The sequence below is a fragment of the Diaminobutyricibacter sp. McL0608 genome (genome assembly GCF_039613825.1).
GTDB lineage: Bacteria > Actinomycetota > Actinomycetes > Actinomycetales > Microbacteriaceae > Diaminobutyricibacter.
In genome coordinates, this window is record NZ_CP154826.1 from 1,140,815 (window position 1) to 1,369,888 (window position 229,074).

The 229,074-nt window shown below is 67.2% G+C and carries 210 protein-coding genes, 4 tRNA genes, 3 pseudogenes and 1 riboswitch (2 of these 218 only partly in view); of the genes and pseudogenes, 128 read left to right on the forward strand and 89 right to left on the reverse strand.

Going from position 1 to position 229,074, the window contains the following annotated elements; translation table 11 throughout:
• On the forward strand, positions 1-386 hold the 3' portion of the coding sequence (locus tag AAYO93_RS05265; RefSeq protein ID WP_345763959.1) for a class I SAM-dependent methyltransferase. The gene continues 250 nt to the left of window position 1, outside the view; only the last 386 of its 636 coding nucleotides appear in the window; its start codon lies beyond the left edge, outside the window; the stop codon is at positions 384-386.
• 31 nt (positions 387-417) lie between these two features.
• On the opposite strand, the gene AAYO93_RS05270 is transcribed toward AAYO93_RS05265, so the two are convergent.
• From AAYO93_RS05270 to AAYO93_RS05290, 5 genes are all read right to left on the reverse strand, one after another.
• Positions 418-1,014: a CoA-binding protein gene (locus tag AAYO93_RS05270; protein WP_345763960.1), complete on the reverse strand. Its 597-nt coding sequence runs from the start codon at positions 1,012-1,014 to the stop codon at positions 418-420.
• Complete coding sequence (locus AAYO93_RS05275; RefSeq protein ID WP_345763961.1) at positions 1,011-2,306, reverse strand: O-acetylhomoserine aminocarboxypropyltransferase/cysteine synthase family protein; 1,296 nt, start codon at positions 2,304-2,306, stop codon at positions 1,011-1,013. The genes AAYO93_RS05270 and AAYO93_RS05275 overlap by 4 nt, the downstream gene beginning before the upstream one ends.
• Positions 2,307-2,372: 66 nt before the next feature.
• Positions 2,373-3,383 carry a YeiH family protein gene (locus AAYO93_RS05280; RefSeq protein WP_345763962.1) on the reverse strand — a complete coding sequence of 337 codons (1,011 nt, stop codon included), beginning with the start codon at positions 3,381-3,383 and terminating at the stop codon, positions 2,373-2,375.
• A gap of 101 nt (positions 3,384-3,484) precedes the next feature.
• Positions 3,485-5,056 (reverse strand): S53 family peptidase, encoded by a 1,572-nt coding sequence (locus AAYO93_RS05285; RefSeq protein WP_345763963.1) that lies wholly within the window; start codon positions 5,054-5,056, stop codon positions 3,485-3,487.
• A 41-nt stretch (positions 5,057-5,097) separates the two neighbouring features.
• Positions 5,098-6,705: a dolichyl-phosphate-mannose--protein mannosyltransferase gene (locus AAYO93_RS05290; protein ID WP_345763964.1), complete on the reverse strand. Its 1,608-nt coding sequence runs from the start codon at positions 6,703-6,705 to the stop codon at positions 5,098-5,100.
• Between the two features lie 39 nt (positions 6,706-6,744).
• On the opposite strand from AAYO93_RS05290, the gene rsmI reads away from it, so the two are divergent.
• From rsmI to AAYO93_RS05315, 5 genes are read left to right on the forward strand one after another with little or no spacing between them, the layout of a single operon-like run.
• On the forward strand, positions 6,745-7,593 hold the full coding sequence (rsmI, locus tag AAYO93_RS05295) for a 16S rRNA (cytidine(1402)-2'-O)-methyltransferase (RefSeq protein ID WP_345763965.1): 849 nt from the start codon (positions 6,745-6,747) through the stop codon (positions 7,591-7,593).
• 10 nt (positions 7,594-7,603) lie between these two features.
• The gene (gene metG, locus AAYO93_RS05300; RefSeq protein WP_345763966.1) at positions 7,604-9,184 is read left to right on the forward strand and encodes a methionine--tRNA ligase; all 1,581 of its coding nucleotides are present in this window, start codon (positions 7,604-7,606) and stop codon (positions 9,182-9,184) included.
• Entirely contained in the window at positions 9,177-10,103 is a 927-nt protein-coding gene (locus AAYO93_RS05305; RefSeq protein WP_345763967.1) for a TatD family hydrolase, read from the forward strand. Before metG ends, AAYO93_RS05305 begins: the two co-directional genes overlap by 8 nt.
• A complete protein-coding gene (gene rsmA, locus AAYO93_RS05310) occupies positions 10,100-10,945 on the forward strand; it encodes a 16S rRNA (adenine(1518)-N(6)/adenine(1519)-N(6))-dimethyltransferase RsmA (protein WP_345763968.1) in 846 nt (281 codons plus the stop codon). The genes AAYO93_RS05305 and rsmA overlap by 4 nt, the downstream gene beginning before the upstream one ends.
• A gap of 27 nt (positions 10,946-10,972) precedes the next feature.
• The gene (locus AAYO93_RS05315) at positions 10,973-11,908 is read left to right on the forward strand and encodes a 4-(cytidine 5'-diphospho)-2-C-methyl-D-erythritol kinase (RefSeq protein ID WP_345763969.1); all 936 of its coding nucleotides are present in this window, start codon (positions 10,973-10,975) and stop codon (positions 11,906-11,908) included.
• Between the two features lie 24 nt (positions 11,909-11,932).
• Here the strand turns inward: AAYO93_RS05315 and AAYO93_RS05320 are convergent, their stop codons facing one another.
• Positions 11,933-12,379 carry a YybH family protein gene (locus AAYO93_RS05320; RefSeq protein ID WP_345763970.1) on the reverse strand — a complete coding sequence of 149 codons (447 nt, stop codon included), beginning with the start codon at positions 12,377-12,379 and terminating at the stop codon, positions 11,933-11,935.
• Positions 12,380-12,489: 110 nt separating this feature from the next.
• Between AAYO93_RS05320 and AAYO93_RS05325 the strand changes: the two genes are divergently transcribed.
• Complete coding sequence (locus tag AAYO93_RS05325; RefSeq protein ID WP_345763971.1) at positions 12,490-12,861, forward strand: YciI family protein; 372 nt, start codon at positions 12,490-12,492, stop codon at positions 12,859-12,861.
• Positions 12,858-14,084 (forward strand): RNA polymerase sigma factor, encoded by a 1,227-nt coding sequence (locus AAYO93_RS05330; protein ID WP_345763972.1) that lies wholly within the window; start codon positions 12,858-12,860, stop codon positions 14,082-14,084. The genes AAYO93_RS05325 and AAYO93_RS05330 overlap by 4 nt, the downstream gene beginning before the upstream one ends.
• A 184-nt stretch (positions 14,085-14,268) precedes the next feature.
• Here AAYO93_RS05330 and AAYO93_RS05335 read toward each other — a convergent pair whose 3' ends face one another.
• Positions 14,269-17,184 (reverse strand): helix-turn-helix transcriptional regulator, encoded by a 2,916-nt coding sequence (locus AAYO93_RS05335; protein WP_345763973.1) that lies wholly within the window; start codon positions 17,182-17,184, stop codon positions 14,269-14,271.
• A 66-nt stretch (positions 17,185-17,250) separates the two neighbouring features.
• Here AAYO93_RS05335 and AAYO93_RS05340 point away from each other — a divergent pair, with 66 nt between their 5' ends.
• Both AAYO93_RS05340 and AAYO93_RS05345 read left to right on the forward strand, forming a co-directional pair.
• Positions 17,251-19,059, forward strand: coding sequence for an ABC-F family ATP-binding cassette domain-containing protein (locus tag AAYO93_RS05340; protein WP_345763974.1), 1,809 nt, complete (start codon positions 17,251-17,253; stop codon positions 19,057-19,059).
• 11 nt (positions 19,060-19,070) lie between these two features.
• On the forward strand, positions 19,071-20,687 hold the full coding sequence (locus AAYO93_RS05345) for an acyl-CoA dehydrogenase family protein (RefSeq protein WP_345763975.1): 1,617 nt from the start codon (positions 19,071-19,073) through the stop codon (positions 20,685-20,687).
• A gap of 37 nt (positions 20,688-20,724) precedes the next feature.
• Here the strand turns inward: AAYO93_RS05345 and AAYO93_RS05350 are convergent, their stop codons facing one another.
• Positions 20,725-23,238: a glycosyltransferase gene (locus tag AAYO93_RS05350; protein ID WP_345763976.1), complete on the reverse strand. Its 2,514-nt coding sequence runs from the start codon at positions 23,236-23,238 to the stop codon at positions 20,725-20,727.
• A 286-nt stretch (positions 23,239-23,524) separates the two neighbouring features.
• Positions 23,525-24,019: a MarR family winged helix-turn-helix transcriptional regulator gene (locus AAYO93_RS05355; RefSeq protein ID WP_345763977.1), complete on the reverse strand. Its 495-nt coding sequence runs from the start codon at positions 24,017-24,019 to the stop codon at positions 23,525-23,527.
• Between the two features lie 122 nt (positions 24,020-24,141).
• Between AAYO93_RS05355 and AAYO93_RS05360 the strand changes: the two genes are divergently transcribed.
• From AAYO93_RS05360 to AAYO93_RS05370, 3 genes are all read left to right on the forward strand, one after another.
• Positions 24,142-24,216 (forward strand) — tRNA-Gln (locus AAYO93_RS05360).
• Between the two features lie 49 nt (positions 24,217-24,265).
• Entirely contained in the window at positions 24,266-25,690 is a 1,425-nt protein-coding gene (gene glmU, locus AAYO93_RS05365; protein WP_345763978.1) for a bifunctional UDP-N-acetylglucosamine diphosphorylase/glucosamine-1-phosphate N-acetyltransferase GlmU, read from the forward strand.
• A complete protein-coding gene (locus AAYO93_RS05370; RefSeq protein ID WP_345763979.1) occupies positions 25,691-26,668 on the forward strand; it encodes a ribose-phosphate diphosphokinase in 978 nt (325 codons plus the stop codon).
• 101 nt (positions 26,669-26,769) lie between these two features.
• On the opposite strand, the gene AAYO93_RS05375 is transcribed toward AAYO93_RS05370, so the two are convergent.
• The 6 genes from AAYO93_RS05375 to AAYO93_RS05400 form a co-directional block, all read right to left on the reverse strand.
• Positions 26,770-27,132, reverse strand: a complete 363-nt coding sequence (locus AAYO93_RS05375) for a hypothetical protein (RefSeq protein ID WP_345763980.1) — start codon at positions 27,130-27,132, stop codon at positions 26,770-26,772.
• Positions 27,133-27,142: 10 nt separating this feature from the next.
• Positions 27,143-27,400: a hypothetical protein gene (locus tag AAYO93_RS05380; RefSeq protein WP_345763981.1), complete on the reverse strand. Its 258-nt coding sequence runs from the start codon at positions 27,398-27,400 to the stop codon at positions 27,143-27,145.
• Positions 27,401-27,492: 92 nt separating this feature from the next.
• The gene (locus AAYO93_RS05385) at positions 27,493-27,846 is read right to left on the reverse strand and encodes a YidH family protein (protein ID WP_345763982.1); all 354 of its coding nucleotides are present in this window, start codon (positions 27,844-27,846) and stop codon (positions 27,493-27,495) included.
• 91 nt (positions 27,847-27,937) lie between these two features.
• Entirely contained in the window at positions 27,938-29,341 is a 1,404-nt protein-coding gene (gndA, locus tag AAYO93_RS05390) for an NADP-dependent phosphogluconate dehydrogenase (protein WP_345764819.1), read from the reverse strand.
• 148 nt (positions 29,342-29,489) lie between these two features.
• Positions 29,490-30,905, reverse strand: a complete 1,416-nt coding sequence (gene uxaC / locus AAYO93_RS05395; RefSeq protein WP_345763983.1) for a glucuronate isomerase — start codon at positions 30,903-30,905, stop codon at positions 29,490-29,492.
• Positions 30,902-31,936 (reverse strand): LacI family DNA-binding transcriptional regulator, encoded by a 1,035-nt coding sequence (locus tag AAYO93_RS05400; RefSeq protein WP_345763984.1) that lies wholly within the window; start codon positions 31,934-31,936, stop codon positions 30,902-30,904. The genes uxaC and AAYO93_RS05400 overlap by 4 nt, the downstream gene beginning before the upstream one ends.
• Positions 31,937-32,078: 142 nt before the next feature.
• Here AAYO93_RS05400 and AAYO93_RS05405 point away from each other — a divergent pair, with 142 nt between their 5' ends.
• The 11 genes from AAYO93_RS05405 (at position 32,079) to pth (ending at position 42,749) form a co-directional block, all read left to right on the forward strand.
• Positions 32,079-33,434 carry an ABC transporter substrate-binding protein gene (locus AAYO93_RS05405; protein WP_345763985.1) on the forward strand — a complete coding sequence of 452 codons (1,356 nt, stop codon included), beginning with the start codon at positions 32,079-32,081 and terminating at the stop codon, positions 33,432-33,434.
• Positions 33,435-33,446: 12 nt separating this feature from the next.
• On the forward strand, positions 33,447-34,442 hold the full coding sequence (locus AAYO93_RS05410; RefSeq protein WP_345763986.1) for a carbohydrate ABC transporter permease: 996 nt from the start codon (positions 33,447-33,449) through the stop codon (positions 34,440-34,442).
• Entirely contained in the window at positions 34,439-35,293 is an 855-nt protein-coding gene (locus tag AAYO93_RS05415) for a carbohydrate ABC transporter permease (RefSeq protein ID WP_345763987.1), read from the forward strand. Before AAYO93_RS05410 ends, AAYO93_RS05415 begins: the two co-directional genes overlap by 4 nt.
• Positions 35,290-36,132 carry a sugar phosphate isomerase/epimerase family protein gene (locus AAYO93_RS05420; protein WP_345763988.1) on the forward strand — a complete coding sequence of 281 codons (843 nt, stop codon included), beginning with the start codon at positions 35,290-35,292 and terminating at the stop codon, positions 36,130-36,132. The genes AAYO93_RS05415 and AAYO93_RS05420 overlap by 4 nt, the downstream gene beginning before the upstream one ends.
• Positions 36,129-37,295, forward strand: a complete 1,167-nt coding sequence (locus AAYO93_RS05425) for a Gfo/Idh/MocA family protein (RefSeq protein WP_345763989.1) — start codon at positions 36,129-36,131, stop codon at positions 37,293-37,295. The genes AAYO93_RS05420 and AAYO93_RS05425 overlap by 4 nt, the downstream gene beginning before the upstream one ends.
• The gene (locus AAYO93_RS05430) at positions 37,292-38,167 is read left to right on the forward strand and encodes a sugar phosphate isomerase/epimerase family protein (RefSeq protein ID WP_345763990.1); all 876 of its coding nucleotides are present in this window, start codon (positions 37,292-37,294) and stop codon (positions 38,165-38,167) included. Before AAYO93_RS05425 ends, AAYO93_RS05430 begins: the two co-directional genes overlap by 4 nt.
• On the forward strand, positions 38,164-39,525 hold the full coding sequence (locus AAYO93_RS05435) for a mannitol dehydrogenase family protein (RefSeq protein WP_345763991.1): 1,362 nt from the start codon (positions 38,164-38,166) through the stop codon (positions 39,523-39,525). The genes AAYO93_RS05430 and AAYO93_RS05435 overlap by 4 nt, the downstream gene beginning before the upstream one ends.
• 1 nt (position 39,526) lies before the next feature.
• Positions 39,527-40,777, forward strand: a complete 1,251-nt coding sequence (gene manD / locus AAYO93_RS05440; protein WP_345763992.1) for a D-mannonate dehydratase ManD — start codon at positions 39,527-39,529, stop codon at positions 40,775-40,777.
• A 16-nt stretch (positions 40,778-40,793) separates the two neighbouring features.
• On the forward strand, positions 40,794-41,312 hold the full coding sequence (locus AAYO93_RS05445) for a gluconokinase (RefSeq protein ID WP_345763993.1): 519 nt from the start codon (positions 40,794-40,796) through the stop codon (positions 41,310-41,312).
• 191 nt (positions 41,313-41,503) lie between these two features.
• Positions 41,504-42,124 carry a 50S ribosomal protein L25/general stress protein Ctc gene (locus AAYO93_RS05450; RefSeq protein WP_345763994.1) on the forward strand — a complete coding sequence of 207 codons (621 nt, stop codon included), beginning with the start codon at positions 41,504-41,506 and terminating at the stop codon, positions 42,122-42,124.
• A 34-nt stretch (positions 42,125-42,158) separates the two neighbouring features.
• Positions 42,159-42,749 (forward strand): aminoacyl-tRNA hydrolase, encoded by a 591-nt coding sequence (gene pth, locus AAYO93_RS05455; RefSeq protein ID WP_345763995.1) that lies wholly within the window; start codon positions 42,159-42,161, stop codon positions 42,747-42,749.
• Positions 42,750-42,815: 66 nt separating this feature from the next.
• Here the strand turns inward: pth and AAYO93_RS05460 are convergent, their stop codons facing one another.
• A complete protein-coding gene (locus AAYO93_RS05460) occupies positions 42,816-43,499 on the reverse strand; it encodes a hypothetical protein (protein ID WP_345763996.1) in 684 nt (227 codons plus the stop codon).
• Positions 43,500-43,668: 169 nt separating this feature from the next.
• On the opposite strand from AAYO93_RS05460, the gene AAYO93_RS05465 reads away from it, so the two are divergent.
• Together AAYO93_RS05465 and mfd are read left to right on the forward strand one after the other, a co-directional pair.
• Positions 43,669-44,370, forward strand: a complete 702-nt coding sequence (locus AAYO93_RS05465; RefSeq protein ID WP_345763997.1) for an alpha/beta fold hydrolase — start codon at positions 43,669-43,671, stop codon at positions 44,368-44,370.
• Between the two features lie 43 nt (positions 44,371-44,413).
• A complete protein-coding gene (gene mfd / locus AAYO93_RS05470; RefSeq protein WP_345763998.1) occupies positions 44,414-48,040 on the forward strand; it encodes a transcription-repair coupling factor in 3,627 nt (1,208 codons plus the stop codon).
• Positions 48,041-48,052: 12 nt separating this feature from the next.
• On the opposite strand, the gene AAYO93_RS05475 is transcribed toward mfd, so the two are convergent.
• From AAYO93_RS05475 to AAYO93_RS05490, 4 genes are all read right to left on the reverse strand, one after another.
• The gene (locus AAYO93_RS05475; RefSeq protein ID WP_345763999.1) at positions 48,053-49,228 is read right to left on the reverse strand and encodes a DUF1648 domain-containing protein; all 1,176 of its coding nucleotides are present in this window, start codon (positions 49,226-49,228) and stop codon (positions 48,053-48,055) included.
• Positions 49,225-49,647: a GntR family transcriptional regulator gene (locus AAYO93_RS05480; RefSeq protein ID WP_345764000.1), complete on the reverse strand. Its 423-nt coding sequence runs from the start codon at positions 49,645-49,647 to the stop codon at positions 49,225-49,227. Before AAYO93_RS05480 ends, AAYO93_RS05475 begins: the two co-directional genes overlap by 4 nt.
• Before the next feature lie 70 nt (positions 49,648-49,717).
• On the reverse strand, positions 49,718-50,875 hold the full coding sequence (gene nhaA, locus AAYO93_RS05485; RefSeq protein WP_345764001.1) for a Na+/H+ antiporter NhaA: 1,158 nt from the start codon (positions 50,873-50,875) through the stop codon (positions 49,718-49,720).
• Complete coding sequence (locus AAYO93_RS05490; RefSeq protein WP_345764002.1) at positions 50,872-51,234, reverse strand: VOC family protein; 363 nt, start codon at positions 51,232-51,234, stop codon at positions 50,872-50,874. The genes nhaA and AAYO93_RS05490 overlap by 4 nt, the downstream gene beginning before the upstream one ends.
• A gap of 70 nt (positions 51,235-51,304) precedes the next feature.
• Between AAYO93_RS05490 and AAYO93_RS05495 the strand changes: the two genes are divergently transcribed.
• Positions 51,305-52,027 (forward strand): MazG family protein, encoded by a 723-nt coding sequence (locus AAYO93_RS05495; protein WP_345764003.1) that lies wholly within the window; start codon positions 51,305-51,307, stop codon positions 52,025-52,027.
• A 284-nt stretch (positions 52,028-52,311) separates the two neighbouring features.
• On the opposite strand, the gene AAYO93_RS05500 is transcribed toward AAYO93_RS05495, so the two are convergent.
• Positions 52,312-53,439 carry an epoxide hydrolase family protein gene (locus AAYO93_RS05500; RefSeq protein ID WP_345764004.1) on the reverse strand — a complete coding sequence of 376 codons (1,128 nt, stop codon included), beginning with the start codon at positions 53,437-53,439 and terminating at the stop codon, positions 52,312-52,314.
• 37 nt (positions 53,440-53,476) lie between these two features.
• On the opposite strand from AAYO93_RS05500, the gene hisS reads away from it, so the two are divergent.
• The 7 genes from hisS to AAYO93_RS05535 all read left to right on the forward strand — a co-directional run bounded on the left by hisS (position 53,477) and on the right by AAYO93_RS05535 (position 60,356).
• Positions 53,477-54,769, forward strand: a complete 1,293-nt coding sequence (gene hisS, locus AAYO93_RS05505) for a histidine--tRNA ligase (RefSeq protein WP_345764005.1) — start codon at positions 53,477-53,479, stop codon at positions 54,767-54,769.
• Positions 54,770-54,898: 129 nt separating this feature from the next.
• Positions 54,899-56,179 (forward strand): phosphopyruvate hydratase, encoded by a 1,281-nt coding sequence (eno, locus tag AAYO93_RS05510; RefSeq protein WP_345764006.1) that lies wholly within the window; start codon positions 54,899-54,901, stop codon positions 56,177-56,179.
• A gap of 251 nt (positions 56,180-56,430) precedes the next feature.
• The gene (locus AAYO93_RS05515) at positions 56,431-56,967 is read left to right on the forward strand and encodes an FtsB family cell division protein (RefSeq protein ID WP_345764007.1); all 537 of its coding nucleotides are present in this window, start codon (positions 56,431-56,433) and stop codon (positions 56,965-56,967) included.
• 3 nt (positions 56,968-56,970) lie between these two features.
• Complete coding sequence (locus tag AAYO93_RS05520; protein ID WP_345764008.1) at positions 56,971-57,486, forward strand: DUF501 domain-containing protein; 516 nt, start codon at positions 56,971-56,973, stop codon at positions 57,484-57,486.
• The gene (locus AAYO93_RS05525; RefSeq protein ID WP_345764009.1) at positions 57,483-58,739 is read left to right on the forward strand and encodes a S8 family serine peptidase; all 1,257 of its coding nucleotides are present in this window, start codon (positions 57,483-57,485) and stop codon (positions 58,737-58,739) included. Before AAYO93_RS05520 ends, AAYO93_RS05525 begins: the two co-directional genes overlap by 4 nt.
• Positions 58,740-58,777: 38 nt before the next feature.
• The gene (locus AAYO93_RS05530; RefSeq protein ID WP_345764010.1) at positions 58,778-60,199 is read left to right on the forward strand and encodes an NAD(P)/FAD-dependent oxidoreductase; all 1,422 of its coding nucleotides are present in this window, start codon (positions 58,778-58,780) and stop codon (positions 60,197-60,199) included.
• An 83-nt stretch (positions 60,200-60,282) separates the two neighbouring features.
• Positions 60,283-60,356 (forward strand) — tRNA-Leu (locus AAYO93_RS05535).
• A 438-nt stretch (positions 60,357-60,794) separates the two neighbouring features.
• Here AAYO93_RS05535 and AAYO93_RS05540 read toward each other — a convergent pair.
• Complete coding sequence (locus tag AAYO93_RS05540; RefSeq protein ID WP_345764011.1) at positions 60,795-61,127, reverse strand: hypothetical protein; 333 nt, start codon at positions 61,125-61,127, stop codon at positions 60,795-60,797.
• Positions 61,128-61,206: 79 nt separating this feature from the next.
• On the opposite strand from AAYO93_RS05540, the gene AAYO93_RS05545 reads away from it, so the two are divergent.
• The gene (locus tag AAYO93_RS05545; RefSeq protein ID WP_345764012.1) at positions 61,207-62,184 is read left to right on the forward strand and encodes an alpha/beta hydrolase family protein; all 978 of its coding nucleotides are present in this window, start codon (positions 61,207-61,209) and stop codon (positions 62,182-62,184) included.
• 198 nt (positions 62,185-62,382) lie between these two features.
• Entirely contained in the window at positions 62,383-62,781 is a 399-nt protein-coding gene (locus AAYO93_RS05550) for a peptidoglycan-binding domain-containing protein (protein ID WP_345764013.1), read from the forward strand.
• 11 nt (positions 62,782-62,792) lie between these two features.
• On the opposite strand, the gene AAYO93_RS05555 is transcribed toward AAYO93_RS05550, so the two are convergent.
• Positions 62,793-63,092: a hypothetical protein gene (locus AAYO93_RS05555; RefSeq protein ID WP_345764014.1), complete on the reverse strand. Its 300-nt coding sequence runs from the start codon at positions 63,090-63,092 to the stop codon at positions 62,793-62,795.
• A gap of 64 nt (positions 63,093-63,156) precedes the next feature.
• Here AAYO93_RS05555 and AAYO93_RS05560 point away from each other — a divergent pair, with 64 nt between their 5' ends.
• The 3 genes from AAYO93_RS05560 to AAYO93_RS05570 all read left to right on the forward strand — a co-directional run bounded on the left by AAYO93_RS05560 (position 63,157) and on the right by AAYO93_RS05570 (position 64,936).
• The gene (locus AAYO93_RS05560; RefSeq protein ID WP_345764015.1) at positions 63,157-63,774 is read left to right on the forward strand and encodes a hypothetical protein; all 618 of its coding nucleotides are present in this window, start codon (positions 63,157-63,159) and stop codon (positions 63,772-63,774) included.
• A 215-nt stretch (positions 63,775-63,989) separates the two neighbouring features.
• Positions 63,990-64,358 (forward strand): VOC family protein, encoded by a 369-nt coding sequence (locus tag AAYO93_RS05565; protein ID WP_345764016.1) that lies wholly within the window; start codon positions 63,990-63,992, stop codon positions 64,356-64,358.
• Positions 64,359-64,558: 200 nt separating this feature from the next.
• Positions 64,559-64,936: a YchJ family protein gene (locus AAYO93_RS05570; protein WP_345764820.1), complete on the forward strand. Its 378-nt coding sequence runs from the start codon at positions 64,559-64,561 to the stop codon at positions 64,934-64,936.
• On the opposite strand, the gene AAYO93_RS05575 is transcribed toward AAYO93_RS05570, so the two are convergent.
• A complete protein-coding gene (locus AAYO93_RS05575; RefSeq protein WP_345764017.1) occupies positions 64,933-66,984 on the reverse strand; it encodes a hypothetical protein in 2,052 nt (683 codons plus the stop codon). The genes AAYO93_RS05570 and AAYO93_RS05575 overlap by 4 nt on opposite strands.
• A 243-nt stretch (positions 66,985-67,227) precedes the next feature.
• Between AAYO93_RS05575 and AAYO93_RS05580 the strand changes: the two genes are divergently transcribed.
• From AAYO93_RS05580 to AAYO93_RS05605, 6 genes are all read left to right on the forward strand, one after another.
• On the forward strand, positions 67,228-67,851 hold the full coding sequence (locus AAYO93_RS05580) for a TetR/AcrR family transcriptional regulator (RefSeq protein WP_345764018.1): 624 nt from the start codon (positions 67,228-67,230) through the stop codon (positions 67,849-67,851).
• Positions 67,848-69,104 carry an MFS transporter gene (locus tag AAYO93_RS05585; RefSeq protein WP_345764019.1) on the forward strand — a complete coding sequence of 419 codons (1,257 nt, stop codon included), beginning with the start codon at positions 67,848-67,850 and terminating at the stop codon, positions 69,102-69,104. The genes AAYO93_RS05580 and AAYO93_RS05585 overlap by 4 nt, the downstream gene beginning before the upstream one ends.
• Positions 69,104-70,375 carry an alanine racemase gene (locus AAYO93_RS05590; protein WP_345764020.1) on the forward strand — a complete coding sequence of 424 codons (1,272 nt, stop codon included), beginning with the start codon at positions 69,104-69,106 and terminating at the stop codon, positions 70,373-70,375. Before AAYO93_RS05585 ends, AAYO93_RS05590 begins: the two co-directional genes overlap by 1 nt.
• Positions 70,372-71,685 carry a D-arabinono-1,4-lactone oxidase gene (locus tag AAYO93_RS05595; RefSeq protein ID WP_345764021.1) on the forward strand — a complete coding sequence of 438 codons (1,314 nt, stop codon included), beginning with the start codon at positions 70,372-70,374 and terminating at the stop codon, positions 71,683-71,685. Before AAYO93_RS05590 ends, AAYO93_RS05595 begins: the two co-directional genes overlap by 4 nt.
• Positions 71,682-73,130, forward strand: coding sequence for a GH1 family beta-glucosidase (locus tag AAYO93_RS05600; protein ID WP_345764022.1), 1,449 nt, complete (start codon positions 71,682-71,684; stop codon positions 73,128-73,130). The genes AAYO93_RS05595 and AAYO93_RS05600 overlap by 4 nt, the downstream gene beginning before the upstream one ends.
• Before the next feature lie 242 nt (positions 73,131-73,372).
• Entirely contained in the window at positions 73,373-74,074 is a 702-nt protein-coding gene (locus AAYO93_RS05605) for a hypothetical protein (RefSeq protein WP_345764023.1), read from the forward strand.
• Between the two features lie 316 nt (positions 74,075-74,390).
• Here AAYO93_RS05605 and AAYO93_RS05610 read toward each other — a convergent pair.
• Together AAYO93_RS05610 and AAYO93_RS05615 are read right to left on the reverse strand one after the other, a co-directional pair.
• Positions 74,391-75,124, reverse strand: a pseudogene (locus tag AAYO93_RS05610) (ABC transporter permease).
• Positions 75,121-75,787: pseudogene (locus AAYO93_RS05615) on the reverse strand (ABC transporter ATP-binding protein). The pseudogenes AAYO93_RS05610 and AAYO93_RS05615 overlap by 4 nt, the downstream one beginning before the upstream one ends.
• Here AAYO93_RS05615 and AAYO93_RS05620 point away from each other — a divergent pair.
• Positions 75,720-75,875 carry a hypothetical protein gene (locus AAYO93_RS05620; protein ID WP_345764962.1) on the forward strand — a complete coding sequence of 52 codons (156 nt, stop codon included), beginning with the start codon at positions 75,720-75,722 and terminating at the stop codon, positions 75,873-75,875. The pseudogene AAYO93_RS05615 and the gene AAYO93_RS05620 sit on opposite strands and share 68 nt — an antisense overlap.
• A gap of 4 nt (positions 75,876-75,879) precedes the next feature.
• Here AAYO93_RS05620 and AAYO93_RS05625 read toward each other — a convergent pair whose 3' ends face one another.
• Entirely contained in the window at positions 75,880-76,545 is a 666-nt protein-coding gene (locus tag AAYO93_RS05625) for a TetR family transcriptional regulator (RefSeq protein ID WP_345764024.1), read from the reverse strand.
• 133 nt (positions 76,546-76,678) lie between these two features.
• Here AAYO93_RS05625 and AAYO93_RS05630 point away from each other — a divergent pair, with 133 nt between their 5' ends.
• Entirely contained in the window at positions 76,679-77,245 is a 567-nt protein-coding gene (locus AAYO93_RS05630; protein ID WP_345764025.1) for a LemA family protein, read from the forward strand.
• Positions 77,246-77,257: 12 nt separating this feature from the next.
• Positions 77,258-78,148 (forward strand): M48 family metalloprotease, encoded by an 891-nt coding sequence (locus AAYO93_RS05635; RefSeq protein WP_345764026.1) that lies wholly within the window; start codon positions 77,258-77,260, stop codon positions 78,146-78,148.
• Between the two features lie 33 nt (positions 78,149-78,181).
• On the opposite strand, the gene AAYO93_RS05640 is transcribed toward AAYO93_RS05635, so the two are convergent.
• Positions 78,182-79,387 carry a winged helix-turn-helix domain-containing protein gene (locus AAYO93_RS05640; RefSeq protein ID WP_345764027.1) on the reverse strand — a complete coding sequence of 402 codons (1,206 nt, stop codon included), beginning with the start codon at positions 79,385-79,387 and terminating at the stop codon, positions 78,182-78,184.
• 118 nt (positions 79,388-79,505) lie between these two features.
• Here AAYO93_RS05640 and AAYO93_RS05645 point away from each other — a divergent pair, with 118 nt between their 5' ends.
• Positions 79,506-80,744 (forward strand): AI-2E family transporter, encoded by a 1,239-nt coding sequence (locus tag AAYO93_RS05645; RefSeq protein WP_345764028.1) that lies wholly within the window; start codon positions 79,506-79,508, stop codon positions 80,742-80,744.
• Positions 80,745-80,794: 50 nt separating this feature from the next.
• A complete protein-coding gene (ilvA, locus tag AAYO93_RS05650; RefSeq protein WP_345764029.1) occupies positions 80,795-82,054 on the forward strand; it encodes a threonine ammonia-lyase in 1,260 nt (419 codons plus the stop codon).
• Positions 82,055-82,129: 75 nt separating this feature from the next.
• Here the strand turns inward: ilvA and greA are convergent, their stop codons facing one another.
• Together greA and AAYO93_RS05660 are read right to left on the reverse strand one after the other, a co-directional pair.
• Entirely contained in the window at positions 82,130-82,621 is a 492-nt protein-coding gene (gene greA / locus AAYO93_RS05655) for a transcription elongation factor GreA (RefSeq protein WP_345764030.1), read from the reverse strand.
• Positions 82,622-82,736: 115 nt separating this feature from the next.
• Positions 82,737-83,132: a DUF4307 domain-containing protein gene (locus AAYO93_RS05660; protein WP_345764031.1), complete on the reverse strand. Its 396-nt coding sequence runs from the start codon at positions 83,130-83,132 to the stop codon at positions 82,737-82,739.
• A 179-nt stretch (positions 83,133-83,311) separates the two neighbouring features.
• On the opposite strand from AAYO93_RS05660, the gene AAYO93_RS05665 reads away from it, so the two are divergent.
• Positions 83,312-83,620 (forward strand): hypothetical protein, encoded by a 309-nt coding sequence (locus AAYO93_RS05665; RefSeq protein ID WP_345764032.1) that lies wholly within the window; start codon positions 83,312-83,314, stop codon positions 83,618-83,620.
• A gap of 26 nt (positions 83,621-83,646) precedes the next feature.
• Here AAYO93_RS05665 and trhA read toward each other — a convergent pair whose 3' ends face one another.
• A complete protein-coding gene (gene trhA / locus AAYO93_RS05670) occupies positions 83,647-84,453 on the reverse strand; it encodes a PAQR family membrane homeostasis protein TrhA (protein ID WP_345764033.1) in 807 nt (268 codons plus the stop codon).
• 75 nt (positions 84,454-84,528) lie between these two features.
• Here trhA and AAYO93_RS05675 point away from each other — a divergent pair, with 75 nt between their 5' ends.
• The 4 genes from AAYO93_RS05675 to AAYO93_RS05690 all read left to right on the forward strand — a co-directional run bounded on the left by AAYO93_RS05675 (position 84,529) and on the right by AAYO93_RS05690 (position 88,773).
• Entirely contained in the window at positions 84,529-85,314 is a 786-nt protein-coding gene (locus AAYO93_RS05675; RefSeq protein WP_345764034.1) for an isoprenyl transferase, read from the forward strand.
• Between the two features lie 41 nt (positions 85,315-85,355).
• Positions 85,356-86,489, forward strand: a complete 1,134-nt coding sequence (locus AAYO93_RS05680; RefSeq protein ID WP_345764035.1) for an aminotransferase class V-fold PLP-dependent enzyme — start codon at positions 85,356-85,358, stop codon at positions 86,487-86,489.
• Between the two features lie 317 nt (positions 86,490-86,806).
• Entirely contained in the window at positions 86,807-88,105 is a 1,299-nt protein-coding gene (locus tag AAYO93_RS05685) for a PhoH family protein (RefSeq protein ID WP_345764821.1), read from the forward strand.
• A 119-nt stretch (positions 88,106-88,224) separates the two neighbouring features.
• Positions 88,225-88,773 carry an A24 family peptidase gene (locus AAYO93_RS05690; RefSeq protein WP_345764036.1) on the forward strand — a complete coding sequence of 183 codons (549 nt, stop codon included), beginning with the start codon at positions 88,225-88,227 and terminating at the stop codon, positions 88,771-88,773.
• 110 nt (positions 88,774-88,883) lie between these two features.
• On the opposite strand, the gene AAYO93_RS05695 is transcribed toward AAYO93_RS05690, so the two are convergent.
• From AAYO93_RS05695 to xseA, 5 genes are all read right to left on the reverse strand, one after another.
• Positions 88,884-90,290: a class II fumarate hydratase gene (locus AAYO93_RS05695; RefSeq protein ID WP_345764037.1), complete on the reverse strand. Its 1,407-nt coding sequence runs from the start codon at positions 90,288-90,290 to the stop codon at positions 88,884-88,886.
• 77 nt (positions 90,291-90,367) lie between these two features.
• Positions 90,368-90,970 (reverse strand): carbonic anhydrase, encoded by a 603-nt coding sequence (locus AAYO93_RS05700; RefSeq protein WP_345764822.1) that lies wholly within the window; start codon positions 90,968-90,970, stop codon positions 90,368-90,370.
• A 32-nt stretch (positions 90,971-91,002) separates the two neighbouring features.
• Entirely contained in the window at positions 91,003-91,542 is a 540-nt protein-coding gene (locus AAYO93_RS05705; protein ID WP_345764038.1) for a DUF4245 domain-containing protein, read from the reverse strand.
• A gap of 113 nt (positions 91,543-91,655) precedes the next feature.
• Positions 91,656-91,898 carry an exodeoxyribonuclease VII small subunit gene (locus AAYO93_RS05710; protein WP_345764039.1) on the reverse strand — a complete coding sequence of 81 codons (243 nt, stop codon included), beginning with the start codon at positions 91,896-91,898 and terminating at the stop codon, positions 91,656-91,658.
• Between the two features lie 66 nt (positions 91,899-91,964).
• The gene (xseA, locus tag AAYO93_RS05715; RefSeq protein WP_345764040.1) at positions 91,965-93,215 is read right to left on the reverse strand and encodes an exodeoxyribonuclease VII large subunit; all 1,251 of its coding nucleotides are present in this window, start codon (positions 93,213-93,215) and stop codon (positions 91,965-91,967) included.
• A 75-nt stretch (positions 93,216-93,290) separates the two neighbouring features.
• Between xseA and AAYO93_RS05720 the strand changes: the two genes are divergently transcribed.
• Complete coding sequence (locus tag AAYO93_RS05720) at positions 93,291-94,322, forward strand: 4-hydroxy-3-methylbut-2-enyl diphosphate reductase (RefSeq protein ID WP_345764823.1); 1,032 nt, start codon at positions 93,291-93,293, stop codon at positions 94,320-94,322.
• Positions 94,323-94,394: 72 nt separating this feature from the next.
• Positions 94,395-95,252 carry an SDR family oxidoreductase gene (locus AAYO93_RS05725; RefSeq protein WP_345764041.1) on the forward strand — a complete coding sequence of 286 codons (858 nt, stop codon included), beginning with the start codon at positions 94,395-94,397 and terminating at the stop codon, positions 95,250-95,252.
• Positions 95,253-95,267: 15 nt separating this feature from the next.
• Here AAYO93_RS05725 and AAYO93_RS05730 read toward each other — a convergent pair whose 3' ends face one another.
• Positions 95,268-95,843 carry a DUF6264 family protein gene (locus tag AAYO93_RS05730; protein ID WP_345764042.1) on the reverse strand — a complete coding sequence of 192 codons (576 nt, stop codon included), beginning with the start codon at positions 95,841-95,843 and terminating at the stop codon, positions 95,268-95,270.
• 16 nt (positions 95,844-95,859) lie between these two features.
• The gene (gene fbaA, locus AAYO93_RS05735; RefSeq protein WP_345764043.1) at positions 95,860-96,885 is read right to left on the reverse strand and encodes a class II fructose-bisphosphate aldolase; all 1,026 of its coding nucleotides are present in this window, start codon (positions 96,883-96,885) and stop codon (positions 95,860-95,862) included.
• A gap of 201 nt (positions 96,886-97,086) precedes the next feature.
• Between fbaA and glpX the strand changes: the two genes are divergently transcribed.
• The gene (glpX, locus tag AAYO93_RS05740) at positions 97,087-98,043 is read left to right on the forward strand and encodes a class II fructose-bisphosphatase (RefSeq protein ID WP_345764824.1); all 957 of its coding nucleotides are present in this window, start codon (positions 97,087-97,089) and stop codon (positions 98,041-98,043) included.
• A 132-nt stretch (positions 98,044-98,175) separates the two neighbouring features.
• Here glpX and rmuC read toward each other — a convergent pair whose 3' ends face one another.
• Complete coding sequence (gene rmuC, locus AAYO93_RS05745) at positions 98,176-99,522, reverse strand: DNA recombination protein RmuC (RefSeq protein WP_345764044.1); 1,347 nt, start codon at positions 99,520-99,522, stop codon at positions 98,176-98,178.
• 77 nt (positions 99,523-99,599) lie between these two features.
• Positions 99,600-100,181, reverse strand: a complete 582-nt coding sequence (locus AAYO93_RS05750; protein WP_345764045.1) for an exonuclease domain-containing protein — start codon at positions 100,179-100,181, stop codon at positions 99,600-99,602.
• Positions 100,182-100,305: 124 nt separating this feature from the next.
• On the opposite strand from AAYO93_RS05750, the gene AAYO93_RS05755 reads away from it, so the two are divergent.
• The 5 genes from AAYO93_RS05755 (at position 100,306) to AAYO93_RS05775 (ending at position 103,257) form a co-directional block, all read left to right on the forward strand.
• The gene (locus AAYO93_RS05755) at positions 100,306-101,061 is read left to right on the forward strand and encodes a class I SAM-dependent methyltransferase (RefSeq protein WP_345764046.1); all 756 of its coding nucleotides are present in this window, start codon (positions 100,306-100,308) and stop codon (positions 101,059-101,061) included.
• A 23-nt stretch (positions 101,062-101,084) separates the two neighbouring features.
• Positions 101,085-101,474 carry a VOC family protein gene (locus AAYO93_RS05760; protein ID WP_345764047.1) on the forward strand — a complete coding sequence of 130 codons (390 nt, stop codon included), beginning with the start codon at positions 101,085-101,087 and terminating at the stop codon, positions 101,472-101,474.
• Positions 101,475-101,537: 63 nt separating this feature from the next.
• Complete coding sequence (gene ychF, locus AAYO93_RS05765; RefSeq protein WP_345764048.1) at positions 101,538-102,611, forward strand: redox-regulated ATPase YchF; 1,074 nt, start codon at positions 101,538-101,540, stop codon at positions 102,609-102,611.
• Positions 102,612-102,642: 31 nt separating this feature from the next.
• Complete coding sequence (locus tag AAYO93_RS05770; RefSeq protein ID WP_345764049.1) at positions 102,643-102,909, forward strand: hypothetical protein; 267 nt, start codon at positions 102,643-102,645, stop codon at positions 102,907-102,909.
• A gap of 138 nt (positions 102,910-103,047) precedes the next feature.
• Entirely contained in the window at positions 103,048-103,257 is a 210-nt protein-coding gene (locus AAYO93_RS05775; protein ID WP_345764050.1) for a hypothetical protein, read from the forward strand.
• A gap of 1,041 nt (positions 103,258-104,298) precedes the next feature.
• Here AAYO93_RS05775 and AAYO93_RS05780 read toward each other — a convergent pair.
• The 4 genes from AAYO93_RS05780 to AAYO93_RS05795 all read right to left on the reverse strand — a co-directional run bounded on the left by AAYO93_RS05780 (position 104,299) and on the right by AAYO93_RS05795 (position 107,441).
• Positions 104,299-105,051, reverse strand: a complete 753-nt coding sequence (locus AAYO93_RS05780) for a patatin-like phospholipase family protein (protein WP_345764051.1) — start codon at positions 105,049-105,051, stop codon at positions 104,299-104,301.
• Between the two features lie 216 nt (positions 105,052-105,267).
• Positions 105,268-105,894 carry a response regulator transcription factor gene (locus AAYO93_RS05785; protein ID WP_345764052.1) on the reverse strand — a complete coding sequence of 209 codons (627 nt, stop codon included), beginning with the start codon at positions 105,892-105,894 and terminating at the stop codon, positions 105,268-105,270.
• Positions 105,891-106,994, reverse strand: a complete 1,104-nt coding sequence (locus AAYO93_RS05790) for a sensor histidine kinase (protein WP_345764053.1) — start codon at positions 106,992-106,994, stop codon at positions 105,891-105,893. The genes AAYO93_RS05785 and AAYO93_RS05790 overlap by 4 nt, the downstream gene beginning before the upstream one ends.
• A gap of 9 nt (positions 106,995-107,003) precedes the next feature.
• Positions 107,004-107,441: a hypothetical protein gene (locus AAYO93_RS05795; protein ID WP_345764054.1), complete on the reverse strand. Its 438-nt coding sequence runs from the start codon at positions 107,439-107,441 to the stop codon at positions 107,004-107,006.
• 163 nt (positions 107,442-107,604) lie between these two features.
• Between AAYO93_RS05795 and AAYO93_RS05800 the strand changes: the two genes are divergently transcribed.
• A complete protein-coding gene (locus AAYO93_RS05800; protein ID WP_345764055.1) occupies positions 107,605-108,069 on the forward strand; it encodes a phage tail protein in 465 nt (154 codons plus the stop codon).
• Between the two features lie 4 nt (positions 108,070-108,073).
• Here the strand turns inward: AAYO93_RS05800 and AAYO93_RS05805 are convergent, their stop codons facing one another.
• The 4 genes from AAYO93_RS05805 to AAYO93_RS05820 form a co-directional block, all read right to left on the reverse strand.
• Positions 108,074-108,616, reverse strand: coding sequence for a DapH/DapD/GlmU-related protein (locus AAYO93_RS05805; protein WP_345764056.1), 543 nt, complete (start codon positions 108,614-108,616; stop codon positions 108,074-108,076).
• 102 nt (positions 108,617-108,718) lie between these two features.
• Positions 108,719-109,063, reverse strand: coding sequence for a DUF1048 domain-containing protein (locus AAYO93_RS05810; protein WP_345764057.1), 345 nt, complete (start codon positions 109,061-109,063; stop codon positions 108,719-108,721).
• A gap of 128 nt (positions 109,064-109,191) precedes the next feature.
• The gene (locus tag AAYO93_RS05815; RefSeq protein ID WP_345764058.1) at positions 109,192-109,839 is read right to left on the reverse strand and encodes an alpha/beta hydrolase family protein; all 648 of its coding nucleotides are present in this window, start codon (positions 109,837-109,839) and stop codon (positions 109,192-109,194) included.
• Positions 109,840-109,872: 33 nt separating this feature from the next.
• A complete protein-coding gene (locus AAYO93_RS05820; protein ID WP_345764059.1) occupies positions 109,873-110,442 on the reverse strand; it encodes a carboxymuconolactone decarboxylase family protein in 570 nt (189 codons plus the stop codon).
• Between the two features lie 171 nt (positions 110,443-110,613).
• On the opposite strand from AAYO93_RS05820, the gene AAYO93_RS05825 reads away from it, so the two are divergent.
• From AAYO93_RS05825 to AAYO93_RS05855, 7 genes are all read left to right on the forward strand, one after another.
• Positions 110,614-111,108 (forward strand): nucleoside deaminase, encoded by a 495-nt coding sequence (locus AAYO93_RS05825; RefSeq protein ID WP_345764825.1) that lies wholly within the window; start codon positions 110,614-110,616, stop codon positions 111,106-111,108.
• A gap of 233 nt (positions 111,109-111,341) precedes the next feature.
• Complete coding sequence (locus AAYO93_RS05830; RefSeq protein ID WP_345764060.1) at positions 111,342-112,565, forward strand: ROK family transcriptional regulator; 1,224 nt, start codon at positions 111,342-111,344, stop codon at positions 112,563-112,565.
• Entirely contained in the window at positions 112,562-113,527 is a 966-nt protein-coding gene (locus AAYO93_RS05835) for a carbohydrate ABC transporter permease (protein ID WP_345764061.1), read from the forward strand. The genes AAYO93_RS05830 and AAYO93_RS05835 overlap by 4 nt, the downstream gene beginning before the upstream one ends.
• Positions 113,520-114,332 carry a carbohydrate ABC transporter permease gene (locus tag AAYO93_RS05840; protein ID WP_345764062.1) on the forward strand — a complete coding sequence of 271 codons (813 nt, stop codon included), beginning with the start codon at positions 113,520-113,522 and terminating at the stop codon, positions 114,330-114,332. The genes AAYO93_RS05835 and AAYO93_RS05840 overlap by 8 nt, the downstream gene beginning before the upstream one ends.
• Before the next feature lie 70 nt (positions 114,333-114,402).
• Positions 114,403-115,644 (forward strand): ABC transporter substrate-binding protein, encoded by a 1,242-nt coding sequence (locus AAYO93_RS05845; RefSeq protein ID WP_345764063.1) that lies wholly within the window; start codon positions 114,403-114,405, stop codon positions 115,642-115,644.
• 69 nt (positions 115,645-115,713) lie between these two features.
• Positions 115,714-116,892: a glycoside hydrolase family 15 protein gene (locus AAYO93_RS05850; protein ID WP_345764064.1), complete on the forward strand. Its 1,179-nt coding sequence runs from the start codon at positions 115,714-115,716 to the stop codon at positions 116,890-116,892.
• A complete protein-coding gene (locus tag AAYO93_RS05855; protein WP_345764065.1) occupies positions 116,889-119,144 on the forward strand; it encodes a TIM-barrel domain-containing protein in 2,256 nt (751 codons plus the stop codon). The genes AAYO93_RS05850 and AAYO93_RS05855 overlap by 4 nt, the downstream gene beginning before the upstream one ends.
• Before the next feature lie 57 nt (positions 119,145-119,201).
• Here the strand turns inward: AAYO93_RS05855 and AAYO93_RS05860 are convergent, their stop codons facing one another.
• The 8 genes from AAYO93_RS05860 to AAYO93_RS05895 form a co-directional block, all read right to left on the reverse strand.
• The gene (locus AAYO93_RS05860) at positions 119,202-119,579 is read right to left on the reverse strand and encodes an iron chaperone (RefSeq protein WP_345764066.1); all 378 of its coding nucleotides are present in this window, start codon (positions 119,577-119,579) and stop codon (positions 119,202-119,204) included.
• Between the two features lie 193 nt (positions 119,580-119,772).
• Positions 119,773-121,242: a DHA2 family efflux MFS transporter permease subunit gene (locus AAYO93_RS05865; protein WP_345764826.1), complete on the reverse strand. Its 1,470-nt coding sequence runs from the start codon at positions 121,240-121,242 to the stop codon at positions 119,773-119,775.
• 97 nt (positions 121,243-121,339) lie between these two features.
• Positions 121,340-122,482, reverse strand: coding sequence for a cysteine desulfurase family protein (locus AAYO93_RS05870; RefSeq protein WP_345764067.1), 1,143 nt, complete (start codon positions 122,480-122,482; stop codon positions 121,340-121,342).
• A complete protein-coding gene (gene nadC, locus AAYO93_RS05875) occupies positions 122,479-123,366 on the reverse strand; it encodes a carboxylating nicotinate-nucleotide diphosphorylase (RefSeq protein WP_345764068.1) in 888 nt (295 codons plus the stop codon). The genes AAYO93_RS05870 and nadC overlap by 4 nt, the downstream gene beginning before the upstream one ends.
• Complete coding sequence (gene nadB / locus AAYO93_RS05880; RefSeq protein WP_345764069.1) at positions 123,360-124,913, reverse strand: L-aspartate oxidase; 1,554 nt, start codon at positions 124,911-124,913, stop codon at positions 123,360-123,362. The genes nadC and nadB overlap by 7 nt, the downstream gene beginning before the upstream one ends.
• A 1-nt stretch (position 124,914) precedes the next feature.
• Positions 124,915-126,213 (reverse strand): quinolinate synthase NadA, encoded by a 1,299-nt coding sequence (nadA, locus tag AAYO93_RS05885; protein WP_345764070.1) that lies wholly within the window; start codon positions 126,211-126,213, stop codon positions 124,915-124,917.
• Positions 126,210-126,998, reverse strand: a complete 789-nt coding sequence (locus tag AAYO93_RS05890) for an NUDIX hydrolase (protein WP_345764071.1) — start codon at positions 126,996-126,998, stop codon at positions 126,210-126,212. The genes nadA and AAYO93_RS05890 overlap by 4 nt, the downstream gene beginning before the upstream one ends.
• A gap of 86 nt (positions 126,999-127,084) precedes the next feature.
• Positions 127,085-129,244 (reverse strand): cell wall-binding repeat-containing protein, encoded by a 2,160-nt coding sequence (locus AAYO93_RS05895; RefSeq protein ID WP_345764072.1) that lies wholly within the window; start codon positions 129,242-129,244, stop codon positions 127,085-127,087.
• Positions 129,245-129,447: 203 nt separating this feature from the next.
• A riboswitch (glycine riboswitch) is annotated at positions 129,448-129,548 on the forward strand.
• Between the two features lie 188 nt (positions 129,549-129,736).
• On the opposite strand from AAYO93_RS05895, the gene gcvT reads away from it, so the two are divergent.
• From gcvT to gcvP, 3 genes are read left to right on the forward strand one after another with little or no spacing between them, the layout of a single operon-like run.
• Complete coding sequence (gcvT, locus tag AAYO93_RS05900) at positions 129,737-130,930, forward strand: glycine cleavage system aminomethyltransferase GcvT (RefSeq protein WP_345764073.1); 1,194 nt, start codon at positions 129,737-129,739, stop codon at positions 130,928-130,930.
• Between the two features lie 2 nt (positions 130,931-130,932).
• The gene (gene gcvH, locus AAYO93_RS05905) at positions 130,933-131,304 is read left to right on the forward strand and encodes a glycine cleavage system protein GcvH (RefSeq protein ID WP_345764074.1); all 372 of its coding nucleotides are present in this window, start codon (positions 130,933-130,935) and stop codon (positions 131,302-131,304) included.
• A 15-nt stretch (positions 131,305-131,319) separates the two neighbouring features.
• Positions 131,320-134,217, forward strand: coding sequence for an aminomethyl-transferring glycine dehydrogenase (gcvP, locus tag AAYO93_RS05910; protein ID WP_345764075.1), 2,898 nt, complete (start codon positions 131,320-131,322; stop codon positions 134,215-134,217).
• 85 nt (positions 134,218-134,302) lie between these two features.
• Here the strand turns inward: gcvP and AAYO93_RS05915 are convergent, their stop codons facing one another.
• The gene (locus AAYO93_RS05915; RefSeq protein ID WP_345764076.1) at positions 134,303-135,106 is read right to left on the reverse strand and encodes a CPBP family intramembrane glutamic endopeptidase; all 804 of its coding nucleotides are present in this window, start codon (positions 135,104-135,106) and stop codon (positions 134,303-134,305) included.
• 253 nt (positions 135,107-135,359) lie between these two features.
• On the opposite strand from AAYO93_RS05915, the gene AAYO93_RS05920 reads away from it, so the two are divergent.
• The 3 genes from AAYO93_RS05920 to AAYO93_RS05930 all read left to right on the forward strand — a co-directional run bounded on the left by AAYO93_RS05920 (position 135,360) and on the right by AAYO93_RS05930 (position 139,865).
• On the forward strand, positions 135,360-137,156 hold the full coding sequence (locus AAYO93_RS05920) for an ABC transporter family substrate-binding protein (protein WP_345764077.1): 1,797 nt from the start codon (positions 135,360-135,362) through the stop codon (positions 137,154-137,156).
• 202 nt (positions 137,157-137,358) lie between these two features.
• Positions 137,359-138,891 (forward strand): ABC transporter permease, encoded by a 1,533-nt coding sequence (locus AAYO93_RS05925; RefSeq protein WP_345764078.1) that lies wholly within the window; start codon positions 137,359-137,361, stop codon positions 138,889-138,891.
• Positions 138,891-139,865, forward strand: coding sequence for an ABC transporter permease (locus tag AAYO93_RS05930; RefSeq protein ID WP_345764079.1), 975 nt, complete (start codon positions 138,891-138,893; stop codon positions 139,863-139,865). Before AAYO93_RS05925 ends, AAYO93_RS05930 begins: the two co-directional genes overlap by 1 nt.
• A gap of 29 nt (positions 139,866-139,894) precedes the next feature.
• Here AAYO93_RS05930 and AAYO93_RS05935 read toward each other — a convergent pair whose 3' ends face one another.
• Positions 139,895-140,521, reverse strand: a complete 627-nt coding sequence (locus tag AAYO93_RS05935) for a PH domain-containing protein (protein ID WP_345764080.1) — start codon at positions 140,519-140,521, stop codon at positions 139,895-139,897.
• Between the two features lie 89 nt (positions 140,522-140,610).
• On the opposite strand from AAYO93_RS05935, the gene AAYO93_RS05940 reads away from it, so the two are divergent.
• From AAYO93_RS05940 to AAYO93_RS05950, 3 genes are all read left to right on the forward strand, one after another.
• Entirely contained in the window at positions 140,611-142,455 is a 1,845-nt protein-coding gene (locus AAYO93_RS05940; protein ID WP_345764081.1) for an ABC transporter ATP-binding protein, read from the forward strand.
• Positions 142,456-142,549: 94 nt separating this feature from the next.
• Positions 142,550-144,472, forward strand: a complete 1,923-nt coding sequence (typA, locus tag AAYO93_RS05945; protein WP_345764082.1) for a translational GTPase TypA — start codon at positions 142,550-142,552, stop codon at positions 144,470-144,472.
• A 92-nt stretch (positions 144,473-144,564) separates the two neighbouring features.
• Positions 144,565-145,038 (forward strand): hypothetical protein, encoded by a 474-nt coding sequence (locus AAYO93_RS05950; RefSeq protein WP_345764083.1) that lies wholly within the window; start codon positions 144,565-144,567, stop codon positions 145,036-145,038.
• Between the two features lie 42 nt (positions 145,039-145,080).
• On the opposite strand, the gene efeB is transcribed toward AAYO93_RS05950, so the two are convergent.
• The 3 genes from efeB to efeU are packed head-to-tail and all read right to left on the reverse strand — an operon-like array spanning position 145,081 to position 148,441.
• Entirely contained in the window at positions 145,081-146,379 is a 1,299-nt protein-coding gene (gene efeB, locus AAYO93_RS05955) for an iron uptake transporter deferrochelatase/peroxidase subunit (protein ID WP_345764084.1), read from the reverse strand.
• A 9-nt stretch (positions 146,380-146,388) separates the two neighbouring features.
• Positions 146,389-147,555 carry an iron uptake system protein EfeO gene (gene efeO, locus AAYO93_RS05960; protein WP_345764085.1) on the reverse strand — a complete coding sequence of 389 codons (1,167 nt, stop codon included), beginning with the start codon at positions 147,553-147,555 and terminating at the stop codon, positions 146,389-146,391.
• Between the two features lie 19 nt (positions 147,556-147,574).
• Positions 147,575-148,441: an iron uptake transporter permease EfeU gene (gene efeU / locus AAYO93_RS05965; RefSeq protein ID WP_345764086.1), complete on the reverse strand. Its 867-nt coding sequence runs from the start codon at positions 148,439-148,441 to the stop codon at positions 147,575-147,577.
• Between the two features lie 99 nt (positions 148,442-148,540).
• On the opposite strand from efeU, the gene AAYO93_RS05970 reads away from it, so the two are divergent.
• The 4 genes from AAYO93_RS05970 to AAYO93_RS05985 all read left to right on the forward strand — a co-directional run bounded on the left by AAYO93_RS05970 (position 148,541) and on the right by AAYO93_RS05985 (position 151,854).
• Positions 148,541-148,927, forward strand: coding sequence for a hypothetical protein (locus AAYO93_RS05970; RefSeq protein ID WP_345764087.1), 387 nt, complete (start codon positions 148,541-148,543; stop codon positions 148,925-148,927).
• A gap of 33 nt (positions 148,928-148,960) precedes the next feature.
• Positions 148,961-149,284, forward strand: a complete 324-nt coding sequence (fdxA, locus tag AAYO93_RS05975; RefSeq protein ID WP_345764088.1) for a ferredoxin — start codon at positions 148,961-148,963, stop codon at positions 149,282-149,284.
• 6 nt (positions 149,285-149,290) lie between these two features.
• Complete coding sequence (dapC, locus tag AAYO93_RS05980) at positions 149,291-150,409, forward strand: succinyldiaminopimelate transaminase (protein ID WP_345764089.1); 1,119 nt, start codon at positions 149,291-149,293, stop codon at positions 150,407-150,409.
• Positions 150,410-150,540: 131 nt separating this feature from the next.
• The gene (locus tag AAYO93_RS05985) at positions 150,541-151,854 is read left to right on the forward strand and encodes a citrate synthase (RefSeq protein ID WP_345764090.1); all 1,314 of its coding nucleotides are present in this window, start codon (positions 150,541-150,543) and stop codon (positions 151,852-151,854) included.
• A gap of 45 nt (positions 151,855-151,899) precedes the next feature.
• Here the strand turns inward: AAYO93_RS05985 and AAYO93_RS05990 are convergent, their stop codons facing one another.
• The gene (locus tag AAYO93_RS05990) at positions 151,900-154,476 is read right to left on the reverse strand and encodes a penicillin acylase family protein (RefSeq protein ID WP_345764091.1); all 2,577 of its coding nucleotides are present in this window, start codon (positions 154,474-154,476) and stop codon (positions 151,900-151,902) included.
• Positions 154,477-154,552: 76 nt separating this feature from the next.
• Positions 154,553-155,548 carry a 2,3,4,5-tetrahydropyridine-2,6-dicarboxylate N-succinyltransferase gene (gene dapD, locus AAYO93_RS05995; protein WP_345764092.1) on the reverse strand — a complete coding sequence of 332 codons (996 nt, stop codon included), beginning with the start codon at positions 155,546-155,548 and terminating at the stop codon, positions 154,553-154,555.
• Positions 155,549-155,565: 17 nt separating this feature from the next.
• Here dapD and dapE point away from each other — a divergent pair, with 17 nt between their 5' ends.
• From dapE to AAYO93_RS06010, 3 genes are all read left to right on the forward strand, one after another.
• Positions 155,566-156,651 carry a succinyl-diaminopimelate desuccinylase gene (gene dapE / locus AAYO93_RS06000; RefSeq protein WP_345764093.1) on the forward strand — a complete coding sequence of 362 codons (1,086 nt, stop codon included), beginning with the start codon at positions 155,566-155,568 and terminating at the stop codon, positions 156,649-156,651.
• A gap of 49 nt (positions 156,652-156,700) precedes the next feature.
• Positions 156,701-157,879 (forward strand): hypothetical protein, encoded by a 1,179-nt coding sequence (locus AAYO93_RS06005; RefSeq protein ID WP_345764094.1) that lies wholly within the window; start codon positions 156,701-156,703, stop codon positions 157,877-157,879.
• Positions 157,880-157,960: 81 nt separating this feature from the next.
• The gene (locus AAYO93_RS06010) at positions 157,961-158,134 is read left to right on the forward strand and encodes a DUF3117 domain-containing protein (protein WP_271178167.1); all 174 of its coding nucleotides are present in this window, start codon (positions 157,961-157,963) and stop codon (positions 158,132-158,134) included.
• Here the strand turns inward: AAYO93_RS06010 and AAYO93_RS06015 are convergent.
• The gene (locus AAYO93_RS06015) at positions 158,098-158,793 is read right to left on the reverse strand and encodes an O-methyltransferase (protein ID WP_345764095.1); all 696 of its coding nucleotides are present in this window, start codon (positions 158,791-158,793) and stop codon (positions 158,098-158,100) included. The genes AAYO93_RS06010 and AAYO93_RS06015 overlap by 37 nt on opposite strands.
• Before the next feature lie 82 nt (positions 158,794-158,875).
• On the opposite strand from AAYO93_RS06015, the gene AAYO93_RS06020 reads away from it, so the two are divergent.
• The 3 genes from AAYO93_RS06020 (at position 158,876) to AAYO93_RS06030 (ending at position 162,180) form a co-directional block, all read left to right on the forward strand.
• Entirely contained in the window at positions 158,876-159,232 is a 357-nt protein-coding gene (locus AAYO93_RS06020) for a sec-independent translocase (RefSeq protein ID WP_345764096.1), read from the forward strand.
• 70 nt (positions 159,233-159,302) lie between these two features.
• Positions 159,303-160,682, forward strand: coding sequence for an MFS transporter (locus AAYO93_RS06025; RefSeq protein WP_345764097.1), 1,380 nt, complete (start codon positions 159,303-159,305; stop codon positions 160,680-160,682).
• The gene (locus AAYO93_RS06030) at positions 160,669-162,180 is read left to right on the forward strand and encodes a pyridoxal phosphate-dependent decarboxylase family protein (RefSeq protein ID WP_345764098.1); all 1,512 of its coding nucleotides are present in this window, start codon (positions 160,669-160,671) and stop codon (positions 162,178-162,180) included. Before AAYO93_RS06025 ends, AAYO93_RS06030 begins: the two co-directional genes overlap by 14 nt.
• A 26-nt stretch (positions 162,181-162,206) precedes the next feature.
• On the opposite strand, the gene AAYO93_RS06035 is transcribed toward AAYO93_RS06030, so the two are convergent.
• Genes AAYO93_RS06035 through AAYO93_RS06045 form a run of 3 tightly spaced genes read right to left on the reverse strand, consistent with a single transcriptional unit; the run spans position 162,207 to position 165,190 of the window.
• A complete protein-coding gene (locus tag AAYO93_RS06035) occupies positions 162,207-163,385 on the reverse strand; it encodes an Mrp/NBP35 family ATP-binding protein (RefSeq protein WP_345764099.1) in 1,179 nt (392 codons plus the stop codon).
• Positions 163,354-163,878, reverse strand: a complete 525-nt coding sequence (locus tag AAYO93_RS06040) for a DUF1003 domain-containing protein (protein ID WP_345764100.1) — start codon at positions 163,876-163,878, stop codon at positions 163,354-163,356. Before AAYO93_RS06040 ends, AAYO93_RS06035 begins: the two co-directional genes overlap by 32 nt.
• Positions 163,865-165,190 carry a magnesium transporter MgtE N-terminal domain-containing protein gene (locus AAYO93_RS06045; protein ID WP_345764101.1) on the reverse strand — a complete coding sequence of 442 codons (1,326 nt, stop codon included), beginning with the start codon at positions 165,188-165,190 and terminating at the stop codon, positions 163,865-163,867. Before AAYO93_RS06045 ends, AAYO93_RS06040 begins: the two co-directional genes overlap by 14 nt.
• A gap of 57 nt (positions 165,191-165,247) precedes the next feature.
• Here AAYO93_RS06045 and AAYO93_RS06050 point away from each other — a divergent pair, with 57 nt between their 5' ends.
• On the forward strand, positions 165,248-165,889 hold the full coding sequence (locus tag AAYO93_RS06050) for a general stress protein (RefSeq protein WP_345764102.1): 642 nt from the start codon (positions 165,248-165,250) through the stop codon (positions 165,887-165,889).
• A gap of 2 nt (positions 165,890-165,891) precedes the next feature.
• Here the strand turns inward: AAYO93_RS06050 and AAYO93_RS06055 are convergent, their stop codons facing one another.
• On the reverse strand, positions 165,892-167,418 hold the full coding sequence (locus AAYO93_RS06055; RefSeq protein WP_345764103.1) for an aminopeptidase P family protein: 1,527 nt from the start codon (positions 167,416-167,418) through the stop codon (positions 165,892-165,894).
• Positions 167,419-167,485: 67 nt separating this feature from the next.
• Between AAYO93_RS06055 and AAYO93_RS06060 the strand changes: the two genes are divergently transcribed.
• Positions 167,486-168,358 (forward strand): PHP domain-containing protein, encoded by an 873-nt coding sequence (locus tag AAYO93_RS06060; protein WP_345764104.1) that lies wholly within the window; start codon positions 167,486-167,488, stop codon positions 168,356-168,358.
• A gap of 48 nt (positions 168,359-168,406) precedes the next feature.
• On the forward strand, positions 168,407-169,537 hold the full coding sequence (locus tag AAYO93_RS06065; RefSeq protein ID WP_345764105.1) for a hypothetical protein: 1,131 nt from the start codon (positions 168,407-168,409) through the stop codon (positions 169,535-169,537).
• A gap of 22 nt (positions 169,538-169,559) precedes the next feature.
• Here the strand turns inward: AAYO93_RS06065 and AAYO93_RS06070 are convergent, their stop codons facing one another.
• Complete coding sequence (locus AAYO93_RS06070; protein ID WP_345764106.1) at positions 169,560-171,035, reverse strand: DEAD/DEAH box helicase; 1,476 nt, start codon at positions 171,033-171,035, stop codon at positions 169,560-169,562.
• A 179-nt stretch (positions 171,036-171,214) separates the two neighbouring features.
• Between AAYO93_RS06070 and AAYO93_RS06075 the strand changes: the two genes are divergently transcribed.
• The gene (locus tag AAYO93_RS06075) at positions 171,215-171,931 is read left to right on the forward strand and encodes a ferritin-like fold-containing protein (protein ID WP_345764107.1); all 717 of its coding nucleotides are present in this window, start codon (positions 171,215-171,217) and stop codon (positions 171,929-171,931) included.
• A gap of 50 nt (positions 171,932-171,981) precedes the next feature.
• On the opposite strand, the gene AAYO93_RS06080 is transcribed toward AAYO93_RS06075, so the two are convergent.
• Positions 171,982-172,290: a hypothetical protein gene (locus AAYO93_RS06080; protein WP_345764108.1), complete on the reverse strand. Its 309-nt coding sequence runs from the start codon at positions 172,288-172,290 to the stop codon at positions 171,982-171,984.
• Positions 172,291-172,304: 14 nt separating this feature from the next.
• The gene (locus tag AAYO93_RS06085) at positions 172,305-172,529 is read right to left on the reverse strand and encodes a DUF3107 domain-containing protein (protein WP_345764109.1); all 225 of its coding nucleotides are present in this window, start codon (positions 172,527-172,529) and stop codon (positions 172,305-172,307) included.
• Positions 172,530-172,637: 108 nt separating this feature from the next.
• Here AAYO93_RS06085 and AAYO93_RS06090 point away from each other — a divergent pair, with 108 nt between their 5' ends.
• The gene (locus AAYO93_RS06090; RefSeq protein WP_345764110.1) at positions 172,638-175,751 is read left to right on the forward strand and encodes an ATP-dependent helicase; all 3,114 of its coding nucleotides are present in this window, start codon (positions 172,638-172,640) and stop codon (positions 175,749-175,751) included.
• Positions 175,748-179,074 (forward strand): UvrD-helicase domain-containing protein, encoded by a 3,327-nt coding sequence (locus AAYO93_RS06095; RefSeq protein WP_434056671.1) that lies wholly within the window; start codon positions 175,748-175,750, stop codon positions 179,072-179,074. Before AAYO93_RS06090 ends, AAYO93_RS06095 begins: the two co-directional genes overlap by 4 nt.
• Here AAYO93_RS06095 and AAYO93_RS06100 read toward each other — a convergent pair.
• Positions 179,011-180,087, reverse strand: coding sequence for a phosphotransferase (locus tag AAYO93_RS06100; protein ID WP_345764111.1), 1,077 nt, complete (start codon positions 180,085-180,087; stop codon positions 179,011-179,013). The two genes, AAYO93_RS06095 and AAYO93_RS06100, sit on opposite strands and share 64 nt — an antisense overlap.
• 104 nt (positions 180,088-180,191) lie before the next feature.
• On the opposite strand from AAYO93_RS06100, the pseudogene nudC reads away from it, so the two are divergent.
• A pseudogene (gene nudC / locus AAYO93_RS06105) lies at positions 180,192-181,212 on the forward strand (NAD(+) diphosphatase).
• Entirely contained in the window at positions 181,209-182,948 is a 1,740-nt protein-coding gene (locus AAYO93_RS06110; RefSeq protein WP_345764112.1) for an ATP-dependent helicase, read from the forward strand. The pseudogene nudC and the gene AAYO93_RS06110 overlap by 4 nt, the downstream one beginning before the upstream one ends.
• Here AAYO93_RS06110 and AAYO93_RS06115 read toward each other — a convergent pair.
• A complete protein-coding gene (locus tag AAYO93_RS06115) occupies positions 182,839-183,675 on the reverse strand; it encodes a TOMM precursor leader peptide-binding protein (protein ID WP_345764113.1) in 837 nt (278 codons plus the stop codon). The two genes, AAYO93_RS06110 and AAYO93_RS06115, sit on opposite strands and share 110 nt — an antisense overlap.
• Before the next feature lie 121 nt (positions 183,676-183,796).
• Positions 183,797-185,140: a zinc-dependent metalloprotease gene (locus AAYO93_RS06120; RefSeq protein ID WP_345764114.1), complete on the reverse strand. Its 1,344-nt coding sequence runs from the start codon at positions 185,138-185,140 to the stop codon at positions 183,797-183,799.
• Between the two features lie 135 nt (positions 185,141-185,275).
• Between AAYO93_RS06120 and AAYO93_RS06125 the strand changes: the two genes are divergently transcribed.
• From AAYO93_RS06125 to AAYO93_RS06140, 4 genes are all read left to right on the forward strand, one after another.
• Positions 185,276-186,415, forward strand: coding sequence for a YlbL family protein (locus tag AAYO93_RS06125; protein ID WP_345764115.1), 1,140 nt, complete (start codon positions 185,276-185,278; stop codon positions 186,413-186,415).
• Between the two features lie 116 nt (positions 186,416-186,531).
• Positions 186,532-189,471 carry a UPF0182 family membrane protein gene (locus AAYO93_RS06130; protein WP_345764116.1) on the forward strand — a complete coding sequence of 980 codons (2,940 nt, stop codon included), beginning with the start codon at positions 186,532-186,534 and terminating at the stop codon, positions 189,469-189,471.
• A 308-nt stretch (positions 189,472-189,779) separates the two neighbouring features.
• The gene (locus AAYO93_RS06135) at positions 189,780-190,910 is read left to right on the forward strand and encodes an ROK family transcriptional regulator (RefSeq protein ID WP_345764828.1); all 1,131 of its coding nucleotides are present in this window, start codon (positions 189,780-189,782) and stop codon (positions 190,908-190,910) included.
• Entirely contained in the window at positions 190,910-191,440 is a 531-nt protein-coding gene (locus AAYO93_RS06140) for a hypothetical protein (RefSeq protein ID WP_345764117.1), read from the forward strand. The genes AAYO93_RS06135 and AAYO93_RS06140 overlap by 1 nt, the downstream gene beginning before the upstream one ends.
• A 42-nt stretch (positions 191,441-191,482) precedes the next feature.
• Here the strand turns inward: AAYO93_RS06140 and AAYO93_RS06145 are convergent, their stop codons facing one another.
• A complete protein-coding gene (locus AAYO93_RS06145) occupies positions 191,483-192,622 on the reverse strand; it encodes an ROK family transcriptional regulator (RefSeq protein WP_345764118.1) in 1,140 nt (379 codons plus the stop codon).
• 158 nt (positions 192,623-192,780) lie between these two features.
• Positions 192,781-193,182, reverse strand: coding sequence for an SHOCT domain-containing protein (locus AAYO93_RS06150; RefSeq protein WP_345764119.1), 402 nt, complete (start codon positions 193,180-193,182; stop codon positions 192,781-192,783).
• A gap of 205 nt (positions 193,183-193,387) precedes the next feature.
• Between AAYO93_RS06150 and AAYO93_RS06155 the strand changes: the two genes are divergently transcribed.
• Positions 193,388-193,960, forward strand: coding sequence for a PASTA domain-containing protein (locus tag AAYO93_RS06155; protein WP_345764120.1), 573 nt, complete (start codon positions 193,388-193,390; stop codon positions 193,958-193,960).
• On the opposite strand, the gene AAYO93_RS06160 is transcribed toward AAYO93_RS06155, so the two are convergent.
• Positions 193,944-194,609: an NUDIX domain-containing protein gene (locus AAYO93_RS06160; protein WP_345764121.1), complete on the reverse strand. Its 666-nt coding sequence runs from the start codon at positions 194,607-194,609 to the stop codon at positions 193,944-193,946. The two genes, AAYO93_RS06155 and AAYO93_RS06160, sit on opposite strands and share 17 nt — an antisense overlap.
• A 96-nt stretch (positions 194,610-194,705) precedes the next feature.
• Positions 194,706-194,779 (reverse strand) — tRNA-Met (locus tag AAYO93_RS06165).
• A 129-nt stretch (positions 194,780-194,908) separates the two neighbouring features.
• Here AAYO93_RS06165 and AAYO93_RS06170 point away from each other — a divergent pair.
• Genes AAYO93_RS06170 through AAYO93_RS06205 form a run of 8 tightly spaced genes read left to right on the forward strand, consistent with a single transcriptional unit; the run spans position 194,909 to position 202,295 of the window.
• The gene (locus AAYO93_RS06170; RefSeq protein WP_345764122.1) at positions 194,909-195,976 is read left to right on the forward strand and encodes a response regulator; all 1,068 of its coding nucleotides are present in this window, start codon (positions 194,909-194,911) and stop codon (positions 195,974-195,976) included.
• Positions 195,973-196,974, forward strand: a complete 1,002-nt coding sequence (locus AAYO93_RS06175; RefSeq protein ID WP_345764123.1) for an ATP-grasp domain-containing protein — start codon at positions 195,973-195,975, stop codon at positions 196,972-196,974. Before AAYO93_RS06170 ends, AAYO93_RS06175 begins: the two co-directional genes overlap by 4 nt.
• Positions 196,971-197,714 (forward strand): PHP domain-containing protein, encoded by a 744-nt coding sequence (locus AAYO93_RS06180; RefSeq protein ID WP_345764124.1) that lies wholly within the window; start codon positions 196,971-196,973, stop codon positions 197,712-197,714. The genes AAYO93_RS06175 and AAYO93_RS06180 overlap by 4 nt, the downstream gene beginning before the upstream one ends.
• The gene (locus tag AAYO93_RS06185) at positions 197,711-199,201 is read left to right on the forward strand and encodes a glycosyltransferase (protein ID WP_345764125.1); all 1,491 of its coding nucleotides are present in this window, start codon (positions 197,711-197,713) and stop codon (positions 199,199-199,201) included. Before AAYO93_RS06180 ends, AAYO93_RS06185 begins: the two co-directional genes overlap by 4 nt.
• Positions 199,198-199,338, forward strand: a complete 141-nt coding sequence (locus tag AAYO93_RS06190) for a hypothetical protein (protein ID WP_345764126.1) — start codon at positions 199,198-199,200, stop codon at positions 199,336-199,338. The genes AAYO93_RS06185 and AAYO93_RS06190 overlap by 4 nt, the downstream gene beginning before the upstream one ends.
• On the forward strand, positions 199,335-199,733 hold the full coding sequence (locus AAYO93_RS06195) for a response regulator (RefSeq protein ID WP_345764127.1): 399 nt from the start codon (positions 199,335-199,337) through the stop codon (positions 199,731-199,733). Before AAYO93_RS06190 ends, AAYO93_RS06195 begins: the two co-directional genes overlap by 4 nt.
• Positions 199,730-201,484, forward strand: coding sequence for a sensor histidine kinase (locus AAYO93_RS06200; protein WP_345764128.1), 1,755 nt, complete (start codon positions 199,730-199,732; stop codon positions 201,482-201,484). Before AAYO93_RS06195 ends, AAYO93_RS06200 begins: the two co-directional genes overlap by 4 nt.
• Positions 201,474-202,295 (forward strand): carbon-nitrogen hydrolase family protein, encoded by an 822-nt coding sequence (locus tag AAYO93_RS06205; RefSeq protein WP_345764129.1) that lies wholly within the window; start codon positions 201,474-201,476, stop codon positions 202,293-202,295. The genes AAYO93_RS06200 and AAYO93_RS06205 overlap by 11 nt, the downstream gene beginning before the upstream one ends.
• On the opposite strand, the gene AAYO93_RS06210 is transcribed toward AAYO93_RS06205, so the two are convergent.
• Entirely contained in the window at positions 202,274-203,485 is a 1,212-nt protein-coding gene (locus AAYO93_RS06210) for a pyridoxal phosphate-dependent aminotransferase (protein ID WP_345764130.1), read from the reverse strand. The genes AAYO93_RS06205 and AAYO93_RS06210 overlap by 22 nt on opposite strands.
• Before the next feature lie 183 nt (positions 203,486-203,668).
• Between AAYO93_RS06210 and AAYO93_RS06215 the strand changes: the two genes are divergently transcribed.
• From AAYO93_RS06215 to AAYO93_RS06230, 4 genes are all read left to right on the forward strand, one after another.
• A complete protein-coding gene (locus AAYO93_RS06215) occupies positions 203,669-205,348 on the forward strand; it encodes a S1C family serine protease (protein ID WP_345764131.1) in 1,680 nt (559 codons plus the stop codon).
• 126 nt (positions 205,349-205,474) lie between these two features.
• On the forward strand, positions 205,475-206,521 hold the full coding sequence (locus tag AAYO93_RS06220) for a glycosyltransferase family 2 protein (RefSeq protein WP_345764132.1): 1,047 nt from the start codon (positions 205,475-205,477) through the stop codon (positions 206,519-206,521).
• 2 nt (positions 206,522-206,523) lie between these two features.
• Entirely contained in the window at positions 206,524-207,342 is an 819-nt protein-coding gene (locus tag AAYO93_RS06225; protein ID WP_345764133.1) for a CDP-alcohol phosphatidyltransferase family protein, read from the forward strand.
• Positions 207,329-208,219, forward strand: a complete 891-nt coding sequence (locus AAYO93_RS06230; RefSeq protein ID WP_345764134.1) for a glycosyltransferase family 2 protein — start codon at positions 207,329-207,331, stop codon at positions 208,217-208,219. The genes AAYO93_RS06225 and AAYO93_RS06230 overlap by 14 nt, the downstream gene beginning before the upstream one ends.
• Before the next feature lie 9 nt (positions 208,220-208,228).
• On the opposite strand, the gene AAYO93_RS06235 is transcribed toward AAYO93_RS06230, so the two are convergent.
• Complete coding sequence (locus AAYO93_RS06235) at positions 208,229-209,134, reverse strand: hypothetical protein (protein WP_345764135.1); 906 nt, start codon at positions 209,132-209,134, stop codon at positions 208,229-208,231.
• Between the two features lie 119 nt (positions 209,135-209,253).
• Between AAYO93_RS06235 and AAYO93_RS06240 the strand changes: the two genes are divergently transcribed.
• Complete coding sequence (locus tag AAYO93_RS06240; protein WP_345764136.1) at positions 209,254-209,565, forward strand: helix-turn-helix domain-containing protein; 312 nt, start codon at positions 209,254-209,256, stop codon at positions 209,563-209,565.
• Between the two features lie 7 nt (positions 209,566-209,572).
• Here AAYO93_RS06240 and AAYO93_RS06245 read toward each other — a convergent pair whose 3' ends face one another.
• The 4 genes from AAYO93_RS06245 to AAYO93_RS06260 form a co-directional block, all read right to left on the reverse strand.
• On the reverse strand, positions 209,573-209,887 hold the full coding sequence (locus tag AAYO93_RS06245; RefSeq protein ID WP_345764137.1) for a hypothetical protein: 315 nt from the start codon (positions 209,885-209,887) through the stop codon (positions 209,573-209,575).
• 125 nt (positions 209,888-210,012) lie between these two features.
• Positions 210,013-210,750, reverse strand: a complete 738-nt coding sequence (locus AAYO93_RS06250; RefSeq protein ID WP_345764138.1) for an ABC transporter ATP-binding protein — start codon at positions 210,748-210,750, stop codon at positions 210,013-210,015.
• Complete coding sequence (locus tag AAYO93_RS06255; RefSeq protein WP_345764139.1) at positions 210,750-211,619, reverse strand: ABC transporter permease; 870 nt, start codon at positions 211,617-211,619, stop codon at positions 210,750-210,752. The genes AAYO93_RS06250 and AAYO93_RS06255 overlap by 1 nt, the downstream gene beginning before the upstream one ends.
• 63 nt (positions 211,620-211,682) lie before the next feature.
• Positions 211,683-212,375, reverse strand: a complete 693-nt coding sequence (locus AAYO93_RS06260; RefSeq protein ID WP_345764140.1) for a phosphocholine cytidylyltransferase family protein — start codon at positions 212,373-212,375, stop codon at positions 211,683-211,685.
• Between the two features lie 288 nt (positions 212,376-212,663).
• Between AAYO93_RS06260 and AAYO93_RS06265 the strand changes: the two genes are divergently transcribed.
• Genes AAYO93_RS06265 through AAYO93_RS06275 form a run of 3 tightly spaced genes read left to right on the forward strand, consistent with a single transcriptional unit; the run spans position 212,664 to position 216,381 of the window.
• Positions 212,664-214,517 carry an ABC transporter ATP-binding protein gene (locus AAYO93_RS06265; RefSeq protein ID WP_345764141.1) on the forward strand — a complete coding sequence of 618 codons (1,854 nt, stop codon included), beginning with the start codon at positions 212,664-212,666 and terminating at the stop codon, positions 214,515-214,517.
• Between the two features lie 11 nt (positions 214,518-214,528).
• Positions 214,529-216,070 (forward strand): hypothetical protein, encoded by a 1,542-nt coding sequence (locus tag AAYO93_RS06270; RefSeq protein WP_345764142.1) that lies wholly within the window; start codon positions 214,529-214,531, stop codon positions 216,068-216,070.
• 26 nt (positions 216,071-216,096) lie between these two features.
• Positions 216,097-216,381: a DUF3039 domain-containing protein gene (locus AAYO93_RS06275; RefSeq protein WP_345764143.1), complete on the forward strand. Its 285-nt coding sequence runs from the start codon at positions 216,097-216,099 to the stop codon at positions 216,379-216,381.
• Between the two features lie 10 nt (positions 216,382-216,391).
• Here the strand turns inward: AAYO93_RS06275 and AAYO93_RS06280 are convergent, their stop codons facing one another.
• Positions 216,392-217,702, reverse strand: a complete 1,311-nt coding sequence (locus tag AAYO93_RS06280) for a nicotinate phosphoribosyltransferase (RefSeq protein WP_345764144.1) — start codon at positions 217,700-217,702, stop codon at positions 216,392-216,394.
• A 44-nt stretch (positions 217,703-217,746) separates the two neighbouring features.
• Here AAYO93_RS06280 and murI point away from each other — a divergent pair, with 44 nt between their 5' ends.
• The 4 genes from murI (at position 217,747) to AAYO93_RS06300 (ending at position 220,912) form a co-directional block, all read left to right on the forward strand.
• Positions 217,747-218,589 carry a glutamate racemase gene (murI, locus tag AAYO93_RS06285; RefSeq protein ID WP_345764145.1) on the forward strand — a complete coding sequence of 281 codons (843 nt, stop codon included), beginning with the start codon at positions 217,747-217,749 and terminating at the stop codon, positions 218,587-218,589.
• Between the two features lie 9 nt (positions 218,590-218,598).
• Entirely contained in the window at positions 218,599-219,339 is a 741-nt protein-coding gene (gene rph / locus AAYO93_RS06290) for a ribonuclease PH (RefSeq protein ID WP_345764146.1), read from the forward strand.
• Positions 219,336-219,935: an RdgB/HAM1 family non-canonical purine NTP pyrophosphatase gene (rdgB, locus tag AAYO93_RS06295; RefSeq protein ID WP_345764147.1), complete on the forward strand. Its 600-nt coding sequence runs from the start codon at positions 219,336-219,338 to the stop codon at positions 219,933-219,935. The genes rph and rdgB overlap by 4 nt, the downstream gene beginning before the upstream one ends.
• A gap of 71 nt (positions 219,936-220,006) precedes the next feature.
• Positions 220,007-220,912 carry a cation diffusion facilitator family transporter gene (locus AAYO93_RS06300; RefSeq protein ID WP_345764148.1) on the forward strand — a complete coding sequence of 302 codons (906 nt, stop codon included), beginning with the start codon at positions 220,007-220,009 and terminating at the stop codon, positions 220,910-220,912.
• A 26-nt stretch (positions 220,913-220,938) separates the two neighbouring features.
• Here AAYO93_RS06300 and AAYO93_RS06305 read toward each other — a convergent pair whose 3' ends face one another.
• From AAYO93_RS06305 to AAYO93_RS06320, 4 genes are all read right to left on the reverse strand, one after another.
• A complete protein-coding gene (locus tag AAYO93_RS06305) occupies positions 220,939-221,685 on the reverse strand; it encodes a DedA family protein (RefSeq protein WP_434056672.1) in 747 nt (248 codons plus the stop codon).
• A gap of 356 nt (positions 221,686-222,041) precedes the next feature.
• Positions 222,042-222,123, reverse strand: a tRNA-Leu gene (locus AAYO93_RS06310).
• Between the two features lie 39 nt (positions 222,124-222,162).
• Positions 222,163-223,197, reverse strand: a complete 1,035-nt coding sequence (locus tag AAYO93_RS06315; RefSeq protein WP_345764149.1) for an LLM class flavin-dependent oxidoreductase — start codon at positions 223,195-223,197, stop codon at positions 222,163-222,165.
• Between the two features lie 75 nt (positions 223,198-223,272).
• The gene (locus AAYO93_RS06320) at positions 223,273-224,544 is read right to left on the reverse strand and encodes an MFS transporter (RefSeq protein ID WP_345764150.1); all 1,272 of its coding nucleotides are present in this window, start codon (positions 224,542-224,544) and stop codon (positions 223,273-223,275) included.
• 76 nt (positions 224,545-224,620) lie between these two features.
• On the opposite strand from AAYO93_RS06320, the gene prfB reads away from it, so the two are divergent.
• From prfB to AAYO93_RS06345, 5 genes are all read left to right on the forward strand, one after another.
• Positions 224,621-225,733 (forward strand): peptide chain release factor 2, encoded by a 1,113-nt coding sequence (gene prfB, locus AAYO93_RS06325; protein ID WP_345764151.1) that lies wholly within the window; start codon positions 224,621-224,623, stop codon positions 225,731-225,733.
• A 51-nt stretch (positions 225,734-225,784) separates the two neighbouring features.
• Positions 225,785-226,915 carry a cell division ATP-binding protein FtsE gene (gene ftsE, locus AAYO93_RS06330; protein ID WP_345764152.1) on the forward strand — a complete coding sequence of 377 codons (1,131 nt, stop codon included), beginning with the start codon at positions 225,785-225,787 and terminating at the stop codon, positions 226,913-226,915.
• A complete protein-coding gene (ftsX, locus tag AAYO93_RS06335) occupies positions 226,912-227,817 on the forward strand; it encodes a permease-like cell division protein FtsX (RefSeq protein ID WP_345764153.1) in 906 nt (301 codons plus the stop codon). Before ftsE ends, ftsX begins: the two co-directional genes overlap by 4 nt.
• 65 nt (positions 227,818-227,882) lie before the next feature.
• Positions 227,883-228,359 carry an SsrA-binding protein SmpB gene (smpB, locus tag AAYO93_RS06340; RefSeq protein WP_345764154.1) on the forward strand — a complete coding sequence of 159 codons (477 nt, stop codon included), beginning with the start codon at positions 227,883-227,885 and terminating at the stop codon, positions 228,357-228,359.
• A gap of 39 nt (positions 228,360-228,398) precedes the next feature.
• Positions 228,399-229,074, forward strand: partial view of a tyrosine-protein phosphatase gene (locus tag AAYO93_RS06345; protein ID WP_345764155.1) — the 5' portion only. 62 nt of this gene lie beyond the right edge of the window; only the first 676 of its 738 coding nucleotides appear in the window; the start codon lies at positions 228,399-228,401; the stop codon falls past the right edge of the window.

A 229,074-nucleotide genomic window follows, 5' to 3' on the forward strand; every position in this document is an offset into this window, starting at 1 on the left:
TGCACGCGGCGATCGGGGAGATCGCGGACCAGCCGCCGGTCGAGATCTGGAGTCGCTCCTTCGAAACCCTCACCGGGCTGCCGGAGGCGGACTTCGTCTATGCCGGATTCGCCCTGCCGTTCTGCGACGTCTCGCATTTCCCGTACCTCTGGGCGGACATCCGCGAGGCGCTCCAACCGGACGCCGTGTTCGCGGGCGAGTTCTTCGGACCGGACGACGACTGGTTCGGCCGCCCGGGGATGAACTTCCACGACGGTGCCGGTGTCGAGCGGATGCTGTCCGGCCTCGACGTCGTCCAGATCGTCGAGGACAACCGCGACGGCCTGTCGTTCGAAGGCCCCAAGCACTGGCACGTGTTCCACGTGGTCGCGCGCAACGGAGACTGACAAACAGGTCGCAGGCCTCGCGGCGTGGCCGTCAGCGGATGGTCTTGCGTGCGGTGATCTGGCCTGTGTCGAACCCGAGAAGGTGCAGCCCGCCGTGGAAGCGCGCGTGCTCGATCTTGATGCACCGGTCCATCACGACCGTGAGGCCCTTCGACTCGCCGTATTCGGCCGCATCCTGGTTCCAGATACCGAGCTGGACCCAGATCGTCGGCGCGCCGATGGCGACGACCTCGTCGATCACGCCCGGGATGTCGCTTCCTTTGCGGAAGACGTCGACGATGTCGGGAACTTCCGGGAGCGACGCGAGGTCAGGGTAGGCCTTCTGGCCCAGGATCTCGTCGGCGTTCGGGTTCACGAAGTAGACGCGGTAGTCGCTCGACTGCTGCAGGTAGGTTCCGACGAAGTAGCTGGATCGCGCCGGGTTGGGCGACGCTCCCACGATCGCGACCGATTTCGCCGCGCGCAGGATCTTCAGTCGCTCCTTGGCGTCGGGACCGACCCAGGTGCGCTGCGACACGAGCAGCTTCGCGAGCGGGGAGTCGGCCGGGAGCTCGCAGCTGAGCCCGTTGGCGAGCTGCACCTCCGCGCGGTCCGCCGTGTCGGCGGGAACGTTGTCGGTGAGGGTCATGAGTTCTCCTTCACAGCCACCTCGAGTGCCTGGTCGAGGTCGTAGATGATGTCATCGACATCTTCGATGCCAACGCTAATCCTTACGACGCCCGGAAGTACCCCCGCGTCGACGAGTTGCTGCTCGGAGAGCTGCGCGTGGGTGGTGGATGCGGGGTGGATGACGAGCGTCTTGGCGTCGCCGATGTTCGCGAGGTGGCTGGCGAGATTCACCGATTCGATGAACCGCTGACCGGCCGCGCGGCCTCCCTTGACTTCGAAGCTGAACACGCTCCCGGGACCCTTCGGCAGGTATTTCAGCGCGCGGTCGTGGTGCGGATGCGCGGGGAGCCCCGCCCAGAGGACCGATTCGATGCGCGGGTCGGCGTCGAGCCATTCGGCCACGGCACGAGCGTTGTCGACGTGCGCCTGGATGCGGTAGGGGAGCGTCTCCACTCCCTGCGCGAGCAGGAACGCCGAGTGCGGCGCGAGGGTCGGACCGATGTCGCGCAGCTGCTCGGCCCGCAGGCGGGTGAGGAACGCGTACTCGCCGAAGTTGCCCGACCACTGGAGGCCGCCGTACGTCGGCACGGGCTCACCGAAGAGCGGGAACTTCTCGCTGTGCCAGTTGAAGCGGCCGCTCTCGACGACGACGCCGCCCAGGGTGGTGCCGTGGCCGCCGAGGAATTTCGTGGCCGAGTGGATGACGATGTCGGCGCCCCACTCGAACGGGCGGTTCAGGTAGGGGGTCGCGATGGTGGAGTCGATGACGAGCGGGATGCCGGCCGCGTGGGCTACCGCGGCGAGACCTTCGATGTCGGCGATCTCGCCCGACGGGTTCGCCACCGTCTCGGCGAAGACGAGTTTCGTGCGGTCGGTGATCGCTGCCGCGTAGTCCGCGGGGTCGGCGCTCTGGATGAACGTGGTCTCGACACCGAAGCGGCGCAGCGTCACGTCTAGCTGGGTGATCGACCCGCCGTACAGGTTGGCCGAGGCGACGATGTGGTCGCCGGCTCCCGCCAGGGAGGCGAAGGTGATGTACTGCGCGCTCAGCCCGCTCGCGGTCGCGACGGCGCCGAGGCCGCCCTCGAGGCTCGCGATGCGCTCTTCGAACGACGCGACCGTGGGGTTGGCGAGACGCGAGTAGATGTTGCCGTACTTCTGCAGGGCGAAGCGGGCAGCCGCATCCGCCGTGTCGTCGAAGACGAATGCGCTCGTCTGGTAGATCGGGAGCGCGCGGGCCCCCGTCACGGGGTCGGGGATGTTGCCCGCGTGAATCGCACGCGTGCGGAAGCCGTATTCGCGATCTGCCATGCGTTCACGCTACCCGAGCGCGACGAGCGCTCCGTTCACCGGTGTAACAGTGCGCAACCGGGTCCGTCAGCTCGAGAGCTCGACGGCTCCGAGGGCAAGCGCCGCGATCAGCACCCACGACAGCAGCCCGACGATGAGTGCGCGCCACCCGGTCCCCACCAGGGTGCGCAGGCGGACGGCCGAGCCGAGTCCGAAGAGAGCCATGGCCAGCAGAATCGTCTGCAGGGTGTCGGCACCGCTCAGCACTGCCGGCGGCAGTGGGATGAACGTCCGCACCAGCATGGCGACGATGAATCCTGCGACGAAGAGCGGAACGATCGGCGGGCGCTTCGCGGCAGGGTCGGGGTCGACGTGACGACGGCGCTCGACGGCCGACGTGATCGCCACCATCGGTGCGAGCATCAGCACACGCGTCAGCTTGACGACGAGGGCGACGGCGAGGGCCGCCGGTCCCGCGATCTGTGCGGTCGCGACGACCTGGCCGACGTCGTGGACACCGGCGCCCACCCAGTGTCCGAACTGGAGGTTCGTGAGGCCGAACGGATGCCAGAACACCGGCAGGACGAAGATCGCCAGCGTGCCGCACAGGGTGACCAGCGCAACGGGCGTCGCGGTCTCCTCATCCTTGGCGCGAACCACCCCGCTCATCGCGCCGATCGCGGACGCGCCGCAGATCGAGAAGCCGGTCGCGACCAGGAGGGGCTGATGCCCCGGCAGGCGGAAGAGCCGTCCGAGCCCGATCGTGCCGACGAACGTCAGCAGCACGATGGCCACCGTCGTCAGGATAGTCACCCAGCCGAGATTCGCGATGTCGAGGAGGCTCAGCTTGAGGCCGAGGAGCACGACTCCGATGCGCATCAGCCGCCGGGAGGCGACGGCCAGGCCGGGCGCGAGGGATCCTGTGAGCGCGGTGCGCGCAAACGGGAGCTGCCCGACGATGATCCCGAGTGCCACCGCCGCCGTCAGCAGAGGAATCGCGGGCACCAGCCAGTGGATGCCCCAGGCCGCGGCAGCCGCGAGCGCTGCGGCGGTCAGTCCCGGCAGCGCGCGCCTGGGTTCGTCGGGAGCGGCGTTCATCGCCTTCTATTCTGGCCGTCCGGTTCCACCGCATCCGCCGAGCACAGGAAAAGGCCGCCGATTGCCGACGCACAGGCGGACTTTTCCTGTGCTCGCCGGAACTAGAGGGCCGAGAGGAGCGCGGTTCCGTTGGGGACGCCGAGGCCGGTGCAGGCGTCCCAGCCGGGTCCCGCGGTGAAGGCGCCGTTGTCACCGGAGGTGATGTCGCGGAAGCCGGGAGCGACCTGGCCCGCATTGATCGAGTCGTACAGCTTCGGTTGCGCGAGTCCCAGGGCGGCACCCGTCGACTGCACCAGCCGGGCCACGAGAGCGGCCCACAGGGGCGCGACAGCGCTCGTTCCGCCGATCACGATCTCTTTGCCGTCGACGAGGATGCGGTACCCGGTCTGCGGGTCGGCGACGGCCGAGACGTCAGGTACGCCCCGCCCGGACGCCTGCGCGGTCGACGGAACGCCGACGTTCGCCTGCCACACCGGTCGCGGGAAGGCGTCGCTCACGCCGCCGCCGGTTGCCCCACGTCCCGGACCGTTGTTCCACACCACCTCCGACTGGACGGTCGCTGTGGTCGCATCTGCCGCCAGCCGCGTTCCTCCGCAGGCCAGCGCATGCGGGCTGGATGCGGGGAAGTCGACGTGCGGCCGCCCGTCTGTCTCGCGATCCGAACTGCCGTCGTCGCCCGCGGCCGCCGTGGTCGTCACCCCGAGGGCGGCGGCGTCGACGAGCGCCTGGTCGAAGGCTGTGCGGGCCTGCGCCGTCCACTGGTCTTCGCTCTGGCCCCAGCTGATGCTGATCGCAGCGGGCGTCGGTGTGGCGTGGGCCGCTGTGGTCACCGCATCGATGAAGCCGGCGTCGGTGTTGGGTGCGAAGTAGACGATGATGTGGGCTCCTGGTGCGAGAGCCCCGGCGACCTCGATGTCGAGCAGCACCTCACCGTCTGCACCGTTCGGGTCCTGTCCGGGCACATTCGTCGCGCCGTCCACGCCGACCGCGGTGACCGTCGGGGGCGTGATTCCCAGACTGCCGAAGTACGCGTCGAGGTCGCTCTGCGCGAAGCCGCCACCGAGCTCGATGATGGCGATCGACGTGCCGGAGCCGTCGGTCTCCGGCGGGAACGCGTAGATCGCGCCGAGCTCCGGCGGCGTGTAACTCGTGCTCACGGCGGAGGGCAGTGCGACCCGAAAGAGGGCACGGGCCTGCGGTCGGTCGTCGAGGCCGAGCACGGCGGTGACCACGCCGCTGAGGGCGGACGGGACACTGAGGCCGCCGGTGCGGTGACGGTGCTCGACCGGATTGTCGTTCGCATCGGTGCTGGTCGCCTGGCCGAGATCGGTGCCGAACACGCGACCGAGGACTGCGGCGGTACCCGACAGCCGGATGCGCCGATCGGCCAGACTGCTGTCGATGACCGTGACGCCGAGAGCTTGGAGCGTTGTGGTCACGAGCTCGACATCGGCCGGATCAGCACCGTACCTCGCCACGAACTCGTCCCGGGGGATCGGGTTCTCGAGCACCTCCTCCGGTACTTCGGCACGGCGCCGGAGGAACAGCGTCGCCTCGATCGGCGTCTCTGGGTCGAGGGCGGCGGATGCGGTCAGCCCGGGGGCCTCCGTGCGTTCGCTTCCCGGCAGGGGTGTGAGGTCGAGCGGTTCGTGCTGTTCGTCGGCGGGAGTCATTACCCCGGTCTACCACCACGGACCGACAGTCAGAACCCTCGCTACCGCCAGCTCGGCAGCCAGATGTGGAGCTGCCAGAACCAGAACGGAACCTGCTGCGCGGTCCAGATCGAGTAGAAGAAGACGCTGACCGCCGCGGTGATCACGAGGTAGACCGTGACCGTCAGGATGCCGCGTTTGCGCCGCCACGCAGCATCCGATCGCTTGCCGAGAATGAGCGCGATGACGAACGTCAGAGCCAGGATCAGGTAGGGCTCGAACGCGATCGTATAGAACTGGAACACCGTGCGGTTGATGTAGAGCAACCACGGGAGGTAACCGGCGGCGACACCCAGGAGGATCAGCCCGACCCGCCATTCGCGGTAGCGGACGAGCCGGTAGAGGAGATAGAAGACGGCCGCGGCCGCCGCCCACCAGATCAGCGGATTGCCGACCGAGGTGATGGCCGAGGAGCACGCCGACGACGTGCAGCCGTTCTGCCCGTAGACCGTTCCCTCGTAGTACATGCTCGTCGGCCGGATCATGAAGAGCCAGGTCAGCGGGTTCGCCTGGTACGGGTGGGGCACATGCAGGTTGATGCTGTAGTTGTACATCTCGGTCTGGTAGTGCCAGAGGTTCTGGACCCAGTGCGGAACCCAGGCGAACGCCCCGCTCCACGGTTTGCCGACCGTGGTCGCCCAGGACCTGTCGTAGCCGCCCTTGGTGAAGATCCAGCCCGCCCAGGTGGCCACGTAGCTCACGAGCGCGACCGGGACCATCACCACGAAGGTCGCCGGTGCCTGCTTGAGGATGCTGCCCGTGATCCAGAACGGCAGGCCGACGCGGCGCCGTGCCACGGCATCTACGATCACCGTGTAGATCGCGAAGAACGCAAGGAAGTACAGCCCGGTCCACTTGACGCCGGCGCACAGGCCGCACAGGATGCCGGCGGCGATCAGCCACGGCCGCCACCACAGGGCGGGGCCCCAGGCCGGCTCGCCTCCCTTGTCCCGCAGCTCGGCGACCCGCGCCGCGAGTCTCGTCGCGTGCCAGTCGCGGTCGAGCAGGATGCACCCGAAGGCGAGGAGGGCGAAGAACATCACCGAGTTGTCGAGGATCGCGACCCGACTCATCACGATCGCGTGGCCGTCGATCGCCATCAGGAACCCGGCGATCACCGCGAGCAGCGTCGAACGGAACAGTTTGCGCGTGATGAGCATGAGCACAACGACGGCAAGGATGCCGACGACGGCCGTGCTCACCCGCCAGCCGAAACTGTTCCCGGCGCCGTACGCCGCGAGCCCCAGTGCGATGATCCATTTGCCGAGAGGCGGATGCGCGACGAACGACGGCGCGGTGCCGTAGATGTTGGTGTTGCCGTCATTGAAGCTCAGGTCGGCTTTGTCAGGCCAGCTGCCCTCGTAGCCGAGATGCAGGAGGGTCCACGCGTCCTTCACGTAGAACGTCTCGTCGAACACGAGGCTGTGCGGATTCGCGAGGTCCCAGAGACGCAGCACCGAAGCGAGGAGGGTGACTGCCAGTGGACCGCCCCAATACCAGAGCTTCATGCGCAGCGGTGTCCGCAGCGTCCGCGCCCACCAGTCGTCGAGACGGCTGCCGGTCGGTTCGGCGACAACGGCGTCGAAGCCGATCGTGGGAGTCGTGGTCACGCTGCAATGTTAGTGAGGTGCGCCTGTCAGACTGGGCTGATGATCATCCTGGCCGCGACACCCATAGGGAATCTGAAGGATGCGTCCACACGGCTCGTCGAGACGCTCGGGACGGTCGGGATCGTCGCCTCCGAGGACACGCGGGTCACGCAGCGCCTGCTCGCGGGCCTCGGCGTCGAGAACCGGCCGCGCCTGATAGCGCTGCACGACCACAATGAGCGGGACCGTTCGGCGGAGCTCGTCGAGCTCGCACGCGAGACGGATGTGCTGGTCCTGAGCGACGCCGGGATGCCGACCGTGTCCGATCCCGGGTTTCACCTGGTCGAAGCTGCGGCCGCCGCAGGCGTGGGCGTTACGGTGCTCCCCGGCCCTTCTGCGGTCGTCACCGCCCTCGCCGTCTCCGGTCTGCCCACCGACCGGTTCACCTTCGAGGGTTTCCTCCCGCGCAAACACGGCGAGCGGACGGCGGCCTTCCGGGCGCTCGCCGGGGAACGCCGCACGATGGTCTTCTTCGAATCGCCCAACCGGCTCGCCGCGGCCCTTGCCGACCTCGCAGCGGTGCTGGGCGACGATCGTCGCGTCGCGGTCTGCCGTGAGCTGACGAAGATGTTCGAGGAGGTCCGCCGCGGCACCGCCGCCGAGCTCGCAGAGTGGGCGGCCGAGGGCGTGCGCGGGGAGATCTGCATCGTTGTCGCGGGTGCCCCTGAGACGGTGGCCGACCTGGACTCGGCGGTCGCCCAGGTGCTTTCGCTCGTCGCGGCCGGATCCCGGCTGAAGGAGGCGGCAGGCGAGGTCGCCGAGGCGACGGGCCTCGGCAGGCGCGACCTCTATCAGGCCGCGCTCGCTGCGCGCGTAACACCAGCCGAAGTGCCTCCCGCTCGCCCGTAGGATAGTCAGCATGTCCGACGGCTCTTCGTTCTACATCACCACGCCGATCTTCTACGTGAACGATGTTCCCCACATCGGGCACGCGTACACCGAGGTCGCGGCTGATGTGCTCGCCCGGTGGCACCGTCAGGCCGGCGACGACACCTGGCTGCTCACGGGCACGGACGAGCACGGGCAGAAGATCCTCCGCACGGCAACTGCGAACGGCACGACCCCGAAGGAGTGGGCCGACCGCCTCGTTCACGACGAGTGGCTTCCCCTGCTCGAGACGATCGCCATCGACAACGACGACTTCATCCGCACGACGGACGAGCGCCACGAGAAGAACGTCCAGCTGTTCCTGCAGAAGCTGTACGACGACGGTTTCATCTACGCAGGCGAGTACGAGGCGCTGTACTGCGTGGGCTGTGAAGAGTTCAAGCCGCAGAGCGAGATCGTCGACGGCACGGGCGAATACGTCGGCCAGAAGGTCTGCGCCATCCACTCGAAGCCGCTCGAACTCCTGCAGGAGAAGAACTATTTCTTCCGCATGAGCGACTTCGCCCAGAAGCTCCTCGACCTCTACGACTCCCGACCCGGCTTCGTGCAGCCCGAGGCGGCGCGCAACGAAGTCGTCTCCTTCGTGCGTCAGGGTCTCTCCGACCTGTCGATCTCCCGGTCGAGCTTCGACTGGGGCATCAAGGTGCCGTGGGACGAGTCCCATGTCGTCTACGTCTGGTTCGACGCGCTCCTCAACTACGTCACCGCGGTGGGCTACGGCCAGGACGACGAGCAGTTCGCCCGGCGCTGGCCGGCTACGCACATCGTCGGCAAGGACATTCTCCGGTTCCACGCGGTCATCTGGCCGGCGATGCTGATGGCGGCGGGGCTCGACGTGCCGCACCAGGTCTTCGGCCACGGCTGGCTGCTGGTCGGTGGCGAGAAGATGTCGAAGTCGAAGCTCACCGGCATCGCCCCGACGCAGATCACCGAGACGTTCGGGTCTGACGCGTTCCGCTACTACTTCATGCGCGCGATCAGCTTCGGCCAGGACGGCTCGTTCAGCTGGGAAGACCTGGCCGCTCGCTACCAGTCCGAACTCGCGAACGGCTTCGGCAACCTGGCGTCGCGCGTGATCGCGATGGTCTCGCGGTACTTCGACGGCATCGTGCCGCCGGCCGGCGAGTACGACGCCGCCGATCTGGTGGTGCAGGATGTGGTGGCCAAGGCTGTCGCCGACGCGGATGCCGCGATCGGACACCTCGCCATCCACGATGCGCTTGCCGCCATCTGGACGGTCGTCGACGAACTCAACGGGTACATCACCACCCAGGAGCCGTGGTCGATCGCGAAGGACGAGACACAGCGCGAGCGGCTGGGCACCGTGCTCTACACGGCTGCGGAAGGCCTCCGTGCGCTCGCCGTGCTGCTGTCGCCGGTCATCCCGGCGGCCACCCAGCGGCTCTGGGAGTCGCTCGGCGCCGGCCAGGAGCTGGGTCCGCTCGAGGCGCAGCCCATCCGGGACGCCGGCCGCTGGGGTCAGCTCGCGGCAGGTACTGCCGTCAACGGGCTCGAAGCTCTGTTCCCCCGAATCGAAGCGACCGTTGTCTGACGAGTCCCACATCCGTCACCGGCACGCGGCGGACGGCCGCGACCTCAGCTACCCGCCCCTGCCGGAGGCTCTCGTGGTCGGCGTGTACGACAATCACACGCACCTGGAGATCGCGGACGGCGACGATCCTCTCGACTATCGGGAGCAACTCGACCGTGCCTCGAGCGTGGGCGTGCGTGGTGTCGTCCAGGTCGGCAACGACGTGGAGACGTCGCGCTGGTCCGCCGACATGGCGGCCGTCGAACCGCGGATGCTCGCAGCCGTCGCGATCCACCCGAACGACGCGCCCGACTACGAGGCTCGCGGAGAGCTCGACGACGCCCTCCAGGTGATCGCGGAACTCGCGGGCCGGCCGCGGGTGCGCGCAGTGGGGGAGACGGGACTGGACTTCTTCCGCACCGACGAGTCCGGGCGTGAGGCGCAGTTCCGTTCGTTCGAAGCGCACATCGAGATCGCCAAACAGAACGACCTCGCACTTCAGATCCACGATCGCGACGCTCACGACGACGTCATCCGAACCCTGAAGCGCGTCGGCGCGCCGGAACGGACTGTCTTCCACTGTTTCTCCGGCGACGCGGACCTGGCCGAACTCTGCGCCGATAACGGCTGGTACATGTCGTTCGCGGGCAATGTGACATTCAAGAACGCCGGGCAGTTGCGCGAAGCGCTGGAGGTGGCGCCACGGGCGCTCCTCCTGGTGGAGACGGATGCGCCGTTCCTCACCCCGACTCCGTACCGGGGGCGCCCGAACGCGCCCTACCTCATCCCGCACACCCTGCGGGCGATGGCCGACCATCTGCGTACAGACGTCTCGATGCTGGCGGCCCAGATCTCATCCAACACCGAACTGGTCTACGGACGGTGGGACTCGGAGCCCGTGGCGTCGCCGCCCACCACCCCGATCGGTTCGGTCGCATGAACGAGGTCCGGCTTCTGGGGCCGGCGGAGATCCGCGACCTGGCGGAGCTGCTGGACGTGACGCCGACCAAGAAGCTCGGCCAGAATTTCGTGATCGATGCGAACACGGTGCGCAGGATCGTGCGGGTCGCGGGCGTCGAGGCGGGCGACAGCGTCGTCGAGGTCGGGCCCGGCCTCGGATCCCTGACTCTCGGCCTGCTCGAGGCCGGGGCATCCGTCGTCGCCGTGGAGATCGACGGGCGGCTGGCGCGCCAGTTGCCCGCTACGGTCGCCACGCTCGCGCCGTCGGTCACCGACCGGCTGACCGTCGTTCACCGCGATGCTCTCGCCGTCACCGAGCTCGCCGGTGAGCCGACCAGGCTGGTGGCCAACCTGCCGTACAACGTGTCGGTGCCGGTCCTGCTGCATTTTCTCGAGCACTTCCCGAGCATCCGCACGGGAGTCGTGATGGTCCAGGCCGAGGTCGGGCAGCGTGTCGCCGCCGAACCCGGTTCGAAGGTCTACGGCGCGCCGAGCGTGAAGGCCGCCTGGTACGGGCGATGGCGCACCGCGGGCAACGTCAGTCGCCAGGTCTTCTGGCCCGTTCCTAACGTGGACTCGATCCTCGTCGCGTTCGAGCGGCACGACAGCGAGCCTGGAGACGAAGACCTGCGCGCCCGAACCTTCGCCGTCGTCGACGCGGCATTCCAGCAGCGGCGCAAGATGCTGCGCCAGGCGCTCTCGACGCTGTTCGGAGACTCGGCGACCGCATCCGCGATCCTCGAGAAGGCGGGCGTCGAGCCGACCGAGCGCGGCGAGCAGCTGACCGTCGAGGACTTCATCGCGATCGCGCGCGCGGCCTGACCGCGGCGAGGGCTGTAGGTTGGATGCATGACCTCCGAGGCCTCGCTCCACATGGTGCACGCCAGGGCACCGGGCAAGATCAACGTGTTTCTCCGGGTCGGGGCGGTCATGGCCGATGGGTACCACGACGTGGCGACGGCATATCAGGCGGTGTCCCTCTATGAAGACGTGCGCGCCTATCCGGCTGACGATTTCTCGGTCGCCTTCGGCGGCCCGATCGACTGTTCCGGGCTGCCGACCGACGGCAACAACCTGGCCATCAAGGCGGCGCGGATGCTCGCGCGCAAGACCGACTACCGCGGTGGCGTGCACCTCGAGATCGAGAAGCACGTTCCGATCGCCGGCGGAATGGGCGGCGGTTCGGCCGACGCGGCGGCGACCCTTCTCGCCTGCGATGCCCTCTGGGGCACCGACTGCACCAAAGACGAGTTGCTCGCGCTCGCGTCCCGTCTGGGCGCCGATGTCCCGTTCGCCCTCATCGGGGGAACCGCGATCGGCACCGGCCGCGGCGATCGCCTCAGTCCCGCCCTCGCCAAGGGACAGTTCCACTGGGTGCTCGTGCTTCCCGAAGAGGGGATGAGCACGCCCACGGTGTACAGCGAACTCGACCGCCATCGGGAGCGTCACTCCCAGGACATCTTCCCGGCGCAGAAGCAGCCGACCGTCGACGCGAACGTGTTGCAGGCCCTGCGGGCGGGAGACCCACGCATGCTCGCCGAGTCGCTGGTCAACGACCTTCAGGCGCCCGCGATCCATCTTGCGCCGCACATCGGCGAGATCATCGAGCTCGGCGAGATGAACGGTGCGCTCGCCGGAATCGTCTCGGGTTCGGGCCCGACGGTCGCGTTCCTCACCGCGGACCTCGACAGTGCGCTCGACCTGCAGATCGCGCTCAGCGCATCCCGCCACACCGCCGTGCGCGCGACGGCGCCGGTGCACGGTGCCCGCCTCCTCTCGGATTAGCCACCGCGCAGCCGGCGCCTCTCGTCACGGCACGAGGTCGATCGCGGCACGGAATCCGGTGCTCGGGTCCATGTAGAACGGTGTCGAGCCGTGGTCGTGCGCGATCAGCCAGTTGCCGTCGACGCGGCGCAGGCCGAGGGTCGAACGGAACCAGAGGGTGAACGGGGTGTCGCTGCCCTTCGGTGTCGCCGTGAGCCGGTTGATGCTGCGCGCGAACGCGATGTCGCCGTCGGCCTCGATCACCGCCTCCGTGATCTCGAACTCGATGGGGCCGTCGAATGTCGCCAGCCAGGCCCGCAGCGCTTCGACGTCGCGGCCCTCGGATGCGAGGGGCGGCGCGAGCGAAAAGCTGACGAGGTCGTCGGTGAACAGTTCTCCGAGCGCGTCCGCATCCCGCGCTCGCATGGCACGTTCGCGTTCGGCGAGGACCGCCCGGATCTCCGTGTCGGCCGTCGTTGTCGTGGCAGTCATGATCTTCTCCTTCGTTCGTCATCGATCTGGACTTCCACACGAGACGTCGAAACAGACAGCCCCGTCTCGACGTATCGGGTGAGAAGATTCACCCAAGGATGGAGAAACCGATGAAATATCTCATTCTCATCAACGGCAACCCGCAGTCCCGCATGGTGTGGGAGAGCTTCACGGACGAGCAGCGCGCCCAAGGATACGAGCTGTATGCCCAGCTCCACGAACGGCTCCGGGCCTCAGGCGAGCTCGTCGCGGCCGAAGCGCTCACCGATCCGTCGCTCGCCGTGCGCATTCCGGCTCGTGACACCGGCCTGATCGCGACCGATGGCCCGTTCGCCGAAGTGAAGGAGCAACTGAACGGCTTCTATCTCGTCGACTGCGAAAGCCTCGACCGTGCCGTCGAGATCGCCGAAGGCTTCCCGGAGGCGCGGTACGGGCTCGTCGAGGTGCGTCCCGTGCTCACGCTGGGCGGGTCCGACGTGTGAGCACGCCGACCGCCGTCGAGGTCCTGCTGCGCGAACTCGCGCCGCAGGCTGTGGCTGCGCTCACGCGGCGGTATGGCGACTTCGACCTCTGCGAGGACGCCGTGCAGGAGGCCTTGCTGAGCGCCTCGCAGACGTGGCCGAAGGAAGGGATCCCGGACAGTCCGCGAGGCTGGCTGATCACCGTCGCCTCGCGCCGTCGCATCGAACTGTGGCGAGCGGACTCGGCGCGCCGACGTCGCGAGGAGACGGTCGCGGTGCTCGAGGAAGCCGGGACCCCGATGGCCGCCTCCACCGACGACAGCCTCGCGCTGGTGATGCTCTGCTGCCACCCGGCACTCACGCCGTCCTCGCAGGTCGCGCTCACGCTTCGGGCGGTCGGTGGTCTGACGACCGCGGAGATCGCTCGATCGTTCCTCGTCCCCGAGGCGACGATCGCGCAACGGATCAGCCGGGCCAAGCAGCGCATCCGGGATGCGGGTGCGACGTTCACGATGCCGGATGATGCGCAGCGCTCGTCGCGGCTGGCGAGCGTGCTGCGGGTCCTGTACCTGATCTTCACCGAAGGCCACACCGCGAGCTCCGGTCCTGATGCGACGCGGGTGGAGCTCGCCGCCGAGGCGATCAGACTCACGCGGATGCTGCGTGAGCTGGTGCCGGATGAGGGTGAGGTCAGCGGGTTGCTGGCACTCATGCTGCTCACCGATGCCCGGCGTCCGGCACGCACCGGCCACGACGGCGCGCTGATACCGCTCGCAGCCCAGGACCGGTCGCTGTGGGATTCCGCAGCGATCTCCGAGGGCGTCGCGCTCATCACCGAAACACTGGCCCATGCTCTGCTCGGGCCCTACCAGGTGCAGGCCGCGATCGCGGCCGTCCACGACGAAGCCACGACCGCGTCCGCGACCGACTGGGACGAGATCCTCGGGCTCTACGACCTACTCGAACTTCTCGAGCCCGGGCCGATGGTCACGCTGAACCGGATCGTCGCGCTCGCACAGGTCGACGGTCCGGTCGTCGCGCTCGCCCAGCTGGAGTCGGTTGCGGACGGCGCCGGCCTCGCCGGCCACTACAGGGTGGATGTGGTCCGCGCGCACCTGCTGGAGCAGGCGGGGGACCGGGATGCTGCCCGCGAGGCCTTCCGCACGGCGGCACGGCGAACGCTCAGCACGCTGGAGCAGCGGTATCTCGAACAGCAGGCGTTGCGGCTCACCGAAAGCCGGTGAGTCCGCGTGGCGGAGTTCGGAGGTCCCCAGGGATGCCGACCGTCAGGGCAGAGCGCATGTCGGGTGTTGAGACGATTCGTTCACGAAACGTGTCCACGCGATGTGCCGGGGCGGTCGGGCATCCCGGGGTGGTTTCACGCTAGCGAGGCCGCGGCCGACGCACCAAGCCCGGAGCGGAAAACCGTCAACTCTTGACGGGGTCGCCGCCGCGACCGGGTCTGCGGGCACCGCGAGCCGGCCGGTCACGTGGTGACCGGGTGAGACTGCGGAGCTCACGCCGTGAGGAGAGCCGGAGCTTGGCGAGGATGTTCCTCACGTGGAAGTTCACGGTCGTCACGGAGACGTACAGGTGTTCGGCGATCTCCTTGTTCGTCATCCCGGACGCCACGGCGTGCGCGACCTGGCGCTCACGGGTGGTGAGGTCCGCGAACGGATCGTTCCGCGTAGCACCGAGGTCGGCGCCGGCGCCGGACCGGGTCAGTTCCTCGAGCGCCCCGGTACAGCGGGCGAGATAGTCCGTGGCGCCCAGGCGCCGGAACACCCGAGCAGCGCGCTCGAGCATCCCCACCGCCTCCGGCTGTCGTCCGGCGGCTGCGAGAAGTCGCCCGGCGTCCAGCATGGTCACGGCGTGAGGGAAAGGGAAGCGGGCGGCAACGGGCGATTCGGCGGCGTGCAGGTAGGCCGTGATCGCCGCATCCACTTCGCCCTCCGCTTCCAGTACGCGCCCCTCCAGCCAGTCCAGCGAGCCGTAGTACGGCCGCCAGAGGCGTGACGGATCACTGCACGCGATCAGTTCGGACCGGGCTTCGTCCGCGCGGCCGAGCGCAGCGAGCGCATCGATCCGGTAGGTCAGCCAACCGAGGGTCGACGCCGCGGCGGATTCCTGCGCCGCCGACTCCGTCGCGGCGAGCTGCGCGGAACGGTCGCCGGTGGCGCGAGCGAGCTCCGCACGGGCGATGATGGGGAGATCGCTGTCGTAGGAGCCGCCGATGCCCGGTCGGGCTTCGCCCGCGGAGGTCAGCCGCTCCTCGACCGAGCCGACCTCTCCGCGCCCCGCCCGCACGAGCGTGGACACGGTCAGTGCGATCGGCCACGCCGAGAGGTCGGTCTCGTCGAGCGCGAGCGCGACCGCCGTGTCGGCGATGGTGACAGATTCGTCCCACTCGCCGAGAAGGTAGAGCGCGTGGGCGTAGATCGAACGCCCGTGACCGGCGGTCCAGCTGGACGGGAAGAGCCGGATGAGTTCGTTCGCGAGCTCGAGGTCGTCGTGCGCCCGATCGATGTCCCCGATGCGGATGAACACGCTGGCGCGCGAGACGAGAGCATCCACGACGGCCGGCGACCCCGTCGAGTCGAGAAGCGAGTCCAGCTCGGCGACGGTCGCTGTCAGCAGTTCGGTCCGGCGCATGTGCCCGGCCGCGGTCAGCAGCCAGCCGAGAAGTCTCAGGAGCTCGTCGCGGGGTTGGACGAGCCAGCTCAGGGCCGGGTCGTCGACTTCGTCCGGCCGGGTCGGCGCCGCGGCGAGGTAATCTCGTGCGATGTCGAACTGGGCGAGCACCGAACCGAAATCACGGGTCGCCATCTGCACCATCGGCAGGATGCACGCGACATGTGCGCGGAGCATGCGTTCCTCGGCGGTCGTGGCCGGAGCCGATTGCCGTGCCAGGCCGAGTGCCAGCGCCCCGGCGATGTTGCCGGTCAGAGTGCGGAGTTCGACCAGGATCGTGTCGCGTGCCGGACTCGCCGGAAGCGCTTCGATCGACGGCACGAGGTCGAAGATGCGCTCGTGCAGCCGGGTGCGAAGTGCGAGCATCCCGATCTCGATCAGCGCCCGTTCATGCTCGGGGCCGGCCGCAGACAGATGCACGGCGGATCGGGCGTAGCTCATGGCCTGACCGGAGCGGCCCAGGTCGGCGGCTTCGCGACTGGCGGCCAACAGTTCCGTCACAAGCGTCGGGTCGGCGTGGTCGGCCGCTTCGACCCGGTGGCGGAGCGCCCGGTGGCCGGTGAGGACGTCAGCGGCGATGCGATGGACCTCCACCCGCCGGGCGACGGGAAGGTCGGCCGTGAGCGTGTCGGCGAGGATGGCATGCGCGGGTTCCAGCCAGACGACACCGTCGCGGATCCCCGAGGAGACCAGTCCCCTCCCGATCGCAGCGTCGGCGTCGACAGCGGTCCCGAGGCGGTGGGCGATCGTGCCGAAGAGGGGCACCGGAACAGGATCGCGCAGCACGGCGACGATCTCGGCCGCCGCTCGCGCAGACGGGTCCGCTCCCTCGAGGGCGGCCGTGACCGCTCCCGACAACGGCAGCGCGGAATCGGCGGGGATCTCCCATCCTGCCGGGTGCAGTGCTTCGGCGAAGGTTTTCCTCAGCCTGCCGAGAAGGACGCTCAGCAGGAGGGGCGAGCCCTGGGTCGCCTCGGTGAGCCGGGTCGCGGTGCGTCGTGAGACCGCATGCCCGAGGACGTGACGGGCGAGCTCCTGCGTGTTGTCGATGGTGAGCGGCCCGAGATCGACCCGGGATGCGTTCGGCATCGCACTCGCGAGCCCGTCGAAGAGGGGCGGGACACCGGCGGAATCCGGCCGGGCCGCGACGATGAAGAGGAACGGCTGGTCGACCAGTCGCCGAACGGCGAAACGCAGCGCCCGCGCGGACGCCTCATCGACCCACTGCGCATCGTCGACGATGATGCACACGGGGGTACCGAGCCCGTCCACGGCGTCGAGGAGAAGGCGGCCGACCGTGATGGCGCTGTCGGTCGGCTCCGGATTCTGCACCCGCGACGGAGAGCGCGCGTTCAGTGCGCGTACCAGCGTCTCGACGGTCGCGTAGCCGAGGTCGGATTCGAACGAATCCGCGTTGACCCGGATGACCGCCCAGCCGTCGAGTCGCCTGGCGACGTCGGAGAGGAGCGTGGTCTTTCCCAGGCCGGGATCTCCGGTCACCAGTACGACTCCGCCCTCGAGGAGAGCGCGATCGGCGACGCCGAGGATGGAGCCCCGCTGCAGGTCACGACCGACGATCACCATGTCATCTCCCCACACGACGGCAGCGCGTCCAGGTCGGGTCTGGCGCGCCGGTCCTTTCGAGTCTTTCACGGGCGCAAGGTTGCGCGGCAGCACCCATTCGGGTGCAGCGGACGGCGCGACTAAACTGGGCGTTACATGGCACACCTCCTCGGCGCGGAAGCGCTCCACCTCGAGTATCCGACCCGCGTGATCTTCGACAGCGTGACCGTCGGAATCAACGAGGGCGACCGCATCGGCGTCGTCGGTCGCAACGGCGACGGAAAGTCCACGCTGCTCGCGCTGCTCGCCGACCGCATCCAGCCCGACTCTGGTCGCGTGACCCGCCGGCGGGGAGTGACCATCGGCGTCCTCGACCAGGGCGATGAACTCGACCCTTCCCTGACGATCGGGAACACCATCGTCGGAGAGCTCGACGAGCACGTGTGGGCGGGGGATGCGCGGGTCCGCGACGTGCTCGCCGGCCTCGTCTCCGACATCCGCTGGGATGCGCTCGTCGGGGACCTCTCGGGCGGCCAGCGCCGCCGCGTCGCCCTGGCAGCGCTGCTCGTGCAGGATCTCGACGTGCTGTTCCTCGATGAGCCGACCAACCACCTCGACATCGAAGGAGTCGCCTGGCTCGCGAAGCACCTGAAGTCGCGCTGGCCGGCGAACGCGGGCGGCCTGCTGGTCGTCACGCACGATCGCTGGTTCCTCGACGAGGTCTCCACGGCGACCTGGGAGGTGCACGACCGGCTCATCGAGCCGTTCGAGGGAGGCTATGCCGCTTACATCCTGCAGCGTGTGGAGCGGGACCGGATGGCCGCCGCCAGCGAATCCAAACGGCAGAACCTGATGCGCAAGGAGCTGGCCTGGCTCCGCAGGGGAGCGCCCGCGCGCACCTCGAAGCCGAAGTTCCGCATGGATGCCGCCTACGAGCTGATCGAGAACGAGCCACCGCCGCGTGACACCGTCGCGCTCAGTCAGATGGCGATGGCGCGCCTCGGCAAAGACGTCGTCGACCTTCTCGACGCGACGGTCGTGTACCCGCCGAAGACGGTGCTCCGCGACATCGAATGGCGGATCGCGCCCGGTGAGCGCACCGGCATCCTCGGGGTCAACGGCGCGGGCAAGTCGACGCTCCTCGGCCTCATCGCCGGAACCGTCGTCCCGACGGGCGGCCGGGTCAAGCGCGGCAAGACCGTGAAGATCGCGGTTCTGACGCAGCTGCTCGGCGACCTCGACGACATCCTCGACGAACGGGTCAGCGCGGTCATCGCCGGCAAGCGCACCACCTACCTCGCCGGTGGCAAGGAGATGACGCCCGGGCAGATGCTCGAACGCCTCGGCTTCACCAGCGCTCAGCTCTCGACGCCGGTCAAAGACCTCTCCGGCGGCCAGCGGCGCAGGCTGCAGCTCCTGCTCATCCTGCTCGACGAGCCCAATGTGCTCATCCTCGACGAGCCGACGAACGACCTCGACACCGACATGCTGGCTGCGATGGAGGACCTGCTCGATTCGTGGCCGGGCACTCTCATCGTCGTCTCCCACGACCGGTACCTGATCGAGCGGATCACGGACAACCAGTACGCGGTGATGGATGCGGCACTGAGGCACCTGCCCGGCGGCGTTGACGAGTACCTTGCGCTGCGCCGCACCGAGTCAGCGGCGCCGAAGGCGACCGACGCCACTGCTTCGGCCGCCACTGGATCGACCTCGGCGTCGGCCCCGTCGCGGGCCCTCGCCGGAGCCCAGCTGCGCAACGCCCAGAAGGAGGTCGCGTCGATCGACCGGCGACTGGCGAAGCTCGCCGACAGAGTGGCACGCACGCACGAGCAGCTGGCAGAGCACGACCAGAACGACTATCAGGGGCTCGGTGTCATCACCGACGAACTGCGGGGACTCGAGAACGAGGTCGCCGACCTCGAGACGCGCTGGCTGGAATTGTCCGAGCAACTGGAGCATTAGGACGGCCGCAGATGGTCACGCACGAAGTCACAAACCAGGTTCCGAGACGAATCGGTGTCGATGAGTTCCGTGCGAACATCGCCCTCGTCGAGGGCATCAGGCGGTACGACGCAGGGTGGGCCGAAAGCGACCTCGAGCGCGTCGGTTCTCTTGTGGGAACAGAGGAGTTCCAGGACGACGCCGAGCGCGCCAACACCTGCGTGCCCCGACTGATCCCCTTCGACCGGGTCGGCAACCGGCTCGACGAAGTCGAATACGACCCGTCATATCACCGGATCATCGCGGAGGCAGCGCGAGCCGGGGCCCACACCGCGGCCTGGGCGGAGCCTCGGCCGGGCGCGAACGTCGCCCGCGCGGCGGCCTTCATGCTGTTCGCCCAGATCGAGCCCGGGCACGCGTGCCCGATCTCGATGACCCACGCCGCCGTCCCCGCCCTTGCTGCGAACCAGGAGCTCGCGGCGAAATGGACTCCGCGGCTGCTGAGCCGGGAGTACGACGGAACGCTCCGGCCCGGCAAGTCGTCCGCTCTCTTCGGGATGGCGATGACCGAAAAGCAGGGCGGGTCGGATGTGCGTGCCAACACCACGCGCGCCATCGGCTCCGGAGACGGAAGCTGGCTCCTCACCGGCCACAAATGGTTCTGCAGTGCCCCTATGTCAGACGGTTTCCTCGTGCTGGCGCAGACGGATGCGGGACTGGGCTGCTTCCTCGTGCCACGCGTCCTCGATGACGGAACCCGCAATACTTTCCTGATCCAGCGGCTCAAGGACAAACTCGGGAACCGCTCGAACGCGTCCGGCGAGATCGAGTTCGATCGCACGGTCGGGTTCCTCGTCGGGGAGGAGGGGCGTGGTGTCCGTACCATCATCGAGATGGTCAATCGCACCCGGCTCGACTGCATCTTCGGGAGTGCCGCCGGCATGCGCCAGGCCGTGACCGAGGCGCTCTGGCATGCGCGGCACCGTCGGGCCTTCGGCGCGCTGCTGGTGGATCAGCCGGCGATGACGGCGGTGATCGCCGACCTCGCACTCGAGTCGGAGGCGGCCACCGCGGTGTCCCTTCGTCTCGCCCGCGCCCATGACGACGACGCTCCCGACGCAGACCGGGCCTTCCGGAGACTCGCGACCGCGGTGACGAAGTACTGGGTCTGCAAGCGCGGCCCGGGTCACGCGTACGAGGCGCTGGAGTGCCTCGGCGGCAACGGCTACACCGAGGCCTTCCCTCTGGCGCGCCGCTACCGGGAGCAGCCGGTGATGGCGGTCTGGGAGGGATCCGGCAATGTGATCGCCCTCGATGTCCTCCGCGCGATCACTCGGGAGCCGGAGACACTCGACGCGTTCGATGCGGAAATCTCGTCGGCTCGAGGGGCGCATCCGACCTTCGATGCGCACCTCGAGGCGACCAGACGCCTCGCGCGGTCGCTCGCCGGAAGCGATTCCGCGCCCGGCCAGGCGCGCCGCCTGGTGGGTGCGCTGGCGCTCAGCCTGCAGGCGTCCCTGCTTCTCCGGACGGCTCCGGGCGCGGTCTCGGAGGCCTTCGTTTCGGCACGCCTCGGTGAGAACCGGTCGACTCTGTACGGCGAACTCGATCCGGGTACGGATCTCGCCGCCATCCTCGCCCGGGCCTGAGGCTTCCCCGGGCAGCGCTGCGAACCGCCCGGTCGGCTCAGACGGGCTGCGGTTCGTCCGCGGTGGCGCCGATCGCCCGGTAGAACTGGTCGACCGCCTTGCGGTTGTACGCGTGGTAGTCGAACACGCTCGCCGGCACCTCGCCGTGCAGGAACGCGGCCATCCCGTCGGCGACGCCCTCGTCGGTCTGCGGCACGACCATCCCGGAACCCGCCGGCAGCGCGTTCTTCGCGGACGCGAACTCCACGGTGACAATGGGCAGGCCGAGCACAAGGGCTTCGAGGATGACCATCGGCTGGCCTTCGTAGTCGCTCGACAGGACGAAGCAGTCGGAGTGGGCCATGATCACGTGCGGGTTGCGCTGCATTCCCGTCAGGAAGACGGCGCCGGTGAGACCGAGCTCGGCGATCAGAGCGATCAGGTCGTTCTCGAGAGGTCCGGAGCCGACGATGACCAGCCTGGTCTGCGGATTGGTCCCGTGCACGCGGGCGAAGGCCCGGATGAGGCGTCCCTGGTTCTTCTCCGGCGACAACCGGCCGACGGTGACGAAGGTGGTCACGTCGTCGTCGGGGGCCAGTAGTGCTTCCGCCCAGTCGGGAACGGTGCCGGTCTCCTCGTCGAAGCTCGCCGCGCGGAGGTCGGCTGCGGCATATTCGAGGATGTGGTCGGCGTCGACCGTGTTCAGCGCCGAGATGAACTTGTGGCCGTCGGCATACTCCGCGAGTTCCTTGCGGTTGATGTCAGACAGGGTCGGCGACACCGAGACGAGGTGGTCGTACTGCTCGTAGAGGGTGAAGATCTGGGTGAGGCTGTGCAGCATCCGCTTCTGGCCGTCGACCTCGCGGTGCGCGTCCGACGCGAGGTCGTTGTGCAGCCAGATCGAACGCACGGCTTCGGGGGAGTGCAGGAGCAGAGCCGCCCAGAACGGGCCGTAGCCGCTGAAATCCACGACGTAGTCGAACACGGACTCGCCGAAGCAGCGGGTCCACTCGTCGTTCCAGAGTTCGTCCTGCATGGGGTTGTCGCGGTGCTCCGCGATCCGGCCGCGACGGAAGTGCAGGTGACGGGCGAGGTGCCGCAGCTTGGTTCCATTCATGCCGCCCACACGCGGGAACTGCCGGACCTCGGGGTTGATCGCCTTCTGCTTGCCGATGGCCGCGGGCGATGTGCTCTGGGCGAAGAACGCCGAGACGTCGTAGTCCGCGTGGTCGATGTTGTTGAGCAGATTCAGGACGGACGTCGTAATGCCGTTGGGACGCATGCCGCCCAGGTAGAGCAGTATCGACTTGCGGCCGTCCGAATGGTCGGTGCGCAGCCGGTAGCCGTCGGTGTTGCCGCGGAACACGATGTCGACGACGCGGTCGGCCGCCTCGCCGTCGTCGAAGCCGCAGAACTCCTGCTGCATCTGCAGGTAGCGTTCGCGGTGGGTGGCGGGGATCGCGTCGCCGTCGGCGGCGATCGCGTTCAGGATGTCGCCGAGCTCGTGCGCGGTCACAGCCACCGGGCCCGGCCACTGGTCGGGTTCCAGGTACAGACCGCGAGTGTTCGAGTAGTCGGCCAGGTCGGGCGCGAAGAACGCGACGGGTCGGCCGGTTTCGAGGAAGTCGAAGAAGATGCTGGAGTAGTCCGTGATCAGCACATCGGTCGCGCCGAGGATCACGTTCGTCGGCAGCTCGTTCGGCACGAGCATGCGCTTCAGCTCCGGCCGGGTGTGCGCGAGACTGTGCACGATCTGGTGGGTCTTCAGCAGCACGATGTAACGACTCGTGTCGATGCGGCTCTCGACGGCCGAGATGTGCGTGAGGAGGTCGTCGATGTCGTCGTTCGGCCGCGAGAAGGACGTGCCCTTCCAGGTGGGGGCGTAGAGGATGATCTTGCGATCGCCGAGCGGGATACCCGTCTCGGTCAGCGTGGCCCGGATGCTCGCCAGCCCGGCCTCGTCGAGGCGCTGACGGTCGATTCTCGGGTAGCCCTCTTCGATGATGGTCCCGCGGTAGATTCCGCGGAGCTTGTACGCCGTCTCGTACATCTGGTCGGCCATGAACGGGTTCGCGGCCAGCAGATAGTCGGCGGCGACGAAGTTGCGGATGATGTTGGCCGTCGCGAGCGCGCCCTCTTCGATGTCGTAGCCCATCCGTTTGAGCGGAGTGCCGTGCCACGTGTTCAGGTACACCTGGCCTTCGCGCTTGCTGAAGTCGGGCGGGAAAGTCGCATTGTTGACGATGAAGTTGCTGGTCGCCAGCGCGCGGAAGTAGGCGGGCGACCCGTACCGCACGAACGACACATTCGCCCGGCCGGCGAACTCGGCGACCGTCGAACGGTACTTGTCCACGTCGGAGAGCACCCAGATGTGGGTGAGATGCGCGAGATCGGGCGACGCGAGGAGCTTTCGGAAGATCGCTTCGGGGTTGCAGAGCATGCCATTGCCGGAGAACGACTCGTAGAGCACCGACCCCTGCACGATCGGCTGGCGGCGCCAATACGCGTGGATCTCGAACCGGGCGGCGCGCTTGACACGGGAGGGCAGTCGTTTCAGGCGTGACAGTCTCATCGCATCCGATTGTATTGACGCGGGATAACGGTCTCCTGTGAGCCGCCTATGTCGCGGCTCGCTGACGTCGCCGCCAGCCCGGCCTCGGCGCCGAAAGGTGCCAGAAGTGGTCCAAACCGCGCGCGAAAGCCACTTCTCGCACCTTTCGTCACCCAGAACACCCGAGAAGGTTTAGCGCTCGTCACCCAGAACACCCGACAAGGTTTGGCGCAGCGAAGCGAAGGGCGACCGCGTCGGCCGCAGCGAAGCACTGTCGCGCCGGGCGGGGACCGGCGCGACCATAAACTCAGTCGAACCCGAGCGACAGCCGGCGGAGGAGGCCCGCGAGCCGCTCCTGGTCAGTCGGGGAGAGCGACGACAGCAGTTCCGCCTCGGCGTCGACCAGGCGCGTGATCGCCGCATCGACGCGCGCGAGACCCTGCGGCGTCATGTGCACGAGGATGCCCCGTCCGTCGTTGGGGTCGGTGCGGCGTTCGACGAGGTCGCGCTCGACGAGCCGGTCGATCCGGTTGGTCATGGTTCCGCTGGAGACGAGCGTCTGCTGCAGGAGCGCCTTCGGACTGAGCTGGTACGGCGCTCCCGCCCGCCGCAGCGCGGAGAGCACGTCGAACTCCCAGGAGTCGAGCTCGGACCGGGTGAAGGCGTTCTTGCGGGCGCGGTCGAGATGCTTGGACAGCCGCGCGACGCGAGACAGCACTTGCAGCGGAGAGAAGTCGAGGTCGGGGCGCTCCCGAAGCCACGAGTCCACGATCCGGTCGACTTCGTCGCTTGCGTCAGGCATTTCACAATGCTATTTCTTCGTGCACCGGTTTGGCCCGCAGGCGGCCGGCGCGACCCTCCGCGTCCGGTCGCACCACCCCGCGTCTGGCAAACTGGGGGATGCGATCGCTCCGGCGGTCGCGGTCCGCCTTGGTGTAATGGCAGCACGACAGCCTTTGGAGCTGTTAGGTCCAGGTTCGAGTCCTGGAGGCGGAGCCACGCGAACCCGTGGCGGTTCTTCGCCGCGGCTGAGAGGAAGTGAGCACGCATGACCGATTCACATCTCGCGATCGTCGTCCTGGCCGCGGGCCAGGGCACGCGAATGAAGTCCGCGACCCCGAAACTCCTGCACCCGCTCGCCGGTGTGCCGATCGTCGGTCATGTGCTGGCCACCGCGCGCACGCTGGATGCGGCGCACGTGATCACCGTGGTCCGTCACGAACGGGATCGTCTCGTCGAGGTCATCGAGGCCGACATGCCCGAGAGTGTGATCGTCGACCAGGATGATGTGCCGGGCACCGGTCGCGCGGTCGAGCTCGCCGTCGCGGCGCTCCCCGCGGACTTCGAGGGGGATGTGCTGGTCGTCAACGGCGATGTGCCGCTCCTCGACGCAGAGACCCTCGCCGGGCTCATCGAGAAGCACCGCGCCGGACACGCCGCTGCGACCATCCTGTCCAGCTTCCCCGTCGACGCAGCCGGCTACGGGCGTATCGTGCGCACCCCGGAGGGACATCTCGACCGGATCGTCGAGCACAAGGATGCGACGGATGCGGAACGCGAGATCGGCGAGATCAACGCCGGCATCTACCTGTTCGGGCTCTCCGCCCTCCGCGACCAGCTGGCTGCCCTCACGACCGACAACGCGCAGGGCGAGAAGTACCTGACCGACGTGATCGAGTTGCTGCGGCGCGCGGGTTCCGAGGTGGATGCGCTCCCCGTCTCCGAATCCTGGCTGGTCGAGGGCATCAACGACCGGGCACAACTCAGCGAGGCTGCAGCGAAACTCAACGCGCTCCTCGTACGCGGCTGGCAGCTCGCCGGCGTCACGGTGCAGGACCCGGCGACGACGTGGATCGACCTGAAGGCGAAGCTCGCCGAAGACGTCACCGTGCTGCCCGGCACCCAGATCCTCGGCGCCACGACGATCGCCCGCGGCGCCACCGTCGGCCCGGACACGACACTCCTCGACTGCGAGATCGGCGAGGACGCCCGGGTCAGCCGTACCGACGCCACCCTCTCGGTCATCGAAGCCAACGCGACCGTCGGACCTTTCGCCTACCTGCGCCCGGGCACGTATCTGGGAGCATCCGGCAAGATCGGCACGTTCGTCGAGACCAAGAACGCCCGCATCGGCTCCGGCACGAAGCTCGCGCACTTCAACTATGTCGGCGACGCGGAGGTCGGCGAGAAGTCCAATCTCGGAGCCGGCGTCATCACCGCCAACTACGACGGGGTCAACAAGCACCGCACCGAGATCGGTTCGCACGTGCGCGTGAGCACCAATACGGTGTTCGTCGCTCCCGTTAGGATGGGGGACGGAGCCTACACCGGAGCAGGCACGGTCGTTCGAAAAGACGTTCCACCGGGCGCGCTGGCCATCACGGTGGCTCCACAACGCAATATCGAGGGCTGGGTCGCCACGAAACGCCCTGGCACCGACGCCGCACGAGCTGCGGAAGAGAGCGGGGAATAGGTGTCAGGAATCACGGCCACCGGGCAGAAACGACTGGTTCTGATCTCGGGGCGTGCGCACCCGGCTCTTGCACGGCAGATCGCCGATGAGCTCGGCAGCGACCTGGTTCCCACCGATGCCCGCACGTTCGCGAACGGCGAGATCTATGCGCGCTTCGACGAGAGCGTCCGCGGTTCGGATGCGTTCGTCATCCAGTCGCACACGTCGCCGATCAACGAATGGCTGATGGAGCAACTGATCATGGTCGACGCGCTCAAACGTGCATCCGCCAAGCGCATCACCGTCGTCGCCCCCTTCTACCCGTACGCGCGCCAGGACAAGAAGGGCCGCGGCCGTGAGCCGATCTCGGCCCGCCTGATCGCCGACCTCTTCAAGGCGGCGGGGGCCGACCGCATCATGTCGGTCGACCTGCACGCCGCCCAAATCCAGGGCTTCTTCGACGGTCCTGTCGACCACCTCTTCGCGATGCCGGTGCTGCTCGAGCACATGCGCAAAGAGCTCGACCCGGCGACCCTCACGGTCGTGTCGCCCGACATGGGCCGAGTGCGTGTCGCAGACGTCTGGAGCGACCGGCTCGGCGTTCCGCTGGCCATCATCCACAAGCGTCGCGACCCGCTGGTCCCGAACCAGGTGTCGGTTCACGAGATCGTCGGTGAAGTCTCCGGACGCGTCTGCCTCCTCGTCGACGACCTGATCGACACCGGCCGCACCATCGTCAAGGCGGCCGAGGCGCTGAAGGCTGCCGGCGCCATCGGTGTCGTCGTGGCCGCCACGCACGCTGTCTTCAGCGACCCGGCGACGGAACTCCTGCAGAGCGGGGCGATCGACTCGGTGGTCGTGACCGACACCCTTCCGCTTCCTGAACACAAGCAGTTCGAGAAGCTCACGATTCTTCCGATCGCGCCGCTTCTCGCTCGCGCGATCCAGCAGGTATTCACCGAAGGCTCCGTCACCTCGATGTTCGACGGGGCTGCTTAGCCGCTCGAGAATCGCCCGCGGCGCCGAGAATCGCTGGTCTACCGGGGCAGTTCGGTCCAAACGGCGACTCTCGGGGTCTCGCGAGCCTCGCGGCGACGCACCTAGCTGTTCGTCGCGGGCCGTGGGGGGCGTGGGGTCGTTGGGATGACGCCGAGCGGAGCGACGAATGTCGCGTCGCCTTCCGTGTTCAGCGCGTAGCACTGCCAGCCGGGGCCGGCCGGGCCGAACAGCTCGAATCGTGCAGACGAACTCTGCGCGCTCGGAGCGTACATCTTGACGTACACCGAGCAGGTGTTGTCGGCAGTGGCCGACGCGACGGACACCGTGGTGAGCACGCCCGGGAGGATCAGCGCGACCAGTCCGAGCAGCACGACGACCCGGGTCATGCTCTGCATGCGCCGTCCGTGGAGGGGCTCGCCGAGGGGCTCATACCCTGCGAGTTCCGGGTGATCGTCGAACGTCATGTTCCGAGTCTCAGTGTCGTACGAGCACTGACGCAACCCCTGCGGCGGATGCGATCAGCGTCACGGCGGCCAGCACCGTGATCGCGAGGGCGGGTGCGGCAGGCGGAACGTGGTGTCCGAGGTGCCCCGAGAGCGCGCGTCCGCGAAGGTTGCCGTACACCACGGCCCCGATCGCCGCGAGGACCAGCACGACACCGACGAGGGTGAGACCCAGCTGACCGTAGACGAGGCCGCTCCGAAGAGCGAGCAGGGCGTTGACAGTGATCACCAGTGCGGTCCTGGTCCACGAGAGGGCTGTTCGCTCGCCCTGAAGGCCCGGGTCACGGCCCGATTCGTCTGCAACCGCACCAGAGGACATCGTCAGTGCACCGCCAGCAGGATGGCGATCACGGCCGCGACCGCCAGCACGACCGCTGAGAGCAGCGGGATCGCGATGGTGGTCGGCAAACGCCTACCGTGCCGCATCGCGATCTCGTTGGCGCGCCAGCGCACGAAGGCGATCGCGCTCAGCACCGCAGAGATCACACTGAGCGCGATAGCGAGGATGACGATGACCGAATGCGGACCGATCTGGGTGGAGAACTGCTCGAGGACGACGCCGCCCGCCAGGAGGGCGAGCGCCGTCCGGACCCAGGCGAGGAAGGTGCGTTCGTTCGCGAGCGAGAACCGGTAGTCGGGTTCCTCGCCCTCCTGCCGCCAGCGTGGCTCACGCATGTCTCTCCCTCAAGGTTCTCCCTCGCGAGACTAGCTCGCTCGGCGCTGGCGTCGCGGGATTGCGATGCAATCCTCTAAGCTCCAGCGCGCATCAGTGGGACGAACCCACCGTTTCGATCTCGGAGCGGTCGCCCGACCAGAGCGTGTGGAAGACGCCGTCCTCATCCACGCGCTTGTACGTGTGCGCCCCGAAGAAGTCGCGCTGCCCCTGCACGAGGGCGGCGGGCAGTCGCTTCGAGGCGAGCGAGTCGTAGTAGCTCAGCGCGGAGCCGAATCCGGGGACCGGAACGCCGGAGAGCGCTGCGGTCGCGACGACGCGACGCCAGGCCGCTTCGCCTTCTGCGACGGCATCGGCGAAATACGGCGCTTCAAGCAGCGTCGCGATGTCGGGGTTCTCGTCGTAGGCGTCGGCGATGCGGTTGAGGAACTGCGCCCGGATGATGCATCCGCCGCGCCAGATCTTCGCGATCTTGTCCTTGTTGATGTGCCAGCCGTATTTCTCAGCGCCCGCGATGATCGCGTCGAATCCCTGGGCGTATGCGACGACCTTGGATGCGTACAGCGCTTTGGACACGTCGTCCGCGAACGACGTGTCCACCCTCTGGACCTCGGGACGGCTCGTGACGACCGACTGGACCGCCGCACGCTGGCTCGGCTTCGACGACACGGCACGCGCGAACACTGCTTCGGCGATGCCGCCGACGGGGATGCCCAGGTCGAGCGCGTTCTGCACGGTCCAGACCCCGGTGCCCTTCGACCCGGCCTCGTCGAGGACGATGTCGACGAACGGCTTGCCGGTCTTGGCGTCGACCTGGCGCAGGACTTCGGCGGTGATCTCGATCAGGTACGACTCGAGGTAGCCCTTGTTCCATTCGCTGAAGACGTCGGCGATCGCAGCGGGCTCGAGACCCCCGACCGTTCGCAGCAGGTCGTACGCCTCGGCGATCAGCTGCATGTCGGCGTATTCGATGCCGTTGTGGATCATCTTGACGAAGTGGCCTGCGCCGTCGGTGCCGACGTGGGTCACGCAGGGCTCGCCTTCGGCGATCGCCGCGATGGAGGCGAGGATGGGACCGAGCGTCTCGTAGGACTCGACGGAACCGCCAGGCATGATCGACGGACCCTTCAGGGCGCCCTCTTCACCGCCGGAGATTCCGGCGCCGACGAAGTGGATTCCGGTCGGGCTGATGCGCTTCTCGCGCGCGATCGTGTCCTGGAAATTGGCGTTCCCGCCGTCGACGATGATGTCTCCCGGCTCGAAGCGCTCGACGAGTTCGTCGATGACCGCATCCGTTCCCGCTCCCGCCTGGACCATGATGATCGCGGTGCGAGGCTTCTTCAGCGATGCGACGAAGTCGTCGATCGCTTGGCTTGCGACGAAGCCTGCTTCGGGATGTTCCCCGGTCAGCGTTTCGGTGCGGGCGAAGGTGCGGTTGAAGACGGCGACGGTGTTGCCTTCGCGGGAGGCGAGGTTACGGGCGAGGTTGGAGCCCATCACCGCCAGACCGACGACTCCGATGTTGGCTTTTCCGGCGGTGGACTCGGGCACGATCGGCTCCTTCAGGGGGGATGGGACAGTATTTCCAGCGTAGCGGGCGCCCGGGAGGGCGACCCGCCCGGTTACGCCGCTTGAAGGTCGCAGGTCATGGCAGACGGAACGTCGCGCGCGGAATGTCGGAGACGAGCCGCTTCGCCAGAGCGAAGGCGTCGTCTTCGCTGAGCTGGTGTGTGGCGACGAGCGACGAGAGGTAGGCGGCGTCGACCCGGCGCGACATGTCGTGGCGGGCGGGGATCGAGCAGAACGCCCGGGTGTCGTCGATGAAACCGCTGGTCTTCGTGAAGCCGGCACCGTCGGTGACCGCTTGCCGATAGCGCAGGATCGCCGCGGGCGTGTCCAGGAACCACCACGGCGCCCCGGCGTAGACGGAGGGGTAGAAACCGGCGAGCGGTGCGATCTCGCGGGAGAAGGTGGTCTCGTCGACGGTGAAGAGCACCAGCCGGAACACCGGGTTCGTGCCGAAGTCGCGCAGGATGGGCGTGAGCGGCCGCGTGAACGAGCCCACGTCGGGCAGGTCATGGCCGGTGTCCGGCCCGTAGACGTCGAACGTCGGCCGATGGTGGTTCCGGATCACGCCGGGGTGCAGCTGCATGACGAGACCGTCTTCGCTGGACATCGCGGCGAGCTGGTAGAGCATGTTGCGCCGGTAGGCCGTCGCCTCGCCTTCCGTGAGGGGTCCCATCAGTGCGGAGCGGTGGATGCGCTCGGCGTCGGCTGCGTCGAGAGGCTCGGAACCGGCATCCGGAACGCCTGTGTCTGTAGCGGTTCCGCCGGCCGCGATAAACGTCTGGCGGCGGCTTCTGAGGGCATCGAGGAGACCGCCGTAGGTCGAGCAGTCGAATCCGGAGCGGGAGGTGAGCAGGTCGAGCCGGCCCGTCCAGGTCGGCTCGTCCGGGTTCATGTACCGGTCGGTGCGGAAGGTGGGGATCACGCTCGCACTGAAGGTCGGATCGTCGCGGAGGGCGTGGTGGGCGGCAAGATCGTCCGCAGGGTCGTCCGTGGTCGCGAGCACGGCGATCCGGAACCGTTCGAGGAGGGCACGGGGCCGGAACTCGTCGCGGGCCAGGGTCTCCGAGAGCTGATCGTAGAGTTCGTCCGCATTGCTGACGGAGGGCTGCTCCGTGAGGCCGAACACCTCGGTCAGCTCGGTTTCGAACCAGTATCGGACGGGCGTTCCGAGGAAGTCGTCCCAGTGCTCGCAGAGCCTCCGCCAGATGGATCGGCCGGATGCGGTGGCCTCCGATCCCGCGCGCGGCACCCCGAGCTCGTCGAGCGGCACGCCTACCGCATGGAGCATCCGGAGGACGTAGTGGTCGGGCGTGATCAGCAGCGCCGCCGGGTCGGGAAACGGGGTGTCGTCGGCCAGCATGGCCGCGTCGATGTGGCCGTGCGGCGAGTAGATCGGAGCGTGGACGACGGATGCGTGGAGTCGGCGCGCGAGGTCGCGTTCGATCGGTTCGACGGGGAAGAGCCGGTCTGGATGCGGTGCGAGTGCGGTCATGATCGTCCTTTCGGGTGCGGTGCCGGCCCGGTCGACGCGCGCACGGTGAGGTGAGTGGGCAGCGTCGCGCTCTGGCGACCCGCGACGATCGAATCGGATTCGAGCCGGGCGAGCAGCATCGATACGGCCGTGCGCCCGGCCTGCTCGATCGGCGCCGTCAGAGTAGTGAGCGGAGGGCTGCAGAAGTCGGCTCCGAAGATGTCGTCGCAGCCGACGATGCTGATCTCGTCGGGAACGGCCACGCCGCGCTCACGCAGGCGCATCAGCATGCCGATGGCGAGCAGATCGTTGAAGGCGATGCAGGCGGTGACTCCGGCGTTGAGTACGGCGTCTGCGGCCGCGGCCCCGGCGTTCTTCTTGGGCGTGAACGGGCCGATGCGCCGCACCGTGACGCCGTGGGCGCCGCTTGCCCGCACGAGTGCGCGCCAGCGGCCTTCGTTCGGCCACGACGTTTCGGGTCCGGAGACGTAGGCGATGTCGCGGTGCCCGAGCGAGACCAGGTGGCCGAGCGCCTGCTCCATCCCGCCCGGAGTGTCGATGAACACGCTGGGCACACCTTTGGTCTGGCGGTTGATCGCGACCAGGGGGATCTCGCCGGCCAGCGTCGTCAGGCGTCGGTCGGTGAGTCTGGAGGCTGCGAGGATGGCGCCGTCGAACGAGCGTCGGAGCTTGTGGAGCATGCCGTCCTCGAACTCGTCGGACTCTTCGGTGTCCACGAGGAGTTGCGTATAGCCTGCGGCTTTGAGCTGCTGCTGGGTTCCCCGGATGATCCCGAAGTAGAACGGGTTGGTCACATCGGAGACGAGTACTGCGATCGCTCGCGTCCTGCCGGACGTGAGGGCACGGGCCTGAGAGTTGGGAACGTACTCGAGTTCGCGGGCGGCGCGCTCGATCCGCTCACGTGTCACGACGTTGACACGACCCGGATTGGAGAGGGCGCGGGAGACGGTGGAGGTGGCGACGCCGCTGGCCGCAGCAACGTCAGCAAGCGTGGCTGGGCGGCGTGACCCCGCTCCTGCGAGAGGTTCCATGGGGGAAGCAAAGCACAGGTTGGCAAATTTTGGCAAACGGTTGCATAGGTATTTTCATCTTCCCTAGGGTCTGTTCCAGCCGCCGAACACGCGGCATGACAGGGGGTGGCACCGCCCCGTCCTCACTCAAAGGAGAGTCACGATGAAAGTACGCAAGGCGCTTGTCGCCGTCGCAGCCCTGGCCGTCGTCGGCCTGGCGCTCCAGGGTTGTTCTTCCAACGGCACGTCCGATTCCGGGTCGTCGAAACTCGACGGAAAAGGCAAGACGATCAACGTCATGATTGCCGCGAACGCGATCTATCCGACCGAGCAGAAGCAGTGGTTCCAGGACGTCTCCGCCCAGTTCGAGAAGCAGACCGGAGCGAAGGTCGCCTTCGAGACGTTCGCCTCCGCGAACGACGAGCTCACCAAGATCCAGACGTCCGTGCTGTCGGGCCAGGGGCCCGATCTCTACGACCTCGGTACGACGTTCACCCCAACGGCGTACTCGACGGGCGCCTTCGTCAAGCTGACGGATGCAGACTGGGCGAAGGTGGGCGGCCGCGACCGGTTCGTTCCGGCGACCCTCGGGATCTCGGGTCCCGACGAGAAGAACGAGGTCGGCATCCCGTTCCTCAGCCGCCCGTTCGTGATGGCGTACAACAAGGATCTGCTGGCGGCAGCCGGCATCGACAAGCCGGCCACCACCTGGGACGGCCTCACCGATCAGGCGAAGAAACTGACGAGCGGTGACGTCCACGGAATGGCGATCGCGTATGCCGACTCGTTCGACCCGTGGAAGTTCGTCTGGGCGATGTCCCTCCAGGCCGGCAACCCGATCCTCGACCTCGACGCCAAGAAGGCGCAGATCGACGACCCGGCGACCAAGAAGGCCTACCAGACCTACTTCGACTGGCTCACCAAGGACAAGGTCGTCGACCCGGCCGCGATCGGCTGGAAGAACGCCCAGGCGATCGCCTCCTTCGCGAACGGCAAGGCGGCCTTCCTGCCGATGGTCTCCTCGTCGTCCCAGGTCACGCTCGACAAGTCCGCTGTGGCGGGCAAGTACGCCTACGCGGTCATGCCGACCGTGCCGCCGGGGGAGACGTCGAACCTCAACGGCGGCAAGCCCGCCTCGAGCATCATCTCGGGCGACAACATGGTGGTCGCGAAGTACTCGAAGAACCAGGACCTCACCTTCGCCCTGGTCAAGATGCTCACGAGCACCGAGAACCAGGTGAAGTACACGAAGACGTTCGGCGACCTGCCCACCAACGTGGATGCTGCCAAGCAGATCGAGCAGGGCAACACCTCGCTCGCGCCGATCCTCGACGCGGGAACCAAGTCGGTCGGTACTCCGTTCTCGGGCGCCTGGGGCGACACCCAGCTCGCCCTCGTGAATGTCGTGGTGCAGTCGATCCCGTCGCTCTCCCGCGGCTCGGTCAGCTCGTCCGAACTCGAGTCGAGGCTGAAGACCGCGCAGGCGACGGCACAGGCCTCGCTGGACAAGGCGAAGTAACCGGTTCCGACCATGTCTGAGACAACCGTGGTGGCGCCGGAGAGCGTCACCGGTGAGCAGGGCGGTTCGCCCGTGGGACCTCGTCCCGCGGGCGGCCGCCCGGCCCGCCGGCGCACGAAGACCGTCCAGGAGCGCAACCGGCCACTCTGGCTGCTGCTGCCCGGCGGCATCCTGATGGTGCTGGTCATCGTCGTCCCGCTCGTCGTCGCTGTCCTCATGTCGACGCTCGACCTCGACCAGTACACCCTCCAGAGCTGGCTCCAGGCGCCGTTCATCGGTCTCCAGAACTACGTCGAAGCCGTGGCGAAGTCGCCCTTCCTGCATTCGATGTGGATCAGCGTCTCTTTCGCCGTCATCGCGGCGGTCGTCACCCTCCCGATCGGTGTGGCCGCCGCCCTCGCGACGCAGAACCGTTTCCGGGGCCGTGGTCTCGTCCGGTCGCTGTTCCTCATCCCGTACGTGCTGCCGGCGTTCGTGGTCGGCACACTCTGGCGCACGATGCTGCAGCCCGGCGGCGTCGTCGACTCCGTTCTGAGCGGGATGGGCATGCACACCGGCCTCTGGCTGAACGGCCCGCAGAGCTACTGGGCGCTGATCGCCGTGCAGATCTGGACATCCTGGCCGTTCTTCTACCTGCTGGTCCTGGCCGGCCTCCAGTCCGTCGATCACGAAGTGCACGAGGCCGCGGCTCTCGACGGGGCGCTCTGGTGGACGAAGCTGCGCTATGTGATCTTCCCGTACCTCAAGGGCCCGGTGACGCTGGCACTCATCATCGCCTTCCTCCACAACATCAACGCCTTCACCCTGCCGTTCGTGCTGTTCGGCGTTCCCGCCCCGCAGGATGTCGAAGTGCTTCCGGTGCTGACCTACGTCACGAGCTTCCAGAGCTTCCGCTTCGGCCTGAGCGCCGCGATGGCGATCCTCTCGCTCGTGCTCATCGCCATCCCACTGTTCGCGTACCTGCGCGCCGTGAGACTCGACACCGGAGAGGACGGACGGCGACCATGACCGACGTCACCAAGCTGCTTCCGAAGCCACTGATCGTCGCGATCATCACCGTCCTGCTGATCATGGTGCTGGGACCCGTTCTCTACATGCTCTTCTCGTCGGTCAACTCCGACGTCTCGGTGGCGTCCGGCGCGTTCTTCCCGCAGGAGCTCCATCTCGACAACTACCTGAAGGTCTGGTCGACCGTCGATCTCGGTCTCGGACTGATGAACAGCGTTCTCGTCTGCGGTTCCGTCGCAATCGTGTGCGCCTTCCTCGCCATCTCGACCGCGTACGTGCTCGTGCGGTTCGCATTCCGCGGACGCCTGGCCTTCCTGCGCGGACTGCTCGGACTGCAGTCGATCCCGGGCACGCTCATGCTGCTGCCGGTGTTCGTGCTGTTCGCCAGCACGGCGACCCTGCTCGGCATCCAGATCATCGGCACCCGCTGGGCGCTGTTCGTCACGTATCTGACGTTCGCGCTGCCGTTCTCGACGTGGGTCATGGTCACCTACCTGCGCGGTCTGCCGCGCGAACTCGAGGAGGCCGCCCGCATTGACGCCGCCTCGTCGTGGCGCATCCTCACCAGGATCGTCGTGCCGCTGAGCTGGCCGGGCATCGTCGTGTCGGCGATCTTCGCGTTCCTGCTCGGCTGGAACGATGTGCTCTTCGCATCCGTTCTGACCAACCCGGACACCCGCACGGCCGCGGTGGCGCTGCAGGTGTTCGGGGCCACTCAGGAGGGTGGCGCGATACCGCTCTACGGGCAGATGATGGCGGCATCCCTCATCTGCGCTGTGCCGGTCGTCGTGCTGTACCTCGTCTTCCAGCGCTACCTCGTCGGTGGCCTCACGTCAGGAGGAGTCAAATGACCCAGACCGAATGGACCCTCTCCGGGTTCGGTGACGAGATCGATCCGGACCCGGTCGTGCAGGCCGCGGTGCTGCAGTCGCTCGGTGCACGCCACATCGAGGTGCGCAGCGCGTGGGGAGTGAACATCGTCGATCTCGACGCCGGCTCCCTCGACCGTCTCGCCGGGCTGCTTCGCGAGCGTTCGGTCGGCGTGTCAGCCGTCGCTTCGCCGATCGGAAAGGTCGACGTGTCGTTGCCCGTCGAGCACGAACTCGAGCGTCTCGACCGCGCGATCGCGGCCGCCCACCGGCTGGGCACCCGCTACATCCGGGTCTTCTCCTTCTTCCGCGGTGATGGTGTCTCGGTCGCGAGCATCCGCGACGACGTTCTGCACCGGATGCGCGCCCTCACCGACCTCGCCGAGCGGTCCGACATCGTGCTCCTCCACGAGAACGAGAAGGACATCTACGGGGACACTCCCGAGAGGGTGCTCGACATCATCGAGTCGGTCGGCTCCGACCACCTGCGGGTGGCCTGGGACAGCGCGAACTTCGTGCAGGTCGGTGTCGCCCGTCCGTTCGACGACGGATACGCGATGCTGCGACCCCACCTCGAATACCTGCAGGTGAAGGATGCGGTCTCCGCGACCGGCGAGGTGCGCGCGGCCGGGGAGGGCGACGGGCAGCTGCTCGAGACGGTGACCGCGCTCCGCGATGACGCCTACACCGGCTTCGCCTCTCTGGAGCCGCATCTCACCGACGTGAACGCCCTCGGTGGCTTCTCCGGTCCCGAGGCGTTCGGCCGCGCCGGCCGCGCCTTCCGTGCTCTCACCGACCGAATCGGAGTCCGACTCGCATGAGCGACGCACACACCGACAGCCCGATCCTCTCCGTCGCCATCGTCGGCTGCGGGATCATCGGCCTGAACCACGCCAGGGCGATCGCCCGGCACCCGCGCCTGACCATCACCGCCCTGGTCGACGCGGTCCCCGAGGCTGCAACGGCGCTTGCCGACCAGGTTGCGTCCGCGCTGGGAGTCGCGCGGCCCGCGGAGTACGAGACGCTGGCGGATGCGCTCGCGTCGACCACGATCGACCTGGTCGTCGTCTGCACCCCGAGCGGCCTCCATGTTCGGCTCGCCGAGGAGGCGCTCGCCGCGGGAAAGCATGTCGTGATCGAGAAGCCGCTCGACGTGTCGATGCCTCGTGCCCGGGAGATAGCAGACCTGGCCGACGAGGCCGCGGCGCGCGGACTCGTCGTCTCGGTGATCAGCCAGCACCGGTTCGATCCCTCGTCCGTCGCGGTGGCCCGGGCCGTTCATGACGGACGGTTCGGGCGCGTCACCAGCGGGATCGCATCCGTCGCCTGGTGGCGCAGCCAGGATTACTACGACTCGGGTCAGTGGCGCGGAACATGGGAACTCGACGGCGGGGGAGCCGTGATGAACCAGGGTGTGCACACCGTGGACCTGCTCGTCTGGTTCCTCGGGCGGCCGGTCGATGTGTACGCCCACACCGCCCTCCTCGCCCACGACCGCGTCGAGGTCGAGGATGTCGCCGTCGCGACGATGCGCTTCGAGTCCGGCGCGCTGGGCGTCATCCACGCGACGACCGCCGCCTACCCCGGACTGTCCGTTCGCGTGCAGGTGCACGGCGACCGCGGCTCGGCGATCATCGATGACGATCAGCTCGAGTACTTCTACGCGGCCCCCGAGGGCGCGTTCGACCCCAGCGGGTCCTCGGCCCGCAACCAGGCCGCCGACCTCGTGCCGGCCGGCGAAGTCCGCGGCGGCGACCGCGGGCCCGACGTGTTCATCGCCGGCCACCTGCGGCAGTACGAGGATGTCGTCGATGCGATCACAGACGGTCGCGAACCCGGCGTTCGGGTGGAGGATGCGCTCCTCTCGCTCGCCGTCGTGCGCGCCGTCTACCTCTCGGCCACCCTCGGACGTGCGGTCGCACTCGACGAGGTCCTGTCCGGGTCGCTCGATGGGATCACCGTGGCGACGGGAGCGGGCGCATGAAGTTCTCCGTCTTCACGGCCTCGACCCCGGAATGGGCGCCCGAGCAGGCCGCGCGCATTCTCGCCGCCCAGGGCTGGGACGGCATCGAATGGCGCGTCACCGACCAGGAGCCGGCGGATCCGCCCGGATTCTGGGCGGGCAACCGGGCCACCTGGCCCCTCGAAGGACTCGAGGGCGAACTCGACGAGATCGCGCGGATCACGCGGGATGCCGGGCTCGAGTTCTCGGGGATCGGAGGATACGCGCGCGCCGACGACCACGAGAACGTCGACCGGATGCTCGCGGCGACCGCTGCTCTCGGCGCACGCCAGGTGCGGGTCACCATGCCGCAGGTGCGCCTCGGCGACTACCGCGAACTGTTCGCTGCGACGCGCGCCGACCTGGAATGGGCCGCCGAGCGTGCGGCCGACCTCGGCGTGAAGGCGCTGGTGGAGCTCCACCACACGACCATCACGCCGTCGGCCTCCGCCGCGTTCCGGCTCGTCGACGGCCTCGACCCCGAGCATGTCGGCGTGATCCACGACCTCGGCAACCTCATCATCGAGGGGCAGGAGGATCACCTCGCCGCGTTCCAGTTGCTCGGCCCCTACCTCGCGCACGTGCACGTCAAGAACGTGCGCTGGGTGCCGAACGGAGAGCCCGGCTTCGGCGGCGGCATCCGCTGGCACGACGAGTGGGCGCCACTGCGCACCGGCCAGGCGGATGTCGAAGCCTACTTCGCGGCGCTGGCCGCATTCGGCTACGACGGCTGGGTGACGTCGGAGGACTTCTCCACCGACCTTCCCCTCGAGGAGCGGACGCGAGACAATCTCGAATACCTGCGGGCTGTCGCGTCCCGCACGCGGGAGCGCGCCGGTGAGGAGACACGATGACGTCGGACGATTCGGCGGGGGAGGCTTCGGGCTCACCGCGAGCGAAGCGCCACCCCGTGCGGATCGTCCATCTCGGTCTGGGCGCATTTCATCGTGCGCACCAGGCCTGGTACACGCAGGTGGTGAACGATTCGGCGGGCGACGGCGCCGATGGCTGGGGCATCGCCGCGTTCACCGGACGGTCCCCGGATGCGGCAGCGGTGCTGGCCGCGCAGGATGCCGTGTACACACTCATCGAGCGCGGTGACGACGGCGATTCGGCTCGGCTGATCGAGAGCATCAGCGTCGCCGCCGACGGCGGGGACGAACAACTCTGGGCGGATGCGGTGGCCGACCCCGCAGTCGCGATCGTCACGCTCACGATCACGGAGGCGGGCTATCGCGACACAGGCGCGGCGTCGGCCGGAGCGCGCCTCGTCAGGGGCCTGCGCGCGCGACGCGACGCGGGCGCTCCGCCCATCGCCGTCGTCAGCTGCGACAACCTGCCCGAGAACGGAGGCGTGGTCCGCGATCTCCTGCGCGGGATCGCATCGGGCGAACCCGCGCTCCTCGAGTGGATCGACGCGAACGTGTCCTTCGTCTCGACGATGGTCGACCGCATCACCCCGGCCGCGAAACCGCACGACCGCGAGATCGCCCTCGAACTCACCGGGTTCGCGGATGCCGCGCCGGTCGTCACCGAACCGTTCAGCGAATGGGTGCTGAGCGGTTCATTCCCCTCCGGCAGGCCCGACTGGGAGGTCGCGGGCGCACGGTTCGTCGACGACGTCGCGCCTTTCGAACGGCGAAAGCTCTGGCTGCTGAACGCGGGGCACTCCACCCTCGCCTACCTCGGCCTGCTGCGCGGACGCGCGACGATCGCCGAGGCCATGGCCGACGACGTGTGTCGGGATGCGCTCGAAGAGCTCTGGACCGAGGCGCGGCCGGTTCTTTCGTTCGAAGACGCCGAGGTGGATGCGCAGCTCGCCGTGCTTCGATCGCGCTTCGAGAACGCCCGCATCCAGCACCGGCTGATCCAGATCGCCCAGGACGGGTCGCAGAAACTGCCCCCGCGCATCCTCGATGTCGCGAGCGAGCGTGCGAAAGCGGGCCTGCCGGTCGGAATCGCCGGGGCCCGCACGGTCGCCGCCTGGATCATCCATCTGACGACCCGGGACGTCCGGGATCCCGCAGCCGCAGCCCTCGCCGCCGCACTCGACCTGGCCGACGCCGAGACGAGCACGCGCGAGGCACTCGCGCTGCTGCGGCCCGATCCTTCCCTGGTCGACCCTGCTTTTGCGCGCGAGGTCACCCGGCAGCTGGCCGAACTGCGACGGCACGACGCTTCCATAACCACCGAATCACGAGGAGCTCGCTGACATGCGAATCACATCCGCCGAAGTCCTGGTCTCAAGCCCCGGCCGCAATTTCGTCACGCTCAGGATCACGACCGACGACGGCTTCACGGGCCTCGGCGACGCGACCCTGAACGGTCGTGAGCTGGCGGTGGCCGCCTATCTCAGCGAGCACGTCGTGCCGTTGCTGATCGGCCGTGACGCGCATCAGATCGAGGACACCTGGCAGTACCTGTACCGGGGCGCATACTGGCGGCGCGGTCCGGTGACGATGGCGTCGATCGCCGCGGTCGACACGGCCCTGTGGGACATCAAGGCGAAGGTCGCGGGGCTGCCGCTCTATCAGCTGCTCGGCGGCAGGAGCCGCGAGGGTCTCCTCGTCTACGGCCACGCGTCCGGTGCTGAACTGCCCGAGCTGTTCGACTCCATCACCGAGCACCTCGAGGAGGGCTACCGCGCAGTCCGGGTGCAGACGGGCATCCCCGGTCTGCCGTCGGTCTACGGCGTGGCCTCGAGCCGGAATGCCTCGGCCGGCGCGGACAGCGGAAGCGACGCACGCTACGACTACGAGCCGGCCCGTCGCAGTGCGGTCCCTGTCGAGGAGAGCTGGGACACCCGCGCGTACCTGCGTCACGCACCGACGGTGTTCGAGGCGGTGCGGAACGAGTTCGGCCCGGAGCTTCCGCTGCTGCACGATGCCCATCACCGACTCACGCCGATCCAGGCCGCGAAGCTCGGCAAGTCCCTCGAGCCGTACGACCTGTTCTGGCTCGAAGACGTGACCCCGGCGGAGAACCAGGCGGCGCTCCGGCGCGTGCGCGAGCACACGACGACCCCACTGGCGATCGGCGAGGTGTTCAACACGATCTGGGACTACCGCGAGCTGTTCGAGGAGCAGCTCATCGACTACGTGCGGTCTCCGGTCACTCATGCCGGCGGCATCACAGCCCTGCGCCGCATCTTCGACTACGCCGCGGTGTACCAGATCAAGTCGGGCGTCCACGGTCCGACCGACGTCTCGCCTGTGGGGCTGGCCGCGGCCATCCACCTCGGCATCGCCATCCCCAACTTCGGCATCCAGGAGTACATGCAGCACAGCCCGGCGACCCACGAGGTCTTCCGCACCAGCTACATTTTCGAGGGTGGGATGCTGAAGCCGAGCGACGAACCGGGCCTCGGGGTCGAGTACGACGAGGTCGTCGCGGGGTCCTTCCCGTACGAAGCCGCATACCTGCCCGTGAACCGTCTTCTCGACGGTTCCATGCACGACTGGTAGAAAGCAGGACGCAACCATGACCGAGCCCCTCGAACAGTCCGCGCGCCCGCTGGTCGTCGTGATGGGAGTCTCCGGTTCGGGAAAGAGCACCGTCGGCGCGCTTCTCGCTGAGAGCCTCGGCGCGCCGTTCACGGATGGTGACGACCTGCATCCGCCCGCGAACGTGGCGAAGATGGCGGCGGGCATCCCGCTCGACGACGACGACCGGTGGCCGTGGCTCGCCGCGGTCGGCCGGACGCTGGCGGCCGCCGGTCCCGACGGGCTGGTCGTCGCGTGCTCGGCGCTGAAGCGCGCGTACCGGGATGCGATCCGCGCCGAAGCGCCCACGGTGCGCTTCGTGGAACTCGACAGCTCTCCCGCCGTGCTTGCAGCCCGGATGGTGCGGCCCGGCCATTTCATGCCGCCCAGCCTCCTTGCATCCCAGCTGGCGACCCTGGAACCGCTCGCCTCCGACGAGCCCGGGGTGCGCATCCCGAATGACGACCCTCCGGCTGTCGTCATCGCCCGTGCCGCGGTCGCGCTAGGGATCGGGTAGACTGGCGAACTGAACTTCGGCGAGGGATGCTGTCGGGCAACCGGCGGGCATCCGTTATCGACGCGGTGGAGCAGGCTTCGCAGTCTTTCCTCACACGTCTTTCATCTGAACGATGCGTTCGAGTCGACACAACACCAGACACTGCGAGCACAGCTCGCCTGACAGCCGGCCTGCCCGGCAAGGAGATACTCATGGCTGACGAGAGCAACAAGGTCGTCGCAGAACCGCGCACCAGCTTCGGCAAGGGCGCTGCGCGTAAGATCCGCGCCGTAGGCAAGATCCCCGCCGTCATCTACGGGCACGGCACCGACCCCCAGCACGTGACCCTTCCGGCGCACCAGGTCGGCCTGCTGCTCCGCAAGGCGAACGCCGTGCTCGAGCTCGACATCGAAGGTGCGAACCAGCTCGTGCTGGTGAAGGACGTCCAGAAGGACCCCGTGCTCCAGATCATCGAGCACCTCGACCTCATCGTCGTCCGCCGCGGCGAGAAGGTGCACGTCGAGGTTCCCGTGCACGTCGAAGGTGAGTCGTTCTCCGGCACGATCGCCGTGCTCGAGGTCTCGACCCTGCGTCTCGAGGCCGAAGCGACCCACATCCCCGAGCGCATCGTCCTCGATGTCGAAGGCGCTGAAGAGGGCACCCAGTACCACGCGAAGGACCTCGCGCTTCCCTCGGGCTCCACGCTCCTCGACGAGCCCGACCTCCTCATCCTCAACGTGCTCGTGCCCGCCGCGGCCCGTGCCGACGAAGAAGAAGAGGCCGAGGCCGCGGCCGAGGAGACCGCCGAGGCTGCTCCTGCGGACGCAGAGTAGTCCCAGGCGTCTCACGGTCTGAGATTCACATCACGTGGACTCCGCTGAAACACCCTGGCTCGTAGTCGGGCTCGGCAACCCCGGGCCCGGCTACGCCGCCACGCGCCACAACGTGGGGCAGATGGTGCTCGCCGAACTAGCGTCGCGCGGCAGCATGAAATTCAAGACGCACAAGACCAATTCGACGGTCGCCGAGGGGCGCATCGTGCCCGGCGGACCGCGGTACATCCTCGCGAAGCCCAACACGTTCATGAACGTGTCGGGCGGCCCTGTCTCGCAGCTGATGCGGTTCTATTCGCTCGAACCATCGAGGCTGATCGTCGTCCACGACGAGCTCGACATCCCGTTCGACACGATGAAGCTCAAGTTCGGCGGCGGCCACGGCGGACACAACGGTGTCCGCGACGTGATCGCTGCCATCGGCACCGGCGACTTCACCCGGGTCCGGGTGGGCGTCGGACGGCCGCCCGGTCAGCAGGGTGCGGCCGACCACGTGCTCCGCGAATTCGGTTCGGCGGAGCGCAAGATCCTCCCGAACGTGATCGCGGATGCGGCGGATGCGGTCGAGCAGATCGCAACCGACGGACTGACCGCGGCACAGTTGCGGTTCCACACCTCCGCCTGAGCCGAGCGCCAGTCAGGGGGTCCTGATCAGGCGCCCGGCAGGTTGGTCAGAATTCGGCAGTGTCGGTCAGGCGCCCGGCAGGGTCGCGGCGATCGCCACGCTGAATGCGACGAACGAGATGATCGGCGCGAGCACGGAGACGACGATCGCGACGATCCCGTAGGTGCGCCCGCGGTTCTTCGCGGTGGCGACGATGCCCTGGATCAGTGACCACAGGCCGAACGCCGTTCCGAAGAAGAGGATGGCGAGGAGACCGAGGCCGATGCTGGAGATCGCACGCAGTTCGGCGGCGGATGCAGTGGTCTGGTCGATCGTGAAGCTGTTCGACGTCCGGGTCGCGAACGGCCCCATGGCTGCCCCCAGTGCGATGAACACCACCAGGCTGACGACGAAGACGGCGATGCCGACGATCATGGCGACGAGCCCGAGCGTCTTCGACTTAGGGGCGGCGACCTGTTCGCCGTAGAGCGGCTGAGCGTATCCGGGCGCGGGCTGGCCGTAGACGGGCGGCTGCTGGTACGCGGGAGGCTGCTGGTAGACCGGAGGCTGCTGCCCGTAGACGGGCGGCTGCTGCTGGGCCGGTGGCTGAGGCACGTAGCCCGGAATCCGCTCACCGTAGGCGGGGGGCTCCTCGACGGGCGCTGCCGGGGGTGCAGGCGGCGGGGGAGGCGTCGGCAGTCCTCCGTTCGAAGCGGGTTCGGTCGGCGGACCGGACGGAACGTTCGGCTCCGGCGGCGGGAAATCGGTCATGCGTGTGCTGCCCCTGGGTGATCGGTGGTCGACGGCGCCGGCTGACGCCTCTGACCTGAGGGTATTGGCATCAGGGACACTGGGCAATGTCCCCTTCCGAGTGATCCTCTGAGAGCGCCCGAGCAGTTTCCCGGCGCACTTCGAGTCTCGGGGGCTACAGTTTCAGGCCATGAGGCTGTACACGCGTGAGTGGGGTACAGGTGATCGCCACGCAGTGCTCGTCCACGGGGTCATGTCGGACTCACGCGGGTGGCGTACGGTCGGCCCCGCGCTCGCCGCCCGGGGCTACCGGGTCACCGCGGTGGACCTGCGCGGACACGGCCACAGCCCGCGGGCGCACGAGTACACGGCCGAGCTTCTCGCTCGCGATGTCGTCGACACCGTCGCAGTGCATCCGGAGCTGGTGATGGGACATTCCCTCGGAGGCCTCACGGTCAGTCTCGCGGTCGAGAGGCTCCAGCCGGATCGGGTGGTCTACGTCGATCCTGCGTTCGGGCCGGAGCTCCCCAGGTGGCAGCGGGTGCTTGCGCCGGCCTTCCTGCGCAGCCTGGCCTGGGCATCCGCCGCAGCCATCGCCCGGCGCAATCCACGGTGGGACCCTGCTGATGTCGCCATCGAGGTGGAGACGATGAAGTCGTACGACCGAGGGGTGATCCCGGTGCTCCTCACCCCGGGCGCGTTACGGGCGCCCGACGAGATGCACGTGCCCTCGCTCGTCGTGCTCGCCGACAATTCTCACCTCGTGACAAAGGAGCTCGCCGAGCGCCTCCGCGGACGAGGTTTCGAGGTCCGGGTGGTCGCCGGTGCGGGCCACACGGTGAGCCGTGATGACTTCGAGGGCTTCATGAGGGCGCTCGACGGCTGGATCTGACGGTCCCGGTCGACACGTCGGTGGTACTCCGTAGACTTGTCCGGTGATCCTTCAGGGCTTAATCGCAGCGCTTTCGCGCGCCTCCACGTTCGATGACGCCCTCGTATTCGCGTCGCGCAACGCCGACTTCTCCCTGACCGACGGCCTCCGCGCTCCGCTGCTGGCCGGGCTGCTCGATCGCCGAGGGCAGTCCGGGCTGCCGCAGGCACTGCTCGTCATCACGGCGACCGGCCGCGAGTCAGAGTCCTTCCGCAGCGCGCTTGCCAGTGTGGTGCCGAACGCCGAGATCATCGAGTTCCCGGCCTGGGAGACCTTGCCGCACGAGCGGCTGAGTCCCAGTGCCGAGATCGTCGGCAAGCGTCTTCTCGCCCTCCGGCGGCTGGCCGACTGGCAGAAGGGCGGGCGTTCGACGCCGATCATCGTCGTCGCATCCGTGCGCGCAGCGCTGCAGCCGGTAGCCGACAACCTCACCGACTACGAAGCGATCGAACTCGCGGCGGCCGGGCGGGGCTTCGACCTGGGTGCGCTGGCGGTGCAGCTGGTCGATCTCGCCTACTCACGCGTCGACATGGTGACGAGGCGTGGCGAGTTCGCGGTGCGTGGCGGCATCCTCGACGTGTTCCCTCCCACGGCGGAGCACCCGTACCGGGTGGACTTCTTCGGAGACGAGGTCGAGCAGATCCGGCCGTTCTCGGTCGCCGACCAGCGGTCGCTTCCCGACGCGATCGCATCCGTGACCCTGCCTCCGAGTCGTGAGCTCCTTCTCAGTGAAACCGTTCGGCAGCGAGCCCGGGAGATGGAGCACGAGTTCCCGAGCCTCTCGGCGATGCTCGCGAAGATCGGCGAGGGCATCCCGGTCGAGGGGATGGAGTCGCTGGCTCCCGCCCTCGTCGACCGCCTCGTTCCGATCACCCACTACCTTCCCGAGGGCGCGGCCGTCGCGGTGCTCTCGCCCGAGCGGGTCGCAGGTCGAGCCATCAGCCTCGCCGAGACGAACCGGGAGTTCCTTTCGGCCGCGTGGAGTGCCGCGACGGTCGGCGCCGCCGCGCCGATCGACCTCGCGGCGGGCGACTTCATGACGCTGGAGAGGCTGCGTCAGTCCGTGCAGTTCTCCGCGCCGGGCGCGCGCGCTCCCGACCATCCATGGTGGACCTTCAGCAACTTCAATGCCGGCGAACTGCTGCCAGAACACCGCGAGGTCGAGGAATACCTCACGGTGCGCATCGACGCTGAGGCGGTGCCGAGCTTCCAGGGCAACGTCGATGGGGCCATCGAACACGTCGCCCAACGCCTGCGCGAGGGGTGGAAGGTCGCGGTCGTCGCGGAGGGTGCGGGTCTCGTCGAGCGCGCTGCCGATGTCCTCGCCGAGCGTGAGCTGCCGGCCCGCCTGGTGGAGGAGTACCCGACGGATCCCGAGCCCGGCGTCGCCTACCTGCTGAAAGCAGCTGTCGAGCACGGCTTCGAGCTCGCCGAGGCGAAGCTCGTGCTGATGAGCGAGAGCGAGTTCTACGGGCGCACCGCCGGGTACGACACGCGGCAGGTCAAGAAGCTCGCCACCCGCCGAAAGAACGTTGTCGATCCGCTGCAGCTGAAGGCCGGCGACTATGTCGTGCACCAGACGCATGGGATCGGCCGGTTCGTCGAGCTCACCCAGCGCGAGGTCTCCAGCGGCGGTCGCAACGCTGTGAAGTCGAAGCGCGAGTACCTCGTGCTCGAGTACGCGCCGTCGAAACGCGGCTACCCGGGCGACAAGCTCTACGTGCCCACCGACCAGCTCGACCTGCTGACCCGCTACGTCGGCGGCGAGGCCCCGGCGCTCAGCAAGATGGGCGGCAGCGACTGGTCGGCGGCCAAAGGACGCGCGCGCAAGGCGGTGCGCGACATCGCGGTCGAACTGGTCAAGCTCTACTCCGCCCGGATGGCGAGCAGGGGTCACGCCTTCGGTCCGGACACACCGTGGCAGCGCGAACTGGAGGAGGCGTTCCCGTTCGCGGAGACCCCCGACCAGTTGCAGACGATCGACGAGGTGAAAGCCGACATGGAGCGGCCGATCCCGATGGACCGGCTCATCTCGGGCGACGTCGGGTTCGGCAAGACCGAGATCGCCGTTCGTGCCGCGTTCAAGGCCGTCCAGGACGGCAAGCAGGTCGTCATGCTCGTTCCGACGACGCTCCTCGTGAAGCAGCACTTCGAGACGTTCCAGGAGCGGTTCGCCGGGTTCCCCATCCACCTCCGCGCGCTCAGCCGGTTCCAGACCGACCGTGAAGCCACCGAGACCCTGCGCGGGCTTGCGGACGGCACGGTCGACGTCGTCATCGGAACGCACCGCCTGCTCGCCGACGGCGTCACCGTCAAAGACCTCGGCCTCGTCATCATCGACGAGGAGCAGCGTTTCGGCGTCGAGCACAAAGACGCGCTGAAGAAGCTGAAGACGAACGTCGACATCCTGGCGATGAGTGCGACTCCGATCCCGCGAACGCTCGAGATGGCGGTCACGGGCATTCGCGAGATGTCGACCCTGGCCACGCCGCCCGAAGACCGTCACCCGATCCTCACCTTCGTCGGCCCGTATTCGGACCGCCAGGTCGCTGCCGCGATCCGCCGCGAACTCCTCCGCGAGGGCCAGGTGTTCTTCGTCCACAACCGGGTGGGGAGCATTTCGCGGGCAGCAGCGAAGCTAGCAGAGCTCGTGCCGGAGGCGCGCATCGCGGTCGCGCACGGACAGCTGCCGGAGCACCAGCTCGAACAGGTCGTCGTCGACTTCTGGGAGCGTAAATTCGACGTGCTCGTCTCGACGACCATCATCGAGACCGGGCTCGACATCGCCAACGCGAACACGATCATCATCGACCGTGCCGACAAGTACGGCCTGAGCCAGCTGCACCAGCTGCGTGGACGCGTCGGGCGGGGTCGCGAGCGCGCGTATGCCTACTTCCTGTGGGATGAGAACAAACCGCTGACCGAGACGGCGCACGACCGGCTGTCGACGATCGCGGCCAACAACGACCTCGGAAGCGGCATGCAGGTGGCGCTGAAAGACCTCGAGATCCGTGGCGCGGGCAACCTGCTGGGCGGAGAGCAGTCCGGCCATATCGCGGGTGTCGGGTTCGACCTCTACCTGAGGATGATCGGCGAGGCGGTCAGCACCTTCCGAGGCGAGGTCGCGGAGGGCCAGACAGAATTGCGCCTCGAACTGCCGGTCGACGCCCACATCCCCGAGGACTATGTGGACAGTGAGCGGCTGCGCCTGGAGGCGTACCAGAAACTGTCGACGGCGAGCTCGCCCGCGGCGAAGGAGGACCAGATCAGTCTCGTGCTCGAAGAACTCGTCGACCGGTACGGCGAGCCGCCCGAGCAGGTGCAGAACCTCATCGCCGTCTCACGGCTTCGGCGCGCTGCCCAGCGCGCCGGGCTCGGCGAGGTCGTCGCGATGGGATCGAACCTGCGTATCGCCCCGGCGATCCTCCCCGACTCGCTCCAGGTTCGACTGCAGCGGATGTACCCGGGGTCGAAGTATCACGCGGCGCCCAAGGTCGTCACCGTTCCGCTGTTGCGGGTGAACGGCGAGCCCCCGGAGGATTCCGACCTGATCGCCTGGGTCGCTTCGCTGCTCGGCGCGATCTTCCCGGTGCCGGAGCCCGCAGAACCCGCCGAAGCACCGGCGAAGTAGCCGGGAGGCCCGTTACGAGCCCAATGCGCGCAGCCCGCCCAGGGCGCTCGCGTGTGAGCCCGTCGACACGCCCCAGATGATCACTCCGACGATCACGAGCACGGTGATCACTGCGATACCGATTCCGATCGGATTGCCGAGGTTCACGGTCCAGCCGACACCGAACCGCTTGGGCACGAGGAGTGCGGGGTCGGCCGGGTTGACGTAGACCGAGCCGGCTTTCCAGAAGCGGTCGTCGTCAGGTGCCTCCGCAGTGGGTGCATCCGCCTGGGCCGCCGAGCCCGACGCGACTGGCACTTCCGTGCGGGCAGCGACGATCGCGTGCCGGTAACGCACGATGAAAACCACGACCACGCCGAGGAGTAGCAGCGGGAGCACCAGAGTCGACACGAGGATCACGGTCGGCGACGCCGGAGCCAGCCACCCGATGACAGCGACGGCCGCGAACTCCAGCGCGATCAGGAAAGCGATCTGGCCCAGCAGAGACTGCATCAGATGGCCTTGGGCAAGCGCGATGCGGGCTGAGACCTCGGGCGAGTCCGACGCCACGGGGCGCGTCGGCAGACGTCGCATGAAGATGGCGAGCACGAAGAGGACAGCGACCACCGCGAGCCCCACGAGGATGGGGCCGAAGACCGACCAGAGGCTTTTCGCAGCGAACCGGTCGGGCGCACCCTGCGCGTTCCAGTGGACTGGCAGGGGGTTCGGGAGGCTGTCGTAGACGACAGCGCCGATGACGATGGCTGCCATGAGCACGACGACACCTGCCACGTACCAACCGATCGCGGGGGCGACGCGGGGTCGGTCCGACGAGGTGACGCTCGCTGTGAGCCGCACTGGCACATCGTGGTACCAGTCGTCATCGCGCTTGGCCTGCTGGATGAGGCGCCGGCTCGACAGGTAGACGATGAGCGTGCCGACCAGCACGACGACGATCGGAAGCAGCGCCCCCGCGAGCGGGGGAAGCGCTTCGCCGAGGAGCGCGAGAAGTACGGAGACGATCGTGACGATCACGATGCCGACGCGATAGCGCTTCGCCGCGCGCCGCACGACGGGCTCGTCGACGCGGGTGCTCGGGACGCTGACCCCCAGTGGGATCGTCGGTCGGGTGAGCCACGGCATGGCGTAGAACATCGCTCCGACCAGGACGACGACAAGGAGGATGACGATTGTCACGATCCAGTTCATGAGAGGGGGTCCTTCTGTTGATGCGATTGCGAACGACGGGCGGTGAAGTCGTCGATGATCGCGGTGCTGTGCACGACGATCTGGGTGTCGGGGAGCCCCTTGGCAACGGCTTCGGCGAGCAGCGTCGCAAGGCGTGCGGACCAGTCGGCGACGAAGCCCTCGTCGGCCGGGCCTGTGCCGGGACCGCGGGCGATCACAGACCCCGATTTGTGGTTGGTGCGGATGATGCCTTCGCTGCGCAGCACGTCGTACGCTTTCGCGACCGTCGCGACGTTGATGCCGAAGTCCACCGCCAGCTGCCTTACCGATGCCAACTGGTCGCCGGGCGTCAGGTCACCCCGTGCTACCGCCTCGACGACGCGATCGCGGATCTGCTGGTAGATGGGCGCGGCCGACTGGGGATCGATCTCGATCTGCATGGCGCGGCCCTCCCATCTGCTCCATCTGTACTATAACAGATGATACAGATCTGAAGGTGCCAGAAGAGGTTCAGCCCGCCGGGGCGGGGTGCGGATGCTCGCGACGGTACTTGCGCGCGAGTCGGCTGACGAGCAGGGCCGCGATGACGATCGAGATGCCCGACCCGATCAGCACCGCGAGCGTTCCCTCATCCCGCACCTCGGAATGCGCGGCGAACGCGAGTTCGTTCATCAGCAGTGACACCGTGAAGCCGATGCCGCCGAGCGCGGAGACCATCACCAGTCCCTCGAACGAGATCTTTCCGCGATCGGCGCGGCGTTTGGTGAAGGAGCCCAGCCAGCCGCCGACGGTGATTCCGATCAGCTTGCCGACCGGGAGTGCGACCAGGATGCCCCAGAACGCCGGTGCGAGCTGCGAGGGGGCGACCTGCGGGATCGGCACGAGGGCCGCCGAGAAGGCGAAAAGGGGGAGGATCACGCCGTTCGACCACGGCTCGAGGTGATGCGTGACGCGACCGGCCGGCTTGCGGGCCATCACCAGGCCGAGGGCCACACCGGCGATCGTCGCGTGCACGCCGGAGTCCTGCACGAGCCACCAGCTGAGGCAGGCGAGCAGCACCATCAGGACGCCGATCGGAACACGCATCACCCCGCGAAGGTACCGGCTGAGCAACCCGAAGAGTCCGACGGTCACCACGGCCAGCCCGAGTTCCACGAGGTTCGGATTCGTCGTGAAGAACAGCGCGATGATGAGGATCGCGATCAGGTCGTCGAGCACAGCGAGGGCGAGGAGGAACACGCGCAGCCGGTTCGGGAGACCGCGGCCGAAGACGGCGAGCACGCCCAGCGCGAAGGCGATGTCCGTCGCGGTCGGGATCGGCCATCCCTCTCCATAGCCGGAGGAGCCCGCGATCAGCAGGTAGACGCCGGCGGGAACGATGACGCCGCCGATCGCGGCGATCGCCGGATGGATGGCCTTCTGCAGGCTGTTGAGTTCGCCGACGACGAGCTCGTGCTTGAGCTCGACTGCGACGATGAAGAAGAAGATCGCGAGGAGTCCGTCGCTGATCCAGTGCCCGACCGTGAGTTGGGTGCCCGGCCAGCCGATCTTGGTGTGCTGCAGATCGGCGAGCGCCGGCCCCACCGCCGTGTTGGCCAGCAGGAGGCCGAGCGCGGCTGCGCCGAGCAGCAGCCCGGCCGCGGTCCGTTCGGAGCGGATCAGGCTCACAGCGGAGCCACCAGGCAGAGGATGTGGCCGTCGGCATCCCGGATGACCGACTGCCGCTCACCCCATTCCTGGTCTGCGGGTTCGTCCACGATCGTGGCTCCCGCCTCGACGGCGGCCTCGGTGGCCGCATCGACGTCCGCGACGACGAAACTGGGGGCGATGCCCGAATCGCCCGACGTGGGCATGCGTTCGTGCAGCAGGACCTCGACGGCGCTGCCGACCGGCTCGTTGTTCGTCGCGAGCATGACCAGGCCGTCGACGTCGTACCGCCGGGTCAGGCCGATCACGCCCTCGTAGAGCGCAAGAGCGCGGGGGAGCTGCTCGACCGAGATGGTGAGTCTTGCGATTCGGGTTCCCATGAGATCAGGCTAGTCGTCCGGCGTTCTCGAGCCACGGTGAGAGGATGGCTATGCACGTATTGGAGGGCCCATGACCGACCTCAGCTTCTCATCCTCGGCAGCGACCGGAGTGCCGACCGAACTCGATGAGCTGGTCGCCGTGATGGCCAGGCTCCGGGCGCCGGGCGGGTGTCCCTGGGATGCGGACCAGACGCACGAATCGCTGGTCCAGTACCTGATCGAAGAGACCTACGAACTCGTCGAGGCGATCGAAACGGGAAACCGCGACGACATGCTCGAAGAGCTGGGCGATGTGCTCTACCAGGTGCTGTTCCACGCCGACATCGCGGCGCACACCCCGGGTGAGGATTTCGACATCCAGGATGTCGCGGCCCAGATGACGGCCAAGATGGTGGGCCGGCATCCGCACGTGTTCGGCGACCGAGTCGCGAAGACGCCGGATGACGTGATGGAGTTCTGGGACGACCTCAAACGTCGCGAGAAGCCGGGCCGCACCAGCGTGCTCGACGGCATTCCGCAGGCGATGCCCTCGCTGGCGCTCGCCGACAAGCTGCTGGGCCGCGCCGAGAAGGTCGGCCTCATCGAACTCGAGGGTGCGGGCGGCGTGCAGGTCGCGTCGGAGGACGAGCTGGGTGCGCTGCTGCTCGCGATCGTAGCGTCTGCGAAGTCGAACGGACTGGATGCGGAGCGCGCACTGCGGACCACACTGCGAGGTCTGCAGGAGGAGATCCGTGAGCAGGAGGCCGGCGCCGCCGACGCGGGGATCATCGGGCTGGCAGTCCCGGAGGCGTAGGCGGGCCGACCGCGCCGGCGCGACCGACTACGGGGGCTGTGGCCGACGACGCGATCGCCGGGTGGGCACCCTCGACCATTCGGGTGAGAGCGGAACCGCACTCCTGGTGTCCGGCAACCGTGTCGTCGTCCTGTGTCTGGCAGCGAGCACCGCCCGTGGTCGGGTCGGGATGCGACTCATGCCAGGTCCTCTGGGACACCACCGAAGCCGGCAGGTACCGGCCATCAGGGTGGCAACACGGGTAGTTTACGACGGGTGCCGCGACTGCGCGAGGCGAATTCCGCTCATCCGAGCAGACGACCGAAGAACGCTCGAATCGCGTCCGCCGCTTCGTCCGGATGCTCGAGTCCCGCGAAATGGCCGCCCTTCGGTGCGACCACGAACTCGCGCAGGTCATCGGCCGCCCGCTCGGCCAGAGAACGCGGGAATCCGTCCATCACCGGCTCCCGACTCAGGTACACCCCGAGTGGTGCTTCGATCGGAGGACGCGGGGGATTGGCGTGGTAGTCGAAGTACTGCGCGAACGAGGTCCCGATGCTCTCGGTGACCCAGTAGCGCGTCGCGATGGTGAGCAGCGCATCCGCTTCGACCACGCTGCCGAGTTCGCCATCCACCCAGTCGTGCCATTTGTCGACGATCCAGGCGAGCAGCCCGGCGGGGGAGTCCCCGAGAGCGGCGGCGATGGTGTCGGGGCGCGTGAGCATGATCTCGCTGTAGCCGCCGTCGGCGCGGTCGTAGCGGTCCACCCCCTCGAGGAAGGCCCTCTCCTCGTCGCCGCGGGGCGCGTCGTCGGCCGGGAACGGTGCGTTCAGCAGCTGGATGCCGATGAGGCGGTCCGCATGATCGACCGCGAGCCAGGTCGCCGCGCCGCCTCCGATGTCCCCGCCGAACGCCGCATACCGGTCGTAGCCGAGCACGCCCGTCATGAGCTCGTGCAGGTCCTCCGCGATCTGCCAGCGGGTCAGCGGGCGGTCGCCGAGTTCGGAGAAGACGAAGCCGGGCAGCGAGGGGATGATGACATCGAACGCGATGCGCGCATCCGAACCGAAGGCGGCCGGGCTGGCGAGCCGTTCGCCGAGCGGCAGGTACTCAGTGAAGGCGCTCGGCCAGCCGTGCAGCAGGAGCAGCGGTACGCGCTGGTCTGCGGAGCCCGAGGCCGGGATGCGCACGAAATGGATGCGGTGGCCGCGCACATCGGCGAGGAACTGCTCGTAGGCGTTCAGCCTGTTCTCCGTCGCGCGCCAGTCGAACGCGGCCCACGCGGCGGCGAGGTCCCGAAGGACGGCCGGATCCATGCCACCGCCCCATGGTGACGTTCCCAGCGGCGGGACGAACCTCGTCCTTTCGAGCCGCAGCCGCAGATCGTCGAGCACATCATCGGACACCTGGATGCGGAACGGTTCGATAGTCATCGCAGCCACCGTACCCGCCCGTGGAAGAATCGTCACCATGGCTTCTCCGATCACTCCGCCCCGCGGCATGCGCGATTTCCTCCCCGCCGACAAAGCCCGCCGTGAGCACGCCCTCGGGGTCATCCGCACGAGCTTCGCGGCCCATGGATTCGACGAGATCGAGACACCGGTCGTCGAGGACGTCGCGCGGCTCCACTCGGGTCTCGGCGGCGACAACGAGAAGCTCGCGTTCAGCGTCCTGCGACGCGGACTCGACACCGAGGACCTCACGGCCGCGATCGAGCACGGCGACCTGATGAGCCTCGCCGACCTTGGGTTGAGGTTCGACCTCACTGTGCCGCTCGCCCGGTTCTACGCCACCCACCGCGCAGAGCTCCCGCCGGTCTTCCGCGCAATCCAGATCGCGCCGGTCTGGCGAGCAGAGCGGCCGCAGAAGGGCCGCTACCGGCAGTTCGTGCAGTGCGACATCGACATCATCGGCGAAGCCGGCCAGCTCGCCGAGGTCGAGCTCATCACGGCGACCGCCGCCGCGCTCGAGGCACTGGGTCTCGAAGGCTGCACCATCCGTATCAACGACCGGCGCATCCTGAACGGCCTCCTCGAGTTCTGCGGGTTCGAGGAGTCGCGCTGGCCGCAGGTGCTCATCTCGATCGACAAGCTGGACAAGATCGGCGCGGAGGGTGTCGTCGCCGAGTTGAGCGCGGACGGTGCAGACTCGGCCGCAGTGCTGGGCGGCGTGCTCGAAACCCTGGAACCGCACATCGCCGACGGGGGAGTCGCGCTGACGGTCGAGGCGATCACGTCGATCCTGCCCGACGGCATCGACACCGACGCCGTCGCCCAGCTCGAGGCGCTCGCGCACGCGCTCGGCTCGCTGCCGCCCGGCGTGAAGCTGCGGTTCGACCCGACCCTGGTGCGGGGTATGGGGTACTACACCGGCACGATCTTCGAGATCTCGCACCCGGGTTCCGGGAGTTCGGTCGGCGGTGGCGGCCGCTACGACGGGATGATCGGGCGCTTCCTCGGCACGGACGTGCCGGCGTGCGGGTTCTCGATCGGGTTCGAACGGGTCGTCGACCTGATCGACCTTCCCGAGTCGGATGGTGCCGATTCCGTCGTTCTCGTCTTCGAGCCCACCGTGGCATTGTCCCGGCTCCTGGCGCTCAAGACGGAGCTCGTGGATGCTGGCCGCCGCGTGCGCCTGGAGCGTCGCACTAAGAACCTGAAGGCTCTGCTGGACCGGTCTGCGGCGGCAGGGTTCGCATCCTTCGCCTTCGTGACCGACGACACCGACGGTGTGGCCGCACTCGAGTTCAAGCCGCTCGCGTAGCGTCGCGCCGGCTCGCGCCGCCTCGCGCCGCTCGCGCTTCGGATGCGTTTCTGCGGGGTCACTAGACTGGCCAGCGGATCAACGGAGATTTCACCACCCCCCACCACACCGTGAAACAAGGAGACAGTTGTGGCTCAAATCGAGGCAGTAGGCGCTCGGGAGATTCTGGATTCGCGTGGAAACCCGACCGTCGAGGTCGAGATCCTGCTCGAAGATGGCACGGTCAGCCGTGCCGCAGTGCCGTCCGGCGCATCGACCGGCGCATTCGAGGCGTACGAACTTCGTGACGGCGACAAGGACCGCTACCAGGGCAAAGGCGTGCTCAAGGCGGTCGACGCCGTCCTCGACGAGATCGGCCCGGCGATCGAAGGATTCGAGGCCGCCGACCAGCGCCTCGTCGACTCGGCGATGATCGAGCTCGACGGCACGGACAACAAGAAGCGCCTGGGCGCCAACGCCATCCTCGGCGTCAGCCTCGCGGTTGCGAAGGCCGCGGCCGACTCGGCCGACCTTCCCCTGTTCCGGTACCTGGGCGGACCGAACGCGCACACACTGCCGGTGCCGATGATGAACATCATCAACGGTGGGGCGCACGCGGACACCGGTGTCGACATCCAGGAGTTCATGATCCTGCCCGTCGGCGCTGAGAGCTTCTCCGAGGCACTCCGCTGGGGCGTCGAGACGTACCACTCGCTCAAGTCGCTTCTCAAGAAGAAGGGCCTGAACACCGGGCTCGGCGACGAGGGCGGCTTCGCTCCCGAGCTCGAGACCAACGTCGCAGCGCTCGACCTGATCTCCGAAGCCATCCAGCTCGCCGGCTTCACCGTCGGAACCGACATCGCCCTCGGACTCGACGTCGCATCGACGGAGTTCTTCGAGAACGGCGTCTACCGCTTCGAACGCCAGGAGCGCACGGCCGCCGAGATGTCGGCCTACTACGCGACGCTCGCTGCGAACTACCCGCTGGTCTCCATCGAGGACCCGCTGGCCGAAGACGACTGGGAGGGCTGGACGCTCCTCAACTCCGAGATCGGTTCGAAGCTGCAGCTGGTCGGCGACGACCTGTTCGTCACCAACCCGAAGCGCCTCGCGCAGGGCATCGCCTCGAAGGCGGCGAACAGCATCCTCATCAAGGTGAACCAGATCGGCACCCTGACCGAGACGCTGGATGCGGTCACCCTGGCCCAGCGCAACGGCATGACCGCCGTGCTCTCGCACCGCTCCGGCGAGACCGAGGACACGACCATCGCCGACCTCGCCGTCGCCACGGATGCGGGCCAGATCAAGACGGGCGCGCCCGCGCGCTCCGAGCGCGTCGCGAAGTACAACCAGCTGCTCCGCATCGAGGAGGAGCTGGGCGAGGCCGCGGTCTACGCCGGCCGCAGCGCCTTCCCGCGCTTCACCGCGTAGCCACTCGTTTCAGGCAGGGCCCCCGTCGCAAGATGGGGGCCTTTGCCGTTCGACCATCCGATTCGCGCAGTGAGTTGGCAGTAGTTGTCGTCGAGCGCGATTCGAGGCGACAACGACTGCCAAGTGGCCAGGATGGGTGCGCGCTTCGAGGCTCGCGCCGACGCGCATCCGAAATCCAGCCGCCGTCGCCGATAATGAAAGACGCGGAAGTCCGTATACCCAGCCCGCATCGGCACGACTTTGGAGGTCCCGTGTCCAAGCCCCGAACCCGCCGTGTGCCCGTCGCGATGGCGGCCGGGCAGTCCGGCGCGGGCAGCTGGCTGAGGGGCATCCGTTTCTCCGGATTCTCGCTCGTGATGATGGGACTGCTGATCGTCGCGGTGGTCATTCTGGCCCCGACGCTTCGATCGCTGATCGAACAGCGACAGCAGATCGCCGACCAGCAGGCGACAGTCGACCAACTGAAATCGCAGGTCAGCGACCTCAAATCGCAGCGGGCGCGCTGGAACGACCCCAGCTACATCCGCTCCCAGGCTCGGGATCGCCTCTACTACGTCATGCCGGGCGAGATCAGCTACCTCGTGATCGACGACCGTCCGCCGGCTGCGAAAGCAGCGGAGCAGGGCCCGATCAGCACAAAGATCCAGGCGACGAAGTCCGATTGGGTAGGCTCGCTGTTCGGCTCGTTCATGACGGCCGGGCTGAGCGACGCCACCCCCGCACAGCTTTCCGGGAGGGGCGGCACCACCCCGCCGACACCGACTCCCACTCCGACACCAGGTAAGTAACGCATGACAACCCCACCTTTCGAGCCCGCCACCGAGCGGGACATCGCAACCGTCTCGGCTCAGCTCGGCCGTCCCGCGCGCAACGTCGTCGGCATCGCCGCCCGCTGCGTCTGTGGCGCGCCGACCGTCGTCGCCACCGCGCCCCGGCTCGATGACGGAACCCCGTTCCCCACGCTCTACTACCTGAGCCACCCCGCTGCCACGGCCGCGCTGTCGTACCTCGAGGCGACCCAGGTGATGAACGAGTTCAACGAACTGCTCGAGAACGAGGAAGAGCTGCGCGCCCACTATGCGGATGCGCACACCGCCTACCTCGCGGACCGCGAGTCCATTGCCGTCGTGCCCGAGATCGCGGGCATCTCGGCCGGCGGGATGCCCGCCCGCGTCAAATGCCTTCACGCACTCGGCGCACACGCGCTCGCGGCCGGCCCCGGCGTCAATCCGATCGGCGATCTCGCCCTGGAGCGCGCGAACTGGTCGCCCTCCATCTGCGAGTGCCTCGACTATTCGGTCGGATGATCCGGGCGGGTCGCGCCCTCGTCGCGCTGGCAGTCGGTGTCGCCCTCGCTCTGGGCGGTGCCACCGTCGCCCATGCCGACCAGGTGCGCAGCCTCGAATACTGGCTGAACGATTACGGCATCTCACAGGCCTGGTCGGCCTCGCGCGGTGCAGGAGTGAAGGTCGCGATCATCGACACGGGTGTCGACGGGACCGTCCCCGACCTGCGGGGGGCCGTCGTCGGCGGCACTGATGTCTCTGGTATCGGCTCTCCGAACGGCCAGAAGCCGTTGGGTTCCAGCGACGAGTCCGGGCACGGCACCTGGGTCGCATCCCTTCTCGCCGGTCGCGGGACCGGTGGTGACAAAGGCGTGATCGGTGTCGCGCCCGACGCATCCATTCTCACCGTCTCCGTCGCTCTCGGGTCGTCGCCTTCGAGCGTGAGCAGCGACGACCAGATAGCGGATGGGGTGCGCTGGGCCGTCGACAACGGCGCCAAGGTGATCAACATGTCCCTCACTCGCAACACCCTCGACTGGCCCGAATCGTGGGACACCGCCTTCCAGTACGCGTTCGCCCACGACGTCGTGATCGTCGCCGCGGCAGGGAACCGGGGGAGCGGGACCACCGAGGTCGGGGCACCGGCGACCATCCCGGGAGTACTGACCGTCGCCGGCGTCGACCGCAACGGGAAGGCCAGCTTCGACGCATCGTCGCAGGGGATCACCATCGGAGTGTCCGCGCCGAGTGAACAGCTCGTCGGGGCGAACCCAGGCGCCGGGTACGTGCAATGGGAGGGCACGAGCGGGGCGGCACCGCTGGTGGCCGGTGCGGTCGCTCTCGTCAGGGCTGCGCATCCGGAGCTCAACGCGGCGAACGTCATCAACAGGATCATCTCGACGGCCCGACCGGTCGGATCGGTGCCGAGCCCCATCTATGGATACGGTCTGCTGAACGCCTACGCGGCCGTCACCGCGAACGTCGCACCGGTCGTCGCGAACCCCATGGGCGACCTGGGACAGTGGATCCACATCCATCGTCGGGCCCAGTCGACGACACCCTCGCAGGGCGGGCAGGCTCCCGTTCCGACCAGCACTCCACGCGCGCTCCCACCCGACCGGACCGTCGCGATCGGGCAGCTAGTGGTGCCCGGATGGGATGCGCTCACCCTGTTCTGGATTCCCTTCACACTGCTCGCAGGATTCATCGTTCTCGTTGCGCTCGGCGTAACAGGGGCGGTCCTGCATTTCAGGCGAGCGGGTCGCAGGGGGTAGATTGTCTCCATACTTTCGTCTTGAGGAGACCGTTCACTGTGCCCAAAATCCTGATCGTCGGCGGCGGCTATGCCGGGTTCTACACCGCATGGAAGCTTGAGAAGTGGCTGCGCAACGGCGAGGCCGAGGTCACGATGGTCGACCCGCTCCCGTACATGACGTACCAGCCTTTCCTTCCCGAGGTCGCGGTCGGGTCGATCGAGCCGCGGCACGCGGTCGTCGCGCACCGTCGTCACCTCAAGAAGACGCACGTCGTCAGCGGCAAGGTCACCTACATCGACCACGCGAACAAGACCGCGACCGTCGAGCCTCCGGTGGGCGAGCCGTGGCAGCAGGAGTACGACATCGTCGTGGTGACCGCGGGTGCTGTTTCGCGCACCTTCCCGATCCCGGGTGTCGCCGACCAGGCCATCGGCCTCAAGAACATCGAAGAGGCGATCGCCATCCGCGACCGCGTCCTCACCAACTTCGACAAGGCGGCGAACCTGCCGGCCGGTCCCGAACGCGACCGGCTCCTCACCTTCGTCGTGGTCGGTGGCGGCTTCGCCGGCATCGAGATCTTCGCGGAGCTCCGGTCGTTCGCGAGCGCGCTGCTCAAGTTCTACCCGCAGCTGTCGTTCGATGACACGCACTTCCACCTCATCGAAGCGATGGGCCGAATCATGCCCGAGGTCTCGCTGCCTACCAGCCACTGGGTGATCAAGAACCTCGCCCAGCGCGGCGCCGAGATCCACCTCGACACGCAGCTCTCGAGCGCGGTCGACGGCGTGATCGAACTCTCCACCGGCGAGAAGTTCGAGACCGACTTGATCGTGTGGACCGCGGGCGTCATGGCGAACCCGAGCATCGTGCGTCACACCGACCTCCCGATCGAGGAGCGCGGCCGTCTCCAGGTTCGCGCAGATCTGCGCGTCGGAACCGAAGACGACATCATCAAGGACGCCTGGGGTGCCGGCGACATCTGCGCCGTGCCCGACCTCACCGGCGGCGGCGTCGGCGGCTACACGGTCCCGAACGCGCAGCACGCCGTCCGTCAGGGCAAGCTGCTCGCGAAGAACCTCGTCGCAGATATGCGCGGTGAGCTTCCGAAGCAGTACTTCCACAAGAACCTGGGTGCGGTCGCCGGTCTCGGCATCGGCGTCGGCGTGTTCCAGTCGGGAAAGATCGCGGTCAAGGGCTTCATCGCCTGGCTGATGCACCGCGGCTACCACGGCCTGGCAATGCCCAGCTGGGAGCGCAAGTTCCGCGTGTTCTGGGGCTGGGTGAACAACTTCCTCCTCGGCCGCGACATCGTCTCGCTCGTTGCGGCGCAGCACCCGCGCTCCGCGTTCGAAGAGTTCGCCGCTCGTCCTCGCCCGGCCGTTGAGGCCGCGCCAGCCGCGGAGCCGAAGGCCGTCAAGGCACCGGCACGCTCGCGTGCGAAGGCGGCTCAGCCTGCCGAGGTGCCGGCAGCGAAGTAGTTTTCACGCGAGGGCCCGGGCCGACTCAGTCGCCCGGGCCTTTCGCATGTCCCGATCGTGACGATCGATAGCATTGACGACGGGCCCCCATAGCCCAATTGGCAGAGGCAGGCGACTTAAAATCGCCCGAGTGTGGGTTCGAGTCCCACTGGGGGTACTTCGAGCTTCCCTTGCGAATCAGCTGTCCACGGGCGGCAGGCTACCCAGCGACTGGGACCAGACGACCAGAGCCGAACACTGACGACCGCGAGATCGGGGCGACCCACAAGTGGGGTCAATGGAATGCCGTCCGCTCCGGCGAGCAGGGCCTCGTCGTTCAGGACCTCGACGAAATAGCGCACTTGGCGGCGAGGATGCGTTTGGCGGCTCACCACTATCGGAACGGCCACCGTGGCGAGCAGACCGAGAATCGCAACAACCAACTGCCCTGGATCGTTCATCGCTGCAGCTTCCGTCGCACGCGATCATCGTCAACGCACGCGGCAAGGCGCCCCGTAGCTGAGGTTTGGACGGTGTTCGTCGTTGTGACATGCTCCCGCCAACGACCGCCACCTGTCAACGAGCGGCGCCCGACCGAAAGCGTTCTGGCCGGGGGCTATTCGGCGTTAAGCGCCGTAAGGAGCTGGCTCAGCTCGACTGCGTTGCCGTCGAATTCGAGGTTGGATCCGTCGTCGAATTGGAACACTACGGTTGCGCGCGCGTCAAAAGGATTGAACTCGAAACTTTGGACGCCTGTCGCGGGCCTGATCTCGTTGCGCGGTGTGGAGCTCTCCGTCTCGTGAAAGCCGATCCAGTTGTGGCTGATTCCGAGCCAGCCGATTGCTCTCAGTGTTCCGTCCTTGATGAGGTTCACTCCCACGGCGTCTGCGATGAGCATTTCGCCTGAGGGCAGGACGTCAAGCACGTAGTGCGCGTGGGGATCGGTCATGCCCGAACTCTAGCGGTGAGTGTTTCTCATAATCCACTGTCGAGGTAAAGTACGTGCCTTCCGCTGCGAGGATGGAGGCATGCCTGAATCTGTCGACGTTTCGTGGGAACTGGACGGGATCCGGATGGAGGGTACCGTCGTTCGCCCCGACGGTGACGGCCCATTCCCCGCGGTCGTCCTGGTGGCGGGCAGCGGCCCGACGGACCGGGACTGGTGTTCGCCGATGCTGCCAGGCAGCAATGGCAGCGGTCGCCTGTTCGCCGAGGCGTTCGCGGACGCGGGCATGGCATCCATCCGCTACGACAAGCGGGCATCGGGCCCGCACGTCATGGAGAACGTCCCGAAGCTCATCGGTAAATTGAGCATGCAGTCCCATCTCGACGAGCTGGTCGCCGCCGTCACCGCGCTCACCGAGCAGGACTTCGTCGACGCCTCACGAATCGTCGGGCTCGGTAACAGTGAGGGCACCATCCATGTGCTCCACTACGTCACCAGTGTTCAGGATGTTCCGTTCGCGGGAGCGGTCCTCGCGGCACCACCCGGTCGCCCGATTCAGACCGTGCTGCTCTCGCAGCTGGCGCTCCAGGCGACACAGTTCCCCGGCGGTGAGCAACTGATGCCGAAGGTCGAGGAAGCTGTCGCGCGCTACTCGGCCGGTCAGCCCATGAACCCCGATCCGAGCCTTCCCGACACGGTGAGGATGGTGCTCGCCAGCTTCGAGACCCCGGCGAACCTCCCGTTCGCTCGCGAGTTGTGGGTCGAGTCGGCGAGCGATTCTCTCGCGCTGGTGGGGATCCCGACTCTGGTCCTGATCGGCGGCAGGGATGTTCAGATCGATCTGCACGCTGACGGGGATCCGCTCCAGCGCGTCGCGCAGGGGATGAACAACGTGACCTTCGCGTTCCCGCCCAACGCGAACCATGTGTTCAAGGAGGACACGCGGACCCCGGATGAGGTCGCCGCGTCGCCGGGGAACGGCTACAACGATCCGGGCACGCATCTCGATCCGGAGAGCCTGGACACGATCCTCGGCTGGCTCCGCTCCGTCTTCGACTAGCTGCGACCGCCCATTGTCGCCGGAGTAGACCGCGAGTAGGGTTTGTCCCGCGACGACGCGACAGTCGGCCGCGTCCGCAGAGGGAAGCGGGTGGGGATCGTGGCAAATCCAGGACAACCGACAATCCAGCAGGGCTCGACGGGGAGCGCCGTCAGGCGGCTGCAGCGGGCGCTTCGCCGAACACCGAATCTCTCCCTCGTGGTGGACGGAGTTTTCGGGCCGGCCACTCATGCCGCGGTGGTCGACTTCCAGCAGGGCAATCCGCCGCTGGTGGTCGACGGAATCGTGGGGCCGCATACCTGGGCCAAGTTGCCTGACGGCGGACCCATGCCCGTCCTCTCCCTGACCTCGTCGGGAAATGTGGTGAAGAGCCTGCAGACGGTGCTGACGAACGGCGCCTCCCAGTGGGGAAACGTGACACCTCAGGGAATCGACGGTATTTTCGGCCCGCACACCGAGGCGTCGGTCATGGCGTTCCAGACGTGGGGGCACGTCATCATCGACGGGGTCGTCGGCGACCAGACGTGGAGCGTCTCGCTCCATGCGGCATCCGCAACCCTCGAATCGGAGGTCGGACTGCAGTACGTGATCGGGTGAGCTGCGGCGCCCTAGTGGCGGTTGAGCAGACCGAGGCCCAGGTAGAAGACCCAGAGCGTCTCGAAGTAGAAGAGGACTCCGGCCCAGAAGATCACCAGGTCGGGGAACCGCGTGGAACTGCCGATCGCACGGGCGCGCTTGGCGACGAGGCTGGCACCGATCATCCCGAACAGCGGAAGGAAGATGCTGAGCACGGCCATCAGGGTGCTGGCGGTGCTGAGGCCGCCGGTGAGCGGCGCCGCGGGTGCCTCGGTGACGGCGTCGGCTTCGTGCGCGTCGGTCGGGTGCAGGTCAGTCGTCGTTGCGGCCATAAGAGACAGTTTAGGGCCAGAGACACGCTGTGCTGGACGGGCTCAATGATGGTACCTTGGTAACATGGTAACAATTGATCGAGTCCAGACCGGCGTCCGGATCGAACGCCGGATCCTCAAGACTGCGAAGGCGCTCGCCGAGGCGCTCGACATTCCGCTGGGTGAACTGCTCGAGGGCGTGCTGCTCCACTCCTTCGAGGGCAAGGCTCCGTTCAGCGAGGCCATAATCCACAAGATCGAAGCGCTGAAGTCCGTCTACGACCTCGACCTCACCAGCGCGGATGCGCACCACCTCGACGAGCCGTCGGCCGACGATGAGCTCGAAGACTTCTACGCGGGCCGGATTCGCACTGCAGGTTTTGCCCACGGCGACCATCTGCGTATGGCTTTCCTCGCGCTGAACAGGGATTCCTTTCCCGTGGCGTTCGAGCGATACTCCGAGGGCATCCGCCGGCTCGCCGTTCACGCCGGACGGCCCGAGAAATACAACCAGACGATCACCGGCGCGTTCCTGTCGGTGATCGCAGAACGCCTGTCCGAGCATCCGCAGACCGACTTCGGAGTCTTCATCGAGGCCAATCCCGACCTGCTCGACAAAGCGCTGCTCGACCAGTACTACACGCCGGAACGGCTCGCGTCAGCGCAGGCGAAGTCGATCTACCTGCTTCCCGACCGCAGCTGACCGACAGATCGGTCAGGGACGCTGCTTGCGGTACGGAGCTTTGATGAGTGCGACCAGGCAGGCGATCGCGAGTGTTCCGCCGCCGAGGATCACCAACCAGATGAATGCTTCGAGCCAACCTTCCATGACCAAACGCTACACCCGAGGCTGAACGCTCCCGCAGAGCCCGCGGCCGAGACTTTCGTGCGCCTTGACGGCGGGCGGATACTGGGGAGATGCTACGGGTCGGATCGATCGTGTGGGGTGTGCGAGACGTGCCGTCCGCGATCCGGTTCTGGTCGGAGGCCCTCGACTACAGGCCGCGCGACGAGCCTTCGGACGACTGGGCGATCCTGACACCGCGTGAGGGACACGGGCCGCAGTTCGCGATCACCCAGGTCTCGTCGATCGCCGGCACGCACCAGCGTCATCATCTCGACCTGTACGCGTTCGACCAGGCGGAGGAGGTCGAGCGTCTCGTCGGCATCGGAGCGACCCGGGTCGTCTGGGATTACGAACCGGACGCCGACTACGTCGTTCTCGCCGACCCCGACGGCAACCGCTTCTGCGTCGTCCAGGCGGGCGAGCTGGCCAACCATCTGTGAGCACGCTCAGCCAGGCCGCAGCCCGCTCTCACGCACGCGCGGTACAACTCTTCTGACGCCAGTATGCAGCGGTGTCCACAGTCCCGGTCGCGACTCCGACGATCCCCCGACGGTCGTCGCGGCCGGGGCCTCCCATGTCCGGCCGGAATCCGCCGGGTTAGGGTCGTCAGGTGACCACCGCCGACGCCGATGCCCGACCCATGCGGTGCCCGTGCCTGAGCGGCGACAGCTACGAGGCGTGCTGTGGACCGGTTCACCGCGGCGAAGTGGAGGCTCCGACAGCGGAGCGCCTGATGCGGTCACGGTTCTCGGCGTTCGCGCTCGGGGACGCCGACTACCTGCTCGCGTCCTGGCACACCTCGACCAGGCCGGCGAACCTCGAACTGGACCCGGGGCTCCGCTGGTACCGGCTCGACGTCGTCGGGACGTCGCGTGGGGGCATTCTCGACTCGGTCGGCACCGTCCGGTTCCGCGCGTATTACAAAGGGGACGCGGTCGGCGTGCAGGAGGAGGACAGCCGGTTCGTCCGTGAGGGCCGCCGCTGGTTCTACGTGGACGGCGTGGCGGCGAACGGTTAGGACTGTCGCGCCGGCTCGACGAATCGTTCCCACAGCCAGACGGACACGCTGAGGGCCGCGAACGCGACCACTCCGACGACGAGAACGAGGGAGACGTTTCCGGCGGTCCACAGGCGGGCTACGGGGAGCAGCAGCGCGAACAGCACGGTGTAGACCGCCAGGCTGAGCGCGCCCCAGACCCGGCGTGACCACAGGAAGATCGCGCGACCGGCGAACCCGCCGACGGGAAGGAGGCTGATCGCCGCAGAACCCAGGGCGAGGAGGGTGATGGCATCGGCCAGCTCGGTTCCGAACGCGGTGAGCGGGTCGGATGGATCGGGGAGCGGCCCGAGCGTGAGCCACGCGAGCACTCCGATCCCGGCCAGGCCGGCCACCTGCGCTGCCGCCAGGCGCCCGCTCGCCACGCGCGAGAGGGCGGGGGTGACGATCACGCCGACGAGCAGCCCGAAGAGCACGGCAGGATGCAGACCGAGCAGCCGGGAGCCGATGGCGGCCACCGCGACGAGCAGGAGGCTCCGTGGCAGGAATTCGATCTTCGGGCGGCTGCCGGTCAGATGCGTGGATGCGATCCAGGGGACCACGAGCCAGGCGACGTTCACGACGACGAGCGCGAGGAGCACAGCGACGAGCACGCGCAGGTAGGTGACGAAATCGTCCACCGGGCTCGAGAGGGTGATCAGCGCGGCCGCGGCGACGTAGGCCGATCCGGTGAGAAGCCGGCGCTGCGCGAGGCCGGATGGATGCGCATCCGCATCGTCCGTGTCGACAATGGGGTGAGGCGTGTTCCGGCCGAATACGCGCGGCCGTTCACCGCCGGGATGTTCGGCACGTGCGCGCGCCAGCGTGGAGGCGAGCAGTCGTGCGGGGAGTGCCAGCAGGAGGAGGGCGGCCGCAGCGAGCAGGAGGGAGCGGAGCCAGCCGGGGATGGCACCCGGAGAGATGGTCGGAGGCGTCGCGCTGGTGAACTGCGAGGCCCCTGACCAGGTCTCGAGACCACCGTGGGTCGCGTGCGGGGCACGCGCAGACGGCGTCGGCGTTCCGCTCGACGACGGGGGAGCGGGAAGTGCGGCGCTTCCCGGCGTGCTCGAGGAGGCCGACGGGGAGGGGGCCTGGCTCGGTGACGACGTCGCCGCTGTCGCGGCGAAGGTCACCGTGACGGCTGCGCTCGCCGGGCTCACGTTGCCGGCCGGGTCGGTCTGCAGAGCCGAGACGGTGTATCGGCCGGGGGCGAGCATCCCACTGCAATTCCAGGCACCCTGCGCAACCAGTGCGCGGCAGGCTACGGACGACCCGGCGTCGTCGCCCCCGTAGACGGTGATCCGCGCGCCGCTTTCACCGGTTCCCCGGAAGGTCGCCGCGCCTCCGAGCGGAACTGTCGTGTTCGGCGCCGGAGAGAAGAGTCCCGGGCGCGCCGGCGCCGAGGAGTCGATCGTGAGGTCGACCGGCGTGCTCGACCGGGAACTGGTCGCCGAGTACGGCGCCGTCTGGGTCGCCGAAGCGGCGTACGTCCCTGATGGCGGCGGCCCGCTCAGTACGCACGCCCATGATCCCCCCGAATCGACGGGGAACGAACAGGTCGCTCCGCCCGAGGTCGTGACGGTGACCGTCGCGCCGGGGTAGCCGGTTCCGTGGACGCCACCGCTGGTGAGAAAGCCGTTCGAACCGCCGGCGATGGTCGGCGGGGAGAGTACGGCGACGTTGACACTGTCGGCCAGATCGGTGTCTCCCGCGACGACGGCGCTGATGATGACGTCAGGCCCGTCGCTGAGTGACGGGACGGTGCACGACCAGGCCGATGCGGTGTCGACCGTCGCCTCGCAGGCGGGCCCGTGCGCATCGACGAAGACCTGGATGCGGTCGCCGGGACCGCCCGTGCCGCTGACGTCGACGCTTCCGGCCGTCACGAGCGTTCCGGCTGTGGGGGAGGCGATGGTGGGCGCGCCTGGCGATGGGGTTGCGGTCGGCGAGGCGGTCGCGGATGCGGGCGCGGTGGCCGTGGCGAGCGCGAGTCCCAGGATGATGGCACTCAGTGCGAGCCCGGCTGCCACAGCAGACCGGACGGGTCGAACGTTAATACTTGGAAACCTGCGCACTCTACCCCCATCTACCCCCATTTCAGGTGTCATCGACGCGGATGTCAAACCGACGGGCGGCCTTTCGTGCATACTTGCAACTGGGTCAACCGTCCCAGTTCTTGCCCAGTGCCGAGCAGGAGAACCACCAGTGCAGCATCCGATCTCGCTCCGCCCAGAGCCGGCGAGCGTCCCCGCGCGGTGCCCGGCGGTCGCCTCGTGACGCGCATCGCGGCCACCGATCGGCGTGCGGCCCTCATCCAGGCAGCGCTGCGTGTTGTGGCGGAACACGGTGTCCAGGCGGCGACCACCCGGGCGATCGTCGCCGAGGCGGGCATGTCGCTGGCCAGCTTCCACTACGTCTTCACGTCGCGCGACGAACTGATGAGCGAACTCGTGACCTACGTGGTCTCCCAGCAGGAGCGCGCACTCGCGCCCGTGCTGATGCCCGATCAGGGCCCGGTCGAGCTGCGCGACGCCATCCGGGCGGGCCTGCAGACCTACTTCGACGTAGTCCGCTCCGACCCGCAGCGCGAGAAGGCGATGTTCGAGCTCACGCACTACGCGATGCGATCGCCCGGGCTCGAACGGCTCGCCCAGCTGCAGTACGCGAGCTACTACGCCCTCGCCGAGAACGCCCTGTCCGTCGCCTCCGAACTCACCGGCGCGGACTGGGACCGGCCGATCCACGAGATCGCCACCCTGCTGGTCGTCCTGACGGACGGCCTCACCATCTCCTGGCTCGTCAACCGCGACGACGCTGCGGCGGAAGCCATCCTGGAATTCGCCGCGGATGCCGTCGCCCGCCTTGCAACACTCCCTACCACCGCGAGGACATCATGACCCAAACCCAGACGACGGCCGTCTTCGCCGAACCGACCCGCAAAGTCACCGGGCGATGGATCGCCTTCTTCGCGATCGCGTGGCTCGGGATCTGGATGGCGCAGCTCGCCCCCGTCCAGAAGCTGCTGCCCGAACAGATCACCGCACAGCTCAAGACGACGTACTGGGTCGACAACGTGGTCGCCTTCGGCATCATCTCGGGGATCTCCGGCGTCTGCGCGATCGTCGCCTACCCGCTGACCGGCGCGCTCTCGGACCGCACGACGAGCCGCTTCGGTCGTCGCCGGCCGTGGATCGTCATCGGGACGATCGTATTCGCCATCTCGCTCATCCTGCTCGGGGCGCAGACGACTATCGTCGGCATCGGTGTCTTCTGGTCGCTGGCCCTGACCGGGTTCTGCATCCTCACGGCGGCACTCACGGCGACGATCAGCGACCAGGTGCCCGTCAACCAGCGCGGCTACGTCTCCGGCTGGCTGAGCGCCCCGCAGGCGATCGGGATCATCCTCGGCGTCATGCTCGTCACCTACGTCTTCGTCGGGACGTTCCTCGGCTACGCGGCCATGGCGATCCTGCTCGTCGTGCTCGTCACGCCGTTCCTGTTCCTCCCTGACGCCGTGCTTCCAGTGGAACTCAAAGAGAAGATGACCGCTCGTGGCGTCGTGCAGAGCCTGTGGATCAGCCCGCGCGAGCATCCCGACTTCGGCTGGACCCTCCTCAGCCGCGTCCTCGTCAACTTCGGGAACTCCTTCGGCACGACGATGCTGCTGTACTTCCTGCAGTTCGGCCTCAACGACAAGCACGCCGACGACGACCTGCTCACCCTCATCCTCATCTACATGATCTTCGTGATCATCGCCTCGTTGGTGCTCGGCCGCCTCTCCGACCGACTCGGCCGCCGCAAAGTGTTCGTCTTCGTCTCGTCGGCGCTGCAGGGGGTGGCGGCGCTGCTGCTCGCCTTCTTCCCCGATCTGACCGTCGCAATGGTCGCAGCCGGCCTGCTCGGCCTCGGCTACGGATGCTTCCTGTCCGTCGACCAGGCGCTCGCGACCCAGGTGCTGCCGGACCCGGAATCGCGGGGCAAGGATCTCGGCATCATGAACATCGCCACCGCCGTTCCGCAGGCGATCGCCCCGCTGATCGGGGCCGGCGTCGTCGCGATGATGGGTGGCTTCATGGGCCTCTTCATCATGTCCGGTGTCTTCGCGTTCGCGGGTGCGCTCGCGGTCGCTCGAGTGAAAGCAGTCCGCTAGTGCCCATCGACAAGCTCTTCGACCTGTCCGTCGCGCCCGCCGCATCCGCCCGTACCTGGACCCGTCCGGGAACCTACTGGCCGTCCCTCACGGCTGCGACCGCGCAACTCGACCCGGCGATCGCCGTGCTCCAGCTCGACGCCCTCCGTCACAACACTCACGACATGCTGCGGCGCGCGGGCGGCAAGCCGATCCGTGTCGCATCCAAGTCGGTGCGCGTGCGCGATGTGCTCGACGCGGTGCTCGCGGTCCCCGGCTACCACGGCGTGCTCGCATACACGCTTGCTGAGGCGCTGTGGCTGGCGAAGGGGTCGGACGGGCATCCGCCGATCGAAGATGTCGTCATCGGCTATCCGACCGCGGATCGCGCGGCCATCGCGGAACTCGCGCAGTCCCCGGAGCTCGCATCGCGGGTCACGATCATGGTCGACTCGGTCGCGCAGCTCGACCTGATCGACAGCGTGTTCCCGGCAGCCGTGCGCGAGACGATCCGGGTCTGCCTGGAGCTCGACTCGTCATGGCAGAACTCTGTGCTCGGTCATGTCGGCGTGTGGCGGTCGCCGATCTACACGCCGGCGGACGCTCGGGGACTCGCGGCGAAGGTCGCCACCCGGCCCGGCTTCACGCTTGTCGGGATGATGGGGTACGAAGCGCAGATCGCCGGCCAGGGCGACAAGCCGGCCGGTCGAGCGGCGTGGGGTGCCACGGTTCGCTGGATGCAGAAGAACTCGAAGGCCGAACTCGCCGAGCGACGTGCGGCAGCGGTGGCAGCGGTGCGCGAGCTGGCCGACCTCGAGTTCGTCAACGGTGGCGGCACCGGCTCGCTCGAGTTCACGTCGTCGGATGCGTCGGTCACCGAGATCGCGGCCGGCAGCGGCCTCCTCGGCGGTCACCTCTTCGACAACTACCAGTCGTTCCGGCCGGCGCCTGCTGCGGCGTTCGCGCTGTCGGTCGTGCGCAAGCCGACCCCGGCGACGGCGACGCTTCTCGGAGGCGGATGGATCGCATCCGGCCCGGCAGGTGACGACCGCCTTCCGCGCATCACGTGGCCTACGGGGCTCGAGATGGTGGCGAGAGAGATGGCCGGCGAGGTGCAGACGCCCGTGACCGGAGCCGCGGCGGGGATCCTCCGGGTCGGCGACCGTGTGTGGCTGCGCCACACCAAGTCGGGCGAGCTGAGCGAACACGTCAACGAATTCCACCTCGTGGAAGGCGGCGAGGTCGTCGGAACCTCGCTCACCTACCGCGGCGAAGGAAAGGCCTTCCTGTGACGGCGACCGGGGCCACCTGGCAGAACTGGGGGAGGAGCGAGGAGGTCCGGCCCGCCCGCGTGGAACGCCCGGCGAGCGCCGATGCGGTCCAGCGCGCCGTCGCCGCGGCCGTACGGCAGGGGATGCGCGTCAAAGCCGTCGGCGCAGGCCACAGCTTCACGGGCATCGCCGTCGCGCCCGGCGTGCAACTCGAACTCGGTGACCTGCGCGGCGTGATCGCCGTCGACGAAGCGCGCGGACGCGTCACCCTCGCCGCAGGGACAAACCTGTACCAGCTGCCCGAACTGCTCCGGCCGTACGGGCTGGCGCTTCAGAACATGGGCGACATCGACCGCCAGACGATCGCCGGTGCAACCTCGACCGGAACCCACGGCACCGGGGGGACCTTCGGTGGCCTGGCGACCCAGATCGTCGCGCTCACCCTGGTCACCGGTACGGGCGACGTGCTGACGATCAGCGAGAGCGAGAACGCCGAACTGCTGCCTGCCGCCCGTCTCGGCCTGGGTGCGCTCGGCGTCATCGTCGACATCACCATCCAGTGCGTTCCTGCCTTCCTTCTGGAGGCGGTCGAACGGCCAGAGCCACTCGAGGCGACGCTGACCTCCTACCTGGACCGCTCGGCCGCGGCGGACCATTTCGAGTTCTACTGGTTCCCGCACACCGAGACCGCTCTGACGAAGACGAACACGCGGCTCCCGGTCGAGGCGGGACGCAAGCCGCTCGGCGCGGTCGGACGCTGGGTCGACGACGAGTTGCTCGCGAACGGGATCTACCGGGGCGTGTGTGCGGTCGGTACCGCGATGCCGGCCATCGTGCCGCCCTTCAGCCGGCTCGCCCAGAGGCTGACGGGCAACCGGGACTTCACCGACCTCTCACCGCAGGTGTTCGTGACCAACCGCACGGTACGCTTCCGCGAGATGGAGTACGCGATTCCGCGTGAAGCAGTGCCGGATGCGCTACGTGAGGTCAAAGCCCTCATCGAGCGCCGAGGGTGGCGCATCTCGTTTCCGATCGAGGTGCGCTCGGCGGCCGCGGACGACAACTGGCTGTCGACGGCCCACGGGCGTGAGACCGGCTACATCGCAGTCCACCGGTACTACCGGGAGAATCCGGAACCGTACTTCCGCGCAGTCGAGGAGATCATGATGGCGCACGATGGCCGCCCCCACTGGGGAAAGATGCACTACCGCGACGCGGACTCGCTGCGGGCGACCTACCCGCACTTCGACGACTTCCTCGCCATGCGCGACCGTCTCGACCCGGAGCGCACCTTCGCGAACGCCTACCTCAACCAGGTGCTCGGCGGATGAGCGCGCAGAGAAGGCCGGATTCCCACTGGCGTGAGCGTGCCCGCGAGCTGGGGGAGCGCATCCCGCCAGGCTTCCGCCTCGGCGTCGCGACAGCGGCCTTCCAGATCGAAGGAGCCACGCACGAGGGCGGCAGGGGCGAGTCCGTCTGGGACGCCTTCACCCACCAGCGCGGGCGCATCCTCGACGGAACGACCGCCGACGTCGCGACCGACCACTATCACCGCCTCAGTGAAGACGTGCGTCTCATGGCCGACCTGGGAGTCGACTCGTACCGGTTCTCGCTGTCCTGGCCGCGCATCCAGCCCGGAGGCCGCGGTGGCGGCAACCGTGAAGGGATCGCGTTCTACGACCGGCTGATCGACGAACTGCTGGCTGCGGGCATCCGCCCGATGGCAACGCTCTACCACTGGGACACACCGCTCGAACTGAGCGAAGGCTGGCTGTCGCGCGACACGGCACGGCGCTTCGCCGACTACGCGTTCCTCGCTGCCGAAGCGTTCGGCGATCGGGTCGATTCGTGGGTGACCATCAACGAGCCGGCCACCGTCACCCTGAACGGCTATGCGCTCGGCCTCCACGCTCCAGGTCATGCGCTGCTCTTCGACGCATTGCCGGCGGCCCATCACCAGCTCCTCGGTCACGGACTGGCGGTCGGAGCGCTTCGGGATGCCGGAGTCTCGGGCCGAATCGGCATCACGAACGTGCATTCCCCGGTCGAGCCGGCGACCGACCGCGAGGAGGACGTGATGTTCGCCGCGCTCTTCGACGTCATCCACAACCGGATCTTCGCCGACCCGGTGCTGCTCGGGCGCTACCCGGAAGCGCCTGAGCCGTTCCGGGAGCTGTTCGGCGTGTTCGACGCGGTGGACCCGGACGACCTTGCGGTCATCTCTGCTCCGCTCGACTTCTACGGACTGAACTACTACTTCCCCTCGCGCATCGCAGCGGGAGCGGGCGCGGGCGACTCGCCCGATGGGGAGGCCGCGGCAATGCGTTCCCTCCCGTTCCATCTGGAGGAATGGCCCGAGTTCGGCCGGACCGGCTTCGGCTGGCCGATCGCCCCCGGGTACCTCGGGGTCGCCATCGCCGAGCTGCGGGACCGGTATGCGGATGCGCTGCCTCCCGTCGTGATCACCGAGGGCGGCGCGAGCTTCCCGACGGCGCTCGCCGAAGACGCCCGGCCGGATGAGCCGGTGGATGACGTCGCCCGCATCGAGTACCTCGGCGACCACCTCGTGGCGGCGCTGGATGCGGTGGCTCCGGATGGGGCTGCCAGCGGCGTCGACCTGCAGGGATATCACGTGTGGTCGCTGCTCGACAACTTCGAATGGGCTGCCGGATACACGCAGCGCTTCGGGATCGTGCACGTCGATTTCGACACCCAGGACCGGACGCCCAAGCGCTCCTACGGCTGGCTTCGCGAGGTGATCGCTTCGCGCACTTGAGGTCGGATCCGGATTCCTGCAGGAGTGCAATCCACCCCCAATCCGGGTGAGATAGGCGCGCCGGAATTCGATGAGAAACCCTCGGAAAACCGCGGAATTCCGCGGATATCGGCCATTCTCGCTGGGAACAGTGTGACTCGTGTGAATCTTGACAACTGCTCAGTTCGGCTGGAACACTCCCCACTAGCTGTGAAGCGACTGGGAGTAAGTCGAGGTTTCTTCAACTTTTAGGAGAGGGCCGGATGTCCGACTGCACGATGCACCACCTGACCGCGCTGGCACGCCGCGCCGTCGCCGTGCTCGCCGCGTCCGTCGTGGCCGCCCTCGTGGTGACAGCGACCTCCGGAGCGATCTCATCCCGCGTCGTCGACGCCCGCGACGCTTCCCGCGCCGCAGCCGTCACGGCACTCGGAACCGCGCATGTCGACGCTGTGGCGACCCTGCGCTCGAGCGCCGCGACCGAACGCCTGGCCGCCGCCACGCTCGTCGCCCAGGCCGAAGTGGACCGCGCCCGGCACATCCTGGCCACGAGCGCAGGCAAGGCCGCCCCGGCTGGACGGAACGCGCTCGCCGCAGCCATCGCATCCGTGACGGCGCTCAGTGGCTCCTCCGCGTATCGTCTCCTCGGCGCAGTGATGAGCCTGCGCGAATCGGAGAAGGCAGTGACCGATTCGGTCGCAGCCTGGGAACGCGCGGAACAGCAGAGGCTCGCGGCAGCCGCCGCGGCACGGGCGGCTGCGATCGCCGCTTCCGAATACTCCGCGAGCCGACGCGAGGCGATGACCGACTACTCGGGGGGTGGCGGCAGCGTGACGACGCACGCCGCCACCGCCCCGCACTATGCGCCCGGTGTGTCATCGACACGGCCGGACAACACCGGGTGCGGACCCTGCCCCGGCGCAACGCTCGTGCTGACCCCGTCGGGATACTGGGGCTGTCCGTAGCGAAGCTCTGCTGCCACCCGACCGACCGCGGGTGACGGCAGCGAACGACTGTGGCGTCGAGCCTCCTGGTGTCGGGCACTCAGGAGGTCGACGCCACAGCGTCGTCCGGCGGGGTACTGCCCTCCCGCAAGAGTGTTTGCCAATCTTTTGGCGACCGATCGCGTTCGGTGCCGATCTTTTGGCGACCGAACGGTGTTCGGCGTGAGTGGCGGCGGCAGCCTTCAGATTGGTTGCCGATCTTTTGGCGACCGATCGCGTTCGATGCCGGAGTATTGGCAACCGAACGCCGTTCGGGCGCGGTCGTCGCCGGGTGCGCTCAGGCGGTGCGACGCTGCAGTGTCAGCGAGCCGACGATGATCGCCGCGATCGCGAAGGCGCCGATGATCAGCAGCTGGCCCCCGATGTAGGCGGCGTCGTGCGAGTCGGTCGCCACCGCGTTGAGGGCATCGATGGCGTGCGACAGCGGTAGCCAGTCGCTGAGGATCTCCAGTCCCTGCGGCAGCTGGTCGCGAGGGATGAAGATCCCGCCGAGAAGGATCTGCGGGAACACGATGAGCGGCATGAACTGCACGACCTGGAACTCGGTCCGGGCGAACGCGCTCGCGAAGAGCCCGAGGGTCGTGCCGAGGATCGCGTCGGCGAGCGCGACGGCGAGCAGCAGCCAGATGCTGCCCTTGATGGTGAGGCCGCACACCCAGACGGCGAACCCGACTGCGACGACCGACTGGACGATGGCGAGCGACCCGAATGCGAGGGTGTAGCCGAGGATGAAGTCGCCTTTTCCATCGGCATCGACAGCAGCCGTTCCAGCGTGCCGGTGCGCCGTTCTCGCAGTGTCGTGATGCTGGTGACCAGGAACATCACGACGAAGGGGAACAGCGCCAGCATGGCCGGGCCGATCGTCTGGAACGTGTCGGTGTCCGTGAAGATCCACGCGACCAGTCCGATGAGGAGGCTGGGCACGACGATGAGCAGCCCGATGGTGCGCGGATCGTGGCGGATCTGCGAGAGCACGCGGCCGGCGGTCGCGAAGGTGCGCCTGAAGGTCATCGCTCCGCTCCCTCCTCGAGGTGCTTCGGATGCCGTCTGATCAGCGCGAGGAAGGCGTTCTCGGTATCGTCGGCGCCGGTGGCGGCGAGCAGGCCGGCCGGCGTCTCATCGGCCAGGATCTCGCCGTCGCGCATCAACAGGAGGCGGTCGCACCGTGTGGCCTCATCCATGACGTGACTCGAGACGAGCAGGCTCGTGCCGACTCCCGCGAGGCGGTGGAACAGGTTCCAGAGGTCGACGCGCAGCACCGGGTCGAGTCCGACCGTCGGCTCATCGAGGATGAGGACTTCGGGATTGCCGAGGAGCGCTGCCGCGAGCGAGACGCGGCTGCGCTGGCCTCCCGACAGTGTGGAAACGAGCTGGGATGCGCTCGACCCGAGGTCCGTCGCCTCGATCACCCGGTCGATGTCGTCCTTCGGCGCCCCGAGGACGCTCCGGAAATAGGAGAGGTTCTGCTTGATGGTGAGGTCGTCGTAGACGCTCGCCGACTGCGTGACGTAGCCGACGCGGTGGCGGAGGGATCGGGGACCCCGCCACATCGCCGAGTACCGTCACCGAACCTCCCGTGATCCTCTGGACCCCGACGATCGAGCGCATGAGCGTCGTCTTGCCGCATCCGCTCGGCCCGAGCAGACCGATCACCTGCCCGCGCGGGATGGTCAGCGAGAGGCCGTCGAGCACCAGCTGGCTGCCGCGGCGAACGCGGAGTGCGTCGATGACGACAGCGGCATCCGACGAATTCATCATGTGATGAATTATTCGCTCAGGGGAGCTTCCGCGTCAAGGGTGCGCAGACTTTGTCCTGCACCGAAGAGGTGCCACTGGACGACCGGTCCGATCCGCCGCACCAGCTCCTCGGTCGGTGTGCTCGCGATCGGCTCGAGTCTCAGCACGAAACGGGTCAGCATGAGACCGACCAGCTGGGAGGCCGCGAGGTTGGCCCGCAGGTCGGCGTCGTCGCTCCCGCTCGCCGCGGCCAGACGCTGGAAGACCTCGCGGACGAGGAACTCTTTCAGCATGCGGCTGCCGGGTCCGCTTCCGACGGCTGTCCGCAGGATGGCCACGATGCGCGCCTGCGCCTTCTTGTCGTCGAGCTGCTCGAGCAGGTATCGCACGATGCTCGTGCCGACCTCGTCGCGCGGGCCGGCGAGGATCACCGTGATTACGCGATCCGGCCGCAGCGGCGCTTCGAGCGTCGCGGTGAAGAGGTCGGCCTTGTCCTCGAAGTAGTGGTGGACCAGTGCGGAATCCACTCCCGCGCGCCGCGCGATCGCGCGCAGCGAGGCGGCCTCGTAGCCGCGTTCGGCGAACTCGTCCGTAGCGGCGCGGATGATCGCGGCCTTGCCCGACGCGCCCGACCGTGTTCCGGCGCGCGGTCGGCCGCGCCTGCGTCTCGGCGTCGCCTCCGTCGCATCGCTCACGAGACAGAGCGTAGTACTGCCCGTTTGCGAAGGAGTTGCTTTGAGTGTGGTGGGAAGCCCGTGGGAGCCGGGTCCGCCGCAGATAGGATGAGAATCGCGCACGATAGCGCCTCACAGTCAAGGAGTTTCTGCCATGGATTGGCTCATCCCGGTCATCATCGTCGTCGTGATCGTCGCGATCATCGGGATCTACCTGTGGGCCACCTACAACTCCCTGGTCACCCTGAATGTTCGCGTCGACGAGGCGTGGAGCGACATCACGGTGCAGCTGAAACGGCGTGCCGACCTCATCCCCAACCTGATCGAGACGGTCAAGGGGTACGCGGCCCACGAACGCGGGGTCTTCGAGTCCGTGACCAAGGCGCGGGCCGAGACGTTGTCCGCGCAGGGGCCGGCTGAGGCGTCGGTGGCTGAGAACCACATCCAGACAGCCCTGCGCAGCATCTTCGCGGTCGCCGAGGCGTATCCGCAGCTGCAGGCGAGCCAGAACTTCCTGCGTCTGCAGGCCGACCTGGTCGACACCGAAGACAAGATCCAGGCCTCGCGCCGGTTCTACAACGGCGGCGTTCGCGAGCTGAACACCAAGATCAAGGTGTTCCCGAACAGCATCTTCGCCAAGCGGCTCGGCTTCAACGCGCGCGACTTCTTCGAAGTGGGCGACCTCGCAGCGATCGCCGAACCACCCCGCGTGCAGTTCTAGCGGCGGGCGGCAATGTACAGAGCAATTGCCAGGAACAAGCGCAACACGGTCATCACCATCCTGCTGTTCCTGCTGATCATCGGCGGCCTCGGCTGGCTTGCAGCCGTCATCTACAACAACACGGCGATCGTCATCATCACTCTCGTGGTGGCAGCGCTGTACGCGGTCTTCCAGTACTACCTCGCAAGCAGCCAGGCGCTGAGCATGGCGGGCGCGATCGAGATCCAGAAGGCCGACAACCCGCGCCTGTGGAACGTTGTCGAGAACCTGTCGATCACGACGGGCACCCCGATGCCGAAGGTCTACATCGTGAACGACCCGGCGCCCAACGCTTTCGCCACCGGCCGCGACCCGCAGCATGCCGCAGTCGCCGCGACGACCGGACTTCTCGACATCATGACCGACCCCGAACTCGAAGGGGTGATGGCCCACGAACTCGGGCATGTTCGCAACTACGACATCCGGCTGTCGATGATCGTGTTCGGACTGACCGTTGCGGTCGGCTTCATCGCCGATATGTTCCTGCGCATGGCCTTCTTCGGCGGCGGCCGCAATAACAACAACAACGGTGGGGGAGGCAACCCGGTCGTCTTCATCTTCGGCCTGGTCGCCATGATCATCGCTCCGCTGGTCGCGACCCTCGTGCAACTCGCGGTGTCGCGCCAGCGCGAATACCTGGCGGATGCGACGGGTGCGATGACCACGCGTCACCCGGATGCGCTGGCCAGCGCACTGCTGAAGCTCCAGGACTACGGGCGCCCGATGCGTCGCCAGAATTCGTCGATGGCGCACTTGTGGATAGCAGAGCCCCTGAAGCCGAGCCTGATGAGCCGCCTGTTCAGCACGCACCCTCCGATTCCGGAGCGGGTAGACCGTCTCGAGAAGATGGGCAGCACCTTCTAGGAGCAATCGGCGTCGCGGATGGCGGTCCGCGCGTCAGCGCAGCGCGCTCGCAAGCGCCGGCGCCAGATTGCCGCGACCGCTGACGGTCACTTCGCCGAGACCCTGCCATGCCGCCGTCTCGTGGAGGAGGGCGGCGACCCGTTCGGCGGTCTCGGCGGGAGCATCCGGTTCGGTCCAGGCAGCCTGTACCCGCAGAACGCCCGACTGCCGGTCGTTCTTGAGGTCGATGCGCCCGACGATCCGGTCATCGAGCAGGATCGGCAGCACGTAGTAGCCGTAGACCCGCTTGGGCTCGGGCGTGTAGATCTCGATGCGGTAGTGGAAGTCGAACATTCGAAGCGCCCTGTCGCGGTACCAGACGATGGGGTCGAAGGGTGAGAGCAGAGCGGTCGCCTCGAGTCGGCGCGGCCGGCGGGCATCCCGGTGGAACCACGCCTGAACGGGCTTGCCGTTCCGTTCCCAGCCGCTCACAGTGACAGGAAGCAGTTCGCCTGACTCCTCGAGCTCGCGGACCGCCACGGCGGCCGGTGCGCGCTTGATGCGGAAGTAGTCCGCGAGGTCTCCCAGCGTGCCGATCCCGTGGGCGACGGCCGCCCGTCGCACCAGTTCGCGAACCGCGTCGGCCTCGTCGACCTGCCGATCGAGGATCTCGCCGGGGATCACGTTCTCGACGAGGGCGTAGCGCCGCTGAAACCGACTGCGACCCGCGATGGCCACCTCGCCGAAGTAGAACATGTACTCGAGAGCCCGCTTGACGTCGGACCAGCCCCACCACGGCCCAGTGCGCGTGTTCGCATCGTGTTCGATCTCGCCGGCCGCGAGGGGTCCGTTCGCCGCCAGCTCCGCGCGAAGCCAGTCGACGGTCGACCGATTGCTCTGGAACCAGCCGTCTTCGGGATCGCCGTATTGCCGTCGATAGTCGGCCATCCGCCAGCGGAACAGCGGCCAGTCGTCGCGCCGGAGGAGCGCCGCTTCGTGCGCCCAGTATTCGGTGTGAGGTGCCCTGGCCTCGAACGTGAGCCGGTCGAGGAGCGCCTTGTCGTAGGCGCCGAGACGCGCGAAGACCGGCAGGTAGTGACTGCGCTCGAAGACGTTCACCGAGTCGATCTGCAGCAGGTTCAGACGGTCGATCAGGCCGTTCAGCTGTCGGGTGCCGACATTCGCCGGGCGTGGCCGCCCGAAGCCCTGGGCAGCGAGGGCGATGCGGCGCGCGCCCGAGGACGAAATCTTCTCAACCATCGCCTCCGACATTAGCGTCAGCGACCGACAGCGGCTCGGAAAGGAGGATCACCGCTCGTGATCCAGATCGGTGGGCTCGTACTGACCCCGTAAACGTGCCGCCCCGTAGACTTGCCGGGTGGCTACGACCGACGGAACAGACGCAGGAAACGGACCTGATCGGCCGCGCGGGGGACTCTTCGCGGGGCGCCGCCGAGGCGTGGCGACGGTGACGACGCCGGGCCCGGTCGAGGAGTCGCTGCCGCGGGGCGTGAGGGTCGCCGGCGCGTGGTCGTGGCGCCTCCTGGCGATCGGCGCCGTGATCGCCGTTCTGATCTTCCTGGTGATCCAGCTGAGCCTCATCGTCATCCCGCTGCTGATCGCGGTGCTCATCGGGGCCCTCCTCGTGCCCTTCTCAGCGTTTCTGCACAGGCACCACTGGCCGAGGTGGATCGCAATCGTGACCGCGATCCTCACGCTGGTCGTCGTCATCGGCGGACTGTTCTATCTCGCTGTCTGGCAGGTGACCCGGGAATCCCATTCGTTGAGCGTCCAGAGCGTCGCCGCCTACAACCAGTTCCGGGATTGGCTGACGACAGGGCCGCTCGGGCTCACGCCCGACCAGATCGATGGTTACCTCAAGCAGCTGGGTTCCGCCATCCAGCAGTCCAGCCAGGTCTTCATCTCCGGTGCCCTGTCGATCGGCACATCGCTGGCTCACGTACTCACGGGCCTCCTGCTCACCCTGTTCAGCCTGATCTTCATCCTGATCGACGGCAAAGGCATCTGGAACTGGATCGTGCACATCTTCCCGGTCAATGCCCGCGCCGCCGTCGACGGTGCCGGACGCGCCGGCTGGGTCACGCTGACGAGCTTCGTCAGAGTCCAGGTGCTCGTCGCGACGATCGATGCCGTGGGAATCGGGCTCGGTGCCTTCTTCCTCGGGCTGCCGCTCGTCATCCCGATCACCGTCCTCGTGTTCCTCGGTTCGTTCATCCCGATCGTCGGCGCGGTACTGACCGGCACGCTCGCCGTCTTCATCGCCCTGATCTTCAAAGGATGGTTCTTCGCGGTGATCATGCTGATCGTCGTGCTCGGGGTCCAGCAGCTCGAAGGCCACGTGCTCCAGCCGTTCATCATGGGCACTGCCGTCAAGGTGCACCCCCTCGCCGTCGTCCTCGTCGTGGCGGCCGGGTCGCTCCTCGCCGGCATTCCCGGGGCGCTCTTCGCGGTGCCGCTCGCAGCCGTCCTCAATGTGATGGTGCAGTACGTCTCCAGCGGCGTCTGGCGCTCCGGCGCTCCCAGCGACCCATCCCTCGTCCAACCCATCCCGGTGCTCTGGCAGACCGTTCCGCGGCCCACCCGCCGGCCGCGCTGAGGCCTGACGCCATGCCTTCCCGGGAATATGAACGCCAATAGACTGGGCCGGTGGCTACCCTGACCGGAACGACGCGCACCCCATTCGCAGGCCCGACACTCGATGAGATCGAGGCCGCTCGCGACGTCGTCTCCCGGGTCGTCGAACACACGCCGATGGAGACGTCGCGATACCTCGCAGAAGTGCTGGGGTCGCCCGTCCACCTCAAGTGCGAGAACCTCCAGCGCACCGGCTCGTACAAGATCCGCGGGGCGTACAACCGACTCGCACAGCTCACCCCCGAAGAACGTGAGCGTGGAGTGGTCGCGGCATCCGCCGGCAACCACGCCCAGGGCGTCGCGTTCGCCGCGCGCAATCTTGGAATCGCCGCCACGATCTTCATGCCACGCGGTGTCGCCATTCCGAAGCTGCAGGCCACCCGCGACTACGGGGCGGATGTGGTGCTCCGGGGCGACACGGTCGAGGAGCCTCTGCGCGCTGCCGCACAATTCGCATCCGACACCGGGGCGGTCCTCATCCCACCGTTCGACCACAAGGACGTCGTGACAGGCCAGGCGACACTGGGCCTCGAGATCCTCGACGACGTCCCAGATGCCACAACGATCGTCGTCCCCATCGGAGGCGGCGGGCTCATCTCCGGTGTCGCGACCGCGGTCAAACTGCGGGCGGCGAAGGAAGGGCGCGAGATCCGCGTCATCGGCGTGCAGGCGGCCAACGCCGCGGCCTACCCGCCCTCACTTGCCGCAGGGGAGCCCACAGAGATCTCCTCGGTGGCGACGATCGCGGACGGCATCGCGGTCAGCAAGCCGGGCGTCCTGAACTTCGAGATCATCCGCGACACCGTCGACGAAGTCGTCACGGTGAGCGAAGACGACATCGCCCGCGCCATGCTCGTACTGCTCGAGCGCGCCAAGATGGTCGTCGAGCCGGCCGGCGCGGTATCGGTCGCCGCGATCCTCGCGGGCAAGATCGCACCCACCGGGCCGACGGTCGCGATCCTCAGCGGCGGCAACATCGATCCTCTGCTCATGCAGCGCGTCATCGGACACGGGCTCGCCGCATCCGATCGCTACCTGAAGCTGACCATCATGCTTCCCGACCGCCCGGGCCAGCTCGCGCGCATTGCAGAACTGCTCGCCGAGGCGAACGCCAACGTCGTGGAGGTGCTGCACACTCGCCACGGTCATGACCTTCAGCTCACCCAGGTTGAACTGGACGTGAGCGTCGAGACCCGCGGCACCGAGCACCGGCAGCTCGTCATCGAGGCGCTGCGGGCGGCAGGATACGACCCGGTCGTCGACTACGAGTGAGGCAGCGCGCTGGAGCTTGGAGCGTCGCATCGCGACGCCGCGACGCTAGCGCCGAGCAAGCTACGCTTGCGAGGTTTACTGCCCCCCGTACGTCTCGACCTTGGTGACGGTCACTGCGATCTCCCGGCCGTTCGGCGCGGTGTAACTCGTCGATTCGCCGACCTTGAGCCCGAGGATGGCGGAGCCCAGCGGGCTCTGCTCGCTGTAGACCGAGAGGTCGCTACCCGAAGCCATCTCGCGGTTGCCGATGAGGAAAATGCTCTCGTCACCGGCGATGTCCGCAGTGATGACGGTGCCCGGCTCGACGACGCCGTGGCTCTCCGGGGCTGCGCCGACCGTAGCATGGCGGAGCAGCACGGTGAGCTGCACGATGCGGGCCTCGATCTTGCCCTGCTCGTCTTTCGCGGCGTGGTATCCGCCGTTCTCCTTGAGGTCTCCCTCTTCGCGCGCGGCCTCGATTCGCTTGGCGATCTCGTTTCGGCCGTTGACGCTCAGCTCCTCGAGCTCGGCCGCGAGGCGGTCATAAGCATCCTGGGTCAAGAAGGTGACCTGAGTCTCCTGAGACATGCTGAACTCCTTTGCGCCATCCGGGGTCGCCCCCGGATGTGATGGACGGTCGGGCTGCGAACTCCCGACTTTAAAGTCGACGCCCCGACGTATCCGTCAGGGCGTTCAGAAGAGCTTAAGTCAGCCAGCAGCTCGAAATCAAACCGGTGTTGCTCAGCTCAGTCGTTCTGATGATCTCAGTATGGCTCGTCACACGCTGCGCGGCGCCCGGGTACGACACGATTTTCCATCCGACGATCGCGAAGTTCTCGTCGAGCGCCTGCACTGCGCACGTCACGGGCGTGCCTGGAGGTGTGTTGATGGCGAAGGTCACGCTGACCGAATGGTCGTCGACGATGGTGTGGGCTGTGTCGGTCGCCTCGAGATTGCCGGACGAGCCGTCGAGTCCGGCCCAGAGGACCCACGCCGTGAAGACTGCGACAAAGGCGAGGGCGATGCCGATGATCCACCAGCGGTCGCGGCGCGACCGATTGCGCGTCCGACCATAGCGTTCGGCAAGCTGCTCAGTCACAGCCATGCTTCTCCCAGCACTGATACTCCCGTGAAAATGGTGCGCCGTTCCGAACGGTTAGGCTTGATATCAAGACTAGGAGAGATTCCTGAGAACCACGGCCGCTCCACGAAGGGCCCGCGAGAAGTGAAGACGGAAATGCCTGAGACCGACCCGTTCGCCGGAATCGAGAACATCGCGTGATCGCAGCCCTTCTGCTGACGGCAGCGTCCACGCCGTCGCCGACGCCGACCACGCCACCCGACTTCAACCCGGACACGGTCACGCCCGGTTTCGTCGGCTTCATCATCACCTTCCTCATCGCGGTCGTGGTCGTGCTGCTCATCCTCGACATGGTGCGCCGCATCCGGCGTGTCCGCTACCGCGATGAGATCCGGCAGCTGCTCGACGAGGAGCAGTTGCGCACCCTCGACGAGGACGTCGACCCGAAGGCCGGCGGCGACGACACGTCCGGGCCCTCGACTGAGAAGCCCGACGACTCTCGCTGACTAGCGAGCCGCGGGCAGCGCGCGGCTCAGCCGACGTTGTAGACCGGGTGCAGCGCGATCAGCAGCACTCCCGTCCAGTGGCAGAGGAACGCCAGCACGGTCAGTGTGTGGAAGATCTCGTGGAACCCGAAGACTCCCGGCCACGGGTTGGGCTTCTTCAGGCCGTAGATGATGGCGCCCGCGGTGTAGAGGAGGCCGCCGACGATCACCAGCACCATCATCGCCACATTGGCGTCGAGCAGGTCGACGATGTACATCATCGCCGCCCAGCCGAGGGCGAGGTAGATCGGCACGTAGAGCCAGCGGGGGGCCGTGATCCAGAAGACGCGGAAGCCGATGCCGAGGAGGGCGCCCGCCCACACCAGGGAGAGCAGCAGGATGCCCTTCGATGGCGGGAGCGCGAGGATCGCGAGCGGCGTGTACGTTCCCGCGATCAGCAGGAAGATGTTGGCGTGGTCGATGCGTTTCAGGATGACCTTCATACGCGGCTGCCAGTTGAAACGGTGATAGAGGGCCGAGTTGCCGAAGAGCAGCATCGAGGTCAGCATGAACACGGCCGATGACCACTTCGCGGGCGCCCCGTGTGCAAGCGTGATGAGGACGATTCCCGCGGCGATCGCGACCGGGAACGTAGCCGCGTGGATCCAGCCCCGCCAGGTCGGCTTGATGTCGGCGACGTTCGCCGCCGACGCGTCGAGCAGCGGGATGTTCGGAAGATCCGGCCCGCGTTCCTCGTCTTCTTTGACCGCGGCATCCGCGGCACCCAGAGCGGACGTCGGCTCGCGAAGGAGCTCGGCGACATCCTCGGTCTCGGGGGTCTTACGGGGGTTCATGCTGCAAGAGTACGGGACAGGCGGGGCCGCGACCCTGTGAGTTGGTGCAGCGCTCGCTCGCGGTAACGTACAAGTGTGACGAAGCAGCGGACATCCCTGGGGCGCGGGCTGCTTTACGGTCTCTACCAGAACCGGCTGCGCAGAGGACTCACGAAGGACGTGGTGCCCGGCCACGTCGCGATGATCATCGACGGCAACCGGCGCTGGGCCCGTCTGGCGGGCCATGAGACCGTCGCTCACGGCCATCGCGCGGGCGCGGCGAAGATGCGCGAGTTCCTCGAATGGTGCGACGATCTCGGGATCTCGGTCGTCACCCTCTACCTGCTGTCGTCGGATAACCTCACCAATCGCGAGAGCGAAGAGCTCTCCGACCTGATCGAGATCATCGCGGAGCTCGCCGAAGATCTCTCGCACTACCGCAACTGGCGTGTCCAGCACGTGGGTTCGACCGCAGGGCTTCCCGAACCGCTGGTGCAGACCCTGGTCGCGGCAGAGAAGCGGTCGGCAGGCAACACAGGCCTGCACATCAATCTCGCGGTCGGCTACGGAGGCCGCAAAGAGATCACGGATGCGATGCGCAGCATCGTCGCGGCGCATCACGCAGAAGGCGGCAGTCTCGAAACCCTCGCCGACCTGCTCACCCCCGACCTGATCGGCGAACACCTCTACACGGGCGGCCAGCCCGACCCCGACCTCGTGATCAGGACGTCGGGCGAGCAGCGCCTCAGCGACTTCATGCTCTGGCAGAGCGCGCACAGCGAGTTCTATTTCGTGGAGGCGCTCGGACCCGACCTGCGCGAGGTGGACTTCCTCAGGGCGGTGCGCGACTACTCGCGCCGCCAGCGCCGATATGGGAGCTGACCGGCTCGAATGAGCATCCCTCGTGCCCTCTGGCTGTCAGAATGAGCGCGGAGGAAACGATGATCGCTGTCGAAGAGTTCGCCGCGGGCTTCCGCGAGGAGCCCGGCTACCTGGACTACGGCCGGGTCGGACCGCTGTCCGCGTCGGTGCTCGCAGAAGCGACCGGGCAGAACGAGATCCTCGCCAAAGGACGGTTCGGCAGTGTCGAAGGGATGCGGCGCGAAGACCAGCGTGTGCGCGAGGCGGTTGCGACGCTGACCGGCTTCGATGCTGAGCAGGTCGTCTTCCAGCCGAACACCAGCACCGGCCTCATGCAGGCGATGTTCGGGATGACCGGGGGAGTCCTCCTGTCGGCCGGTGAGTTCCCGAGCGTCACCTTCGCCGCCGTCCGAGCGTCCCAGGCACTCCACGTCGTCACGCCGACCTGGCTCGAGACCGACCACGGGCGCGTGACACCCGGGCAGATCAGGGAGCAGATCACGCAGGGCACGGCGGCAGTCGCCGTGAGCCTGGTGGATTCGCGCACCGGCTACCTCACCGACATCGACGGCATCCGCCAGGTCATCGGCGACCGGCTGCTGATCGTGGATGCCATCCAGGGCTTCGGCGTGGTCGACGCGCCTTTCGAAGTGGCGGACGTCGTCGTCGGCGGCGGCCAGAAGTGGGTGCGCGCCGGGTGGGGAACCGGCTTCCTCGCTCTGAGCGAGCGGGCGCTCGACCATCTCACCCCCGTCTTCAGCGGCTTCACCGGAGCCGACGTGACCGAGTCATGGGACACGGTCGTCGACCCGAGCCAGACGGCCAAGGCGTTCAGCGTGAGCAACCCGGATTTCATCGCACAGGCCCGGTTCTCGGCCGGGCTCGAAGAGATCGCTGCGGTGGGGGTTCCGGCCATCAACGCCGCGATCTCCGACCGCGTTGAGAGCGTGCTCGACCTCGCCGACGACTTCGCGATCCCCGTCGGATCGTCGCGAAGCGCCGATGAGCGCGCCGGAATAGTCGTCCTGGAACCGCAGCCGGAGCAGATGACGGTGCTCGCAGCATCCCTCTTCAACCACGGAATCACTGCGACCGGCCGCGGCCAGAGCATCCGCCTCAGCATCCACGCCGGCACCGGCGACGAGACGCTCGAAATGCTGCGGGCGGCGTTCACCTCGTACGCGAGCGCGTACTAGCCCGCCCACACGAACCGGGCGACCGCGCAAGGCCCTCAACTGGGGTCACACTTCATCTGTTCGTAACCTGAAAAGCAGGCGTGTCTCACCCGCCGTTTCGCGGAGCGGACGTACCTTCTCACTATCGGGCACGGCGCCCGGTCGAGACGGCCACGTAAGTTCGTTTCGTTACGAACCGGCCGACTCGCCAACTTAATCCGACCGCTCTCGCGGCGGTCGGGGTGGGAGTGGTTGTGGCCGAACTAGAAACCCGACAGCCAGCTGGAAACCAGGAGAACGGAACCGAACGGCGGGACTCGAAAGAGACAACTGAACAGATCGATCAGACCGAGCGTACCTATGTCCTGGATACCTCGGTCTTGTTGTCTGACCCGAAGGCGATCTTCCGGTTCGCCGAGCACGCTGTCGTCATTCCGGTCGCGGTGATCAGTGAGCTGGAAGGCAAACGCAACGACCCGGAGATCGGATATTTCGCCCGCCAGGCTCTGCGCAACCTCGACGAACTGCGCATCAAGCACGAGCGGCTCGACTTCCCGATCCCGGTCGGCGACGGCGGCTCGCTGCGCGTCGAGCTCAATCACTCCAACATGTCGGTGCTGCCGAGCGGGCTCCAGCTGGGAGACAACGATTCGCGCATCCTCGCAGTCGCGCTGAACCTGTCGAACGACGGTCTGGCGGTGACAGTCGTCTCGAAGGACCTGCCGCTGCGCGTGAAGGCCGCCTCGATCGGTCTTGCCGCCGAGGAGTACCGCGCCGAACTCGCCGTCGACTCCGGCTGGACCGGTCTCGCCGAGATCACGCTCGGCTCGGATGCGATGGCCGACCTGTACGACCAGGAGACCGCCCGCTCACCGCTCGTCGCAGAGCTGCCGGTGAACACGGGCCTCATCATCCACTCCGATCGCGGTTCCGCCCTCGGGCGCGTGACCGGGGAGCGCACGTTCAAGCTCGTCCGCGGCGACCGCGACGTGTTCGGTCTGCACGGGCGGTCGGCGGAGCAGCGCCTTGCGATCGACATGCTGCTCGACCCCGAGATCGGGATCCTCTCGCTGGGAGGTCGAGCCGGAACGGGGAAGTCCGCGCTCGCACTCTGCGCGGGTCTCGAAGCGGTGCTCGAACGCAACCAGCACAAGAAGATCATGGTGTTCAGGCCGCTCTACGCGGTCGGCGGGCAGGAACTCGGCTACCTGCCCGGAGACCAGGGCGAGAAGATGAACCCGTGGGGGCAAGCGGTGTTCGACACGTTAGGCGCCCTGGTCTCGCAAAACGTCCTCGACGAAGTCCTGGATCGCGGGATCCTCGAGGTGCTGCCACTCACGCACATCCGGGGTCGTTCGCTCCATGACGCGTTCGTGATCGTCGACGAGGCGCAGTCGCTGGAGCGCAACGTGCTCCTGACGGTATTGAGTCGCGTCGGCACGAACTCGCGGGTCGTGCTCACCCACGACGTGGCGCAGCGCGACAACCTGCGCGTGGGCCGCCACGACGGTGTCGCATCCGTCATCGAGACGCTGAAGGGGCATCCGTTGTTCGCGCACATCACGCTGACCCGATCGGAGCGGTCGGCCATCGCCGCCCTGGTCACCGAAATGCTGGAAGGCAACGAGCTGACCTGAGTCGCCGCCCGGTTGATCGAACCGCCCTCGCTCCCTCAGGATCGGGGGCGGTTCGCCGTACGGGGGCTGCCTGTGGACGGATTCTGCGCGGCTGGGGGAGATCTCGATAGCGTTTCCGGATGCGCGGCACGGGTTCGAGGCGAGCGATGGACGGGATGACCCGGTTCGCGCTCGCGGCCTGCCTCGCGGTCGTCGGCTGGCGTGCGGCCGACGGTGAGCTGACGGTCGCCGCGCCGCTCCTGTATCTCGCACTGGTCACCGGCGAGCTGTGTCGCATCGATCGCGCCGAGTTCCGGCTGCCGAACGCGCTCGTCGTCCCGGGGCTCGGGTTCGCCGTCACCGGTGTCGCGTTCGCAGCGCTCGCGGGTCGAGATCTCGTGACGGCCGTCGGGTGGGGAGCCGGTTACGCTGCGGTGCTGCTGGCGCCTGCGCTGTGCGGTGCGGCGGGGATGGGCGACGTGAAGCTGGCGGCGGTGCTCGGCCTGGTGCTCGGCTCGCTCGGGCCGTGGGTCGCGCTGATCGGGTCTGTGTCGGCATTCGTCGTCGCGGGGGTCGTCGCGCTCGCCACGGTCGTCGTGGACGGCGCGCGACGTGACGACCAGGTCGCTTTCGGCCCGTTCATGCTCGGCGGTTTCTGGGGGGCCGTCGCGCTCGCGGCGGCTGTCTGAGCGGGTGTGCGGTGTTCGGCTACGACTGCCCGAGTCTGGAACGACTGCGGCGGCTCGAGACGTGCGCACACGTGTCGAACCGCCGCAGTCACTGTGGCGGAGAGCCCGGATCAGCCGGGGTGCGTCATGCTCAGCACGTCGAGTGCTATGTCGAGCTGTTCGAGTGTGACCTCACCGCGCTCGACGAACCCGAGATCGATGACGGCTTCGCGGATGGTCATGCCCTTCGCGACCGCGTGCTTGGCCACCTTGGCGGCCGCTTCATAGCCGATCACGCGGTTCAGCGGAGTGACGATCGACGGCGACGACTCGGCGAACGCCCGAGCGCGGTCGACGTTGGCCTCAAGACCGATGATGGTCTTGTCGGCGAGCACGCGAGCACCCTGCGAGAGAAGGCGGATCGATTCGAGGAGCGCGGTGCCCATCACGGGGATGGCCACGTTGAGCTCGAAGCTGCCCGACGCACCGCTCCAGGCGATGGATGCGTCGTTGCCGATGACACGTGAGGCGACCATGAGCACGGCCTCCGGGATGACCGGATTGACCTTGCCGGGCATGATCGACGATCCGGGCTGCAGGTCGGGGATGCTGAGCTCACCGAGTCCGGTGTTCGGGCCGGACCCCATCCAGCGCAGGTCGTTGCAGATCTTCGTGAGGCTGACTGCGATGACGCGGAGCGCACCGGACGCCTCGACGAGCGCATCGCGGTTCGCCTGCGCCTCGAAGTGGTTGCGTGCCTCGGTGATGGGCAGCTCGGTCTCCTGCGTGAGCAGTTCGATCACGAGCTGCGGGAAGCCGAGCGGCGTGTTGATTCCGGTGCCGACGGCGGTGCCGCCGAGCGGAACCTCGGCAACGCGGTGCAGCGCCGACTGGACGCGCTCGATGCCGAGCCGGATCTGGGCCGCGTAGCCACCGAACTCCTGGCCGAGGGTGACGGGTGTCGCATCCATCAGGTGGGTTCGTCCCGACTTGACGACCGTCGCCCAGAGCGTGGCCTTCTCTTCGAGGGCGACTGCGAGGTGGTCGAGTGCCGGGATGAGGTCGTCGATGAGTGCACCGGTCACGGCGACGTGCACGGAGGTCGGGAAGACGTCGTTCGACGACTGTGAGGCGTTGACGTGGTCGTTCGGGTGCACGGGGCTGCCGAGCCGCCGTGTGGCGAGCGTCGCGAGCACCTCGTTCATGTTCATGTTCGACGAGGTGCCGCTCCCCGTCTGGTAGACGTCGATCGGGAACTCGCCGTCGTGCACTCCGGTGACGACTTCGTCGGCGGAGGCTGCGATCGCATCGGCGATGGTCTGGTCGAGCACGCCGAGGCGGGCGTTGGCCAGGGCAGCCGACTTCTTGATGCGGGCGAGAGCAGCGATCTGCGCGGGCTCGAGAACGGATCCGGAGATCGGGAAGTTCTCGACTGCACGCTGTGTCTGGGCGCCGTAAAGGGCGCCGGCCGGAACGCGGACCTCGCCCATCGTGTCGTGTTCGATGCGGTACTCGGCATGAGCCGGGGTGTCCACCACGGTGTGTTTTCCTTTCTGGGGCGCTTCGCGCTGTGCGGGATGCACGTGCGGGACGCGCGAGTTGAGCCGGCCGGTTCTCAGACCAGTCCGACGACGATGTCGGGAACGGCCCGACCTTCCTGGAGGCGGTAGTTGGCACCAACGATAGCCAACCTCCCCTCCGCGACGGCAGAGCTGATCAGCTCGGAGCTCTGCAGGAGCTCGGCGACCGTGTCACGCAGGTGCTCACGGCCCACCTCGCTCGCGTCGACGTCTGCGATCTCGATCGGTTTCTCCGGCGAGGCGTGGGTGACGCGCCGGACAGCCGGGACGATCGGGGCGATCAGGTTGGCGATGTGCGGCGGAAGCGGCTGCGCATCGGTCGACTGCGACTCGATCGCTGCCCGAACGGCACCGCATTCGTCGTGCCCGAGCACGAGGATGAGCGGAACGTGGAGCACTTCGACGGCGTATTCGAGGGAACCGAGCACCGATTCGGACATGACCTGCCCGGCGTTGCGCACGACGAAGGCGTCGCCGAGCCCCAGGTCGAAGATGATCTCTGCGGCGAGCCGGGAGTCGCTGCAGCCGAAGATCGCTGCAAGCGGTGACTGCGATGCGGCCAGCACCTCGCGTCGCTCGGCGTCCTGCCTCGGATGCTCGGGTGCGCCGGTGACGAAACGCTCGTTTCCGCGCAGCATGGCATCCCACACGCGCGACGGTCTCGGCGGCGTCACTTGGCCGCTCCCAGCGCGCCGAGCTGGTCGCACAACGCGTCGGTCACGGTCGCGAACTCCGAATCCTGGGCGGTTCCGAACACGACGACCGTGCTGGCGCCCGCCTTGGTCGCGAGGGCGTAGTCGACGTTGCCGTTGTCCTGGCCGGAATTGCGGTTGTTGTAGACATCCCACTGCTGGCCGCAGATCGTCTTCGTCGAGGAGACGAGCGTGCGGTCGACCTGCGTCGCGAGCCAGCTGTCGTTGGCGTTGAAACCCTGCATGATGCCGATGTACTCCTTCGAAGGCGTGATCAGGCCGATGTACCAGGCGTCGACTCCGTCGGGAGTCTTCGTGCGCAGTTCTGCGTTGTTCGACGTCCAGCCGCCCGGGAGTTTGGGAGTCAGGAGGGCGTCGGGCTCCGCGCCCTGCGCCTGGGCGGCGATCGTCGTGTAGTCGACGGCCGGCGAGGCAGGCGTCTGGCCGCGGGGAACGAAAAGCACGATCGCAGCCACGACGGCGACGGTCGCGATCAGCGACAGGACGAGGTTGTTCACCGTCTGCCGATTGCGGTGGTTGCTGGAATTCTGGGCTTTGCGCTCAGCTGTTTCCTCGGGAGTTTCCGGTCGCCCGAGCTCTGCCACGACTGCGGGGGGCCGTTTCGACGGACTCATTCGTCGTCAACGACTCCCGTCGTGCTCGTGGCGGCACCGGCGCGCGCGGCGTCCAGCCGGGCCTTGGCGCCGATCAGCCATTCTTCGCAGCGGCGGGCGAGGGCCTCGCCACGCTCCCACAACGCGATCGAGTCTTCGAGCGATGTCGAGCCCTGCTCGAGTTCGGAGACGACCCGGACCAGTTCGTCGCGGGCCTCTTCGTAACTGAGGGATGCGACTTCGGTGGGGGATTGCGCCATGTCATCCAGTCTAGTTCGAGCCACGATCGGTCTGCTGCGAGTTTGCACAGGCCCGCGGAGGGACAGCTACTGGTCGCGCCCGGCGGAGACGGCGCCGATGCGACCCTCCGCCAGGGTGATCGCGAGTTCCGTTCCGGCGGGCGCCTCTTCGGGTGCGCGAGCGACCGATCCGTCTGCCAGCTGCACGATCGCATAGCCGCGGTCGAGGGTTCCCTGGGGCGAGAGCGCGCGAAGCTGCGAGCGCAGCTCGCCGGTGCGTGTCATCTCCCGGTCGACGAGGCGGAGTGCGAGCTCGGCGCCCCGGGCGACGTAGCGCGTGAGTTCTTCGGCGCGCGTGTCGACGATCCACGACGGCGACATCATCGACGGCCGCGAACGAAGATGGCCGATCCGGTCGATCTCGGCGGTCACGAGGTGGGTCAGCCGCATGCTGAGTCGCGCCCGCGCCTGATGCACACGCACCATCTCTTCGGCGACGTCGGGGACGACGCGTTTCGCAGCATCCGTCGGCGTGGATGCACGCAGATCGGCGACATCGTCGAGCAGGGGCCGGTCGGCTTCGTGGCCGATCGCGCTCACCAGCGGCGTCGAGCACTCCGCTGCCGCCCGCACAACCCGCTCGTCGCTGAAGCCGAGGAGGTTCTGGAAGTCTCCACCACCCCGGGCGACGATGATCACATCCACCTCGGGGTCGGCGTCGAGCGCCTTGATCGCGGCGGTGACGTCGGGCACCACCCGTTCGCCCTGGACGGCGGTATGGATGGTGCGGAACCGCACCGCGGGCCAGCGCAGCTGAGCGTTTCGCAGCACGTCCTTCTCGGCGTCGGAGTCACGCCCGGTGATCAGGCCGATGCAGTGGGGCAGGAACGGGAGCTTCTTCTTGCGACCGACATCGAAGAGTCCTTCGCTCGCAAGCTGTCGGCGGAGGCGTTCGAGCCTCTCCAGCAGGTCGCCGAGGCCGACATGCTTCATGTCGAAGACCTGCATGGTCAGGGTGCCGCCCTTGACCCAGAAGTTCGGCTTGATGAGCGCGACCACACGATCGCCCTGCTTCAGGTCGGCAGGGATGCGCGTGCGTACCGACGACCAGATCGTGAAGCCCACGGTTGCGTCCTCGCTGAGGTCTTTGAGCTTTCCGTAGACGTTTCCGCCCGAGATTCCCCACTGGGTGATCTCGCCCTCCACCCAGGCCGTTCCCAGACGCTCGATGTACCCGCGGATCTTGGCCGAGAGGGTCGCGACCGGCCACGGTTCGTCGGCTGTCGGAAGCCCCGACGGCGCCGGAGCGCTCTGGGCTGCGGGAGGGGCGTCGGTCACGTCCATCCTTCCCATCAGGTCTCCAGCGCACTCACCTAGACTTGACGGGTGAGCGACGTAACGATCAGCCTGCCCATGCCGAGGATTCCCGGCGTGCGCGGCAGGCTCAAGGATACCCCGGTCGTCGGACACAAGCGGGTGCTCCTGGCGGCACCCCGTGGATACTGCGCGGGTGTGGACAGAGCGGTGATCGCGGTCGAGAAGGCCCTCGAGCACTACGGCGCACCGGTCTATGTGCGCAAGCAGATCGTCCACAACGTTCACGTCGTCTCGACCCTCGAACAGCAGGGTGCCATCTTCGTCGACGAGGTCGACGAAGTCCCGGAGGGCGCGCATGTCGTTTTCAGCGCTCACGGTGTGTCGCCCGCGGTGGTGCGCGCAGCATCCGATCGTGGACTCCAGGCCATCGACGCCACCTGCCCGCTGGTGACCAAGGTGCACCGCGAGGCTGTGCGCTTCGCCCGCGACGACTTCGAAATCCTCCTGATCGGCCACGAAGGCCACGAAGAGGTCGAAGGCACGGCGGGGGAGGCGCCCGACCACGTCACGCTCGTGAACAGCCCCGACGATGTGCCCAACATCCAGGTCAAAGACCCGGACAAAGTCGTCTGGCTGTCGCAGACCACGCTCTCGGTCGACGAGACGATGGAGACCGTACGCCGGCTCCGCGAGCGGTTCCCCAACCTGCAGGACCCGCCGAGCGACGACATCTGCTACGCCACCCAGAACCGGCAGGTCGCGATCAAGAAGGTCGCCGAAGACGCCGACCTGGTCATCGTCGTCGGTTCCGCGAACTCGTCGAACTCGGTGCGCCTGGTCGAGGTTGCGCTCGAATACGGCGCGAAGGCGGCATACCGAGTCGACTATGCCAGCGAGATCAAGCAGGAATGGCTCGATGGTGTCGCCTCGGTGGGCGTTACGAGCGGGGCATCCGTCCCCGAAGTCCTCGTGCGGGAAGTCCTCGACGACCTGGCGGGCGCAGGCTACAGCGACGTCCAGGAGGTCAAGACGGCCGAAGAAGACCTGATGTTCTCGCTGCCGAAGGAGCTTCGCAAAGACCTGTCGGGCAAGGCCGACGCGCGCGCCCTGGGCGGCCGCAGCCACTGATTCGCTCCGTGACGGAAGCATCCCGTCACTCTCTCGGTTGACTACGACAAGCAACCGAAAGGAATCACTCTTATGACCATCGTCGTCACCGGAGCAACCGGAAAACTCGGCCGTCTCGTCATCGACAATCTGCTCGCCCGCGGAGTGGATGCAGCAGAGATCCGTGCCGCAGGCCGGAACGCCGAGAAACTCGAGACGCTCGCGGGACTCGGGATCTCGACCGTCGTCATCGACTTCGAAGATCCCTCGACGCTCGCGCCCGCGTTCACCGGTGCGGATGTGCTCCTGCTGGTCTCCGGGAGTGAGGTGGGCAAACGGATGCCGCAGCACACGAATGCCGTCGATGCGGCCATCGCGGCCGGCGTCGGACGCATCGTCTACACCAGCGCACCCCACGCTGACACGACGGAGCTCGCGCTCGCGCCCGAGCACAAGGCGACTGAGGAGCTGATCCGCGCATCCGGAATCCCGTTCACCATCCTGCGCAACAACTGGTACACCGAGAACTATGTCGGCCCGCTGGAGCAGGCGCGGCAGACCGGAACCGTCGTCGCGGCCGTCGGTGACGGACGTATCGCCAGCGCGACCCGCAACGACTACGCGGATGCCGCGGCCGTCGTGCTGTCGACACCCGGCCACGAGGGCAAGATCTACGAACTCGGCGGAGACAGCGCGTGGTCGTTCGACGAACTCGCAGAGGCGATCAGCGCGATCATCGGATCCGACGTGGCCTACACGCCCCTCGAGGACGAAGAGTACCTGCGCATCCTCGTCTCGGCCGGACTGGATGAGGGCACGGCGGGCTTCGTCGTCGCGCTCGACCAGGGCATCCGCAACGGGGCACTCGCCGACGTCACCGGAGACCTGAGTGGCCTCATCGGCCGCCCGACGACCTCCCTCGTCGACGGCCTGCGCGCCGCCGCGGCCTAGCTTTCTCGACGGGCGTCACCCGGAGAGGCGGCTGTAGAAGTCGAGGAGGGTAGGGTCGCTCGCGATGATCGCCGTGAGGCACACGAACAGGCCGATGAATGCGAGGACGCCGCCGAGGATCGGGATGTAGAAGGCGAGTCTGTGCCGGGTCAGGCGGAAGACCGAGAGCACCGCGGACAGAAGCCAGATTCCCACCATCGAGATCTCGCCCGCGAGCATGATCATCGAGACGGATGCGGCCGGCTTGTAGGCTCCCAGTCCCTCGTTCGCATACAGGTGCTGAATCGAGGCGGGTGTGCTGGCGATCGTGCCGATCGACAGGAACATGCCGATGATCCCCACGATGAGCAGCAGGATCGTCACCGGCTGGTTCCATGTGGGCACCGGATGCTCTCCCGCCGCCTGCGCGAGCAGCTCCTCTTCGTGCGACCGGGTCGGCGCGGACGGATGCGCGGCATGAGCCTCGGGGGCCGGGTGCGCCGTGTCGAGACGGTCCGCATCCTTCGGCGGATGCCACACCCAACCCTCGGGAGCGAGCTCGCCGAACTTCGGCCGGGGTCGCTCGTCGTGGTCCTTGTTGTCGTCGGCCATCCTGCGGCCGCCTCTCCTACTTGCCGGAGTGGCCCGCCGAGCCGAGCTGCTGGGTCGCTTCGACGACACGGGCCGCCATGGCGGTCTCAGCGACCTTGCCCCAGGCGCGCGGGTCGTACGCCTTCTTGTTTCCGACTTCGCCGTCGATCTTCAGCACGCCGTCGTAGTTCGAGAACATGTAACCGGCGATCGACCGCGTGAACGCATACTGCGTGTCGGTGTCGATGTTCATCTTCACGACGCCGTTGGCGACAGCTTCGGCGATCTCGGCATCGGTCGAGCCTGAGCCGCCGTGGAAGACGAGGTCGAGCGGCTTCGGGCCGGTGCCGTACTTCGCCTCGAGGCCGTCCTGGATGGTCTTCAGCAGCTCGGGGCGCAGCTTCACGTTGCCGGGCTTGTAGACGCCGTGGACGTTGCCGAAGGTGAGGGCTGCCATGTAGCGCCCGTTCTCGCCGAGACCGAGAGCCTCGACGGTCGCGATCGCGTCGTCGAGCGTCGTGTACAGGTGCTCGTTGATGTCGTGGCTGACGCCGTCCTCTTCGCCGCCGACGACGCCGATCTCGACCTCGAGGATCGCGTTGATCGCCTTCGTGCGCTTGATCATGTCTTTCGCGATGTCGAGGTTCTCGGCGAGCGGAACGGCCGAGCCGTCCCACATGTGGGACTGGAAGATCGGGTTGCGGCCCGCCTTGACCTCTTCTTCGCTCGCGGCGATGAGGGGCAGGACGAAGCCGTCGAGGGCGTCCTTCGGGCAGTGGTCGGTGTGCAGCGCGACCGTGACCGGGTAGTTCTTGGCGACCTCGGTTGCGAACTTCGCGAACGCGATCGCTCCCGCGGCACGGTTCTTGACGGTCTGGCCGGCGAAGTAGTCGGCGCCACCGGTCGTCACCTGGATGATGCCGTCGCTGCCCGCCTCGGTGAGACCCTGCAGCACCGCGTTGATCGTCTGCGACGACGAGACGTTGAAAGCGGGGTAGGCGAATCCGCCGGCCTTCGCCTTGTCGAGCATCTCGGCGTACTGATCCGGTGTAGCGATGGGCATTGCGTCTCCTCGACGATGGTGTTTTGGCGGATTGTTCACATCATACCGAGGAGGATTTACGCCGAATGCTGTTCGGTCGCTCGATAAACTGACAGCGTCGCCCGGAACGTGCGAAGGCACCGGTCGGGCGGTCGCCATCGCAGTCGAACAATCCGTCCGGGAGGACCCACCGTGAACAGCACCGACACCGCCACGCTCTACATGCACCCCGATCGAAATCTCGCGCTCGAGCTGGTGAGGGCGACGGAGGCGGCGGCGATCCGTGCAACGCCGTTCATCGGGCGAGGCGACAAGAATGCGGCCGACGGCGCGGCGGTGGATGCGATGCGCGCCTTCCTGGGGACCGTCAACTTCGACGGCGTCATCGTCATCGGCGAGGGCGAGAAGGACAACGCTCCGATGCTGTTCAACGGCGAGCACGTCGGAAACGGGCGTGGGCCCGCCTGCGACATCGCCGTGGACCCGATCGACGGCACGTCGCTGACGGCTGCGGGGCGCCAGAATGCGCTCTCGGTGATCGCCGTGTCCGATCGCGGGACGATGCTCGACGCGTCGAGCGTCTTCTACATGAACAAGATCGTGACCGGGGCCGAGGGACGCGGGGTCGTCGACCTGTCCCAGTCGATCGGGGACAACATCCGGGAGCTGGCGAAGAAGAAGAACAAGGATGTCGGCGAGATCCGGGTCGCGGTTCTTGACCGGCCGCGCCATGAGGGCCTGATCGACGAGATCCGCTCGGCGGGTGCGGGCACGCGGCTGATGCTCGACGGCGATGTGGCAGGCGGGATCAACGCGGCGCGGTACGAGTCGCGGATCGATATGTGCGTGGGGATCGGCGGCAGCCCCGAAGGGATCACCACGGCATGCGCGATCAAGGCGATCGGCGGGTTCATGCAGGGGCAGCTCGCGCCCCGGGATGACGCGGAACGAGAGAAGGCACGCGCGGCCGGACTCGATTACGGCGTGATCATGGAAGCCGACGAGATGGTCAAGGGTGACAACACGTTCTTCGTTGCGACCGGTGTGACCGACGGCGGGCTCGTCGAGGGCGTGCGTCGCAAGGGTCCGATCATCCGCACCGAGTCGATCGTGCTGCGGAGCCGGTCGGGCACCATCCGCCGCATCGTGGCCGACCACCTCGCGGAGAAGTGGCTGTAGCGGCGGCCTGCGGTCGCAGCTCTAGCTCCCTCCGGAGCGGAGCTGTCGCCGCACTACGTGCGTCTCAGCGCACTAAGTAGACCTAGTGCGCCGAGACCGAAGTAGTGCGGTGAGAGTGATCCAGCGCGGGAGCTACGCGCTCTTGCGCTCGTGCTCGTCGCGGCCGGCGAGTTCCAGCGGCGCCAGCTCGCTGACGAGCTCGAAGGCGGTCAGCTCGCGCGGCGCCTCCTCGATCCCGTTGAGCACGCCGATCACCTTCGACTCGTCGAGAGCGTTGAGCTTGCGCGCCGTCGGGAGCACCTGGCGCTCGAGCGATCCCACGAAGCCGTTGTAGTCCTTCACCGTGCGCTCGATCGACCGTCCGAGCTTCTCGATGTGCGAGGCGGTCGTCGACAGTCGCGAATACAGCTCGCGGCTGAGGTCGAAGAGCACCTTCGCGTCCTGAGTCAGCACATCCTGCTGCCAGCTGAACGCGACCGTCTTGAGAACCGACCAGAGGGTGACCGGAGACGCCAGCGCAACACGCTTGCTGAAAGCGAACTCCATGATCGTCGGGTCGGCCTCCATCGCGGATGAGACGAGCGACTCGCTCGGGATGAACGCGATCACGAGTTCTGGCGACGCGTCGAGCCCGGCCCAATAGGTCTTGCTGCCGAGCGTCGTGATGTGGTCGCGCACCGCCTTGACGTGCTGCTTGAGCAGCGCCTCGCGCTGCGCCCCCTCGACGCCGGTCGCGGTCGCCGGGATCTGGCTCGCTTCGAGATATGCGTTGAACGGAACCTTGGCGTCGAGCGCGATGCTCTTGCCGCCGGGAAGGTGAACGATCATGTCGGGGCGACCCGCGCCCGAATCGGAGTGGATGCTCGACTGCACTGAGAAATCGACGCGCTCGAGCAGGCCCGCAGCCTCGACGACGCTGCGAAGCTGTGTCTCTCCCCAGACTCCGCGCGTGCTGTTCGAACGAAGAGCGGATGCCAGAGCTTCGGCCGTACTGCGCAGGCGTTCTTCGCTCTCCGTGGCCGATTTCAGCTGCTGGGTCAGCTCGCCGTGCTGGTGGCTCCGCTGGGCTTCGAGCTCGGTGACCTTCTTCTGCATGTCCTGGAGGCTCTCACGCACCGGAGCCAGAGCCTGCAGTACCTTGCTCTCCGACCGCTCACGCTCCTCGCGAGCCAACTGCTCGGAGCGGTGGCGCTCGACGAGTTCGCGATACTGGTCCTGGAGGCCGCCCACCTGCTCGCGCAGCGCATCCACCCGCGCCTCGGCCGCAGCCAGGTCCGACCGGATCTCCGCCTGGACCTCGGCCTCGGACGCTCGCACCCGCGCCAGCTCCACCTCGTGGTGCGCCACGAGAACCGCAGGGTCGTCGACGGGCGCAGCCGGGGCTGCCTCGGCGCGATTGCGCAGCACGAGCATGGTGGCGAATCCGCCGAGGATTGCTCCGCCGACGAGTCCGAGGATCAACGCGAGAATGGGGTCCATGGCATCAGTGTGACAGCGGCCTCCGACACCGCCTGTCTCAAGCGCCGTGAACTGCGAAATCCGGTTCTGAAGGACCGCTAGGCGGCGACGGCCGTGCCGATGCGTCCGACCCGGGCCGCCGTGGCGGCCGCGAGTTCGGAGATCGTCGAGGCATCGTGCCGCCGGGCCGCGTGGATGATGATCGCGGCGCACGCCTCGGCGTCGGCCAAAGCGTCGTGGTGGTGGAAGTCTTCGAAGCCGGCTGCCATCGCCGCTACCGGAAGCCGGTAGGAGTCGAGGTTGTAGGTCTTGCGGGCCACCTGCAGGCTGCAGAGGTAGGAGAAATCGGGACATGCCAGGCCCGTCGCGGCGCACGCGCCCCGGATGACGCCCATGTCGAAACCGGCATTGTGTGCGACGAGGTGGTCGCCGTCGGCGAACTCGACCAGATCGGGAAGCTGGTCCGCCCATCCGGCTGCACCCACAACATCCGACGCCCGAAGACCGTGGATGCGCGTATTCCATTCGAGGAACTCGTCGTGCCCGAGCGGAGGTTGGATCAGCCACCCGGTGCGGTCGACCACGCGGCCGGCTCGCACCTTGATCAGCCCGACCGAACAGGCCGACGCAGTGCTGGAATTCGCGGTTTCGAAGTCGATTGCAGTGAAATCCAGTGGCACGGTGCCATGCTCGCACGCACGACCGACGTCGCCGTGAAGGATCGCCGCGTGCCGCGCATCCGTCGCGCACCCGATCCCTCACGCGACCCGCAACCAGGTCGGTGGCCGTGCCTAGACTCGAACCATGCGCGAAAGAAACGACGTGACAGTTCACGCGCGGGCGTTCGACCAGGCTGCCGAGGTCTACGAGGCGTCGCGACCCACCTACCCTCGCGAGGCCGTGGACTGGCTGGTCCCGGCCGAGGCGAAGCATGTGCTCGACCTGGGTGCGGGAACGGGCAAGCTGACCCGCCTGCTCGTCGACCGGGGGCTCGACATCGTCGCCGTCGACCCGTCCGCGCAGATGCTGGGAGTGCTCGAGAGGTCGCTCCACGGCATCCCGAACCACCTAGGCACGGGGGAGGACATCCCGCTCGGCGACGCGAGTGTCGACGCCGTCGTGTCGGGCCAGGCGTGGCATTGGGTCGATCCTGCGCTCGCCGTTCCCGAGGTGGCGCGCGTGCTCAGGCCGGGTGGCACCCTGGGGCTCGTCTGGAATTCTCGCGACGAATCGGTGGACTGGGTCGCCGAGCTCGGTCGCCTCATCGGGGGAGACGTCGTCTATGCCCCCGCCAATACGCCACCGCGGGTGGGGCCGCCGTTCGGTGCACTCGAAATCTTCGAGGTGCACTGGTCGCAGGAGCTGACGGTCGAGGGGCTGCTCGACCTCGTCCGTTCGCGCAGCTACTTCATCACCAAGGAGCCGGATGACCAGATCGCGGTTCTCGACTCCGTGCGACGGCTGGCGGCGGAGCACCCCGCGCTGGCCGGTCGCGCGCTCATCGAAATGCCCTACATAACCGAGTGCTACCGCGCTCGTCTGCCGCTTCAGACCGACTGAACGGCTCGGAAGGAAGGATCATCATGTTCCTCGGACTCCGCACCATCGTCTATCCGGCCCCCGACCTCGACGCCAGCCGAACCTGGTGGTCGCAGGTACTAGGCGTGCCACCCTACTTCGACGAGCCGTTCTACGTGGGCTTCAATCCCGGCGGCTACGAACTCGGTCTCGACCCCGCCGCCGACCCGACGATCGGCCCGCGAACCTATTGGGGCGTCCGCGACGTCGAAGCCGAGGCCGCGCGGCTGGTCGCGGCAGGTTCCGTGGTCGTGGAGCCGGTCACCGACGTTGGGGAGGGCATCAAACTGGGGACGTTCCGCAACCCTCAGGGCGATCTCATCGGGCTGATCGAGAACCCGGTGTTCGAAGCAGTGTCTCCGCCCGTCGAGGCGGGAGGCGGAACCGGTCGCTGACGCCAGCGGAGGGCTGCCGGATGCGGGAGCCGCAGCCCGACGCCGCCGGTAGACTGGACCCCCGTGGCTCTCACTATCGCGATCGTCGGACTCCCCAATGTGGGCAAGTCCACCCTTTTCAACGCCCTCACCAAGAACACGGTCCTCGCAGCGAACTATCCGTTCGCCACGATCGAGCCCAACGTGGGCGTCGTCAGCCTGCCTGATTCCCGCCTGAACACGCTGGCCGGGATCTTCAACAGCGAGCGCATCCTGCCGGCTCCCGTGTCGTTCGTCGACATCGCCGGCATCGTCAAAGGCGCGAGCGAGGGTGAAGGCCTGGGCAACAAGTTCCTGGCGAACATCCGCGAGGCTGACGCGATCGCGCAGGTCGTGCGCGGCTTTGACGACCCGGATGTCGTGCACGTCGACGGCAAGGTCGACGCGGCGAGTGACATGGAGACTATCAACACCGAGCTCATCCTCGCCGACCTGCAGACCCTCGAAAAGGCTGAGGCGCGTTACGAGAAAGAAGTCAAGGGTCGCAAGCTCGAGCCGATCGTGCTCGAGACCGCTCGGGCGGCTCGCGCGATCCTCGACGACGGCAAGCCGCTGTCGAGCGCCTCTCTCGACCTGACGCCCATCCGCGAACTGGGCCTCCTCACAGCGAAGCCGTTCATCTACGTCTTCAACGTCGACGAGGCCGTGCTGACCGATTCTTCGAAGCGTGCAGCCCTCGCCGACCTGGTCGCGCCGGCGCAGGCCGTGTTCCTCGATGCCAAGCTCGAGTCCGAGCTGATCGACCTCGACGCTGACGATGCAGCTGAGCTGCTGGCGTCCACCGGCCAGGAGGAGAGCGGCCTCGACCAGCTCGCCCGCATCGGCTTCGACACCCTCGGGCTGCAGACCTACCTCACCGCCGGCCCGAAAGAGTCGCGCGCGTGGACCATCCACAAGGGTTGGAAGGCTCCCCAGGCTGCCGGCGTCATCCACACCGACTTCGAAAAAGGCTTCATCAAGGCCGAAGTGATCTCGTTCGACGACCTGGTCGAGACCGGGTCAGTGCATGAGGCGCGCGCCAAGGGCAAGGCCCGCATGGAGGGCAAGGAGTACGTCATGCAGGATGGCGACGTGGTGGAGTTCAGGTTTAATGTGTAGCTGATCTGGGGTTTCCTGCTACTTTCAACGCATGGCATTCGATTTCACGGCTGAAGTCGAGCGGATTCTATTTCGTGAAGATCCCGTCGGGATCAACAATGAAGTCAACGTAGGTGAGTACATGCTCGAGGCGACGGAAATCGTGGCAGAGCTCGGCAATGCCGAGTCTGAGCAGAGTCTGCGGTCGATTATTCATGACATTTTCGTGTGGACATTCGACGAAACCATGGCGGGACCGCCAGAGAAATACGAATCGATCGCACATCAGATCTGGGAGTTGCGCGGCCTCGCCGACTGATGCCCGGGCCGTTCGGCACAATGTATGAATTCGCCGTAACGTGGTGGAATTCCGCTTTAGTAGTTAGGGTCACTCACTGACCCGTGTTGCCGCCCCGTGCGAAATGCCCAGTCTTCCATGCAACGGTATGCTCCGATCATGGCGGAGGTCACCGAGTGGTGGAACAGTCTTGAGCCCGAGGCACGCGAATGGATCCTCACGCATCAGCGGGAGAGGATCAGCTGGCATATTTTGCCGGAGCTTCAGCAAGTAGGAGCCGACCTCAGGCAGGCCGATCCTTCTAAAAGTGTTTTTCAGCTGACTGATGAGGCGTGGCGCGCGATCGCCGAGATCGATCGTTCAAAGTGAACGTGCGCCAAGCGAAGGCAGTGTCGGATCGGGTGATCGTCATGTTTAGATTCGTCGTAACGTGGTGGAGTTCCGGTTTAATGTGTAGCTGATCTGGGATTTTGCTTTGCGCCCCCGTCATCAGCGACCGCATCGCGGGTGGGGGCGAGCCCGAACCGGGTCGCAGCTTCGCGAGCGGCAGTAGGCACCACCCTCTGTAGGAGCGGGAACCAGCTCTCGAGGTCTCGGGCGTCGGCATATCGGAGCCAAACGTCCTCGTGCTCCGTATATGGTTCAGCGTGCTGATCGGCGTGAGCAAGGTACTGGGATCGCAAAGAAACCGGGAGTTGCGTGAGCGCAGCGGTGGGAGCTGGAGGCAGTCGACCGATAACCGCATTCTGGTTAAGTCGAATCTCCTCCCGCTCCTCGTGCGAGAGCAAGCGCGGCAGTCGTTCCCTCAGTCGACCTGTCCCACGCACCCCTTCGTCGCTTAGCTCGAACTCGACAGTCAGCGAGGTCCCGTACCAGCCGAACGGGTCACCGGATCGGGATAGCTGAAACCACACGAGGAGGAATTGTTCGCCAATGGGCTTGGACCACCCTGCTGTCGATCCAGGACGGAGCCGACGGAAGCCGTCCTTGCCCAGGGCGGGGCTCAGAAGCGCGGCCAGATCGCGGTGAACCTGTTTCCCGGGGATCGCTGACTACCGTAACGATATGGAAGGTCAGGGCATCAATCGGATAATGGCGCGCCCTGGCGCTGAAACGTCGACGGCGGACCTCAGTTCTACGTCGCGCCCGAAACAGCTCGTCGCGATGCAGAACCAAATGCCTATCTGCGACGTAACGTGGTGGAGTTCAGGTTCAACGTCTAACGCGGCGTCGAGCATTCCACAACTGACCGAAACGGCGCCCATTGAGCGTAGCTCGTGACGACTCGGTCACCGCATGCGACTGAGAAGGCGGCGACCTGGATCGATGGCTTTCCTGCGTCTGCGGCTCAGTGCGCCAGATCGTGCTGAGGAATTGCGCGGTGAGTCCGTCCGAAACGCACGAAGCTGCCTACGCGGCAACCGGGTGATTCGACGATCTCGCATCCAGCGCCGCCTCCGCAACGCGGCGTCCCTCAGCGATGAGACGCGGCACGTCGGTCATCGACCACTGGGCCATGCCCTGCATCTCGGGCTGGATGAGGATGATCGAGGGGTCGGCGTGGAGGTCCGCCGTACGGTTGACCGTGCGCATCATGCGGACGTTCTCCCATTTGGCGTGCAGTCGGACCACGATCACGCGGGACGCACCCAGGGCGCGGGCGGCGTTGACCGGAACGTTGTCGACCATGCCGCCGTCCGCGAGCCGTGCACTGCCACGTCGCACGTGCGGCAGCAGCCCGGGGATGGCGATCGTCGACCGCAGCGCGACGCTCAGCGGTCCGCTGTCGATCGTCACTGCCTGACGTGTCCGAAGGTCGGTGGAGACCGCGCCGAAGGTGCGCGGAAGGTGCTCCACGAGCGGGTCTGCGCCGAAGATGCGGCGCACGCTGTCGGTCACCGCGTGGGTGTCGAGCAGCCCCAGGCGCGGGGCCAGCGACCATCGCGCGATCGCACTCCACCGGAATGCCAGGGCGGCCCGCTCGATCACGGCCGGGTCGAACCCTGCGGCATATGCTGCCCCGACCAGTGCGCCCGAACTCGTCCCCGTCACGATTCCCGGATGCACACCGCGTTCGGCGAGCACCTGCAGCACGCCCACGTGGGCGGCGCCGAATGCGCCTCCGCCGCTGAGCGCGAGACCGAGGGTGCGATCTTCGCTCACGGCGTTCCTCCACATCTCCAGATTTGTCGAGAATCTATCAGGACGTGGATGGGAGGTGTCTGTGACGCCTACTGCGATGGCCCCCATCGGCCGGGCCCCGCGTCCGCACAGCGCGCGCGAGCAGCGCAGACTTCCTTTCGTCGCTGTCGCTTGAAGGGATGAAAAGGAACGGCCCGAATAGACAAAAGTGAGGGTGCAACCCGAGTCCGCCGGCCGCTATCCCAGCAGCCCGCGCCGGAACCCCTCCGCGACCGCCGCCGCCCTGTCGCCCACGCCGAGCTTGGTGTAGATGCTGAGAAGGTGCGTCTTCACGGTCGCTTCACTCACGTGCAGTTGCGCGCCGGCCTCACGGTTCGTCGATCCGTCTGCAAGGAGAGCCAGCACCTGCAGTTCCCGCGGACTGAGCAGACTTGCTTCGGGGGTCCGGATTCGATCGAGTAGCCGCGAGGCGACGGACGGTGCAAGTGAGATGTCCCCCTTTGCCGCGGCGTGGACGGCACGAACGAGTTCGTCGCGCGGCACGTCCTTGAGTAGGTAACCGGTGGCGCCGGCCTCGATGGCAGGCAGGACGTCCGCATCCGAGTCGTAGGTGGTCAGTACGACGACCCGGCTCGGCACTCCCAGGCGGACGAGCTCGCGAATCGCAGCGACCCCGTCGGTTCCGGGCATCCGCAGATCCATGAGCACGACATCCGGGATCAATGCGCGGGCGAGGCCGACCGCTTCGGCGCCGTCGGACGCTTCGCCGACCACTTCGATGTCCGGATCCGATGAGACCATGCCGACGATGCCGTCCCGGACAACCGGATGGTCGTCAGCGACGAGCAGGCGGACGGGGCTCATCCGGGCACCTCCACCCGGATCGCCGTGCCGCGCCCCGGGCTGGATTCGACGACAAGATCGCCTGCGAGTGCCGCGATACGCTCCCGCATGGCGATGAGGCCGAACCCGCCACCGGCGCTGTCGCGCGGCTGCGATTCCGGGTCGAAGCCGCGCCCGTCGTCGCGTATCTCGAGCTGGGCCCGGTGCGCATGATGTCGGAACGTCAGCGTCACGCGGTGCGCGTGTGCGTGCCGTTCGACGTTCGCGAGAGCTTCCTGCGCTGCGCGCAACAGCGCCACTTCGGCATCCGTCGCCATCGACCCGGCGGCGGCGCTCGTGCTCACGTCGACGGGAATACCGGTTCGCTCCGACCAGCGGCGCGCCGTCTCCACGATCGCCTCTGGGAGCCGATTCGACTCGAGAGCCGCGGGACGCAGGGCCTGCACGGAGCGTCGCGCCTCTGCGAGCCCATCCCGGGCGAGACTGAGTGCCGACTCGGTGTGTCGGTCGCGTGAAATCGCATCCTGCGACGCCTGCGCAGCCTGCAGCTGCGTGACGATGCCGGCGAACCCCTGCGCCAGAGTGTCGTGGATCTCTCGAGCGAGTCGTGAGCGTTCGGCTTCTGTGGCGGCCCGCTGGAGCTGCTGGTCTGCAAGGCGCAAGCCCCAGGAGAGTCCGCACATGACGATGACGTTGAGCGCCACCACCACGACCCTGCCGAAAGTAGCGGCCGGTGCGGCGCTGAGGGAGGACGACTGTGCGATCCCGGCGATGACGGCTGTCGCGGCTACGGCCAGCAGTTCCCACGGCCACGGAACGATCGAGTAGGCGAAGGTGAACGTCGCAATCGTGAGAAACGCGAACCAGCTGTCGAACAGCACCAGCATGAAGTTGATCGCGATCAGGCCGGTCATGAAGACGGCGACGACGGCTGGACTTTCGCGCCGTCGCAGCAGGGCGCGCATCCCCAGCACCCACAAACCGTACGCGGCGCAGAGGACGAGTTCCGGGACGAGCCGAACCCAATCGCCCCACCCCACCAGAAGCGAGAACACGACAAGCATCGCCAGCACCAGGTAGGGCACGACCGTGAGCACGGTCCGCCAGCGCGGATGGATCACGAGCCGACCTTACACGCCCTTCGGGAAGACGGCACGCATGAGCGGGCGGTTGGCCAAGATCGCGACCGGCAGCACGAGCGCGCCGCAGATGGCCTGTTCGACGCGCACCCAGTCGGGCAGGAAGCCGGGGATCGAGACGATGACGACGACAGCCACGACGACGATCGGGCTGATGATCCGGATGCGCACCCAGGCGGGCCGCGAACCGCGGAAAGCGCTGATCGCGAAGAGGAGCAGGATGAGCGCGCTTCCGAGCACGAGCGTGCAGCGGATCCAGATGGCGATATCGACAGCTGTTCCGGTGGTGCCCAGCGTGAGGAGCAGCGCCTCCATCGCGACGCTCACGACGAGGAATCCCGCGAGGAGTATCAGGCAGGGGAGGAAGGCGGCACGCCGTGCCGCGGCGGTGTCGGTACGGGTGGGGGAGGGAGCGAATGTTTCTGTCATACCTCGAGCGTCGCAAGCACGGTTCCGACCGGCATCAACCGGTCGGTCTGAGTTCGGAACCGTTCGGTGGAGTCGCGGTCTCGTGGAAGCGGCGTCACTGCACGTGCCGCGCTACGGTTGGTTGGTTGGTTGGTTGGTTGCAGGATCCTGAACTGGAGGGCAGATGCCGTACACCGTCGACTTCGTGAACGTCTCCACTGTCGGGCTCGAGTCGTCGCCCGTCGCCCCGGCGCTCGCCGGATTGCGCGCCAATGAGGCCCGCTATTTCAAGAACAAGTACGACCACGCGTTCACCGTGAGTCCTGTGGGCGAGGTTCCGGATGCGCTTGCCTGGGTCACGCGCATCCTGAAGGACGAACGCGACCTCGTCATCGAGTCGCCTGCGCTCGAGGCGACCGAATTCGAGGTCGACGGCATCCGCATGGCTTACGTGTTCTATGAGTCCGGGCTGTCGATCAACGTCATGTACACGATCGAGGATGCGGGGAAGCGAGCCGTGGGTTTCAAACTCTCCGATGGCATGGAGATTCCGGAGGAGCTGGCGCCACGGTTCAAGTTCGCGCGTCAGAAGTCGAAGCTGGCCGGCACCATCCGCGGCTCCTTCTTCGTGATCAAGGGCGAGTACTAGCCCCTCACCATTGCCGGCGCACGTCGGCTTTGGGGCCGGCCACGAGACTCGCGGCGGGCACGTCGTCTGCGACGATCGCGCCGGCCGCTATGACCGCATCCCGTCCGATGCTGACGCCGGGCAGGATCGTCGCACCCGCGCCGATCCACACGTTCTCCGCCACGTTGATCGGCCCGCCGGCCAGCCACACGCGACGCTCTTCGGTGTCGACCGGATGCCCGACGGTGATGAAGGTGACCTTGGGGCCGACCATCACGCGCTCGCCGAGGCGGATGCCGGCGTAGTCGAGGAACGTGCAGTTCTGGTTGATGAAGACCCGCTCGGAGAGGTCGAGGTTGAGTCCGTGATCTGTGTAGAACGGCGGGTAGATCGTGACGCGCTCCGGCAGCGGCCGGCCAAGGATCTGCTCGAACAGTTCTGCCTTGCCCGCTTCATCGTCGAAAGGCAGGACGTTGAGGCGTGACGTGAGTTCGGTCACACGCAGGACCCTCTCGGACATGGCCTGGAACTCGGGGCTGTGGATGCGCATGAGAAGGTCGCTGGACACTTCACGATCCTCACACCGGGCCCCATGGCCGGCCTGCAGACACGCCCCGAGCAGCGACGGCCCCCGACTCCGGGAGGTCGGCGGCCGTCGCTTCGATCGCTGCTAGCCGGCGTGAGCAGCGAGCGCGATCTTCTTCGTCAGCTTGGCGCGTTGGCGGGTCACCCATCCGCCTGACTGGTAGTTCTGCAGGAACGCATCCGCGTATGCAACCGGGTCTTCGCCCACGATGCCGTCGATCGGTGTTCCGTCTGCCGCAGCCTTTTCGAACCGGTCGGCAAGGTCCTCGAACATCGACATGACGCTGTCGCCGTCCGTCGGTCCGAAATACATGACGTAGTGCTCGATCGCCTCAACCGCGGTCCGGTAGTTGTCGGGGAGCCGACGCACCCGGGCCTTGTATTCGCGCCAGCGGCGCTTGTCGCCGATCATCTTGGTGAGAATGGACATCTTCGTTTGCCTCCTTGGCTACTCTGTGACGTTGACTACCAGTAGATAGTAACGCCGAATAGCGGTAGATAGCAATACTGAATAGCGATTGTTTCGGTGACGGGGCGGCAAGGCTCGCGGCGCGTCCCTCAGACGAGTCCGTCGATGAACGCGGTAACGGATGTGGTCACGAGCTCGGCGACTCCGCGCGCGTTGAGCGCAGCCGATGCGGCCACCTTCATCCCGTGGTCCGCGCCCGGCACCGTGACGATCCGGATGTTCGATCGAGTGCCGACCTCGGATGTGAGCAGGGCTGCGCTTCCGAATGTGTCGCGCTCGCCCTGCAGCACGAGCACCGGAACCTCGGGAGCAAGCAACTCGCTCAGTCGCGACTTCTCCGGGCTGCCGGGCGGATGCAGTGGGAACGCGAGACAGACCACGGCCACGGCCGCGACATCCGCTGCGGTTCGACAGGCGACACGCGCGCCCGCGCTGCGACCGCCCGTCACGATGGGGAGGCCGTTCGCGAGCTCCTCCACTGCGTGCGCTGTTTCGCGCCAGGCGACATCGAGCGTCGGGGGACGCGCTGCAACGCGCCGGCCGGTGACCCGCCACGGCTGTTCGTAGCGAGCGACAGTGATGCCGAGTGTCGGCAGGGCATGAGCCAGCGCGACCAGATCGACCGCACCGATTCCGCCGCCGGCGCCATGACCGAGCCACAGGACCGCACGCGGAGCCTCAGCAGCATCCACTACCAGCCGGCCGGGACCGAGCGAGGTCGGCACATCCACATCCATGCGTCCGACGCTACCCTCCGACGTGGGGTTGCCTCACAGAGGTTCGAGCAGTGCGTCCTTCAGGCTGTCGCTGAGCTCGGGGAAGTCGTCGACCGGGATGGCGAGAGCCTGGATGGCGCGGCTGTAATAGTTGCGCGCCGCCGCCGCGAGCGCAACATCCACGATCTCGCGGTCGCTGAGGCCGAGGTCGCGCAGGCGCTGGCTGTCCGCATCCGTCATCGTGTCTGATGCCCGGCTCACCTTCTCGGAGAACTCCATGATCGCGACCTCCTGCTCGGACAGGCCGGCGTCGTGGTAGTCGCGGGCGATCCGCTCGAGCTCGTCCTCGTCGATGTAGGCGAGGGACTTTCTGCCGTGAGCGAGCCGACAGTGGACCGAGCGGGTGCCGAGGGCTGCTGCGAGCGTGGCGAGCTCGAAACGGCGCTTGTCCATCGGGCCGCCGATAGCCCGCATGAGCTCTTTCCAGGCGGCGAAGGCCTCGGGATTCGTCGTCAGCACTTTCGTGTGACTGGCGACGTAGCCTTGCTCCCGGATGTCACCCGCGTAGAACTCGGCGACACGCTCGTCGACTTCGTTCTCGGGTGCGACTGCGATGATCGACATGAGAATACCTCGCATCTGTTGCGTGTTCTTATGCTCTCACTTGCGCCGGTGAGCCGCCAGAGATCTTCCAGCTCCAGCCGCGCGAAAGCTGCTTGTTGGCGACCGGGCGCGGTATGCGTAAAGTCGGCGATGGAGGGGGTCGACGCTGAAACCGAGCGCCCGTGGAACGACATGGCGATAGACGAGAACGACCTGAAGTTTCTCACCCGCGCAGTCGAGCTGGCCCGCGAAGCCTTCGACGCGGGGGACGAGCCGTTCGGCTCGCTGCTCGTCGACCGCGACGGTCGCGTGCTTCGCGAAGACCGCAACCGTGTCGGCGGCGGCGACGAGACGATGCATCCGGAGTTCGAGCTGGCGCGATGGGCCGCGCGAAACCTGACCGCGGGGGACCGCTCGCGGGCGACCGTGTACACGTCGGGGGAGCATTGCCCGATGTGCTCGGCCGCGCACGCCTGGGTCGGGCTCGGGCGCATCGTCTTCGCTGCATCGGCGGCGCAGACCAGTGGATGGCGCGCTGCGCGCGGGCTTCCGGCCGGTCCGGTCGAGAGCCTTCCGATCTCGGTCATCGCACCCGGAATTGCGGTCGACGGGCCTGCGCCGCAGCTCGAGGGAGCCCTCCGGGACCTCTTCGAGGAGCTCTCGATCCGTACGCTCCGGCGCCGGTAGGGCTCTCGCCCGCGGTCGCGGCGTACGACTCCGCGCCTCCACGTCCCTGTGCCCTCTCGCCCGAGCCGCCTTGCGCCCCGGCGCCCTCAGCGCGATTAGTTGCCAGAAAACCGGCATCCCAGCGCCGTGAGTCGCGAATTCGCGTCAACGAATCGCACTTGTGGGTAATCCGCGCTTGACGAATGTCAGAACTATCTTTTATGGTTTATTTAGTCCTAAACAAAAGGTAGGCAATGGCGCTCACATCTCCGTCTCGTACAGACGTCAACCGTTCGGCGATCCTCGCGCACCTTGGTGCACAAGGGCCGGCATCCCGTGCCGACCTGGCGAGGATGCTCGGCGTCTCGCCGGCTCTGGTGACGCAACTGAGCAAAGACCTCCTCGCCGATGGGCTCATCCAGGAACTCGACCACTCTCCGTCGCAGGGCGGCAGGCCAGCTCGGATGCTCGGAGTCACGGCTGACACCGCACGCGCGATCGGCGTCAAAGTCGTCGCAGACCATGTCGCCTTCGTCGAAGTGGGAATCGACGGTGGAGTGATCCGCAGTGCGACAGAACCGTTCGACGCTCTCTCGACACTCGCGACGACGAACCTCGTCGATCTCGCACGGACCTTCATAGAAGGGGGCGGCGACCGGCCGGTCCTCGGAATCGGCGTCGGCATCCCGGGAACCGTCGACGACCAGGGAATCGGCGTCATCGATTCGACACAACTCGGCTGGAACCAGGTGCCGCTCGGCGCAGCACTCCGTCGCTCCCTCGGCCTTCCTGTCGTCGTCGACAACAACGTGAACGCGCTGAGCATGGCCGAGCGCCTGTTCGGCCAGGGGCGCTCGTGCCCCGATTTCCTCGTCGTCACCATCGGAACAGGCGTCGGCGCAGGCATCATCTCCGGCGGCTCGGTGCTTCGTGGACGCTCGGGCGGCGCCGGTGACATCGGCCACATCCCCGTCACCGACGGCGGCCCGCTCTGCCAGTGCGGCAACCATGGCTGCCTCGAGGCGTTCGTGGGGGAGAGCGCCCTCATCGCCCGTGCCGCTGAACTCGGCATCGTCGCACCCGATGCGCCAATCGCCGCAGTCACTCGCGCCGCGGTCGAGGGCGATGAGCGGGCGCGCAAGATCTTCGCCGAAGCCGGACACCTGCTCGGGCGCACACTCGCCGGCGTCGTCAACGTTCTCGATCCCGAACTGGTCGTGGTCCTCGGCGAAGGTGTCGCAGCGTGGAAGTTCTGGGCGCCCGGTTTCGAGTCGGCGCTGCGCGCATCCCTCGTCCCGGGAAAACGAGGAGTCGAAGTCGCCGTAGAGACCTGGCAGGACGACCGGTGGGCTCAGGGCGCGGCAGCACTCGTGTTGGCGACACCGTTCGATTCGGATGGTGTGGCCGGCGAGCAGGGCCGCCTCGTCCGGGAACGCCTCGTCGCCAATTCACGGATCCCCGAGGGGGCGTCGCGATGACACTGTCAGCTGCTCGCGTCGCGGCGTCGGCCGAGTCGCCGTCGCCGGTCGAAAAGGAGATCTCCCGAGCACCCCGGAAGCGCTCGACGAAGCAGCGCGCGAAATACGCACTGACGATCGCGCTCTTCCTGCTCCCTAGCCTCATTCCACTGCTCGCGTTCATCATCGGCCCGATGATCGCGGCCGCCTGGACAAGCCTCCACGAATGGAATCTCATCGGCCCCATGAAATGGGTCGGCCTCGACAACTACACGACGCTCCTCACCGACCCGGGCACGCAACAGGCGTTCCTGCACACCGTCTACTACATCGTCGGTTACCTGCCGCTCGTCTACATCGGCGGCCTCGCTCTCGCGCTGGCGCTGAACGCGAAGCTGAAGGGAAGGGCTGTCCTCCGCGGTGTCTACTTCCTCCCGGTCGTCACCAGCTGGGTGGTCGTCGCACTCGTGTGGCGCTGGCTCCTCAACCCGAGCGTCGGTGTCGTCAACTGGGCGCTGGGCCTCATCGGCATCCAGGGTCCCGGCTGGTACACCGACCCGGCCTGGTCGATGCCGTCGATCATCCTCGCCTCCGCGTGGAAGGACCTCGGCTTCGTGATGGTCATCCTGCTGGCCGGACTGCAGACGATCAACCCTGACCTGTACGAAGCCGCCGAGATCGACGGCGCAGGCTGGTGGCGCCGGCTCTTCAGCATCACGCTGCCGATGCTTTCGCCGTCCACCTTCTTCGTAGTCGTCCTCTCGCTGATCAACGGGTTCCAGGTGTTCGACCAGGTGTACGTCATGACGGGCGGCGGCCCGAACAACTCAAGCCGCGTGGTCGTCCAGGAGGTCTACGACCTGACGTTCCGGTACGGCCAGGCGGGGATGGCTTCCGCGCTCTCCTGGCTGCTGTTCATCGTCATCCTGATCATCACGCTCATCCAGTTCCGCGGGCAGAAGCGGTGGGTGAACTATGCGTAACCGATTCGGCCGTATCAGCCTCTACGTCATCATCACGGTCGGGGCCTTGTTCATGCTCTTCCCGTTCGTGTGGACGGTGATCACGTCGGTCAGTCCGGGCGCAAGCCTGACGACAACCCCGCAGCTTCCCGCGCATCCGTCGCTCTCGCCCTATGCCGAGCTGTTCCAGCGGGTGCCGTTCGGCCAGGTCATCGTGAACAGCATCATCATCGCCGTCGCCGGGACGGTGCTGCAGCTGGTGACCAGCGCCCTCGCCGCCTACGTCTTCGCCCGCATGCCGTTCCGCGGTAGGGGAGCGATCTTCGTGGTCTATCTCGCGACAATGATGATCCCGTTCCAGGTGCTGATCGTGCCGCTGTTCGTCGAGATGAAGACACTCGGCCTGATCAACACCTACCTCGGCGCGATCCTCCCCACGATCGCGTCAGCGTTCGGCGTCTTCCTTCTGCGGCAGGCGATGAGCACCGTCCCGTATGAGCTCGACCAGGCGGCGACGCTCGACGGCGCAGGACACTTCAGGGTCTTCTTCCAGATCATGCTGCCGCTCATCCGGCCCGCACTCGCCACGCTCGCCGTCTTCGCCTTCCTCAACACCTGGAACAGCTTCCTCTGGCCGCTCATCATCCTGCGCGACCCGTTGATGCAGACGCTCCCCGTCGCGCTTTCGAGTCTGCAGGGACAGTACTCGACCCAATGGGATGTGCTCATGGCGGGCTCCGTCGTCAGCATCATCCCGATGTTCGCCCTCTACGTCTTCGCCCAGAAATACATCGTTCAGGGCGTCGCCGGCACCGGTCTCAAATGACCGAGCCATTTCACAACAACAATCCGGCACCATCTACCAGGCACCACGCATCAAAGGAGATAGCACTCACATGAAGAAACAGCTCGTTGCGGCCGTTGCGGTCGCGGCATTCGCAGCAATCGGGATGACCGGCTGCAGCTCGTCAAGCGGTTCGGACGGCGGCAAGGTCAGCATCACGTACTCGAACTTCATCTCGAACGGGGGCAATGAGAAGAACCTGACGACGATCGTGGATGCGTTCGAGAAGGCGAACTCGAACATCACCGTCAAGGTCACCACCAGCGACTACGCGAACTACTTCACGAAGCTGCAGACCGACTTGGCTGCGGGCACCCAGGCCGACGTCTTCGACGTCGACACCGGCAGCTACGCGAACCTGCAGGCGGATGGGGTGCTCGCGCCGCTCTCGGGCGTCGACGGATCGAAGTATCGCACCTCCTTGCTCGACACCTACAAGACCGATGGCAAGCAGTACGGCCTGCCGACCTCGTTCTCGAACGTCGTGCTCTTCTACAACAAGGCTCTGTTCGACAAGGCCGGCGTCTCGTACCCGACCGATTCGTGGACGTGGACCGACGAGGAAGCCGCGGCGAAGAAGCTCACCGACAAGGCTGCAGGCGTCTGGGGTGATTTCCAGCCGATCACGTACAACGAATTCTCGAAGGTGATCCAGCAGACCGGCGGTTCCTTCCTCACGAAGGACGGTAAGAAGGCGGCCTTCAACGATGCTGCCGGCGAGCGGGCTGCGACCTGGCTGGCAGGCAAGAGCGGCGTCACCATGCCGACCGCGGCTGCGGGTGCGAACACTCCGGACTTCGACTCCGGTCTGTTCAAGGTGGGCAAGCTGGCGATGTGGCACACCGGTATCTGGATGTTCAGCTCGCTCGGCACGCTGCCCTTCGGCTGGGATGTCGTAGTCGAGCCCGGTGACACCCAGAAGGCGAGCGCCACGTTCTCGAACGCGGTGGTCGTGTCGAACGACTCGAAGCAGAAGGAAGCCGCGCAGAAGTTCGCCGACTACCTGGCCAGCTCGAAGACGACGGTCGACGTGCGCCTCAAGTCGGGCTGGGAGCTTCCGACGGTCGCTGACGATTCCCTGCTTCAGCCGTACCTGACTGCGGGGGCTCCGGCAAACCGCCAGGCAGTGTTCGACTCGTTGAAGAAGGTCGCCGTCGCGCCGAACCTCGGCCCGAACTCGCAGAAGATCCAGGACACCATCACCAACGCGCTCGGCGAGGTCGCGGCCGGTCGTCAGTCGGCATCGGATGCGCTGAAAGCGTCATCGTCGCAGGTCGACGGACTGCTGAAGTAACGCCGACGATCACAGTCCGTGGTCCGGCTTCGGCCGGGCCACGGACGCTTCTCCACCTGAAAGGCCCCGATGCCCTCCCTGTCCATTCCCCGGCCGATCGACCTTTCGGTCCTCGCGCCAGACATCGAGACTCTCGTCCGTTCGAGTCACCACCTGATCGTGGAACTGCAGACCCCGGAAGGCGCATATCCGGCCAGCCCGACATTCTCGGCCTACGAGGGGTATTGCTGGTTTCGTGATGGAGCCTTCATTGCCGACGCCGTATCGGCCTACGGCGACGAAGCGTCGGCGACAGCGTTCTTCGACTGGTGTTCACGAGTGATCGTCGGGCGTCAGGACCAGATTAGGTGGATCGTCGCGGAGACGCGTGCGGGCCGGCCGCCGACGGGTGATCGGATGCTCCCGGCACGGTTCACGTTCGCCGGCGGCGACGGGGTGGACGACTGGTGGGACTTCCAGCTCGACGGGTACGGAACCTGGCTGTGGGCGCTCACTGCTCATGTCGAGCGATTCGGCCTGGATCCGGATCGGTGGAGCCTGGCGGTTCAGCTCACGGTCGACTACCTGCTCTCGTCCTGGTCCCGACCGTGTTACGACTGGTGGGAGGAGCACAGCGAGTCCGTGCACGTGTCGACGCTGGCGTGCGTGGCGGCAGGTCTCTCGGCAGTCAGGTCAGGAGGACTCGTCGACGCCGAACGTGTCGAGGCGCTCGAACGATGCGTCGGCGAGATCCGTGAGCTCATCACCGAGCGCGGCGTCCGCGACGGTCACCTGGTCAAATGGCTCGACGACGATGCCATGGACGGAAGCCTCGCCGCCGCCGTAGCGCCGCTCGGTGTGGTCGGTGAATCCAGCGCACTCGCGATCGGAACGCTCGACGCGATCGAACGCCGTCTCACGGTCGACGGAGGTGTGCATCGCTACCTGGGCGATACATTCTTCGGCGGCGGGCAGTGGCCGCTGCTCAGTTGTTTCCTCGGGCTGGCCCAGCTGTCGGCCGGACGACCTGAGCGCGCCCGCGAACTCCTGGAGTGGGCGGCGTCGACGGCGAACGCCGAGCTCGAAGTCCCCGAGCAGGTCGACCACCACCTCATTTCTCCGGGAATGAAACAGGAATGGCTGGAGCGCTGGGGCCCCGTTGCGACGCCCCTTCTGTGGAGCCACGCGATGATCATTCGTCTCGCCGTGCAGCTCGCCACCGACGGCCACCCATCAGACCTCGCACGACCGGAAGGAACCACCCGATGATCCGCCACCGCCCGCTCGGCTCCGGCCATCCGTACTCGATCGACACCGAACAGCGTTCCCCGGTCGTGCCAGAGGTAGGCGACCGGGTCACACTCGGCGTCCGCACGAGCGGCCCCGTCGAGGCGGTGACCTGCGAGCTGATCTGGTTGGGCGACGACGGCGCGTCGAGCTCGGATGTGCTGGAGCTACGGCCGGTCGCTCACTCGTCACGCGGCAAGACGATCGACGGAGGACACCTCGCGTCGGCTCAGGCGCGCCTGGCGAGGGCATCGGGAGGCTGGCAGACGACGATCGACGAGGCCGCGGCGGGCGGGCGCTATCGCTACCGCTTCACCGGCACGAGGACCGACGGTCGCCAGGAACGTACGCGCTGGTTCGAGTTCCGGGCCGCAAGCTGGCGCCCGGCGGACACCGCGGTCACGCACCACGGATCCTCGCGAATCGTGCCGGGCTCTGTCTCGGTCCTGGATGACGGCGAGCGCTCGGTGCGCATCCGGTTCTCCATGCCGCTCGGAGCGAACGAGCACATCACCGGACTCGGCGAGCGATTCGATGCCCTCGATCATCGTGGGTCGAGCGTCGACTCCGTCGTGTTCGAGCAGTACAAGAACCAGGGCGCAGAACGCAAGACCTACCTGCCCATGCCGTTCGCGCACGTGGTCGGCGGCGACGGCTGGGGATTCCACATCCAGACCTCGCGCCGGTGCTGGTTCGACTTCGGGAGGTCCGAGGCCGGGACGATCCTCGTCGAGGCCGAACTGGATGCGCCTTCCGACGTCGAAGCGGTACCCGACGGACTTCTCGTGGTGCGATTCTTCGAAGGGGACCCGACGGCCGTCCTCCGCGGCTTCCTTGAGAATGCGGGTTCGGCGCGTGAGCTTCCGTCCTGGGTGTTCCGACTCTGGGCCAGCGGCAACGAATGGAACACCCAGGCCGAGGTGATGCGGCAGATGGATCTTCATCGCGACCACGGCGTCCCGGTCGGATCCGTAGTGATCGAGGCGTGGAGCGACGAGAGCACGTTCACCGCGTTCCGCGACGCCCGCTATGGCGTGACGGCGGACGGTTCCCCACATCGCCTCGGCGATTTCGACTTCCCCGCGGACGGAGCGTGGCCCGACCCCAAGGGGATGGTCGACGAACTCCACGACCGTGACGTCAGAGTGCACCTCTGGCAGATTCCGCTGATCAAGATGCGGCCTCACCCCGCCGACCAGACGCAGGCGGATGCCGCAGCGGCGATCCGCGATGACGTCCTGATCCGTGAGCTCGCGCCGGACGGCACACTCAGGCCGTACCGGAACCGCGGCTGGTGGTTCCCCCTCGGTCTCATGCCAGATCTCACTGATGAGCGCGCTGCTCGATGGTGGACGGACAAACGGCGCTACCTCGTCGAGGAGATCGGGATCGACGGTTTCAAGACCGACGGTGGCGAGCACGCCTGGGGGAGTGACCTGGTGTACCTCGACGGACGGATGGGTGATGAGAAGAACAACACGTTCCCGGTCGCGTATGCGAAAGCGTACGGTGACCTCCTCGAATCCGCCGGAAAGGCGCCGGTGACGTTCAGCCGAGCCGGCTTCACCGGTTCGCAGAGCCACGGCGCGTTCTGGGCAGGCGACGAGAACTCGACCTGGCAGGCGTTTCGCTGGTCGATGCTCGCGGGGCTGTCAGCAGCGGCAAGCGGGATCGTCTACTGGGGCTGGGACCTCGCCGGTTTCTCGGGCGATGTTCCGGATGCGGAGCTCTACCTTCGCGCCGCGGCCGCATCGGCTTTCGTGCCGATCATGCAATATCACTCGGAGTTCAACCATCACCGGACTCCGTCTCGCGACCGTACGCCCTGGAATATTGCAGAGCGCAGCGGCGACCCGGCCGTACTCGACGTGTTCCGCGAGTACGCCGAACTCCGTGAGCGGCTCATCCCGTATCTCGTGGAACAGGCCGCAGTGACGATCGCCACTGCGCGCCCGCTGATGCGACCGCTGTATTTCGATGACCCTGGACTCGAAGGCGTGTGGGATGCGCAGCCCCAGTGGATGCTCGGCGACGACCTGCTCATCGCCCCCGTCCTCGAGGCCGGCGCAACATCCTGGCCGGTGCTCCTTCCGGATGGGTCATGGGAAAACGCGTGGACCGGCGAGCTCGTCGAGGGCCCGGGCACCGTCGACGTGGAGGCGCCGGTCGACCGGATCCCCGTCTTCATCCGCGCCGGCGCCGCCGAACGGCTGCTCGCCGTCTTCGGCCGCTGAGTGCGGGCGGGCTCGCGTGTACTCTCGCGAGTTCGCGCGGGCTCGCGCGCCGAGAGCTCAGCGGGCGGCGAGGGCGGCGTCGACCTCGGCGATGCGCAGGTCGACGATCCGGCGGATGGTCGACTCGGACAACGGACGCGCGGGATCGAAATGGAGTGTCGCGCCACTCAGTGAGCCCTCGTCGAGCGACCCTGCGAGCGCTTTCGCGGCGGGGGGACTCATGAGCAGCAGGCTGCATTCCTTGGAAGCGGCACTCAGCCCGACGAGTCCTTTGCCGCGGTACTTGAAGATGGGCACGCGGTAGCTGATCACCTGGTCGACATCGGGGATCGCCGCCACGAGCCGCTCGCGCACGAGCCGGAGTGCCGCGCCGAACGGCTCGGGCATCTTCTCGAGGTACTCGTCGACAGTTGCCGCTTCGATTCCGCGTGCCATGTGATCCCCTTCAGGCCGTCGCGAGCGTGCCATCGCACATCGTGAGCATCCGATCGCCCGTCGCGAGCTGCCATCGCCTCACCGCACTAGTTTCGCGCCGGCGCACTAGTACAAACTAGTGCGCTCGATCACAACTAGTGCGGCTGCACGCTGGCGGCCGCACGCTGGCAGGCCCGCACGCTGGGCGGCGCGCTCAGTGCGCGAACGCGAGATCCACAGGCACGTCGGCCGGCTTGCGGATGAAGAACGAACCCACCACGCCGAATACCGAGATGATCGCGCCGGCGAGGAATGCCATGCGCACACCGCCCGCAGCTGCAGCGTCGGCCGAAGCGCCACCGGCGACCAGGGCGGCCGTCTGCGCCGACATGATCGCGACGAAGAGCGCCGTTCCTGCGGCTCCCGCGACCTGCTGGATCGTTCCGACGAGAGCGCTGGCGTGTGAGTACAGGTGCGGCGTGACCGCACCGAGCCCGGCGGTGAACAGCGGCGTGAACATCAGGGCGAGGCCGATGCTGAGCACGACATGGGCCGCGAGCAGCAGGTACGGCGACGTGTCCTCCGTCACCATCGTGAGCGTCCACATCACGGCGCTCACCAGGATCGAACCGGGAACGACGAGCACCGTCGGCCCGAACCGGTCGTACATGCGGCCGACGAACGGAGCGAGCAAGCCCATGATCAGGCCACCCGGAAGGAGGAGCAGTCCCGTCGCGAGTGGTTCGAGGTGAAGGACCTCCTGCAGGTAGATCGGCAGCACGATGATGGTGCCGAAGAGCGACGCCGTGCTGATCGCCATCAGAACGATCGCGACGGTGAAGATCGGGAACCGGAACGTGCGCAGGTCGAGGAGTGCTCGATCTTTGCGCTGGAGCAGGAGCTGTCGGGCGATGAACGACGCGAGCGCGATGACTCCGACGCCGAGCGACACCCACATCGGAACATTCACGCCGGCGATCTCGCCGGGCACCGGACCGACCTGCCCGATCTGCGTGAGGCCGTAGATGAGCCCGCCGAAACCGAACGCCGACAGGATGACCGAGAAGACGTCGATCGGCACTTTCTCTGGCTCGCTCACGTTCTCGACACGGCGGATGCCGATCAGCAGCATGACGAGCGCGATCGGGAGCACGATGATGAAGATCCAGCGCCACGACAGCGAGTTGAGGATGATACCGGCGATCGTCGGACCGATCGCGGGAGCGACGGAGATGACGATCGACACGTTGCCCATCGTTCGCCCGCGCTTCGCCGCCGGAACCAGCGTCATCAGGGTCGTCATGAGCAGCGGCAGCATGATCGCCGTGCCTGACGCCTGGATCACGCGAGCGACAAGGAGGATCCCGAAGCCCGGCGCGAGTGCGGCGGTCAGCGTGCCGAGCGAGAACAGGGACATCGCGGCGATGAAGATCGGCCGTGTGTTGAACCGCTGCAACAGGAAGCCGGTGATGGGGATCACGACGGCCATCGTGAGCATGAACGCCGTCGACAGCCACTGGGCCGCGATCGCGGTGATCTGCAGGTCGACCATCAGCTTGCGGATCGCCACGCTCATGATCGTCTCGTTGAGGATGACGACGAAGGTCGCGGCGAGCAGCAGCCAGATCACCCGGTTGTTGCGCGCGGTGTGATCGTGTGGGGCAGCCGGTGCGTCGTCGATCACATCGACGGAAGAGGCGTCTTTCTCAGTCACGCGTTCCACAGTATCGACAGCCGCCGACAGAGATCGTTGCCGTCAGGTTAACTCTTGCGATGTTCACTCACTGCGTAATCGCGGCGACCGTCTCGACGGCCTCGCCCACCGCATCCGCCACCGCAGCGAGCTCGGGTGCGCCGACCTCCGGACCCCAGGAGAACCTCACTGCTGTCTGCGCGATCTCCTCCTCGAACCTGAGCGCGAGAAGCACGTGAGACGCCTCACCACTGCCTGCAGCGCATGCGGAGCCGCTCGAGCTGACGATCCCGCGCCGTTCCAGTTCGAGCAGAACGCTCTCGCCGCTGGTGCCGGGGAAGACGAACGACGCCGACGCGGGAAGACGGCGGACTGGATGCCCGGTCAGCGCCGCCTGCGGCACCCGGGCGAGCACCGCGGTCACGAACGCATCCCGTGCCGCAGCGGTAGTCTCGGCCCTCGAGTGCCGACCGTCCTCACCCAAGCGGATGGCCGCCGCCAGTCCGACCGCGCCCGCCACGTTCTCAGTGCCGGATCGCCGACCGCGTTCCTGGCCTCCGCCGTGGATGACCGGCTCGACCGGGATGCGCCCACGCACGAACAGAGCACCGATCCCTTTCGGCGCGCCCAGCTTGTGTCCTGAAATGCTGAGCGCGTCGACGCCGAGGGCCGCGCTGCCGAGATCGAGCCAGCCCGCAGCCTGGACCGCATCCGTGTGGAAAGGGATTCGGCGCTCGTGCGCGATCGCGGCGAGTTCGGCCACCGGCTGCACCGTTCCGATCTCGTTGTTCGCGAGCATGACCGTCGCGAGCGTCGTGTCTTCACGCAGCGCCGCGGCGAAGTCCGAGGGATCGACGAGTCCGGTCCCGTCCACGTCGACGAAGGTCACCTCGAAACCGTGGAGGCGCCTCAGATAGTCCACGGATTCGAGCACGGCCTCGTGCTCGATCGGGGTCGTGACGATGTGCCGGCCGCGCGGTGTGGCGAGTGCGATCCCTTTCACGGCGAGGTTGTCCGCCTCGGTGCCGCCCGACGTGAAGACGACATCCGAAGGGCGACAGCCGAGCCACTCTGCGACGGTCGCGCGCGCATCCGCCAGTGCGCGTGCCGCAGATTCGCCGACCGTGTGGTGGCTCGACGGATTGCCGAAGTCACCCGTCAGATACGGCCACATGGCCTCGAGGACTTCGCGCCGGACCGCGCTCGTCGCCGCCGCATCCAGGTAGATCACGGGGCCACCGCACCCGCATCCGCACGCGTCCCGTCGACGTCGACATCCAGTCCGAGGTCGAGCGACCGCACGCTGTGCGTGAGCGCCCCCACAGAGATCACGTCGACGCCGGTCTCCGCGATCGAACGAACCGTCGTGAGGTTGACGTTGCCACTCGCCTCGACGATCGCGCGACCGGCGACGAGCGCCACGCCTTCCCGCAGTTGGTCGACGGTGAAGTTGTCGAGCATGATCGTGTCGACCCGGGCGGCGAGAACTGGCTCGATCTGGTCGATGCGGTCGACTTCGACTTCGAGGTGGGTCGTGTGGGAGAGCTGCGCACGCACCGCGAGCAGGGCATCGGTCACGCTGAGTCCGCTCTGTGCCGTGAGCACGGCCAGGTGATTGTCCTTGGCCATCACGGCGTCGGACAGCGAGAACCGGTGGTTGTGACCGCCGCCGGAGCGCACGGCGTGACGCTCGAAGGCACGCAGGCCCGGGGTCGTCTTGCGGGTGTCGACGATGCGCGCACCGGTGTGCGACACCAGGCCCACGTATTGCGCCGTCAAGGTCGCTATTCCGCTCATCCGTTGCACCAGATTGAGCCCGACGCGCTCCGCCTGGAGGACCGACCGGGCCGGCCCCGCAACGACCGCGAGCACGTCTCCGGCTTCGAACCGTTCGCCGTCACGGACGCGCAGTTCGGTGCGGATGGTCTCGTCGGTCGCCGTCATCGCCGCAGTGAACACGGCCCCGCCGCTGAACACCCCTGGCTCACGCGCGATCAGGCGCGCAGTGGCATATGCCGTTTCGGGAATGAGCAACTCCGACGTGAGATCGCCCCACGGGGCGTCCTCCAGCAGGGCCGCCCTCACCACGGTGTCGATGATCTGGGGAGTCAGCACGGGACGGTCACCTCTCTGGCGTGGACGAGTTGCACAGCGAAGGCGTCGGAGGGCGCGGGGAAGTCCGAACGGAAGTGGGCGCCCCGCGATTCCTCCCGCTCCAGCGCGGACGCGACGAGGATGCGCGCGAGTTGCAGCAGGTTGGCGTCCTCCCGTTCACGTCGAGTCGGGTCGGCAGAATCGCTGCCGCGCCAGCCGTCGAGCGTGCGAAGCGCGTTTTCGAGCCCTTCACGCGAGCGGTGCACGCCCGCTGCCGCCCACATCAGCGACTGCATGCGCGCACGATCGACGACGGTGGTCGCCGACTCGGCGAAGCGCTCGGGACGGGAGGCCGCTACAGATCGGCGCATCCGCTCGCCGCGCCACTCCCACTCCGCGGGCACCCCGTCCGCGAGATCCTGCGCGGCCCGGTGCGCGAACACGATGCTCTCCAGCAGTGAGTTCGACGCCAGCCGGTTCGCGCCGTGCGCGCCGGTGCACGCGACCTCGCCGACGGCGTACAGGCCGGGAAGGGTGGAGCGTCCGCGCGTGTCCGTCGCCACCCCGCCCATCCAGTAGTGGGCGGCGGGTGTGACCGGGATCGGCACCCGTGACCAGTTGAATCCTGCGCGCCGGCACGCGGCGTCGATCGTCGGGAACCGTCGCGCGAGGAACTCCGCGCCCAGCCCGGTCGCGTCCAGGAGCACGGGCGTGCCGTCCTGCGCGGCCATCTCCACGGCGATGCCGCGGGCGACGACATCGCGCGGCGCGAGTTCGCCGGCAGGATGCACGTCGAGCATGAACCGCTCGCCTCCCGCATTCCGCAGGACGGCGCCCTCACCGCGCACCGCCTCCGACACGAGGAATGATCCTCCGATCGCGAGTGCGGTGGGGTGGAACTGGTAGAACTCGAGGTCCGCCAGGTCCGCTCCCGCACGCCAGGCCGCCGCAACGCCGTCGCCGGTCGTCACCGCCGGATTGGTGGTGTGCCGGAAGAGCTGTCCCGCTCCACCGCTGGCGAGCACCACGGCATCCGCCTCGATGGTGAGTGCGATCCCGTCCTCGAGCAGCACCTCGACGCCGGCCGCCCGGCCGTCGTCGTCGATGACGATGTCGGTCAGGAACGTGTGTTCCAGCACCCGGGTCGCGGATGCCCGCACGGCGCGAACGAGAGCACGCTCGATCTCGGCACCGGTCGCGTCTCCGCCCGCGTGAAGCACCCTGGCGTGCGAATGGGCCGCCTCCAGGCCGCGTGCGAGCGACTCCCCGTCGGTGTCGAACCGCACTCCGAGGTCGAGCAGGTCGCGGATGCGCGCGGGCGCCTCGCTGCACAGCACCTCGACTGCTTCGGCGTTTCCGAGACCGGCGCCCGCCGCGAGGGTGTCCGCGACGTGCTCGGCAACCGTGTCGTCGGGGAAGACGACGGCCGCGATCCCGCCCTGCGCGTACGCCGTATTGCTCTCGGCGAGTTCCGCCTTCGTGACGACCGTCACCTCGTGGAACCGGCTCGCCTCGAGGGCAGCGATCAACCCGGCCACACCGCTGCCGACCACGATCACGCGGGACATCTCAGGCCGCCATCGTCGTGTTCGGCTTGGCCGCGAGCATCCGCTCGAGTGCCACGCGGGCCGGGGCTGCGACGTCGTCGGTGACAGTGATCCGGTTGTGGATCTGTCCGCAAACGAGACCTTCGAGCACCCAGGCGAGATAGCCGGGGTGGATGCGGTACATCGTCGAGCACGGGCAGACCACGGAGTCGAGGCAGAAGATGGTGTGCTGCGGGTACTCCGCGGCCAGACGCTGGACGAGGTTGATCTCGGTGCCGATCGCGAACGTCGATCCGGCGGGTGCGGCGGCGATCGCTTTCACGATGTAGTCGGTCGAGCCGTACTCGTCGGCCGCGTCGACCACGGGCATCGGGCATTCCGGGTGAACGATGACGCGGACATCCGGATACTGTGCTCGCGCAGCCTCGATCTGGCCGACAGTGAAGCGCTTATGCACCGAGCAGAATCCGTGCCAGAGGATGACGCGCGCATCCTGCATCGTCGCCATCTCGTTGCCGCCGAGCGCCTTGCGCGGGTTCCACAGCGGCATCTGCTCGAGTGGGACTCCCATCGCCTTGGCGGTGTTGCGCCCCAGGTGCTGGTCGGGGAAGAAGAGCACCCGCTGGCCGCGCTCGAACGCCCACCTGAGGACGGTGTCGGCGTTCGAGGAGGTGCACACGATTCCGCCGTGCTCACCGCAGAAGCCTTTGAGGGCGGCAGACGAGTTCATGTAGGTGACCGGGATGACCGGTACGCGGCCGTCTGCATCCGGTTCCGTCCCGTACAGCTCCTCCAGCTGCTCCCAGCATTCGGCGACCGAGTCGATGTCGGCCATGTCGGCCATCGAGCATCCCGCCGCCAGATTGGGCAGGATGACCGCCTGGTCGGGCCGCGAGAGGAGGTCGGCGGTCTCGGCCATGAAGTGGACGCCGCAGAAGACGATCGCCTCGGCCTCCGGCTTCGACTTGGCGGCGTTCGCGAGCTGGAACGAGTCGCCCACGAAGTCCGCGTACTGCACGACCTCGTCGCGCTGGTAGAAGTGACCCAGCGTCACGACACGGGCGCCGAGTTGGGCCTTGGCGTCGAGGATGCGCCGGTGCAGTTCGCCGGCGGTGGCCGTGCGGTACTCCTCGGGGAGCTCGCCCTGACGGGGAGCCGCAGCCGGTATGGGGTCGGCCATCGACGCTCCCGGTCCGTAGCCCGGCGCCTGCAGGTCGAACACCCAGGGTCCGTCGGCGAGATCGGGGCTGCACGTCTCGCCGTCTGTCGCGCCGCGCGTGATCAGCTGGATGGTGGTGTCGACCGATGCTGTGATGCTCATGCGTACTGTCCTTCGTCGTTCGGATGCTCGGAATCTTCTGCTGGGATCAGGGGGCGTTCGCTGAGCCGGGGGAGCGGGCCCTGGTCGGCCAGGTCGATCGCGGAGTTGTAGCGGTAGAGCCGCGGAGGTCGGTGGCGCGTGCCCGCGAGGACTTCGTCGGTGGCGACGACCGCGTTCGACGCCTCGATCGCCCGCCGGAAGTTCGCCGGGTCGAGCGCCCGGCCGAGCACGGCCTCATGCACTTCGCGAAGCTGGGCCAGTGTGAACGTCTCGCCGAGGAAGGCGTGGGCGATGCGGCTGTATTCCATCTTGTTGCGGAGGCGCCAGAGGGCGTATTCGACGATGAGGTTGTGGTCGAAGGCGAGGGGCGGGAGGTCGTCGGCGGGAAACCACTGCACGTTCTCGCCGACGCTGGCCTGCTCGGCCTCTTCGCTGCGCACGAGCGCCCAGTACACGATGGACACGACACGGCCGCCGGCCGACCGCCCGACATCGCCGAAGGCGTAGAGCTGCTCGAGGTAGCGCGGCGTGAGTCCGGTGGTCTCGTGGAGGGAGCGGGCGGCGGCGACGGCCAGGTCTTCGTCGGTGCGAAGCGGACCGCCGGGCAGCGCCCAGCTGCCTTCATATGGTTCGCGGATGCGGCGGACCAGCGGTAACCAGACCGTCGCGAGGTCGGAGTCGTCTTCACGCCGGAGCGCGAAGATCACCGTCGAGACCGCGAGTGTCGCGCTCGCGTGCCCGGGCAACCGCTGCTCGTTCGAGACCATGTCGGGTCCTTCGGCCATCCGTCGCCTAAGAGTCATCGTGACTCTAAGTGTTGATCCATCTTAGTGTCATCGTGACCCGAAGTGCTAATCCGAATGCGAGCGAGTCAGCAGGATGTCATCTGCTCGACGGCGGCGCCGAGTGCTCCTGTTCCACCGACCAGGGTCATGGCCGAGACGTTGAGCTTCTCGATCGCAGCGAACTCGACGCTCGGAATGCAGGAGGAGGGCGCGAGGTACAGGGGCGAATCGGTGCTGCCCGCCCACGCCGACGCGGCGAGGGCGTCAGGAAAGCTGAGGCCCTGCGCGAGGAATGCCCGCGACGCGGTCGGATGTGCGTGCGCGTTCACCGCCGCGGCCGTGGCGTACCTGTCCAGCCCGCTCAAGCGCGTCACCGGGGCGATCGCGGCAAGCGACTTCGCCATCGCCGCGGACACCGAGCCGGTGCCCCCCGCGACGAAGATGCTGCGGGGAGCGAGCCGGCGCAGTAGGGCTGCCGTCGCCGGGTCGATCGTCGAGGATGTCCCGTTCACGAGCACGAGAGGTACGTGGGCGGAGGCAGCGGCGGCGCCTGCGGAGAGGGCGTCCGGGAAAGTCGAGCCGGTGGCGACGTAGACGCTCGGGACCGTGCCGGGAAATGATGCCGACACGAGTGAGCGTGAGGTCGCGTAGCGATCGGCGCCTGACAGGCGTGTGACAGAGCCATCGGGAGGAAGAAGGGCTTTCACCTGATCGGCCACGGTCTGCGAGACAGCGCCGGTACCACCGACGATGATCGCGTCATGCGCCTGAAGGCGTTGTATCTCAGCTGAGACGTTCTGCGGAAGCGAGGTCGGCGCTGTCAGGAGGAGTGGACCACCGGAGAGGACGGCGGCCGGACCTGCAGCAAGGGCATCCGGAAAGGTCGTGCCCGAAGCGATGAAGACGACGGGGGCGGTGGCCGGATGGGAGCCCTGCGAGATTGCGACACCCGTTCCGTAGCGGTCGACGCCGGACACCCGTGACGTCGCAGGGACGATCTGCTGGCTGTACTGCTGGGTGACGGTGTCGCCGTCGGCGTCCGTCGCGGTGATGCTGTAGTCGAACCAGCCGAGGTGGGAAGGGGTTCCCACAAGGGCTCCGCTCGGGTCGAGCGTCAGCCCCGCAGGGAGCGAGCCCGCAGTAGCGGCGAACGTGACGGGTGCGGGTCCTCGCGCCGTGAACCCGGTGGTGGACGGCTGGCCGATGATGAGGGCCGAAGGATCGTCACTTGTGATGGATACGGGCTCGGAAATGACCGTGATCGTTCCCAGGTTATGGTCGCCTCCGAAGACGAGGTTCGTTCGCTGGTCGACCGCCAGGTAGTCCAGTCGTATGCCCGTGGCCGTGTCGATGGACAGGCTGTCCATATCGATGACGACGAGACCGTTCCCGTTGAACATGAGCTTGCGGGTGGAGAGATCGATGCTCAGATCTCCGCCGGCCCCAGGCACCGTGAGATCGCCGGTTACGGCGTAGGTGCCGGGATCGATCGTGAAGAGCGACGAGGTCGCCATGCCGTTGGTGTGGGCGCCCACGAAGAGCCTGCCGGTGTCCTGGTCGACCCGCGCGATGTACGCGGGGACCGGCGGAGCGATCTTCTTCACGACCTTCATGGTGTGGGAGTTGATCACGGAGATGGTTCCGTCACCGCCGTCGACGACGTACACCATTCCCGTCGACTGGTCGACGTCGATACTTTGCGGAAAGCTTCCGACGGGGATGGTGTGGGTCACGGCTCCCTTCGCCTCATCGACGACGGTCACGGTGTTCGTGTTGCTGCTGGCGACGAACGCCAGTCCTGTGGTCTCGTCCACCGCGACAGCATCCGCACCGGCACCCGCGGGCAGCACGCCGACGAGCTTGTTCGTCCAGTCCGCGATCACCGACACGCTCCCGTCGTACCCGGCGACGAAGACCAGACCGGTGTACGCGTCGACAGCGACGGCGTTCGGGCTGGACGCGACATGGATCGTGGCGACGACGGCCTGGGTCTTCTCGTCGACGGCCAGGACCACGCGCTGATTCCAGTCCGCCACGTAGAGGGTGTCGTTGTAGGTGTCGACGGCGAGTTCACTGATGTCCGCATTGAGGTGGGTCGTCGAGTCGATGGTGTACGGTCCCGGAGCGGCAGAGGCCGGGGAGGTGTACCCAGCGACCCCCATGCACAGGGCGGCGACCAGGGCGGACGCGGCGATCGCGCGCAGTCCGGTTCGGCGTAGCCGCGCGCGGGAAGGACGGGTCGTCATCGACATGTGCATCCAATGTCCGGAGGGGTCGAGGTCCGAAGCGGACAGCAGTGCGTGCGCCGATTCAGCATTCAACCTAATGGTTCCGGACCGACGCATCTGCACCGTGCCCGCGTGGCGCCGCCTCATCCCTGCTCGCGGTATGCTGACAGGGCGTCTGCGCGAATGAGCATGGGCGTGCGAAAACTGAACACTGGGCCATCGAGGTCGATGCGGGAGAGCCGGCAGCACGCGAGTGTACGACCGGCACCGAAGGAGCAATCCTCCCCGACAATCTCTCAGGTACGCGTACCGCATCGGACTGGCCACTCTGAAAAGCAGAACTGCGCGCCGATCCGGCGTTGCAGCGCTCGCCCACGGTGAAAGTCGCGACCCGCGAGGGCGCGGTGAAACTCTCAGGCCGGATGACAGAGGGGGAGTTCTTGTGCAGACCCGTCACGCGGGTGTGCCGCACTCTCGATTCGGCCCCGGCCGGCGAAGACCGGAGAACTCATGACCTCGCACGACACTGACGCCAGCGGCACCCAGGGCGCCGACCGCCTGTCCCCCCTCAACGAAGCGCATGTCGACGCCGGTGCCTCGTTCACCGACTTCGCGGGCTGGCAGATGCCGGTCCGGTATTCGAGCGACCTCGCCGAGCACCACGCCGTCCGCACCGCCGCAGGCCTCTTCGACCTGTCGCACATGGGTGAGATCTATGTCGTCGGTCCCGAGGCCGCTGCGGCACTCGACTACGCTCTCGCCGGGAAACTCTCGGCGATCGCCGTCGACCAGGCGAAGTACAGCCTGCTGCTCTCGCGATCGGGCGGCATCGTCGACGACCTGGTCGTCTACCGCACCGGAGACGACCGCTACATGGTGGTCGCGAACGCGTCGAATCGCGCGATCGTCGCCGAGGAACTGCGCGACCGCACCGCCCCGTTCGAAGCGGACGTCTTCGACGAGAGCGACGAGATCGCGCTCATCGCCGTCCAGGGACCGGCGGCGCTCTCGATCCTCGCAGCGGTTCGCGAGTTCGCAGTCGAGGGCGGCGCGCTCGACGGTGACGGCTTCGCCGAGAAGCTCGACACGCTCAAGTACTACTGGTCCTTCCCCGCGACGTTCGACCAGCATCCGGTCCTCGTCGCGCGCACGGGCTACACCGGCGAGGACGGATTCGAACTGTATGTTTCGCCGGACATCGCCCGCACAGTCTGGGATGCTCTCCTCGAGGCGGGCTCAAAACAGGGGCTGGTTCCTGCGGGTCTCGCCAGCCGCGACACGCTCCGCCTCGAGGCGGGCATGCCGCTGTACGGCCACGAGCTCGACCTCGGCACCTTCCCCGCCCAGGCGGGCCTCGGCCGCGTCGTCAACCTCGCCAAGGAGACCGATTTCGTCGGCCGTGCGGCGAGCGAGGTCGGTCCGGATGCCGAGGCTCCCGTGCTCGTCGGGCTGATGGGTCACGGCAAGCGCGCAGCTCGCGCCGGCTACCCGGTCTTCGCGACGGACACGGCCACCGACGCGGACGAGACCGTCGGCGTCGTCACCAGCGGCGCTCTCTCGCCGACCATCGGCGTGCCGATCGCGATGGCCTACGTCGCCCCGTCGTTCGCCCGACCCGGAACCGAACTCCACGTCGACATCCGCGGCACCCGCCTCGGGTTCACCGTCACCGCCCTCCCCTTCTACAGCAGAAAGAAGAACTGACAATGGCCGCTCCGCAGGACCTCCAGTACACCGCCGAGCACGAGTGGATCCTCGTCGACGGCGATACCGCGACCGTGGGCATCACCGCCTACGCGGCCGAGAAGCTGGGCGATGTCGTCTTCGTCGAGCTTCCCGCCGTCGGCAGCGACATCGCGGAGGGCAAGGTCGTCGGCGAGATCGAGTCCACGAAGTCGGTGGGCGAACTGTTCGCGCCCGTCGACGGCACCGTGGCCGAAGTGAACGACGCCGTCGTCGCCTCGCCGGAGCTCGTCAACAGCGACCCTTTCGGCGAGGGATGGCTGGTCAAGGTCACGTTCTCCGCCCTGCCCGCACTGCTCAGCTACACCGAATACTCCGCCATCATCGGCGAGTGAGGCTTACCACCCAAAATGACTGAACTGTTCTCCACGCGTCACATCGGAACCGATGACGACGCGCAGTCCACCATGCTCGACCTCCTCGGCTACGACAACGTCGAGGAGCTCGTCAAGGCCGCAGTACCGAGGTCGATCCAGCTCGACGAGTCCCGCGAGTCGGCCCTGCCGGCTGCGGCGAGCGAGCGCGCAACGCTCGGCGAACTGCGGGCGATCGCGTCCCGCAACACCGTCAATCGCCCGCTGATCGGTCTCGGCTACTACGGCACCGTCACGCCGGCCGTCATCAAGCGGAACGTCCTCGAGAACCCGAGCTGGTACACGGCCTATACGCCGTACCAGCCCGAGATCTCGCAGGGTCGCCTCGAGGCGCTGATCAACTTCCAGACGATGGTCGCCGACCTGACCGGCCTCGACACGGCGAACGCGTCGATGCTCGATGAGGGAACCGCCGTGGTCGAGGGGATGCTGCTGGCCCGCCGCGCATCCAAGGCCGCGTCGAAGCGCTTCATCGTCGACGCCGACACGTTCCCGCAGACTCTCGCGCTGCTGCAGAACAGGGCGGATGCGGTGGGCATCGACCTCGCGATCCTCGACCTGCACAGCATCGACGCAGCCTCGCCCGAGCTGGCGGACGCGTTCGGGATCTTCGTCCAGTACCCGGGCGCCTCCGGTCGCGTCTGGAACCCCGCCGCGGTCATCGCGGCAGCGAAGTCGTCCGGTGCCGTCGCGGTCGCGGCCGCCGATCTTCTCGCGCTGACCCTTCTGACGTCGCCGGGCGAGCTGGGTGCGGACGTCGCGGTCGGCACCAGCCAGCGCTTCGGGGTTCCCCTGGGCTTCGGTGGCCCGCACGCCGGCTACATGGCGGTGCGCTCCGGACTCGAACGGCAGCTGCCGGGCCGGCTGGTCGGCGTCTCGCAGGATGCGGTGGGAAAGCCGGCCTACCGGCTCACCCTGCAGACGCGCGAGCAGCACATCCGCCGCGAGAAGGCCACCTCGAACATCTGTACGGCCCAGGTGCTCCTCGCCGTCATGGCCGGGATGTACGCGGTCTACCACGGTCCTCGCGGGCTCAAGGCGATCGGTCACGCGGTGCACTCCGCGACCGGCGCCGTCGCGGCAGCGCTCCGTGGCGCCGGCGTCGACGTTCGCTCCGAGTCGTACTTCGACACGCTCGAGATCGCCGTCGACGATGCGGATGCGGTGGTTCGTCGTGCGCACGAGGCCGGCATCCTGCTCCACGCCTCCGACCCCTCCACGGTCTGGCTCAGCATCGACGAGCCGTCTGCCGAGGACATCCGCGACGGCGCACTCCTCGCCGAGCTCGTCGACGTGTTCGCTCCGGGAGCCGTAGCGGACGGCACAGCGGTGGACGCGGGTTTCCGTTCCTTCGATGGCACGCTCGACCGTGCATCCGCCTACCTGACCCACCCCGTCTTCAACACCCACCACTCCGAGACGGCGATGATGCGGTACCTCAAGTACCTCGCCGACAAGGACTACGCACTCGACCGCGGCATGATCCCGCTCGGCTCGTGCACCATGAAGCTGAACGCGGCCACCGAGATGGAAGCCGTCACCTGGCCGGAGTTCGGCGCGCTTCACCCGTTCGCCCCGGCGTCGGATGCTGAGGGCTATCTCGAGCTCATCGACCAGCTCGAGACGTGGCTCGCCGATGTCACCGGGTACGACTCGGTCTCGCTCCAGCCGAACGCCGGCAGCCAGGGCGAACTCGCCGGCCTGCTCGCGATCCGGGGGTTCCACCGCTCGCGCGGCGACCTGCAGCGGACGGTCTGCCTGATCCCGCAGAGCGCGCACGGCACGAACGCCGCATCCGCCGTGCTCGCCGGGATGTCGGTCGTCGTGGTCGCCTGCGACGACCTCGGCAACGTCGACCTCGACGACCTGCGCGCCAAGATCGCTGCGAACGCGGACGCGCTCGCAGCGCTCATGGTGACCTACCCGTCGACGCACGGAGTGTACGAGCACGAGATCGCCGCCATCACGCAGGCCGTCCACGATGCCGGGGGACAGGTCTACGTCGACGGGGCGAACCTCAACGCGCTCCTCGGTTTCGCCCGCTTCGGCGACTTCGGCGGAGACGTCAGTCACCTGAACCTGCACAAGACGTTCTGCATCCCGCACGGCGGTGGCGGCCCCGGTGTCGGCCCGGTCGCGGCGAAGGCGCACCTCGCACCGTTCCTGCCGGGACACCCGCTTGCGCAGCGCCCCGACCACTACCTCGGAGGCGGCCAGACGCGTGTCGCGCACGCCGGTGGTCCGGTCTCATCGGCGCCGTACGGAAGCCCGAGCATCCTGCCGATCAGCTGGGCCTATGTCCGCATGATGGGCGAGCAGGGTCTCACCCAGGCGACGGGTGCCGCCGTGCTCGCAGCGAACTACATCGCTGCGCGCCTGCGTGATCACTACCCGGTGCTGTATTCCGGCGACAACGGTCTCGTCGCCCACGAGTGCATCCTCGACCTGCGCCCGCTAACCGAAGCGACGGGGGTTACTGTCGACGATGTGGCGAAACGCCTGATCGACTACGGTTTCCACGCCCCGACGATGAGCTTCCCGGTTGCGGGCACGCTCATGGTGGAGCCGACCGAGTCCGAAGACCTGGCCGAGCTCGACCGCTTCGTCACGGCGATGATCTCGATCAAGGCCGAGGCGGATGCGGTCAAGGCAGGCTCGTGGCCCGTCGACGACAACCCGCTGCGTGGCGCTCCTCATACTGCGGAGTCCGTCGTCGTCGGCGAGTGGTCGCACCCGTACTCGCGCGAGCAGGCGGTCTATCCGGTTCCGGGTCTCGTGCGCTCGAAGTACTGGCCGCCGGTGCGACGCATCGACCAGGCGTGGGGCGACCGCAACCTCTTCTGCGCCTGCCCGCCCCCCGAGGCGTTCGCGTAGCCTTCCACCGCGTGTCGCCGTTCGAGCCGAGAGTCGCCCGCCCAGCGGGTCGCCTCGGCCCGAACGGCGACACTCGGCTTCAGGGTCAGCGGAAGAGGGCGGGCCACCAGGTCACGGCGAGGGGATAGCCGACGAATGACGCGATGTCGATGATCCAGTGCGCGATCACGAGGGGCATCACCCGGCCCCACCGGGTGTAGCACCACCCGAACACGACCCCCATGGCGAAGTTGCCGAAGAAGGGCCCGATGCCCTGGTAGAGGTGGTAGCTGCCGCGCAGTGTCGCCGCGCCGAGGATGATCGCCCAGCGCGACCATCCGAGTTGCCGGAGCCGCGTGAAGAGGTAGCCGACGACGATGACCTCCTCTTGGAGTGCCGCCCGCAGCGCGGCGAGGATGAGGATGGGCACTGTCCACCAATGGCTGTCGAGCGGGGCCGGAATGACGTTGACGGTCAGGCCGAGGGCCCGCCCGACGAAGTACAGGACGAGGCCGGGAACCCCGATCACAGCGACGAGTGCGAGACCGCCCAGGACGTCCCTTCCGGGCCGGGTGAAGTCGAGCCCGATCCGCCGGAACGTGCTCCGTCCCGGGCGCCAGAGCAGGTAGATGACCAGTGCGACGGCGAACAGATCGAAGAAGATCGCCAGGAACTGGTAGGTGAAGTCGAGCCATTCACGCGGTGACTGCGAGCCGTTGATCGTCGCCGACTGGTCGGAGAGCGGCGGCCCTGCGGTGAGCCGCGCGATGATGTTGACGACGGAGTAGATTGCGGATGCTCCGAGCGAGAGCCCGAGGACGATCGCGACTTCCCACCACAGGCGGGGCCGGTCCTCCCGCGCCACCACCGTCTCGGACTGCCACGGCGTCGGCGTCTTCGCTTTCTCCATGATCTGAATACTGCCAGTTCCGGTGCTTACCACCTGAAACACGCTGCGCAAGTGCAATTTCTTGCATGGCGCACTGCTCTTGTGCAGGTTTCCTGTGCTCAATGCAAAAAACCGGCGACTGAGTTACCACTGTGTAACGTTTTCGCGCCCGGTTTTGCATTCACAGTCAACCGTACCTATGGTCATTCTTATCCAGCGCGGTGCGGGTGCTCTCGCGCGCCCATGCCGTCGCACACTTCGCACAGGAGGAACATTGCAGATCCAAGGAAGAAAGGTCAGGCACGCGGCCAGCGCCGTCGCCATCGTCGGCGTCGCAGCAGTTGCGCTCACCGCCTGCACCACGTCGGGCAGCTCGTCCACGCCGTCCGCTGCCCAGGGTGGCACTGTGACCGTCGCGGTTGTCAACGACTTCACGTCGTTCAACTCGCAGACGCCGCAGGGCAACCTGGACACCAACGGCCAGGTCGGTTACCTCGACGGCTCGTACGGCACGGGTTTCCAGTACATCGACAACAACTTCAAGATCGTTCACGACGACAAGTTCGGGAAGTTCGAGAAGGTCAAAGATGACCCGCTGACCGTCAAGTACACGCTTAACAAGGACGACAAGTGGTCTGACGGACAGCCCGTCACCGCCGATGACATGGTCCTCGGCTGGGCGATCCAGTCCGGCTACTACGACTCCGCCACGCTCGACCCGGCCAGCGGCAAGGTCACCAAGGGCACCCGCTACTTCCAGTACGCGGGCAGCACCGTCGGCCTCGACCAGACCGCGTTCCCGACGATCGGCGACAACAACACGTCGATCACCCTCACCTACGCCAAGCCGTACGTGGACTGGGAGCTCGTCGACCCGATGGCACAGCCCGCCCACATCGTCGCCAAGAAGGCCGGACTCAGCTCCGCTGCCGACCTGACGTCGCTGCTGAAGGGCCTGCCGCACGGCGACACGTCCAACCCGGCCGCACCGGACCCGACGCTGAAGAAGGCTTCTGACTTCGTCAACACCGGCTACGACGTCACCGCGATGCCGACCGACAAGGACCTGACCGTCTCCAGCGGGCCGTTCGTCGTCTCGTCGTGGACCCCCGGCCAGTCACTCACCATGACGCAGAACAAGTACTACGCGGGCGGCCTCAAGCCGAACGTGGATAAGGTCGTGTTCCGCTTCATCGGCGACGCAAGCGCCCAGGTCACCGCTCTCCAGAACGGTGAGGTCGACATCATCAACCCGCAGGCGTCAGCTGACACGCTGACCGCTCTGAAGAACACCACTGCAACGGTGCTCGCGGGCGACCAGGCGTCGTACGACCACCTCGACCTGACCTTCAGCAAGTCCGGAGTCTTCTCCGACCTCGCTGTCCGCCAGGCGTTCCTGAAGACGATCCCGCGCCAGCAGATCCTGGACTCGATCGTCACCCCGGTGAACCCGAAGGCCAAGGTCCTGAACTCGCAGATCTTCCTCCCCAACCAGGCGGAATACGCGGACTCGGTCAAGGGCAACGGTTCTGACGCTTACAACAAGGTCGACATCGCGGGCGCCAAGACGCTCCTCGCGGGCAAGACCCCGACCGTGAGCATCATGTACAATACCAACAACCCGAACCGTGTCGACGAGTTCCAGGCCATCCAGGCATCCGCCGCGAAGGCCGGCTTCAAGATCGTCGACGCCGGTAACCCGGACTGGTCCAAGAAGCTGGGCGACGGCTCGTACGACGCCGTGCTCTTCGGCTGGATCTCGCCTGGTGCAGGTACCCAGCAGCTGACCCAGGTCTTCGGTCCTGTCGGCTCCGGTGGTAACTACAACAACTACAACGGCACGGGTGACCTGGCCAACTCGACCCAGACCATGACGGACAAGTCCGAACTGGTCAAGACCGAGAACCAGATCGACAAGCAGACCTTCACCGACGCGTACGGTCTGCCGCTGTTCCAGCTGCCTGGCATCTTCGGTGTCAGCACCCGCGTGGACGGCGTGAAGTACAACGGTGGCCAGAGCGGTCCGTTCTGGAACTTCTGGGATTGGTCGGTCAAGGCTTCCAAGAAGTAGCCTTGCCTGATTGATGTGGTCCCCGGGGCCTGGCCCCGGGGATCACACCCGTTCGGGGCGCTGGAGCGAAAAGCTCCAGCGCCCCGTACCATGAATACGTTCGCGTGACCCGCGAATACAATGTCAGGTGCCCGTCCCCGACCCCGGGATGGTCAGATCCATCCGGCGGATCGTGGTGCCGTTCCAGATAGGTAGTCATTCAATGGTGAGCTTTATTCTGAGGCGAATTCTCGTCTCGATTCTCATCCTCATCGCCGCATCGTTCCTGATGTACATGCTTGTGGCGTATTCGGTCGATCCGCTCGCGGACCTCCGATCCAGCAACAACCCGAACAAAGAAGCGCTGATCTCGGCGCGTGTCGCGCTTCTCCACCTCGATGTCGCACCACCATTGCGCTGGGCGCTGTGGCTCGGTGGCGCTGCGAAGTGTCTCATCCCGTTCGCGAACGCCTGCGACCTCGGGTCGACCATCTCGAACGCGCAGGTGACCGACATCCTGCCGCAGGCGCTCGGTTCCACGGTTCAGCTCGTGACCCTCGCCCTCGTGCTCGCTGTCGTCTTCGGGATCTCGATCGGCATCATCACCGCCCTTCGCCAGTACAGCGGTCTCGACAACACGATGACCTTCATCAGCTTCTTCCTCTACTCCCTCCCGGCGTTCCTCGTCGCGGTGCTCCTCAAGGAGTTCGTGGCGCTCGGCTTCAACAACTTCCTCGCAGACCCCGTGATCAGCTGGTACTGGCTCGTGATCATCGGTGTACTGATAGGCGCGATCTTCCAGTCACTGGTGGGAGGCGATCGTCGACGACGACTGATCGTGTTCGCATCGGTGGGTGGTGCCACCTTCCTGCTGCTCTGGCTGATGTCGGCTACCGGCTGGTTCCTCACTCCGGGCCTCGGTCCGGTCGCGATGATCATCCTCATCGGCGGTATCGCTCTCGGCTCGACCGCACTGATGGCCGGCCTGCAGAACCGCAAGGCCCTGATCACGGCGGGCATCAACGGCGCGATCGGCATCATCGCCTACTTCGCGATACAGCCGCTGCTGAACATCTCGAGCGTGGCGACCATCGCGATCCTGGCGATCGTCACACTCGCGGTCGGCCTGGTCAGCGGCTGGCTGGTCGGCGGTTACGACCGAGGCCAGAACATGCGTGTCGGCGCCGTGACGGCCGTGCTCTCCGCGGCGCTGATCCTGATCGACCGCTACATGCAGGCCTGGCCCCAGTACCTGCAGGACACGAACGGCCGCCCCATCGCAACGGTCGGCTCGTCGACCCCGAACCTGAATGGCGACATCTGGGTCACGGGTCTCGACACGTTCACGCACCTGCTGCTGCCGACGATCGCTCTCCTGCTCATCTCGTTCGCCAGCTACACGCGCTACTCGCGCGCCGGGATGCTCGAGGTGCTCAATCAGGACTACATCCGTACTGCGCGCGCCAAGGGCCTGCCCGAACGCACGGTGATCGTCCGTCACGCCTTCCGCAATGTGCTCATCCCGATCACGACCCTGGTCGCGTTCGACGTCGGAGCCCTGCTCGGTGGCGCGATCATCACAGAGAGGGTGTTCGCCATACCCGGCATGGGCTTCCTCTTCAGCGCCGGTCTCAGTCGTGGCGATCTCAACCCCGTCATGGGTTACTTCGTCGTGATCGCGATCATGGCCATCCTGTTCAACTTCCTGGCCGACCTGGCCTATGCAAGCCTCGACCCGAGGGTGAGGGTCCGATAATGACCATCAACAACGAACCGGTCGTCACCGACGAACCGACTATTGAGTCGAAGGCTCCTGAGAGCCAGGGGCGGATCATCTTCCGCCGCTTCATGGGGAACCGAATGGCGGTGACCTCGATCATTCTCGTCGTCTTCATCGTGCTGTTCTCGGTTTCGGCCATCGGCGTCGGCCCCATCCACGGGTGGTGGAAGTACACCTACCAGGAACTGAACGTCCAGGTGAACCAGGGCGCGCCGTCGCTCGAGCACCCGTTCGGCCAGGACCGCATCGGCAAGGACTATTTCGCCCTCGTCATGCGCGGCATCCAGAACTGGTTCATCGTGATGATCGTGCTCGGCGGAATCGCGAGCGTCGTCGGCGTCGTGGTCGGCGCGATCGCCGGCTACTACCGCGGAATCACCGACGCGATCCTGATGCGCATCACCGACGTCTTCATCGTGATCCCGGCCCTCGTCATCGGCTCCGTCGTCGGCCACTGGGCCGGCGGACTCGGTGCGCCCCTGCTCGCGATCATGCTCGGCTTCTTCTCCTGGATGGGTATCGCCCGCCTGGTGCGAGGCGAGTTCCTCTCACTCCGTGAGCGTGAGTTCGTCGAAGCAGCGCGTGTCGCCGGAGCCTCCGACCGGCGCATCATCTTCAAGCACATCCTGCCCAATGCGGCGGGTGTCGTGATCGTGTCGTCCACCCTGATCATGGCGTCGGCGATCCTGCTGGAGACGGCCTTGAGCTTCCTCGGCTACGGCATCAAAGCGCCCGACGTGTCCCTCGGCCTGCTGATCAGCCAGAACGAGTCGGCATTCCAGACCCGTCCGTGGCTGTTCTGGTGGCCCGGCTTCTTCATCGTCGCGCTCGCGCTGCTGGTGAACTTCATCGGCGACGGACTGCGCGACGCGTTCGACCCGCGTCACCGCCGGTTCAAGCTGCGCCAGATGCAGGAAGAGCTTCCCGAGTCCGGAGACGAGCGGGCATGACGCTCCTCGTGAGCCCGGCCGGCGGACCGCTAGCCGACGAGGATCGCGACGACAGAGCCCGCCGCGAGCACGACGAGCGCGATCGCGACCGCCCAGTGCGTGGTCACGGTCACCGTCGTCGTGTCGGCGACGCCCGTCTCGAACGCTCCGCGTTCGCGGAGTCTGTCCCAGCGACTGCGCACGAGGTACGCGGCTTCACCCGACTCGGTGCCGAGCAGGTCACCCGGTCGCGCGGCGTCGCCTTCGAGCGGTGCCCTGCTGCCGGAGTTCTCGCTCCTCGACTTGGTGGCTCGGTAGCTGGAGGCGCGGCCGGGAGCGGGAGCAGCCCACGCGGTGTAGTTGTGCCCGGGCGTGTAGAGGGTCAGCGCGTACTTGGTGTCCACATGGATCAGCGCAGCCCACGGCACGAAGACCGTGCGCAGCACGTTGCGCAGGCGGACACCCTCGTCGTCGACTTCGACGCTCGGACGCCACAGCGCCTCCCACGCGAACAGCGAGACGAACGCCGCCGGCAGCACGTACAGCAGTCGGATGCCCGGCGCCACGAACAGCAGGCTGCCCGTCATGAAGGCGGCGAGCACCCAGATCACGACGGCAAGGATGCGATTGAAGCGCGACGTGTAGACGTCGCGCCCGGACGGAGCTTCGGTGGGCATGCGTCCATGCTGGCAGCATCCGCATCGGCCGTCCAACGCAACACGATCTCGACGGCGACCACAGTCGCCCTGGAAGGAAACAGAATTTCATGACCGACACGACGACCGGGCAGACCCCCGTTCTCGAGGTCACGGACCTCAGCGTCGACTTCGGTGTCGAGGGAATGTGGGTTCCCGCGGCCAAGAAGCTGAACTACGCGATCAGGCCGGGCGAAGTCCTCGCCCTGGTCGGCGAGTCCGGTTCGGGCAAGAGTGCGAGTTCGATGGCGATCCTCGACCTCCTGCCTGAGAACAGCCGGATCCAGGGCAGCATCAAGCTCGACGGACGCGAGCTCACCGGCCTCAAGCCGCAGCAGATGCGCAAGGTCCGCGGTGCACAGATCGCGGTCATCTTCCAGGAGCCGATGACGGCGCTGAACCCGGTGTACACGATCGGTTCCCAGATCGTGGAGACCCTGCGCATCCACTACGGCATGTCTCCGCACGAGGCTCGCGAGCGTGCGCTCGAACTGCTCGAGATGGTCGAGCTGCCCGACCCGCTGAAGGCGTACAACTCGTACCCTCACCAGCTCTCCGGCGGACAGCGGCAGCGCGCGATGATCGCGCAGTCGATCTCGTGCGACCCCAAGCTCCTGATCGCCGACGAGCCGACAACGGCTCTCGACGTGACGGTGCAGGCCGAGATCCTCGACCTGCTCCGCAGCCTCCGTGACCGCCTCGACAGCGCCATCCTGCTGATCACCCATGACATGGGTGTCGTCGCCGACCTCGCGGACAACATCGCCGTCATGCGCAAGGGCGACATCGTCGAGACCGGAACGGTCGAGGCGGTCTTCGCCAACCCGACGCACCCGTACACGATCGCCCTCCTCGAGGCCGTTCCCCACCTCGGCCAGCGCGGCGACGAAGAGATCGACACGACCGCGGCGCTCGCCACGGGCTCCGACAGCGCGCAGGCCGAGGAGTTCGCCGAGCGCATCGCGATCAACGAGCGCCTCGCAGAAGAGGCCGCCGAGCTCGCCGAGCGCGACACGCGCAAGATCGTCGTCGACTTCCAGGACGTCGCGATCGAGTATCCGAAGCGCGGCCGAGTGCCGGCGTTCCGGGCGGCGGACCAGATCAACCTCCAGATCCGTGAGGGCGAGGTGCTCGGCCTGGTCGGTGAGTCCGGCTCGGGCAAGACAACGCTCGGCCGTGCCGCGATCGGACTCCTGCCGATCGCCGAGGGCAAGCTCGTCGTCGCCGGCCAGGACATCTCGCACGCAGGCCGAGACGAGATCCGTGCCCTGCACAAGAACGTGGGCATCGTCTTCCAGGACCCGGCGTCGTCGCTCAACCCGCGTCTCCCGATCGGGGACAGCATCGGTGAGCCGCTCCTGCTCGCCAAGGGCATGAAGGGCGCCGCCCTCAACAAGGAGGTCGAGCGCCTGCTCGACAGCGTCGAACTTCCCCGCTCGTACCGGACCCGGTACCCGCACGAGCTCTCCGGAGGCCAGAAGCAGCGCGTCGGTATCGCCCGCGCACTGTCTCTGAAGCCGCAGGTCCTCATCGCCGACGAGCCGACGAGCGCGCTCGACGTCTCGGTGCAGGCCCGCGTGCTCGAACTGATGCAGCTGCTGCAGAAGGAGATGAACTTCGCCTGCCTCTTCGTCACCCACGACCTGGCGGTCATCGACGTCCTCGCCGAGCGCATCGCGGTCATGCACCACGGAAACCTGGTGGAGACGGGCACGCGCGACGAGATCCTCCGTTACCCGAAGGAGGCGTACACGCAGCGACTCCTCGCCGCGGTTCCCCTTCCCGATCCCAAGCTGCAGCGCGAGCGCCGCGACCTTCGCCGCGAGATCCTGGCAGCGGGTTCGGACGAGGGTCCGCACATCGCGGCGCCCCTCGAAGATCCGGAGCCGAACGTCCCGCCGTCGGCCCAGTTCTGACCGGCTGCGTGCAGGCGCGACGGGTCAGTGCGTTTGTGGGGTAAAATTGAACGTTACCCCCCAAAACTTCTGACTGAGAGTCGAGCCTGCACGCATGTCTGAAACCGCCGTCGCCCACCGCGACGATCTGCGTAACGTCGCGATCGTCGCCCACGTCGACCACGGCAAGACCACCCTTGTCGACGCCATGCTCCGGCAGACGAACTCCTTCTCTTCGCACGAACACGTCGAAGAGCGCGCCATGGACTCCAACGAGCTGGAGCGCGAAAAGGGCATCACGATCCTCGCCAAGAACACGGCGATCTCCTACCGTGGCAAGCACGCCGCCGACGGCCCGATCACCATCAACGTGATCGACACCCCCGGCCACGCCGACTTCGGTGGCGAGGTCGAGCGCGGCCTGTCCATGGTCGACGGCGTCGTGCTCCTCGTCGATGCGAGCGAGGGCCCGCTTCCGCAGACCCGCTTCGTGCTGCGCAAGGCGCTCGAGGCCAAGCTTCCCGTCATCCTGCTCGTCAACAAGACGGACCGTCCGGATGCGCGCATCGACGCCGTCGTGCACGAGAGCCAGGACCTCCTCCTCGGCCTTGCGAGCGACCTCGCCGACGACGTCCCCGATCTCGACCTCGACGCGATCCTCGACGTGCCGGTCGTCTACGCGTCCGGCCGCAACGGTGCCGCGAGCCTCAACAAGCCGGAGAACGGCGAACTGCCCGACAACGCCGACCTCGAGCCGCTCTTCGAGGCCATCCTCGAGCACATCCCCGCACCGACCTACGACCCCGCGGCTCCGCTTCAGGCTCACGTCACGAACCTCGACGCGTCGCCGTTCCTCGGTCGTCTCGCACTTCTTCGCATCTTCAACGGAACGCTCAAGAAGGGCCAGACCGTGGCCTGGGTGCGTCACGACGGCGACGTGCACAACGTCCGCGTGACCGAGCTCATGATCACCAAGGCGCTCGACCGGTACCCGGCCGAGAGTGCGGGCCCCGGCGACATCGTCGCCGTCGCCGGTTTCGCCGACATCATGATCGGTGACACGCTCGCCGACCCTGACGACATCCGCCCGCTTCCGCTCATCCACGTCGACGACCCCGCGATTTCGATGACCATCGGCACGAACACCTCCCCGCTCGTCGGCAAGGTCAAGGGCCACAAGCTGACCGCGCGCATGGTGAAGGACCGCCTCGACCGCGAACTGGTCGGCAACGTGTCGCTCCGCGTGCTCGACATCGGCCGGCCCGACGCGTGGGAGGTGCAGGGTCGCGGCGAACTCGCGCTCGCCATCCTCGTCGAGCAGATGCGCCGCGAAGGCTACGAGCTCAATGTCGGCAAGCCGCAGGTGGTCACGAAGAAGGTCGACGGCAAGACGCACGAGCCGTTCGAGCACCTGACGATCGACGTGCCGGAGGAGTACCTCGGCGCGATCACGCAGCTGCTCGCCGCCCGCAAGGGCCGCATGGAGAACATGTCGAACCACGGCACCGGCTGGGTCCGCATGGAGTTCATCGTGCCATCGCGCGGCCTGATCGGCTTCCGCACCGAGTTCCTGACGATCACGCGCGGTACCGGTATAGCGAACGCCATCTCGCACGGCTACGACGAGTGGGCAGGCCAGATCGTCACGCGGAGCAACGGGTCGATCGTCGCCGACCGCGCCGGCGTCGTCACACCGTTCGCCATCATCGCGCTCCAGGAACGCATGACCTTCTTCGTCAACCCGACCGAAGAGGTCTACGAGGGCATGGTCATCGGCGAGAACTCGCGTGCCGACGACATGGACGTCAACATCACCAAAGAGAAGAAACTGACGAACATGCGTCAGTCGACGGCCGACAACTTCGAGTCGATGACTCCGTCGCGCCAGCTGACCCTGGAGGAATGCCTCGAGTTCGCCCGCGAGGACGAGTGCGTCGAGGTCACGCCGGCCGCGGTGCGCATCCGTAAGGTCGAGCTCGACCAGACGGCGCGCGCCCGCTCCACCTCCCGCCTGAAGAAGCAGGACCAGAACGCCTGAGCGCCGAAGCGCGTTCATTGAACGTGCTTCGGCGCCAGAGTACGCTTCGCCCTAGGCGGGTTCGATCGAGCCCGCCGGGGGAGCGTGACCTCATGTACAGCGTTCGGAGACACCTCGCGGTGCCGCTCGCGATCCTGCTTGCTCTCGGGCTCGCACCCGCCGTGAGCGGCTGCGCCAATGTCGAGGGCATCGTGAAGAACGTGACCGGCGGCCACGTCGACATCGGCGGGAACAAGGTTCCGAGCGACTTTCCTTCGGCGGTTCCGCTGTACAAGGGCGACATCGTCTTCGGCGCGTCCGTCGGCGGCGATGACAAGAAGGTCTGGAACGTCACTGTCAAGGTTCCGGATGCGACAGCATCCGCCGACATCGAGAAGCAGCTGACCGATGCAGGTTTCACGGGTTCGTTCAAAGGCGCGGACGGTGACGCGAACACGGGCACCTTCACGTCGGACGCCTACGGGGTGCTCGTGGTCGTCACGAGCGCGGGCAAGAACGGCTGGGTCGCCAACTACACCGTGACCACGGCGTCGGTCCTGAGTCCGAGCCCGACCCCGACATCCTGAGCTGCCCTGCGCGGGCGCAGGACGACCAGGGCGGCCCGAGGACTACGCGAAGAGTCCGGCGCCGACATAGCTGCCGGGACGCGCGCCGGGCGGAACGGCGAAGATCGCCGAGCCGACGTGCTTCAGGTACTCGTTCATCGCGTCGCTGCGCGCCAGCTGCTGCTGGATCGGGATGAACTGCTTGCGCGGGTCGCGCTGGAACGCGATGAAGAAGAGTCCGGCGTTCAGACGCCCCAGCTCGTCGTTGCCGTCGACGAAGTTGTAGCCGCGCCGCAGCAGCTGGGCGCCGTTGTTGGTGCTCGGATGCGCGAGTCGCACGTGCGAATCGGTGTCGATCTTGGTGCCGCCGTCTGGTGACACCGCGAGGAAGTTGGGCGCGGTGAACTCGGTGCCGCCCGACAACGGTGCGCCCTCGCCTTTGTCGCGCCCGATGATGCGCTGCTGCTCGCCGAGCTGCTGCCGGTCCCAGGTCTCGATGACCATCCGGATCTTGCGCGTGACCAGATAGGACCCGCCCGCCATCCAGGCTGCGCCGTCGGAGTCCGCCGCCCACACCTGATCATCCACGACCGTGGTGTCTTCGGCCTTGATGTTCGCCGTGCCGTCCTTGAAGCCGAAGAGGTTCCGCGGAGTGACCTGGGCGCGGGTGGTCGCCGACGTGCGGCCGAAGCCCAGCTGGGACCAGCGGATGGATGCGCGGCCGAAGGCGATACGGGAGAGGTTGCGGATGGCGTGGACCGCCACCTGCGGGTCGTCGCTGCACGCCTGGATGCAGAGATCTCCGCCGCTGAGCGCATCCTGGAGGGCGTCGCCAGGGAAGTGGGGGAGGTCGACGAGAGCTTCCGGTCGACGTGAGGCGAGCCCGAAGCGGTCGACCCCGTTGCTCGTGCGGAACAGGGCCGGCCCGAAGCCGAAGGTCAGGGTGAGCCCAGCGGCCGGAAGGTCGAGCGCCTCGCCGGTGTCGTCGGGCGGCGCGTCGAGCGGACCGCTGGCGGGGCCGTAGGCGCCCGCAGACTTGCCCTGCGTCATCCGGGCGGCCGCGACCGTCCAGTCCTTCAGCAGCTCGATCAGGCCCGCTCGGTCGAGATCGGGCGCAGTGTCGAACGAAGCGAAGTGCAGGCGATCCTGAGCCGCAGTGGTGATCCCGGCCTGGTGGTCGCCATGGAACGCGTACACGGCCGCCGAGCCGGAGCCGGCACCGGCGGTCGCGAGAACGGTGCGGTCGAGCGCTACGCCCGCACCCACCCCGAGGAGTCCGGCGCCCACGGTCGCGCCCGCGAGCCCGAGCAGTCCTCGACGGGACAGCCCGGGCTCCACGGGTTCGCTGGTGATGTCAGCCACGCGCCGACCCTATTTGACGATGATGGACGTGAGCTTGCTGAGGGGCTCGCTCAGCGCGTTCACCTCGTCGGAGAGCTCTTTGACCTGGGCGGTGGTGAGTGTCGTGTACAACACGTAGCCGTTCCCGCTCTTGTACTTGTCGAGGAGCGCTGTGATGGCCGCGAACTCTGCGTCGAGCTGCTTCACGACGTTCTTGCCGTCGACACCCTTGGCCGAAGCGATGTCGCGGACGATGCCGTAGGCGACATTCGCGCCTTCGACGTTGGCCTGGAAGTCCCACAGGTCGGTGTGGGAGAAGGTCTCCTCTTCACCGGTGATCTTGCTGCGCGAGACCTCCTCCATCAGGCCGATCGCGCCGTTGGAGATCTGGTCGATGGTCAGCGTGAAGGTCTTCGCGTAGACGAGGTCGTACAGGCGCTGGGTGTCCGAGACGAGCCGGTCGGCGAGCTGCTTGCGCTCGGCAGGCGTCGCGGCGGTGTACCCGGCCGGTGCCCACAGATCCTTCTCGACGCGGTGCCAGCCCGTCCAGGTCTGGCCCTGCTCGAGGTCGGCTTCACGCAGGTCGATCGCCGGGTCGATGTCGCCGAACTGCTCGGCGGTCGGCTCGATGCGCTCGTAGAACATGCGGGCGGCCGGGTACTGCGCGCGGGCCGCGGCATCGTCCCCGGCGATGTACGCCGCAGCGAACTTCTGGGTGGCGGAGAGCAGCTGGCCGCTCTGGTCTTTGATGTAGGAGATGTAGTTGGTCGCCGCCCCGGCAATCTGCTTGCTCTCGCTCTGGCTCGTCGCTGCCTTCTTGCCGGCGGTGACGGTGAACTTCTTCAGGTCGGTCGGGTTGCCTACCATGCCCTTCTTGCATGCCGTGTAGTAGCTGCCTTCGGCCAGCTGCACGACGTAGTTCACCGTGGTTCCGGGCCCGATGTTCTCCTTCTCGCCGGCGATCCGCAGTTTGTCCGAGGCGAGGATCTCGAACTCGTTGACGTCCGTGCCCGTGTTGGTCACCTGGAAGGTCACCGGTCCGCCGGGGGCACTCGACGAAGACACGACGCAGCTGTCGTCTGTCAGGTTGACTGCGATCGCCTCCGCGTCGGCGGATGCGCGGTTCGGCACGCATCCGGTCAGTGCGAGAGCGATCGCGGCGGCGCCTGCGAGCGCGCCGAAGTATCGGGTCTTCATGCTGTGGGTTGTCTCCTTGTCAGGACGCGGCGGTCTGGTGCGTCGTCGTCGGTGCGGACGTGCGCGCTGGGACCTGTCGCGGGGTTGCGGAACGGTGCTGGCGGAAGTAGAGGGTGCCGACGACAGCGAGATAGGCGACCCAGGCGCCCACCTGCAGCCACGACGGTGACGGATTGAAGTTCACGATGCCCTGGAGCACGGTTCCATACCAGCTGCTCGAGGGGATGATGGTGCTGATGTCGTAGGCGTGACGGCCGACGCCGGGGAGCACTCCGGCCTCCTGGAGGTCCCCGACCCCGTAGGCCAGGACGCCCGCGGCGACGACGATGAGGAAGACGCCGGTCCAGGTGAAGAATTTGCCGAGGTTGATCTTGACGAAGCCGCGGTAGATGAAGATCTCGATGACGACGGCGGTGAGGATGCCGAGGAGCGCGCCGACCGCGGGAACCCAGCTGCCGCCGACGGATGCCACCGTCGCCCAGACGAAGAGCGAGGTCTCGATGCCTTCCCGGCCGACACTGAGGGCGGCGAGGAGGATGATGCCCCAGCCAGCGCCGAGCAACGCGCTGTCCACGCGGGAGTGGAGTGTGCTCTTGAGTGTGCGCGCCGTCTTGCCCATCCAGAAGACCATCCAGGTGACGAGTCCGACTGCGACGATGGAGAGTGTGCCGCCCAGCGTCTCCTGGGCCTCGAAGCTCATACCGTAAGGCCCCCACGTGAGGATGGCCCCGACTCCGAGTGGCACGACGATGGCGATACCGACGCCGAACCACATGTTGCGCAGAACGTCCCTGCGACCGACTTTGACGATGTAGGCGACGAGGATGCCGACGACCAGGGCGGCTTCGAGGCCTTCGCGGAGGCCGATCAGGTAGTTTGCGAGCACAGCTGTCTCTCGGATTGGATTGGGGGAATGTTGGTAAGGCTAACCTTACTCAATCGACTCTAGACGCACTCGGCGGACGTGTCTAGTTAGGATTGCGCCATGGCCGTGCGGATCATCAATCTCATCCTGCTGTTCATCGCAGGGGCCCTTCTCGGCGCGGTCGGAACGGTCGCGCACCAGTCGACCGTCGCGGTCGCGGGAATCCCGTTCCCGTGGGGGATCACCGTCGCGCTTCTCGCCTACACGCTCCTGCTCGTCGGGCTGCGCCTCCTGAACGCAGGGCGTGCCCAGGCGCTCGCCGCGGCGCTCGGGACGATCGCGGTGACCTTCGTCTTCTCGATCAAGGGATTCGGAGGCTCCGTGCTGATCCCCGACAATCTGCTCGGCAAGGTCTGGGTCGTCGCACCGATCGTGATCGCCGCGATCGTGATCGCCTGGCCGCGGCTTCCGCAGCGCCGGCCGGTCTCGCAAAACGGCCTAAGCTAGAAGTCAACCAAGCGTGAAGGGACTCCGACAACTGTGACCTACGTCATCGCCCTTCCCTGTGTGGACGTGAAAGACCGGGCCTGTATCGACGAGTGCCCGGTCGACTGCATCTACGAAGGCGAACGCTCCCTCTACATCCACCCCGACGAGTGCGTCGACTGCGGTGCGTGCGAGCCGGTCTGCCCGGTCGAGGCCATCTACTACGAAGACGATCTGCCGGAGCAGTGGTCCGACTACTACAAGGCCAACGTTGAATTCTTCGACGACATCGGTTCGCCAGGGGGCGCTGCGAAGGTCGGTGTGATCGCGAAGGATCATCCGCTCATCTCGGCGCTGCCGCCGCAGGCCCACGCCTGATCCGTCGTGGCACTCGGTCAGCTTCCCGACTACCCGTGGGATCAGATGCTTCCGTTCGCGACGCGCGCACGCGAGCATCCTGACGGTATCGTCGACCTCTCGATCGGTTCCCCCGTCGACCCGACGCCGGCGCTCATCCGCGACGCACTCTCCGAGGCCACGGACGCCCACGCGTACCCGCAGACCGTGGGAACTCCCGCACTGCGCGAGGCGATCGCCGCCTGGTTCGCCCGCCGTCGCGGTGTCACAGACCTGAGCGTCGCGAACGTCCTTCCGACGATCGGTTCGAAGGAACTGGTCGCCTTCCTTCCCTTCATGCTCGGGCTCGGCGAGGGCGACGTCGTGGTGCATCCGCGTGCCGCCTATCCCACGTATGCGATCGGGGCGGCGTTCGCCGGCGCTTCGGCGTTCGCATCCGACGACCCCGCTGAGTGGCCCGCGGAAACGCGACTCGTCTGGGTGAACAGTCCGGGAAATCCCGACGGCCGCGTGCTCGATGTCGACGAACTGCGGGGGATGGTCGAACGCGCGCGTGAGCTGGGAGCCGTCATCGCCAGCGACGAGTGCTATGCCGAGCTCGGCTGGGAGGAGCCGTGGGATCGCGAACGCATCCCGAGCATCCTCGACCCCCGCGTCCTCGCCGGTGACCGACGCGATGTGCTCGCGGTGTACTCGCTCAGCAAGCAGTCCAACCTGGCCGGCTACCGTGCCGCTTTCGTCGCAGGGTGCAGCATCCTGATCGACCGGCTGGTCACCGTGCGCAAGCACGCCGGCCTCATGGTCCCGGGTCCGTTGCAGTCCGCCATGGCCGTCGCCCTCGGCGACGACCGGCACGTCGCCGAACAGCGGTCGCGCTATCGCCGTCGTCGCGATCTGCTCAAGCCGGCTCTTGAGAGCGCGGGCTTCCGGATCGACCTGAGCGAAGCCGGACTCTACCTCTGGGCGACGGAGGGCAGGGATGCCTGGGAGAGCATCGCGCGTCTCGCCGATCTCGGGATCCTGGCCGGACCCGGGGTCTTCTACGGCGATTTTTTCCCGGAGCACGTGCGCCTGTCCCTGACAGCGACGGATGAGCGAATCGCCTCGGCAGCGGCCAGATTGCAAGCATTTGGAGACTCCCTCTAACCGGAGTGGATCCCGCTTGGACGATGTAACAGTTGTCCGGCTTTGCCAATAGGCTGTATTTGCAAGACTTCTTGCGGCGCTGCCACGACCGGCGACCGCGCTCGTCAGTAGGCATACATCCAGGAGGCGTTGTGAGCGGAATCGGCACCGACCAGGCAGGGGGCCAGGCGCAGAAAGCCACCCTGAACACTCCCGGCGGAACGGCCGAATTCCCGATTCTGGACAGCGCGAGCGGCTCGTCGAGCATCGATTTCTCGAGCCTCACCCGGCAGACCGGCCTCACCTCGCTCGACTACGGTTTCGTCAACACCGCAGCGACCCGCTCGTCGATCACCTACATCGACGGCGACGCCGGGATCCTCCGCTACCGCGGATACCCGATCGAGCAGGTGGCACAGAACTCGACGTTCCTCGAGGTCGCGTGGCTTCTCATCCACGGTGAACTGCCCTCGGCGAGCGAGCTGTCCGAATTCGACGAGAAGATCCGCAGGCACACGCTGCTGCACGAGGACCTGAAGCGCTTCTTCGGTGCGCTTCCGCACGACGCGCACCCCATGTCGGTGCTCTCCAGCGCCGTTTCCGCCCTGTCGACGTTCTACCAGGACTCCCTGAGCGTCAGCGACCCCGAGCAGGTCGAGCTCTCGACCATCCGCCTGCTCGCGAAGCTGCCTGTCATCGCCGCGTACGCGCACAAGAAGAGCGTCGGGCAGGCCTTCCTCTACCCCGACAACTCGCTGAGCTTCGTCGACAACTTCCTCCGACTCAACTTCGGCACACTGGCCGAGCCGTACGAGGTGAACCCCGTCGTGAGCAAGGCGCTCGAGCGTCTGCTGATCCTGCACGAGGATCACGAGCAGAACGCCTCGACGTCGACGGTACGTCTCGTGGGTTCGACTCAGGCGAACCTCTTCGCCTCGGTCTCCGCCGGCATCAACGCCCTGTACGGCCCCCTGCACGGAGGCGCGAACGAAGCCGTTCTCGACATGCTCGGCTCGATCCGCGACTCCGGCGAGAGCGTGCAGAAGTACGTGGAGCGCGTGAAGGGCAAAGAAGAGGGCGTGAAGCTCATGGGCTTCGGGCACCGCGTCTACAAGAACTTCGACCCGCGCGCCCGTCTGGTCAAGGAGAGCGCCGACGAAGTGCTCGCCGCTCTCGGAGTGCACGACCCCCTGCTCGACATCGCCAAAGAGCTTGAGGCGGTGGCCCTCGCCGATGACTATTTCATCGAGCGCAAGCTGTACCCGAACGTCGACTTCTACACCGGCGTCATCTACAAGGCGATGGGCTTCCCGACCCGCATGTTCACCGTGCTGTTCGCGATCGGGCGCCTGCCCGGCTGGATCGCCCACTGGCGTGAGATGAACTCCGACCCCGCGACGAAGATCGGTCGCCCGCAGCAGCTGTACGTGGGCTCGCCGGAGCGTTCCTGGCCCGACGCCCGCTAGCCGGGCGGCCTGCCCGGTCCTCCGGACTGCCGGTTCGTCGACCCGTCACGAGGCAGGCTGCAACGTCAGCGTCTGCGTCGCGGCCTTGCGCACCGCCGTCGGCGTGAACGGCCACGGCCGCGTCTTGTTCTCCTGCCAGAGCGGCGTCTGGTCGACGTAGTTCGGATGGAACGCGTGGCCGGACTCGCCGGTCAGGTTCACCCACGTCGACTTGTCGAAGTCGGCCAGGTCCAGCACCTGCCACATCGAGGGCACGCGGTCGACCTGATAACCGACCGACGCATCCCAGCCGGTGGCGTCGACGACGGACGACGACCCGGCGACCGGGTACGGTCCGCGGTTGAAAAGCCACTCGATCGGCGCGACGCCTGACTTCCCCAGGCTCGCGTTCGTGAGCTCCAGACTGTGGATGCGGTCCCATCGCCAGGTCGCGGGGTCGTTTCCCATCAGGTCGACCGCTTCATCCCACGCCTGGTCGGCGGCGTGCGCGAACATCTGGTCGCGCCCGGCGATGCCCAGCTTCTTGTCCGTCCACCACGGGGAGTCGGGTTGGGTTGCGAGATTGCCGACGACCTCGAACCAGCGGTCGCCGCCGACGGGCGGTGCGCTCGCGGGCAGTTTGCGGCCGAACGCGTCGACGAGCAGGTTGCGCCAGAAGATGTTGAAGTACGCGGCGGCCGCGCTGTCGGCGTCGTCGTGGAGGTTCCATTTCGCGAGGAGAGCGACGCCCTTCGCCGCTCCGCCGGTGAGGGAGGGCCGCAGCCCGTCGGAGGTGAGGATGGGGGAGAGCTGGGCCCCATTCGCGTCGTAGGTGTCGGCCTGGATGGCGGCGAAATCGGATGCGGTCAGCTTCTTGCCACTGGTCAGCAGCTTTCCGAGACGGTCGGTGATCTGGTTGGCTCGGAAACCGTAATCCCAGTCGCGTGTGATCATCGCCGGATAGTCCGGTCCGACCGCCGAGTTGTTCGCGGTCACGATGAAACCGCTCGGCGGGTTGAAGACCGACGGCAGCTGGTCGAACGGGATGTACCCGGTCCAGCGGTAGTGGCTCGACCACCCCGGTACCGGCAGTGTTCCGTCGCCTGTCGCCCGGATCGGGATGCGGCCGGGCGCCTGATAGCCGATGTTGCCGTCGACGTCGGCGTACAGCAGGTTCTGGGCTGGGACGTCGAACTTCGCCGCGGCCGCGCGGAATCCGGCCCACTCGGTCGCAGAGTCGATGGCGAAGATCGCGGATGCGGTCTGTCCGGGCCGCAGCGCCGTCCACTGCAGTGAGAGCTGGTACTTGGTGGCCGGGACGCCCATCCGTTTCGCCTGGTCCCTGGCGATCGCGGCATACGCGGGCGTCAGACCGGTCACGATCGGGCCGTGCAGGGTGGAGCGGACGGTGATGGTCACGGGGTCGCCGCCCGCGACCTTGATTGTCTCTTTCCGTGTCGTCAGGGGAATCTGCTTGCCGTCGTATTCGAAAGTGTTGCCGGTGACCTTCTCCTCGTAGAGGTCTGCGACGTCAGGGCCGAGATTCGTGAATCCCCAGGCGATGCGGTCGTTGTGCCCGATGATGACGCCTGGCAGCCCCGAGAAACTGAAGCCGGCGACATCGAACGGGCATGCCTTGCCGACCGTGCGGCAGTGCAGCCCGATCTGGTACCAGACCGAGGGCTCGACCGCGCCCAGATGCGGATCGTTGGCGAGGAGGGGCTTGCCGCTGGCCGTGTGGGCGCCGGAGACCACCCAGGAGTTGGAGCCGATGTCGGTCCCGGCGGGGCCCATGAGAGTCGGCACGCCGGCGAGGTTTGTCTGCAGGTCCTGGAGCGCGTCGACCACGCCCGGGGAGATCGGCCGGGTGTTCGTCGAGGCCGTCGCCACAGACGGTGCCGTCCTCGACGTGTCTCCATCGCCCTGAGCGGTGATCGTCGGATGCTGCGTGAACGGATAGGTCGGGTGCAGTTGTGCGACCTGCTGCGGGGACAGCTTGGTCAGCAGCAGGGCGCGGTCGATCTCGTCATCGAGGTTCGAGCGGAGGTCCCAGGCCATCGCCTTCAGCCAGGAGACCGAGTCTGCCGGCGTCCACGGTTCGGGCGAGTAGCCGGGATTCTGCAGCCCGAGCACGGCGTATTCGAGGGAGAGGGACGCGCCGGAATGCCCGCGCAGGTAGGCGTTCACTCCATCGGCGTAGTCCTTGTAGTAGCGCAACGACGTCGGGTCGAGGGCTTTGACCTCCTTCTCGGCGACCGTGCGCCAGCCGAGCGTGCGGATGAACGTGTCGGTCGGCACCTGGCTGGCGCCGAACATCTCGGAGAGGCGGCCGGCGGTGACGTGCCGTCGGAAGTCCATCTCCCAGAAGCGGTCCTGGGCGTGCACGAATCCTTGCGCCTTGAACAGGTCGTCGGCCGTGCTCGCGACGATCTGCGGAACGCCCGCATCATCCCGGTAGACAGTGACCGGGGCGGACAGCCCGGCGAGCTGGATGGTGCCAGAGGTCTGCGGGAACGACCGGGTGACCGTCCAGATGCCGAGGCCCGCGACGATGACCGCGAGGGCGACGGCGACGGCGAGGATCACACCGATGACCCTGATTACCGGATGGCGCCGCTTCAGGCGCGGCAGATCGTTCCCCACCGCCACTCCTTCGGGTCGGGTTGCCGTCTTCAGACACTAACCCATCGGGACGCCCTGTGCCCCGGCAACAGTCGGCTCAGGCGTGAAGAGCCGCGTTCAGTTCGATGCCGGTGCCGCCGCGCTGGAGGACTTCGACGGCGCCGCTGATCGAGTTGCGACGGAAGAGCAGGTCGGGCACCCCGGAGAGCTCGACGGCCTTGATCGTCTGTGGTTTCCCGTCCGCGGTCGGCGCGGCGCCGACGAGCACCACCTTCGTTCCTGCGGTGACGTACAGCCCGGCCTCGACGACGGAGTTGTCGCCGATGGAGATCCCGATGCCCGAGTTGGCGCCGAGGAGAGCGCGTTCGCCGATCGAGACGCGTTGCGTCCCGCCGCCCGAGAGCGTGCCCATGATGGATGCGCCGCCTCCGATGTCGGACCCGTCGCCGACCACGACGCCCTGCGAGATCCGGCCTTCGACCATCGACGTTCCGAGGGTTCCGGCGTTGAAGTTGACGAAGCCTTCGTGCATCACGGTCGTTCCGGGTGCCAGGTGGGCGCCGAGCCTGACCCGGGAGGCGTCGGCGATGCGCACGCGGTCCGGGGTGACGTAGTCGAGGAGGCGCGGGAACTTGTCGATGCCGGTGACGTGGATCCCGGCGCGCTGCAGGGCCGGCCGCAGACGGGTCAGGTCGGCCGGCAGCACCGGGCCCGCGTTCGTCCACGCGACGATCGGGAGGTGCACGAAGATGCCGTCGAGATTGACCGAGTTCGGCTTCGCGAGCAGGTGGGAGAGGAGGTGGAGGCGCAGGTAGGCATCGGGTGTGGTCGACGGGGGAGTGTCGAGGTCGATGTCGACCGTCACGATGTCGATACGGACATTGCGCCGCCGGTCGACGCCCGCGAGGGACTCGAGCTCGGCGGGGGCGATCCACCGGTCGCGCCCTGCGGGCAGGGCCCCCAGCCGGGGTTCCGGGAACCAGGTGTCGAGCACTGTTCCGTCGCCGGCCACCGTCGCGAGGCCGTAGCCCCAGGCGAGTCGGGGGGAATGGGATGCGGGCACAGCCGATTCGTGGGCGACGTCAGAGGGCATGGCTCTAGATTAGTAGGGTGCCTCTCGACCTGACTGCGACCTCGACCGACCTCACTCGGCAGCTCTGCGACATCGAATCCGTCTCGGGAAACGAGAAGACTCTCGCCGATGAGATGGAGGAGGCCCTCTCCGGGCTCGACCATCTGGAGATCATCCGCGACGGCGACACGATCGTCGCCCGCACGAACCTCGGGCGGGCACGCCGGGTGATCATCGCCGGTCACATCGACACCGTTCCGCTGAACGGCAATCTGCCCACACGGTACGAGACGATCGACGGGGTGGAATACCTCTGGGGCCGGGGCACGGTCGACATGAAGGGCGGGACGGCGGTGCAGCTGAAGCTCGCCGCCGAACTCGACGACCCGGCCATCGATGTGACGTGGATGTGGTACGACCACGAGGAGGTCTCGAACGACCTCAACGGCCTCGGTCGTCTGGCTCGCCACCGTCCGGATCTCTTCGTCGGTGACTTCGCGATCCTCGGTGAGCCGAGCAACGGCGTCGTCGAGGGCGGCTGCAACGGCAACCTCCGGGTCGAGGTCCGCACTTTCGGTCTGCGAGCGCACTCCGCGCGGGGATGGGTCGGCGACAACGCCATCCACAAGGCCGCTCCGATCCTCGACATCCTCGCCGCCTATGAGGCGCGCAACGTCGAGGTCGACGGGCTCGTGTACCGGGAGGGACTCAACGCTGTCGGGATCAGCGGAGGGGTCGCCGGCAACATCATCCCCGACGAGTGCATGGTGCACATCAACTACCGGTTCGCGCCCAGCCGCAGTTCCGACGAGGCGCTCGAGCACATGCGCGAGCTCTTCGGCGACTACCAGGTCACCGTCGTCGATCGTGCCGACGGGGCGCGCCCGGGCCTCGACGCCCCGCTCGCGCAGGAGTTCCTTGCGGCGGTGGGCGCAGAGGCGAAGCCGAAGTACGGGTGGACCGATGTCGCACGCTTTTCAGCGATGGGCATCCCGGCCGTCAATTTCGGCCCGGGCGACCCCCTGAAGGCGCACGCCGACGACGAGCGTGTAGCGGTCGACCAGATCAGTTCGTGCGAAACGGGATTGCGTGCCTGGCTCACCGGCGCCGTCGCCGTCAACTGACGCCCCCGCGGTCGCGCCGGAAGCGACCGCGGAAACCCTCGCGTCCCGCTTGCGTCGGTCGCCCTGGTGGCTGAACGTCGTACTGATCTTCGTGGCGAGCCGTGTGGTCACGACGGTCATGCTCCTCGTGCTCGCGAGCGTGCAGGGTCCGAATCCGTGGACGGCGGCACACCCCGGCTACTTCGACTTCGCGGCCATCTGGGACGGCCGCTGGTACAACATCGTCTCGATCGCCGGCTACCCCGCGTCGCTGCCGCTGCTCGACGGCCATGTGAACCAGAACGCCTGGGCGTTCATGCCCGGCTACCCCGCGGTCGTCGACGTCATCGCATTCGTGACCCGATCGCCGTGGCCCGTTGCGGCCGTCATCGCCTCCGTCGCGTTCGGCCTGGGCGCAGGCCTCGTCTTCTACCGCCTTCTGCGGCTGCGGCTGTCGGCCTCGACGAGTCTGTACGCGGTGGCGCTGTTCTGCGTCGCTCCCGTCTCGCCGCTGTTCCAGGTCGCGTACGCCGAGTCGATGTACATCTTCCTGCTCGCCCTCGCTCTCTACCTGCTGATGCTCCGCCGCTACTGGTGGCTGATCCCGGTGGTCACGGTCATGGCGTTCACGCGTCCGAGCGGTCTGGCGTTCGCACTCGCACTGGGGATGCACGTGATCTACCGGTTCGCGGTCAGGGCTCGCGACCCGTTCCCGGTCGCCGATCGCGTCGCGTCGAGCGTGGTGACCGTCTACAGCGGCCTCGCCGGCCTCGCCTGGCCGGCGATCGCGGCGATCGCGACCGGCACCGTCACCGCATACACCGATACCGAGCTGTCCTGGCGCGCCCAGTACATCGGCTTCACGCATCTCGTGCCCTTTTCACCGTGGTTCGAGGGCGCCGACTGGTGGTTCACCTTCCCTCTGGGGCTCCCTGCCTGGCTCGGGAACGTCACGGTCGTCCTGCTCATCGCCCTCTATGCGCTCCTGTTGTTCACCCCGGCGGTGCGGCGTCTCGGTGTGGACCTCCGCTTCTGGCTGGCGGCCTACGGTGTCTATCTGCTCGCCGTGTTCTTCCCGCAGTCGAGCACGTTCCGCATCCTGATGCCGCTGTTCCCGCTTCTCGGTGTGCTCGCGATGCCGAAGAGCCGCGTGTACCGGGTCGCCCTCGTCGTCGTGTTCCTGGCGCTCCAGTGGGGCTGGTTGCTGATCTGCTGGGGCGTCGACGGGCTGGACTGGACGCCACCGTAACCGTGACTGGGGTAGACGGGCGATTTTCTCCGGTGTCTCCAATGACAGATAATAGAAGGACATCCACGAAAGGGGAGCTGCATGGCGGCCATGAAGCCGAGGACCGGAGACGGGCCAATGGAGGCTGTAAAGGAGGGTCGGCTCATCATCGTGCGTGTTCCGCTCGAAGGTGGGGGCCGTCTTGTCGTCTCAGTCAACGACGCGGAAGCCAAGGAGCTTCACGACGCGCTCGCGAGCGTAGTCGCACCGTCCTGACGAGCGGGGCTCCCGAAAGGGAGCCCTATTCGCTCAACTTGGTGATCCTGGAGCAGACCGTCACCGACCGGTGAGAGCGCACTGACGACGGCACCGGATGCCGCGGTCTCGGTGACGAGGGTGCGGAATCCGGTGGCGACGTCGTCGCGCTGAGCGGGGTCGGAGACCCGCCCCTTCCACAGCGCGTGCGCGACGAGGACGGTTCCGCCCGGGCGCGCGAGCCGGAGTCCGTGCTCGACGTACTCGATGACGGACTGCGGATCAGCGTCGATGAACACGATGTCGTAGGAGTTCTCGTTCATCCTGGGCAGCACGTCGAGCGCACGACCGGTGATGAGCCGCACACGATTCGCCTGGATACCCGCTTCAGTGAAGAACGTTCGGGCATGCTGCTGGTGGTCGAGTTCCGAATCGATCGACGTCAGGGTCGCGTGGGTTCCCCCCGTCAGCAACCACAGACCCGAGACGCCGACGCCGGTGCCGATCTCGACGATGCTCGACGCGTCGGTGGCTGCGGCCACCACTGCCGCCTGGGCCCCGACCGACGCAGCGATCGGCTCGATCCCGAGTTCGAGCGACTGCTGGCGCGCCCGCGCGATCACGTCGGGCTCGACGATGATCTCGTCGGCGAACTTCCAGTTGGATTCTTTGTCTGACACAGCGCTCCCAGGGGTCTACCGGCACCAGAATACGGCCCTCACTGGCAGCATTCGTGCAGGCCGCACGCGTTAGTCTGATCTGGTGTTCGGATTGACCTTCGAGAAGCTGCTCATCATCGGGGTGATCGCTGTCTTCCTGCTCGGTCCTGAGCGCCTCCCGACGTATGCTGCCAAGCTCGGACAGTTCACGCGCACGCTCCGCGACATGGCCAACGGGGCCAAGGACCGCATGCGCGAAGAGATGGGTCCCGAGTTCGAAGAGGTCGACTGGAAGAAGCTCGATCCCCGCCAGTACGACCCGCGGCGGATCATCCGCGAGGCTCTTCTCGAGGAGGAGCCGGCCCCGACCATCAAGCCGGTGACGGAGTCGGCGTACGCGCAGAGGCAGCGCAAACTGCAGTCGGGTTCGGTGCCGCCCTTCGACACCGAGGCGACCTGACCCCTGCGTGCGTGCCGGCCGGCGCGACCGGCTGTCATTTCGCCGCCGTCCGGCGCTATATCATTCTCGAATGATCGCAACAGAGCAGTTGCTCGAACGGCGCACGATCGCGCGCTACGCCATCGGTTCCCTGGGAACCGGCGGCTTCGCAACGCTGCCCGGACTCGTCCTCGTCTACTACCTCACGGACACACTCGGGGTGGCTGCGATCGCGGCCGGCCTCGTCGTCACGCTGGCCAAGATCTGGGACGTCATCATCGATCCCGTGATCGGCTCGCGCAGTGACCGGCTGCTCGCGCGCAACGGCACGCGGCGGGGGATGATGATCCTCGGAGCCACCACGCTGCCCGTGTTCTTCATCGTCACGTTCGCGGTGCCCGCCGGTGTCGCGGCCGTGCCCGCCGCCGTGTGGGTGATGATCGCCTTCCTTCTCACCGCGACGTCGTTCAGCCTCTTCCAGGTGCCGTACATCGCCCTGCCCGCCGAACTCGCGTCCGGCTACGACCAGCGCACGCGACTGCTGACCTGGCGGGTCGTCGTCCTGACTTTCGCGATCCTGCTCTTCGGTGCGGGCGGTCCGGCCCTTCGCGCGCTCGGCGGGGCCGACAAGCACGCGGGTTACCTTCTGATGGCGGTCGTCGCGGGCCTCGTCATCGGCGGGGGCATGCTGATTTCGAGCTACGTCGCACCCAAGGGCGATCCGTCACCGCTTGCAGCCGAACGCAAGGTGGGCGTTCTCGCCACCATTCGCACCAACTACTCCCAGGGGATCGGCGCTCTGCGCGAGAGCCAGCCGTTCCGCGCGCTCCTGCTCACGTTCCTGCTCCAGGGCCTCGCGACGGGAGCCATGCTGGCCGGCGCCAACTACGTCGCCACCTGGGTGTTGCATTCGGAGGACGCCGTCACCTTCCTCTTCGTTGCGCTCATCGGCCCTGCCCTCGTCGTCACGCCGCTCTGGGCGGTCATTTCACGGCGGATCGGCAAGGAGCGCGGATTCACGGCCGCGAGCATCCTGTTCGGGGTCGCCGCGCTCTCGATGGTGCTACTGATCTGGGTTCCCGGCAACTGGGTCTACTGTCCCGTCGCGCTCGTCGGCGCGGGCTACGCGGGCATGCAGTCGCTCCCGATGGCGATGCTGCCCGACGTGATCTCGCACGACGCGAAGCGAAACGGCCCGGGTCGCGCCGGAACGTTCGGCGGGATGTGGACAGCGGGGGAGACCACCGGGATGGCCCTGGGTGCGACTGTGCTGACGGTCGTGCTCGCGCTCACCGGCTATGTCGCACACACCGCGACCGTCACCGCCACGTCGGGAGAGACCCAGCCGGCAAGCGCCGTCATCGGGATCGTGCTCAGCTTCAGCCTCGTTCCGGCGGCGATCATCGCGATCAGCCTGATTCCGCTGGCGCGCTACCGACTTCGCAAGGAGGACATCGATGGTGCAGTTTGATTCCGCGGAGATCCTGGGGCGTCTCGCGGCACTCCGTGAAGGGGATGCTCCGACGCACGGCGGCCGCGTGCTCTCATACGTCTACGATTCGGGCGTGCCCGAGATCGATCTTCTCGCTGCGGACGCCATCCGGATGGTGCAGCCGGTCAACGGCCTCGACCCGACGACCTTCACCTCCGTCGCGGTCATGGAACGCGACCTCATCGGGTTCGCCCGCGGTCTCCTCCACGGCGACGACGGTGTCGTCGGGTCGATCACGACGGGTGGGACGGAGTCCTGCCTGCTCGCGGTGAAGACGGCCAGGGACGCCTGGCGGGCTTCCGGCGGCGTCGGGAGGGCGCGGCTCGTCGCGCCGACGACCGTTCACGCCGCGTTCCAGAAGGCGGCGCACTATTTCGATCTCGTCCTCGATCTCGTGCCGGTGGAGGTGGAGACCGGATGCGTCGAAGCCGACAGGATCGCCCAGCGCCTGGGTTCCGATGTGGCTCTCGTCGTCGTTTCGGCGCCGTCGTATCCGTTCGCCTCTCTCGATCCGGTGGCCGACGTAGCCGCCCAGTGCGACGATGTCGGCATCGCGTGCCACGTCGACGCCTGCATCGGCGGTCTCGTCCTCCCGTTCTGGAGCGGTCCGGACGGCGACCCCGTTCCGTCATGGGACTTCGCCGTTCGCGGCGTGACGAGCATCTCGGCAGACCTGCACAAGTTCGGGTACGCGCCGAAGGGCGCGAGCGTCCTCCTTCACCGCGACCGGGATCGTCAGCGTCTCCAATACTTCGCGACGACGACCTGGCCCGGTTACCCCGTGGTCAATCCGACCATCCTGGGTTCGAAGTCGGCCGGCGCGCTCGCCGCGTCGTGGGCCATCGTCGAGGCGCTCGGCACCGAGGGCTTCGGTGAGCTGGCGCAGTCGTGCCTGCGTGCGACGCGGGCGCTGGTCGATGTCATCGGCGACATCGAAGGGTTGCGGGTCGTCGGCGAACCCGTCGGGCCGCTGCTGGCCGTGGCGACCGACTATTCCGTTCCCGCGGACGCCCAGGTCGACCCCCATCATTGGGCGGACCAGGCACGAGCCAGGGGCTGGCTGCTGCAGCTCCAGCCCGGCCTCGTGCAGTCCGACGGGACCCGCCTGCCGCACACGACGCATCTCACCGTGACGCCGGTGACGGAGGAACGGATCGACGAGCTCGAGGCGGCCCTGCGGGGATCCGCCGCGCAGGTTCGCGGGGTCCCCGCGGTCGCCGCAGCCGACCTGCTGGCAGCGCTTCCCGCGGAGCTGGTCACGGGCGCGGCGGCAGGAGCAGCAACGCTCGACTCGGACGCCGCGCTCCAGGTGCTCAAGCAGATCGGACTCGTCGGAGTCGAGCCCGGCGAGGGCGCGGCGAGTGCGCGTCTGCCCGAACGGATGGCGCCTTTCCTGGCGCTGATCGAGGCGTTGCCGCACGAACTCACCGAGCGACTGCTCATCGAACTCCTGGCGCGGATCGTCGAGCCGCGCTGAGTCGTCCAGTCAGCTGATCGGTCGAGTCAGCTGAGCGTCACGCCCAGGCGGCGCCCGGCGAGGGAGCGCCCGCGCGTTGCGAGCCGGGCCGCGACCCGGGTGATCGCCAGCGCGGCCGGATCGTCGGGATCGCTCAGCACGATCGGGAGGCCGGCGTCACCAGCGGACCGCAGAGCGACGCTCAGCGGGATGGACGCGAGGAGCGGCACGGGTTCGGTCTGCCCGACCGACAGTCGCGCAGCGACGTCCGCGCCGCCGCCGCTGCCGAAGACCTCGAGGATCGTGCCGTCGGGCTGGGCGAGCCCGGCCATGTTCTCGATCACTCCGATGACCCGCTGGCCGGTCTGGCGGGCCACCGTCCCGCTGCGCTCGGCGACATCTGCCGCAGCGGGCTGGGGTGTGGTCACCACGACGACGTCGGCGTGGGAGAGCAACTGGCCGACGGTGATGGCGACATCTCCGGTTCCCGGCGGGAGGTCGAGAAGCAGCACGTCGAGGTCGCCCCAGTAGACGTCGGTGATGAACTGCTGGATGGTGCGATGGAGCATGGGCCCCCGCCACGCGACCGCCGCGGACGGCGAGTCGACGAACATCCCGATGGAGATGACCTTCACGTCGTGCGCCACCGGCGGCAGGATCATGTCGTCGACCCGCGTGGGCCGCGGCGCTGACCCGGACGCGTCGACGAGCCCGAGGATGCCCGGGATCGAGAACCCGTACACATCGGCGTCGAGGATGCCGACGGCAAGTCCGCGCTGGGCGAGCGCGACGGCGAGGTTCGCGGTGACCGTCGATTTGCCGACGCCGCCCTTGCCACTCGTCACGGCATACACCTGGGTGAGTGACTCCGGGCCGAACTGGGGGCGCCGCGCGGCTCGGGAGCCGCGGAGCCGTTCGGTCAGGGCGGCACGTTCGGCCGGGGTCATCACCGACACGTCCACGGCGACCTCCGTCACACCGGGAACGGAGGCCGTTGCAGCACGCACGTCGCGTTCGATCGTGTCGGCGGCCGGGCATCCGACGATCGTCAGCTTGATCGCGACACGGGCTGTACCCGAAGCATCGACGGAGACGGCGCCGACCATGTCCAGTTCAGTGATGGGCCGGCGGATCTCCGGGTCGAGCACCCGCGACAGTGCTGTGCGCACCGCATCCGCGAGTCCGTTATCGCCGTCAGGCACCGGACTGCTCGGCTTCGGCGGCATCGCGGCTGTCCAGGTCTTCGAGGAGGGCGCGCAGCTCCGCGCGAATGAAGTCCTTCGTGGCCATGTCCCGTACGGCGAGGCGGAGCGCGACGACCTCGCGCGCCAGGTACTCGGTGTCGGCGAGATTGCGCTCGGCGCGCTGTCGGTCCTGCTCGATCTGCACCCGGTCACGGTCGTCCTGCCGGTTCTGGGCGAGCAGGATGAGCGGGGCCGCGTACGAGGCCTGGAGCGAGAGCACGAGCGTCAGCGCGATGAACCCGAGCGCTGCGGAGTCGAAGCGCAGGGCGGGAGGCGCGAAGATGTTCCAGGCCATCCAGAAGATGACGAAGATCGTCAGACCGACGATGAACCAGGGCGTACCCATGTTGCGGGCGATCCACTCGGTGAATCGACCGAACCGGTCGCTGTCGCTCACGCCCCTGCGGGGGAGGACCGACGTGCGCAGCCCTTTCGGGGCGTCCAGACGGGCATCCGACCGGCTAACTCGTGCCATTTCCGACCCTCCTTCCGTTCGCGATGGGGATACTTCCTGTGCTGTCCGACGGCGCCGGGCGTTTCAGCACGTCGTCTTCGTCGTCGCGACTTCGCCAGTCGTCGGGGAGCAGGAAGTCGAGGATGTCGTCAATGGTCACCACCCCGACCAGGCGATGGTTCTCGTCCACGACCGGGACCGACACCAGGTTGTAGCTGGCGAGGATGCGCGAGACCTCGGCCGCCGACGTGTCGGCTGTGACAGGCTCCAGGCTCGGGTCGAGCAGGGTGCCGAGGCGCACGTGCGGCGGGTAGCGCAGCATCCGCTGGAAGTGCACCATCCCGAGGAATCGGCCGGTCGGCGCCTCGTACGGAGGCAGGGTCACGCACACCGCGGCGCCGAGGGCGGGCGCTAGCTCGTGGCGGCGGATGAGCGCGAGTCCCTCTGCCACCGTGGCATCCGCCGAGACGATGATGGGCTCGGTGGTCATCAGTCCGCCGGCCGTGTCGGGCGCGTAGGTGAGGAGCATGCGCACATCTTCGGCCTCCTCCGGCTGCATCAGTTCGAGGAGGTGCTCTCCGCGCTCGTCGGAGAGCTGGGCGATCAGGTCGGCGGCGTCGTCCGGTTCCATCTGGTCGAGCACGTCGGCCGCGCGATCGTCGTTGAGCTGGCCGAGGATCTGCACCTGCTCGCTCTCCGGCATCTCCTCGAGGACGTCGGCCAGGCGGTCGTCCGGAAGCTCTTCTGCGACCTCGAGCATCCGCTGCTGCGGAAGGTCGAGCAGAGTGTTGGCGAGGTCGGCCGGTTTCAGCTCGGAATAGGTGGCGATGAGCTGCTCGGCCGACTGGGCCTGGCCGGCGCTCGCCTTCTCGAGCACCTCGGACCACGCGACGAACGCGGTCGGCCCCTTGCCGAACGGCGACGAGCCGCTCTTGGGGCGGCGTACGAAGAGCTGCTCGATCGCCCAGTCACCCTGGCCGGAAGCCTGGATGGCCACGTCTTCGATGGTCGCCTCACCCGAGCCGTCGGCGAAGACGACGCGACGTCCGAGCATCTCGGCGATCACCCGCACCTCGCCGCCGCGCTGCTCGAACCGGCGCACGTTGATCAGCCCGGTCGTGATGATCTGGCCGCTCCCGATGCTGGTCACGCGGCCGATCGAGACGAACACCCTACGCTTGCCGGGGATCTCGACGATGAGTCCGACGACGCGCGGCGGATCACTCTTGCGATAGACCACCAGGACGTCGCGCACCTTGCCCACGCGGTCGCCCGCGGGGTCGAAGACAGTGCACCCGGCGAGGCGGGCGACGAAAACTCTGGAGGCACTCACAGGTAATAACTTATGCCCTCGAAGCCGGGGAACGGCGCTGGGTGAAAGAATGGTCGGATGAGCACTCAGAGCCCGTTCGGCGGCCGCGGCAGAGTCGTTTTCCCGACTCTGCCGCGCGGCGAGGTCATTGCGACCTACGAGACCTATCCCGAGGCGCAGCAGGCCGTCGACGTTCTCGCCAGGGCGGACTTCCCGGTCGCCAAGCTGTCGATCGTCGGCAGCGACCTGAAGAGCGTCGAACGGGTGACCGGCAAGCTGAGCTGGGGCCGCGTCTCGATCGCCGGAGCCGCATCCGGAGCATGGTTCGGCATCTTCATCGGGCTGCTCCTGGTGATCTTCAACCCGGCCACCAGTTACGCCTTCGTCATCGCGGCCGTGCTGATCGGCGCCGGCTTCGGGATGCTGTTCGGCGTCGTCTCCTATGCGGTGAATCGCCGGCGACGTGACTACACGTCCGTCGCCCAGGTCATCGCGTCGAGCTATTCCGTGCTCGTCGACCCAGACCTGGTCAACCGCGCGCGCAACCTGATCGCAGGAGGCGTGTCCTCTGAACCGGTTGCGCAGCCGTTCCCCGTCGCCCAGCATCCCTCGGACCCGCCGCCGGCGGCGCCTGTGCAGCCGACTCCGCCGGGACCGCCCGCCGACGGGAGCCCGCAGCATCCCTCGGACCCGCCGCCGGCGCCGCCGACTGCGGGTTAGCCCTACCGGCGGTTCGCGCCGCCCTGCACCCAGGCCTCGACATCGTCGGCCGTGCGCGGGATCGCGATCGACAGGTTCTCCGCGCCGTCGGCGGTGACGAGGATGTTGTCCTCGATGCGTACCCCGATCCCGCGGAAATGCTCCGGAACGGTCAGGTCGTCGGGCTGGAAGTAGAGACCGGGCTCGATCGTGAACGCCATGCCCGCCTCGAGCACGCCGTCGAGGTACAGGTCGCGGCGCGCCTGGGCGCAGTCGTGCACGTCGAGGCCGAGGTGATGGCTGGTGCCGTGCACCATGTAGCGACGGTGGTGCTGGTTGTCGGCTTGGAGAGCCTCCTCAGCGGTGACGGGCAGGAGTCCCCATTCCGCGGTGCGCCGCGCGATCACGGCCATCGCCGTCTGGTGGATCTCGCGGAACCGGATGCCGGGGCGCACGATCGCGAACGCAGCATCCGCCGCCTCCCGCACTGCCTCGTAGACGAGGCGCTGGGTGTCGGTGAAGCGTCCGCTGATCGGGAGAGTGCGGGTGATGTCGGCGGTGTAGTAGCTGTCGACCTCGACGCCGGCGTCGAGCAGGATGAGGTCGCCCGGCACGACCGGGCCGTCGTTGCGGGTCCAGTGCAGGATGCAGGCGTGCGGTCCGCTCGCCGCGATCGTGTCGTAGCCCACCGCATTGCCGTCTGCACGGGCGCGCCCGTTGAAGACGCCCTCGACCAGGCGCTCGCCGCGATGGTGCGCGGTGATACGCGGGAGGTCGGCGATCACGTCGTCGAATCCGCGTGCCGTCGCATCGACGGCCGCGCGCAGTTCGCCGACTTCGAAGGAGTCCTTCACCAGGCGGAGCTCGGACAGGTCGCGGGCCAGCTCGTCGTCGCCCACATGGGCCTCGACATCGGCGATGCGATCGTCGAGGTTGAGCAGCCGGAGACCGTCGACCTGGTCGGTGAGGGCGGGATCGGCTTCGCGCACGATGAGCGTGTTCTCGTCGGTCGCCTCGATGACAGCGTCGAGGTCGGCGATTCCGCGCGTGAGCAGTGCGAGGTCGCTCGCGACCTGCGCGACGGACGGACGCGGACCGATCCAGAACTCGCCGATCTCGGGGTTCGCGTAGAACTCGTCGGAATCGCGTCCGGCGCGCTCGCGGAAGTAGAGGGTCGCTTCGTGACCGTCGGCCGTCGGCTCGAGCACCAGAACGCTTCCCGGCTCGGAATCCGAGCCCCAGCCCGTGAGATGGGCGAACGCCGAGTGTGCGCGGAACGCGAAGTCGGTGTCGTTCGAACGCTGCTTGAGGCGGCCGGCAGGGATGACGATGCGCTTTCCCGGGTGGAGTCGCGACACACGGGCGCGACGCTCGGCAGCGAACGCCGCCTGCTCGCGCGCGCCGGGGAGGACGTCGGGCCGATCGGCCCAGCCGCTGCCGATGTAGTCCTTGAATCCGTCGGAGCCCGGCGTCGTCGAGCGATTGGAGGTGGCGCGGGGCTTCGGCTCGGTGGTCGCGGTCTGCTGGGACGATTCGGTGTGTGACGACATGACTCCATTCTTTCACCGACCGAGGCGTCTCTGCGGCGGCCTGCTCGGTGCCCCGTACGATGAACCCATGGGTGATGAGCGACGCTTCCGTGGTCCCATCGACCTCCACACGCATTCGAGTGTCTCCGACGGAACGGAGACGCCGGGCGAGCTCGTGCGCGCTGCGGCCGCGGCGGGGCTCGGAACGGTCGCACTGACCGACCACGACTCCACGGCCGGATGGGCGGACGCGGCTGCCGCGGTCCCTGAAGCCGGGATCACTCTCATCCCCGGTATGGAGCTCAGTACGCGGATCGAATTCGCGAGCGTGCACATGCTCGGGTACCTGTTCGACCCGCTCGACTCCGCGCTCGCCGCCGAGACCGAGCGCATCCGGGTCGGACGCCTCCGCCGCGCCGAAGAGATGGTCCGGCGGATCTCCGAGGACTACGACATCACCTGGGACGACGTGGTTGCGCAGACCACTGTGGGCGCCACTGTCGGACGCCCCCACATCGCGGACGCCCTCGTCGCACGCGGACTCGCACCCGACCGCAGTGCTGCGTTCGCCGGGATCCTCCACTGGCGAGCGGGCTACTATCAGCCGCACTACGCTCCGGACCCGCTGACCGGCGTGCGTCTGATCCGCGAAGCCGGCGGAGTGCCCGTGATCGCGCATCCCGGCACCCGCGGGCGGGACAGGGTCATTCCGCGGCACCGACTGGCCCTTCTCGTGGACGCAGGCCTCTTCGGGCTCGAGATCGACCACCGCGAGAACACGCCGGACGGCCGGGAGAGACTGTACGAACTGGCGAAGCAGTTCGGGCTCCAGATCACGGGATCGAGCGACTACCACGGCTCCGGAAAACCCAACCGCTTCGGGGAGAACACCACCAAACCCCCGGTTCTCGACCTCATCATCGAACAAGCGACAGGCGCGGCGCCCTTCTACGCCTCCTGAGAAACGCGTCGTAGCCTGAACGGGGCGCAAAGCGAACGGAGGCTGCAGGTGAGGGGACGATCCCGGATTGCCGTTGGGCTGATCGTCGCCGCGCTGCTCGCGGTCGGAGGCGCCGTCCCGGCAGCGACCGCGGACACGAGTTACCCGAGCTGGGGCGACGTGCAGGCAGCCAAGGCGAGCCAGGCCGCCACGCAGGCGGAAGTCACGAAGATCAACACCCTCCTCGGTGGTCTCCAGAAGGCGGCGAACGCTGCCGCCGACCTTGCGATCAGACGCGCCGCGCAATATGCCAAGGCCGAGGCCGACCTCGCCGCGGCCACCGACAAGGCGGTGCGGCTCGCCGCGAGCGCCGCAGCTGCGGCCGCATCCGCTCGCTCCCTCAAGACCGAGAGCGGAGCGCTCACCGAACAGCTGTCGCGCATGAGCGGTGCCGATCTCACCATCCATCTCTTCCTCGACGGATCCCGACCGACCGGCTCGTCGGATCTGTTGTACCAGCTCGGTGCGATGGCGAGCCTGACGAGCCGCGCCGGTGACCTGTTCACCAAAGCCCAGCAGCAGCAGAATCTCGCCGCGTCGCTGAGCGGCGATGCCAAGGCGGCCGAAGCCGCGCGGACGTCACTGGCGGCGCAGGCCCAGAAAGCCCTCGCTGCGGCAAAAGCGGCGCAACAGGCTGCGGATGCCGAACTGGCGACGCAGCGGACGCGCGCGAAAGTCATGTACGCGCAGCTCGCATCCCTCAAACGCACGACCGCTCAGGTCGAGCAGAAGTACGCAGCGGGCGTCGCGGCGCGTGCAGCGCTGGCGCAGCAGCAGGCGAGCGCCGGGGGAGGAGCGGACGGCTTCGCACCCCCGCTCGGCGGTGTCGTCGTGGATCCCGCCGGAGCGCAGGCCTATGCGCAGAGCCGGCTGCCCTCGTTCGGCTGGGGTGGCGAGCAGATGTCGTGTCTGGTGCGCCTGTGGAACCAGGAGTCGGGATGGCGCGCTGACGCGTACAACACCTCGAGCGGCGCCTACGGGATCCCGCAGTCGCTGCCCGCGAGCAAGATGTCGACGGCGGGACCGGACTGGCAGACCAACGCGCGCACCCAGATCAACTGGGGTCTGGACTACATCTCCCGGGCCTACGGCTCGCCCTGCGGAGCGTGGAACCACGAGGTCGGCTACAACTGGTACTGACCGGCGTGACCCCGGCGAACCGCTAGCTCGCGGGTGTCGCCGAGGCTGCTCCTCCGCTGCGACGACGCGTGCGGTTACGGCGACGCGGTGAGCTGTTGCCGTCGTGGTGCTGGGCGCCGCCGCCGTCGTGGGTCCCCGAGGCCGCGTGCTCCGTCGGTGCCTGGCTGCCGTCGTGCGACGGAGCGCCGGCAGCCGGGCGACCACCACGGGTGCGCGAACGCGATCGGTTCCGGCCGGCGCCGTCGTCGGTGCGCGTTCCCTGCGATTCGCGGGGCGGGCGCGACGACCCGGACGATTCGGTCTTGACCGCGGGCGTCGACTTCAGTCGGCCCTTGGCTCCGGCCGGGATGTCCAGGTCGGAGTAGAGGTGCGGCGACGACGAGTACGTCTCGGTCGGCTCGGGCTGCCCGAACTCCAGGGCACGGTTGATCAATGCCCACTTGTGCAGGTCGTCCCAGTCGACGAAGGTCACGGCGATGCCGGTCTTGCCCGCGCGCCCGGTGCGTCCCGCGCGGTGCAGGTAGGTCTTCTCATCTTCGGGGATGGTGTGGTTGATGACATGGGTCACGTCGTCCACGTCGATTCCGCGCGCAGCGACGTCGGTGGCGATGAGGATGTCCTTCTTGCCGGCCTTGAAGGCGGCCATCGCCCGCTCGCGCTGCTCCTGGTTCAGATCACCGTGGACGGCGGCCGCGTTGAAGCCGCGGTCGCCGAGCTCTTCGACCAGCTTCGCGGCTGCGCGCTTGGTGCGGGTGAAGACGACCGTCTTGCCGCGACCCTCGGCCTGGAGGATGCGCGCGACCACTTCGTCCTTGTCGAGCGCGTGGGCGCGGTAGATGAGGTGCTTGATGTTCGCCTGGATCTGGCCCTCGTCGGGGTCGGTGGCGCGGATGTGGATGGGTCGCGTCATGAAACGGCGGGCGAGGGCGACGATCGGCCCCGGCATCGTCGCTGAGAACAGCATGGTGTGGCGGGTGGCCGGCGTCTGGGCGAACAGCTTCTCGATGTCGGCGAGGAAGCCGAGGTCGAGCATCTTGTCGGCCTCGTCCAGTACCATCTCGCGCACGTTGCCGAGGTTGAGCAGGCGTTGGCTTGCAAGGTCGAGAAGGCGGCCGGGCGTGCCGACGACGATCTGCGCACCGGCCTTGAGCTGCTCGATCTGGCCCTCGTAGGCCTTGCCGCCGTAGATCGCCACGACCTGGGTCGAGCGGTTCTCCGCCGCCTGCGACAGGTCTTCGAAGACCTGGACGCAGAGCTCGCGGGTGGGGACGACGACGAGAGCCTGGACGCCGGGTGTCGGCTCGAGCCCGAGGCGCTGGATGATCGGGAGGCCGAATCCGAATGTCTTGCCGGTGCCTGTCTTGGCCTGGCCGATGATGTCCTGCCCGTCCAGGGCGAGGGGGATGGTCTGGGCCTGGATGGGGAACGGTTCGATGATCCCCTTCGCTGCCAGTGCGTCGACCATGTCCTGGTCGATGTTGAGATCGGAGAAAGTCACGAAATGATGCCTGTCGGTTAGGTCACGAAGGTCTACGCCGTCTTCTTCACAGGCGTAGGGCCGTCGATCCCATGCCGACGGCACTCACAGCCTACTTGATGCTCCTGAACAGACGGCGATAAGGGGACGCATCCCGGCGGCCGGAAGAACGCGCATCCGCCCTCGCTACACTTGCGTACGTGTCAACCTGGTACTCGCGCCGCCGTCCATTGGTCGAGCTTCCTCGTCTCAAGCCGCGGCCGGAGAAGCCGCCCGCGACGCGTGTGGACCTGCACGAGATCGCACCGGAGCTCCTGCCTTTTCTGGGCCAGGCCGCCTACCTGCAGCTCGAGGCGTTCCAGACCCTTTCGCGCGTGGTGGGCGAGGTACCGGATCTCGAAGCCAAGGAGAGCATCGGCAAGGCGGCGGGTTTCGCGCTGGCGAAGCACCAGGGCCTGGTCGCCGAGATCCGGCGACGCGGCGACGACCCCTCCTACGCGATGCAGCCGTTCGCCGATGCGATCGACGGGTTCAGCGTGATCACGACCGGGGCCGACTGGCAGGAGACCCTGCTCGGCGCGCACCTGACGGCCGGGCTCCTGGACGACTTCTTCATCCGCCTGTCCGCCGGCCTGCCCGGCGACTTCGGGCCGAGGGCCGCCCAGCTGCTGGGCCTCGACTCCGGACAGGACCAGGTCGTGCGGATTCTGCGGGCCGAGATCGCGGCCGACCCACGGCTCGCATCACGGCTGGCGATGTGGGGGAGGCGGCTCGTCGGAGACACGCTTCTGGTCGCGCGATCGGCCCTCCACCTGTCGGGCAACGCGCGCACCGACGACGAGCAGACCGAGCCCATCTTCACCGAACTGATCGCCGCGCACACCCGGCGGATGGATGCGCTGGGACTCACGGCCTGACCGGCTCCCCGCCGGAGCGGCTGGAAGTCGGAGCGGCACGTGTCCGCTGCTCACCGAGCAGGGACCGGTGAGGCCTTCGACAGCGTCGCGAGCAGGTTCGCGTCGTGCGTCGTGCGCACGCGTCCGATGATGAGGTCGGTGGCGACGACGATTGCCGCCGTGCCGACGAGCGTGATGACCCAGATCCAGCCGGCGTCCCACGCGAGACCCGCCCAGGTGAGTCCGACCCACAAAGCGGCCGAGACGATGACGCCGATCGCCGGGATGAGCGCCGCGCCGTGCGTATGACGGTTCGGGAGAAGATACCGCCCCGCCAGACCGATGATCGCTCCGGCGAGCGTGATGAACAGCAGCTCCATCGCTACGCTCCGCCTCAGCCCACGAATCCGATACGGCGCGACTCTTCGGTGCCGACCTCGACATAGGCGATGCCCGTCGTCGGAATCAGGTAGACCTTGCCCTTGTCGTCGGTGAGCCGCAGGAAGCCGGTGCCGCTGGTCAGCGCAGCCGAGACCTGCTCTGCGATCTCGTCAGCGGTGTGCGTCGACTCGAAGCTGAGTTCGCGAGGAGCGTTGAGGATTCCGATGCGGATGTCCACGTGTGGTGCCTTTCGAATCTGACCGGCGGATGTGAGTTCAGACTACGACACTCGGCCTACGGCGCTGCGTCACGTTCTCTGTCGGCGGACGCCGGTACCGTTCTTGACATGGCGACACGAGGTTTCCGATCCCTTGCCCCACTGGGCACCGGCACCGGCGATCTTCGGCTCGACGATTCGCAGGCCGCCGTGCTCGCCCTCGGCGACGGCGAGTCGGCCGCCGTGCTGGGCGCCCCGGGAACGGGAAAGACCTCCACGCTCGTCGAGGCGCTGGCCGACCGCATCCTGGAACGCGGGTACGCGCCGGGCGAGGTGCTCGCCCTCACGGCATCGCGCACCTCCGCGACCCGGCTTCGCGATCGCATCGCCCTCCGGCTCGATGTGCCCACGAACGGCCCCCTCGCGCGCACGGCGACCTCGCTCGCGTTCCAGCTCGTCGGGAACCGTGCGAGGGCCGCCGCCGTCGAGCCGCCGCGACTGCTCACGGGCGGCGAGCAGGACCAGATCATCGCCGAGCTCCTCGCCGGGCACGTCGAAGACGGAGCAGGCCCGGCGTGGCCCGAACCACTGGTCGACGACGTCCGCGCCCTCCGCGGTTTCCGCACCGAGCTCCGCGAACTCATGGCACGCTGCGTCGAGCACGGCGTGAGCCCGGAGCAGCTCAGGCGGCTGGGGGGCGCGACCGGCCGCGACGAGTGGAGGGCCGCCGCGGATTTCATCGTCGAATACCAGCGCGTCGTCGACAGCTATCGCGGTAACTTCGTCGACTCGGCCGAGCTCCTCGCGGAGGCGGTCTCCGTCGTCGCCGCCGGCGGCGCGCTCGAGACGCTTCGGCTGATCTTCGTCGACGACCTCCAGGAGGCGACCGTCGCCACCCTCTCACTCCTGCGGGCCTTCGCCGCCCGTGGCGTCGACATCGTGGCGTTCGGCGACCCCGATGTCGCGTCGACCACGTTCCGAGGTGCCGAACCGTCCGCGATCGGGCGCCTGGAGGCGACGCTCGGCGTCCCGGTCGCCCGCCTCGTGCTCACCACGGCGCACCGTCAGCCACCGGCCCTGCGCGAACTGACGACGCGCGTAACGGAGCGCATCGGCACGGCGGCGGCCGGCATCCAGCGGCTGGCCGGGCCCGGGCGGCCGGAATCCGTGAAGCCCGCGATCGTCAGAATCGAGGCACCGTCCGCTCCTGCAGAGGCCGCTCGCCTCGCGCGACGTCTGCGCGAGCACCACCTGTTCGACGGCGTGCCGTGGAACGAGATGGCCGTCGTGGTGCGCTCCGGCGCTCTCGTCCCGGGGCTGGCGCGCGCGCTCGCGGTCGCCGAGGTGCCCACGCGAACGTCGGTCGCAGGGCGCGCGCTGCGCGACGAATTCGCCGCGAGGCAGCTCCTCACCCAGGTCGGCGTCGAGCTGGGCTCGATCGAGCTGACGGCGCCTGTCGCCACAGAACTCCTGCTCGGGCCCTTCGGAGGCCTCGACGGTGTGAGTCTGCGCCGGCTGCGACTGGCCCTGCGGCAGGAGGAGCTCGCGGGCGATGGCAACCGGCCCGGCGACGAACTCCTGGTCGAGGCGCTGGATGCTCCTGGACGCTTCGCCACCATCGATTCGGCACCGGCGCGAAGGGCGACCAGACTGGCGGAGACTCTCGCCGCCGGACGATCCCGAGCCGGAGACGGCGCCACGATCGAAGAGCTGCTCTGGCACGCCTGGGAGCGGAGCGGGCTCGCGCGGCGCTGGCTCGAGCAGTCGGAGCGCGCCGGGATCGTGGCCGACGAGGCGAACCGGCATCTCGACGGGGTCGTCGCGCTCTTCACGGCAGCACGGCGCTTCGTCGAGCGCTACCCGGAGAGCCCGGCCTCGGTCTTCGTCGAGGAACTGCTCGGGGCCGAGGTGCCCGAGGACACGCTGGCCGCGCAGACCAGTGCCGACGCGGTCCTCGTCGGAACCCCGAGCGCCACGATCGGAGCGGAATACGAGGTCGTGGCGATCGCCGGCCTTCAGGAGAGCGTCTGGCCGAACCTGCGGTTGCGCGGGTCGCTGCTCCACCCGCAGAAACTCGCCGACGCGGTTGCCGGGATCGAGTCGACGACGGTCGACGAACGAGCCCAGGTGATGGGGGACGAGCTGCGGATGTTCGCGCTCGCGGTGTCGCGTGCGCGCCGCCAGGTCATCCTCACGGCCACTGCGAACGACGAGGAGCAGCCGTCGCCTCTCCTCCGGCTCGCAGGCGAGCTGGCTGAAGACGACGACGACGATGCGACACATCCGCTCTCTCTCCGCGGTATGGTCGGCAGGCTCCGTCGCCGCGCCGTCACCAGCGGCTCGCCGGATGCCGTCGACGCGCTCGCGCGGCTTGCGGCTGCGGATGTTCCCGGCGCCGATCCGAGCGACTGGTACGGGCTGCGCGAGCCGTCGACGGAGGAACCCCTGGTCGACCTCTCAGACCCCGAGGCGCACGTGCGCGTCTCGCCGTCGAGGCTCGAGACGTTCGAGAAGTCGCCGCTGGCCTGGTTCGTGGACGCGATGGCGTCATCGCCGAGCGGTCTGGCCGCCGGCATCGGAACCGTGGTGCACGCGGTCATGGAACAGGTGACCACCGACGGTTCCGATGATGTGAGCGTCCAGCACATCTGGGCCGGCATCGAGGCGCGGTGGTCGGAGCTGCAGTTCGAGTCCCCGTGGCTCGAAGAGAAGGAGAAGCGGCGAACGCGCCGGCTCGCGGACGGACTCGCCGACTACCTGCGTGACTTCGACCGGGGAGGTGGGACACTGCTCGGATCCGAGGGCTCGTTCGAGCTTCCCGTCGGTCGCGCCATCGTCAGCGGAACCATCGACCGCATCGAGCGGACACCCGACGGGACCATTGTCATCGTCGACCTGAAGACCGGCAAGAACGTTCCGAGCGCTGCGAAGGTCGCCGAACACGCCCAGCTCGGCGCGTATCAGCTCGCACAGGAGGAGGGCGTCCTCGACGTGGCAGCGGGGCTGCCGTCCGGCGGCGCCAAGCTCGTCTACGTGGCGACCGGAGTGCGCGGCAGCAATTACCGTGAGGCCGTCCAGGGCCCGCCCGACGCACAGGCGCTCGACCGGCTGCGGGAGCGGGTCGCGGCAGCGGCCGACGGCATGGCGGCGAACACATTCCTCGGGGTGGTCAATCTCGACGAACGCGACCCGCACGCGCGCTTCGAGTACCGCATCCACCTCGTGCCGGCGGTGAGCGCGTGACCGAGGAGAACTTCGACGGGCTGCTCGAGTGGGAGGTCGACGATGCGCCGCTCGACCTCGTGGAGCGCGCGCTCGCCGAGGACGCCCGGTCACGCCGACGACTGAGTTCTGCCGAGATCGCAGAAGCGCTCGGCCTTCCCATCCCGACCCCGCAGCAGCAGGCTGTGATCGAGGCACCTCTCGCGCCCGCGATCGTCGTGGCAGGCGCCGGCAGCGGCAAGACAGAGACGATGGCCAACCGTGTCGTCTGGCTGCTCGCGAACGGCCACGTCAGGGTGCCCGAGATCCTTGGGCTCACGTTCACCCGCAAGGCGGCCGGTGAGCTGGCCCAGCGTATCCGCCGGCGCATCGACCAGCTCGTCGCCTCAGGGCTGGTGGAGCTCGACGCGGACCCGTTCGAAGCACCCAACGTCGCCACCTACAACGCGTTCGCCAATGCCATCTTCCGTGAGAACGCATTGCTCATCGGGCGCGAGCCGGAGTCGGCCGTGCTCAGCGAGGCGTCGGCGTGGCAGCTCGCACGCCGGCTCGTCGTCTCGAGCACCGATGAGCGGCTGGTCGAGCTCGAACGCAGCGTGGATGTCGTCACCAGCGCGGTGATCTCCCTGAGCCGTGCCCTCAGCGAGAACGTCGTCGAAGCAGGCGACGTCGAGTCGATGACGGCGAAGTTCGGTGCTGTCGCCGAGCTCCCGACCGGCAATGGGCGGGTCAAGGACATCTACGCGTCGGTCCGGGCGGCCATCGCGATGGTCGGATCGCTGCCGCCCCTCCTCGACCTCGCCGAGCGCTTCGCCGCTGAGAAGACGCGGCGGGGGTTCGTGGAGTACTCCGACCAGGTCGCGCTGGCCCTCCAGGTCTGCGATCGGCTTCCCTCGGTCATCGACGATTACCGGGAGCGCTACCGTGTGATCCTGCTCGACGAATACCAGGACACGTCGGTCGTGCAGACCCGGCTACTGTCGCAGCTCTTCGGCGGTCAGGCGGTGATGGCGGTCGGTGACCCGCACCAGTCGATCTACGGCTGGCGTGGCGCCAGCGCGGCCAACCTCGGGCGGTTCTCGCTCGACTTCACCGGCAACAGGCCGGGGATCGCCCGCGGAGGTGCGGCCGAGTACGCCCTCTCGACCTCGTGGCGCAATCCGACCCGTGTGCTCGATGCGGCCAACGTGCTCGTCGGCCCGCTGTCGGCGAGTTCGCCTGTGCACGTCCAGCGCCTCGAGGCCCGACCCGGCGCGGAGGCGGGGCGACTGGATGTGCGCTTCGAACAGACGGTCGCCGACGAAGCGGAGACGGTGGCGGAATGGCTCGCGGAGCGGATGACACGCCGTGACGACCACGGACGGCCGCCCAGTGCCGCGATGCTCTGCCGGTCGCTCAAGAAGATCGACGTCTTCACGGGCGCCCTCGACCGCCGAGGCGTGCCCTACCACGTGCTCGGCCTCGGCGGCCTGCTCGAGCAACCGGTGGTCGCCGACCTGCTGAGCGCTATGCGGGTGATGCACGATCCGACGGCCGGCTCCGAGCTCATCCGGGTGCTTGCCGGTGCGCGATGGAGTATCGCGCCCAAAGACATCGCCGTGCTGCGCTCCGTCGCTTCGTGGCTCGCCGCCCGCGATCACCGCTTCCGTGAACTCGACGCACCCGTTCGGGAGCGGCTCCGGCAGTCGGTCGCGGGCGAGGAGTCCGCGTCGCTCGTCGATGCCCTCGACTTCGTCGTCGAGGCGCCCGACTCCCACTCGCAGCTGACGGGATTCAGTCCGGAAGGCCTGACCCGGATGCGCGAGGCGGGTCGCCAGCTCGCCTACCTGCGGTCGCGCGCGGGCCTCGACCTCCTCGACCTCGTCACCCTCGTGCAACAGGAACTGATGCTCGACATCGAGGTCGCCGCGAACGAGACGGCGCAGCTCGGGCAGGCGAGCCTCGACGCATTCGCCGAACAGGTCGCCTCCTACCTGGCCAGCGACGACCAGGCGACCCTGGGATCGTTCCTGGCCTGGCTAGCCGAAGCGGAGCAGCGCGACAATCTTGCGCCCAGAAGCGAGGAGCCTGAGCCGGGCACGGTGCAGATCCTGACGATCCACGGCTCCAAGGGGCTGGAGTGGGACATCGTGGCTGTGCCACGGATGGTCGACGGGGAGCTTCCCGGCCCTCCCCGCAGCAAGAAGGGCTGGCTGGAATTCGGCGCGCTGCCGTTCGAGTTCCGCGGCGACGCGAGCGAGCTGCCGGTGCTCGGCTGGCGTTCGGCGCAGACACAGAAGGACTTCGACGAGGCCCTCGCGGTCTTCGAGGCGGAGAACGCTGGTCGTCACGCCGCTGAACAACGCCGGCTGGCCTACGTCGCTGTGACTCGCGCACGGGACGACCTGCTGCTCACCGGCTCGTACTGGTCGACACAGACGCGCCCCAGGGGACCCGGACTGTTCCTTCTCGAACTTCAGAGTGCCGGGCTCCTCGCCGACGACGCCTTCCCCGAGCTCGACGACGCCGACGAGAATCCGTACGCCCTCGCTACGAGGACTGTCTCCTGGCCCCTCGACCCGCTCGGAACACGTCGCTCGCGTGTCGTCCAGGCTGCCGAGGCGGTTCGCGACGCACAGGCGACGGGTGGAGGCCGGGGCGGCGTCTACGCAGACGACATCGACCTCCTGCTCGCCGAGCGGGCGAACCGGGCGGCGGGCGAACGTGTCGAGCTTCCTGCGCGCATCCCGGCGTCCCGCTTCAAGGACTACGTCACCGACCCGGTCGGCGTGGCCGCTGCGCTGAGGCGCCCGATGCCGGAGCGCCCGTACCGGCAGACACGACTCGGCACGCTCTTCCACGGGTGGGTGGAGCAGCGTTACGGCACCGTAGCGGGAACGTCGGACGTGATCGATGCCTCAGCGCTCGAACTCGACGACCCGGCGGGGGACGCCATCGGGGCCGAGCAGCTCGACGAACTGCAGCGGACATTCGCGGCCAGCGCGTGGGCCGATCGACGCCCGGACGAAGTCGAGATCGAGATCCACGTGGTGCTGGCCGGCCAGGTGCTCGTGTGCAAGCTGGACGCGGTTTACCGGGCGGACGACGGGATCCACGACTACCAGATCGTCGACTGGAAGACCGGCAAAGCGCCACGCGATGCCGACGACCTCGAACGCAAGCAGCTGCAGCTAGCGCTGTACAGGCTCGCCTTCGCACGCTGGAAGGGGATCGCACCGGAACGCATCGACGCAGTCTTCTACTTCGTCGCCGACGACGCGGTGGTCAGGCCCGAACGACTCTATTCAGAGGACGAGCTGCGGTCGCTCTGGTCGTCGGTCACCGGTTTCATGCCACCGGCGTGACCGTAGTCGTCGGCCGACCGGTCGCCAGGGGTGTTGTCGAGCATCGCTTCGACGTCGGAGATGGCCATGATCGGTCCGGTCGCCGTCGCAAGCGGATTGGCGGAATTGGTGTGGACCCGGTCGACGAGTCCGTCGAGCATCTCCACCGCGTCGTCGACGATCGCCTGGTTGCGAACCTCGCGACCATGCAGCAGCCAGCGCGCCACTTCGAGCTCCGCGTACAACATCGCGCGCTGGGTGAACTGCCGATCGGTGGTGACCTGACGTGCCGCCCCGTATGCGCCGAGTGCGCTCTCGGCAGCATCCGGATTCATTGCGAGCATCCAGTGCAGGTCACGTGCCGGGTCACCGACCCGGAGAGCTGACCAGCCGAGGACCGCGGAGATCGACTCTCCCTCGACGAGGAACGAGTCGGCGGTCATGGCGCCGTTGATCACCGTGGGCTGGAACTGCCACAGCGCGCTGTCGGCGGATGCGTCGCGCCACCGGTCGCGGAGCGCGCTCGGAAGTAGGCCGGTCGATGCAGCCGACTCGATCAGCGACGTCGTCGAAGTGTGGCATTCCGTCGCGCTCAGCACAGGCAGGCCGGCCTCGCCGACGAAAGCGGTCGGAAGGGTGTGGATGGCTGCGATGGCGTGGCCGATCGCGCCGGCCAGACCGTCGCCCGGGGGTACGTCATCCACGTCGATGTGGGCGCCGGAAAGGAAGTTGTAGACGATCGCGCGCGTTCCGCCTACCGGAGTCTGGCCCAGAAAGGTCGGGACGTCGAACGGAAGCCTGCTGCGGATTCCCGTGGTCAGCGCGCGGAGGGCGACGAGGTCGGCGCTCTGTTCGGACTCGGCCGTCTGCGACGTCGGAACCCGGATGATGCTCGTGCTGCCGTCGCGTCCGCTCAGGAGTGCGGAATCGAAGTCGCCCGCACCACCGGCAGTGTAGCTGCGGGTGCCGGACACCTCGAGCCCGGGAACAGCCGAGGTGGCCAGCGCGGCTAGAGTGAGATGGGATCTGGCCATAGCACCTAGGTTAAAGTGGACATCCGCGGGACCCGTTGATCGCCACGCCTTGCCAGCCGTTCGCGTCGAAAACGACAGCGATCAGAATTCGTGAGAGGACTCCGATGCCGCGCTCCGCCCTTCGCGACCTTCCCTTGTCGCGCGGAGCGGTCGACCGCGATCACGAAGCCAGGTCCCGACCGGCCCTCTTCGACGAGCTCTGGGACGAGCCGACCACCCGGATCCTTCCGATGTGGAAGGGCCGTGCGCTGGTGACCGCGGAGAGCATCCCTGCCGCGACTCCGGGGTCGGACGGCTGGGGCACCGGGCTGGATGGCGCATCCGCCGCCCTCGACCTTCTTCCCGTCGATCGGGTGACCTCCGCGCTCGTGCGGGTCTACCTCGGCCGCACCCTCGTCGCAACGCCCGACGTTCCGCTCGGTTCGGCGATCGTGCTGAGTGTCCTGACCGACGCCGCGGCGTCCGAGCTGGAGCCTGACGAGGCGCGATGGGCGAACCTGCGCACTGTCGGCACCTCACTCAGCGACCGCGACGCCGGCCTTTTCACCGAGGCCCTCGGGATCGCGAACTGGCATGCTTCGCACGCGAACTGCCCGCGCTGCGGCGATCCGACCGTCGTCGAAAAGGGCGGATGGGTCCGGCGGTGCCTGACGGACGAGGCGGAGATCTTCCCGCGCACGGACCCGGCCGTGATCGTCAGCGTCGTGGACCGCGACGACAGGCTGCTGCTCGGCTCGAACGCGATGTGGGAGAACAACCGGTACTCGACTTCTCGCCGGTTTCGTCGAGCCAGGGGAGTCCTTCGAGGCAGCCGTCGGACGGGAGATCTTCGAAGAGGCCGGCGTGCGTGTGGTCGATCCCGTGTACCTCGGATCGCAGCCGTGGCCGTTCCCCGCCTCGGTGATGGTCGGGTTCACGGCGCGGATCGCCGACGACCAGGATCCGGCAGCGCTCGAACCCGACGGTGAGGAGATCCTCGATCTCCGCTGGTTCACGCGCGAGGAGGTCTGGTCGAACTACGACATCGTCATCCTGCCCGGCCGCACGTCGATCGCCCGGGCGATCATCGAAGACTGGTACGGCGGCCCGCTCGACGAACCGCCGGCAGCGCGCGGGGAACGATGACGCCCGAGCAGGTGCTCGCCGGGCTCGACGACCAGCAGCGTGTTGCCGCCGAGGCTCTTCTCGGGCCGGTCTGCATCCTGGCGGGCGCCGGCACCGGCAAGACGCGGGCGATCACCCACCGCATCGCGTTCGGTGTCGCCACCGGCGCGTACGCACCCAACCGGGTGATGGCGCTCACCTTCACCAACCGCGCGGCATCCGAACTGCGAGGCAGACTTCGGCAGCTCGGCGCGGGAGGCGTCTCGGCGCGGACCTTCCACGCCTCGGCGCTCAGCCAGCTCAACTTCTTCTGGCCGCAGGTGGTCGGAGGTCAGCTGCCGTCGGTACTGGATGGCAAGGCCAGGCTTCTCGGTCACGCCGCCGAGCGCCTCCGGCTCAAACTCGACACGGCGACACTGCGGGACGTCGCCGCGGAGATCGAGTGGCGCAAGGTGTCGGGACTCAGCATCGACCAGTACGCCCACCGGATCGAGTCCCGTTCGCTGCCCGGCTCCCTGACGGCCGAACAGGTGCTCCTCGTTCAGCAGGCGTACGAGGACCTCAAGGACGAACGACGTCAGTTCGACTTCGAAGACGTGCTGCTCGCCTGCGCCGGGATGATCGAGAGCGAGCCGTCCGTGGCGATGCAGGTGCGGGAGCAGTACCGCTTCTTCGTCGTCGACGAGTACCAGGACGTCTCCCCACTCCAGCAGCAGCTCCTCGACCTGTGGCTCGGCGGCCGTCGAGATCTCTGCGTCGTCGGCGATGCGAGCCAGACCATCTACTCGTTCGCCGGCGCCCGCAGCGATTTCCTGCTGGATTTCGAACGCCGGTACGACGACGCGACGGTCGTGCGCCTCGAGCAGAACTACCGGTCGACCCCGGATGTTGTGGATGCCGCGAACAGGCTCATGCGCGGCCGGCCGGGCGCGCTCACCCTGCACGCCGCCACCGAGCACGGTGCCGGGGGCGTGAATCGTGCCGCCGCCGAGCCGGGAACGCCCGATCCGACGTCCTACGCGTCCGATCCGGCCGAAGCGCGCGGCGTCGCCCAGTCGATCGCCGCGCAGATCTCAGCGGGAAGTCGCCCCGAGGACATCGCGGTGCTCTACCGGGTGAATGTGCAGGCGGCGGCACTCGAGCGGGCTCTCGCCGATGCCGGCGTCAGCTACCAGATCAGGGGAGCGAAACGATTCTTCGACCTCCCCGAGGTGCGCCAGGCGGTGATGTCGCTGCGCGCCGCTTCGGTGTCGGTCACAGGCGAGCCGCTCTTCAAGTCGGTCAGCGACGTGCTGCGTTCGCTCGGCTGGAGCCAGGACGCGCCCGAAGCTCGCGGAGCGGTGCGCGATCGCTGGGAGTCCCTGAACGCGATCATGGGCCTGGTCGACCAGCAGCCCGCCGGCGCGACCTTCCGGGCCTTCACGGATGAGCTGATGGAGCGTCAGGCGGGCCAGCACGAGCCGACGGTCGCTGCGGTCACGCTCGCGACCCTGCACTCGGCGAAAGGCCTCGAGTGGGACTCGGTCTACCTCGTCGGGCTCAGCGAAGGCCTCGTACCGATCAGCTACGCGAAGACGTTCGAGCAGATCGACGAGGAGCGCAGGCTGTTGTACGTCGGGATCACCAGGGCCAGGCGACGGCTGCAGCTCAGCTGGGCCGAGGGCGGCCAGCAGCGCGGTCCGCGGCAGCCGTCTCGGTTCCTGGCAGAGCTCGGCACCCGCACTCCGCGTGCGGGAGTGCCCGGACGACGTCCGTAACGCCCGTCGCACCATTGTAACGGACGCTTGCGCCGGCGAACCGGCGCGAGCCCCTGATGAGCCGGGAGAGCAGCATCCGCGACGCGAGGGCCGCCACAGCAGTGCCCACCAGATCGGTCTCGAGCGCGGATGATCGGACCGACAACTGGCTGGCGAGCGCCGCCCAGGCCGGATCGCCGTCCATGCGATGTCGTTCCAGACAGGACAGGCATGGCCCCTGACCGGGTTCGACGAGCGGTCCGACAGAGACATTCCGGTCTCCGAAGACGACCGCGAGGTGCGGTATGTCGCGCCGGAGCCAGCGTGCGTGCCGCTCGGGCGCCACAGCGAAATGGGTGACGATGACCGCGGCCTCGACCCGGTCGATCTCGGCGATATCGCTGGTGACGGAGATGTCGGAACTCCGCAGGATGCTCCCGATCAGCCGCGCTGTGAAGCCGCTGCCGTCGAGTGCCACGCGACGACGGACCGGGGGAGACGACCGCGGCGGAGCGCGGAGGACCGGCCTGAGCCGGGCGAGGAGAGAATCGACGTCGACCGAGGCGCGAGCCGAACGCGCCAAGGCGAGGAGCCCGGCGCGGGTCACCCCGTGCTCGAGGGCTGCGAGGAGGCGCTCTTCGTCCGTGGTCACGTCGCGGAGTACCAGCAGGCACCGGTCGACACCGAACTGGAGATCGGTGGGCGTTCGCCACACGCGCGGGATTCGGGGATCGAGTGTGAAGGTCACACCTGCATCATTCCGCGCGCGGCATGTTCGCCGCAGAATCTCTCCACAAGCGCGGTGGAGCTAGGGCGATTGCGTCGCAATCGTGCGACCCCAGCGCCGAGCGAGCTGCGCTCGCGAGGGCCTACTCCTCGGTCGGACGCTCCGTATCGCCCCGGAGAAGGTCTTCCAACGCCTGGTCCACCGCGTCGTACTCCGGCTCCTCACCGCTCGCCTCGGCGGTGAGGCGTGCGACCAGCGCCGACGGGTCGTCGAGATCGGCCCCGGTGGGCATCAGGTCGGGATGCGACCACAGCCGGTCGCGTCCCTCGGCGCCGGCCGCCTCGCTCACCGCCTTCCACATCGCAGCGGCTTCGCGCAGGCGGCGCGGGCGGAGTTCGAGCCCGACGAGGGTCGCGAACGCCGACTCGGCGGGACCGCCAGAAGCGCGGCGCCTCCGCACCGTCTCGGCGATGGCGTCGGCCTTCGGAAGCAGCTTCGTCGCCTCCGCCGTGACCACGTCGACCCACCCTTCGACCAGCGCGAGCACGGTCTCGAGCCGGGCGAGCGCAGCCTGCTGCGCCTCGGTCTTCGGTGGGATCAGCGCACCGCTGACCATCGCCTCACGGAGTTCTTCCGGATTCGCGGGGTCGAAGCTCTCCGCGAGTTCTTCGAGCCGGCTCGTGTCGATCGTGATGCCTTTCGCGAACTCGGTGATCGAGGTGAGCAGCTGGAGGCGAAGCCATTTCGCGTGACGGAACAGGCGGGCGTGGGCGAGTTCGCGGACGGCCAGGTACAGCTGGACCTGGTCTTCGGGGATGTCGAGCCCGTCGCCGAACTCGGCGACGTTCTGCGGCAGGAGGGCCGCATGGCCGTCCTCGAGAAGGGGGATTCCGATGTCGCCGCCTGAGACGACCTCCTTCGCGAGCTGGCCGACGACCTGCCCGAGCTGCATCGCGAAGAGGGCGCCGCCGATCGAGCGCATGATCTGGCCGGCGTTCGCCAGCATCCCCTGCATCTCCTCCGGCGCCTGCTCTTTGAGCACCTGGGTGAGAGCGTCCGAAATGCTGAGCGCGACCGGCTCGGCGAGCTGGGTCCAGAGCGGCATGGTCTGGCGCGCCCACTCGACCCGTCCGATGAGCTGCGGCTGCGTGGTCAGTTCTGCGACGCTGGTGACTCCGTCGAGCCACAGCGCGGCGACGTGGAACGCCTGCTCGAGTGCCGCGCGCTCGGCGGGCTCTGTCGAACGCGCATCCGCTCCGGCGAGCGTCCGTGCCTGTTCGAGCGCGAGGTCCCAGTTGATGCCGTCGCCGTTGCTGCGGATGGCGTTCTGAAGCTGACCGAGCAGCTGTGCGATGCTGGCCGGGTCGTTGGGGAGTCCGGCCGCGCCCGCGAGCTGGCTCGGGTCGATCGACGAATTGCCGGACAGGAACTCGCGCAGCATGTCGCGGAATTCGTCGTCCTGGTCCTTGTCGGGATCATCGGCCATCGTCTCGCCTTTCGTATTGGCAACCTTTCAGCCGCAGAATCTACGCTAGCCCGTGATTCTTCGAAGCAGGATGGGAATTGGCCTAGGCTCAGGGGTTGGGTGTCCGCCCGTCGCGAACATCAGGAAGGCACAGGCGTGACACTCTTCACGGACGACGATCTCCGGCCCGAGCCCAGCACTCCGCCGGAGCGCATTCGGCCGAAGCGCAGCGTCATCGTCGGATGGTCGTTCGTGGGGGCGGCCCTCGTGCTGACCCTCGTGCTCGCGCTCGTGCCTGCTCCCTATGTGATCGAGCAGCCGGGTCCTGTCTTCAACACGCTCGGCACGGACCAGCCGGTCGGCAGCCCGCCGTCGAAGGACGCGAAGCCGCTCATCACCATCCCGAGCCAGACGACGTATCCGACGGCGGGGTCGCTCGACCTGCTCACTGTCTCGCTCGTCGGAAATCCGGACTCGCTCCCGAGCTGGATCGAGGTCGCCTCCGCCTGGTTCACCCCGAGCAAGGCCGTGCTGCCCGTCGACGACGTGTTCCCGCCGGGCACCACGACGCAGCAGAGCGACAAGGAGAACGCCCAGTTGATGGTCGACTCCCAGCAGGACGCGATCGCGGCCGCTCTCAACGACCTCGGGTACACCTATCCGCAGGAGGTCGTGGTCAAGCAGATCATCAAGGGTTCGCCGGCCGACGGTGTGCTCCGGGTCGGCGACGAGGTCATCACAGTAAACGGAGTGCACGTTCCCGGAGTGCAGACGCTCCGCGACCTGCTGAAGGCCAACGGCGCAGCAAAGCCGGCGAAGATCGGAATCGTCCGCGACGGGGTGGCGAGCACCGTCGAGATCACGCCGGAGAAGAGCGGCCCGACCGTCATCGTGGGCATCGGCGCCGGCATGCACTACACCTTCCCTTTCGACGTGATGATCCAGCTGAACAACGTCGGAGGTCCGAGCGCCGGACAGATGTTCGCGCTGGGCATCATCGACAAGCTCTCGCCCGGAAAGCTCAACGGCGGCGAGCATGTCGCCGGCACCGGAACGATCGACAACGAGGGGAACGTCGGCCCGATCGGCGGGATCCGACAGAAGATGTACGCGGCCAAGGACGCGGGAAACAGCTGGTTCCTGGCACCGCAGTCCAACTGCGACGAGGTGACCGGTCACATCCCGTCCGGCCTCAAGGTCTTCGCGGTGAAGACGCTGGACGACTCGCTGGCCGTGATGAAGGCGCTCACGTCTCACGCGAGCACGACGGGCCTCCCCACCTGCCCGGCATCGTAGCCCGTTCGTAGCCCCTTCATAGCCGTTCCACAGTCGTCGCGAGGCGCAGCTTTCTCCAAGCGTCCCGCGCCTAGGATGGGTTTCTGACCTTTCAACGCAGAGCAAGAGGGCCGCACGTGAGTTCAACAGCAGCAGGGCGACCGGCAGGGCGCCGACGGGCAGCGATCTGGATCACGCTGGGGGTGGTCGTAGCCCTCATCATCGCGTTCTTCGTGTTCGCCGGGCTGTACGCCGACATCCTCTGGTACCAGCAGCTGGGGTATCTCAACGTCCTGACGACGCAGTGGCTGGCCGCAGCGGTCCTCTTCTTCATCGGCTTCCTCGGAATGGCCGTGCCGCTCTGGCTGTCGATACAGCTCGCATACCGGCTCCGCCCGGTGTACGCGAAGCTGAACACCCAGCTCGACCGCTATCAGCAGGTGATCGAGCCGCTGCGCCGACTGGCGATGTACGGAATCCCGATCGTCTTCGGCATCTTCGCCGGTGTATCGACGGGCAGCCGCTGGCAGACCGCGCTCATGTGGGTCAACAGCACGCCGTCGGGCAAGACCGATCCACAGTTCCACCTTGACATCTCGTTCTACCTCTTCGACCTGCCGTTCTATCGCGGCCTCGTCGGCTTCGCCTCGGCCGTCGTCATCATCTCGCTCTTCGCGACGCTGGCGACCTGCTACCTCTACGGCTCACTCCGGATCAGCGGACGCGAGGTTCGGATCTCGAAGGCCGCGCGCGTCCAGATCTCGGTCATCGCGGCACTCTATCTGCTGCTCCAGGGCGTGAGCATCTGGCTCGACCGTTATGCGACGGTGACAGACTCGAACGTCAATGACATGGTCAACGGTGCCGCCTACACCGATGTCAATGCGACGATCCCCGGTCGGGCAATCCTCGCCGGGATCTCGATCTTCGTCGCGGCGCTCTTCATCGTGACAGCGTTCATCGGGCGCTGGCGCTTCCCGCTGGTCGGCACGGCCCTCCTCATCATCGCCGCGCTGGTGGTGGGTGCGATCTACCCGTGGATCGTGCAGAGGTTCCAGGTCGACCCGAGCCAGAAGACGCTCGAGACTCCATATATCCAACGGAGCATAGACAGCACGCGCGACGCGTACGGGTTGTCGAACATCGACGTGATCCCCTACAACGCCAAGACGACGGCCGAGCAGGGGCAGTTGCGCGAAGACGCACAGACCACGGCACAGATCCGCATCATCGACCCTGCCCAGGTGAGCCCGTCGTTCCGTCAGCTCGAGCAGTTCCGTCAGTACTACGCCTTCCCTGACAACCTCGCGGTCGACCGGTACACGATCGACGGCAAAGAGCAGGATGCGGTGGTCGCGGTTCGTGAACTCCAGCAGTCCGGTCTGGGGTCGGCGCAGAACTGGTACAACGACACGATCGTCTACACCCACGGGTACGGCGTCGTCGCCGCCTACGGCAACCAGCGATCGACCGACGGCCAGCCCGTGTTCCTCGAGTCGGGCATCCCGACCACCGGCTCCCTCGGCGCCTACGAGCCTCGCATCTACTTCGGACAGCAGTCGCCCAAGTACTCGATCGTCGGAGGCACGACCAGCCAGAAATCAGTCGAACTCGACTATCCGGGCGGCGCCGACAACGCCCAGCAGACGTACACCACGTTCACCGGCAATGGCGGACCGAAGCTCGACAACATCTTCAAGCGGCTGATCTACGCACTCAAGTTCCAGGACGAGCAGATCGTCCTCTCCGATGCCGTCAACAGCAACTCGCAGATCCTCTACGACCGCGATCCGATCCAGCGCGTGCAGAAGCTCGCGCCATACCTGACCCTCGACTCGCAGGCCTATCCGGCGGTCATCGACGGCCGCGTCAAATGGATCATCGACGGGTACACGACGAGCGACCAGTACCCCTACTCGCACGTGGGCAGCCTGAGTGACGCGATCGCCGACACGGAGACCCCGAAGCCCGCGTACCCGTTCGACAACATCAACTACATCCGCAACTCGGTCAAGGCGACCGTCGATGCGTACGACGGCAAGGTCACGCTCTACGCGTGGGACTCCACCGATCCGATCCTGAAGACGTGGGAGAAGATCTTCCCGACCACGGTCAAGCCGATGGCCGACATGAGTGCCGCGCTCCTGAGCCACGTGCGCTACCCGGCCGACCTGTTCAAGGTCCAGCGCTCGGTGCTCGGCCAGTACCACGTGACGGACGCGGGTTCGTTCTACTCCCGAGACGACGCGTGGACGACGCCCAACGACCCGGTGTCGCCCGCGAGCAACCCCACGCTGCAGCCCCCGTACTATCTGACGATGCAGATGCCCGGTCAGACCGCGCCCTCGTTCTCGCTGTACTCCACCTTCGTGCCCTTGGCGACCACGGAATCGAGCAGGTCTGTGCTCAAGGGCTATCTGGCGGTCGATGCGGACGCGGGCGATACCAAGGGCCAGAAGGCCTCTGGTTACGGCAAACTCAGGCTGCTCACACTGCCGTCGAGCGATACCGTTCCAGGTCCGGGCCAGGTCCAGAACAACTTCAACTCCGACCCGGGCGTCTCGCAACAGCTGAACCTGTTGCGGCAGGGAAAGACTGACGTCATCAGCGGCAACCTGCTGACCCTTCCGGTCGGCGGGGGACTGCTGTATGTCCAGCCGGTCTACGTGAAGTCGACCGGTGAGACGAGCTACCCGCTCCTGCAGAAGGTGCTGGTCGCGTTCGGCGACAAGATCGCCTTCCAGGACACCCTCGACGGAGCGCTCGACGTGCTCTTCGGAGGCAATTCGGGCGCGACAGCGGGCGATACCAATGCAGGTGGCGGAGGCGGTACCGGCACGACGACGTCACCCGGCGGCACCGGTACGACCGGCAATGCCGCCCTCGAGGCTGCTCTCGTGGACGCACGCCAGGCGCTGCTCGATCGTGATGCGGCGCTGAAGGCAGGGGACTGGGCAGCCTACGGAATCGCGGACGCCAACCTCAAGAAGGCCGTCGCGCAGGCGCTCGCTGCGGAGGCGCAGGCGACGCCGAGCCCGACGACGACGCCGACCCCGTCGCCGACGCCGTCGAAGTAGAGATCGAACGAAGCAGTTGGGGTGTGGCCGTAAGGCTGCACCCCAACTTTCGTTCATCGCCTGTACAAAGTCGTTCCAGCGATCCGAGCGCCGATCGGACCCGTCTGGACTTCTCAACGACGAAGAATATCCCAGCAAACCCCGTCGTTCCGGGGATTTCGCGGACATCTCGCATGTTCAGCACAACGCGCTCGAAGAAATGCTTGCAAAAACTTTAGTTGTCGACTTTACTAACAAACATGCAGCTGGTCGACCAAGGACAGCGTTCGGCGCTGAACGAGACGGGTCCCATTCCTCTGGATCGGGGGATGGCTCCCGGGCGAGCCCTCCGCCCGAAGACCAAGGTGCTTCCGGAACACGCGCGCACCCACAACCGTTCCCTGGTGCTTCAGACGCTGTACCGGTCCGGCCAGGTGAGCCGTGCCGACATCGCCCGTGAGACAGGACTGACGCGTGTCACGATCTCCGATCTGGTCGCCGGGCTGATAGCCGACGGGCTGGTCGTCGAACTCGGTCAGCGCGACGACGCCCGGCCCGGAAAGCCCGCAGTCCTCCTCGACATGAATCGCGCCGCGACGCAGATCATCGGCGTCGATCTCAGCGAGCATGCGGTGTTCCGCGGAGCCGTCCTCGACATCGACGGGGTGATTCTGGCGAGCGCCGAGGTACCGCTCGCCGGAAGCCGCGGCGATGAGGCGACTCGGAAGGTGCTCGACCTGGTCGACCGTCTCGTCGCGCTCGCGACGGCTCCGGTCCTTGGAATCGGTATCGGGTCTCCTGGCATCGTCGACCCGAGCGGTGTCGTGATCGCCGCGCCCAACCTGGGCTGGTCCGAGCTCGAACTTCAGCGCATCGTCGGGGAGCGCACGTCGCTCCCGGTCCACGTCGCCAACGATGCCAACGTCGCTGTCCTGGCCGAGCACGGCTTCGGTAACGCCGACGGCGACATGATGCTGGTCAAAGTGGGTCATGGTGTCGGATCGGGGCTGCTCGTCGCGGGTGCGCTCGTGTTCGGCAGCCGCTTCGCCGCGGGCGAGATCGGCCAGGTCATGGTCGGGACCGACGACGGAGCGGAAGCCCCCTATGACCGGGAGAAGTGCCTGGAAGCGTGGCTCGCCGTTCCCCGTCTCGAGTCGCGGGTCGCTGCGGCGGCGATCGCTGGGGAGCCCGTTGCACCCGTGCTTCGGGAGGCGGGACAGCGGCTGGGGGTCGCACTCGCACCCATCATCGGCGCTCTGAACCTCTCCGAGGTCGTTCTCAGTGGGCCGACCGAACTCCTCGACGGACCTCTGATCGAGGCGGTCGGGGAGACGATCAGAAATCGGACGATGGCAGGCTTTCACTCGGATGCGACGCTCCGGATGACGGATCTCGGCCGGGACATCGTCGTGCGCGGGTCGGCGGTCATGGTCCTCTCAGGGCAGCTTGGAGTCTCCTGATGACTTTGCTCCTCGGCTCCCCGGAATCTCGCACCCGACCTGACCGGTTCGCTCCGAGCGACGGCCGTGGTCCCGAACTCGCCCGATCGTTCGCGTACACTCCCGAAGCCGGCCGTATGTTCTCCGCCTTCCGGGGCCGCAGCACGATCGTCCGTCTCGACACGGTCGACAACGACGTGCTGGGGGTGGCGCGCTGGGTGCCGTTCGCCGAGGTGTGGGGCCGGCCCGGTTCGTCGGCGACCCCGCAGTGGCACGACAACCCTGTCATCCAGGTGGGCGAGGACGACGACCCGCGACTGGTGCTCGCCACCGGCACGCCCGTGGTGCTCTTCGGCGTAGACAACCATCGCCACGCGTACGCGCGCGCAGTGATCGATCATGTGCGATCGAACTGCCGAACGGTCCTGGTCGTCGACATGGGCGTGGCACTCCAGGATCTCGTCTACGCGGATGTCGCCACCTTCGGGCACGACCCGGCTCGGGGAGCCGCGCTCGTCGATCTGCTGACGAGCGATCTTCTCGCGGCGTGAACCCGCGTCAGAGCGCGGCTGCCGGGTTCGGGCTCACCGCACTCACAACGCCCATGAGATGCCGAGCGCGCTGTGCAGCGCGTGCTGCGCGGCACCCCGGAACGGTTGGGCGGCTGTGGTCTTCGCGTAGCGGAAGCTGAGAGGCATTGCGGCGCGCACGGTGTGGCGGGCGGCCTCCGCGCGGACGTGACTGATGAATTCGTCGCCCAGGCGGGGGGATGCGCCGCCCAGCACCACGTTGGGGACGTCGAGAGCGGCGCCGACGAGGAGCAGCGCGCGCGCCAGCACCCTGGCGCCGAACGCGATTCGCTCGCGTGATTCCGGCTGCTCGGCGAGGGCGCCCAGATCGACCGATTCCAGGTCGGCGCCGTGGGACAGGCCGAGCAGCGATGTCACGGAGACCACCTCTTCGAGGCAGCCGCGGTTTCCGCAGGCGCAGGCCGGCGCATCCGGACCGAAGAGCACGGGGACGTGTCCGATCTCGCCCGCCCGGTGTGCGGCACCGCGCAGAAGGGTGCCGTCGACGATGAACGCGGCGCCTACGCCGGTGCTCAGTGAGACGAACATCTGGTTGGCGCCGAACTGGTCGGAATTCGAGTAGTCGGCCAGCGCCTCGGCATCGGCGTCGTTGATGAGATACACCGGTGCATCGACGATTCCGGCGAGCGCATCGCCGAGATTGACATCCGTCCACTTCAACTGCACGCTCTCGCGGATCAGCGGCCCGTCGGCGATCCCGGGGACCTGCACGCCGATCGCGACCACACGGGCGCGCGTCGACGCGACGAGTTTTCGGACGACGGCCTGGACATCCGAGATCTCGCCGGCGGTATGCGGGCGCTGCGAGACGGTGGACACGTCCTCGCCGAGGAGATTGACGACCGCACCGCGAACCAGTCCCGGCTGGACGATGACAGAGAGGAGGACATGCCGGACAGCGTCGATCTGGAGCGTCGTCGCCCGTTTGCCGCCGGTGCTCTCCGCTCGCTGTCCTTCGATGACGAGGCCCTCGGAGATCAGGCCGTTGAGCAGGGATGACACGGTGGCCGACGTCAGTCCGGTGCGACGTGCGATGCTCGCCCGGGTCGCCGAGCCGTTGCCGGACAACACGAGCTGCAGCGCACTCGTGAGATTGCGCTCACGAACGGCGGCCTGTGTCGCCTTGCCGTGATCCTCTGCCACTGTCCGCTCCTCGATGCGGGTCGATCGCCCCGCTCTCGACCCTAGCGAATGCCGATTCGATTGTCGGTCGGTCGCACGGGACACGCGGCTACGGTCCCGGCCGAGCATACGGAAGGCCGCGGGATCGTGAGGCGATCCCGCGGCCTTCCGTGCAATTGTTATGCGGCGGGGTGCGCCAGTGCGCGCGCCTTGAGGTGGTCGAATTCCGCCTGGGTGATGGTGCCGGCGTCGAGAAGGGCTTTCGCCTTGGCGATCTCGTCAGCGGGGCTGCTGGAGCCCGCGACCTGCTGGATGTACGTGTCGGTCGCCGCCTGGACTTCGCGCGCTTCCTTCTGGCTGCGCTGCGCCATGCCGGCCCCTCGCGCGATCAGGTAGATCAGCGCGGTCAGGAAGGGAACGAAGACCAGGAAGATGATCCACACCGCCTTCCACCACCCGCTCAGCTTGTGGTCGCGGAACAGGTCGCCGATGATCGCAAAGAGTGCGAACAGGTACGCGATGAACGCGAAGCTCCAGAAGAAGATCCAGATGATGTTCCAGACGTTGTTCCAAAAGTCCATGTGTCGTGTGCCCCTTTCTGGTGGGGCTCCGTGCCCCAGTTCAGAATCTAGCGGGCAGGAGCACGCGACGGCCAGCATTCGTTGTTTCTGGGCCTTTCGTTGATGTGACGGGTCCGTGCAGCCACGCAGACGAAATCGGAGATCACTCCGATGCGTGACACCGGCGACAGGACGATGCTCTGGAGTGCAGCACCTGGGAGGGACCATGAGAGGGATTTGGGCGGCATCAACCCCGTCGACGACATTGGGAAGCCTGCCCCCGTGGGCCCTGACGGGGGCGATCATTCTGGTCGTGGTCGTCGTCGGTGTGCTCCTCGTCGTCAACGGCTGGCCGCGTGCAGCCACCGCGTCGAACAGTGCCGACCGAAGCGTCGTTCGCAGCTGGATCGCCGTCAGCCTCGTCGTCGGACTGCTCGTGCTCACCGCGGCCGAGATCGCCGGCAACAACGCGACGACCACCAGTGCTCTGATCGGTGGTCTCACCGCGTCGGTCGGAAGTGCGATCGCGTACTACTTCTCGACGAAGGCTTCGGAGCAGGCGCAGGACAAGCTGACCACGGCTACCGGGGGAGGGGCGGCCCGCCCGATCGTCGTCCCCGATCTCATGGGCAAGTCGGTCACCGACGCGCTGCTCGCGCTGGGGAGCCTCGAGCTCAGGCTAGTCGTCGACCCGACCGCGATCACCCAGGGGACCCTCGGCAACATCGTCGGTCAGGTGCCATTGCCCGGGCCGTCCACGGTCAAGGACAAGACGGTGACCGTCACGCTCGGTTCGTGACGCTGGCGAACGGACCGCTGAGAGCCGCCCACTGCAGGAGCATGATCGTCTTGGCGTCGACGATGGTACGACCGATCGCCTGGAGCGCGTCGTCGAACGGAAGTTCGACGACGTCGATGTCCTCGCCTTCCTCCGCGACGCCTCCGCCGTCGGAGACGCGGTCGGCCGCGCGGTAGCGCGCGGCGTAGAAGTGCAGTTTCTCCGTCACCGACCCCGGACTCATGAATACATCGAAGATGCGCTGGGGAGCGCCGATGTCGAACCCCGTCTCTTCCCTGGCCTCGCGCCTGATCGCGGTGTCGGGATCGTCGTCGTCGAGAAGGCCTGCCGCCGCCTCGAGGAGCATGCCGTCGGGGTGCCCGTTGACGTACGCGGGGTAGCGGAACTGCCTCGTGAGGAGCACCGTGCGTCTCTCGGGGTCGTAGAGGAGCACGGTCGCGCCGTTACCGCGGTCGTAGGTCTCCCGTCGCTCCGTCGACCAGTGCCCGTCGGCGTGCTGGAATTCGATGGTGGTCGTTCGGAGGACGTGCCAGTCGGAGGCGAGGAGACGCACATCAGTGACGACCACTCGAGGATTGCGGTCGAGTCCGAGGCCCGTTCGGTCCAGATGGATGCGGCCTCGCGCGTCCGGTTCGTCGGCACCGTGCATCACGCACTCCCTTCGCCTGCCATGAGAAAGAAGAAAAGCAGAAAGCCCGGATTCCGTGGAATCCGGGCTTTCACTCGCAGGAGAACCTGCGTTTTGTTGCGGGGACAGGATTTGAACCTGCGACCTCTGGGTTATGAGCCCAGCGAGCTACCGAGCTGCTCCACCCCGCGGCACAAGAATTTACTCTAGCACGTCATCGCGAGGTCTCCGAACCGCCGGTGCACATCGCGCACCCGCCCGGCCCGATGGCGTGGAATATCGCGCACCGGCCCATAGAGTTGGACAAAGAGGGGAAGTCGATGGCGAACGCGCTGCAGAAATACCGGGTCTGCGTGATCGAAGACGATCCGGACGTCGCTCTGTACATGAAGACCGTGCTCGAGAAACGTGCGGACGCCGTCGTCCTGGCCATCACGAATCCGGCGCTCGCGCTCGATGGCATCGCGGATTTCGAACCCGACATGGTCATCACCGACATCGAGATGCCGGGGATCAGCGGACTCGACCTGCTCAAAGAACTCCGCCAGTCCTATCCGGGTATGCCTGTCGTCGTGATGACCGCGCATGTTTCGATCGAGTACGCCGTCTCCGCGCTGCGGAGCCAGGCCGACGAATTCCTGACGAAGCCGATCGCGTCAGCCGACCTGGTCTCCATCGTCACGCGCCTCGCCTCGAAGGGTCGACTCACCAAGGCCGCACAGGACCCCCAGGTCGTCCTGGCGGTCGGCGCGCATCCCGACGACGTGGAGATCGGCGTCGGCGGCATCCTGGCCGCGCACCGGGCGGCCGGTAACCGTGTGGTCATCCTGACGCTGTCGCGCGGTGCACGGGGAGGGGACGCCGACGACCGGCAGCACGAATCCCTCGCCGCCGCCGAGCTGCTCGGCGCGCGGCTCTTCATGGAGGATCTCGAGGACACGCAGATCTCGGCAGCCGATCCGACCGTCAGCATCATCGAGCGCGTGGTCGCGGAGGTGCGGCCCGACATCGTCTACACACACAGCGCCCACGAACGCCACCAGGATCACCGGGCGGTCCATTCGGCCACGCTGGTCGCCACCCGGTCGGTGCGCACGGTCTGCTGCTACCAGAGCCCATCGGCGACGATCGACTTCCGTCCGACCCGGTTCGTGCCCATCGACGGTTTCACCGAGGCGAAGCTGGCGCTCATCCGCTGCTACCAGTCCCAGACGGAGGTGCGTGCGTACCTCGACCCGGACTTCGTTCTCGCGACGGCGCGATACTGGTCGCGATTCGGCGGTGGCACGAGCTGTGAACCGCTCGAGGTCATCAAGGACACCGCAGACATCTCGGTGCCGGCATCGTCGATCTCGAACGCCGCACGACTGAAAGGCGATCGCACATGACCCGTGTACTCGTGACCGGTGTCGGCGGACCGGCCGGGGTCGCTGTACTCCGCTCCCTCCTGAAGCGCGAAGACGTGGAGGTCTTCGCCGCCGACATGGACGGGTGGGCGAGCGGCCTGTACCTGGTCGGCGCCGATCGGCGCAGGATCGTTCCGCCGGGGCGCTCCGAGGCCTTCGTCGATGACGTCATCGCGCTGTGCAGGGCCGACCGGATCGACGTACTGTTCTCCACCGTCGACGTCGAGCTTCCCGGCCTGGCCGCGCGGCGGGATGATCTGCTCGCCGCCGGCACGCGCCTTGCGGCTCCGAGCGCCGAGACCCTGGCCGTCTGCCTTGACAAGTACCTTCTGGCCGAACGATGCCGTCCGACGGTGACCGTGCCGACGACCCGCCTCCTGAACGGCGACGGACGCGACTACGACTGGAGTTTTCCGGTCATCGTCAAGCCGCGCAGCGGCGCCGGTTCGCGGGGAGTCCGGCTGATTGCGGATCGTGCCGCTCTCGAAGCACTCGGCGACGACGAGAAGAACATCATCCAGGAGCACCTTCCCGGCGACGAGTTCTCCGTGGACGTCCTTGCGGGACTCGACGGAGCGGTCATCGCCGCCGTGCCGCGCTCACGCGAACGCGTCGACTCCGGTGTCTCGATCGCAGGCCGCACCGTGCGCAGGGCAGAGCTCTCCGACACCGCTGCTGCGGTCGCGCGAGCCATCGGCCTGTCCGGCGTGGCCAACGTGCAGCTCCGCTACAGCGCCGCCGGTGTTCCAGCTCTGCTGGAGGTGAATCCGCGTTTTCCCGGCGCGATGCCGCTCACGATCGCATCCGGCGTCGACATGCCCTCCCTGCTTCACGATCTCGTGATGGGGCGAGACGTTCCGGAGAGCGTCGACTTCGTCGAACTCGCCAACGTGCGTTTCCTCGAAGACGTCTTCCTCGACCCCGCCGCCGTGCTCGTCTCCGAGAATGCGGCGCACGCAGACGGGCCGGGTGAGGAGTGACAGAGGTCCTTCTCGGCGACTATCACGTGCACTCGACATTCTCCGACGACGCCGAAAGCTCCCTCAGCGAGAATCTCGCTGCTGCAGCCTCGGTCGGGCTGCGCGAGATCCGGCTCACCGACCACGTGCGACGGTCGACGACCTGGGTTCCCGAGTTCGTCGCTGCGGTAGTGGCCGAAGCGCGTGATCCGTCGCTCACCGTCCTCACCGGCGTCGAGGCAAAACTGCTCGACGTCACGGGTGCCGTCGATGTTCCTCCCGGCCTGATGGCCGGCATCGGGGGACTGGATGCGGTGGTGATCGGCGACCACCAGTTCCCGGGCACCGACGGTCCCTGGTCCCCTTCGCACACCCGGGAGAGGCTGGCGAACGGACTCGCGGCATCCGACGCCCTCGATCAGCTCATCGTCGCCGGGAACCGGGCGATGGAGTCGACGCCGCACGCCCAGCTGGCGCACTGGTTCTCCATCCTGCCCAAGGTCGGACTCTCCGAGGACCTGCTCGGCGACGACCAGCTCCGCGCGTGGGCGCAGACCGCGGCCCGCACAGGGACGATCGTCGAGGTCAACGAGAAGTGGGGATGCCCGGGGCCGCGTGCGGTGCGGGCTGCAATGGCTGCCGGCGCCCGCGTCGTCGCGTCGACCGACAGCCACTCGGCGGACGCGGTCGGCCGCTACGAGCGGGTCGCGGTCATCATCGGCGAAGCGCGTCGGGATGAGGATGCGGGGGAGCGTCCGTGAGCGGCGATGCCTTCTGGCTGACCGTGCTCACGACCATCCTCCTGATCTTCGTCGCCATCGGGGCCGTACCCATCGTCGCGATGGCGTACCAGTTCATCGTCATTCCGTTCCACGCCTTCATCAACCATTACGAGCGCGCCGCCCCGTACCTGCCACGGGTCGCGGTCATCGTCCCTGCGTGGAACGAGGGCGCCGTGATCGGTGCGTCGATCCAGCGACTCCTCACGCTCGACTACCCCGAGGATGCCCTGCGGGTCTATGTCGTCGACGACGCGAGCACCGATCACACGGCTGAGGTGGTACTCGGCATGGCCGCGCAGCATCCCGGACGAGTGTTCCATCTGCGACGGGCCAAGGGCGGCGAGGGCAAGGCGCACACCCTCAACCACGGAATCCGTGCCGTGCTCGCCGAGGATTGGATGGAGGCGCTCCTGATCATGGACGCCGACGTCATCTACCTGCCGGACTCGCTGCGCCGCATGACCCGCCATCTCGCCGACGACGAGGTGGGGGCGGTGACGGCCTACATCCGGGAAGGCAGTTCCGACCGCAACTTCCTCACCCGGTTCATCGGTCTCGAGTACGTCCTCGCGCAGTCCGCGTCACGGCGTGCACAGAACGTGCTCGGTGCGATCGCCTGTCTCGCCGGGGGTGCGCAGCTGCATTCGCGAGCCAACCTCGAGGCGATCGGCGGCGCCATCGACACGTCATCGCTCGCCGAGGACACGGTCACCACGTTCCGTACCCAGGTCGGCGGGCGCCGCGTGGTCTTCGAGCCGTACGCGGTCGTTCTGGCGGAGGAACCGCACCGTATCGCCGCCCTCTGGAAGCAGCGGCTGCGCTGGGCGCGCGGCAACGTGCAGGTGACCAGGATGTATCGCAAGCTCTGGTTCCGCCCCTCCCGGACCCATCGGCTCGGGAGCATCTCGTTCGGTGTGTTCTGGTTCAGCATCTTCCTGCTCCCGGTCGCCATGGTGCTGTCGACCATCGGTCTCGTCGGGCTGTTCCTGCTGCACAGCGACCTCGCCGCGGCCGTCTTCCGGTCCACGTGGGCACTCGCGACCTGCACCTATGTCTTCGCGATGGTCCTCGGGGTCCAACTGGACCCGAAGACCGGGCGCAGCAGCTGGCGCGAGGCGATCCTGTTCCCGGGTCTGATCTCGATCCTCGTCCTCATCTCGGCGTTCTTCCCCGGACTCATCGACCAGGTCGTTCCCGGGTGGTTCGGTATCGAGTTCACGGCTGAGGCACAGACGGCCTGGACGCTGTTCGTGTATGCCTGGATCACCCTGTCGATGGTCGCGGCCTGGCTCGTCAAGCTCGTCGACTCGACGAAGGTCGGGCGAATCTTCTCGCCGCTGCTGACCTACATCGTGGGCTACGGACCGATGCTGTGTGCGGTGACGGTCGACTCCTACATCAAGGAACTGCGCGGTGCGGAGCAGACCTGGGACAAGACGGAGAAGACGGGGAGGGTGCTCGGATGAACCACGACACGGAACTCGAGCTCCAGGCCGAGATCGATGCCGACCGCCGGGCCGAGTTGCGGCTGATACCGAAAGCGCTCGTCGCGCTCCTGGTGGTCGGGGTGCTCGTCGCGATCCGGGTGGTGTTCTTCTCATGAGTGAGGCGGCCGTATTGCGGCGCGTCGTGATCGCCGACGACGATCCCGACATCCGCGCACTGATGGTGATCGCTGCCGAGCGTGCCGGGGTCGAGGTCGTCGCCGCGGTCGACAACGGGCAGGCCGCGTTCGACGCCATCGAAGCCGGCGGGATCGACCTGGTGGTGCTCGACATCTCGATGCCGGTGATGAGCGGGCTCGAGGTCGCCGACCGCATGCGTGCCGACAGTCGGTTCGACGCGACGCTCATCCTGATCGTCTCGGCGTCGGTCCAGATGCTCACCGATCAGAGGTCGGTCGAGGTGCGCTCCGACAGGTTCATCGTCAAGCCGTTCAGTCCACGACAGCTGGCCGGCACCATCACCGAGATGCTCGACGGATCGGACGACGCGTGACCTTCGACCGCCTCATCGCGCGAGTCTCCCTCGACTCGCCCTCCCCGCTGATCAAGCTGGTCCCGACGATCTTCGCGTTCGCCATCGCGATCATCCTGCTGCTTCTGCCCAGTCCGGTCGCCGAGATCACCATCTTCGCTGACTTCGTCGTCGCGATCGTGCTGGTGGCACTGGCGAGTGTGCTCGCCGCCGTGATTCCGTGGTCACGGTTCCCGGCCGAGACGGTGATCGTGATTCCGGTGATCTCGCTCGTCGCGGTGGGCTTCTTCCGGCTCGGAACGGGTGGAGTGCTCTCACCGTTCGGGTCGGTGCTGCTGCTGCCCTTCGTGTGGATCGCGACGGAGGAAGGCCGCATCAACGCGCTGATCGCGGCTGTCGGGACCTTCCTGGTGCTGTTCGCGCCCATCCTCGCCGACGGCCAGGTTTCGACAGGCACCGACCTCGTCCGGGCGTTCTACGCCCCGGTCATCTATCTCATCGTGGCCTTCGTGATCAACGAGATCGCCCACCGGGTCCGGCAGCAGCTCGCCGCAGCAGAGGCCGCATCCGAACAGCGCAAGGAACTCCTCGAGCGCGCGGTACGGACGAGCGACGAGCTGGCGCTGAACGAGGCGAGGCTCAAGACCGCGAACCGTCTCATCCTCAGCATCTGGAACGCGGTCACCGAGCAGTCTGTCATCGGAACCGATCTCGACGGCCTCATCGACGTCTGGAACCCGGGCGCGGAGAAGATGCTGGGCCTGACCGTGGAGCAGGTGCGTTCCGGGGGTCGGCACGTCGTCGATTTCCACCTGCAGTCGGAGCTGGAAGACCGCCTCGGTGAGATGGATGCCCGCAACGTCACCGTCTCGAGCCCCGAGGACTTCTCGGCACTGGTCGACGCGGTGCGGGCGGGCTATGCGGATGCACGTGACTGGACCTACGTGCGCGCCGACGGAAAACACGTCCCGGTCCAGGTCACCGCCACGCCGCGTCTTGACGAGAACGGCCACCGTATCGGCTTCATCTTCGTCGCAACGGACATGACCAAGTCCCGCGAGTTCGCGCGACTCAAAGATGAGTTCGTCGGCCTCATCTCGCACGAGCTGCGCACGCCACTGAGCTCGATCCTCGGGTATCTGGAGCTGATGCGTGACGACGAGGAGTCGCCGCTCTCCGCCGAACAGCTGCAGTTCCTGGGGGTTGCGGAGCGCAACGCCCACCGGCTCCTCCGGCTCGTCGGTGACCTGCTTTTCACCGCCCAGGTCGAATCAGGGCAGTTCCCGCTCGATCTCCGGGACCTCGATCTCGCCGAAGTGGTCGGCGCGTCGATCGAGTCGGCGAGGCCGGCCGCATCCGCCGCCGCCATCCAGCTCGTCGCCCGCATCGGCGACGGCCCCGTGACGGTGCGCGGCGACGCGCAGCGCGTCGGTCAGGCCGTCGACAACCTGATCTCGAATGCGATCAAGTTCACGCCGGCCGCCGGCACGATCACAGTGGCCCTGGAGGTGGACGGTCCGGATGCGTGCATCACGGTGAGCGACACAGGCATCGGCATTCCCGCGGTCGAGCTCGGACAACTCTCGACGCGGTTCTTCCGCGCCTCGACAGCCACGCGCAACGCCGTCCCCGGAGTGGGACTCGGCCTCACGATCACGAAGGCGATCGTGACAGCTCACGGCGGCAGGATGAGCATCGCGAGCGAAGAGGGTGTCGGCACCTCGTTCACGGTCCGGATCCCGCTCGAAGGGAGGAACGACGATGAGTCCTGAGACGGTGAGCCCAGGGACGGTGGTGTCGATCGCGCAGTTCGCGCCGGGACCCGATCCTGAGGCCAACAGGGCGACGGTCACCGGATTCGTGGAGCAGGCTGCCGCGCGCGGTTCGCGGCTGGTGCTGTTTCCGGAGTATTCGTCGTTCTTCGTGCATCCGCTCGGCGAAGCCTTCGTGCAGGCGGCCGAGACGCTCGACGGCCCGTTCGTCACCCACCTCGGGCAGCTGGCGTCGAAGTATGCCGTCCACGTCGTCGCCGGCCTCGTCGAACGCGTGGACGACCGACAGCGTTTTTCGAACACGCTGGTCGCTGTCGCGCCCGACGGAAGCGTGCAGGCGACCTACCGCAAGCAGCACCTCTACGACGCGTTCGGCGCATCGGAATCGTCCTGGGTCGTGCCCGGTGACCTCGGGAAGCCACAGCTGTTCGACCTCGACGGCTTCCGGGTCGGGATGCAGACCTGCTACGACATCCGATTTCCGGAGGTGACCCGCAGGCTGGTCGACGCCGGGGCCGAGCTGGTGCTGGTGCCGGCCGAGTGGGTGCGCGGACCGCTCAAGGAGCAGCACTGGTCGACCCTCCTGGCCGCCAGGGCCATCGAGAACACCGTGTTCGTCGCTGCCGCCGACCAGTCTCCGCCGATCGGCGTCGGTGGAAGTGTCATCCTCGATCCGATGGGCGTCGCGCTCGCCGGACTCGGCGAGACACCCGGTCTCGCCAGCGCGACCCTGTCGAGGGAGCGGCTCGATGCCGTGCGCCAGCTGAACCCGTCGCTCGCGCTGCGCCGCTACCGCGTCGTCGAGCGCTGACGCAGCCCGGTCAGCTGGGCGGCCGCGCGTTCGAGCACGTCGACCCGTTTGCAGAACGCGAACCGGACGAGGGATGCGCGGCTCACCGCATAGTCGCCACGGCAGAACGCGGACAGTGGGATCGCGACCACACCGGCGAGCTCGGGCAGCTGTCGGCAGAAGTCGACGGCGTCCGTGAAGCCGAGCGGGGCTGCATCGGCGATCACGAAGTAGGTGCCGTGTGAATGGGCGACCTCGAAGCCGGCGCTGCGAAGACCGGCTGAGAGCACGTCGCGTTTGGCCTCGAGATCGGCTGCGATGCCGGTGAAGTAGTCGTCGCCGAGGCGGAGGCCGACCGCGATGGCCGGCTGGAACGGCGCGGCGTTCACGTAGGTGAGGAATTGCTTGACCGCCAGGATCGCCGTCACCAGCTCGGCGGGCGCCGTGATCCAGCCGACCTTCCAGCCGGTGGTGTTGAACGTCTTGCCGCCGGACGAGATGCTCACCGTGCGCTCCCGGGCTCCCGGGAGTGATGCGATCGGCAGGTGGTCGACGCCGAACGTGAGGTGCTCGTACACCTCGTCTGTCACAATGATCGCGTTGTGGCGGTGGGCCAGTTCGACGATCACTTCGAGGATCTCCAGGGGGAGTACGGAGCCGGTCGGGTTGTGCGGACTGTTCACCAGGATGACCCGGGTGCGATCCGTCACCGCCGACCTGAGGGCATGCGGGTCCGGAAGGAAGTCAGGGCCGATCAGCGGAACGGTGCGGTGGACGCCGTCGGCGAGGGCGATGAGGGCGCCGTACGCGTCGTAGAAGGGCTCGAAGGTGACGACCTCGTCACCCGGCTCGAGAAGGGCGAGCAGCGTTGCAGCGATCGCCTCGGTCGCCCCGGCGGTGACCAGGACCTCGGTGTCGGGATCGACCCGGATGCCGTAGAAGCGTGCCTGGTGCTCCGCGACGGCCAGGCGCAGATCGGCGATCCCGATCCCCGGAGGGTACTGGTTCTGGCCGGACCTGATCGCGTCGACGGCGGCCGTGAGGACTTCGTCCGGGCCATCCTCGTCAGGGAATCCCTGACCGAGGTTGATGGCGCCGGTGCGGGTCGCGAGGGCGCTCATCTCGGCGAAGATCGTCGGGGCGCTCCGGCCGTCGGGCGACAGGAGACCTGCGCCGTGCGCGGCACGTTGCCATGATCCTGGAACGACCATGCTGCTCCCTTCGACGCGCCGGATCCGCAATCGGCGTCAGACTCAAACCTACGGCTTCACGGGTTCACTCCGGCAGATGCACCTGGGGAGAGTCATTGGCAGGCGGAAGGTCGCTCACAGGGCGTCCAAATAGAATGCTCAGGTACGGGGCGGATGCTGTGAGTGCTTGGAAGGAGCAAAACCATGACCGACAACACGAACGGCTCTGAGATTACCCCGGAGCCCGCCAAGGCGCAGCCTGAAGACGACCGCACCGAGTCGGTCGTCGAGCCTGCAGCTTCCACCCCCGAGATCTCGAGCACTGAGACGCCCGCGGCCGAGACGCCGGCCGCCGAGGCGCCCGTTGTTCCCGCTGCTGAAGTTCCCGCAGCTCCGATCGCTGAGGCTCCTGCCGCACCGACCGCCGCCGACACCCAGCCCACCGTTCCGCAGACGCCGATCGCGCAGCCCGTGGCCCAGCCGATCGCCCCGCAGCCGACCGCCGAGCAGCCCACCGCCCCGCAGCCCGACTACGGCAACGGCGCGTTCGGACAGCCGGCTCCGGCCTATGCTCCCTACGCGGCGCCGCACGGCTACGCCACGCAGCCGACCACCCCCCTCGCGCCCAGCGTCGGCAAGCCGGCCAAGAAGCGCAACACCGGCCTGATCATCGCGACCCTCGCGATCGGCGCACTGATCGGCGGTGTCGCCGGAGGCGGCGTCGTCGGCATCTACGCTGCGTCGCAGAACACGACGGTCAAGTCGAGCAACGCGTCCGGTGCGACCAACATCACGGTCAACAACCCGAACGACGCGACGATCGTCACTGCGGTGGCCGCGAAAGCGTCGCCCAGCGTGGTCACGATCTCAGTGACCGGCGGAAGCTCAGGCGGCACCGGATCGGGAATCATCCTCTCGTCCGACGGCTACGTGCTCACCAACACCCACGTCGTCACCCTCGACGGCCAGGCGTCCAACGTGACGGTCCAGGTGCAGGACAACGACGGCAAACTGTACAGCGCGAAGGTCATCGGTACCGATCCGACGACCGATCTCGCCGTCATCAAGCTCAACGGGGCCAGCGGGCTCACCCCGGCGACGTTCGCCGACTCGAGCAAGATCAACGTCGGTGACACGGCTGTGGCCATCGGCGCACCGCTCGGCCTCTCCGGCACCGTCACCAACGGGATCGTCTCCGCGCTCAACCGAAGCATCAGCATCGCATCGTCCGCAGCCCCCAGCAGCGGCGACAGCACGCAGGGCAACGGAAACGGCGGCAGCGGCGGTCCGTTCAACCTGTGGAACTTCGACCTCCCCGGCCAGGGCGGCAGCGGCAGCGGAAGCCAGAGCCAGACCACGCCGACCGCGACGATCTCCCTTCCGGTCATCCAGACCGACGCGGCGATCAACCCGGGCAACTCCGGTGGCGCGCTGCTGAACGACAAGGCCGAGATCATCGGCGTCAACGTGGCGATCGCCAGCGCGAGCGACACCTCGAGCACGAGCGGCCAGTCGGGCAGCATCGGTGTCGGGTTCGCCATCCCCGCGAACCTGGCCCAGCGCATCGCCCAGGAGCTCATCAAGGACGGAAAGGCGAGCCACGGCCTCCTCGGAGCATCCGTAGCCGACGCGACCAGCGACACGAAGAGCACGACCGTCGGCGCCGAGATCAAGGACGTCACCAGCGGTGGCGCAGCCGCCAAGGGTGGCCTTCAGTCCGGTGACATCATCACCAACTTCAACGGGCTCCCGATCACGAGCGCTACCGACCTGACAGCTCAGGTGCGTGCACTCGCCGGCGGGTCCAAGGCCGACGTCACCTACGTTCGCGGTGGCGCGACGAAGACGACGACCGTCACGCTCGGAACCTTCAGCACCAAGTAGATCGCCTCGCGATCGGACCAGCCGCCCCCGTGGATCCGCCGCGGGGGCGGCTTTCCTGTGTGAGCCGCCAGATTGCGAATCTTCCCGGCTGGTAAGCTCAACCGACCCTCACGGCGAATGGATCAGATGGCGGAACAGGCACCAGAGCACACCCTCCCCGGTGTGTCCTACGTCATGCCCGTGCTCAACGAGGTCACCCACGTGAGGGCTGCCGTCGACAGTCTGCTCGCCCAGGATTACGAAGGTCCGTTCGAGGTCACTCTCGCGCTCGGTCCGAGCATCGACGGCACGACGGAGCTCGTCGCCGAGTTGTCGGCGGCCGACCCGCGCATCAAGATCGTCGAGAACGAGGTCGGCTCGACGCCCTCCGGGCTGAACCTGGCGATCGAGGCTTCCATCTACCCGATCGTCGTGCGCGTCGACGCGCATTCCGTGCTGCCCGCCGATTACACCCGCATCGCGGTCGAGACGATTGAGTCGACCGGTGCAGACAATGTGGGCGGAATCATGGATGCTCAGGGCATCACTCCGTTCGAGCGCGCGGTCGCACGCGCGTACGGAAGCCGGATCGGACTCGGGGGCACCAAGCTCCATGTCGGGGGTGAGGACGGCCCGGCGGAGACGGTCTACCTGGGGGTCTTCCAACGGCAGCGGCTCCTCGACGTCGGGCTCTTCGACGAAGGTATCAAGCGGGGGCAGGACTGGGAGCTGAACCGACGCCTTCGTGCATCGGGCGGCACCGTCTGGTTCACTCCACGCCTCAAGGTCACCTACCGCCCCAGACCCAACCTCGATCGCCTTGCACGCCAATTCGTCTCGACCGGCGTCTGGCGCGGCGAACTCGCGCGCCGTTTTCCCGCCGCCAACGGCATCCGCTATTTCGTCCCGCCGGCGATGGTCGTCGCCGTCACACTCGGATTCCTCCTCGGCATCGGCGGAATCGTCCAGGCCGCCGTCGGCGCGACGCCGTGGCTGCTCCTCGGGTTCGCCATCCCTGCGTTCTACCTGCTCAGCGTCATCGTCGCCGCAATCGTGCTGATGCGCTCGGAGGGCCTTCGCGCGACGCTCTGGTTTCTCATAGTCTTGCCGTGCATCCACTTCTGCTGGGGGATCGGCTTCGTACTGGGCTACCTCTCGCTCACGCGCAACATCACAGCACACACGGGAAGGTAGGCATGGACGCCTCTGCAACAGGGTCCCACGGCGCCCATCCGACCTCGATCGCCGAGCTGCGCGCGATCGCCCAGCCGCCCGAAGTGCGCGGCCGGCGCAACGCGGAACACTGGACGGCGTCGCTCTACCTCCGCAACCTGTCGCCGTATCTGACCTGGCTGCTGCTGAAGACGAGCATCTCGGCCAACGGTGTGACCGGATTGATGATCCTGGTCGGCTGGTCGACTGCTGCAGCCCTCCTGATCCCGGGGATCTGGGGAGCGGTCCTCGCCCTCATCCTCGGGCAGCTGCAGATGCTGGTCGACTGCTGCGACGGCGAGGTCGCCCGCTGGCGGGGCACCTCATCGCCTGCTGGCGTCTTCCTGGACAAGGTCGGGCACTACACGACGGAGGCTCTCATCCCCGTCGTGCTCGGTTTCCGCGCTGCCGGATCCCCGTTTCAGGCGCCCGAGGACTATCTCTGGACGACACTCGGCGTCACGCTCGCGCTGATCATCGTGCTCAACAAGGCGCTCAACGACATGGTCCACGTCGCGCGCGCCAACGCCGGGCTCGCGAAACTCGCGGATACGCACGGCGAGTCGGCGCCGACGCACGGTCTCGTCTCGACACTGCGGCGCGCAGCACGGTTCGTTCCGTTCCACCGGCTCTACCACTCGGTCGAACTGACGATGCTCGCGCTGCTCGCCGCCATCGTCGGCCTGTTCATCGGCGACGACCTCGCGAACCGCATCCTCGTCGCCGTATTGGTTCCGCTGGCCCTTCTCGCGCTCATCGGGCACTTCATCGCGATCATGGCGTCGAAACGTGTCCGGTCCTGAGCCCACGACCTTCGGAGTCGTCGTCCTCACGCAGGGGAAGAGGCCCGATGATCTGAGGCGGGGCCTTGCTTCCGTCCTCGCCCAGCAGGGCGTCGAGACCGACATCGTCGTGGTGGGAAACGGCTGGGATCCCGCGGCGGCGGAGCCGCCCCTTCCTGACGGTGTCGCCACTCTTGCTCTCGAGGAGAACCTCGGCATTCCTGCCGGACGCAACCGCGGTGTGCCATGCGTCTCAGGGGAGCTCCTCTTCTTCCTCGATGACGATGCGAGCATCCCCTCGCCGCATTTTCTGGCCGAAGCCGCCGCGCACCTCATCCGCGATCCTGCGATCGGGATGATCCAGCCCCGCGTCGTCGATCCGTCGGGGAGCACGTCGCCGCGGCGTTGGGTGCCACGCATCCGCAAGGGTGAAGCAGACCAGTCGAGCGTGGTGTTCTCTGTGTGGGAGGGAGCGGTCGTCATTCCGCGGGACCTCTTCGAGGCGACCGGCGGCTGGGCCGACCCCTTCTTCTACGCGCACGAAGGGATCGAGCTGGCCTGGCGGGTCTGGGACCAGGGCAGGTGCGCCTGGTACGCGGGTGATCTGGTGGCGCATCATCCGGCGATCGAACCCACACGGCACTCGTACTACTACCGGCTCAACGCACGCAATCGGGTTTGGCTCGCGCGACGCAACCTGCCCGCGATCCTCGTCCCGCTGTATGTGGGCGCCTGGACGGGCATCCAGCTCCTCCGGTGGTTCCGTCGACCGTCGGCACTCGTCGCGTGGTTCGGCGGATGGTCGGAAGGCTGGAGGACGGACCCGGGCGAGCGCAGGCCGATGTCCTGGCGAACCGTGTGGCGCATGACGCGTGCCGGACGGCCGCCGGTCGTCTGAGCGGGGTTGTCAGGGCTCGGGTGCGGTTTCCGGGCGGGCATCGGGGCGGGGCCACGGGAGCGCACGGCGGGCCATCCGACCGGCACCCGCGGCAGCCCCACCCGCAACGCCACCGATCCTCCTGAGGCCGCTGGACGCCGTCGTGAGCACGGCCGGGCGGGAGCGGATCACGAGCGGCGGAAGGTCGAGCGCCGGGACATAGTCCGCTGGAGCCGGTCCGAACGCGAGCCTGGAATTCTGAATGACCCGGCGGCCGACCATGTTGTTGCCGGCGCCTCCCACCACCGCACCGACGCCGAACGGAATCGCACGGGCGACGATGCTCGCTCCGCCGCGCACAGCGAACTGGCGGAGAAAGACGGTCTTCAACCGGTCGGCGAGTGGGCCGACCACTGCCCGAGGAAGGCTGGAAGCGATGAGTTCGCCCCAGTAAGCGGTGCGGGTCGTTCCGGAGCCGCCGAGCTGACCGGCGAGCTGGCGCACGAGATCTGAGCCTTCGCGCCCGAGCATCATCGTGAGGACCAGAGCACGAGCGCGATCAGGATCGTCGACGGCGATTCCGTGGAGCTCGCTGAGCGATTGCGCATAGAGGGCCGTCGCCTCGAGGAATCCGGCGGTCTCCAGACCGGAGAGCGCGAGGGTGATGCCGGTGCCGATGCTCGGTACCACCGCAGTCACCCCGACGGCGGCTCCCCCTGTGGTGACGGCCGCGAGATAGCGGCGTTCGAGAATCGTGGCGAGCTGCGCCGGCGCGGCACCAGGGTTGCGGCGCCGGATGGATCGAAGGTGCGAAAGAACGACCGGGCGCTGGATCGCAAGGAAACGGTCGATACCGCGGTTGAGCACCGGGGAAGTCTGGCCGCCGCGCGGCGTTCCCCCTGTCGACGAGACGATCGGTTTCGGTGTACGTGCCATCGCCCCGAGTCTACGTGCCGCCCTCAATACATGTATTATAAGTAGCGTGCACTTACAGCACGAACAGTAGAGGCTGCAGCGCTCTGGATTCGCAGGCTTGGGACGAATAGTCATGACGTATGCCTGAACCCCATTCGAAAGCCGCCCGCCTGTTCGGTGAACGTGTCCGCGATGCGCGATTGGGGCTCGGCCTCAGCCAGGAGAGCATCGCAGACCTCGCCGAGATGCACGTGACGAACTTCGGCAAGATCGAGAGGGGTGTTGCCAACCCCAGCCTCCACACGATCGTGCGGATCGCCGCCGTGCTCGGCATCGACCCGGCGACTCTCGTTGCCGGACTCGGTCAGGGTGACCTGCCCGAGCGGATGCATGCACTGACAGCCGCCGAATACATTCGTGAACGCAATCTGCGGTCGGGATCGATCAGCTGACCGCGGGTCAGAAACTCACCTGCCACAGATATTCGGCTCCGTCGGGCGCGAACCACCGCACGACGACGATCGTGTCGCGGGCCGGGTCGGGGCCACTGACGCTCGCGTGGATCACGCCGCCGGGATGCACGACCGACGGCGCTGCGACCCGCAGCCTCGAGGTGCCGAACACGCTGACCGTGACTCCGCGAAGCGCGTGGTCGGCCATGTTTCGGATGCGATAGTGCGGTGCCGCGTCACGTTCGACATGCCAGGGAACCCGGTAGGCGGCAGGACGGGGTCGGAAACGGCTGAGGATGCGTGGAACTCTGCGTCGGATCATGCGGCAACGCTAAGCGCCGCATCCGACCATCTCCGCGGTCGAGCCGCTGGCGTCGACGATTTCTGTGGACGACGGAGTGAACCTGCCTGCTGTTGAGGAGTCGCCGAGTCCAGCCCGGCCCAGCGTCAGACGCCGTAGTCGGTGTTGTACAGCGCGAGGACGTCGTCGATCGGGCCGTCGAGCACCAGCTTGCCCTTGTCGAGATAGAGTCCGCGGGAGCAGAACCGGCGCAGGTCCTTCTCGTTGTGCGACACGAAGAAGAGGGTGCGACCGCCGTCGAGCAGTTCCTCGATGCGTGCATAGCACTTCTCCTTGAATCCCCGGTCTCCGACGGCGAGCACTTCGTCGACCAGGATGATCGGCTCCTCGAGGCGGGAGATGACCGAGAATGCGATACGCACCTTCATGCCGCTCGACAGGTGCTTGTACGGCGTATCGACGAAGTCTTCGATCTCGGCGAATCCGATGATGTCCTCGAAGCGGTCGTCGATCTGGCTGCGGGTCATCCCGTGAAGACCCGCGGTCAGGTAGACGTTGTCGCGCACCGTGAGATCGTCGACGAATCCGCCTGTGATCTCGATGAGCGGTGCGACGCCCTCGGCGACGACGACCTCGCCCTCGTCGGGAAGGACGACGCCCGCGACGAGTTTCAAAAGCGTCGACTTGCCCTGCCCATTGCGGCCGACCACGCCGATGGCCTCGCCGGCCTGGACATCGAACGTGAGGTTGCGCAGCGCCCAGAATTCGTCGGGCTTGCTCCTGCGGTTGCTCGACGAGAAGAGGTCTTTGAACAATCGCCTGCCGCCTCGGTTGCGCCGAAAGCGGATGCCGATCGATCGGGCCTCGATCACTGGCGCACTCATCAGATCTCCTTCAGCACCGCGCGCTCGCAGCGCTTGAAAACGAAGAAGCCGACAGCGAGGAGGAGCAGGGACATGATCGTAGCCACAGCGACGAGGAACCAGTCGAGTTCCTGCGGGAAGAAAGCCGAGCGGTAGAGGCTGAAGATGCCCGTCAGCGGATTGAAGGCCGCCCAGAAGTGCCAGGTGAAGAGCGTGTCAGCCTGCTGGCCGACTGAGGCCGCGCAGTGTTTCGCGGCCACAGCGGTCGTGCAGCCGCCCGGCAGGTCGCGCGCGCTGTAGATGATCGGGGACGCGTAGAAGAGGAAGCGGAGAAAGAGCTTGACCGCCCGTTCGAGATCGCGGAAGAAGACCACGAGCGGAGCGACGATCAGGCCGACTCCGATCGTCAGGATCGTCTGGATGAGGACCGCGAGCGGGAAGAAGAGGATGTTCCAGTTGAGGCTTGCGTGGCTCACGATCGCGAAGAGCGCGATGACCGGGAGCGAGGCGAGGAACTCGATGCCCTTCGACAGTACGAGGCGATTGACCCAGATCGTCCGCGGGATCGTCGTCGACCGGATCAGCTTCGCTTCGCGGATGAACGCGCGCGTGCAGTCGGAGATGGTGCCGTTGAACCACATCCAGGGAAGCAGCGCCGCGAGGAGGAAGACGATGTACGGGTCTTCTCCGACCGAACGTTTGAAGATCTGGGTGAACACGAACCAGTAGATCGCGCTCATCACGAGCGGGTCGAGGATCGACCAGAAGTAGCCGAGCGCGCTCGTCGAATAGCGAACCCGGAGATCGCGCTTCGTCAGCAGCCACAGCGAGTGGCGATAGCGAGCCGAACGCGTCCGTTGGCCGGGGCGCACTTCGGCGTATGTACTCACGAAACCCATCGTATTGGTCAGGCTGCGCGACAAATGGCGCAGGTCGTATCGGCGACCATACGACTATACGAAGAGATTGGCCCTCTCGAGGTCCTCGGCGAAGTCGACCTCGACCGCGTACAGGTCCGAGATGTCGACAGGCTCGACGAGCATGCGGTCCTGCTCGATGGCGAGTTCGATGCCGCGCTCGAAGTAGTCCTGGTCGCCGACGCGCTGGAGCTGGCGCAGGAGAGCCGCTTTGTCGCCGCTCGACACGTAGTTGATCCCGACGGCCTCGCCCAGGCCGTTCTTCACCGTCTTCGACAGCTCTTCGATGTAGCCTTCGGCGCCGGTGGTGTACTTGACCTCTTCGTCGGCCACCGATGACGTGTTCACTGTGACGAACGTCTGGTCGCGGGCCACCATCGCCGCAGCGCGGTCGAGGACGGTCGGATCGAAGACGACGTCGCCGTTCATCCAGAGCACACCGCCGGAGGTCGACGCCTGGAGGGCGCGCATGAGGCTCTTGGACGTGTTCGTCTGGTCGTACATCTCGTTGTAGACGAAGGATGCGTCGGGGAACGCCTCGATGATGTGCTCGAGCTTGTAGCCGACGACGATCGTCACCTTGGCGGCCTTGCCGAAGGCGTGGTGGATGTTGTCGAACTGCTGCTGCATGATCGTGCGGCCATCGCTCAACTCGGTGAGCGGCTTCGGGAGGGTACGCCCGAGACGGCTGCCCATTCCGGCCGCCAGAATCACTACCTGTGTGGTCATAATCGTCTCCTTGTGTTCCGTGCGGCCGCTGGCCTTACCAGCGCCGGCCGCGCGAATCGCTTCCCCAGAGGAGCGTTCACCCGGCGTTCACCCGCACTTACGCGTATCGACACCCCTTTATGCCGTCGCCAGTTTACCGATGCACCCCTTCGAGGGGCAGCGGTAGCCGAGGTCGTTGTGCACTCGTGATATTCCTCACAGGAGTTTCCTAGGTGCGATTCTGGGTAGAACTGCACAACTTCGTGACTATGCGACGCAGATCGGAGAGCGGCTTGATACGTTAGCGGAGTGAGTTTCGAGCGCCCACCTTCTGACAGCCCCGAGTCCTCAGAGACCCCGGAAAAGAAGACGAGCGCCCCGCGACCGTCCACGCGCCGCGCGACCTCGACCCGAACTGCGAGCGCTACCGAAAAGGGGCCGGCCGCCGCACCGGCGAAGCGCGCGACTCCCGCAGCCCGGCGCACGTCGACACGCACCCCGGCCGATCGCAAGCGGGATGAATCCGATGAGGCTGCGGTCGAGTCGACGGTGGTGGCCGAGTCCACCTCGAAGACCGCCGAACCCGCCGCGAAGGACGAGGCCGCCGCCGTCGGCACGGCAGCCCCCACAGCGCCGAGCACCCGAACGCGCAAGCCTGCGACACGCAAGCCGGCCGCGCGCTCGACCACACGCACGGCGTCCGCAGGGGCGGCGGCCGCTTCCAGCGGGTCGGCGGAAGCGTCTGAAGATCAGCCGCCCGCGAAGGCTCCCGCTCGTAAGCCTGCGACGACCCGCACGCGCACGACCTCCCCGGTGTCGCAGCCGAAGACCACTCCGACACGTTCGCGGGCCGCGAAGCCCGCCGAGGCAGCACCGACCGCCACCCCTGACGTCGAGGCGACCCCGGAGGTCGTGACGCAGACCGTCGCAGAGCTCGTCGTCCAGCCTTCGGTCGTTGTGGTGTCGGCCGTAGCGGAGGCGCCGGTTGTCGAGGAGACGCCCGTCGCTGAGGTTGCGCCGGTTGTTGCGGAGACGCCCGTCGCTGAGGTTGCGCCGGTTGTCGAGGAGGCGCCCGTCGCTGAGGTGGCGCCGGTTGTTGCGGAGACGCCGGTTGTCGAAGAGACGCCTGTCCCCGAGGTGGCGCCAGTTCCCGAGGCGCCCGCGGTCGTCGAGGTGGTTGCCGTTGCGGACGAGCCAGCCGGGGTGGATGAATCGCCGTCGGTGGCGGAGATGGCTGTTCTCGAAGAAGCTCTTCTCGTCGAGCAGGCGCCTGTTCTCGAAGAGGGCGTTGTGCCGGTAGGAGAAGAACTACCGATCGATGAGCCGCTGGCGGAACTGGCGAGCTCTTCGGCCGTTCTCGCGGCGACCACGGAGGCTCCGGTCGCTCCGGACGCCACGACTGCCCCGATCGTGCTCTCCCTCTCCGGCCTCGTGAAGCGCTTCGGCGACACCGTCGCTGTCGACGGCGTGTCCCTCGACGTGCGACGTGGTTCGTTCTACGGCATTGTCGGACCGAATGGGGCAGGAAAGACGACGACGCTGTCCATGGTCACCGGCCTGCTCCGACCCGACGCGGGCCGCGTTCTGGTACACGGCGTCGACGCGTGGATGGACCCTGTCAAGGCCAAGCGCACGATCGGAGTGCTGCCGGACAAGCTTCGGCTGTTCGACAGACTGACCGGGGCGCAGCTGCTCTACTACTCGGGGACGCTTCGCGGACTCAAGAACGACGTCGTCCGCTCGCGCTCGGCCGACCTCGCGAAGGCGCTCGGCATCGAAGACGCCTTGAACCGCCTGGTCGCCGACTACTCCGCGGGCATGACGAAGAAGATCGCTCTCGCGGCCGCGATGATCCACTCGCCCCGACTGCTCGTGCTCGACGAGCCTTTCGAATCCGTCGACCCCGTGTCGGCGGCGAACGTGATCGACATCCTGCAGCGATACGTCTCCGCCGGAGGGACCGTCGTGCTCTCCAGCCACGGGATGGACCTCATCCAGCGGGTCTGCGACAGCGTCGCGATCATCGTCCGTGGGCGCGTGCTGGCCGCGGGCACGGTCGATGAGGTCCGCGGGGAAGAGACGCTCGAAGAGCGCTTCGTCGAACTCGCGGGCGGACGCAAAGCGGCGGAAGGCATGGAGTGGTTACACAGTTTCTCCGACTGAAACTCCGGCTGATGGCGAACGCTTTCCGGCGCAGCCCCTGGCAGGTGTTCGGGCTGGTGATCGGACTCGTCTACGGCCTGATCATCACCGTCGTGGTCGTTCTGTCCCTGGTCGGCGCGCGGCTGTCGCCCGATGTCGCACTCGTGCACAACGTCCTGACGGTGGTCGGATCGGTGGTGCTCACCGGGTTCGTGCTGCTCCCGCTCGTGTTCGGGGTCGACGACACGCTCGACCCGCGCAAGTTCTCCCTGTTCGGCATTCAGAACCGGCAACTGGCAACGGGACTCGCGCTCGCGGCACTCATCGGCATCCCGTCACTGGTGCTGACGATCTGTTCGCTCTCGACGGTGGTCACCTGGTCACGCGACCTTGGTTCGGCCTTCGTCGCACTGGTCTGCGCGGTACTTGCCGTCCTCACCTGCGTGATCGCCTCGCGTATCTCGACCTCGGTCGCCTCGTTCCTGCTCGCAACCCGGCGTTCGCGTGAATTCGGCGGACTCGCCGGGGTCCTGATCGTCGTCCTCATCTCGCCGGTCGTCATTCTCCTGCTCACCGTCGACTGGGGTCGCGATGGGATGCGCGTTCTGAACGGCTTCGCCGGCTGGCTCGCCTGGACGCCGCTCGGCGCGGTCTGGTCGGCTCCGGGAGCGGCGGCCGAGGGCGATTGGGGCGCAGCCGTGCTCCAGGTGCTCATCGCGGCCGCAACACTCGGGCTTCTCTGGCTCGTATGGGTCGCGCTCGTGGCTCGGATGCTCGTGACACCCCAGCGCGAAGCACAGGCCAAGGCCTACGCAGGGCTCGGATGGTTCGACAGGCTCCCGGGGGGCCCGACCGCGGCGATAGCCGCACGGTCGATAACGTACTGGGGCCGCGACGCACGGTACTGGATCGCTCTCGTGATGATCCCGATCTTTCCGATCTTCATCGTCGTGGCCCTGACCGTCGCCGGCATCCCTTCGCACTACACCGCCCTGCTGCCGCTTCCGATCATGTGTCTCTTCCTCGGCTGGACGATCCACAACGACATCGCCTTCGACAACACGGCGATCTGGCTGCACGTCGTCTCCGGGACCCGCGGGCTCGCCGACCGAGTGGGAAGGATCTTCCCCGTCGTGCTCGTCGGCATCCCCCTCATCGCCATCGGATCCGTGGTGACCACCGCTGTCTTCGGGGACTGGGTCGTCCTGCCCGCGGTCGCCGCCCTGAGCGGCGCTCTGCTGCTCATCGGAATCGGCCTGTCGAGCGTCGCATCCGCCATGTTCCCGTACCCCGCGACCAAACCCGGCGACAGTGCGTTCGCGCAGCCGCAGACCTCAGGGGCCTCGGCAGCGCTCGTGCAGTCACTGAGCTTCTTCGCGATCATCCTGCTCGCCGCTCCGATCATCGCGACCTTCGTGCTGGGGCTCCTCGTCGCGCAGTTCTGGATCGTCGTGTCTCCGATCGTGGCCGTGCTGATCGGCTTCGGTGCGCTGTTCGGAGGCCTCTACCTCGGCGCCAGGGCTTTCGATCGGCGAGGGCCGGAACTCATGGCGTTTGCGACGCGGAACGACTGAGCTCCCGACCGACCTAAACTGGAATCATGTACGACGCGAGCATCTCGGAACCCGGTGGCATCCCCGACGGTGGCGGAACGACGACTCTCGACCGTGAGCTCGAGGAACTGCTGCAGCACGAGACCATCGAGCCCGGCGATCACGAGCGCTTCTCGCACTACGTGAAGAAAGAGCAGATCCTCGAGTCGGCTATGACCGGCAAGCCCGTCAAGGCACTGTGCGGCAAGATGTGGACACCCGGGCGCGACCCCCAGAAATTCCCGATCTGCCCAACCTGCAAAGAGATCTACGAGCAGATGAGCGACGCCTGAGGGCATACCGCTAGACGAAGATCGTCGGCAGCACCGGGTCGCCGCGGCCGAGACGGAAGGCCTGGTCCGGCAGCTCGGCCATGGCGGCCGCACGATGCTCACGCGCGCGTGTGACTCCGTCCGGTCCGAGGTGGCTGCGGTCGACGACGCCGTCGGTGATCAGCGGGACCAGAAGGTCACGACCCCGATCATCCACGTCGTCGCCTTCCCCGATGATGTGGATGGCCTCCGCGACAGCACGACCCGACTCGTCCAGCCGACGTACGGGGTGTTTGCGACCCCCGACACTCGCCTTGCCGTCCGACTTCTTCGCGACCGGGATCCACTCGCCCACGTGCCCGCGTGGTCGATGCGCCACGAGCTTGTAGACCATGCCCGACGCGGGGAACCCCGAGCCGGTCACCACCGACGTGCCGACGCCGTACGAATCGACGGGCGAGGCTGCAAGAGCGGCGATCGTGAACTCATCGAGATCGTTGGTCACAGTGATGCGTGTCCGGGTGGCGCCCAGGGAGTCGAGTTGGGTGCGCACCTTGCGCACCAGGGAAGGCAGGTCGCCGGAATCGAGGCGCACCGCGCCGAGCTCGGGGCCGGCGACGCGCACTGCGCGCTCGATGGCGCGCTCGACGTCGAACGTATCGACGAGCAGGGTCGTACTCGGTCCGAGAGCCGCGACCTGCGCTCGGAACGCATCCTCCTCGGTGTCGTGGAGCAGCGTGAACGCATGCGCCGCCGTTCCCATCGTGGGAACGCCCCAGGTGTGTCCGGCCTCCAGGTTCGATGTCGCGCTGAACCCGGCGATGAACGCTGCACGAGCGGCAGCGACGGCTGCTCGCTCATTCGCGCGACGCGACCCCATCTCCGCGATGGGGCGGCCTGCGGCAGCAGTCACCATGCGGGCGGCGGCACTGGCCACGGCCGAGTCGAAGTTGAAGACGCTGAGAATCAGAGTCTCGAGGATCACCCCTTCGGCGAACGGTGCGTCCACGACCAGGAACGGTGAGCCGGGAAAGAAGACCTCGCCCTCACGGTAGCCACTGATCGAACCCGAGAAGCGGTAGTCGGCGAGCCAGTCGATCGTCGCATCCCTGACGACCCCCGCGCTGCGCAGCCACTCGAGCTCTGTGTCGCCGAACCGGAACTGCTCGATGAGTTCGAGCAGGCGACCGGTGCCACCGATGATGCCGTACCTGCGGCCCGGGGGAAGGTGGCGGGTGAAAGCTTCGAACACGCACTCGCGATCGTGTGTTCCCGCGAGCAGCGCGGCATCGAGCATGGTGAGTTCGTAGCGGTCGGTGAGGAGGGCGGATGAACCGGACACGGGCCAAGCCTAGCGATGCGATCGAAGTTATAGGCTGGCTTCTTGTGACCGATGCGCCGATTGGAATCTTCGACTCGGGCGTGGGCGGCCTGACCGTCGCGCGCGCAGTCCGCGACCAGCTCCCGGGGGAATCCATCCTCTACGTCGGCGACACGGCTCACTCGCCGTACGGACCGAAGCCGATCGCCGATGTGCGCCGCTATTCGCTCGAAGTCCTCGACTTCCTGGTCGACCAGGGCGTGAAACTGCTCGTGATCGCCTGCAACACCGCGTCGTCCGCAATGCTCCGGGATGCGAGGGAGCGGTACGACGTCCCCGTCGTCGAGGTGATCCAGCCTGCGGTTCGCCGAGCGGTCGCTGCGACGAAGACCGGCAGGGTCGGCGTGATCGGAACCGCGGGAACGATCAACTCGCGCGCCTACGAGGACGCGTTCGCCGCCGCTCCCGACCTGCAGCTGTTCGGCCAGGCCTGCCCGCGATTCGTCGAATTCGTCGAGGCCGGTGTGACCAGCGGCCCGGAGCTGCTCGATGTTGCGGCGGAGTACCTGCAGCCGTTGCGGGATGCGAGAGTCGACACCCTAGTCCTTGGCTGCACGCATTATCCATTCCTCAAAGGCGCGATCTCCTACGTGATGGGAGAGGGCGTGACGCTGGTGTCCAGCGACACGGAGACAGCGAACGACGTGTACCGCGTTCTGGTGGGACGCGGACTGGAGCGGACCGCTCCGGGTGCCCCGAGCATCCGTTACGAGGCGACCGGAGCGGACACCGCGGACTTCCTCCGCCTCGCACACCGGTTCATGGGGCCGGAGGTTGCGAGCGTCGACCTCGTGCGCACCGGCACCCTCGACCTCGGCGCGATCGCGACGTACTCCGACGGAAGATAGTCTGACCCGGTGAACGAAATCATCCGCGCCGACGGGCGCACCACAGACCAATTGCGCCCGATCACCATCGAACGCGGATGGAGCCGCCAGGCCGAAGGCTCGGCGCTCATCTCGTTCGGCGAGACTCGCGTGCTCTGCACCGCCTCGTTCACGAACGGTGTTCCCCGCTGGATGTCCGGCAAGGGCAAAGGCTGGGTCACGGCCGAATACGCCATGCTTCCGCGCTCGACCAACGACCGTATGGACCGCGAATCGGTCAAAGGCAAGATCGGGGGCCGCACCCACGAGATCAGCCGACTGATCGGGCGGAGCCTGCGCGCCGTGGTCGACATGAAGGCGCTCGGCGAGAACACGATCGTGCTCGACTGCGATGTGCTCCAGGCCGACGGCGGAACACGTACCGCGGCGATCACCGGCGCATACGTAGCGCTCGCCGATGCGCTCGAATGGGGGCGTGACCACCGTTTCATCGGACAGAAGGCGACTCCTCTCATCGACTCGGTGTCCGCTGTGTCGGTAGGGATCATCGACGGTGAACCGATGCTCGACCTCGCGTATGTGGAGGATGTGCGGGCCGAGACAGACATGAATGTCGTCGTCACCGGCCGTGGACTCTTCGTCGAGGTGCAGGGTACGGCCGAAGGCGCACCTTTCGATCGCCGCGAACTGGATTCGCTTCTCGACCTCGCGCTGTCCGGTACCACCACTCTCGCGGGCATCCAGGCCGCCGCGATCGCGGAGGGGCGTTGACCGTCCGTGTGGTCCTCGCGACCCACAACGCCCACAAGGTCGAAGAATTCCAACAGATCCTCGGTGCTTCGGCCCCGGAACTCGAGATCGTCGCCTACGACGGACCGGAACCGGTCGAGGACGGCGTGACCTTCGCTGACAATGCGCTCATCAAAGCGCGGGGCGCCTGCGCGCATACCGGTCTGCCGGCGCTCGCCGACGACTCAGGGATCTGTGTCGACGTGATGGGTGGTGCTCCCGGCATCTTCTCCGCACGCTGGGCGGGTCACCACGCTGATGCCGTCGCGAACAGACGGCTCCTGCTCGACCAGCTCTCCGACCTCGGCGAGGGCAAGCGTGGAGCGCACTTCACAGCGACCATCGCACTCGTGCTGCCCTCCGGCGAGGAGCGCGTCGTCGAGGGGCTGTGGCCGGGAGTCGTCGCAACGACCGAGAGCGGTGAGTACGGGTTCGGCTACGACCCCATCTTCATTCCGGCGGGACACGACGTCACTGCCGCGGAACTCGACCCGGCAGCCAAGAACGCCGAGAGCCACCGGGCGCGGGCGTTCGAGCGGCTCATCCCGGCAATCCGGACCCTGTCGAACCGGGAATGAGAACGGCACTCATTCCCAACTGGGGCGTGGATCTGGCGGGGCGCGTCTCGCGCGCCTACCGTTGAATCACCATGAGTCATGACCACGGGCATTCCGCCAACCGCAACCGACTCCTGATCGCGATCGGGATCGTCGGGTGCGTGCTCGTCGTCCAGGCGGTCGGCGCCTGGATCAGCGGTTCCTTGGCGCTTCTGGCGGATGCCGGCCACATGCTCAGTGACCTCACCGGTCTGATCATCGCGCTCATGGCCACGATTGTCGCGGCGCGACCCGCAAGTGACAGGCAGACGTTCGGCTACCAGCGCGCGGAGGTCTTCGGCGCACTGATCAATGGGCTGATCCTCGTCGCCGTCGCCGTCGTCGTGACGATCGGCGCGATCACCCGCCTGGTCACGCCCGGCCACGCAGACGTGCAGAGCACGCCGATGCTCGTGGTGGCGGCGATCGCGCTGGTCGCGAACTTCGCGGCGCTGCTGGTCCTGCGGCCGGCGGCGGGCCACTCGATCAACATGCGCGGAGCGTATCTCGAGGTGTTCGGCGACCTGGTCGGGTCGATTCTGGTCATCGCCGCGGCGCTCGTCATCATGTTCACGGGCTTCGTGGCGGCGGATGCGATCGCGTCGCTGGTGATCGCCGCGCTCATCCTCCCGCGCGCGTTCATCCTGTTGCGGGACGTCGTGCGTGTGCTCAGCGAGTCGGCGCCGGCCGACACGGACGTCGCTCAGATCCGCCAGCACATCCTCGGCACGGCCGGCGTGGTGGACGTGCATGATGTCCACGTCTGGGCCATCACGTCGGGTGCGCCGGTGTTCACGGCGCATGTCGTCGTCAAACCGGAGGTTTTCCGGTCGGGCGAGACCGGAAGGCTGCTGGATGACCTCTCAGAGTGCCTGTCGAACCATTTCGACGTCGAGCATTCGACGTTCCAGCTGGAACCGGCCGAGCACGCGGCTCACGAGGACGAACTGCACCGCTGAGTCGGAGGCCGGGATTCAGGCCGGGCTCAGAGTTCGGACGGCTTCTTCTCGAACACAGCCGGGTCGAGGGTGACCTCGGCGTCAGACGGGAGGGTCTGGGCGTCGGCGGCCTTCGCCAGTGCCGCCTTCTTGGCCTTCCGGGTGGACTGGATGTAGTGCCACAGTGTCGGAACGAGCGTCACGACGACGGCGCCGAGCAGGATGACGTCGATGTACTTCTGCACGAAGTCTGCGACGGGCGGAATGTATCCGATGACGAAACCGAAGTAGGTGAGTCCGGCGCCCCAGAGTACCGCTCCGATCGCGTTGTAGATCGAATACTTCTTGTAGTTCATGTGCCCGACGCCGGCCGCCACAGGTGCGAACGTACGCACGATCGGGACGAAACGGGCGAGGATGACGGCGAGCGCGCCGAACCGTTCGAAGAACTTGTTGGTGCGGCGCACGTTCTCCATGCTGAAGAGGCCGGTCTCCTTGCGCTCGAACACGCTCGGACCGAATCTGTGCCCGATCAGGTAGCCGACTTCGCCGCCGAGGAACGCCCCAAAAGCGATAGCGAGGCCGACCCACCAGATGTCAACGCCGAAGACGAGCGAGGTATGCGTCAGGAGGCCGGAGATCACGAGAAGCGTGTCACCCGGAAGGAGGAACCCTACGAGAAGGCCCGTCTCTGCGAAGACGATCGCAGAGACCACGACCAGCGCCCACGGGCCGGCCGAGTGAATGATCACATTCGGGTCCAGCCACGGAATGAGTGCAGCGTGATGGATCAAGATTCTCCAGGGGTGATGTCTCGGATCGAGGGAATGCTCAGAGTTTAGCTGCGCGGACCTGCGGAATCGATGCGAATCCTATGCGCTGTCCGAAAGATCATCCTGAGGTCTGACTGAAGTCTGGAAAGCGCGGGAGAAGGGACGTGAACCCTCGGAGTCTAGGAAGTGCGGGAGAAGGGACGTGAACCCTCGGAGTCTAGGAAGTGCGGGAGAAGGGACGTGAACCCTCGGAGTCTAGGAAGTGCGGGAGAAGGGACGTGAACCCTCGGAGTCTAGGAAGTGCGGGAGAAGGGACGTGAACCCTCGGAGTCTAGGAAGTGCGGGAGAAGGGACGTGAACCCTCGGAGTCTAGGAAGTGCGGGAGAAGGGACTTGAACCCTCACGCTCGAAAGCACAGGAACCTAAATCCTGCGTGTCTGCCAATTTCACCACTCCCGCTGACGCGGTAACAGGTTACCGTGTCATGCCTTCAGCGAATCACGCCATCAGGTCGGCGACGAGCGGCCTCACGCGGGTGCCGTAGAGCTCGATGGCCTTCATCAGGTGGTCGTGGCCGAGCGTTCCGTTGCTGATCTTGAGGTCGAAGCGCGACAGCCCGAGACCCTTGGCGGCGTAGGCGATCTTGCGGGCGACCGTCTCCGGGGATCCCACGACCAGCGCGCCGTCCTCGCCGGCTTCGTGTTCGAAGCGGGCCCGGGTCGCCGGTGGCCAGCCGCGTTCGCGTCCGATCCGGTTGGTCATCGTCTCGTAGTGCGGCCAGAGGATCTCCTTGGCCTCCTCGTCGGTCTCCGCGATGAAGCCGGGGGAGTGCACGCCGATCGGAAGGCCGGGCTCCCGGCCGAACTGCTCGAGTGCGCGCTGGTAGAGCTCGGTGAGCGGCTGGAAGCGCATGGGTCCTCCACCGATGATCGCGAGCATCAGGGGCAGACCGTAGTGCGCTGCCCGAACCACCGATTCCGGGCTGCCGCCGACGCCCACCCACGTCTTCAGCGGACCGTTGTCGAGCTTCGGATAGACGTTCTGGTTCTCGAGCGACGCCCGCAGTCGTCCGGTCCAGGTGATGGGCTCTTCCTTGAGGAGTTCGGCGAAGAGGTTGAGCTTCTCCTCGAAGAGCTCCTCGTACTGGGTGAGGTCGAATCCGAAGAGCGGGAACGACTCGATGAACGATCCGCGCCCGAGGATGACTTCGGCGCGACCGCCGGAGACCCCGTCGAGGGTCGCGAACCGTTCGAAGACCCGCACCGGGTCGTCGGAGCTCAGAACCGTGACGGCGGTGCCGAGGTGGATGTTCTTGGTGCGTCCTGCGATCGCGCCGAGCACGATCTCCGGCGCGGACACGGCGAAGTCCTTTCGGTGGTGTTCGCCGATGCCGATGAAGTCGAGTCCCACCTCGTCGGCGAGCACCCCTTCGTCGACCACGTTGCGCAGCACCTGGCCGTAGCCGAGCGGTTGCCCGTCGGGTCCCTCGGTGACGTCTCCGAAGGTGTCGATTCCGAGTTCGAGTGTGGCCATGGTCGCAGTCCTGTTTCTGTGTATGCGTTTGCATGCATCACAACCGGCGCGGATGCGCGCCTATTCCTGCTCAGGTTATTCGGTGCGCGGGTGGCGGGACCGGGGGACGTAGCGAGGGATGAAGCGCGCGAGCAGGACGGCCCCGGCCAGCCCCACGAATCCCAGTACTCCGCTCGCGAACGCGATGGAGACGACGGCGGTGAGGAGTGACACCACGAGGGGCGCGATCGCCGAGCCGGCGTCGCCGGAGAAGCGCCAGGCTCCGAGGAACGGGGCCGGCTGGTCCTTCGGCGCGAGGTCCGCTCCGAGTGTCATGAGGATTCCGCTGCCGACACCGTTCGCGAGGGAGAGGAACATCGAGACCGCGACGTACCAGCCGACGTTGGTGGGCAGGTCGTGCGTGAAGGCGAGGACGAGGAACCCGAGTCCGAGGCCGACCATGGACGGGATCGCACTCCACATCCGGCCGAACCGGTCCATGATCTGGCCGCTCGAATAGAAGAGGGCGAAGTCGATGGCGCCCGCGATCCCGATGATGAGTGCTGTGTTGCTCTCGCTGATGCCGATGCTGACGGCCCACAGCGGCATCAGCACAGTGCGGGCCGACCGGAGCGCGGCTATGAGCGCGATACCCGTGCCCATCCGCGCGAGCACGGACCGGTAGGACCAGATCGTGCGGAAGAGTCCCTGCGTGCGCTCGGCCGCATCCTCTTCTCCCTCGCTCCGGCTGATGCCGTCGGCGCCGACGTCCATCGTCGGCGCGCCGAACATCTTCTCCGGATCGGGAAGAACTATGAGCACGATGACAGAGCCCAGGCAGCTGACGATGAAGATCCAGAAGACGGACTGGGTGCTCCCGGTGAGCTGGATGACGACGGATGCGATCAGCGGCCCGATGAACCATCCTGCCCGGAAGACTCCACCGAGCGTGGACAGCGCCCTCGCGCGGTACTTCACCGGCACATACGACGTCATGAATGCGTGGCGTGCCAGGGCGAACACGGCGGTCGCGAGTCCCACGACGAAAATGCCGATCGTGAGCACCAGGGGGTTGGGAGCGACCAGGCACACGATGACTCCGGCGATCGCCACCAGGGCGGCCCAGATCATCGAGGTGCGCTCGCCGAATCGGCTGACGACCCATCCACTGGGAATGTCTCCGACGAGTTCGCCGACCATGATCATCGAGGCGATGAAACCGGCGAGTGCGAGGCTCGCCCCGAGGTTGTTCGCAGCGATGGGGATGATCGGAATGATCGCGCCTTCACCGACTGAGAAGAGCAGTGTCGGCAGGAAGGCGGCCAGAGCGACATCGCGGAAACTGAAGGCGCGCTCTTCGATAGTCATTGGTTAAGACACTACAACTATCGTGCCGGATACTCGGGGCCGGCCGCCGGACGCAGAACGGTAGGCTGGAATCGTCATGATTGAACTTGATCTCTCGCAGCAGATCGCCGAGCTGCGCTCCACCTTCGGCGACATCCGAGCCGTCGTCAATGTCGACAAGCTCACCGAGGAGATCGCACGCCTCAACGAAGAAGCCGGTGCGCCCGATCTGTGGGACGACACCGAGCACGCCCAGCAGGTCACCAGTGCGCTCAGCCATCGGCAGACCGAGCTCGCCCGCATCACGAGCATCGAGCAGCGTCTCGACGACCTCGAGGTCCTGGTCGAGCTCGCGACCGACGGCGAGGGCGACGCACAGTCGGCCGATGAGGCACGCGCAGAGCTTCAATCCCTCCAGAAGAATCTGGGCGACCTCGAGGTGCAGACGCTCTTGAGCGGTGAATACGATCCTCGTGCGGCCGTCGTCACCATCCGTGCCGGGGCCGGCGGGGTGGATGCCGCCGACTTCGCCGAGATGCTGCTGCGGATGTACCTGCGCTGGGCGGAACAGCACAAGTATTCGACGACCGTCCTCGACACCAGCTACGCCGAAGAGGCCGGTATCAAGTCCGCGACGTTCGAAGTGGATGCGCCATACGCCTTCGGAACCCTGTCCGTCGAAGCGGGCACACACCGCCTCGTGCGGATGAGCCCGTTCAACTCGGCCGGCAAGCGGCAGACCAGCTTCGCAGCGGTCGAGGTCGTGCCACTCATCGCGCAGACCGAGTCCATCGACATCCCCGACAACGACATCCGCGTCGACGTCTTCCGTTCGTCGGGACCCGGCGGCCAATCGGTGAACACGACCGACTCGGCCGTGCGCATCACGCATCTGCCGACCGGCATCGTCGTGAGCTGTCAGAACGAGAAGAGCCAGATCCAGAACCGCGCGGCTGCGATGCGTGTCCTGCAATCGCGGCTGCTCCTCCTCCAGCGCGAGCAGGAGGCGGCGACGAAGAAGGAGCTCGCCGGTGTGATCACCGCGAGCTGGGGCGACCAGATGCGCAGCTACGTCCTCGCGCCCTACCAGATGGTCAAAGACCTGCGCACCGAGTTCGAGGTCAACAACCCGTCGAACGTCTTCGACGGCGACCTCGACGGTTTCATCGCTGCGGGTATCCGGTGGCGCTCGCTGGCGCACGCGGAATAAAAGAGTGTCGCTGCTGCATTTGCAGCCGGGTCTGCTTAGGCTCAAGGGGTCATGATTCGGTTCGATCACGTATCCAAGCAGTACTCGGGCACAACGCGCCCTGCGCTCAATGCCATCAACCTCGAAGTGCTGCGCGGGGAGTTCGTCTTCCTCGTCGGGGCATCCGGCTCGGGAAAATCGAGCTGCCTTCGGCTGATCCTCAAAGAGGAGAAACCGACCAAAGGCAAGATCCACGTACTCGGGCAGGACCTGGGGACGATCTCCAGTCGCAAAGTCCCGTACTTCCGCCGCAATATCGGTGTCGTCTTCCAGGATTTCCGGCTCTTGCCGAACAAGACGGTCTTCGAGAACGTCGCGTTCACTCTCCAGGTCATCGGCAAGTCCCGCGGATTCATCCAGGAGGCCGTGCCCGACGTGCTCAAGATGGTCGGACTCGACGGGAAAGCGGCACGTCGTCCGCACGAGCTGTCCGGCGGTGAGCAACAGCGCGTCGCAATCGCTCGAGCCGTCGTGAACAAGCCCCAGGTGCTCCTCGCCGACGAGCCGACGGGAAACCTCGACCCCGCGACGAGTGCCGGAATCATGGCGGTGCTCGAACGCATCAACGCAGGCGGGACGACCGTACTGATGGCAACCCACGAAGCGGCGATCGTCGACCAGATGAAGCGGCGCGTCATCGAGCTGGTGAACGGTCAGATCGTTCGCGACGAACGCCACGGAGGCTACGGCTTCACGGCGGCGATCCCGACGGCCCACATCGCGGTCGCCGATGAGCCGGCCGATGCTGTCACGCGCAATACCGCGCCGACGCGCATCCCCTCCCACCAGGCCGCAGACCCAGTGGAGCCGCGCACCTTCGCAGCGCCCGCGCCGGTCTCCGCGCCCGCGCCCGTTCACGAGGAGCCTGCCGTCTACGAAACGGCCGCGGAACAGGAGCCGGCACCCGAATACGAGCCGAGCCAGGAATTCGAGCCGGCCACGGCATCCGCTGTCGCGTCCTCGACGGACACCGGTGCGGTCAGTGCGCACTTCGCTGCGCCGCCCACCCAGCCGGTCATCCGGCCGAGACTGACCGACCACGAACTTCCGGAGCAGCTGAGTCTGGCCGAGAAGCTCGGCCTGCGGGCACCCGGAGGCAACGACGGCGACCCGGACGAACAGAATGTGGGGCCGACGAAATGAGGTTCGGACTGATCTGGTCCGAGGTCGTGAGCGGCCTCAGGCGCAACATGTCGATGGTCATCTCCGTCATTCTCGTGACCTTCATCTCGCTCACCTTCGTCGGAGCGGCCGTGCTTCTGCAGATGCAGATCGGGCAGATGAAGACGTACTGGTACGACCGCGCCCAGGTCGCGGTCTACATGTGCACCGCGACTGACTCGTGCCCGGGAGGCGAGGCCTCTGCCGAACAGATCGCGGCGGTGAAGACCCAGCTGAAGTCGACGACGCTCAGCCCGTACATCCAGAAGTTCTACTTCGAGGACCACCAGGCGGGCTACGAACAGTTCAAGAAGCAGTTCAAGGGCAACCCGGTCGCCGACTTCGTCACCCCCGACCTGATTCCGCAGACATTCTGGGTGAATCTGAAGAACCCGTCGCAGTCGGATGTGCTCACCGAGACCCTGTCATCCCTCGCGGGGGTGCAGAGCGTCGTCGACCAGCGCAGCTATCTCGACCAGATCTTCTCGATTCTCAACGCGGCCAGCTACACGGCGATCGGAATCGCGGCACTGATGCTGGTCGCGGCCGCACTCCTGATAGCCACGACCATCCGTCTCTCGGCGTTCTCGAGACGCAGGGAGCTCGGGATCATGCGGCTGGTCGGCGCGTCCAACCGCTTCATCCAGACACCATTCGTGCTCGAGGGGGTCTTCGCCGCCCTCATCGGGTCGGTGCTCGCCGCAGGGGCGGTGTTCGCCATCGTCCACTTCTTTGTTCGCGGCTACCTCGCCAACCGGATCATCTCGATCAACTTCGTGAGCGAGAGCGACGCGCTTGTGGTCGTGCCGATCCTGCTTCTCGTCGGTGTCGTCCTGGCAGCGGTCTCTGCGAACTTCGCCATCACGCGCTACCTGAAGGTCTAGACGCGATAGACTGGTTGGCTCGCGAGAATCCGCGAGCGCCCATTGAGTTTGTTCAGGAGTGAGCTGTGCCCAGAGAACGTGGCCAGAAGGTCGTGGCCACCAATCGCAAAGCCCGCCACGACTACACCATCGAAGACACCTATGAGGCCGGACTGGTCCTCACCGGCACCGAGGTGAAGTCGCTGCGGGCCGGTCGTGCATCGCTCGTCGACGGTTACGCCTACGTCGACGGGGGTGAGGCGTGGCTCGACGCCGTGCACATCCCCGAATACGCCGACGGCACCTGGAACAATCACGCCCCGCGTCGCAAGCGCAAGCTGCTCCTGCACAAAGCGCAGATCCTGAAGATCCACAACAAGGTCAAAGAGGGCGGCTACACCCTGGTGCCGTTGTCGATCTACTTCAGCGACGGCCGGGCGAAAGTCGAACTCGCCGTCGCGAAAGGCAAGCGTGAGTACGACAAGCGGCAGGCGCTGCGCGAGCGCCAGGACAAGCGCGAGGCCGATCGGGCGATGTCGAGCCGGCGCCACCTGGGGGAGTAGACGTTGCCGACTGACGCGAACGACGCCAGAGTGGATGCGATGAAAACTTCGCGTCGCATCCCCGTTCCCGGCACCTACAATTTCCGCGACGTCGGCGGCTACGCGGCAAGCGGTGGCCGCATCAGGTCGGGCAAACTCTTCCGGTCAGACGGAATCCACGACCTCGGAGACGCCGGCAGGCAAGAACTCCGCGAGCTCGGGATCGGACTCGTCATCGACCTTCGCGACGACTTCGAAGTCGAGGCGATGCCCGATGATCTCGCCGGCCTCGACGTTCGAGCTGTGAGGCTCCCGGTCTTTGAAGGCTCCGGCGCATCCCACGATACGGTCGGGATCAGCCTCGAAGCACTGTATGAGCGCATCCTCACCCTCCATGCCGATGCGGTCATCTCTGCGCTGCGCGAGCTCGCGCACTCGGGAGACGACGCCGTCCTGATCCACTGCACGGCGGGCAAGGACCGTACCGGCATCGTCGTCGCACTCGCGCTTCTTGCTGCCGGCGTCGACCGGGACACCGTCGTCGCCGACTACGCGGAATCGGAGGCGAACCTCAGCGGCCAGTGGCTCGACGCGATGGTCGAGCTGGTCAAGAGTCACGATGTCGAGATCACGCCGTCGTTGCGCATCCTGCTCGGTGGGAGCCCGCCCGAGGCGCTCCGCGGCGCGATCGACGCGATCGAGAAGAAGCACGGGAGCGTTCGGCAGTACCTTCTCG

Excerpts from the sequence above, each read along its gene's own strand:
- AAYO93_RS05640 (WP_345764027.1), bottom strand. The coding sequence starts at position 79,387 with ATGGTTGAGAAGATTTCGTCCTCGGGCGCGCGCCGCATCGCCCTCGCT.
- AAYO93_RS05810 (WP_345764057.1), bottom strand. The coding sequence starts at position 109,063 with ATGTCCATTCTCACCAAGATGATCGGCGACAAGCGCCGCTGGCGCGAA.
- ftsE (WP_345764152.1), top strand. The coding sequence starts at position 225,785 with ATGATTCGGTTCGATCACGTATCCAAGCAGTACTCGGGCACAACGCGC.
- AAYO93_RS06210 (WP_345764130.1), bottom strand. The coding sequence starts at position 203,485 with ATGGTCGTTCCAGGATCATGGCAACGTGCCGCGCACGGCGCAGGTCTC.
- AAYO93_RS06250 (WP_345764138.1), bottom strand. The coding sequence starts at position 210,750 with ATGAGTGCGCCAGTGATCGAGGCCCGATCGATCGGCATCCGCTTTCGG.
- AAYO93_RS05680 (WP_345764035.1), top strand. The coding sequence starts at position 85,356 with ATGAGCGCGGAGGAAACGATGATCGCTGTCGAAGAGTTCGCCGCGGGC.
- AAYO93_RS05410 (WP_345763986.1), top strand. The coding sequence starts at position 33,447 with ATGTCTGAGACAACCGTGGTGGCGCCGGAGAGCGTCACCGGTGAGCAG.
- AAYO93_RS05420 (WP_345763988.1), top strand. The coding sequence starts at position 35,290 with ATGACCCAGACCGAATGGACCCTCTCCGGGTTCGGTGACGAGATCGAT.
- AAYO93_RS05850 (WP_345764064.1), top strand. The coding sequence starts at position 115,714 with ATGCCCTCCCTGTCCATTCCCCGGCCGATCGACCTTTCGGTCCTCGCG.
- AAYO93_RS06140 (WP_345764117.1), top strand. The coding sequence starts at position 190,910 with ATGACTTTGCTCCTCGGCTCCCCGGAATCTCGCACCCGACCTGACCGG.
- AAYO93_RS05725 (WP_345764041.1), top strand. The coding sequence starts at position 94,395 with ATGACCATCGTCGTCACCGGAGCAACCGGAAAACTCGGCCGTCTCGTC.
- AAYO93_RS06040 (WP_345764100.1), bottom strand. The coding sequence starts at position 163,878 with ATGGCACGAGTTAGCCGGTCGGATGCCCGTCTGGACGCCCCGAAAGGG.
- AAYO93_RS05495 (WP_345764003.1), top strand. The coding sequence starts at position 51,305 with ATGACCGACCTCAGCTTCTCATCCTCGGCAGCGACCGGAGTGCCGACC.
- AAYO93_RS06100 (WP_345764111.1), bottom strand. The coding sequence starts at position 180,087 with ATGGCCAGATCCCATCTCACTCTAGCCGCGCTGGCCACCTCGGCTGTT.
- AAYO93_RS06090 (WP_345764110.1), top strand. The coding sequence starts at position 172,638 with ATGGCGACACGAGGTTTCCGATCCCTTGCCCCACTGGGCACCGGCACC.
- AAYO93_RS05755 (WP_345764046.1), top strand. The coding sequence starts at position 100,306 with ATGCGCGAAAGAAACGACGTGACAGTTCACGCGCGGGCGTTCGACCAG.
- AAYO93_RS05430 (WP_345763990.1), top strand. The coding sequence starts at position 37,292 with ATGAAGTTCTCCGTCTTCACGGCCTCGACCCCGGAATGGGCGCCCGAG.
- AAYO93_RS05345 (WP_345763975.1), top strand. The coding sequence starts at position 19,071 with ATGGTCACGCACGAAGTCACAAACCAGGTTCCGAGACGAATCGGTGTC.
- AAYO93_RS05480 (WP_345764000.1), bottom strand. The coding sequence starts at position 49,647 with ATGCAGATCGAGATCGATCCCCAGTCGGCCGCGCCCATCTACCAGCAG.
- AAYO93_RS06205 (WP_345764129.1), top strand. The coding sequence starts at position 201,474 with ATGAGTCCTGAGACGGTGAGCCCAGGGACGGTGGTGTCGATCGCGCAG.
- gcvH (WP_345764074.1), top strand. The coding sequence starts at position 130,933 with ATGGCCGCTCCGCAGGACCTCCAGTACACCGCCGAGCACGAGTGGATC.
- nadB (WP_345764069.1), bottom strand. The coding sequence starts at position 124,913 with ATGTCCCGCGTGATCGTGGTCGGCAGCGGTGTGGCCGGGTTGATCGCT.
- AAYO93_RS05970 (WP_345764087.1), top strand. The coding sequence starts at position 148,541 with ATGGCCGTGCGGATCATCAATCTCATCCTGCTGTTCATCGCAGGGGCC.
- AAYO93_RS05845 (WP_345764063.1), top strand. The coding sequence starts at position 114,403 with ATGAAGAAACAGCTCGTTGCGGCCGTTGCGGTCGCGGCATTCGCAGCA.
- AAYO93_RS05930 (WP_345764079.1), top strand. The coding sequence starts at position 138,891 with ATGACCATCAACAACGAACCGGTCGTCACCGACGAACCGACTATTGAG.
- AAYO93_RS05325 (WP_345763971.1), top strand. The coding sequence starts at position 12,490 with ATGAAATATCTCATTCTCATCAACGGCAACCCGCAGTCCCGCATGGTG.
- AAYO93_RS05565 (WP_345764016.1), top strand. The coding sequence starts at position 63,990 with ATGCTACGGGTCGGATCGATCGTGTGGGGTGTGCGAGACGTGCCGTCC.
- manD (WP_345763992.1), top strand. The coding sequence starts at position 39,527 with ATGCGAATCACATCCGCCGAAGTCCTGGTCTCAAGCCCCGGCCGCAAT.
- AAYO93_RS06260 (WP_345764140.1), bottom strand. The coding sequence starts at position 212,375 with ATGACCACACAGGTAGTGATTCTGGCGGCCGGAATGGGCAGCCGTCTC.
- AAYO93_RS05475 (WP_345763999.1), bottom strand. The coding sequence starts at position 49,228 with ATGAACTGGATCGTGACAATCGTCATCCTCCTTGTCGTCGTCCTGGTC.
- AAYO93_RS05525 (WP_345764009.1), top strand. The coding sequence starts at position 57,483 with ATGATCCGGGCGGGTCGCGCCCTCGTCGCGCTGGCAGTCGGTGTCGCC.
- AAYO93_RS05280 (WP_345763962.1), bottom strand. The coding sequence starts at position 3,383 with ATGAACGCCGCTCCCGACGAACCCAGGCGCGCGCTGCCGGGACTGACC.
- AAYO93_RS05820 (WP_345764059.1), bottom strand. The coding sequence starts at position 110,442 with ATGTCGATCATCGCAGTCGCACCCGAGAACGAAGTCGACGAGCGTGTC.
- AAYO93_RS05860 (WP_345764066.1), bottom strand. The coding sequence starts at position 119,579 with ATGGCACGCGGAATCGAAGCGGCAACTGTCGACGAGTACCTCGAGAAG.
- AAYO93_RS05785 (WP_345764052.1), bottom strand. The coding sequence starts at position 105,894 with ATGAGCCCCGTCCGCCTGCTCGTCGCTGACGACCATCCGGTTGTCCGG.
- AAYO93_RS05825 (WP_345764825.1), top strand. The coding sequence starts at position 110,614 with ATGGCGATAGACGAGAACGACCTGAAGTTTCTCACCCGCGCAGTCGAG.
- AAYO93_RS06050 (WP_345764102.1), top strand. The coding sequence starts at position 165,248 with ATGAGCACTCAGAGCCCGTTCGGCGGCCGCGGCAGAGTCGTTTTCCCG.
- AAYO93_RS05940 (WP_345764081.1), top strand. The coding sequence starts at position 140,611 with ATGACCGACACGACGACCGGGCAGACCCCCGTTCTCGAGGTCACGGAC.
- nadA (WP_345764070.1), bottom strand. The coding sequence starts at position 126,213 with ATGAGCATCACAGCATCGGTCGACACCACCATCCAGCTGATCACGCGC.
- AAYO93_RS06010 (WP_271178167.1), top strand. The coding sequence starts at position 157,961 with ATGGCGGCCATGAAGCCGAGGACCGGAGACGGGCCAATGGAGGCTGTA.
- AAYO93_RS05465 (WP_345763997.1), top strand. The coding sequence starts at position 43,669 with ATGAGGCTGTACACGCGTGAGTGGGGTACAGGTGATCGCCACGCAGTG.
- rsmI (WP_345763965.1), top strand. The coding sequence starts at position 6,745 with ATGATCATCCTGGCCGCGACACCCATAGGGAATCTGAAGGATGCGTCC.
- AAYO93_RS06135 (WP_345764828.1), top strand. The coding sequence starts at position 189,780 with ATGGCTCCCGGGCGAGCCCTCCGCCCGAAGACCAAGGTGCTTCCGGAA.
- AAYO93_RS05490 (WP_345764002.1), bottom strand. The coding sequence starts at position 51,234 with ATGGGAACCCGAATCGCAAGACTCACCATCTCGGTCGAGCAGCTCCCC.
- AAYO93_RS06225 (WP_345764133.1), top strand. The coding sequence starts at position 206,524 with ATGGACGCCTCTGCAACAGGGTCCCACGGCGCCCATCCGACCTCGATC.
- AAYO93_RS05320 (WP_345763970.1), bottom strand. The coding sequence starts at position 12,379 with ATGACTGCCACGACAACGACGGCCGACACGGAGATCCGGGCGGTCCTC.
- AAYO93_RS06150 (WP_345764119.1), bottom strand. The coding sequence starts at position 193,182 with ATGGACTTTTGGAACAACGTCTGGAACATCATCTGGATCTTCTTCTGG.
- AAYO93_RS05760 (WP_345764047.1), top strand. The coding sequence starts at position 101,085 with ATGTTCCTCGGACTCCGCACCATCGTCTATCCGGCCCCCGACCTCGAC.
- AAYO93_RS05720 (WP_345764823.1), top strand. The coding sequence starts at position 93,291 with ATGCCGAGGATTCCCGGCGTGCGCGGCAGGCTCAAGGATACCCCGGTC.
- AAYO93_RS05450 (WP_345763994.1), top strand. The coding sequence starts at position 41,504 with ATGGCTGACGAGAGCAACAAGGTCGTCGCAGAACCGCGCACCAGCTTC.
- AAYO93_RS05950 (WP_345764083.1), top strand. The coding sequence starts at position 144,565 with ATGTACAGCGTTCGGAGACACCTCGCGGTGCCGCTCGCGATCCTGCTT.
- glpX (WP_345764824.1), top strand. The coding sequence starts at position 97,087 with ATGCACCCCGATCGAAATCTCGCGCTCGAGCTGGTGAGGGCGACGGAG.
- AAYO93_RS06245 (WP_345764137.1), bottom strand. The coding sequence starts at position 209,887 with ATGATCCGACGCAGAGTTCCACGCATCCTCAGCCGTTTCCGACCCCGT.
- rmuC (WP_345764044.1), bottom strand. The coding sequence starts at position 99,522 with ATGGACCCCATTCTCGCGTTGATCCTCGGACTCGTCGGCGGAGCAATC.
- AAYO93_RS06195 (WP_345764127.1), top strand. The coding sequence starts at position 199,335 with ATGAGTGAGGCGGCCGTATTGCGGCGCGTCGTGATCGCCGACGACGAT.
- AAYO93_RS05635 (WP_345764026.1), top strand. The coding sequence starts at position 77,258 with ATGTACAGAGCAATTGCCAGGAACAAGCGCAACACGGTCATCACCATC.
- AAYO93_RS05400 (WP_345763984.1), bottom strand. The coding sequence starts at position 31,936 with ATGGAACCTCTCGCAGGAGCGGGGTCACGCCGCCCAGCCACGCTTGCT.
- AAYO93_RS06025 (WP_345764097.1), top strand. The coding sequence starts at position 159,303 with ATGATCGCAACAGAGCAGTTGCTCGAACGGCGCACGATCGCGCGCTAC.
- AAYO93_RS05895 (WP_345764072.1), bottom strand. The coding sequence starts at position 129,244 with ATGACGACCCGTCCTTCCCGCGCGCGGCTACGCCGAACCGGACTGCGC.
- AAYO93_RS06080 (WP_345764108.1), bottom strand. The coding sequence starts at position 172,290 with ATGGAGCTGCTGTTCATCACGCTCGCCGGAGCGATCATCGGTCTGGCG.
- AAYO93_RS05690 (WP_345764036.1), top strand. The coding sequence starts at position 88,225 with ATGCGCGGCACGGGTTCGAGGCGAGCGATGGACGGGATGACCCGGTTC.
- AAYO93_RS06160 (WP_345764121.1), bottom strand. The coding sequence starts at position 194,609 with ATGCACGGTGCCGACGAACCGGACGCGCGAGGCCGCATCCATCTGGAC.
- AAYO93_RS06030 (WP_345764098.1), top strand. The coding sequence starts at position 160,669 with ATGGTGCAGTTTGATTCCGCGGAGATCCTGGGGCGTCTCGCGGCACTC.
- ftsX (WP_345764153.1), top strand. The coding sequence starts at position 226,912 with ATGAGGTTCGGACTGATCTGGTCCGAGGTCGTGAGCGGCCTCAGGCGC.
- typA (WP_345764082.1), top strand. The coding sequence starts at position 142,550 with ATGTCTGAAACCGCCGTCGCCCACCGCGACGATCTGCGTAACGTCGCG.
- AAYO93_RS05425 (WP_345763989.1), top strand. The coding sequence starts at position 36,129 with ATGAGCGACGCACACACCGACAGCCCGATCCTCTCCGTCGCCATCGTC.
- gcvP (WP_345764075.1), top strand. The coding sequence starts at position 131,320 with ATGACTGAACTGTTCTCCACGCGTCACATCGGAACCGATGACGACGCG.
- AAYO93_RS05275 (WP_345763961.1), bottom strand. The coding sequence starts at position 2,306 with ATGGCAGATCGCGAATACGGCTTCCGCACGCGTGCGATTCACGCGGGC.
- AAYO93_RS05620 (WP_345764962.1), top strand. The coding sequence starts at position 75,720 with ATGAGCGTCGTCTTGCCGCATCCGCTCGGCCCGAGCAGACCGATCACC.
- AAYO93_RS05435 (WP_345763991.1), top strand. The coding sequence starts at position 38,164 with ATGACGTCGGACGATTCGGCGGGGGAGGCTTCGGGCTCACCGCGAGCG.
- AAYO93_RS05915 (WP_345764076.1), bottom strand. The coding sequence starts at position 135,106 with ATGGAGAAAGCGAAGACGCCGACGCCGTGGCAGTCCGAGACGGTGGTG.
- AAYO93_RS05560 (WP_345764015.1), top strand. The coding sequence starts at position 63,157 with ATGGTAACAATTGATCGAGTCCAGACCGGCGTCCGGATCGAACGCCGG.
- AAYO93_RS05815 (WP_345764058.1), bottom strand. The coding sequence starts at position 109,839 with ATGGATGTGGATGTGCCGACCTCGCTCGGTCCCGGCCGGCTGGTAGTG.
- AAYO93_RS06300 (WP_345764148.1), top strand. The coding sequence starts at position 220,007 with ATGAGTCATGACCACGGGCATTCCGCCAACCGCAACCGACTCCTGATC.
- AAYO93_RS05795 (WP_345764054.1), bottom strand. The coding sequence starts at position 107,441 with ATGACAGAAACATTCGCTCCCTCCCCCACCCGTACCGACACCGCCGCG.
- AAYO93_RS05270 (WP_345763960.1), bottom strand. The coding sequence starts at position 1,014 with ATGACCCTCACCGACAACGTTCCCGCCGACACGGCGGACCGCGCGGAG.
- AAYO93_RS05855 (WP_345764065.1), top strand. The coding sequence starts at position 116,889 with ATGATCCGCCACCGCCCGCTCGGCTCCGGCCATCCGTACTCGATCGAC.
- dapD (WP_345764092.1), bottom strand. The coding sequence starts at position 155,548 with ATGCCCTCTGACGTCGCCCACGAATCGGCTGTGCCCGCATCCCATTCC.
- AAYO93_RS05770 (WP_345764049.1), top strand. The coding sequence starts at position 102,643 with ATGGCATTCGATTTCACGGCTGAAGTCGAGCGGATTCTATTTCGTGAA.
- AAYO93_RS05375 (WP_345763980.1), bottom strand. The coding sequence starts at position 27,132 with ATGACGTTCGACGATCACCCGGAACTCGCAGGGTATGAGCCCCTCGGC.
- AAYO93_RS05585 (WP_345764019.1), top strand. The coding sequence starts at position 67,848 with ATGACCCAAACCCAGACGACGGCCGTCTTCGCCGAACCGACCCGCAAA.
- AAYO93_RS05630 (WP_345764025.1), top strand. The coding sequence starts at position 76,679 with ATGGATTGGCTCATCCCGGTCATCATCGTCGTCGTGATCGTCGCGATC.
- AAYO93_RS05350 (WP_345763976.1), bottom strand. The coding sequence starts at position 23,238 with ATGAGACTGTCACGCCTGAAACGACTGCCCTCCCGTGTCAAGCGCGCC.
- AAYO93_RS05840 (WP_345764062.1), top strand. The coding sequence starts at position 113,520 with ATGCGTAACCGATTCGGCCGTATCAGCCTCTACGTCATCATCACGGTC.
- AAYO93_RS05415 (WP_345763987.1), top strand. The coding sequence starts at position 34,439 with ATGACCGACGTCACCAAGCTGCTTCCGAAGCCACTGATCGTCGCGATC.
- AAYO93_RS05445 (WP_345763993.1), top strand. The coding sequence starts at position 40,794 with ATGACCGAGCCCCTCGAACAGTCCGCGCGCCCGCTGGTCGTCGTGATG.
- AAYO93_RS05835 (WP_345764061.1), top strand. The coding sequence starts at position 112,562 with ATGACACTGTCAGCTGCTCGCGTCGCGGCGTCGGCCGAGTCGCCGTCG.
- prfB (WP_345764151.1), top strand. The coding sequence starts at position 224,621 with ATGATTGAACTTGATCTCTCGCAGCAGATCGCCGAGCTGCGCTCCACC.
- AAYO93_RS05355 (WP_345763977.1), bottom strand. The coding sequence starts at position 24,019 with ATGCCTGACGCAAGCGACGAAGTCGACCGGATCGTGGACTCGTGGCTT.
- AAYO93_RS06110 (WP_345764112.1), top strand. The coding sequence starts at position 181,209 with ATGACGCCCGAGCAGGTGCTCGCCGGGCTCGACGACCAGCAGCGTGTT.
- AAYO93_RS05540 (WP_345764011.1), bottom strand. The coding sequence starts at position 61,127 with ATGACCGATCCCCACGCGCACTACGTGCTTGACGTCCTGCCCTCAGGC.
- metG (WP_345763966.1), top strand. The coding sequence starts at position 7,604 with ATGTCCGACGGCTCTTCGTTCTACATCACCACGCCGATCTTCTACGTG.
- AAYO93_RS05385 (WP_345763982.1), bottom strand. The coding sequence starts at position 27,846 with ATGCGTGAGCCACGCTGGCGGCAGGAGGGCGAGGAACCCGACTACCGG.
- AAYO93_RS06315 (WP_345764149.1), bottom strand. The coding sequence starts at position 223,197 with ATGGCCACACTCGAACTCGGAATCGACACCTTCGGAGACGTCACCGAG.
- trhA (WP_345764033.1), bottom strand. The coding sequence starts at position 84,453 with ATGAACCCCCGTAAGACCCCCGAGACCGAGGATGTCGCCGAGCTCCTT.
- AAYO93_RS05730 (WP_345764042.1), bottom strand. The coding sequence starts at position 95,843 with ATGGCCGACGACAACAAGGACCACGACGAGCGACCCCGGCCGAAGTTC.
- AAYO93_RS05500 (WP_345764004.1), bottom strand. The coding sequence starts at position 53,439 with ATGACTATCGAACCGTTCCGCATCCAGGTGTCCGATGATGTGCTCGAC.
- fbaA (WP_345764043.1), bottom strand. The coding sequence starts at position 96,885 with ATGCCCATCGCTACACCGGATCAGTACGCCGAGATGCTCGACAAGGCG.
- AAYO93_RS05890 (WP_345764071.1), bottom strand. The coding sequence starts at position 126,998 with ATGGCCGAAGGACCCGACATGGTCTCGAACGAGCAGCGGTTGCCCGGG.
- AAYO93_RS06120 (WP_345764114.1), bottom strand. The coding sequence starts at position 185,140 with ATGGCCGATGATCCCGACAAGGACCAGGACGACGAATTCCGCGACATG.
- AAYO93_RS05600 (WP_345764022.1), top strand. The coding sequence starts at position 71,682 with ATGAGCGCGCAGAGAAGGCCGGATTCCCACTGGCGTGAGCGTGCCCGC.
- AAYO93_RS05460 (WP_345763996.1), bottom strand. The coding sequence starts at position 43,499 with ATGACCGATTTCCCGCCGCCGGAGCCGAACGTTCCGTCCGGTCCGCCG.
- AAYO93_RS06055 (WP_345764103.1), bottom strand. The coding sequence starts at position 167,418 with ATGTCGTCACACACCGAATCGTCCCAGCAGACCGCGACCACCGAGCCG.
- AAYO93_RS06170 (WP_345764122.1), top strand. The coding sequence starts at position 194,909 with ATGGCGAACGCGCTGCAGAAATACCGGGTCTGCGTGATCGAAGACGAT.
- AAYO93_RS05830 (WP_345764060.1), top strand. The coding sequence starts at position 111,342 with ATGGCGCTCACATCTCCGTCTCGTACAGACGTCAACCGTTCGGCGATC.
- gcvT (WP_345764073.1), top strand. The coding sequence starts at position 129,737 with ATGACCTCGCACGACACTGACGCCAGCGGCACCCAGGGCGCCGACCGC.
- AAYO93_RS05340 (WP_345763974.1), top strand. The coding sequence starts at position 17,251 with ATGGCACACCTCCTCGGCGCGGAAGCGCTCCACCTCGAGTATCCGACC.
- AAYO93_RS06190 (WP_345764126.1), top strand. The coding sequence starts at position 199,198 with ATGAACCACGACACGGAACTCGAGCTCCAGGCCGAGATCGATGCCGAC.
- AAYO93_RS06060 (WP_345764104.1), top strand. The coding sequence starts at position 167,486 with ATGGGTGATGAGCGACGCTTCCGTGGTCCCATCGACCTCCACACGCAT.
- AAYO93_RS05775 (WP_345764050.1), top strand. The coding sequence starts at position 103,048 with ATGGCGGAGGTCACCGAGTGGTGGAACAGTCTTGAGCCCGAGGCACGC.
- AAYO93_RS05315 (WP_345763969.1), top strand. The coding sequence starts at position 10,973 with ATGACCTCCGAGGCCTCGCTCCACATGGTGCACGCCAGGGCACCGGGC.
- AAYO93_RS06215 (WP_345764131.1), top strand. The coding sequence starts at position 203,669 with ATGACCGACAACACGAACGGCTCTGAGATTACCCCGGAGCCCGCCAAG.
- hisS (WP_345764005.1), top strand. The coding sequence starts at position 53,477 with ATGGCTTCTCCGATCACTCCGCCCCGCGGCATGCGCGATTTCCTCCCC.
- AAYO93_RS05800 (WP_345764055.1), top strand. The coding sequence starts at position 107,605 with ATGCCGTACACCGTCGACTTCGTGAACGTCTCCACTGTCGGGCTCGAG.
- rsmA (WP_345763968.1), top strand. The coding sequence starts at position 10,100 with ATGAACGAGGTCCGGCTTCTGGGGCCGGCGGAGATCCGCGACCTGGCG.
- AAYO93_RS05405 (WP_345763985.1), top strand. The coding sequence starts at position 32,079 with ATGAAAGTACGCAAGGCGCTTGTCGCCGTCGCAGCCCTGGCCGTCGTC.
- AAYO93_RS05570 (WP_345764820.1), top strand. The coding sequence starts at position 64,559 with ATGCGGTGCCCGTGCCTGAGCGGCGACAGCTACGAGGCGTGCTGTGGA.
- AAYO93_RS06240 (WP_345764136.1), top strand. The coding sequence starts at position 209,254 with ATGCCTGAACCCCATTCGAAAGCCGCCCGCCTGTTCGGTGAACGTGTC.
- glmU (WP_345763978.1), top strand. The coding sequence starts at position 24,266 with ATGACCGATTCACATCTCGCGATCGTCGTCCTGGCCGCGGGCCAGGGC.
- AAYO93_RS06320 (WP_345764150.1), bottom strand. The coding sequence starts at position 224,544 with ATGACTATCGAAGAGCGCGCCTTCAGTTTCCGCGATGTCGCTCTGGCC.
- AAYO93_RS05605 (WP_345764023.1), top strand. The coding sequence starts at position 73,373 with ATGTCCGACTGCACGATGCACCACCTGACCGCGCTGGCACGCCGCGCC.
- AAYO93_RS06220 (WP_345764132.1), top strand. The coding sequence starts at position 205,475 with ATGGCGGAACAGGCACCAGAGCACACCCTCCCCGGTGTGTCCTACGTC.
- gndA (WP_345764819.1), bottom strand. The coding sequence starts at position 29,341 with ATGGGCTCCAACCTCGCCCGTAACCTCGCCTCCCGCGAAGGCAACACC.
- AAYO93_RS06175 (WP_345764123.1), top strand. The coding sequence starts at position 195,973 with ATGACCCGTGTACTCGTGACCGGTGTCGGCGGACCGGCCGGGGTCGCT.
- AAYO93_RS06270 (WP_345764142.1), top strand. The coding sequence starts at position 214,529 with ATGGCGAACGCTTTCCGGCGCAGCCCCTGGCAGGTGTTCGGGCTGGTG.
- AAYO93_RS05925 (WP_345764078.1), top strand. The coding sequence starts at position 137,359 with ATGGTGAGCTTTATTCTGAGGCGAATTCTCGTCTCGATTCTCATCCTC.
- AAYO93_RS06235 (WP_345764135.1), bottom strand. The coding sequence starts at position 209,134 with ATGGCACGTACACCGAAACCGATCGTCTCGTCGACAGGGGGAACGCCG.
- greA (WP_345764030.1), bottom strand. The coding sequence starts at position 82,621 with ATGTCTCAGGAGACTCAGGTCACCTTCTTGACCCAGGATGCTTATGAC.
- AAYO93_RS05545 (WP_345764012.1), top strand. The coding sequence starts at position 61,207 with ATGCCTGAATCTGTCGACGTTTCGTGGGAACTGGACGGGATCCGGATG.
- uxaC (WP_345763983.1), bottom strand. The coding sequence starts at position 30,905 with ATGACCGCACTCGCACCGCATCCAGACCGGCTCTTCCCCGTCGAACCG.
- AAYO93_RS05520 (WP_345764008.1), top strand. The coding sequence starts at position 56,971 with ATGACAACCCCACCTTTCGAGCCCGCCACCGAGCGGGACATCGCAACC.
- AAYO93_RS05710 (WP_345764039.1), bottom strand. The coding sequence starts at position 91,898 with ATGGCGCAATCCCCCACCGAAGTCGCATCCCTCAGTTACGAAGAGGCC.
- AAYO93_RS05935 (WP_345764080.1), bottom strand. The coding sequence starts at position 140,521 with ATGCCCACCGAAGCTCCGTCCGGGCGCGACGTCTACACGTCGCGCTTC.
- AAYO93_RS06275 (WP_345764143.1), top strand. The coding sequence starts at position 216,097 with ATGTACGACGCGAGCATCTCGGAACCCGGTGGCATCCCCGACGGTGGC.
- AAYO93_RS05700 (WP_345764822.1), bottom strand. The coding sequence starts at position 90,970 with ATGCTGCGCGGAAACGAGCGTTTCGTCACCGGCGCACCCGAGCATCCG.
- AAYO93_RS05285 (WP_345763963.1), bottom strand. The coding sequence starts at position 5,056 with ATGACTCCCGCCGACGAACAGCACGAACCGCTCGACCTCACACCCCTG.
- AAYO93_RS06155 (WP_345764120.1), top strand. The coding sequence starts at position 193,388 with ATGAGAGGGATTTGGGCGGCATCAACCCCGTCGACGACATTGGGAAGC.
- AAYO93_RS06035 (WP_345764099.1), bottom strand. The coding sequence starts at position 163,385 with ATGCCGCCGAAGCCGAGCAGTCCGGTGCCTGACGGCGATAACGGACTC.
- efeO (WP_345764085.1), bottom strand. The coding sequence starts at position 147,555 with ATGAAGACCCGATACTTCGGCGCGCTCGCAGGCGCCGCCGCGATCGCT.
- AAYO93_RS05555 (WP_345764014.1), bottom strand. The coding sequence starts at position 63,092 with ATGGCCGCAACGACGACTGACCTGCACCCGACCGACGCGCACGAAGCC.